The sequence below is a fragment of the Pseudohalioglobus sediminis genome (assembly GCF_008370495.1).
Lineage (GTDB): Bacteria > Pseudomonadota > Gammaproteobacteria > Pseudomonadales > Halieaceae > Halioglobus.
This window is the reverse complement of the sequence record NZ_VTUX01000011.1, coordinates 1-172,634: the sequence shown is the minus strand read 5'-3', so window position 1 is coordinate 172,634 and position 172,634 is coordinate 1. Positions and strand designations below refer to the sequence as shown.

Below are 172,634 nucleotides of genomic sequence, written 5' to 3'. Positions count from 1 at the left end.
AGCGACGTAGTCATCCAGGGTGTCAGGCAGCAAACTGCCCTGTTCTCGAGACTCTCCATCCAGATGGCGCATAAAAAAATACCCGTATCTTGCGATACGGGTATTTTGTCAGACCCCGGAGGTGTTTTCACACAGTCTCTTACGGGCCGCTTTTTTTTGCCTGCTGTTTTGGATTATCGAACTCGCGCCCCGGCTCGCGCGACCACGGCGCGCGGCTGCGACCCGGTTCGGGGGTGCCGCGCTGCGAATTTAGGACTGTCAGGCCTCCAATCCTGCTGGTAGACTAAACCGGCAGTGTTCACAAACAGAGGTCTATTTAGTGTCTGCATCCTTACTGGAGATCGTGGATCTGGGAGACGGTGAAATCGTATTGCAGCATGCTGACGACGATTCCGAACCGCTGGTGACGATACGCTTCTCCGACGAGTCACGCATGTACATGATGGAGAACAGCCTGGAAGTGGCCAAGGCAATGATTCAGGCCGGCATCCAGGCAGTGGCGGTGCTAGCCGAGCAGGGCGAGGCGGAAGCCGAAGCAAGCCCGGAATCGCCTCGCATTCTTCACTGAGCGTACGGCGTCTCTCCTAATTTGCCGGAGCTGGACAGTAGCTGCCGGCCCTCCTCAGGCGCCATTCATGCGCCCTGGCGATAGCCCCGGCGCGCCAAAAAACGCGCTTCAGGTTCCGCGACGCAGCACGCCGACGCTCAAACCCTCGATAGCAAACGCCTGCTCGCGCAGGTCCACCTTGATGGGCTCGTAGTCAGCGTTTTCGGGCAGCAACTCGACGAGGTGCTTGTCGCGACCGCGGTGCAGTCGCTTGACCGTGACCTCATCTTCGATACGCGCGACGATCACGTCGCCATTGTTGGCTACGGGTGTGCTGTGCACGGCGAGCAGGTCACCGTCGAAGATGCCAATATCCATCATGCTGTCCCCGGTGACCCGCAGGAAGTAGTCCGCGCTGGGTTTGAAGAACTCCGGGGGCAGGTCACAGTAGTCCTCGATATTTTCTTCCGCCAGCACCGGGTTGCCCGCGGCAACGCGACCGATGATAGGGATTCCCGGTGTGCCCGGGAGCTTGATACCGCGAGATGCGCCGGGGATGATTTCAATGGCACCCTTGCGTGCCAGTGCCTTCAGGTGTTCCTCGGCCGCATTGGCAGACTTGAAGCCGAGTTCCCTGGCAATGTCGGCGCGCGTGGGAGGGTAGCCTGTCTGGTCGATGTGTTGCCGAACAATGTCCAGCACCTGTTGCTGTCGCTTGGTGAGCTTTTCCATAGCCGCCTTATCTGGTTATTTGTACAGGTGCTGTGATTATATACAGGTATTGCCGCCGCTGACAATGCCGCGGGGTGATGCCTGTTTTGGGCTTATGCGGGAACCCGGTGAAAGTCTGTGCGGGAGCAGCACCGCGGTAGCGGCAGAGCGGGGTTGAGTAGAGAGGGGAGAGGCGTGTACCGAGGATGCCGAATCGGGGTCTAGAAATCCTCGACCCCGTACATCGCGTCTGGCTCAATAGAGTTGAGCGGGCTGTTCCAATCCTCCGGATGCATCGGCAGGTCAGGGTCCAGCATGTCCTCGTCGTCCAGTTCGAAGGCGGCGCGCCAGTCTTCCGGTGCTTCCGCGTGCTCGAGCAGCATCTCGCGCCAGGCGTCGAGATCGTATTCGGACACCTCCCCATCCAGGTACTGGGTCTCTATGGTCAGGGTCGTTGGATCCCAGTCAATCACTTCAAACAGGGCATTGGTTTGCAGATCCTTGTACCAGCCGCCTATCGCCGGGCTCAACATTTTCACGGGTCTGGCCTCCATCGTGTTCGCCTACTTGCTCGACCAACATATCACGCTGTTTGAGGCTGTCCATTATGAGATTAGGGTATAAATCAGCGCTTCGAAATTACCTTCCGGAGGGCACTGATTATTTCCAAAAAGGATCAAGAGCTTGCGCGTGACATCCAGAGTTGACTTCAAGCCGGGCGGGCTTTTATATACCCGTGCATAGATAAGGTGACCCTTGAAAATGAAAAAATTGTCTAAAAAAGCGCCGCGGCCAATGTGCCTGAGCCCGCGATGAGTGATCTTGATACCCGCTTGCAGTCCCTGGCTTCGACACTCGGGTTACATACCGAAAGCATGGCCGTCCTGCTGCTGCTGTGTGCCGGTGTCGCGGCACACCTGCTACTGGGGTACCTGGTTCGTCGCCTGCATCGCGCCGTCGAGGCCAACAGTTACAATTGGGATGATGTGGTAGTCACCGCGCTGGCGCGACCCCTTCGCGTGGTGCTGTGGGTCGTGGTGGGCTACATCGCCCTGGATATCTACACAGTGGGCGAGGGCTGGCAGGATTACCTGGTCACCATGTACGACACCCTGCTGGTCGTGTTGCTTGCCTGGTTCCTGCACAGGTTGATTGGCGGAGCGGAACAGGAACTGCTGTCTACCCACTACGGCGACAGCGGGTCCACGGATAAAGCGACGGTGCGTGCCGTGGCGCAGTTACTGCGGGTCGCTATGTGGGTGATAGCCGGCCTGATGATCCTGCAGAGCGTGGGCGTGTCGATTTCCGGGCTGCTCGCTTTTGGCGGCATCGGTGGTATTGCTGTTGGCTTTGCCGCCAAGGACCTGCTGGCCAATTTCTTTGGCGGCCTGAGTATATACCTGGACAGGCCCTTCACCACGGGTGACTGGATACGTTCCCCGGACAAGCAGATCGAGGGTACGGTGGAAGACATTGGCTGGCGCCTGACGCGAATACGGACCTTTGATCAGCGGCCGCTGTACGTTCCCAACGCGATTTTCAGTCAGATAGCGGTGGAGAATCCGTCGCGCATGCACAATCGGCGCATCTATGAAACCATCGGTATTCGCTACCAGGACGCCGACAAGATGGGCACGATCGTGCAGCAGGTGAAAGCGATGCTGCAGGCGCACGAGGATCTTGATCTGTCGCGGACGCTGATCGTTAATTTCGTCGCCTTCGGCCCCTCGTCGCTGGACTTTTTTATCTATACCTTCACCAAAACCACGGTGTGGGTGGAATTCCATGAAATCAAGCAGGATGTGTTGTTGAAAACCCTGGAAATTATTCACGCCAACGGCGCCGATGTGGCGTTCCCGACACAAACCCTGCACGTAGAGCAGGTGCTGCAGATGGGGCCGGAGCAATCAGAATGAGTATTTTAGGCGTTATCGGTGGTACCGGCCTGGACCAGCTCAGCGGTTTGCAGATCGTGGACACGCATGCGCTGGAGACTCCCTACGGCGAGCCCTCGCGGCCGCTGCAGGAAGGCCAGCTCGGGGGGCGCCGACTGTTCTTCCTGCAGCGCCACGGCAGCCCGCGGGCGATACCCCCGCACCGGGTGAACTACCGCGCAAACCTCTGGGCGCTACAGCACCTCGGCGTGACTGACGTGGTAGCGATCAATGCGGTAGGTGGTATCAGTGAGGGCATGCGCCCGGGCCGCCTGGTGATCCCGGACCAGATCATCGACTACACCTGGGGCCGCGAGCATACTTTTGATACCGGGGAAGACGACACCTTGATGCACATCGACTTCACCAGTCCTTACGATGCCCGTTTGCGCCAGGCGCTACTGGACGCCGCAGGGCGAGAGTCCATTGCCCATGCAGGTGCCGGCGTTCACGGCGTCATGCAGGGGCCGCGCCTGGAAACGGCGGCTGAAATCCAGCGCATGGCCCGCGACGGCTGCGACCTGGTGGGTATGACGGGCATGCCGGAAGCCTCGCTGGCGCGAGAACTGGGCCTGGCGTATGCCAGTGTATGCATGGTGGTGAATGCAGCAGCCGGTCTGGATGACAAGCCGCTGACGCTGGAAATGATGCGTGACACGCTGCATCGCGAGGCTGCTGTGGTGGGCCGGCTGCTGGTTGCGCTGGCGGCCGATGCGCACTACGCGCGGTAACTGCCCGGTGCCTCGAAAGCGGTCGGGGAGATCAGTCGGGTAGCGCGCCCCGCTCCTGTTCTGCCTGTGCCATTGCCTGTAACTGGCTGGCGTCCACTGGCGTGAACCTGACGATCACGCCCATCAGCGGGTGATCAATATAATGCACCTCGTTACTGCGCATGCGCCGCTTTTGTTGCATCAGCACCGCGTGCCGCCAGGGATAGGCCTCCGCTTCGTCGACCTCTGCTTCCGGGGCGAGAGCGCCGGTGCCATCGGTCGCATGAATAGCAGCCTCACTTTCGGGGCTGATGAAGTAGGGCTCTTCCAGTTCTTCCTCGGTAATCGTCTCATCAATAACCGAAGCTGGCCCCAGGGGCGGTGCGGGCATGCGCCAGTCACCCGGCAAGTAGCGGCCCTGGGTGTTGAGCCAGAGATTGGTCTCCACGTGCAGGTAGCGCGATATATGGATCTTGACGCTGCCCTGCAGGGCAGGCCAGTCGCCACTGTCGCCAGAGCGGTCGATGACCAGCGGTATGGCGTCCTGCTCTTCACGCACGGGCTGTACCCAGGTTTCATGAAACAGGATACGGTAGTTGCCGCGCCGCTCCATGTACGCGGTTTTGCCGTGGAACTCACCCTGTGCCGAGGGCAGGGTGACAAACGGAGTCGGTGCCAAAGCTGCTCCTGACACCGCAGGCTGATCTGTCACGCCGGAGTCGGAGGTGTCGCCAGTATTCCCGGCTGGCGAATCGCCGGTGCCAATCTCGCTGGCTGCGCGCAGCCAGAGCCGGCCGAAGCTGTCCAGTTCGCTGGGCCCACGGTGCTCCGCTACCCGGTCTCTTATCTGCCCCGGGTTCACCAGAAATCGCGCCGGCTCGGGATAGGCGAGGTCAGGCATGGCCTCCCACTGTTCGCTGTTGGCTCCCGTGGGATTGCTGAAAATCAACAACTCCACCTGGTACCAGCGCTCACTTTGCGCGGCGGAGGATAGCGAACCGGCCAGCAACAGAGGTGCCAGCAGAACAGAAAACTTGCGAGGGGTGTGTGGCATCAGGCGGCGTATTCCGTGGCTTCATTGGCAAACGTGTTGAGAAGATCCTCCACATACTGCACACGCTGCCCCTTGTCCGCCAGATCCCGCTCAAAACGCAGTCGCGTGGCGCCGGCAAGTTTATAGGCGCGAGGATCGGACTGGACCAGGGTCACCAGGGACATGGGGTTGACGCGGGTGGACTCCTTGAATTCGATACTACCACCTCGATCACCCACTTCAATGGTGCGTATTCCCAGTCGCTCAGCCTGCTGCCGCAGTCGCGATATCAGGAACAGGTTGCTGACCTGTTCCGGCAGCAGGCCAAAGCGGTCGATCATCTCCACCTGTAGCTCACGCAGTTGCTCTTCATCGCTTGCCGCGGCGATGCGTTTGTACAGCACCAGGCGGGTGTTGATGTCGGGCAGGTAGTCGCCAGGTATCAGCGCGGGCAGATGCAGGTTGATCTCGGTGCCGGCGTCCAGCGGGGCGTCGACGTCCGGGATTTCCCCGCGCTTGAGCGCTGCTACTGCGCGTTCGAGCATATCCATGTACAAGGAAAAGCCCACCGAGTGAATTTGCCCGCTCTGTTCGTCGCCCAGCAGTTCACCGGCGCCGCGAATCTCGAGATCATGGGTAGCCAGCAGGTAGCCCGCTCCCAGGTCCCCCGCGGCCTCGATCGCCTCCAGGCGTTTGCCGGCATCGGCGGTAATGGCCGACCGTGGCGGTGTGAGCAGATAGGCGTAGGCCTGGTGGTGCGAGCGGCCAACTCGTCCGCGCAGCTGGTGCAACTGTGCCAGGCCGAACTTGTCGGCACGCTCGATGATGATGGTGTTGGCGTTGGGGATATCAATACCGGTTTCAATAATGGTAGTGCAGAGCAGGATATGGTGCCGCTGGTGGTAAAAAGCGGACATTACCTGCTCCAGTTCAGTTTCCCGCATCTGGCCGTGGGCAATGCCGACCCTGAGGTCGGGCAGCAATTCCTGCAACTTGCGCGCGCGCTCCTCGATGGATTTGACCTCGTTGTGCAGGTAGTACACCTGTCCACCGCGCAGGGTTTCACGCAGCACGGCCTCCTTGATCAGGGCGACGTTGTGTTCACGCACGAAGGTCTTGATGGAGAGGCGCCGGGCCGGCGGTGTGGCAATGATGGAGAGGTCGCGCATCCCGCCCAGCGCCATATTCAGCGTGCGCGGGATCGGGGTGGCGGTCAGGGTCAGGATATCAACCTGCGCGCGCAATGCCTTGATGGCTTCTTTCTGCTTCACACCAAAACGGTGCTCTTCATCGATCACCAGCAGTCCCAGGTCATCGAACTCAAAATCGCTTTGCAGCAGCTTGTGCGTTCCCACCAGGATGTCGATCTCGCCAGCGGCTACCCGCTTGCCGACCTCGCGCAGCTGGGCGGCGGATTTGAAACGGGATATGACTTCGATATTAACCGGCCAGTCGGCAAAACGGTCGCAGAACGAGCTGTAGTGCTGCTGCGCCAGCAGGGTGGTTGGCACCAGCACCGCGACCTGCTTGCTGTTTTGTGTGGCGACAAAGGCGGCGCGCATGGCAACTTCGGTTTTGCCGAAACCGACATCACCGCAAACCAGCCTGTCCATGACCTTGTCGCTGCGCATGTCTTCGAGAACGGCATTGATAGTCTGTTCCTGGTCCGGTGTCTCCTCGAAGGGGAATGCAGCGGCAAAGCGGGCATAGTTTTCATCGGCGAGATCAAAGGCATAGCCCTTGCGTGCCTCGCGCCGGGCGTAGACGTCCAGCAGCTGGGCGGCGATGTCGTTGGCTTTTTCGCTGGCCTTGCGGCGCGCCTTGTCCCACTGCTCCGAGCCCAGGGAGTGCAGGGGTGCCAGGTCCGGATCCGAGCCGGCATAGCGACTTATCAGGTGCAGCGAGGCGACGGGCACATAGAGTTTTGAACCGCGGGCATACTCCAGGGTCAGGAATTCGGCTTCCTGTGCGTCCACCTGCAGGGTCTGCAAGCCGACATAGCGGCCGACACCGTGCTCGAGGTGAACGACCGGAACACCCTCGCGCAGTTCGTTGATATCGCGAAATACGTTCGCATTGGCCGCATCCGAGCTGGCGCGCCGGCGCCGGCGCTGGGCCACGCGCTCCCCAAACAACTGCGCTTCGCTGACCAGGGTCGGCTTGCCGGGCCCGAAATACAGCCCGCGGTCCAGTGGCGCCGTGGCGATGGAGAATGGCTCACCACTGGCCAAAAATGCATGCCAGTTGTCCGCGGGGCCAGGGGTCAGCCCCTGCTTCTTCAGCGACTCCAGCAGTATCTCGCGACGGCCAGCCGACTCGGCGCAGAGCAGCACCGGGCCGCCGTGGTCGTTGATGAAGTTGGCGAGATTCGACGCCGCCGAGGCCACGGTCTGGTCGCTGGCCAACTGCGGTGGCGGTTGCACCTCGGTCCGCCTGTGTACGGGGGCGTCGGGGTTGTGACGCAGTTCCAGTACCGGGAACTTCCCGAGTAGCTGGTAGAGCTCTTCCACGGGTGTGAAGCCGCGCCTGGGCGGTAACAGTGGACGTCGGGGGTCGATGCCGTATTCTTCAAAGCGGTTGCCCACTTCCTGCCAGAAATGCTCCGCTGCCTGGTGGTGGTCGCCCGTGGCTATCAGGGCGGTATCGTCGGGCAGGTAGTCGAACAGGGTGGCGCATTCATCGAAGAACAGCGGCAGGTAGTACTCACAGCCGCCCGGGCTGCGCCCGGCGCTGACCTCGGTATAGGTCGGGCAGTTGTCGTGATCAACGTCAAAGCTGTCCCACCAGTTCATCTGGAAACGGGTAATGGCACTGCTGTCCAGCGGATATTCGCGAGCCGGCAGCAGCCTGATGTCATCCACTCTATCGACGGTAAGCTGGGATTCCGGATCGAAGGTGCGCAGGCTGTCGATCTCATCATCGAGGAGGTCGATGCGGTAGGGCAGCTGCGAGCCCATGGGGAAAATGTCGAACAGCGAGCCTCGCAAGGCAAACTCACCGTGTTCAAAGACCGTTTCCACGTTGCGATAGCCGTTGCGTTCCAGGTTGCGCCGAAACGTGTCCAGATCGATGCTCTGGCCGGATTCCAGTACCAGGCTGGAACCGGCGACGTAGTGGGTCGGTGGCAGCCGGTGCATCAGTGTCGGCACCGGCACCACCAGAATACCTCCGCGACACTCCGGCAGCCGGTAGAGCGTTCTCAGGCGCTCGGAAATAATGTCCTGGTGCGGTGAAAAGTTATCGTAGGGCAGGGTTTCCCAGTCGGGGAACGCGAGGATCTCCAGTTCGCTGTCGAGGTAGAAGGGCAGTTCCCGCTCCAGCGCCAGCGCGGAGCTGGTATCGGCGGTGATCACCACCAGTAAGCGCCCGGCAGAGGCGAGTTCAGCGATGCAGCGTGCGTCGCTGCCACCGTAGAAAGGTCCTATCGCCGTGCGCGAGCCGGCCTTGTGTGGCCAGGGCGTGTCCTCGATGAGCGTGGTAAACATGGTTCGGGTCTGACTACTGACTGGGGGCGCGCATTGTATCGTGGCTGCCGGCCGGGGCTCCAGTCCGCAGGGGTGGCAGAGTGTGAATATGCCCGCAGAGCGCTTGCGCCGGCCATTTCATCGAACGATAATACGCGCCCCCAACTTCATCACCGCTCAGGATCGAGACTACCGTGAACGACCGCAAGAGAGAACGTCCAGACGACTACTTCAAGGATTGGAAACAGCGTGAGGCGCTGGCAGAGGGCATGATACCCATTGTCGGGAGTCTGTCGCGTGAGCGTGATGTTAAGTGTTATATCTACGGCAAATCCCTGGTAAACCGCTCGGTAACGGAGATCATGAAGGATCACCGCTACGTGCGCCAGGTTGAGGCCAACGAGCTGTCTGAGTTCGAGACGGCTCCAGTCCTGGATGAACTGGCCCGGCTAGACCTGGGACCTGCGCACATCGATGTGGGCCGTATCGCGGTCAATTATTACGACAAGGGCGCTGGCCAGGGCATGTCGGTGGAAGAATATGTCCGCCAGGTAGTGGCGGAGGACATCGGTTCCAGCGCGCGCCCGCTGGAGAAGCCACAGGACGTGGTGCTGTACGGCTTCGGGCGTATTGGCCGCCTGATGGCGCGAATCCTTATCGAGAAAACAGACGGCGGCGACGGTCTGCGCCTGCGTGCCATCGTTGTGCGCAAGGGCAAGGCGCCCAATGACCTGGTCAAGCGAGCCAGCCTGTTGCGCCGGGATTCGGTTCACGGCGCTTTTGATGGCACCATCCGCGTCGATGAAGAGCGCCAGTCCTTCGTCGCCAACGGGAACGAGGTCAAGGTCATCTACGCTGATGGCCCTGACACCATCGATTACACCGATTACGGTATCGATGATGCCATCGTAGTGGACAACACCGGCGTATGGCGTGATGAGGACGGTTTGTCGCTGCACCTGAAGAGCAAGGGTGTGTCCAAGGTCATTCTGACCGCGCCGGGCAAAGGTGACCTGAAGAATGTGGTACACGGTATCAATCACGAGATTATCGAGCCGGGCGATCGCATCATCTCGGCCGCTTCCTGCACCACCAACGCCATCGCTCCGCCGCTCAAGGCCATGCATGACGAGTACGGCATCACGGCGGGACACGTAGAGACCGTGCACGCCTTCACCAATGACCAGAATCTTATCGACAATTACCACAAGGCATCCCGCCGCGGGCGCGCTGCGCCGCTGAACATGGTACTGACCGAGACCGGTGCTGCCACGGCCGTGGGCAAGGTTCTGCCCGCGTTGCTGGGCAAGCTCACGGGCAACGCAATCCGTGTACCCACGCCCAACGTCTCCATGGCGATACTCAACCTGACCCTGGGCAGGGAAACCACAGCAGAGGAAGTCAACGAATACATGCGCAATCAGGCGCTGCACTCCGAGCTGCGCAAGCAGATCGACTACTCCAACTCACCGGAAGTGGTATCCACGGACTTTGTCGGCTCGCGACATGCCTGTATTTTCGACGCCCAGGCGACAATCGTGAACGGAAACCAGGCGGTGCTGTACCTCTGGTACGACAATGAGTTCGGCTACAGCTGCCAGGTGCACCGCATCCTCGAACAGATGGCTGGTATTGATTACGCTGTCTACCCGAAATAGACCGTAGCCGTTCTGGCACCTTGGGCGCCCCTTGCCGGGCGCCCCTTACCGGGCGCCTGACCTCCCTGTCCTGGCTCATCCAGGTATTGCATACCCCTTTGGGGGTATTCGACTATAGTCGAAAAAACCGATAAAACCTGTTCAAAATCAAATAACTGGCGAGTATTCGTCGGGCTTTTGCGGTGGTCTTTTAGTGGCGCTTCTTCTATAATGCGCGCGGTTTGAGACGGGTGGTTTAAAACACCATCCCCTGGTGACGGGAGCGCGCCGAGCGGCAGCTCCATAGAGGCCCCTGAGTGCGGGGGGTTCACGTCGCAAGCGTTCTCCGGCCCATCCATACATACACTAGTTTCTGTAGGCAGATCGTATGATCAAGATCAAGCGGGGCATGGACATCCCTATCCAGGGAGCTCCCCAGCAAGTAATTGAAGATGCACCTGCGGCGCGCGCCGTTGCGCTAGTCGGGTTCGACTATGTCGAAATGAAGCCCACGATGGAAGTACAGGAAGGGGATCGAGTCAAACTCGGCCAATTGCTGTTCACCGACAAAAAAACTGACGGCGTGCGTTACACGGCACCGGCTTCCGGGGTCGTCTCAGCGATCAACCGTGGCGCCCGGCGTGTGTTGCAGTCTGTTGTTATCGACGTTGATGGCGACGAAGCCGAGACTTTCGCCAGTTACAGCGCCGAGCAGATCGCCGGGCTGGATGCTTCGGCAATACGCCAGCAGCTGGTGGAAAGCGGCCAGTGGACAGCACTTCGCACCCGACCGTTCAGCAAGGTGCCGGCCCTGGATAGTGAGCCCGCGGCTATTTTTATCACCGCGATAGACACCCACCCGCTGGCACCGGACCCGGCAGTGATCATTGCCGAACAGGCCGAGGCATTTGCAGTGGGGCAGGATGTCCTGGCCCGACTTACCGCGGGCAAGGTTTACCTCTGCACCGGGGCCGACGCCAGCTTGCCGCAGGGCAGGGCCGCCAATATTGAGGTCGCCACATTTGCCGGCCCGCATCCGGCGGGGCTACCCGGTACACATATCCATTTCCTCGAGGGCGTAAACGCCGGGAAGACGGTCTGGCAGATTGGCTACCAGGACGTCATTGCGGTAGGGCGCCTGTTCCTCGACGGTCGGCTCTACACCGACCGCGTCATCGCCCTGGCCGGCCCACAGGTGGAAAAGCCTCGCCTGCTGCGCACACGCCTGGGGGCAGACCTGCAGGCCCTGTGCGCGGGTGAGCTGAAAGAGGGTGAAAACCGTATCATTTCAGGGTCGGTGCTTGGTGGTCGCGCGGTCGCAGCCGGCACTGCTTACCTGGGGCGCTATCACAACCAGGTTTCAGTCCTGCTTGAGGGTCGCCAGCGCGACTTCATGGGTTGGCTGTCTCCGGGAACAAAGCGTCACTCCAGCCTGGGTATCTACCTGACCAGCTTCCTGGGCACGAAACCGTTGCCTATGACCACCAATACCAATGGCTCCGAGCGCGCTATGGTGCCGGTGGGGCAGTATGAAACCATCATGCCTCTGGATATCCTGCCAACGCAGCTGCTGCGCTCGCTGATTGTCGGAGACACTGAAACCGCCCAGGCGCTGGGTTGCCTGGAGTTGGAGGAAGAGGATCTGGCCCTGTGTACCTATGTATGTGCGGGTAAGTATGAGTACGGTCCCATCCTGCGGGATAACCTGACGCGCATTGAGAAGGAGGGTTGAGTCGTGGCTTTGCGTAAGATGCTTGATGATATGGAGCACCACTTCACTGAGGGTGGTCGTTTCCAGAACTGGTATGCACTGTATGAAGCGGTCGATACCATCTTCTATTCCCCTGGATCGGTGACCCGCAGCACGGCGCACGTGCGCGACGGCATCGACCTGAAGCGCATCATGATCACCGTGTGGTTCGCCACCTTCCCGGCGATGTTCTACGGCATGTACAACCTGGGTTTTCAGGCCACAGACGCCATGGCGGTTGCCGGTGGCAGTGTGGAGGGCTGGCGCGGCTGGCTGATCGAGACCTTCGGCGGCTACGATGCCAGTAGCCTGTGGCACTGTTTCTGGTACGGGGCAGTGTTCTTCCTGCCTATTTACGCCGTCACGTTTGTGGTCGGCGGTTTCTGGGAAGTGCTGTTTGCGATGAAGCGCGGACACGAGGTCAACGAGGGCTTCTTCGTCACCTCTATTCTGTTTGCCCTGATCTGCCCGCCCGATGTACCCCTCTGGCAGGTGGCCATGGGTATCAGCTTCGGTGTGGTAGTGGGTAAAGAAGTGTTCGGCGGCACGGGCAAGAACTTCCTCAACCCCGCCCTGACCGGTCGCGCTTTCCTGTATTTCGCTTACCCGGCGCAGCTTTCCGGAGACACCGTGTGGGTCGCGGTTGACGGTTATACCGCGGCCACACCGCTGTCCATCGTCGCCTCTGACGGCATGGCGGCGCTGTCCTCGCAGATGTCGTGGATGGACGCCTTCATGGGTGCAATCCCCGGCAGTATCGGTGAAACTTCCACTCTGATGATCCTGATCGGCGGCGCTATCCTGCTGGCAACCCGTATTGCCTCGTGGCGCATCGTTGCAGGCGTTTTCCTGGGTATGTTTGCCCTGTCCACGCTGTTCAACCTGGTGGGCTCCGACACCAACCCGGCCTTTGCCATGCCCTGGTACTGGCACCTGGTTACCGGCGGTTTCGCTTTTGGCATGATCTTCATGGCTACAGATCCGGTGTCCGCAGCCATGACCAATGGCGGCAAGTGGGCATTCGGTATCCTCATCGGCCTGATGACCGTGCTTATTCGAGTGGTCAATCCGGCATTTCCGGAAGGCATCATGCTGGCCATCCTGTTTGCCAACCTGTTTGCCCCGTTGATGGACCATTTCGTGGTTCAGGCCAACATCAAGAGGAGGCTTGCCCGTGTCTAGTAACGACAGTATCAAGAAAACCCTGATTGTCGCGTTTTCCCTCTGCATCGTCTGCTCGGTCGTGGTTTCCACCGCCGCAGTCGTGCTGAAGCCGGCACAGCAAGCGAACCAGGCCCTGGATAAAAAACGCAATATCCTTGCCGCGGCGGGCATGCTGGATGAGAACAGCAGCGTCGAGGAGCAGTTTGCCAAAATGACCACGCGCGTGGTGGATCTGCGTACCGGTAAGTACACGGACGAGGTTGACCCTGCCAGCTATAACGAACGCAAGGCGGCCAAGGAATCTGACATGTCACAGGCGCTCAGTGCCGACGAGGACATCGCCAAGATCTTCCGCCGTGAGCACTACGCTGTGGTTTACCTTGCCGAGGCCGCCGATGGCGGTGTGGAGAAAATCATCCTGCCCATCCGCGGATACGGTCTTTGGGGTACGCTCTATGGCTATATTGCCCTGGAAGGTGACGCCTCAACCGTGGCCGGCATCGGCTTCTATGAGCATAAAGAAACTCCGGGACTCGGCGGCGAGGTCGACAACCCGCGCTGGAAGGCCAGTTGGACCGGCAAGCAGGTGTACGACGACGGCGATCTGCAGATCGAAGTCATGAAGGGGACCGTTGACCCCTCGGCCCCCAACGCTGAATACAAAATTGACGGCCTGGCCGGGGCCACTCTCACCACGCGCGGTGTATCCAACCTGGTCCAGTTCTGGCTGGGTGAAAACGGATTCGAACCGTTTCTCGATAACCTGAAATCCGGGGAGGCCTGATCGTGGAATCCGCCAAAGAGACACTGACAAATCCAATTTTCAAGAACAACCCGATCGCGCTGCAGATCCTGGGTATCTGCTCGGCGCTGGCGGTTACATCCAGCATGCAGGTCACCCTGGTGATGTGTGTGGCGCTGACTACCGTGGTCGCGTTCTCCAACCTGGGTGTATCGCTGATTCGCAACCATATCCCGGGCAGCATCCGCATTATCGTGCAGATGATCATCATCGCCTCGCTCGTTATCGTGGTGGACCAGATACTCAAAGCTTACGCCTACGCCATCAGCAAGCAGCTGTCGGTGTTTGTCGGCCTGATCATCACCAACTGCATCGTGATGGGTCGTGCCGAGGCCTTCGCCATGAAGAATCCGCCACTGCCCAGCTTTATCGACGGCGTGGGCAACGGCCTTGGTTACTCGGTGGTGCTGATAGCCGTGGCCTTCTTCCGCGAACTGTTCGGTACCGGCAAGCTCATGGGTTACGAAATTCTACCCGTGGTTACCGAGGGTGGCTGGTACGTTCCCAACGGCTTGCTGCTGTTGCCTCCCAGCGCATTCTTCCTGATCGGCGGTTTCATCTGGGTGCTGCGCAGCTTCGACAAGAAGCAGGTTGAGGATGCGGACTTCAAAATGGCTAAACACACCGTAGCAAGGGAGGGCGTGTAAGATGGAAGAATTACTGAGCCTGTTTATACGCTCGATTTTCATCGAGAACATGGCGCTGGCCTTTTTCCTGGGCATGTGCACGTTCCTGGCCATCTCCAAGAAAATTGACGCTGCACTGGGACTGGGCATTGCCGTGATCGTGGTGCTCACCATTACCGTGCCGGTCAACAACCTGATCTACAAGTACCTGCTGGCTGATGGCGCACTGGCCTGGGCCGGTTTCCCGGGCGTGGACCTGAGCTTCCTCGGACTGTTGTCCTATATCGGGGTGATCGCGGCCATCGTGCAGATTCTCGAGATGTTCCTCGATAAGTTTGTACCGGCGCTGTACAACGCACTGGGCGTGTTCCTGCCGCTGATCACTGTGAACTGTGCGATTCTTGGCGCTTCCCTGTTCATGGTTGAGCGCGATTACGATTTCACGGAAAGCGTGGTATTCGGCGCCGGTTCCGGCGTTGGCTGGGCGCTGGCTATCGTCGCCCTGGCCGGGATTCGCGAGAAACTCAAGTATTCTGACGTGCCCGATGGCCTGCAGGGACTGGGTATTACCTTTGTTATCGTTGGATTGATGTCGCTTGGCTTCATGTCCTTCGGTGGCATCGATCTGTAAGCGGGGGCATTGATTTATGGATATGACTATTGTTTTCGGTGTCGCGATGTTCACTGCGATTGTCCTGGCGCTGGTGGCGATTATTCTCGTCGCCCGTAACGCGCTGGTCAGCACCGGCGATGTACAGATAGAAATTAACGGCGAGAAAACCATTACCGTTCCCGCCGGTGGCAAATTGCTGCAGACGCTCTCCGAGAGCGGCCTGTTCCTGCCTTCAGCCTGTGGCGGCGGTGGCACCTGTGCGCAGTGCAAGTGCATTATCAACGAGGGGGGTGGTTCCATGCTGCCCACGGAGGAGTCGCACTTCACCAAGCGTGATGCCGCCGAAGGCTGGCGCCTGTCCTGCCAGACCGCGGTAAAGCAGGACATGAAAATTGAAGTGCCGGAAGATGTGTTCGGCGTCAAGCAGTGGGAGTGTACCGTCGAGTCCAATCCCAATGTGGCGACTTTCATCAAGGAACTCACCCTGCGTCTGCCGGAGGGAGAGAACGTGGACTTCCGCGCGGGCGGTTATGTGCAGCTGGAATGCCCGCCGCACCATGTCAAGTTCTCCGACTTTGAGATCGAGGAAGAGTATCGCGGAGACTGGGAGCACTTTGGTTTCTTCAACCTCGAGTCAGTGGTCAAAGAGCCGGTTATCCGCGCTTACTCCATGGCCAACTACCCGGAAGAAAAGGGCGTGGTCAAGTTCAATATCCGTATCGCCACGCCGCCGCCCGGCAGCGAGGGCATCCCGCCCGGGCAGATGTCCTCCTGGGTGTTCGACCTGAAACCGGGTGACAAGGTCACCGTTTACGGTCCGTTTGGCGAGTTCTTTGCCAAGGATACCGATGCCGAGATGGTGTTCATCGGGGGTGGTGCGGGCATGGCGCCGATGCGTTCGCATATCTTCGACCAGCTCAAGCGCCTGAACTCCAAGCGCAAAATCTCTTTCTGGTACGGTGCCCGTTCCCTGCGTGAGATGTTCTACGTCGAGGACTACGATCAGCTTGCAGCTGAGAATGAGAACTTCGACTGGCATGTCGCGCTCTCTGATCCGCAGCCGGAGGATAACTGGGACGGTCTGACCGGTTTCATCCACAACGTGCTGTATGAAGAGTATCTGAAGAATCACCCGGCTCCGGAGGATTGTGAGTTCTACATGTGTGGTCCGCCGATGATGAACGCGGCTGTGATCCAGATGTTGACCGACCTCGGTGTGGAACCGGAGAACATCATGCTGGATGATTTCGGCGGCTGACCTCCGCTCGATATTGCATCTTCTGGCCCGCATATTGAACGGGGCGCTGTCCCGTTCAATCTAATGCGGGCTTTCTGTTTTCCGGGTCAGGTTGGTATGAAGCGTTTCCCTCAAAAATGGTGTCTGCTGCTTGCATTGCTGCTGGTGGGCTGCGAGCGGCAGCCGGCGGTGTACCAACTCGCTGGTGCGACCATGGGTACCACCTGGAGTGTGACTGTGCTGGAGCCAGTTGATGCCGCGCCCGATGGCACCAGCTTGCAAAAGGGCGTTGAGACGATCCTCGAGTCGGTTAACGCGAGCATGTCGACCTATCTTGATGACTCGGAAATTTCGCGTTTCAATCGTAGCGCGCCCAACCAGTGGTTCGGCATTTCCAGTGAGTTCTACCAGGTGCTGTCTGCTGCGTTGTCCGTCGGCCGAGAGAGCGGCGGAGCCTATGACATTACTGTAGGGCCGCTGGTGAATCTCTGGGGTTTTGGTCCTCGCGGCAGCGAACTCGAGCCGCCCGCATCCGAAGCAATTGCAGAGGTGCTCGAGCGCGTGGGCCAGGGCAAGTTGCGTATCGACGCAGAGCAATATGCCGTGCTCAAGCAGGCGGACGTGTACCTGGACCTGTCTTCCATTGCCAAGGGCTTTGCAGTTGACCGCATTGCCCACTGGCTGGCGGAGCAGGGCATTACCGACTACCTGGTGGAAGTCGGCGGCGAGATGCGCGTTGCCGGCAGGAGCCCGCGGGGCGATGCCTGGCGCGTGGCAATAGAACGTCCCGACGCCCAGCGCTTTGCCATTGCCGAAGCATTGCAGCTGAGCGATGCTGCGATAGCGACCTCGGGTGACTACCGGAATTTTTTTGAGTTTGAAGGTAAGCGCTACTCGCACAGTATCGATCCGCGCACCGGGTATCCGGTGGCACATGAACTTGTATCGGTGACTGTGGTCCATGCTAGTGCCATGCTCGCCGACGCTTGGGCTACGGCACTGTTGGTCATGGGGGCCGATGCAGCCATGTCAGTGGCACGTGATCGCGGTTTGGCGGTATATTTGATAGCCCGCGACGGCGACAGCTTCCTCAGTCGCCACAGTGCGGATTTTGCGCCGCTGCTGGACAGTCCACCCGAACCCTAAGAGGCAAACGGAGAAGAGATTATGTCGATGTTCCTGATCAGTGTGCTGGTAATCGGCTTGGTAATGGCCGGGATGGCTGTTGGCGTCATCATGGGGCGCCCCCCGATCAAGGGATCCTGTGGCGGTATGGGTGCGCTTGGAATCGACACCGCCTGCGAGATCTGCGGTGGCGATCCAAAGCGCTGTGACGAAGAGACCCGTGACGGCGAGAACGCGCGTGCCAGGCCGGAGTTGTTCTATTCCGCTGACAAGCCTGAATAATTGAGTCCCGGTTTTTGAGCGCCAGCCGCACGCACGCCATACGGCACTATGCCCCTTTTATCGGCCTGCGCTACAGTTTCAGTCGCAAGCGTAATCGCTTTACCTCGGTAATTGCCATGGTGTCCATGCTGGGCATGGTCATCGGCGTTGCGTCCCTGATCACAGTGCTGTCGGTGATGAATGGCTTTGGCGAGGAATTGCGCGGGCGTATCCTGTCCCTGGTGCCGCACGGCTTTGTCGAGTCTGGCGCAGGCGAAATCCGCGACTGGCAGGCGCTGGCCGGACAACTGGAGCAAGCCGCCGATGTGGTCGCGGTCTCACCCTTCATCTCCGACAAGGTCATTTTCACCAGCGGCCGGACCATTCGCGGCGGAGTGCTCACCGCCATCGATCCGCAACGGGAGGGACGGGTCTCGCGTATCCCCCAGACCATTACCTCCGGTTCCCTGGAAAGCCTGTCACAGCCAGGTTTCAAGCTGGTTCTCGGTGCCTCGCTGGCCCGCATACTCGGCGTGGCGGTGGGGGACCGTGTGGAAGTCACCGTGCCGCGCTTAACGGTGACCCCCCTGGGTATTTTTCCGCGTAGCAAGCAGCTCGAGGTGGGTGGCATTTTTGAAGTCGGGGCGCAGCCAGATACCTTCCAGGCCTACATAGGGCTCGATGACGGGCAGCGCTTGCTTGGCCCGCGCTCAGGCGTGCAGGGCTTGCAGGTCAGAACGCGGGACCTGTACTCGGCGCCGCGGGTTATGCAGGCCCTGGCTGGCGCTCTGCCGCCGGGCCTGACCGTAAAAGACTGGAGCCAGACTCAGGGCTCGCTGTTTCAGGCTGTCAAGATGGAAAAGCTGATGGTCAGCCTGTTATTGCTCAGTGTCGTCGCCGTGGCCGCTTTCAATATTGTTTCCACGCTGGTGATGTCAGTGGCGGAGAAACGGCGCGATATCGCCGTTTTGCGCACCATGGGTGCGAGGGCGAGTGGGGTGATGGCGATATTTGTGGCCCACGGACTGGGGCTGGCAGCGGTGGGCATATCCTTCGGAGTACTGCTCGGCGTACTCATAGCCAGTAATGTCTCCAGCCTCACCCGTTTCGTCGAGGACCTGTTCGGCGTCAAACTGTTCGATCCCGCGGTGTATTTTATCAGTGAGTTGCCGTCCACACTGGAGTGGTCCGATGTGATCGCGGTTGTGCTTGCATCCCTGTTTCTGAGCCTGTTGGCCACACTGTATCCGGCCTGGCGCGCCGCACATGTGGCCCCGGCAGAGGTTCTGCGCTATGAATAACCCGGTATTACACTGTGAGGCTCTGGAGCGAACTTACACCGATGGCGATCGTCGTGTGCAGGTGCTCAGGGACGTCAACCTGACCCTGGCGGAGGGAGAGAAGATCGCCGTGGTCGGCGCATCCGGCTCGGGCAAGTCCACTTTGCTGAACCTGTTGGGCGGTCTCGATAAACCCAGCTCAGGCCGGGTTCTGCTTTGCGGTGAAGACCTGGCCTCGCTGCCTGAGCGCAAGCTGTGCCGCTTACGCAATGAGCACCTCGGTTTTGTTTACCAGTTTCATCACCTGTTGCCGGAGTTTGACGCCCGCGAGAACGTTGCCATGCCGCTGCTTATCGGTGCGGTGCCGCGCAAAGAGGGCCTCGAGCGGGCCGCCGCCATGCTGGATCGGGTGGGAATGGGGCATCGCCTGTCGCATCGCCCGGGGCAGTTGTCGGGCGGCGAACGGCAGCGCGTGGCCATTGCCCGCGCCCTGGTCGCGGAACCGGATTGTGTACTGATGGATGAGCCCACCGGAAACCTCGACCCGCACTCGGCGGCACAGGTCCTGGAACTGGTTGATGAGCTGGGTGCGCTGAGCTCCGCTTTTGTCGTGGTGACGCACGATCCTGATATCGCGGCACACATGCACCGCACCCTTGAACTGGTTGACGGCCGCCTGGAGGCGCAGCCTTGAATTGGGCCGATCGCCGTCGCATTGCCCTGCGCTACACCTTTGCCTTCGGCCAGGGACATCTGTCGACGTTTCTGTCCTCCCTTTCCATGCTCGGCCTGGTGCTGGCAATTGCACTGCTGATCGTGGTGCTATCGGTGATGAACGGGTTTGACCGCGAAATGCGCGAGCGCATATTGTCACTGGTGCCGCATATTACCCTGTACTCGCACCGGCCCATGACGGACTGGGAGGCCTTGCAGGAGCGCGTTGCAGCACACCCGGCAGTACATTCGGTGACCCCCTTCACCCAGTTTGACGCGCTGTTCATGCGCGGTACAGATATCGAAACGGCGCGGGGCATCGGTATGGCCGTGGACGACCCGGCCACGGAGCTGATGCTGGCTTCCCTGGCAGCCTCGCAGCGAGCGGCGTTCGAGCAACGGCCGGATTCGCTGCTGCTGGGTGTGGGGATCGCCAGGCGCCTCGGTGTCAGCGCAGGCGACACGCTAACGTTGATCGTCCCCGGTGGCGGGCTGACGGGCGATACGGGCGCGACGCGCCTGGAAGCACTCTATCTTGCCGGCGTTGTCGAGACCGGCACAGAGCTCGACCAGGGCGTTGCGCTGCTGCACCTGGCAACGGCATCGAGGTTGGCGGGGCTGGGGGAGGCGGTGAGTGGCTTGCGGGTCAGCACCCTTGACCTGTTTACCGTCGGCAGTACCGGTTGGGAGTTGGTGAACAGTCTGCCGGTGGGGCATTACGCTACCAACTGGATGATGACCCACGGCAACCTGTATGCGGCGATTCAGCTCTCGCGCGACCTGGTAAGCATACTGTTGCTATCCATTATCGCGGTGGCGGCATTTAATGTGGTGTCTTCCCTCGTGTTGGTGGTTTTTGACAAGCAGGACAATATCGCCATCCTGAGGACACTGGGTGCGTCGGGGGCTGATATCGCCTGGATATTCGTATTGCAGGGGGCATTGATTGGCGTGGTTGGCGTGCTCGCCGGCAGTCTGCTGGGGGCGGGGCTCAGTCAGCTGGTTCCGGGCCTGGTGGCCACACTGGAGCGTCTCCTGGACATCCGTTTTCTGAATACCGATGTCTACCCTGTCGCGTTCCTGCCAGTCGATTTGCTGTTACGCGATGTGTTGATGGTAGGCGGCGTGGCACTGCTCATGTGCCTGCTGGCAGCGGTTTATCCGGCACGTCGGGCGGCGCAACTGGCGCCCGCGATGGTACTCAATCAGGATCGCAGCTAGCGGTTTTTGCCGCGGCTTTCGCTTCTGCCTGCATGGCCACGGCCAGGGCGCGACGTCGTTTACGCTCACGCCACTGCCTGGCCACACGCAAGCGCCACAGAACATTGATCACAAAATACCCAACAGAGCCAAAGAACAGGCCGCAGAGCAGGCAGCCCAGTAAAAACGGTTGCCAGATGGCAGCCAGCCTGTGGTTGAGCCAGTGAAAACTCAACTCAAATTCTATGGGTTGCACGGGCACATCGATGATCATGGCACCGAGCTTGTAGGCCAGGAAAAAAATCGCCGGCATGGTGACCGGGTTGGTAATCCAGACGAGCCCGACCGATAGCGGCAGGTTACAACGGAACAAGACCGCCAGCGCTGCTGCGGCAACCATTTGCCCGGGTATGGGCATAAACGCGACAAACAGGCCAACAAAGAACGCCATCGCGGACGAGTAGCGATTGACATGCCAGAGATTGGTGGCGTAGATCCAGTCACCGAGAACGCGCAGAGAGCGAATTCTGCGCATCCTCTCCACGCTGGGTGTGATTGACTTGAGGGTTTTTTTTGGCATTGCCCAATCGGTCGCTTCTGATGTGCCAGTGAACGCCTCGGTGTGCTTGACTGTTCTGGCGGTGCACTGCGCCGTTATTATGCCCGCAACCTGACTGGTTCTCTACATGCGTGTTTGGATGCTCGGCTTCCTGCTGGGGACGTTTGCCGCCGTGATTTCTCCCTGGCTGCTGCCGCTCTGGTTAAGCTGCGTTGTAATCATGGTGGCGGCAGCGCCAATCTGGCGCATAACAGCACTGAGTCTGCTGGTATCAGGGCTGTGCCTGGCCATGGCCCTGACGTCGCTGCGCGGTGCACAAATGTTGCAGGCGCGGCTCGACTCGACGTGCAATGCCGCGCCGGCTGTAGTCACTGGTCTCATCAGTTCGCTGCCACGCCACACGCCAATGCAATCCGGGCAAGCGCGACAGCGGTTCGAACTGCGCGTCGAGAGCATCGAGCCCTCGGCCTGCTCAGGGCCGCGCACGCTGTTGCTGACTTACTACGGCGAGCAGCGACTGCAACCCGGTGAACGCTGGCGTTTCCACGTCACTCTGCGCAGGCCCTGGGGTCTGGCGAACCCGGGTTCCTTCAATATGCAGTCCTGGTATGCGCTAAGCGGGATTGACGGACTCGGCACGGTGAGTGCGCGGGCCCACCGGCTCGATGATTGCGAAGCTTGCCGTTTGCGTTATGCGGCGCATCGCCTCCGCCAGCACGTCAGTGCTGTCATTGAGAGGGCTGGTTTATCCCCCCTGGCGACGGCGGTCCTGCAGGCGGTGTCGGTAGCAGACAAGAGCGGCATCGACTACCAGAAGTGGTACCTCTTCCAACAGTACGGCATTAACCATTTACTGGTGATTTCGGGCCTGCACGTGGCGTTTGTCGCGGGTCTCGCCTATTTGCTGGGGCGCTTGATGTGCAGCTGCTTGCAAGGTTACTCCGCACGTGCGGCCGCACTGCCATGGCCGGAAATATGCGCTGTTGGTTCAGCGAGCTGCTATGTGGCATTGGCCGGTTTTTCGGTTGCCACGGTCAGGGCACTGATAATGCTGCTGTGCTTCATGCTGGCCAGGATCTGCGGCCGCACCAGCAGCGGATTCAACAGTCTGCTGCTGGCGGCACTGGTAGTGCTGGTGCTAAATCCGCTGGAAATTGTCGGTAGCGGGTTCTGGCTGTCGTTTGGGGCTGTGGCCGCACTGCTGTGGATGGCGCAATGGCAGCGGCGCCGTGGTCCCCTGGGCAGGGCGGTGCAACCGCACATGGTGATGACCCTGCTGATGTTGCCAATGGGTGCGATCTGGTTGGGTGGAAGCAGTTGGGTGGCGGCGCCTTCCAATATGCTGATGGTGCCGCTGACGGGCCTGTTGGTGGTGCCGCTGGCGCTGCTGGGTGTGTTGTTGCATGGCGTCAGCGAGTCCCTGACGTTGCTGTGCTGGCAGGTCGCCGCTGCGCCGCTCGACATTGTCGGTCCGGCGGCAGCACTGCTGGCAGAGCGCTACCGATTGTTTGTGCCCCTGCATGCGACGCCTGTCGCGCAGTTACTGGCGCTGTTAGGCGTGATGGTAGCAGTGATGCCGTGGGCTGCGCGCTATCGACCCGGTATTGCGGCCCTGTTTCTGCCTCTGTTACTTGGCAGGGCGGCCTCTTCAGAGATGCCAACACTGGATGTGCTGGATGTGGGGCAGGGCTCTGCGGTGGTGTTCCGCGCCGGGAATCGCGCGCTGCTCTACGATACCGGCGGAGGCAGCCCGTCGGGCCCGAACCTGGCGGCCAGTGTCGTGTTGCCATGGTTGCGGGCTGCTGGCGTGACTCGCCTGGATACCCTGGTGATCAGTCATGAAGATCTCGACCACAGTGCGGGAGCCAGCACGGTTGTCGACGCCATGGAGGTGGTGCACTGGCTGGCTGGTGAGCCGCGAGGCGTCCGCGCGCGGGGCTGTCGCACGGGTCAGGCCTGGTCCTGGCCGGGCGACATTCGTTTCCACATTCTCTCGCCGGTTGGTACCGAGGAGGGCAATGACGCTTCCTGCGTCCTGTTCATCCACGCGCCGGGCATGCGCGCGCTGCTGGCCGGGGATATCGGGGTAGGGCAGGAGCGGGCGCTGATCAGCTATTGGCGCAGCGCGCTTGCTGCCGATGTGCTGCTGGTGGGCCACCATGGCAGCCTGACGTCGACGTCACAGGCCTGGCTGAACTGGGTATCGCCATCTTTGGCAATAGTAGGCGCGGGTTATGCCAGTCGCTTTGGCCACCCGCATCCCACGGTCATCCAGCGGCTGCGGAGGGCGGGTATCAAGGTCCGGGAAACAGCGTTGACCGGGGCAATCACGGTTCGTCCCGGTGCCACGGGAACCCTGGAGCTGCGGTATCACCGCGATGGCCTGCAACCCTGGTGGATGTGATTTTTCCGCAGTTCCGTCACTCTAGGGCGTGTGCGTATAATGGGCCCTCCGAGAAAAACTGGCGAGATGTCCTGTGCTGGAATTGTTGACAGCTGGCGGATGGTTGATGGTGCTTATAGTGCTGTGTTCCATCGTAGTGCTGGCAATCTGTATCGAACGACTTATTACCCTGAATCCGAAAAAAATCGCGCCTCCGCATTTGCTGGCCACGGTCTGGAAGCAACTCAAGGCGGGCGAGATGGATGCAGCCCGGCTAAAGACCCTGAAACAGTCGTCGCCGCTGGGCCGAATACTCGCCGCCGGCCTGGGTAATGCCTATCACGGCCGCGAGGTCATGAAAGAAAGTATCCAGGAAGCAGCACAGCACGTGGTGCACGACCTCGAGCGCTATCTCAATACGCTGGGCACCATTGCCGCTATCGCACCGCTATTGGGTTTGCTGGGTACCGTGCTGGGTATGATCAAGGTGTTCGCCGAGATTATGGCACAGGGCACGGGCAATGCGAGCGTGCTGGCTGGCGGCATATCCGAGGCGCTGATTACCACTGCTGCGGGCCTCACGGTGGCAATACCGGCGCTGGCCATGCACCGCTATTTTGTCGGCAAGATCGACGGTATTGTGGTCGAGCTGGAGCAGGAGACCATCAAGCTGGTGGACGCTCTGCACAGTGAAGAGCACCTGGAAGAAAGCACTTGAAGTTTCGCCGCCAACGCCTGGATGACGTGACCGTCAACCTGACGCCACTGATCGATGTGGTGTTCCTGCTGCTGATATTTTTCATGGTCTCCACCACGTTTACCCGCGAAACCCAGCTCAGTGTTGACCTGCCCGAAGCGCAGGGGCAGCTCAAGGAAACACAACAGGACGGTATCGAGATCCTTATAGATGAGAGCGGTCGCTATCGCGTGAACGGGCAGGGGCTGGTGGACAACCGCATGCGTACCCTGCAGGCGGCGATCTACAAGATTTCAGCCGGCGACACGACCATGCCGATGATTATCACGGCAGACGCGCAGGCTGCGCATCAGGATGTGGTTCGGGCGATGGACGCTGCCGGACAGATGGGCTTCGTGCACCTGAGCATAACCACGCGACAGCCCGCCGAGGCTGCTGCCGATGGCTAGGGGCGAAAAACACACCGGTCCAGCCCGGTCAGGCCATCAAAGCGACTGGCAGCTGTATCGCCGTTTGCTTGGCTACATCGTGCCTTACTGGTGGGTTTTCGCCCTCAGCCTGGTCGGTTATATCGTCTACTCCGCCGGCAACGTGTTGCTGGCAGACATGATGCAGTTCCTGCTCGATGCGCTCAACAATTCCGAGGCTGCCGACTCCGGCCTGGTGTCCCGCGTTGCCTACGGCCTGTTTTACGAGGAGGGGATGGACCGGCTCGAGTTCACGCGCATTGCTTTCCCCCTGTGCCTGGTGGTACTGGCCTTCACCCGTTCCATGGGTTTCTTCGTCGGCACCTATTTCATGAATCACGTGGCGCGCAACCTCATACACCAGTTGCGTTGCGAACTGTTCGACAAAATGCTGGTGGCCCCCAGTGCCTACTACGATTCGCACTCACAGGGCGTGCTGATTTCCAAAATCACCTTCAATGTCGAGCAGGTCTCCGGGGCTGTTACCAAGGCGTTGAAAATTATCGTTCGCGAGGGGCTCACGGTTATTGCCCTGATCAGCTACATGCTGTACCTGAATTGGCGCCTGTGCCTGGTGTTCCTGGCTGTGGCGCCGCTGATCGCGTTGGTGGTGAGTGTGGTGGGCAAGCATTTCCGGCGTTATAGCCGACGGATACAGGCATCCATGGGGGATGTGACGCAGGTATCCAACGAGAGCATCGGCGCCTACCGCGAAGTGCGGATATTCGGCGGGCAAAAACAACAGTCTGAGCGTTTTCACAGTGCCAGTGACTACAACCGCGCACAGAGCCTGAAAATGGCCCTGCTTGATGCGCTGAGTACGCCGGTGATACAGACCCTGCTCGCGGTGTCGCTTGCGGTACTTGTCTGGTTCGCCCTGAATCCCAAATTGCTCGCTGATTTTTCAGCGGGATCCCTGGTGGCTTTTTTGACGGCAGCGGGCCAGTTGGGTAAGCCCATACGCTCGCTGTCCGGTGTGCAGAGTATCATCCAGCGAGGCCTGGCGGCAGCGGAGGACATTTTCGCGCAACTCGATGAAGAAGAGGAAAAGGATAGTGGCCAGGTAGAACTGGAGCGTGCCCGCGGCGAGCTCTCCTTCAGGCATGTTTACTTCGCCTACCCGGGCACGGATGAGCAGGTCCTGCAGGATGTCTGCCTCGATATTCCAGCCGGTCAGACCGTGGCGCTGGTTGGTCGCTCCGGGAGTGGCAAGAGCACACTGGTGCAACTGCTGGCCCGTTTTTACCAGCCCAGCGCCGGCGACATCCTGCTCGACGGTACACCGATAGACCAGTACACCCTGGCCAGCCTGCGCAACCAGGTGGCAATGGTTTCCCAGAATGTGACCCTGTTCCACGATTCGGTGTACAGCAATATCGCCTACGGCACGTTGGCTGAGTCAGGGCGTGAGGCCGTGGAGCAGGCGCTTGATGCCGCCTATGCGCGTGACTTCATCGACCGCCTGCCCGCGGGCATGGATACGGTACTGGGGGATGACGGAGGCGGGCTGAGTGGCGGGCAACGCCAGCGCATCGCTATCGCCAGGGCATTCCTGAAGGACGCCCCGGTGATCGTGCTGGACGAGGCTACCTCAGCGTTGGACAACGAGTCAGAACATCGTATCCAGCGCTCGCTGGAGCGTATTTCACAGGGGCGTACCACGATTATCATCGCGCACCGACTGTCTACTGTAGAGCACGCTGATCGCATAGTGGTGATGGACTCAGGCCGGATTGTCGCCAGTGGCACTCACGCGGAACTCCTGGCCAGCGACGGTATCTATGCCCAGCTTTATCACCAGGAATTCACTGATTGATGTCCACTCACCTGGAGTCAGCGTGGTATCGCGGTGCCCCCTGGCTCTGGCTGCTGCGCCCGCTGGAGGCGCTGTTCCGGGCGGTGTCTGCCTGCAGGCGCTATTGCTACAGCAAAGGATGGTTACAGTCCTACCGTGCTGCCAGACCGGTGATCGTCGTGGGCAACATTACGGTAGGCGGCACCGGTAAAACCCCGGTGGTCATTGCGCTGGTTGAGGCGCTCGCTGAGCGGGGCATCCGTTGTGGTGTGGTCAGTCGTGGCTATGGCGGCAAAGCCACAGAATATCCGCTCAGGCTGGACGACACGGTTGATCCTGCAGAGTGTGGCGATGAACCGCTGTTGATACATCGCCGCACTGGCGCGCCGTGCGTGGTCGACCCGGATCGGCCGCGCGCCGTTGACATGCTGCTGCAGGACACATCGGTGCAGCTGGTCATAAGTGATGATGGCCTGCAGCACTACGCACTCAATCGCGATATGGAAATCGTGTTGCTGGATCAGCAACGCAGGCTGGGGAACGGCTTTTGCCTGCCCGCAGGCCCCCTGCGCGAACCTCCATCGAGGTTGCAGGACGTCGACTTTGTGCTTTATCGAGGCAGTGCTGACGCGATTGAGGGTGTGCCCTACCGTGCCGATGTATGGGTCAACCTCGTTACCGGTGAACGCCGGCAGTTGCATGCATTTCGCCAGCAGGATGGGCTGCAAGCGCTGGCCGGCATCGGGCAGCCCGACCAGTTTTTTGCCACACTTGATGCTTTGGGTTTGCACTACCAGCGCCATGTGTTCGCCGACCATCACGCATACACCGCGCAGGACCTGGCGGCGCTGGCCGGTGATACCGTTCTCATGACGGAGAAGGACGCGGTAAAATGTCGCGCTTTTGCAGGCGAGAATGCCTGGTATCTGCGTATCGATGCCTGCCTGCCCGAAGCGGTAATAGAGGCGGCCGCCGGCCTGGTCCTGTCCAGTACACCTGAAAGGGAAATCCAATGTCTTTCTCAGTAGTGATTCCAGCCCGTTATGGCTCTACCCGCCTGCCGGGAAAACCCTTGCTGGATATTGCCGGCAAGACCATGATCCAGCGCGTCTGGGAGCAGGCCTGTGCCAGCGGCGCCAGTGAAGTCATTGTAGCGACGGACGATGCACGCATCGAGGCGGCTGCTGTCGAATTTGGTGCCAGGGTGTGCATGACCGACCCCAGTCACCCGTCGGGGACGGACCGGCTGCAGGAAGTCGCCAGCGCCTGTGGCTGGGCTGATGACCGCATCGTGGTAAATGTGCAGGGCGATGAACCGTTGATACCGCCGGCACTGATCGGGCAGGTCGCTGCCAACCTAAAGGCGCAGCCTGGCGCAGCGGTCGCCACATTGTGCGAGCCTGTGGCCGAACACGCCGAACTGGTCAACCCCAATGCAGTCAAGGTGGTGATGGCCAGCGATGGTATGGCGCTGTATTTCAGCCGAGCGACCATTCCCTGGCCAAGGCAGGCGTTTGCCGCTGGCGGACATAAAATGCCCGCGGGGCACTGGTATCGCCACATTGGTATCTACGCCTATCGAGTCGGGTTCCTGCACCGTTATGTCGACTGGGAACCCGCCCCCATCGAGGAACTGGAGCAACTGGAACAACTGCGTGCGCTGTATCATGGCGAACGCATTCATGTCGCCGTCGCCAGTGAACCGGTACCCGCCGGCGTGGATACGGCAGAGGACCTGCAAGTAGTGCGCGAGAGACTGGAGCAAAGCGTATGAGCGAAAAGTCCAAGACCGGGGTGCTGTTTGTTTGCCTGGGCAATATTTGCCGTTCGCCGACCGCCCACGGAGTTTTTGCAAGCATGGTGCGAGAGCAAGGTATGCAGGACCGGGTGCGGGTGGATTCCTGCGGCACGGGTGACTGGCATATCGGTCACCCGCCCGACAAAAGGGCGGCGGCGGAGGCAGCCCAGCGAGGTTATGACCTGAGTTCTTTGCGTGCGCGGCAAGTGCAACCGACGGACTTCCGTGAGTTCGATTATATTCTTGCCATGGACGAACAGAATCTCGCCGATTTGCGCGCTATGTGTCCCACTGATTTTTCCGGTTACCTCGGTTTATTTTTGCCCTTTGATCCCGCCGCCACTGTGGCGGAGGTTCCCGACCCTTACTATGGGGGTGACGAAGGCTTCACCAGGGTTCTGGATATGGTGGAAGCCGCCAGCGCGGGATTGCTGCGGGAGATCTCCGGTGCAGATACGCCTGACTGAGCAACTGCTGGACAGTAATACCTTGCGCCTGCCAGCTCAGGCGGAAGCCTTTGCCAGTGCGCACGGCGAGCGGGACCTGCTCAGGGCGATGGACTGGGCAAGAGCGCGCGGGCTGGCGGTGATGCCGCTGGGACAGGGCAGTAATGTGGTGTTTGCCGGTGATCTGCAGGCCCTGGTAGTACGCCAGTGCAATGCGGACATACAAGTACTGGCGCAACAGGAGTCGTGGGTCACGCTGCGTGTATCCGCAGGCCACGACTGGCACGCACTGGTGTGTCGGTGCCTCGATATGGGCTTCTTCGGGCTGGAAAACCTGGCATTGATACCCGGGACGGTAGGAGCAGCCCCGATCCAGAATATCGGCGCTTACGGTGTTGAACTGGAACAGTTTGTAGAGGCGGTACACTGCCTGTACATCGATACGGGTGAGCCGGTTGTGCTGACCGGCAAAGAGTGTGAGTTTGCCTATCGCAACAGTATTTTCAAGCACGAGCTGCGTGACCGGGTCATTGTCACTGCCGTGGATTTCCGGCTGTCGCGAGAACCGCTATGCAATGTCCAGTATCCGGCCTTGCAGCGTGCGCTGGCAGCCCGCCACATCACCACACCATCGCCCCGGGATGTGTTTTCGGCGGTGGTGTCTGTACGCAGGGAGCGTCTTCCGGATCCCGCCCAGTACCCCAATGCCGGAAGTTTCTTCCATAATCCGGTGGTAACAGGGGCCCAGGCGCGCGACCTGGCTGAGCAGTGGCCAGACATGCCCCTGTATCCACAGGCGCACGATACCGTAAAGTTGCCCGCAGCATGGTTGATTGAACGCGCGGGTTGGAAAGGCAGGCGCGATGGCGATGTCGGAGTGTATCCCGAACACGCTTTGGTGCTGGTAAATTTTGGCGCTGCCTCCGGTGCAGCGTTGCTCGAGTTTGCCCGGCATATCCAGCAGGCAGTCGCCGCCATGTTCAAGGTGCAACTGAATATCGAGCCGAGGGTCTACGGTGCTCCAGTATGACAGCCTTTGATCACAAGGCGTTTCTCAGCACGCTGACAACCCGCCCGGGTGTTTACCAGATGTATGACGAGGCGGGGAAACTGCTCTATGTCGGCAAGGCAAAGAACCTGAAAAACAGGGTGGGCAGCTATTTCCGAGCCAGTGGGTTGACCGACAAGACCATGGCTCTGGTGGCACGCATACGCGATATTCAGGTTACCGTGACAACCACTGAGGTGGATGCGCTGCTGCTGGAGCACAACCTCATCAAGAGTCATCGCCCGCCCTACAATATCCTGCTGAAGGACGATAAGTCATATCCCTATATTTTTGTCTCTGCGGATCGCTTTCCGCGGATATCGCTGCACCGCGGCGCGCAGAAGGCCAGGGGTCGCTATTTTGGTCCCTATCCCAGCGCCGGTGCCGTGCGCGAATCGCTGCACTTTTTGCAAAAGGTGTTCAAGGTGCGGCAGTGCGAGAACAGCTATTTCCGCAATCGCACGCGCCCCTGCCTGCAATACCAGATTGATCGCTGTACCGCCCCCTGTGTTGGACTAGTGGATGAGGAGGAGTACGCGCGTCAGGTAGACGATACGTCATTGTTCCTGCGCGGCAAGTCGCAGGAGCTGATGGTGCGGCTGGCCGATGATATGGAGAAAGCCGCGGCCGAGTTGGCCTTTGAAAAAGCTGCTGTTTTTCGTGACCAGCTCAGTCAGCTGCAACAGGTGCAGGCCACGCAGGGGATCGAGGGCGTTACCGGTGACCTGGATATCATCGCCGCCGCGGTCGCTGCGGGTCGAGCCTGTGTGCAGATCCTGTTTGTCCGCGGCGGTCGCGTACTCGGCAGTAAAACCCATTATCCACCCTTGAAGCTGGAGGTCTCGCCCGGCGAGGTCATTGCCGCATTCATCCCGCAATACTACCTGGGTGGTGCTCGCGCGATCCCCGCGGAGATTCTCGTCAACGATACGCCGGAGGCAGTCGACGTGCTGGCAGAAGCTCTCAGCGTTGAGGCGGGTCGCCGTGTCAGTCTGCGGCAGCGGGTGCGCGATGCGAGAGCGCGCTGGTTACGTCTCGCTGTACAGACCGCACAGACCAATCTCGAAGCGGAGCTGGCTGGCAGGCAGTCGGTGCTGGATCGTCTGGAAGCCCTGCGGGATCTGCTGCAGCTTGAAGCAGTTCCCGAGCGCATGGAATGTTTTGATATCAGTCACAGTTCCGGGGAAGCGACCGTGGCATCCTGCGTGGTGTTTGACCAGGCCGGTCCGCGTAAGAGCGATTACCGAAAGTTTAATATCGAAGGCGTGGCTGCCGGCGATGACTACGCGGCCATGCAACAGGCGCTGGAACGACGCTACAAACGTGTCCGTTCAGGGGAGGCCGTACAGCCCGACGTGCTGTTTATCGATGGCGGCAAAGGGCAGGTCGGCCAGGCCATGGCGGTTCTGGACGAACTGCAGATTGAGGGTGTTAAAGTTATCGGCGTGGCCAAGGGTGTTACCCGCAAGGCCGGCTTCGAGACGCTGGTGGACGGCCATACCGGTCGAGAGTCGCAGCTGCCCGGCGACAGTCCGGCGCTGCACCTGATACAGCAGATCCGCGACGAGGCACACCGTTTTGCCATCAGTGGCCACCGCGCCCGGCGCGACAAGGCCCGCAGGCGCTCAGTGCTTGAGGATATACCGGGTGTCGGGGCCAAGCGTCGCCGGGAGCTGTTGCGGCACTTCGGCAGTGCCAGTGGCGTTGCCAACGCCAGCGTGGAAGAGTTGAAGAAAATTTCGGGGATTAGTGCCACAATGGCGACTCAGATTTACGATCATCTGCACGCGACGGGTGACGCCACGGAGAGGAAGTAGGGAGTGAGGATTAATATTCCCAATGCGCTGACGTTGCTGCGAATTTGCCTGATTCCGGTACTGGTTGTGGTGTTCTACCTGCCATTTGCCAATCACTTGGTGGTAGCAGCGGGGGTATTTGCGGCCGCTGCGGTGACCGACTGGTTTGATGGCTACCTGGCGCGGAGACTCGGCCAGACCACAGCGTTTGGCGCTTTCCTCGATCCGGTGGCAGATAAGCTCATGGTGGCAGTTGCCCTGGTGCTGCTGGTAGAGCGGCATGACACTCAATTGCTCACCCTGGCTGCCTGCGTCATTATTGGTCGCGAGATCGTCGTGTCTGCCTTGCGGGAATGGATGGCCGAGCTGGGCGAACGCACTTCCGTCGCGGTCTCCTACGTGGGCAAGGTCAAAACGGCTTTCCAGATGGTCGCCATTACCGCGCTGTTGGCGATTAATCCCGACCTGGACGCAGGGTGGCTGCTGGCCCTTAGCTACGTTGTACTGTACGTGGCGGCGGTATTAACCCTGTGGTCCATGTTCATCTACCTACAAGCCGCCTGGGCGGTGATGAAAGAGCGCGATAACTCTTTTTAATTCAGGTGCTTGCGGGATATTTTTGCATTATCAGTTGACACCGTGCGCCCGGTGCATAAAATAGGCGCCTCTCGAGCACATGCTGCTTTACAGAGCATGTCAAAGAGCCCGAATTTTTAGCGTGACAGAGCGCACGTTTCGGGTTTTTTTTGACACAGCGCACTGTTCAGCAGGTTCCGAGAGCCACGGCGGTGGAGTACACTACGCAGCACATAGCGGGAATAGCTCAGTTGGTAGAGCGCAACCTTGACGAGGTTGAGGCGGGGCGCGAAGCCTCGACGGTTCCGGCGCCCACGGCGGTGGAGTAAAATACGCAGCACATAGCGGGAATAGCTCAGTTGGTAGAGCGCAACCTTGACGAGGTTGAGGCGGGGCGCGAAGCCTCGACGGTTCCGGCGACCACGGCGGTGGAGTAAAATACGCAGCACATAGCGGGAATAGCTCAGTTGGTAGAGCGCAACCTTGCCAAGGTTGAGGTCGCCGGTTCGAACCCGGTTTCCCGCTCCAATTTTCCCTTTCCTACAGCAACAACGGAAACGGAAATGGAGTTTGAAGTGGCCAGGGAACCCAGGGCCGTTTTTCACTCTTTCCCAAGGCTCGGTGGCAGAGTGGTTATGCAGCGGACTGCAACTCCGTGTACGCCGGTTCGATTCCGACCCGAGCCTCCATTTCACAAAAGACAGATCCCAGCGCGATAAGAGTGCACGCCGGCCGATACGTCGGAGCGTCGATTCCGACCCGAGCCTCCATTTCCCAAACGATAGATCCTGGCGCGGCGATCGCACGCGTCCTTGCACAGGCTTCATCCCAGATAGCACTTGATCATGTCGTTCATTGCCGTGCAAACTGATGCGGTCGCGTCGGTAGGCAGTGGATCGGCAATCCGGCACCGCGACTTGTTCGTAGCTACAGGTATACCGCAAGGAATTCGGATGGATATAAAGATCAACGGCCCCTGGCGCCGCAGGGAAATCGATCAATACCTTCAGGATGTGCGCATACCGGTGCGCATAGCCTGCATAGGCGGTGACGGGTTTCCTCGTGTCGTATCGGTGTGGTTCCGCTACGCAGATGGCGCCTTCTACTGCGCTTCCCATAAGGATTCATCCCTGGTGCGCCTGTTGCGCGACTATGGGAGGGTAGGCTTTGAGGTGTCCACCAACGAGCCGCCGTATTACGGCGTGCGGGGGCAGGGCGTGGCTGAACTCTCAGGCGAGGGTGGTGCGGAGACGCTGCGGCAATTGATCGAGAATTACCTGGGCCGCAGCAATGAGGGGCTCGCTGAGTGGCTGTTGTCTCGCAGTCATGATGAAGTACTCATTCGTATCGAGGTCTGCCGCTTCTTCAGCTGGGATTACCGAAAGCGTATGCAGGCCATTGCCTGAATGAGGCCGGCACTCCGGCCTTCACACCTAGGGCTAAACCAGATTTCGCAACTTCAGTTCATCGGGGTAGGGTGACAGGAAGGTCTGCTGTTCGATATAGGCGTTAGGGTTGTTGGCGAAATGGTGCTTGAGCATGGTGACCGGGACCACCAGTGGCACCAAGCCGGTGCGGTATTGGTCTATCAGCTCGCTCAGACGCTGACGCTCCGCAGGACCCAGTTGCCGCTTGAGGTATCCCGCAAGATGGAACAGGACGTTGCTGTGGGAACGGCGTGTTGCTCGTTGAGTGAGTGCCGCCATCAATGTGCTGATAAACTGGTCCCCGAGTTGATTGAGGTCTTCCTTGCCCGCGTTGGCTACCATGCGACCCAGGCTCTTGTAGCTCGGTACATGATGGGCCATGGCCAGGTACTTGTAGCGGCTGTAAAACGCGACCAGGCCGGCAGCGGTGAGACCCTCAGACAGCAATAATTGCCACTGGTGATAGGTGTAGACACGGCTGACGAAGCTTTCCCGCAGCGAAGGATCATTGAGGCGGCCGTCATCCTCCAGCGGTAACAGGGGGTCGAACTCAGCGAGCGCAGCCGCGAAAATACCACGTTGGTCATAGGCGGCGAGATTGCCTTTCTCATTGAAGCGTTTCACCCGATCGTATCCGCAACTGGGGCTGGCCTTGACCAGGATATACCCGGAGAGCTCCGGTGCCTGTCGTAATACATTGCGCGCATAGTCGCGTACTGCCTCGGTATGATCCTGTGTGTGGGTCTCTACATCCACGAGCCTTACCGAGGATTCACTGCCAACGAGATGAATTGGAGGGCGCGGTACACCCAGGCCGATGCCCATTTCAGGGCAAAAAGCGCGCGCGTTGAAGGTCTCACAGAGGGCGCGCACATGTTGATTGGGGGCCTTGGTCTGCCCGTTGTAGCGCACGGCGTTGCCAGCAAGGCAGGAACCGATACCGATAAGGGGTTTGTTGGCGTCGTTGCCTGTTACATCCTGTGCTGGCATTCAGCTGCTCTCCCGTGTTGTGTCGCTGTGTTCAGGTGCTTGATCAAGAACATTATCGCATACGGGTTGCGGCCACCAGAGGCGTGTCTTTATCAACGTTTAAGAAAAAATTAAAATTATAAATAACAATAAGTTGTAGCATATAAATAAAGTAAAATATCAATTATTTGCTCGCCCGGTAACCGAGCCGTGAGGCGCCTGCTGGTGGTGTCGTGATGGGCGCCGAGGCTGGCTACTGATCAGTTCCCGGTGCCGTCAGCGGCAATTGATCATCGAGTAGTTTGCAGCAGGCGTAGATGCTGCGGATCAGAGGGGCCGGCGTGTTGGTCAGTTCCGCCAGTTCGAGCACGGAACCCACCAGCGCCTCGACTTCCAGCGCATAGCCTTTTTCCACGTCCTGCAGCATGGACGTTTTGTGCGGCCCGACTTTTTCTGCACCCTCGAGGCGCTTGTCGATGGTATGCCTGAAGGTAATACCCAGTTTATCGGCAATGGCCTGTGCCTCACGCATCAGTTCCGCAGCCAGCCATCGAGTATGGGGTGCCCTGCAGATATCCTCCATGGTGGCATGGGTGAGTGCGCTGATTGGATTGAAAGACAGTGCCCCCCATGCCTTGAGCCAGAGTTCAGCGCGGATGTCGTCTATGACATAAGACTTGAAGCCCGCTGAGATCAAGGCGTCGGCTATTGTGCGACAGCGCTCGCTCTCGCTGCCATCGAGTTCTCCCAGCGTGAATCGATTTCCTTCTACATGGTGCACCACACCTGGCGCCGTCACTTCGGCTGCGGGGTAGGCGGTGCAGCCAATGATTCTCGCGGTATCGATGCACGCAGAGATCGCTCCCTCAGGATCCAGGCTTCTGAGCAGGGTGCCTTCAAATGGGCCACCATGGCGATAGAAATACCACCAGGGAAGGCCGTTTTGCAGTGTCAGTACCGGGGTGTCCTCGTCCAGCAGCGGCGCAAGCATCGGGGCAGCGCTGGCGATGTGATGTGCTTTCACTGCGAGTATTACCAGGTCCTGCTCGCCAAGGTCCGCCGGGTCTGCTGTAATCGTCGGCTTGTCTATACGCTGTTGCGTTGCGTCTGCTGAGGTGAGTGTCAAACCCTTTTCCCTCGCGGCGCGTACCTGTTCGGGTTGGTCGATAAAACTGACGGTATGCCCTGCATCTGCAAGTTTGACGCCCAGCAGTACGCCCATTGCGCCAGCGCCGACAATGGCAATTTTCATATCTAGTTCCTTCTAGCCGTTTTTCCTGTTCACTGCCATGTGCGGCCTCTACGTTGGAGGTCGGTACTCGCGGAGCTTGAACGTACGTGTGCTTCCTGAGTTTCTGCCAACGCTGAAGTAAAGCTTGTCAAAGCTGGCATTGAGTTTCTCTTTGAATTGAATCGAGGGCTTGTTGAAATACGCAGAAATGCTGTAGTAGCGATCGCGGCCGAGGGTGCGAAGATGCGAGTAGCAGCGTTCCCGCATAAACGGCGCCAGGCTTTTACCGCGAAAGCTGGGTATGGTGAAGGCGTCATATAGATAGGCTTCGTTCTCGCTAAGGTCGAACCGAAGTGGCGCGTGATTGCATTCCTTGAGGTCCGCCCAGGTGAAGGCTACCACGTCGTTACCATGCTTGAGTCCAATGCAAATGTGACCCAGGTCACAACGTCGCCTTAAACCAGCCAGGTTATCCCACGGGTGGTCCGCAGCGATGACTTCCATTTCGTCGCGTCGCAAAATGCATGAGGTATAGGCCTCGAAACGCTCGGACCACTCAGGCGGGGCTTCGAAGTCGCCTTCGCTGACTAGGTAGAACACTTCGAGATTGATGCCAAGCTTGCTGAACTTTTTTTGTACTTCGTAGAATAAAACCCCGTGCTTCAATGCGTCTTTTATTTTGCCCGCTTGCATTGCAGTGACCCCTATTGCGAAGCGTTATGACTCGTTACTAAACAATATAGCACTGATCAGCGCTGGCAGTAGCAATCGCAGCGCAGAGCTGAGCTGGTGCTGTCTCGCAGTTTTTGGGTCGAGGTGGCCGCTGGGTGGTATCACTACAGGCTCGCCTTGTGCGAGGACTCAACTGGGAAAGGTGAAGCGCATAAAGTGCTCTGGCGGCTGTCTCGCACGACAACTATTGTTTGTCGCGTATTCAGGATAGACTCTGGATGTCTATTATCACAGTTGGGCGATTAAGCTGCCCGGGAGAAAATCGTGACGCCGGCTGCACGGGCGATTGGCCTGGTTTTGACCGCAAGTATGTTTTTGTTCAGCGCCTGGATGTATCAGCGCACAGGGGACTGGGTCGCACTGGTGTTTGCTGCGGGCAGCCTGGGCTATGGCGTGTTCTTTTATTCCAGAGGGAAGACTTCATGAGTTTCTTACGCCCGATGATGTGGCTTTGCCTCGTCTTTTTGCTCGCGAGTTGTGCCGCGTTGCAACCTGAAATAGATCCCCCCAAAGTAAGCCTTGAAAGCTTCAAGGCGCTACCTGCAGAAGGCGCCGCGCCGCGCTTCGAGATCAAGCTGCGTATCGCCAACCCCAACAAGCAATCCTTTGATATAGCCGGCATCAGTTACAGCGTTGAAATACAGGGGCAGGAACTTATCAGCGGTGTAACCAATGACGTGCCGCCGCTGGCAGCCTATTCGGAAGAAGTGGTAACGCTGGAGGCGGGGCTGCAACTGTTTCAGATGCTCAAGTTGCTGGCCGAGCTGGGTATGCAGCCCAGCGATACACTGGAGTACCGGTTTCTGGGCAAGATCGATTTCACCGGTTTCGTACCCACCCAGCGGGTAGAGGAAACGGGTTCAATCAAGCTGAGGTAGCGCTAGCCAAACAGTGTTTGCGCAAAGATTGCCAGGATGATCAGCGGGCACACAACTTTCACGTACCACGGCCAGATTTTCCAGAACAGGCCCTGTTCAATACCCGGATTTCCCTTCTTCAGTTCCTGAAGCAATGCGTTGCGGTCAATTACCCAGCCCGCGTAGATGCAAAACATGAAGCCCAGGATAGGCTGGCTGTAGCGCGTGGTCGCGGCTATGACCAGGCCAAACAGCTCAGCGAAATTCAGCAGAATAACCGTGCTTACAACGGCGATCACTCCACCTATCACCCAGACCGCGCGCTTCCGGCTGATCCCGTGTTCTTCTATGGTGTAGGCGACAGGTACTTCAAGCATGGAGATCGATGAAGTGAGTGCGGCAATGCTCATCAGGAAGAAAAACGTGAAACCCACGATGATGCCGGTGAAGCCCATGGTGCTGAAGAGCTGTGGCAATACAGTGAATATCAATGTGTCTTCCGAGATCAGTTCTCCGGTTGCCGTAAAGATTTCTACGCCCTGGTGCAGGGCGACGTACATGGCCGGCAGAACCAGAAAACCGGCCAGTACAGCAATGGAGATGTCTACCAGGGTGACCATGCCGCCCAGTACCGGCAGGTTCTCCTTATCCGAGACATAGGAACCATAGATCAGCATGGTGCCGACGCCGAGCGACAGCGAGAAGAATGCGGCGCCCAGTGCCGAGATAATGAGATTTGGAGACAAGGCGCGTTCGAAATCAGGCAGCAGGTAGACCTTGAGTCCTTCCATGGCGCCGTCGAGAGTGAGCACATAAACCACCAGCAGCACCAGCGTCACCAGCAGTGCCGGCATCAGCCGTTCAGACCAGCGCTCAATGCCACCACGGACACCCTCGGAAATGATACCGATGGTCAGCCCCATGAAAAGAAGCATGAATATAACGTTGCGCGTGAAACTGAACGATGTCAGCCAGGTTGATGCCTCGTCCATGCCTAGCAGGGCGCTGAGCGAGGCCAGGCAAAAGGCAATCATCCACCCGGCGACGATTGCATAGAAACTGAGGATAAGACTGGCCACGATGAAGCCGGCAATGCCTGTACTGACACCGATTCGCCGAAATAGCGGGCCTGGAGAGATTTTGCGCAATGCGTTCACAGCATTGGCGTGAGCGTGGCGGCCCAGGATCAGCTCTGCCATCAACGCCGGGTAGGCAAGAAGAAAGGCCAGTGCCAGGTAGATGATCAGGAAGGCGGCGCCACCATTACTGGCCGCCTGTGTCGGGAAGCCCCATATGTTGCCCAATCCCACGGCAGATCCGGCTGCCGCCATGACAAAGCCGAAGCGCGATGTGAATTCACCCCTAGCGGAAGCCATCTGTCACCCTGTTGTCCTTGTTTTGCGCCGGATTGTAGCACGGCATAACACCGCTCAGGTGTTGTTATCGACCTTCCGTAATGCAGGGCCGCAGCGTTTTCTGCTCTTTGCTGATACCGAATACCTTGCTGGCGATACGTGGTACCAGTGTCAGCACTTGCGCGTACGCATCGACTGCGGCTTTTACTGGCGAGAGGGTGACTTTGGGGTTGGCGAAGTCACCGCGCAGTCGCACGGAGGAGGGTATTTGTATGGATCGGGATTTGGAGCGCGGTGTCAGTTCAATATCCAGCGTCTGCTTGCCCAGGTTTATTTTTGCAGAGCCGGTCGCCACCATTTTAGTCGTCTCTACATAGAGCGAATCGCTGGTGGCGACGCCATCGTTGATGCTGAAGCCGGCCAGTGTGCAGTCCACGTGGGTCGACTTTTCCAGCGCCGCGCCAGAGTAAATCCATTCCAGAAAGTCTGTGGCCAGGATGTCGTAAGCTGCGCCTTCAATTTCAGCGTCTTCAAGTGCGATGGCTATGTTGCCATCAAGGTCGCCCAGCAGCGCCTCACCTGTCGCGCCCGTGGCGCTGACGCCACCGCGTATGTGCGCGATACCGCTTACGCCGGTATCCTTGCCCAGGTCTCGGCTCACCTTGTTTAGCGGGATCGCACTGGCGTTGCCGGCGAGGCTGACAAAGGCAGGGCGGCTGTTAAGGTCGATCAGCCCGCGCACCTCGGCGACAGTGTCACCGTAGGCAATGTTGAATTTGCGCAGTGTGTAGCGCTTGTTATTGCCGGTCAGTTGCAGGTCAAATCCGTCTATGTCGGTGTTGACGCCTCGGACGGTGCCCAGTGCAACAGATAGATCGGTAGCGTAGTCCGGCGCGTTGCGTAGAGCTCTCTCCAGGCGCTCGACAGGCTTGATCTGTATGACTTCCGTGGGGTTGTAGCTGGCATTGTCGGTTTGCTCTGCCTGAAGGCCAAGATCGTCCAGCAGTACCAGCGGGCTCTCAAGTCGCATGGTTACTTGCCGTATTTCCCTGTCCCGATGTTCTGCGCTTCCTGTGACATCCACCACGGTCTCCCCAATGCGATTCTGCGATTCGAAACGGGTGGTACCGCGACTCGACTGGACCTGGAGCATGCCGCTCACTGGATTCATGCGCAGGCGACTCAGGGCGGCAAGCAGGTCGGGATCTCGCAGGTGATACTGCGCGTCGAGATTGATAGCGGGCCCGGCAAAGAGCTGGTCGATCCTGCCTCTGGCGCTCAGTTCAAATGCGCCGTCGCGCTCGCTGGTGTGTAACACCAGGTCGTTCAGTTGCCAGCGACCGCTGCCCTGGTCGGATAAATGGAAGCCGCCATCGAGATAGGCGAGATCACCTTCGTAGGTGAAATCTTCCAGCGCGGTCATGAGCAGGTCACGAGCCTCGATGCCGGAAAAACTGCTGTGCAGGGAAATTCCACGGAACTCCGTCAGGTCACGTATCTCCCCGCTTACCGACAGGTCGGGGCCGTCACTGTGCAAGGCCAGCTCAATGGCCTCCAGAGCGAAGCGATCAGCGTACTGCGTGATCGTGCCTTTACCCTGCACAGCGCCAAGGACGGGGATAGGCGTCGTGAAAAACTGGGACAGAGCACTGGTGTCGCTGAGAGACACGCTCACCGGCGCAGTGAAAGCAGATAGGTATGGCGGCTGTTGCTGTCTTATCGTGCCGTTTTCGGGTTTGATACGGAAGTCGATATCGCTGGATTGCGCCTGTATATCGCCACCGATGATGTCCAGTTCGTCGGCACTGCCGCGCAACTGAAGATTTGCAGAGATAGCGAAGCCACCGGGCACTTGAGTATGCCAGAGAGAGGAGAGGTTCTGTGAGTCGGGTGTTTCCAGGGACGCATGCACCTGTACGTCACGGATTGCGGCCAGTCCGGCCTCGGTCAGTTTGCCCTCGGAACGCGCCTCGCCTTCGATTCTCAATTGCAATGTGTCGCGAGTTCCTGACTCGATCACCAGGTTTCTCAGTTTAAGTTCACCGTGTGAGCCGCTAAGCACGCCACTTGCCTGGAAAGCACCGGTTTCGTAGGGCAGCGGTCCGGTCCATGGAGACAGTACACTGAGTCCAGGGCCCTGGAGATCTGCTTTTACGCGATTGAACCGGGCATCACCCAGCAGGTCGAGCTGCCCCGTGAGGCTGATAATCAAGCCCGCATCACTTTCGCTTCGCAACAGGAACCTGTCGATGCGCGGCGCATTCAGCGAACCACTGACCTTGGCGTTGCCGCCCGCCCGGCCAAATGGCCCAAGGTCGAGTGGTAGCTGCGCGAGCATGGGGTCAGACGTGTCGATTTCGCCCGCGACCACCATTTCTATTGCGCTGGTGCCTGAGCGATCATACTCGAGCCGCCCCGCAGCTTCGATGCCATACTGCGGCATATTATCCAGAACGAGACGGGCGTCTCGCAGAATAAAACCCTGTGCGTCCCCGTGCATTGCCGCATCGAGAGTGAGTGAGCCCGCGAGGCCCAGCTTCGCGTTTAAACCGTCGAGAAAGGCGGCCACGTCTCGGTACTGCGCATCTAGTACCAGGTCGTAGTCGAAAGCCTGCTCAGTGCCGCGAAGTTCTCCCTCCAGCTGTACGCGGCTGTCACTTACAGGTGCATGGAAATTGGCTTCAACTTTGAGGGTGTTGATCTTTTCACGTTGACGCTCTCCCCAGATGCGGCCATTGAATTCCAGCGGCTCACCCTCGTACTGTGCCCTGGCAGACAGGTAAAAACTGTCTGCCTCACGGCGTTCACCCTGGACCGCTGTGAACGGAAACACGAGCACTTCTTCTGATGCGTTGATCGCGTGAAGTTGATCAATCTGCAGGGTTCGGGGTAGCCAGGCGAGATAACCGAGCCAGTGGAGGGGCGCCGGATCTTCGGTCTCATCCTGGTCGGAGACATAAATGATGACGGAGCCGGCGTACAGGTCGCTGTTCGAGAGCCGTTTGCCAGCCAGCAAGTCAAGCACACTGACCTGGCCTGAGATATCCAGCACGCTGAGCAAGGGCGGGCCCTTGCTATCTTGCGGTTGCAGCTGTAACTCGCTGGCAGAAAAGGTCCCCTCCAGTGGTCGCAACACCGGCTGCTGCAGTACCAGCTGGAAATCGGTAAAAAACGCTACCGCCCACTGTGCAATGGCCAGGGTGGCATTCTCTGAGCGCAAGATGGCCAATGGCGCCGCCACAATGAGCGTGAGTAAAAAGATCGCGACGAGCAGTTTGCGCATTCAGCGGAGGTCCGCAAGTGGGCTAAATCATTAGTTTAGCATGCTGTAAACTGCTCCAGCGTTAGCCCGCCGTCGATTGACTGTGATATTATCGCGCGCGCTTTCGCAGGCGCATGACGCTGCGACCGCGCGTGGGCCTGCCACCTGCGCCTCTTTCCGCCCGGATGGTGAAATTGGTAGACACAGGAGACTTAAAATCTCCCGGCCATTGCGGCCGTGCCGGTTCGATTCCGGCTCCGGGCACCAACTCCCCAGACCGCAAGCGAACCGGCACACGTGCCGGCCGGTGCGCCGGATCGTCGATTCCGGTTCCGGGCACCAACTCCCCAGACCGCAAGCGAACCGGCACGCGTGCCGGCCGGTGCGCCGGATCGTCGATTCCGGCTCCGGGCACCAACCTCCAGATCGCGAGCGAACCGGCATGCGTGCCGCCTGGTGCGCCCGGCCGGCATGCCGCCCGTACCAACTTCTTTTTGCCTGCCGGCGCTGCTATGCTCACGCATTCTTTGCGTCAGATCCTACACAGTGAGGTATACCTTGAAACAAGCCCTGGTCAACATGCTGACAATGCAGGACCGCATGAATACGCGCGTCCATGAGAACTGGGTGCAACAGCACTTTGAGTGGTACCGGGCAGCGTGGATCGAGTGTGGTGAACTAATCGACCACTATGGCTTCAAGTGGTGGAAGAAGCAGGTGCCTGACATGGAGCAGGTGCGTATGGAGGCTATCGATATCTGGCACTTCGGGATGTCGGCCTTGTTCGTTGAAGGCAAGGACATCGACACTATCGCCGAAGAGATCGCGGCTGACATCGAGGCGCGATCTCCCTCGGCGCTGGGGGTGCGTGAAGCCACGGAAGCCCTGGCGTTGCACTGTTTACAGACGCGCAGCTTTTCGCCGGCACTATTCTGGGATCTGATGGATGCCGCCGAACTCGATTTCGAGACCCTGTATCGCTCTTACGTGGGTAAGAACGTGCTCAACTTCTTCCGGCAGGATCACGGCTATAAAGAGGGCACCTACGTGAAGGATTGGGATGGTATGGAAGACAATGAGCACCTTGTAGAACTGCTCGCTCCCATGGATTCATCTGATCCGCAGTTCGCCGATCATGTGTACTGGGCGCTGGAAAAACGCTATCGGGAAGCCGTGCTGGATTAAGCCCATGTCACAGGACGACGGCAAGCTCTCGACCACCGCGCTCGCGCGCAAGCTGGACATACCCGCCCAGCAGCTCTTCGCCACGCTGCGGGATTACGGCTGGATACGACGCTCCGCAGACACCTGGGTGCTCCTGCCCAAAGGGGAATTCGAGGGCGGGTCCTATCAGCAAAGTCGTCGCTACGGGCGCTATATCGTCTGGCCTCAGTCACTGGATCACCACCCATTGTTGGCGGCGATTGAGTCGAACCAGCGTATTACCGCGGCCTCGATGCGACGCTATTACCCGCGCTTGCACGCACGCCAAATCAACAGGGCGTTGGCCGAGTTGGGCTTGCAGCACCACAGCGTTCTCGGCTGGGAGCTCACAGCCCTGGGGCGCAGCATGGGTGGTCAGCAGGAGGAGAGTGAGGCATCCGGCGCTTTTTACGTGACCTGGCCGCATGAAATTGTCGACAACCCGGTGGTGCATCGCGAGCTCACTCGTCAATCGGACCAGATACCCACGCCCGAACCTGCCGACGCCAACGCCGAGCCCGACCTGTTTGCCAATGCCGATACAAAAATCAGCTGTGAGGGCATAGACGGACACGTGCTGGCTACGCCGCTGCAGATGCGGGTATGCAACTGGCTCTACCTGGCGCAACTGGCGCACGCGTATCGCCGCCTGTTACCCATTGAGGAGCAGGTCCACGCTGATTTCTACCTCCCCGCAGGTAATGTCTACATCGATTGCTGGCAGGAGGATGCGTCCGCGGCGGAACTCAGGGCCAACCTGCACAAGCGTGAGATTTACCGAGAAATGCGCCTGCATTCCCTGGAGGTCAAAGAAGCGGACGCAGAAAATCTGGATGAAATTCTTGGTCGCGGCCTGCTGACATTCGGCATTCGCTGCTGATTGCCATGGCGGGCTGTTGCAGTCAGCCGGACCGGGCTACCGGCGTCGCAACAGCACGCCGCATTCCATATGCTCGGTGTAGGGAAACTGGTCGAAGAGGGCGAAGCAGTCGATGCGGTGGCTTCTTCTCAGGGTCTCCAGGTTTTGCGCCAGTGTGTCGGGGTTACATGATATGTAGAGGATGGTTTCGAATGTCGAGACCATGCCCAGTGTGGCCTCGTCGAGCCCTGCGCGCGGTGGATCGACAAACACGGTTCGCAGGTCGTATTCAGCCAGTGGCGTGGACAATTCCCCAAGGCGACGAAACTCGCGCTCGCCAGCCAATGCCTGGGTGACTTCCTCCGCCGACAGGCGCACAATTTCAACGTTTGCTATCCCGTTGTCTGCCAGGTTGTCCCTGGCGGCGCGAACGGATACTTTGGCCAGTTCGGTCGCGAGCACACGCTTGAAATGGCAAGCCAAAGGCAGGGTGAAATTGCCATTACCGCAATACAATTCCAGCAGATCTCCCTCGAGCTTCCTGGCCTGCGCGCGGGCCCATTCGATCATGTTCACGTTGACACGCGCATTCGGTTGCGTGAATGCCTGCTCGTGCTGCCGATAGCTGTACTGCTGTCCGCCTATTTCCAGGCGCTCAAGGACCCAGTCGCGTCCGAGTATCAGCTTTTGCTTGCGGGCGCGACCGATTATCGATAATCCAGGGTGTGCTTCCTGTAACTCATCACGTAGTGTTGCGGCCGCCGCCTGCCAGGCCTCTTCCAACTGGCGATGATAGATCAGTGTGATCAGGGTCTCGCCGGCCAGTGTGGACAGAAACTCGACCTGGAACAGCTTTTTCCGCAGTTCGAGATTTGAGCGCAGCCGCTCGAGCAGGGCGGGCATCAACTGTTGTATGCGGTCACAGGCGATGGGGAATGCGGTGATCGGAACCGGGGTTTTGGGGGCATCCTTGCGGAACATGACGTAGTCCAGCCCGTCGCCATCATGCCACATGCGAAATTCGGCACGCATGCGAAATCCCTCTGGCGGTGATGGGTAAATCGCGGGGGGCGGTGCTGCGAACGGCGCCAGCTGCGTTGCCACGCGGCTGGCCTTGGTGTCCAGTAGTTCGCTGTAACGCTCTGGCTGTACGGCCGAAAGGGGCATCAGTCGAGTCTCTCCCTGTCACGCGCCGCCCACATGTCCTGTGCGGCGGCTACACATGCCGGCATGCCCCAGTCTGGCTCCAGTACCATCAGGGCAGCAGCGGTGGTTGCCAGTACCGCGTTGAGCCCATACGCGTCTGCAGCGGAACCACGCCACATTGCCAGCAGGGGCGCCACGGCCGGCTGTTCGACAGGGACTGCTCTCCCGGTCAACACACGCGGCAGTGTGTGCTCGTCGATATGCCCGTCGTGCAGTCTGTAGAACTGGGTGTCGGCATGGGGCCGGACTTCAATCTCGCCGCTCTCACCCTTGAATACACCGGCGTTGGCCTGCCCTAGCAGGGTATCAGCCCGCTGATGTAGCGCTGAATAAGCGGGATGAAACACACTCTGCAGGCTGGCCGGGGCGGTGAGTGGATTGAGCAGGCGTGTGAGCGTGTTGACGGGCGAGCGCAATCCGAGCAGTGGTCGCAACAGGATCAATTCATGCAGTGCGGGGCAGAAGGCTCGCAATGGCAGGTAGCTTAGCTGCTGCTGCTCAATTTGTGTTGCGGCCTGTTGCCAGTCGCTGGCTACCGGTAATCCAAGCTCGCGCATGGCTTGTTCAGTGTACAGGCGTCCGGCGGTGTGGCCGTCACTGCCGTGCACCAGTACGCGATAGCCTGCGCCGCTTATCAGCAACAGGGAAAGCAGATACCAGGGGTGCTGATGCTTCTTCCCGGCATAGCTGCTCCAGTCAAGATCGGCTTGCAGGTCGGCTGGTGGTTGCACCATCTGTTGCCGGCAGGCGTCTACAAAACCAGCCAGTTCATCGCCGGTCTCCTCTTTTACCCGCAACAGCATCAGGAAGGCGCCGAGTTGAACCGCCTCGACTTCGCCGCGAAGAATCATGCTGAATGCTTCCGCAGCCTCGTTTCTCTGCAGTGAACGGCTGCCGCTCTTGCCCTTGCCGAGTATGCGGACATAGGGTGCGAACGGGTGCTCTTCGGCGGCTTGGGTAAACTGTGACATAGGCATCAACGCTGGGGTTACAGGCAGTTCTCGGGCTTGGGCAGGCCGGCAATCTTGCTGCCCAGTTTGGCGGGCGATCCGGGGAACAGTTTCAGCAGGTAAATGCTGCTTGCCTTGTCGGCTCCGAGTCGCAGGCGGCAGTATTTTACCAACGGGCGCATTGCAGGTGAGGCATCGAACTGCGCGTAATAGTCGCGCAGAAGATGGATGATCTCCCAGTGCGCGTCACCCAGGTCAATGCCTTCGCGTCGGGCAAGTTCCTCGGCGACCTCGGGGCTCCAGTCCTCAAGGTGCAGCAGGAAACCCTCCTTATCCAGTTCGGCGTCCGCGAGGCTCATCAGTACCAGGCCAACTGCCGGGGGTAGGCCTCGGAAAGCGCGACCAGGCCATCCATATCTACCAGAGCAAGATCATCGAGCTTCCCGTTCAGGCCGGCTGCCGCTGCGTCAACGTCCAGAACGACCACTCGGGCGGCGCATTGGGCCAGGATTCGCACGGGCGCAGACCCGGCCACGGCATTGTATACGCCATCTCCCATCAGCACGATAGTGTCCTGCTGCCCGGCACAACGCAGGCAGTCGCTGAAGGCCTGCGCCGGTGCCATGGCGGTGAGTGTGTGCAGTATCATCTCAGTAACTCACCAGGTGGTCTGCGCTGCCCAGCAGGTCGCGTATTGCAGCGGCATCGAGAGGCTCTGCCGGTACCACGAGGTCGGACAGGCCAATACCGTGGTGCTGCAGTGCATCGGCGTCTACAAACACGCGCTCGACATCATACAGAGGCAGCGAACTGAGCAGGCGCCCGGCGTTGCGCAGCCCGATCTGGTGGCTGTCCTGGTCATCCAGTAACTGCAGTACCCCTGTGCCCATGAACAAGAGTTCAAAGTCCTGCTCGAAGGCGCCCATGGCCATCGCCATATCGATGGCGGCCCGCGCCAGTGCACCCCCGTAGGGCGAATGGCGCATGACCAGTACATGCCTTTTCCTGACGCGCGTTTCAGCCACCGAAGGTCACCAGTCGATCCGCGCGGTCGGTGGCGTCGATGAACTGGCCAAGGCCTGACACCACGAACGCTGGATGCACGGTTGCGCAGGGCCTGTCGTAGCGCGCTGCCTCGCCGGCATCAAGCATGCCGTGTTTCAGTGCCGAGGCAATGCAAAGCACCAGTTCGACGCCGTGTTGCTCTGCCAGCTCAAGCCATGGCTGCAGTCGGTTCGGCTCATCCTGTGGCATCACCGCCATCTGTGAGCCGGTCTCGGTGCCCTGGTCGAGAAAGAATACGCGCTCAATCTGATGTCCGCGGGCGATGGCTGCCTGCGCAAACGCGGCGGCATGGCGTCCGCCGTGGCCCGACGTGGGGGAGGACAGCACCAGCAGTGTATAGATCAAGGGGTCTTCGCTTCCGCCACAAAAAACCCCGGCTGTTGCCGGGGTCTGTCGTGGCCTCGCTCGCGCTTAGTCATCGCCGCCGAGGGCTGTAAGCAGGTGCAGCATGTGGATGAACAGGTTGTAGATGTTCAGGTACAGGGCCACAGTCGCACGGATGTAGTTGGTTTCGCCGCCGTTGATGATCCGGCTGGTATCGAACAGGATCAGACCAGACATGATCATGACCACTGCCGCGGAGATCGCCAGCGACACCGCGGGGATGCCCATAAAGATATTGGCGATCGATGCCACCACGGCCACCAGCAGGCCGACCATGAGGAATCCACCCATAAAGGAGAAATCCTTGCGTGTGGTCAGCGCGTAGGCGGAAAGGCCGAAGAACACCAGCGCGGTGCCGCCCAGTGCCTGCATGACCAGCGCCGGGCCTCCGGGCATGGACAGGTAGAAATTGAGCATCGGACCAAGAGAGGCGCCCATCACCCCGGTGAAGGCAAAGATCGCCCACAGTCCCTTGCTGCTGTCCGCCATCTTGTTCACCACGAACAACAGGCCGAAACCCACCAGCATCAGCAGCAGGGCGGCGCCCTGGGGCAGCCCCATGGCCATGGAAACCCCGGCTGTAGCGGCGCTGAAGGCCAGCGTCATGCCCAGCAGCATGTAGGTATTGCGCAGCACCTTGTTGGTAGCAATCACGCTTTCCATGCCGGCTGTGTTCATGTTGTACAGACTCTTGTCTTGCATCGTTTACTCCGTAATCCGTCGCACGGGTGTGCGGGTATTGTTATGACAGATAATAAGGGCGCAGGGTTCAATTTTAAAGGGGCGCGAGACCATGAAATTTGTCCGGGAATAGGCGCTGCCCCTCGCGTTCACATATCTGTCGGTTTAACAGTTCGCACCTTTCCCGCGGCCGGTGGGCCGGCGCTGGCTCTACCTTGCCACATCGGTTGCTATGTCGCCTTGAATCGAATTCACTACGTGCTGCCTCAGGATAATAAAGGAGACACCAATGGCCGATAACAATAGCGCAGAAGAGAAGCTGCTGGACGGTTCTGCATGGGACGAGTTTTGCGACGCGCTGAAGCAGGCGGGCCGGGTACTGCAGAGCGAAAAAGCGCCACAGGACGCCTTCAACCGGGCGGAGGGCTACCGTTACCTCACGCGCCTGCTGCGTGGCGGGCTGGAAAGTTACCTGGAGTTCAGTGACCCGCTGTTTCCGCAGTTGCGCTGTGGGGCGCATGAGACCATCAAGCTGGGTGCGGATAATCCGGACAACCGCTACGAAAGCGCCCCGGTGCGGTCGCAGTATGACTATCGCATTACCGGCAAGCGCAACACCGTCAGCTACCTGGGTATCAGTACCACGATCAACAAGTACGGTTCCGGCGGCACCATGGAGGTCACCGGGCACCTGGACCACCGCGACCTGGATATCGCCGAGGACGGCACTTTCGAGATCAATATCAGCCGGGAGCAAAAACCGGGAAACTGGTTGCCGCTGGCGGAGGAGTCAAACTCGGTGCTGGTGCGACAGACTTTCCAGGACAGGATCGGCGAGCAGGCAGCCGACCTGAAGATCGAGCGTATCGGCGCTGCCGACGACAGGCCTGAGCCACTCAACCCGGAAAAGCTGCATCGCGGACTGGTGGGCGCGACCATGTGGGTCCACGGCGCGGCGCAAATGTTTGAAAACTGGGCGGAGAGCTTCCTGCCCACCATGAACCAGCTGCCACCAGCAGACCAGGACTACTGCCAGTCAATCGGCGGTGATCCCAATATTTTCTATTTCCACAGCGCGTGGCAATTGGCGGATGACGAGGTGCTGGTTATCGAGGCGCCCGATATTCCCGAGTGTGAAACCTGGAACTTCCAGCTGGACAACTGGTGGATGGAGTCCCTGGACTATCGCCACCATACGATTCACGTCAATAAACACACGGCCCACTATGAGCCGGACGGCGGTGTGCGCGTGGTGGTTTCCCACACGGACCCGGGAGTGCCCAACTGGATCGAAACGGCCGGCCATAATATGGGCACCATGTGCTGGCGCTGGATTGGCGCTCAGCGTCACCCGCTGGTGACAACCCGGGTGATGAAGCTGGCTGACCTGTAATGAGTGAGCAAGCCACAACCTTTATCGCGGACGAATTGATCGCCGAAGCGGTTGCGCAAACGGGTTTCGAGGACTTCGGTGAGCCACCCTACAGGGGGGGGCTTGAGGTGTTGCTGGAAACCTATGACCGGCATGTACTCGACCCGGAGGGACGACGGCGTTGTCGTGAGCGCGTGGTGTTCCAGCTCGCGACCAGGCTGAAATGCGAAAACGCCTTCCAGACGATTCCACAGTGGCAGGAGCAGGAGATCACGGCGCCGGTATTTGTGACCGGGCTGCCGCGTTCAGGGACCTCCGCCTTGCTGAACCTGCTGGTTTCAGCACCGGAAAACCGCGGGCTGCTGCAGTGGGAAGTGCAGTTTCCCGACCCCTGGCCCGGTAGCCAGCCCGGGGACAAGGACCCGCGCTATGATTTTCTCGCGGCAGCGCTGGAGGAGTCGCGCAATTCCGAATTCGCCAAGATCCATTTTATCGACGCTGATACGCCGGAAGAGTGCGTGTTGCTGCATGCCTATGCCTTCACCGGCGTGCAGCTCGGTTTCGAAATCATGCTCGAACCCTATCACAGCTGGGTGCTGCAGCAGGACGCCGAGCCGATGTACGCCTACCAGAAAAAGCAGATGCAGATGCTCAACTGGCGCAACCCCGGGCAGCAGTGGATGCTGAAGGCGCCCGCTCACATGCATAACCTGGACGCAATCCTCAAGGTCTTCCCCGATGCCCGCTTTGTCTGGTGTCACCGTGACCCGCAGAAAGTGATACCGTCGATCAACAGCATGAACAAGGTCGTGATGGACATGTACCTGGGCGATCACAGTCACCTCGATGCAGGTGAGATCGGCCGTGCAGTGATGGAGTGGTACGCCATGAGCCTGGAGCGGGGGCTGGCCCTGCGTGAACAATTGCCTCCGGAGATGTTCGTGGATTGCTCGCAACAGGAGTTCGTGGATGCGCCCCTTGACGTCGTGCAGCGCGTGTACGATGCCTTTGGCATGACGCTGGCAGACTCCTCCCGCGCGGTTCTGGCCAGTCATGTGCGTGACAATCCCAAGGGCAAGCATGGCCGCCATGAATATAACCTGGAGGAGTATGGCCTCACCCGCGAGTTGATCGCTGATCGCTTCGCGTTCTACACGCAGGACGGGCGCTGGCCCATCAGCAGCTGAGGTATTGGCAATGACTGAAACCATTACTGTCACGTCAGACACCGTCACCATAGCCGCACCCCTGGAGCTGGTGTGGCGTGTGTTGACGGATTTCGAGTACTACCCGGAGTGGAATCGCTTTTGTCCCTCGATCGAGGCGCGCCTTGAGCTGGGCTCACCGGTGGTGATGAAAGTGGATCTCGGCCAGGGACTGCAGGACCAGACCGAGTACATCACCTGTGTGGTGCCGCCCGGGAAGGCCTCCTCTGGAACAGGGTCAGGAAAGGAGGCTGGAGCAGCGAAAATCACCTGGTCCATGGAAAACAGGCCGGGCGATCCCATTCATGCCGATCGCACCCAGCTGCTGGAGCCTGTCGATGCAGAGCATTGCACCTATGTGACTTACGACGTGTTCAGTGGTGAGGCCGCCGAGCAAATGGTAGAAATGCTGGGCGAGCAGGTGAAATCAGGTTTCAACCTGTGCGCCCGCAATCTCAAGCAGCGCGCAGAATCGCTGTATGCGGCGGAGCAGGCGCAGTAGCCGCAGTAGCCGCAGTAGCCTCAATACTGCGGCGGGCTAACGACAGCGATGTTCTCTGTGCGCAGCGCCGGGTGTGCTGCTCAGGAGCGCCGTTGCCGGCGCGACAGCTTGTGCTTGCGCACCAGGCCGCGCATCTGGTCGTAGCTCAAGCCCAGCGTGTCTGCAGTTCGGCGCTGGTGAAAGTTATGCCTGGCCAGCGCGTCCTGCAACAGCTGTTTTTCCAGTGCATCCATATGGGCGCCAAAATCAGAAAGGGGAGGGGACGGTTCTGCTTTCCCGGCCGCGGGATCCCGCGGCTGTTCTTTAACCGGGCGATCTTGCCAGGGTTTGCTGAACGGATCGACGATGATCTCGCCCACGGGCATGCTGCTGTCGCCCCAGCGATGCAGTGAGCGCTCGACGACGTTTTTTAACTCGCGTATGTTTCCTGGCCAGTCATGCTGCTGCAGAGTCGCCAGGGCATCCGCCGTAAAACCGGGAAAAACCTCCCAGCCCAGTTCCACGCTCATCTGTACTGCAAAGTGATCGGCCAGTTCCGCAATATCTTCGCGGCGATGCCGCAGGGGCGGGATGTGCACGACGTCAAAACTCAGTCTGTCGAGCAGGTCTGCGCGGAAGGTTCCTGCGTCCGCCAGAGAAGGTAAATCGGCGTTGGTCGCGGCGACAACGCGCACATCCACCTGCAGCGTCTTTTGGCCGCCCAGCCGCTCAAATTCGCCATATTCGACCAGACGCAACAGTTTTTCCTGCAGCCGCATCGACATCGTGCCCAACTCGTCAAGGAACAGGGTGCCGCCGTCTGCGCGCTCGAAGCGGCCCTGTCGCACCTGCGTAGCACCGGTAAAGGCCCCCGGTTCATAGCCGAACAGTTCCGACTCCAGCAGCGATTCCGCGATCGCTGCGCAATTGGTTTTCAGCAGTGGCGCCTGCCAGCGCTGGGACAGGAAGTGCAGTCGGTTCGCTATGAGTTCCTTGCCGGTGCCACGCTCGCCCATGATCAGGACAGGCCTGTCCACCGGGGCCAGTCGCGACACCTGTTCGAGGGCGTGGGCCAGGGCTGCTGAGTTACCTATGATGCTTTCTTGGTTTCGACGCATGGGTAAATAATACCTTAAAAAAGGCGTATATAACCCCGTAAGCGGGTTAAATTAACTCAATGAGGTCGGTCCGGATCAGTCCAGGTTCGACCGCTCGCTAAAAAAACCAATAAAAACAGCCTATTAGGCTGCCTGGCACGGATTGTGTATTACCTAGGGCAAACGGCACGAAGAAGACCGATCAGGTAGGGAAGGCTCTATGAGCAAAGCAGGAGAGCGATTATTGATTTACGGCGCCCTGGCCACACTCTGTGGTTTTACTGGCGCAGTAGTTGGCACCGCCGCCGGTTTGTGGAGTTTTGTGCAGATTGTGACGGTAGTTGAATTGATTTACTGGATAGCCAGGCCGGGACGCAAGTCAGCGCCCAGAGGCTGGTGACTACGCAACAGGAGAAACAGTGATGGGTATATTTTCCCGCATGACAGATATCATCAATTCCAACATCAATTCGTTGTTGGACCAGGCCGAGGATCCGGAAAAAATGATCCGCCTGATTATTCAGGAAATGGAAGAAACCCTTGTGGAAGTCAGGTCCTCGTCCGCACGGGTGCTGGCGGATCGCAAGGCGGCTGCACGCCGCCTTGAACAGGTGCAGGCTGAAGCCGACGCCTGGGAGGAAAAAGCCAAGCTCGCGATCAGCAAGGGACGCGAGGACCTGGCCCGTGCCGCGCTGCAGGAAAAACACGCGATTGAGGAAGAGCTTGCAGCGGTGGAAGAAGAGCTGCGCGCTACCGACGAGCACATTCACCAGCTCAACGAGGAAGTAGCGCAGCTGCAGCAAAAGCTGAACGATGCCAAGGCCAAGCAGAAGGCCTTGCTGATGCGCGGCAAGACGGTTGAATCGCGTATCAAGGTCAAGCGGCAGATTCACCGCGAGGCGCTGGATGGCGCCTTCCAGCGCTTCGAGCATTTCGAGCGGCGTATGGACAACCTGGAGAGCCAGCTGGAGTCAATGGACGTTGGGCGCGATGTGCCCCCGGACCTGGCCGCGGAGATCGATGCCCTTGCCGGTGACGAGCGCATCAACGATGAACTGCAGCGACTCAAGTCTGAAATGCAAGACAAAACCGGGGTATCCTGAACCCCAAGTCAGTGAACCTGTTAGTGGCAGCGTGGGCAGTTGGCTCAGCACGCCCCAAGGAAAGAGTGAATGGAATTCTGGAAGTTCATGTTCGTACCCACGATCCTGTTTATGGTGATCGTGGCGCCCATGTGGATCACCATGCATTACCGGAGCCTTAGCCGCTCCTCGCGCAGCCTCTCCCAGGAAGACCGGGAGTCGGTAGAGCAAATGCTGGAGACCGTAGATAAATTGACTGAACGCATCGCCACGCTGGAATCGTTGCTGGATGCGGATCACCCCGACTGGCGCCAACAGGACACCGGGGCATGCAAGAGGAGGCAAGCTGATGTCGAATAGACGCAGATACGAGAACCGGCCCGGCCGCGGCCGTCGCAGTAACGGTTTCCATGCCAACAAGCGCGGCGGCTGGGGTATGGGGCTCTACCGGAATACGCGTGATGGCAAGATTGCCGGCGTGTGCGCGGGCCTGGCGGATCACTGGGATATCGCACCCTGGGTAATGCGCCTGGTCTGGATCGCTGGCTTCCTTTTCACCGGCACCCTGGCTCTGTGGGTTTACCTCGGCGCGTGGGTGTTGATGGCTCCGCGGCCAACGCGGCGGCTTGATGACGGTGGTTACGCCTTTGCCGAGGAAGACTTCGAGGAAGTCGAGGTGGAGATGGAATACGACGAGCGCTACCACGACTACCGGCCGCGTAAGGTGTTTCGTTACAGTGAGCCCTGCAATGTCCGCCTGGAGCGCGCGCGGGAGCGGCTTGACGGTGCATTGCGCCGGGTGGAGGAGATGGAGTCGTATGTCACCTCTCGGCGTTACAATCTGAACAAGGAGTTCTCCAGGCTCTGAGCGCGCCCCCTTTCCGGGCACGCCAGCGACTGCGCGTCAGCCGCGCGCAGTCGGCGGCTGCCGCTGCCGAACCCTGCAGCTGACGATCTTGCCTTCTGCCTCCTCTGCCGGTGATGCTATATTGCAGGCGGGCTTCAGGGAGCAGCCATGATCGATAACAGCCGTCTTCAACATTCTGTGCTTGGCACCTTCTTGCTGCCGGTGGCCCAGGCACTGCGCCTGTGCGGTGTGGACCCGCTGGAACTGGCGGACGGCCTTGGCATCGATACTGCCAAAGTGGCCAATCCCGACTGGCGCATACCCCAGGTTCAGTTCAATCAGCTTATGGAAAGCTGTGTCGAAGCCTCGGGCGAGGAGGCCTTCGGGCTGTTGGCGGCGCAGCAGATTCGGCCCCAGGTTCTGCATGGTCTGGGTCTGGCGTGGTTGGCGAGCGATACGGTCTACGACGGCCTGCGCCGGCTGGTTCGTTTCGACAAGCTGGTGAGCAGCGCTTCTGACCTTAGCCTGTTGCAGGAAGACGACGCTGTAATCGTTGACTTCGGGCGACTGCCCGGTATGGAGAATTTCCAGTTTGCCAGCCGGGACTACGCCGTGGGTATGGTCGCGCGCATGTGCAGCCTCGCGCTTGGCGATTTCATTGCGCCAGTGAGGGTGGAAATGGAACGACCGCGTCCGCAACAACCGGCGCGCTGGGAGTCAGTGTTGAGTGCACGGGTGGATTTCGATTGCGAACATACCCGGCTGTACTGGTACCGGGCGGATATTCTCGAGCCCCTGGTAACCGGTGACCCCGAACTGGCCCGGGCCAATGACGAGCAAACGCAGGCCTACCTCGATAGCTATCTCGACCAGTCAACGGCCCGGGATGTCGTAGACAAAATCGTTGAGCACCTGCCGGACGGCCCGCCCAGTCAGCAGCAGATTGCCGAATCACTGCATGTCAGCAATCGTACCCTGCAGCGAAAACTCAAGGAGGAGGGCACCAGTTTCATGGACCTGCTGCAGGAGACACGCCTGCAACTGGCGCAGAAGTACCTGCAGCATCCCAATCGTTCCGTAGTGGAAACCGCCTATCTGCTTGGTTTCTCTGAACCCAGCACGTTCTCCCGTGCATTCAAGCGCTGGACAGGTATTGCCCCAGCTGAGTTTCGTGAGACGGCGCAGGCGCGCTGAGTAACTGGCGCCCCGGGCCATGATGATGGCGCCATCGGCAATCGGTGATTCTCGCGTCTGCGGATATGCTGGTCCTCGTTGATCAAAGGAGGACACGCCATGAACAAGCCTGTTATCGCAATAGCCGACAAGGTCGTGCGCATGATGGAATCGATGGTTTACCTGGCCGTCAGTGGTAGCTATCGCAGTGGCGCCACGGTGGAGGATCTGTCCGGCCTCCTGTCTGAATGGGTGCCCGCGGGCGCGAACATCTACCATGATGGCGCCGTGGAGCGGGCGCTGTGTCGACTGCAGCGCGAGGGGCGCGTGGAGCGGGCGGGTAGTCGCTGGTATGCGCGAGCCGCATTTGATGCCTGATCCGGGGTCAGCCCCGGGCGCCCGCCGCTAAAACCCCCTTCCGGCGCGGCGAAATGGCTGGGCCGGGAAGCGCGCCCCGTGGCGCGGACATTGCCGCCGCTGTCTGCGGCGGGCAGTTTTTTCCCGCTAATTGATCTGCTTCACTTCCTTCCCCCCGACAAGACCCTATAATCCCTGCATTGATTCAGTATGGGACACAATGCATGGGTAAGCTTCTGATCATCGCCGATCTGGAGGGTGAAAAAATCGCCGTTCCCCGGGGCCTGGAAATTGCCGACAAACTGGGTCTGGATACGGATGTCATCGCCATTGTTTACGCTCCCCTCGGCAAGGTGGCGAAAGATGCTGCCGGCCGGGATGCGATCAAGAAGCGCCTGCTCGATGAGCGCGAAAATGCTGTGCAGTCGCAGGTCGACAAGCACTACAGCTCGGGCCAGCGCGTCAAGGTGCATGTTTACTGGGAAAAAGATTTCGTCGCGCGGGTGAACAAGCTGTGCGGCCGGCATGAGTACCAGATGGTGGTCAAGACCGGTCACCGCACTGAAAGTTTCGCCCATGCTTCCTCTGACTGGCTGTTGCTGCGCGAGTGTCCCGCGCCGCTGTTGATCCTGGCGGAGAACAAGTGGCGCCGAACCGCTCCGGTGATGGCTGCGGTCGACCTGGGTACAAATGTGTCACAAAAGAAAAAGCTGAATATGCGCGTGCTGACAGAGGCCAAGGCACTGGCGGAAGGTATGGGCGAGGAGCTGGAGATTATCTGCGCGGTTGAAGTGCCTGTGTTGCTGCACGAACTGGACCTGGTAGACCCGATTTCCTACGTGAAACAAGCCAAACAGGATATGGCTGGCCATATCAGCGAGCTATCCCAGCGACTCGGCATTCCGGAGAAGGCGTTCCACGTCAAGCGCGGTCCCGTGGAAAAGGTCATCGCCAGCCGGGCGGCGGCAAAGCGTGCGCAGATTGTGGTGATGGGCACAGTAGGGCGCAAGGGTGTAAAGGCCAGGCTGATCGGCAACACTGCTGAAAAGGTGCTGGAGCACCTTAAAACGGACGTCCTCGCGCTGAAACCCTGAGCAAGCGCAGCACTTTTTGCCCCGCCCGGGGGTGAAATATTTACGTTAAAAATTTGCTATTTGGCCAAGTGGGACTATGTTTTTGTAAGCACGTCGCTCCCTGCGCGTGCTACACGTCCCCTGGCCGATGTTTCTGCCCCGAAACATACGGCTGTTAGCCCGCCATACTCTTTGTACGGCGGGCTTTTTTATGCCGTCAAAGCTGTTCCTCTTCAGGTGTTTCGCTTTACTTCTTAATGTTCTTTCTAGAAAAGCCTCGCGATCTGTCGCTCCCGGTCATGCGTCTGGCGCGAGTGGCCATGTGGTCAACTCGCTGCATTTTCTAATATACACCCATACCGAAACACAACGCCTGCCGGCGTGAGCAAAGGGAGCTTCAAGATGCATGAACTAGTCGAACGTATTCGCGAACCGGAACTGTGTTACGTGTTCGCCAGGAACGCCGAGCGTCGCGGTCACCCGGAACTGGCGGTGCAAGCGTACCGACGGGCCGTGGATCTCCGGGCAGAACAGCACGGCGCGGATACAGCGCAGGAACTCGATGCCCTGCGCGTGATTTACGCCTACGAAGAAGCCCTGAGCCACAACAAAGGCAAGCGCACACGGGCAACGGGTACCTGGCAGATGGTCAGAAAGCAGGGCCTGCTGGCGACCATACACCGGCGACTGCAAACGCGCAGTGGTGATGAAGTGGCTGCGGTACTCAAGGAATTGCAGATGGAAGACTACAGTTTTGAGGCATTTGCCGAGCGGTATCCGCAGGCAATGCAAGAGGCGGCCTGAGTAGTTCCGGCCCCCAGGGTAGCGAATCCCTACCTTAGCCTGGCCCAGCGGTATCGGGAATAACCGGGCTCTTTTTATTCCGCGGCTGACGCCTTTCCATGCGTCGCTGCAAACCAGTCCCCTGTAGGTTGTAATCCCTACTTTGCCCGGCCTTCGCGCCGGGCTTTTTTTATGTACAGGATGTACGGTATGTCCGCGGCAGCCATGGAGAGCCTGCCCCGTTCTACCGGGCACGCCGAAGGGGAGGTGGCTGGGAATAAAACCAATTGCCGTGTAAACGCCCCTGGAACCAATGGGGACCGGAGCAGCGCATGCACCGCACGTGCCTTTCGCGTCGCTCACCTTGACCCCGATCAGCAATCATGGAGATGTCATTCGACGCAGGTGTTTTTTCAGCCGTTGATGTAATAGATTAAGAGCCCACTGAAACCCATAAGGCTGGTGATGGCTAACCCAATCAAAACGCGCGTGGCTGACCTGCGCGAGCATGAATTGTTCTATCCGCGCGAGCTTAGCTGGCTGTCATTTAACGCCCGTGTATTGCAGGAGGCGGCAGACGAATCAGTACCTGTAATCGAGCGCTTGCGCTACCTGGGAATATTCTCCAACAACTCGGATGAATTCTTCCGTGTACGGGTGGCGGAGGTGCGGCGACTGATCTCTGTATCCGGTGGCAGTAATCGACAACATTTCAAGGATCTGTTGGCGGCGATACTGGAAGGCGTGGTCGAACTGCAGAAGGAATTCGACCGCATCTACGCGCAGATTATGAAACAGCTGGCCCAGCGCAAGATCTACCTGGTCAATGAGCGTCAGCTTGATGAGGGGCAGGCGGAGTTCGTGCAGCGGTACTTCACCACCAAGGTGCTGCCCGAGCTTGATCCCATCCTGTTGCGCGAGGATCGGGAGATCCCGACCCTTAATGATGAATCGCTGTATTTGGGCGTGGATATCCGCTCCGGGGACAACTATGACTACGCGGTGGTGGAGGTGCCTACAGACCGGCTGGACCGATTTGTGGAGATACCCAGGCGCAAGGGCAAGGGCGGTAAGGTTTTTATCGTGCTGGATAATATTATCCGTTTCTGCCTGCCGCAGATGTTTCGCGGAGTTATCGCGGTCGAAGAAGCCAACGCGTATTGCTTCAAGTTTTCGCGAGACGCAGAGCTGGAAATAGATACCGGCATCACCCAGAGCCTCATCGATAAAATGGCCAAAAGCCTGAAGCAGCGTCGCAAGGCCGATGCAGTGCGCATGGTTTACGACAACAACATGCCGGATCGCCTGCTGGAGTACCTGAAGGCCCGTTTTGGTTTCGGCAAGTACGATAGTCTGATCGCGGGCGGTCGCTATCACAATTCCAAGGATTTCATGGGCTTTCCAAACGTGGGCCCCAAGTACTTCGAATTCAAGCCACTGCCGCCGATTCGCCTGCCGCGCCTGGACGAACCCGGCAGTATTTTCGATGTGATCCGCGAGAAGGATGTATTTCTCTACTACCCCTACCATCCCTTCGACTACGTCATTGATTTGTTGAAAAGCGCGGCGCTGGACCCGAACGTTACGGACATAAAGATATGCCTTTACCGCGTGGCAAAGAATTCCCGCGTCATCGATGCGCTGGTGAATGCAGTGGACAACGGCAAGCGCGTGCTGGCGGTGGTCGAACTGGCGGCCCGCTTTGATGAGCAGGCAAACATTAACTGGGCGCAGCGACTGACGGAGAACGGGATCGACGTTATTTTCGGTATTCCCGGCCTCAAGGTGCACTCCAAGCTGATCCTGATCGAGCGCATGGAGGGCTCCTCACGACGCTTTTACAGTCACATAGGGACCGGGAATTTCAACGAAAAAACCGCCCGGGTTTACACCGATTTCACATTGATGACCCACGACCAGAACGTGGGTAAAGACGTGTTCAGTGTGTTCGATTTCCTCCAGTACACCTATCGCCGGCCGGACTATCGCGTATTGCTGGTTTCGCCGCACAGTAGCCGGTCTGGACTGATGGAGTTGATTGAACAGGAAATTGCCAATGCCAAGGCGGGTTACCGCGCTGAAATGACGCTCAAGTGTAATAATCTCGTTGATCGCAGCATGGTGAAGAAACTCTACGAGGCCAGCGACGCGGGCGTGCAGGTGCATCTCATCGTCCGCGGCATGTGCTCGCTGCTTCCCGGCGTGAAAGGGCTGTCCGAAAACATCCAGGCGATCAGCATTGTCGACCGATTCCTGGAGCATCCGCGTGCCTACGTGTTCTACAACCGTGGGAATCCCCGTTACCTGATAGGCTCGGCTGACCTGATGACCCGCAACCTGGATTTCAGGGTAGAAGTGCTGGTGCCTGTTTTTGACAAGGATGCGCAGGAGATAATCCAGAATGTGCTGGATCAGCAGTGGCACGACAATGTTAAAGCCCGCGTGCTGGATCAGGACCAGGACAACGAGTACGTGCCGGCCAAGAAAGGATCGGCGAAAATTCGTTCCCAGGAGAGCATCTATCGCTACCTGAGTACGGGTAAGCTGCCGCGCTATCCTAAATCGAGAATGAATGTCCCGGCAAAGCGGCGACGCAAGCAGCCCCTGCTGAAATCAACCCGGGGTGACTGAGTAACGCATCAGCAACACGTGGCCACCATCTTCGCCCACGTGAATGCCGGCGGGCAGCGGGATGGACACCACGTGGCCTGAACCGGGTGCGACCTCCATGGCCTGGCCACGGCGGTCTTCAATATGGCTTAGCTGGAAACTGTGGTTGCCGGCGGGGGTGATCAGTTCCAGCGTGTCGCCCACGGCAAAGCGGTTCTTCACATCTACCGTGAGCCTGTCGCCGCTGCACGCCATCGCCTCGCCAACAAACTGCTGATTGGGGTTGCCGGAGTGTCCGATATCGTAGTTCTGGTATTCACTCGGTACATGCCGGCGATAGAAGCCCTCGGTATAGCCGCGGTTGGCCAGGTGGTCAAGTTCTGCCATGAGTGACATATCAAAGGGTTTGCCAGCCACCGCGTTGTCGATCGCGTGCCGGTAGACCTGGGCAGTGCGTGCCACATAGTAGTGACTCTTGGTGCGGCCCTCGATCTTCAGTGAATGGATGCCCATTCTGACCAGTCTTTCCACGTGCTGTACGGCGCGCAGGTCCTTGGAATTCATGATGTAGGTGCCGTGTTCGTCTTCATAGGCAGGCATGTATTCACCGGGTCGATTCTGCTCCTGCAGCAGCACCGGCTGGCTTGCGGCCGGATGATGAGATGTCGCGGCGTTCCCGTCGGCCATGGCGTCTACCGCAATGATGTCGCCGGTTTCCGTCTGCTGTGCCGGGTGTGCGTTATATTCCCAGCGGCAGGAGTTGGTGCAGGCGCCCTGGTTGGAGTCGCGATGCGTCATGTATCCGGACAGCAGGCAACGCCCGGAGTAGGCGATACAGAGTGCCCCGTGCACGAAAACTTCCAGTTCCATGTCCGGGCACTGCTGCCGGATTTCCTCAATTTCATCCAGTGACAGTTCGCGCGAGAGAATGACCCGGCTGATACCCTGGCGCTGCCAGAACTTGACCGTTGCCCAGTTGACCGCATTGGCCTGCACCGACAGGTGCACCTCCTGCTCGGGCCAGCGCTCTTTTACCAGCATGATCAGGCCCGGGTCGGACATGATCAGGGCATCCGGGCCCATGCCAATGACGGGTTCCAGGTCGCGGATATAGGAGCGCACCTTGTCGTTGTGAGGCGAGATATTTGATGCCAGGTAGAACTGCTTGCCAAGCCGGTGTGCCTCCTCTACCGCGGCAGCCAGGTTTTCCAGTTTGTTGAATTCATTATTGCGAACCCTGAGGCTGTAGCGCGGCTGGCCCGCATAGACGGCGTCGGCGCCATAGGCAAAGGCATAGCGCATGGATTTCAGGGTGCCTGCCGGGGATAGCAGTTCCGGGGAAGTGAGCTGGTTCATGGTGGATCAGGGACTCTGCCGGTGGTCAAAAAACAGCCGCGCATTGTACCCAACGGGCACTCGCTCAACTAGTGTTTTGCTCTCGTTCACGGCACACTGCAATGGATTATTCTGGGGGAAAGACTATGGCCGGTTCCAGCCTGCTGCTACTGCTCGATGATATTGCTGCCGTGCTCGACGATGTGTCGGTGATGACCAAGGTCGCCGCCAAGAAAACGGCGGGCGTACTGGGTGATGACCTGGCGGTAAATGCGGAAAAGGTTACCGGGGTGCGCGCGGAACGCGAGCTGCCGGTCGTGTGGGCGGTCGCCAAGGGGTCTTTTTTGAACAAGCTGATCCTGGTGCCACTGGCGCTGCTGGCATCGGCGTTTGCGCCCTGGTTGATCACGCCGGCACTGCTTGCTGGTGGCCTGTACCTGTGTTTTGAGGGCAGCGAAAAACTGCTGCACAAGTTCCTGCATGGCCGTGAAGAGGACACCGAACGAGCCCGGCGGATTGAAGCGCTGTCGCATGAGGAAGTGGACCTCGTCGAGTACGAGCGCGGCAAGATCAAGGGCGCGATACGCACCGACTTCATCCTCTCGGCGGAAATCATCGTGCTGACGCTTGGCGTGGTTGCGGGTGCTGATTTCATTACCCAGGTCGGCGTGCTCTCGGGTATTGCAATTGTGATGACCGTGGGCGTTTACGGTCTGGTGGCTGGCATCGTCAAGCTGGATGATGCCGGCATGCACCTGTATGCGCGTGAAGGCGAGGGTGCCTGGCCTCGTTTCCTGCGCTGGCTGGGCCAGGGGCTGATCAGTTTCGCGCCCTGGCTGATGAAAGCACTGGGCGTGATCGGCACCATCGCCATGTTCATGGTCGGTGGGGGCATACTCCTGCACAACGTGCACGTGCTGGGCGACGCCGTAGAGAGCCTCGCACACATGCTGCCGCCCTGGCTCGCGCTAATCACGCCAACGTTTGCGGGCATGCTGTTGGGGCTGGTAGCCGGCGCCGCAGTTGTGGCCGTGGTCGAGGCGGTCAGGAAGCTGCGGGCCTGAGCGGGCCCGCAGGTTTACCTACTTGGCTTTTGCCGTGGCCCGCTGTTTGGCGTCGATGTAAGCCTCGACCTGCTCTTCCAGTACATCCATGGGCACGGCAGCCTGCCTCAGCACCACGTCATGGAACTCGCGGATATCGAAGTCTTCAGCCAGCGCTTTGCGGGCTCTTTCTCGCAGTTCGAGGATCTTGATCATGCCTATCTTGTAAGCGGTTGCCTGTCCGGGCATGACTGCGTGACGCTCCACCATTTTCACCGCATCGATCTTGGCGTTGGGGGTGTTCTCAAAATAATAGGCGATGGCTTCTTCCCGGGTCCATTTCATGGCATGCATACCCGTATCCACCACCAGGCGAACGGCACGCCAGAGTTCCATGGCGAGACGACCGAAGTCGGAATAGGGGTCCTGGTACAAACCAATCTCTTTCGGCAGCAGTTCCGAGTAAAGTCCCCAGCCCTCGGAATAGGCGGTTACACCGCCGTAACGTCGGAACTTGGGCAGGTCCTCGAGTTCCTGCTTGATGGCAATCTGCATATGGTGGCCCGGTAGCCCCTCGTGATAGGCAAGCGCTTCCAATTGGTAGGTCGGCATCATGCTCATATCGTAGAGATTGGCGTAGTAGGTACCCGGGCGCGAGCCGTCAGCTGCAGGCCGCTGGTAAAACGCCTTGCCAGCCGCACGCTCGCGGAAAGGTTCCACCGCTTTCACGATGAGCTCCGCCTGCGGGCGCACCAGGAATAGTTCGTCAAGGCGTGAGTCCATATCCGCCAGCACCGCGTTGACGCGCTGCAGATACAGCTCGCGTCCCTCGTCGGTGCTCGGGTAGTAGAATTGCTCATCCCTGCGCATGAAATCCATGAACGACTTGAGATCGCCCTTGAAACCCACCTGGTCTCGAATGGCGCGCATCTCGTCGTGAATGCGGGCCACTTCCTGCAGCCCTATCTCGTGGATTTCAGTGGCAGTCAAATCCGTGGTGGTGTTGTGCTGCAGGCGATTGCTGTAGAAGGCCTCGCCATTGGGGAACTTCCACACGCCAGCGTCGTGGGTGGCCTGTTTTTGCAGTTTTTCCACCGCCTTGATAAGAGCGAGATAGCCCGCCTGTACGCTGTTGATGAGCGCCAGCTCAGCGTCGCGCAGCAGTCCGGCGCGTTCCGCGTCGCTGATTTCCAGTGCCTCGACCTTGGCGCTGAAGTCAGCCAGCAGGGTGCTCGGTTCGCCCTCTTCGAAGGGCGCGCCGCGCAACACATTGCGACTGGTGCGCAATACATGTGGCAGCACGAAATCCGGCGCGATGATGCCCAGCTCCTCGCGTATCTCCAGCTGCTCGATGACCTGCGCCAGGCGCACGGCGACGCCGTTCAGGCGAGAGATGTAGGCCTGTGCATCCTCGATGCTGCTGACCTGGTGCTGGTTTATCAGGAACGCAGGAATTTGTGCGTGTTCTCCGCGCATCTGGTTGACTGGGTAACTGTGATGGCGCCACTTGTAGTCCGCTATCTGCTCCTGCAGTTCGCGTTCCATCAAGCGGTAACTGAGCAGTGTGGCGGTATCCAGTTGGCTGGTGTCAATGCTGCGCAGGCTCTCGAGGTCCTGCCTGACGTGCTCCTGTTCCTTCGCCTGGGCCGCCTCGGAGAGGTCATTCCATTTGTCGTAGTCGTCTTTTATGCCCTGGTAGGTCTGCAATACCGGGTCGCGCTGGACGCGGCGGTCAAAAATATCGTCAAACAGCGCGTTGGCCCTGGCCGATTCATCTTTGCCGGACTGGGTAGTCGCGAGGGCAGGGGTCTGGGTGACGCTTATAACAATGCCGAGGAGCGCGCCAATCAGGGCGCCGGGAGAGGGTCTGGTCATGCTGTATTCCGTAACGCTTGTGAACCCGTGGCCGGCCACGCCAGAGTAGGGTCCGGCTGGCTACGGATTCAATGAGTTTAGCCAGGATCGCTGGCGTCGCTGCGCGCGACTATACACAAGAGATGGCATAAATCCAATCCGCAGGCGTTGCACGGGTGCTGCTGTCCTATTTCAGCAATGACCCCAGGATGCCGCGCAGTAATTGCCGGCCGGTAGCAGAACCGAGGCTGCGCGCCGCGCTCTTGAGAAAGGCCTCGCCGACGCTCTGCCGGTTGCTGCTGCGCGCTTTGGGTTTGGCCTTGGCGGCGCGTTCAGCCTCTTCAGCCTGTTCGCGTTGCTTCAGCGCTGCTTCGGTGCGCTCGGACAAGACCTCGTGGGCGGAACGCCTGTCAACGGCGGTGCCATAGAGACGCATGTTAGGGTCGTGCTCCAGCAGCAGCTTGCGCTCGGCCAGGGTGGCTTTGCCCATTCTGGATTGCGGTGGCCGTACCAGCACACGCTGCACGGGGGCAGGAATGCCCTTGGCCTGTAGCGTTGAAACCAGCGCTTCGCCCACACCCAGCTCGGTGATGGCAGTCACCGTATTGAGGGCAGGGTTGGCGCGGAAGGACTGCGCTGCAACCCTGACCGCTTTTTGTTCCTTTGGGGTATAGGCGCGCAGCGCATGCTGTATACGGTTGCCGAGTTGGCCAAGTACGCTATCGGGGATGTCACTGGGGCTCTGGCTGATAAAGTAGACGCCAACGCCCTTGGAGCGAATCAGTCTCACAACTTGCTCAATTTTCTCCAGCAGTGGCTTGGGTGCATCCTTGAACAACAGGTGGGCTTCATCGAAGAAGAACACCAGCACGGGTTTGTCGGGGTCACCCAGTTCCGGCAGCGACTCGAACAGTTCAGACAGCAGCCAGAGCAGGAAGGTGGAGTACACCCGTGGGCTCATAATGAGTTTGTCGGCGGCGAGAATATTGATGATGCCGCGCCCGTCCCGCGCGTTTTGCATGAAGTCCTTGAGTTGTAGTGCCGGTTCGCCAAAAAACTTCTTGCCGCCCTCGCGCTCGAGCATGAGCAATCTTCGGAGGATGGCGTTGACCGATGCCTTGGAGACACTGTAGCCGGTGCCCAGCTCGTGGGCGTTCTCGGCAAGGTATTCCAGGCTGGTGCGCAGGTCTTTCAGGTCAAGCAGCAGGATGCCTTCCTGGTCGGTAAATTCAAAAACGAGAGTAAGCACACTCTCCTGGGTTTCGTTTAGCCCAAGCAGGCGGGAAAGTAATTGTGGCCCCATCTCCGATACCGTGGAGCGAACCGGCGTGCCCTTGCTGCCGAACAGGTCCCAGAATGCGACCGGGTAGCCACAGGCGTGATAATCGCTAATGCCAATCGCCTCGACGCGTTCGTCAATCTTGGGGTGGGGTTTGCCTGCCTGGCTTATGCCGGACAGGTCTCCTTTCACGTCGGCCATGAATACCGGCACGCCGAGATCCGAGAAGCCTTCCGCAAGGCACTGCAGGGTAACGGTTTTGCCGGTGCCGGTGGCGCCCGCAATAAGGCCGTGACGATTGGCGTACCTGGGATCCAGGAACACCTGTCCTGCGTCGCTGCCACCTATAAGTATGCCCATAGTGATAGTTCCGAAAAGTATTGGCGCCAGTGAGAGTATATTTATCCGTGGCAGCTTGCCAGTATTTCGTGGGATGCTAGATTGTTATGGGTTAAGGAGGCGGGTTATGCGCTGGAAAGACCGTAGACGCAGTGACAACGTAGAAGATCGCAGGGGTGAAACCACGGGTTACGCCGCCGCCGGCGCCGCTCCGCTGCTGCTGCGCTTCCTGCCGGCAATGATTCGCAGCAAGACGGGTCGTACCCTGCTGATAGTCGGCCTCGTGGTCATATTCGGCGGACGCATGCTCGGCTTCGATGTGCTCGGCCTGCTGCTGGGAGGTGGTGGCGACCGGGTGGCCTCGCAGGGTCAGCAACAGCTCTCGGCGGAAGAGCAGGAACTGGCAGATTTCGTCGCCGTCGTGTTGGCGGAGACCGAAGATACCTGGCACCTGCTGTTTCGTGAACAGGGCAAGGTGTATCGCGAACCGACGCTGGTGCTGTTCTCCGGGCGGGTGAATTCCGCCTGCGGCATGGCCAGTGCGGCAGTGGGGCCGTTTTACTGCCCCGCGGACCAGCAGTTATATATTGATCTCAGCTTTTTCCAGGATCTCAGTCGTCGTCACGGTGCTCCCGGGGATTTCGCCCAGGCTTACGTGGTGGCGCACGAAGTCGGGCATCACGTACAGACGCTATTGGGTATCAGCCAGCAGGTACAGCAGGCGGGGCGTGGCCGCAGCAAGGCCGACGTGAATGCGCTTTCCGTGCGCCAGGAACTGCAGGCTGACTGTTTCGCAGGCCTGTGGGGCCACGCTGCCTCGGCGCAGCAGCAGTTGCTGGAACCGGGCGACCTGGAAGAGGCACTGCGCGCGGCAAGCGCGATCGGGGATGACCGCCTGCAGAAGGAAGCGGGCCAGCGTGTGGTTCCAGACAGCTTTACCCACGGCAGTTCTGAACAACGAGTGCGCTGGTTTCGTCGTGGCTTCGACAGCGGTGAACTGGCCGCCTGCGATACATTCGCTGCGGGCGCGCTCTAGTCTCCCTCGCCAATCAGCATGATCTGGCCGCAGGCAAGGGACAGCGCGGTGTCCAGGTCTGCAGGCGGCGCATCCTGCAAACACACCCGTGGAATCAGGGTGAGGTCATAGGGTGAGCGCCGTATGAGCTGCAGGATACTGTCGCTGTTCATGGGCATATCGGTGCGAATTTCAAGTTTCTTTCCCGCCAGCGGTGGCGAGGCCAGTTCGGCAATGCGCACATCGCCGGCCGCCAGGGCATAGATTTCACTGATCATCCCCGCCTGTACCAGGCTGGTCGCAATCCGCAACAGGCGTTTACTCTGCTGCTGCGATGGCAACAGCAGGCCCAGCCGGGTGATGGTAGCCAGCTGAGTGCCCGCGGCTTGCTTGCGGTGACGCCACTGCTGCCGTGGCGGGAAAAAGATATCCACGCTGCGCTCGCTCTCGAGTGCACAGTGCAGGCGGTGGCCAATCGCATGCTCAAAGCTGAGCTTGACGTTTCCCTGCTCTGCCAGTCGCAGCAGCAGTTCACGCGTTGTCCCTGTGATGCGCAGTTGGCGTTGCGACAGGTGGTCCCGGGCCAGGCTTCTCTCGCGGGCGCCACTGAGGGTGATTTCAGTAGTGAAGGGCAGTGCCGCCACCTGCTGCAGGCGCAGGTCGTCCAGCATCAGACCCAGCACATCCCGGCCCAGAAGGTGCGCGATACGCACCAGGGTTTCCAGATTACGCCGGCTGATCTGGTGCAGGTCGATCGGTACGATAATGTGATGCTCAGACGTCATCGTGCTTGCCGCCGTTGCCTCTGAAAGACATCGCCGCTGCCTGCAACTCATCGATGCGGGCGCTGACGCGGGCGTCGATGCTGGCCATGGTGAAGCCGGTCATCAGTTCCATGGCCTCTTCGATACGCTCCACCGCGTGTATGTGGAAGCGGTGCGACGCCACCGCGTCACGCACGTCACGGCGCAGCATCAGGTGTACCGTATTCGCGGCGGGAATAACGACGCCCTGGGATCCGGTGAGCCCGCGCGCCTCGCAGATATCAAAGAATCCTTCTATTTTCTCGTTCACGCCGCCTATTGCCTGCACTTCCCCATGTTGGTTGAGCGAACCGGTGACGGCCAGTTCCTGGCGCAGGGGTATGTCGGCGATAGCTGAAATCAGCACGGCGATTTCCGCCACCGATGCACTGTCGCCATCAACGCCGCCGTAGCTCTGTTCGAAGGTGAGGCTGGCAGAGAGCGGTAGCGGACGGTTGCGGGCGTAGCGATCGGCCAGCAGCGAACTGATGATCATTACCGCTTTGGAATGCAGGTGACCGCCCAGATCGACCTCGCGCTCGATATCCAGAACCTTGCCCTGGCCCAGGCGTGCGGTCGCTGATATGCGCGTCGGGCGACCAAAAGCGTATTCGCCCAGCAAGTACACGGCGAGACCATTGACCTGGCCGACGGCAACGCCATCGGTCTTCACCATCATGATCTCGCGCAAAATGCCTTCGTGCGACTTTTCGCGGAACTGGTCCAGCCGATGTATGGCCGCTTCGATCGCCTCATCCACGACGTCGGCATTGATGCATTCGAGATGCTGGCTTCTGGCGCGGAAATCGCTCTCGGTAAGCAGGTTGCGCAGCCTGCCCTGGTGCAGGCTGAGTTTTTCACTGTCCTCTATGCTGCGGGCGGCGTGTTCGATAACCCGCGCCACTGCCGGCGCATCCATGGGCAGCAGCTTGTCCTGCTGCAGCAGGGTGCCGATAAGCCGGGCAAACAGCTGGGTAGATTCCTCCGAGCGCGGCACGTCCTCGGACATGTCGGCTGCCACCTTGAACAGGCTGGCGAATTCCGGATCGTATTGTTGCAGGATGTAGTAAAGATAGCGGTCGCCAATGACCACTACCTTGGTTGCCAGTGGAATGGGTTCGGGCTCCAGCTGCGCGGTACTCACAAAGCTGAATATCTGTTCCAGCGACTGAATGCGGACCTCGGCGGCCTTCAGCGCTCGTTTCAGGGTGACCCAGGCGTAGGGGCTGGTCAGCAGTTTTTCCGCCTCCAGGATCAGGTAGCCGCCGTTGGCACGGTGCAGGGCGCCCGGCTTGATCAGGTTGAAATCCGTGACCAGGGTGCCCATCTGCGAGACGTATTCCACCCGCCCGAGCAGGTTGGAAAAACCGGGGCTATCCTCGTAAATCACCGGCGCGGTAGTGAGAGTGCTGTTGTCGACCAACACATTGACGTTGTACTGCGGAAACTCCTTGACCCGCTGCTTGAGGTTGTCCGGTATTGCCGAGTCCTCCTGTACCCGGGTGAATGCCTCGGCTTCTTCCATCATGTCCGCATGTACCGCGTCGAGATACTGCATGACCGCCGGGTAGGGCTGGTAGCGGTTCTTCAGTTCCTCCAGCACCGGATCCAGTGCCAGCTGGCTGAATTCCCGATTCAGTTCGCGAAAGGCGTTGCGACTCTCCTTCTTCCACGCCGGCAGTTGTCGCACAATCGCCTTTAATTCCTCCTTCAGTTCCTCGATCACCTTGAGGGTGGCATCGCGCTCGGCCTCCGGAAGCGCCTCAAAGTCCTGTGGCGTGGCGATCTCGCCGTCCTTCATGGGTGCGAGGCTGTAGCCGCCGGGTGTCTGGATCATGGCGATCTGCTGTTGCTTTGCCCTTTCCGCCAGTGCCTGGAAAGCTTCCTGTTCCCTGGCCTGGTAGGTCTCGCTCAGCTCCTGTACGCGAGACTGGTACTCATCGCTTTGAAACGTGGCGGGAAATATGCCGAGCAGGTCTTCCAGTGCCTGTGCCATGTCCTGGCGCAGCGCTTCGGCTTTGCCACAGGGCAGTTGCAGGGCAATTGGTTTGTCCGGGGAATCAAAATTGTTGACATAGCACCAGTCCGCCACGTCCCCCTGTGGCAGGGCATTGTCCTCATGGAGAATGCTGTCCAGCAGGCTACGCTTGCCGATCCCGCTGCTACCGAGGACATAGATGTTGTAGCCATCGTGGGGAATGGCGAGGCCAAACTCCAATGCCTCGACGGCGCGATCCTGGCCAAGGTGTCGCGCCAATGGCTCCAGTTCGCTGGTGGTCTCAAAGCTTAGCCAGTCCAGGGGGCAGTCTCTGTACAGCGCTTCTGCCGGCAGCGAGGCGGGCGCAGCGATTGGCGTGAGTGCGTCCTGTTGCTCTGACATGTATGGGCTCCATCAAGTGCGACAGAGCAAGCATAGTTCACCAGCGGGGTCTCGTATGGTGAGCGAAATCAACGATAAGGCGAAAGGCACCTGTCGCATTTTCAACCCGGTCCGAAATGCGACAGATGGTGCCCTGGCATATGCGCCGTGCAACATGGTCACATCACACGAGGGAGAGCGCCATGAGCACCATGAAAGCCATTGAATACCGTATCGCCAGAAACGCACTACGCGAAGGCATCATGCCGGCTGCGCCGTCTTCCCGGCATGCAGAGCGGCTCATCGCCGTGGTGGCGATAGCCGGTGGACTGCTGCTGTTCGGCAGTTTGGCGCCGGAACTGGTCGCGGCGGCACTGGCCGCCAGCCTGGTCTGGGGGCTTGCCGCTTGAAGATCGCCCTAGCCAAGTAGCCGGTTGATGCCCTGTACAAAGGCCTGTTTGCCGCCGTAGGACGGGTGACGCAGGGCTTTGACCCGGCACCCCGGAAACGCGGTTTCCGCGGCATGGGTACCTTTGGCACCGACACCGGCAACCAGGTCTGGTTGATAGTGTTGTGCCAGCAGGCGCAGGAACGCCTGGCCTGCAGCCAGCTCGTCGCGGTCCGGTGTGCGGTTGCTGAGTGGGACGCCCGGTTGGTGGGGGTGGAAGGGCAGGGCGTTCCAGAATAAGGGTATACGCCGCCTTTGCCGCAGTGATTCCCAGACGATGCTGGCAGTGGCTTCGCTGATGTCACTGCTGACAGTCAGTTCAGGGCGTAGCCTGCGCCAGAAAGGGTGCATGGAACTGTTGATCAGTCGCGAACTGCTAAACGGAATCCCGGTGTGTACGCCGCCGCGATAGCCCAGGGCCTCGCCAATGACCAGAACCCGTCGGCCGGGCTGTCGCATGATGGCTCGCAACCACGCGCGCAGGTTGTCGCTGCGCTGTGGCCACAAGTAGGGGTTTGACAACCGATCGGATGCTCGCGCGGTTTCCAGCTGCTCTATAAAATGATCTATAAAGTCCAATATAAACAGATATTTATCGCTTAAAAATAAAGTGAATAATAAGTTAAGTGCAGGCCGCGCCGGTAGTCGGCCCGGGACCGGCAGTGTAGCATGGAAGCCCCTGTCCCGGTCGGTGCTGAGCAATATGGAAAACCCTGTGATCACCCTGACACTCTGGCAACTGGCGCTGGCGTTCACACCTGTCGCCATCACCCTGGCAATACTGTTGCGCTGGTCTTACGGCATCGGGCACGCGCTGTATGCACTGGGGCGAATGCTGGTACAGCTGCTGGCCATCGGCTATGTGCTCGCCTGGATATTTGGCGCTGACAACGGCCAGCTTATCCTGGTGGTGCTGGCCATTATGCTCTGTGCCTCCGTGTGGATATCGGTCGGCACGGTGCCGGCTCACCGGGGTGCCTTGTTGCTAGCAGCCTTTGGTGCGATCAGTATCGGCGGTGGACTGACCCTGTTACTGGTGACGCAGCTGGTGTTGCAGGTTGATCCCTGGTACCTGCCTCGTTACACGGTTCCTCTTGCCGGCATGGTGTTCGCCAATGCCATGACCGCGGTCAGCCTTGCTGCCGAGCGCCTGTATGCAGAGCTTGGCCATGGTGACGCCTGGCCGCAGGCGCGATTGAAAGCCTATCAGGCGGCGATGATTCCAGTGACCAACTCGCTGCTGGCTGTAGGCCTGGTGTCACTGCCCGGCATGATGACAGGGCAAATACTGTCCGGTGTATCGCCGCTGGTGGCATCACGCTACCAGATCATGGTGATGTGCATGATATTCGCCTCGGCGGGCATTTCCACCGCACTGTTCCTGACCTTCTGCAGGGGGCGGGTGATGACGGAGACCACGCCCGCTGCGGCGCAGTAGCCGCTGCCGCGTTTGGCGCGGTAATGCGCGGGTTGACTACTGCGGCGTCTGCTGCTCGCCTCAGCCTGTCTCCATAGCGACGTCGCCGTCCCAGCTGTCCGCCGAGATGTCGGCGGTCGCGAGCGCCTGCATCATTTTCGGGTAGTGGTGCTGGAATACTGCCATCATGTCTTCGAAGGGCAGGTCTACGAATTGCCCGCGATCGGTGATGTATTCCATGTGCCGATTGCCTGCCCGGTCAAAGGGGTGATACAGGCTGTCGCTGCGGCCGTCGAACTCCAGTGGTTGCAGGCCGAAACGGTCGCACAGCTCAATGTTGAAGGCCGGCGTGGCCTTGACCCATTGGCCCTCGAGTTCAATAGCGGTATAGCCGTGGAAGTAGAACACATCGGATTCCATGGCCGCGCGCATGCGCTCGGTCGAGAGGTGATTGCGCACATCGGCAAAACCGACCCTGGCGGGTATGCCGGCGGCACGGCACAAAGCGGCCAGCAGGATCGCCTTGGGCACACACCATGACTCGCCCTGCGCCAGCGTGGCCGATGCCAGGTAATCCCGTGGTGAGTTGCTGACCCGGTAGGGGTTGTAGCGAATCTGGTCCCGGGCCCAGTAATACAGGGCCACGGCGTTCTCGCGGTCGCTGGCGTCTGCACTGACCAGTGATTGCGCGCGGTCGATTACCGCGGGGTGATCGCTGTCAATAAAACGACTGGGCTGGCTGTAGGGAGAGGGCATGGGTCAGGGCTTCCGGGTCAGGCTGATGGCGCCGCGAACTTGCCCGGGGGCGTATCCCGTCGCGCTGTCGTCGGGGTAATACTCGGTGAGGGCGGCCTGTACCGCCGGGCTGATATTCTCGCCGTGGCAAAGCAGGCAGACGCTTTCAACGCCCTGGGCCTGCAGATAGCGGAAATTGCCGTCCACAACGGTGCTGGCGTGCAGTGTGCCGGGCGCGGAGCCGGCAGCGGCCTGCCGGTCGAACTCTTCAAGGCGCGTTCGCTCCCACTCATCCGCTTGCGCGTTGCCGGTATTTCGCGGCTGCAAGCTGACGCGGCGTACGGCCCAGCCGGATTCGGCAGACAGGCTTGCAGCAATGCGCGGGGCTTCATCGGCACACACCGAAATCGCATGCACCGGCCCGCCTTGCTCCAGCGCCTGTTTCAAGGTTGGTTTCAGCTGGCCGGCGAAGGCCGCCACCAGTTGTCGTGCCTGTTGCTCCAGAGCGGCGTTATCACTGCCGGTTGCGGCGGTAGCAGCCGTCGCGCAAACGGCAAACAGCGTGGCTGTGCCCAGCAATTGCCTCATGTACTTTCTCCCATGTTACCCACCCGAGGATAGGACGATTCCGGATCGGGGCCCTTGATTTGGATCAGTCGCCTGACTGCGCGTCTGCGGCTTCGTCGCCAAACCAGGCGCGCATTTTCTGCTCGGTCTTGCTGCGCACATCGTCATTGATATAGCTGGCGACCGCTGCCAGCGCCAGCACCAGTACGCCGAGGTCGTCGGCATATCCGACTGCAGGTGTCAGGTCGGTGATGGCATCCAGCGGTACGATGAAGTAACCAAGGGCGCCGGCTATGGTCGCTTTGGCCCATGCCGGGGCTTTCTCTTCCTGCATCGCGTAGTAGAGCAGCAGCGCCTTTTCCACGACCTCGCGGCCTGCGGCACTGGCGTAGCGTTTTAACTTGCGCCAGAAGCCCTGCTCCGTAAAAGCTTCTTCAAACTCGTTGTGATCACTCATGCCGCTTAACCAAATAACCAGGGTTCAATATCTTCTCGGTTGGCAACTACAATTTGCTGTGCCATGGGATCGGCCAGCTGCTCTCGCGGATTGATGTGCAGCAGGCGCAGCGCATAGGGTATCAGTTTACCCCGGGTGGTGATGCGCAGCGCACCATCCTGCATGCCATAGTCCATCTCGATAACCTCCCGTTGCGCCGCCGCCAGCCTCGGGTCCGCGGTGATATGCAGGGTGACTTGCGTATTCCATTCTGTATCACCGGAAACACCGTGTTGCGACTCGTCCATGATCTCGGGGATATCCCGGAAACGACTGAGCACAAAGTCGCGGTATTCGCCGTTTTTTTCGCACCAGGCGCGAACGTGCCAGCGCAGGCCGGTATAGACCAGCGTATGGGGCACGATAATGCGGCCCTCGCGATCGGGGTGATTGAGCGAGACATAGTCGCAGTCAAGGCGTTTTTGCTGGCGTGCCGCCTGCATGATGGGACGGAGAACATCCGGCTTGACGTCGCGCACCGGGTGACTGATCACTTCCACGTTGGACATGTTGAGGGCGAGGGACTCGAACATGTTCATCAGTTCGTTGTTGCGCGCCATCAGGTGCAGGTATTCATCCGCGAGCCCGCGGGTGACCCGGGGCATGAAATTATCAGTGGGCTTGTAACCCTTCAGGTACTTGTCGTATTCCAGGTTCCCCACGCCGACCTCGCGCAGGTAGGTATTGATGTCCTTGCTGGCCTGCTGGCGGCCAATGCCGAAGGTGTCGCACAGGTGGCGGGTGGTCAGCCGGCCCTCCCAGAGTGCGATGGTTTCGATATACCGGTAGCGCAGCAGCAGGTCCCAGCGAAATGGCCATTTCACAGGCTGGTTATCGCCCATAGTGATGTCCTGATTACAGATCGGGTCCAGTATAGGCTTGCGTGTCATGTTTGTGTACATGTCGCTTCTCGCGCGTACCGGTTATGATGCGCCGTTTTCCCGGGAGCACGCTATGTACGCGCCTGCCAGTTTTGCAGCACTACTGTTCACCTTTGCCCTGACGGTCACGGCGTCGGCCCAGCCGGTAACGCCTGCACTGCAGGGGGAGGCTGCTGGACTGGCACAGGAAGCCCTGCAGGACGAACTCGCCTACGAGCTGGTGACGTCACTGACTACAGAGGTGGGGCCACGCCTGGCCGGTACCGAGGCCGAAGCACGGGCGCGGGCCTGGGCCGTCGCGCGCTTGCGCGAGCTCGGCTTCTCCAATGTCCGCGAGGAGCCGTTTGAGCTGCCCGTGTGGGAGCGCGGGCTGGAGCAGGCAAGCATTGTTTCACCGTTCCCGCAGCCACTGGTCATTTCGGCCCTCGGTGGCAGTGCTGCCACCGGCCCGGAAGGCATCACCGGCGAGGTGGTGGCGTTTCCCTCGCTGGCAGCGCTGGAACAGGCCGATCCTGCAGCGGTTCGCGGCAAGATTGTTTTTATTGATGAGGTCATGACCCGAACCCAGGATGGCAGTGGCTATACCGTGGCCACGGCCAAACGGCGCCAGGCGGCCTATGTCACCCAGGCCAAGGGTGGCCTGGCCGCGCTTATCCGCTCGGTGGGCACCAGCAGCCATCGCTTCGCCCACACCGGGCAGATGCGCAGGGTCACTGAGGTGGCAGAGGCCGAGGGCGTACCGGCAGCGGCGCTGTCTGCACCCGACGCTGACCAGTTGCAACGCATTCTCAGCGGCGGCGAAAGTGTGCGCATTCACCTGCTGCTGACCCCGGAGCAACGTCCGGCGGGAAAGTCAGCGAACGTGATCGCTGAAATACCCGGCAGGGAACGGCCGCAGGAAATTGTACTGGTGGGCGCGCACATCGACTCCTGGGACCTCGGTACCGGAGCGGTGGATGACGGGGCCGGCGTGGGTATCGTGGTGGCCGCTGCCAAGCGCGTGCTCGATGCCCTGCCCGAAGGCCCCCGGCGCACCGTGCGCGTGGTCCTGTTCGGCGCGGAAGAGGTGGGGCTGGTAGGTGCCAAAGCGTATGCCAGCCGGCACGCGGATGCGCTCGCGAATCACGTCATCGCCTCGGAGTCGGATTTTGGTGCCGGGCGGATCTGGCGCTTCGAAACCCGCGTCAGGGCAGATCGCGTCGACGCCGCACAGGCCCTCGGCGCGGTAGTGCGCCAGCTGGGGGCAGCCCCTGGCGGCAACACCGCCACCGGCGGTCCGGATATGAAGTACCTGCGCGAGGCGGGTGTCCCTGTGGTGGGTTTGAAACAGAACGGCTGGGATTACTTCGACCTGCATCACACACCCAACGATACCCTGGACAAGATCGATCCCGAGGACCTGGCCCACAATGTCGCCGCCTGGGTGTCGTTTATTTTCCTGGCCGCCAATAGCGGGGAGTATTACCGCTAGCCGGCTCCAGCAGGGCAATACCGCGCCTTCGGCGGTATAATCTGCGCCCCCGTCGACGCTGACTTCCCGAGGCAACGAGCATAGTGCGCACGCTCTCCCTGACTACACTGCGGGAACTGGCCCGACTTTCGCTGCCCATGGTGATTTCGCAGGGCGCGTTTGCAGCCATGGTGTTTACCGACCGCTGGTTCATGTCGCAGCTGGATGCGGTGCACATCGCCGCGGCCATGGGCGGGGCCGTGGCGGCCTTTTTCTCCAAGTCGCTGTTTGTCGGGCTGATCAGCTATGCCAATGCGCTGGTCGCCCAGTACTACGGCGCCGGACAGTTGCAGCGGTGCCCGCGCGTCGTGAGCCAGGGCGTTATCATTGCGGTTTGCGCGTTGCCGTTCCTGGCGCTTATCACCGTCGGTGTAGGGCAGGCGTTTGCGTACATGGGGCACGATCCGCTGCAGGTCCCGCTGGAGCGCGCCTACTTCTATGCCCTGATGGCCGGCAGTTTCTTTCACCTGCTAAAAGCATGCCTTGCCTGTTACTTCGTGGGGATTGGCCGGACGCGCGTGGTGATGCTGGTAGACGTGGCGGGTATCTGTCTCAACATACCCTTGACCTGGTTGCTGGTCTTCGGCCACGGCGGTCTCCCCGAACTGGGCATCGTCGGTGCAGCCCTTGGCACCGTCTGCAGCCAGGCCTTTACCATCGTGCTGTTTCTCCTGTTCTACCTGAATCGAACGCATCGTTTGCGCTTTGCTGTACCGGAATCCTTCTGTTTTGACAGGGGCGTCATGCGCCGTTACCTGCGCCTTGGTTCGCCCTCTGCGCTGGAGAGCTTCATGAACACGGCGACCTTCAACCTGTTCCTGTTGATGTTCCAGGGCTACGGTGTGGTGCAGGGCGCATCCATGGCGATAGTGTTCAACTGGGACATGCTGTCGTTTGTGCCGATGATGGGGCTCGGCATGGGCGTGATGACGCTTATCGGCCAATTCGTCGGCAGGGGTGACATGCAGCGTGCCAACCAGGTCATCAGTTCAGGTTTTATTCTCGCGCTCAGCTACTCGGCGATACTCGCCCTGGTATTCCTTATATTCCGGGTGGAACTGGTCGAGGTGTTTGCGACCGATGACAGTTACTTCGCGGAAATCCGCACCCTGGCTGCGACCATGATGATAGGCCTGACCACCTATATGATGGCGGATGCGGTGATCCTGATTGCCGGCGGTGCCCTGCGCGGTGCCGGAGATACCCGCTGGATCATGCTCACTTCCACGTCACTGCACTGGCTGATGCTGGTGGTCCAGTACTTTGTCATAGTGCGCTGGCAGATGGATCCACTGGTATCCTGGTGGGTATTTGTGGCCATGCTGCTGATGATTGCCAGCGCCTACTCGGTGCGCCTGTACCGGGGCCGCTGGCGACGGCCGGAGCGCCTGGCGCGGGTGATGCAGGAATAAGCGCGCTTCAGATCGTCAGTAAGCGGCGCAACAGGCCTTCCCTGCCGCGATTCTGCGCACGTACGAACAACAGCTCCGCCAGCTGGGTCTCGATTTGTTCGGCGACCTGGCTGCGGATACGCTGCTGCTGCCGCTTGGTGGGCGTTTTGCCCTGCATGGCGGACAGGTCCACGGGTTCGCCGAAGCCGATATAGCAGCGCTGCGGCTTGGGAAACAGGGTGCCCAGCGCGCCCGCCGGAATTGGCGGCAGCATGTCACGGCGCGTATTCTCGTTGAGTACTCCGAGGCGCTTGAGCAGCGAGCCGATCGGCGAATCGGGCAGGTCCTCGCCTTCCAGCAGGTGACCGTAAAACTCATCCGGCCCGATCATACCAAAGGGCATGATGGTGTACCCGTGCCTGGCGGCGAGCTTGACGAAGCCGTACCGTTCCCGCCATTGCAGTTCGTAGATATCGCGCTTGGCCTTGACGGCCTCGTGGGCGCCTCCCGGGAACACCAGCAGATCCTGCCCATCTTCCATCAGCGCTGCGCAGACATCGGGGTGACCCATCACCCCGCCAGTGCGCAGGATGAGGTCACCTACACGGGGATTGGCAAACAGGAACTTGTCGCCCATGGCACGCGGAAAACGATCCAGTTCGCGCAGTAGCATAGGGCCCAGCACCCATCCGTCCAGTGCGAACAGGGAATGGTTGCCGACGAACAGGCAAGGGCCATCCGGGAGATTCTCTTCCCCGAGGATCACCGGGTCGAACAGGGTCTTGATTGCGCGATAGAAAATCTCAAGTTGAACCCCGCTGGGAGCTTCCGCTGCCAGCGCCTGCTCAATATGGCGTTCCAGGGCGGCCTGCTCGCCGAGCGGCTGGTTGTCTTTGTCGAAGAGTGACATGTTGCTGCCTGCGATTCTTTAAAACGGGCATTATAGCGGCTTGGGCTGCAAGGGCTACGCGCGTCTGGATAAATGCAATAGAATTACCGCAAAAGCACGAGCACAGCGGATACGGCATGCGTTTCTTCGTTATCGCGGCCACACTTTTTGTTTTGGCAGGTTTCAGTGCAAACCCGGTTTTCCTACCGCGAGCTGTCCGCGGATAGCGGTGCCTGAGCCCCGACACGTCTGCGCCAGCCGGCTTCCCGGCTGAAGCCGCCAATCCTTGATTCAGGACAATATATTTTCCTGCGGCCGCGTTATCTTCCATGATTGGAGAATACTGCTTGCCCGGGAGCGTGGATGGCTGCGTACGCAATTGTCGATTTGGATATCTTCGATATCGCGGATTACCTGGAGTACCAGCGGCAACTGCGTCCCTTGCTGGAAGCGGCGGGCGGTCGCTACCTGGTGCGCGGTGGTGAATTCGAGGTTATCGAAGGCGAGTACCGGCCCCAGCGCATTATCCTGGTGGAGTTTCCCAGCATGGAAGCGTTGCGCGATTTCTACGAGAGCGATGCCTACCGGGACCTGGAAAAGCAGCGTAAAGCCTGCAGCCGGGCGATAATGGTTGCTGTTCGGGGTGTGGAAGACGCACTCGCTCTGCAAGACTGATACGGATCAATTTACCACCCGCCAAAGCCGTTTATGCTGTATCCCTGCCAGCCGCCGCAATCAGGTCAGGGATTTCTCATGTCGCAAGCGAAAACGGTCACCATCGACGGTAATCAGGCCGCCGCCACCATTGCCCACCTCACCAATGAGGTGATCGCTATCTATCCAATCACGCCATCCTCCAACATGGGTGAGTTCGCCGATGAATGGTCAGCCAATGGCCAGGCCAACTTGTGGGGCAGCATACCGAAAGTGGTTGAGATGCAAAGTGAGGGTGGTGCTGCCGGCGCGATTCACGGCGCCCTGCAGGCAGGGGCACTGGCCACGACCTTTACCGCCTCCCAGGGGCTGCTGTTGATGATCCCCAACATGTACAAAATTGCGGGAGAACTCACCCCGACGGTATTCCACATCGCCGCGCGTTCGCTGGCCTGCCAGGGGTTGTCAATATTTGGCGATCATTCTGATGTCATGTCTACCCGGCAGACAGGCTTTGCCATGCTCGCTTCCAATTGCCCACAGGAAGTCATGGACATGGCGCTGATCGCCCAGTCCGCCAGCCTGGTCAGCCGTGTGCCATTCCTGCATTTCTTCGACGGGTTTCGCACCTCCCACGAGGTCGCCAAACTGGAGACGGTGCCTGTCGAGGTGGTCAGGGCTCTGATCGACGACGAGGCCGTGCAGGCACATCGGGGTCGGGCGATGTCGCCGGCACACCCGGTGCTGCGAGGCAGCTCGCAGAACCCGGACGTGTATTTCCAGGCTCGTGAGACGGTCAACCCGCACTACAGCGTGTTGCCACAACAGGTGCAGGAGGCGATGGATCAGTTCGCCAGCCTGACCGGTCGCCAGTACCGCCTGTTCCAGTACGAGGGTGTAGCGGATGCCGAGCGTGTGATCGTCATCATGGGCTCGGGGGCAGAGGCGGTACACGAGACCGTCAACTACCTGTCGCAACAGGGTGAGCGGGTTGGCGTCTTGAAAGTGCGCCTGTACCGGCCTTTCAGCCCGGAGGCATTGCTGCAGGCTCTGCCGGAAAGCGTGCGCAGTATCGCCGTGCTCGACCGGACCAAGGAGCCGGGTGCAGATGGCGAGCCGCTGTACAAGGATGTGGTTACAGCCCTGGCGCAGGATGCCCTGGGCCCTGAGCCTCACTTTGACAATATGCCCAGGGTAGTCGGTGGCCGCTACGGTCTCTCTTCCAAGGAATTCACCCCCGGCATGATCAAGGCGGTGTTTGAGGAGCTCGACCGGTCGCAGCCCAGGAACCAGTTCACGGTAGGTATCCACGATGACCTCAGCCATACCAGTATCGAATGGGACGATGCGTTCCGTACCACGGCCAATGAAGATACCTTCCAGGCGGTGTTCTATGGCCTGGGTAGCGACGGCACCGTCAGCGCCAACAAGAACAGCATCAAGATTATCGGCGAGAGCACCGATCTGCATGCACAGGGTTACTTTGTCTACGATTCCAAGAAATCGGGCGCGGTCACGGTATCGCACCTGCGCTTCGGACCGGACCGCATTCGTTCCAGCTACCTCATAGGGGAGGGGGATGCCCGCTTCGTCGCCTGCCACCAGCCAACCTTCCTGGAAAAATACGATATGCTGTCCTACGCCCGTGAAGGCGCGGTGTTCCTGCTCAATTCCCCCGCGGCGCCCGATGCGCTGTGGCAAACCCTGCCGGCCTCCATGCAGCAACAGATTATCGACAAGCGCATCAAGCTGTACAGCATTGACGCCTATGACGTGGCCCAGCGCAGCGGTATGGGCAAGCGCATCAACACCATCATGCAGACCTGCTTCTTCGCAATTTCCGGAATACTGCCCCGGGAACAGGCCGTTGCGTCTATCAAGCAGGCGGTGGAAAAAACCTATGGTCGCAAGGGGCGCCGTATCATCGAGCTGAATTTCAAGGCGATTGACGAAACCCTGGCCTGTCTGCACGAGATAAGCATTGGCGGTGTGGGCGATGTGCAGGTGCAGCAGGTCGATACCATGGCAGGCGCTCCTGACTTTGTGCGCAAGGTGACGGCCGAGATTATCGCCGGGCGCGGTGACCAGATCCCTGTCAGCCTGCTGCCTGAAGACGGCAGTTTCCCGCTGGGTACCGCAGCCTATGAGAAGCGCAACCTGGCACTGGAGATCCCGGTGTGGGAAACCGACCTCTGCACCCAGTGCGGCAAGTGTCCCTTCGTCTGCCCACACAGCGCCATTCGCTCGAAGGTTTTTCACGAGTCCGAGTTGCAGCATGCGCCCCCCACCTTCAAGTCCGCGCTGGTCAGGGCAAAGGGCTTCCCCGAGGGTTATCACATCAGCTACCAGGTGGCGCCCGAGGATTGCACCGGTTGCACCCTGTGCGTCGACATCTGCCCGATTCGCGATAAGTCCAACGTGAGCCGAAAGGCGCTGAACATGGCACCGCAGCCGGCCCTGCGCGCGGCGGAGCGCGATAACTGGGACTTCTTCACCCGGCTTCCCGAATATGACCGCACTGCGATCCGCAGCAACACCATTGCCGGCTCCATGATTATGCAGCCACTATTCGAGTTTTCCGGTGCCTGTGTGGGCTGTGGTGAAACACCCTATGTAAAGCTGGCCACGCAACTGTTCGGTGACCGCATGCTGGTAGCCAATGCTACTGGCTGCTCGTCCATTTACGGCGGCAACCTGCCGACCACGCCGTATACCACTACTGCCGACGGCAGGGGTCCGAGCTGGAACAATTCACTGTTCGAGGACAACGCGGAGTTTGGTCTTGGCATGCGACTGGCAGTGGACAAGCAGCGCGAGATGGCGCAGGAATTGTTGCGCGCCATGCGCGGGGACCTGGACCCCGTACTGGTGGACGCGATTCTCGCGCCTGACGAGACCAGTGAGGCCGGTGTTTATGAGCAGCGCGAGCGCGTTGCGCAACTGGATGCACTGCTGCACGAAATGGATTCAGACGCCGCGCGGCAACTCCTTGCCGTCAGCGAAAACCTGTGTCGCAAAAGTGTGTGGATCGTGGGCGGTGACGGCTGGGCCTACGATATCGGCTATGGCGGCGTTGATCACGTGCTGGCTTCAGGCGCCGACGTCAATCTCCTGGTGCTCGATACCGAGGTCTACTCAAATACAGGGGGCCAGACATCAAAGGCCACACCGCGTGGCGCCGTGGCCAAGTTTTCCTCCGGTGGCAAGACCACCGGCAAGAAAGACCTGGCGCTACTGGCCATGGAATACGAAAACGTCTACGTCGCGCGCGTGGCCTATGGCGGCAAGGACACACAAACGCTTAACGCCTTCCTCGAGGCGGAAGCGCACCCCGGGCCGAGCCTGATCCTGGCCCTGTCGCCGTGTATTGCTCATGGTGTGGATATGTCCCGCAATCACCAGCAGCAGGATATGGCGGTGAAGAGTGGCCACTGGCCGCTGTTCCGCTTCAATCCCGAGAATATTGCCGCAGGCAAACCGCCAATGAAGATGGATTCGCGCGCACCGTCCATTCCCTATCGTGACTATGTGCAGACAGAAACCCGCTTCAACATGCTCTGGCATACGCACCCGGAAGTCGCAGAGGCGCTGGTGGAAGAAGAGCAGAAGTTCGTGAATCACCGGTATCACTACTATGAGCAGCTGTCGAAACTGGATTGGAGCGATGGCGAAGAGGTCGCCCAGGCCAAGGCGGCTAAACAACGGGTGAGCGCCGATGCGCCCAACGACGGAGGACAGTAAGATGGCAGATCTGACAACCGAATACCTCGGGCTTCAACTCAAGAATCCGCTGGTGCCGTCTTCGTCCCCACTTAGCAAGCATCTCGACTCCGCGCGCCGGCTGGAAGACGCCGGTGCAGCGGCGCTGGTGATGCACTCGCTGTTCGAGGAAAAGATCGAGGAGGAGGACGCGCGCCTGGCCAGGTTCTTCCACCAGCAATCACTTGGTCACGGCGAGGCAGAGAGTTTTCACCCGGTACCGGATAATTACACCAGTTACGAAGAGCAGTACCTGGAGCACCTGCAAGCGCTGAAATCGTCATTGGAGGTGCCGGTCATCGCCAGCCTGAACGGCACCACACCCGGCGGCTGGGTCAGTTACGCCGAGGCCTTGCAGCAGGCAGGCGCGGACGCCCTGGAGTTAAATGTGTATTACATACCTGCCGGAGCCAACGAAGATTGCTGTGCGGTGGAACAGCGCTACCTCGATGTGCTGCGTGCGGTGCGTGAAAAGGTGACCATTCCCATCGCTATGAAACTCTCGGCACAGTTCTCGTCCCCGGTCAGTTTCGCCCGTCGTCTCGACGAGGCCGGTGCCGATGGCCTCGCTGTTTTCAACCGCTTTTACCAACCGGACATCGACCTCGAGACCCTGGAAGTGGTGCCCCGTCTGGAACTGTCCTCGTCTGAAGAGTCGCTGCTGCGTATTCGCTGGCTGGCCATACTGCACGGTCGCACTGATTGTTCACTGGCCATTACCGGGGGCGTGCACAACCTGCGTGATGTGCTCAAGTCGCTGCTGGCGGGAGCAGATGTCACGCATATGTGCAGCGCGCTGCTGCGCCGGGGGCCGGGGCATCTGGCGATGGTTCTCAAGTCTCTGGAAGAGTGGCTGGACGAGCACGAGTACGCATCGGTAGCGCAAATGAAGGGCAGCGTGAGCCAGCACAACGCCACCGATTCGTCCGCTTTCCTGCGTGCCAACTACGTCAACGTGCTCGACAGCTATCAGCCGCCGCCCGGTGTGCAGTGGTAGGGGTCAGGCCCTGGCGCTGTGCGGCAGTGCCGCCACGCTGGAGCCGCCAAGTATTTGCACATAGGTTTCCTCGAGGTGACGTGCCGCCTGCCTGATGCCGCCGATTTCTTTTGCCGCGATCGGTGGTAGCACGGTAACTCGTATTGTCGCCGGACGTATCAAAAGCCCGCCCTTGGGTAATGCATCCTTGACGTTGTGCAATACGATGGGAACGATGGGTACCCCGGCGCGCTTTGCCATCAGGAAGGCGCCGTGCTTGAAGGGCTGGACATCGCCCAGTGTGCTGCGGGTGCCTTCCGGTGCGATGCACAGTGATCGCCCCTGCTGCAGCGCCGCCAGCGCCTGCTTGAGTACGCCGGACTGGTCGGTTTCCTCCCGGTCGACAAAGATTGTATCCACCTGGCGCAGCAGCGGCCCCAGCACCGGGTTGCCCGCCATTTCGCGCTTGCACAGGGCGACCACGTCGCCACGCAGCAGGTGCGCCAGCACCATCGAGTCGAGCAGGCTCTGGTGGTTGAAAATATAAATCGCAGGCCGGTTGTGCTGCAGGTGGTGTGCGCCCTCGATTTCGAAATCCAGGCCGGCAAAACCGCTGCCGATGTCGCCCAGCAGGCGAGTGAGCCGATTGGCGTTGCGGTTGCTCTCGACGCCGAGGCGCTTGCTGATGGCTCCCAGTGCCGTGGTGGCCAACAATGACTGTGCGACCAGTGCGGTGCGCGCCACGTGTTCCATATCCGGCATCCCGCGGCTGCTGAAACTGAGTTGCGGCCAGCCGTGATTGCGCGCGTGCACAGCGAGCTTGTCAGACGCGTTGACTGTGACCGCTTGCCCGACTTTTTTAAGCAGTGGCAGGTCGGCGCTGGAGTCACTGTAGAACCAGCAGTGCCGCAGGTCACTGCGCTGCTCGCGCGCCACACGGCGTGCCGCCATGACCTTGCCCTCGCCATAGCAGAGTGGGGCGACCACCTCGCCGGTGAAGGCACCGTCCTGTACTTCGAGCCTGGTGCAGCATATATCCGCTATACCCAGTGCCCTGGCCACTGGTTCGACCTGGTAGCGACTGGCAGCAGAAACGATTACCAGGTGGTGTCCTGCTGCGCGATGCGCCTCCACCAGGGCGACCGCCTCCGGGTAAATGTTGCGGGCAATGCTGCGTCGCCAGGCCTTATCGCCCAGCTCGAACAGCGTTTGCTCGGTCACACCGCTCAGGGCCCTGGCAAGCCGCTTCACAAGTTGGTGATAGTGGGCGTTGCCATCGCGTCGCATCTTTACCGCGTCGCGCAGCAGTTTCGCGGACTGGCCCAACTTGCCAGACTGTGCCTGGTAGCGTGCCGTTTCAACGGCCATGGGCAGTATCGAGTAGCCGGCTATCAGTGTCCGGTCCAGGTCGAACAGGGCGATACTGCGTTTGCCGTTGCCGTGACCAGAGTTGACGGACTGCAGGTAGGAATCCAGTGTTGTCATCGCGTAGTACTCCCATTTGCCATGTCGGGTCGCGTGCTTGCGCAAGTCGGTTATTCGTTTGCAATAAACCTGCCATCTGCATGCCGCCCGGCTTTTGCAGGGAACCCTTGGCCTGTCGCAAAGCGCTTGCATAAAATTTGTTCAATTTTGGTGCGCGCGACCCCGCTCGCGCACCGTGATCGGTCGGACGTGGCTTTTTCGTGGTCTCGACCAGATCGCTCGGTTAAGATGCAGGCATGCGACATGAATCTGTTCAGGACCTGCCGGTCAACCACGTACTAGCTGACCTGCAGGCCACGCTCGAGTCTGGACACGAAGCCGTCCTGCAGGCACCGCCCGGCGCCGGCAAAACCACCCTGGTGCCGCTGGCGCTGCTGGACGAATCCTGGCTGGGGGGGCGCAAGATCATCATGCTTGAACCCCGGCGCATGGCCGCACGCACGGCCGCTGCGCGCATGGCTGAATTGCTCGGCGAAGAGGTGGGCCAGACCGTCGGGTACAGTATCCGTCTCGACAGCCGCACCAGTGCCCAGACGCGCATCGAGGTCATCACCGAAGGTATTCTTACTCGCCGGTTGCAATCAGATCCCGGCCTCGAAGACGTTGGCCTGGTGATTTTTGACGAGTTTCATGAGCGTAGCCTGGACTCTGACCTGTGCCTGGCGCTGTGCCTGCAGGGGCGGGAGATATTTCGCGAGGGGCCGCCGCTCAAGCTGCTGGTGATGTCCGCGACGCTTGACGGAGAGGCCGTAGCCAGCCTGCTCGGTGGCGCCCCCATCGTAACCTCCCAGGGGCGACAGTTCCCCGTGCAGACGCGTTTCGGCAGGACCCATCGTCTGCAGGACCCCATCGCGCCGGCGGTTGTGGCGGCGACGCAACGGGCCTTGTTGGACCAGGATGCCAGCGTGCTGGTGTTCCTCCCGGGTCAGCGTGAGATCAATGCCGTGGGTCGCGAACTGGCGCGGGCGCTCGACGAGGTCGGCCACGAGGGTATTATCCTGGCGCCACTGTACGGCGGTCTCAGCCTCAAGAAGCAGCAGCGCGCCATTGCGCCGGCACCGGCGGGGCAGCGCAAAGTGGTCTTGTCTACCAACGTGGCCGAAACCAGCCTTACCATCGAGGGCATCGGTGCGGTAGTGGACTCGGGCCTGGTTCGCGAAGCGCAGTTTGATCCTGTATCGGGCATGACCCGCTTGGCCACACGCCGGGTTTCGCAGGCTTCCGCAGAACAGCGGCGGGGCAGGGCGGGGCGCCTTGGACCGGGACACTGTTACCGCCTGTGGTCGGAAGAGCAGCATCATCGACTTAGCGCACACAGCACACCCGAAATACTGCATGCCGACCTGGCGCCGCTGGTGTTGCAGTTGCTGTCCTGGGGCGTGGACGACGCCGCCGAGCTGGCCTGGCTGGACGCCCCTCCGGAAGCGGCCTGGCAGCAGGCCCTTTCGATCCTGGAGCAGACCGGTGCACTGTACACGCAGGATGATGGCAAGCCGCAGCTGACGCCTCACGGTGTGCGCCTGGCGCAGATGCCATTGCATCCGCGACTCGCCCACATGTTGCTCGTGGCCTGTGATATTCATGCCACGGAGACCGCCTGCCTGTTGGCGGCGGTGCTGGCCGAGCGCTCTCCACTTGGTGATCTTGGCACTGACCTCGGGCGCAAGATTGACCTGTTAATGGGTGAGCAGCCCTGTCCTGCCAGTGCCGAAGGCTGGTTCAAGCGCACGTGGCAGCTGGCCAGGCGCTACGGCAGAATCGCCGCACAAGTGCACAAACCCAAGCGTTTCGCCATGGGCGTCGAAGCAGATGATGTCATGGGGATATTACTGGCCAGCGCCTATCCTGATCGCATCGCCAGGCGGCGCGCGAACAGCCCCGATTACCAGCTGGCGAATGGGCGGGCGGCCAGTATGCCGCAGGAGGATGCACTGGCCCGGGAAGAATGGATCGCGGTGGCGGAGATCGGCGGGCAGTCGGGCAGCGATACCGACCGCATTTACAGTGCGGTGGCACTGAACCCGGCCTGCTTCCGGAACATCCTGTCCGCGCTGGTGCGCGAGGAAGAACGCGTTGAGTGGGACAGCCGCAGTGAACGCTTTGTGGCGCAGCGGCGCCGGCTCACCGGCGCACTGGAAATCAGCGCGGAGCCGATCACTACGGTTTCCGATGATGCGCGTGACAATGCACTGCTGGGTGTGATCCGGCGCAAGGGCCTCGACATTCTCCCCTGGAGCGAGCCCTTGCGGCAGTGGCGAAATCGCGTGCAGTTGCTGCACAGGGTTAACCGGGACGCAGCGGAAAACCCCTGGCCGGACCTCAGCGATGAGGCACTGCTGGCAACCCTGGAGACATGGCTTTTACCTTACCTGGCCCCGGTATCGCGGCTGGAAGACTTCAAGCGACTGGATCTGAAGCAGATCCTGCACGCACAGCTGGGCTGGCCGCTGCCACTGGAACTGGAACGCCTCGCACCGGAGCGCATCAGTGTGCCCTCTGGCTCCAACATACCTGTGGACTACACCCAGGATCCCCCGGTGTTGGCTGTGAAGTTGCAGGAGATGTTCGGTTGCGAGGAAACACCGACCATCGCCGGTGGCAAGATTGCGCTGCAGGTGCATCTGCTATCGCCGGCACAAAGACCCTTGCAGGTTACCCAGGACCTGTCCGGCTTCTGGCGCAGTAGCTACCAGGAGGTGAAAAGGGAAATGAAAGGTCGCTACCCCAAGCACCCCTGGCCGGACGACCCGATAGCAGCCAAGGCCACAGCGCACACCAAACGCCGGGCGCAATCCCTGCAATAACTGGGTACCACCGGCCCTGAAGCCGACTGTTCTCCTGGCCCCGTAACGACGCCGCAGCCGCGAAAGCGGCCGCTGCCTAGTGCTTTGTATCTGCGCTGGAGCGCCCGAGTAAGCGCACGACATCTTCCAGAATCAGGTACAGGCAGGGCACCAGGAACAGGGTGATGGCCGTGCCCATCAGCACGCCGAAGCCCAGGGACACAGACATAGGCACGAACATGGCTGTGGAAATGGCGTCGTCCAGCATCAGCGGGGTGAGCCCGATAAAGGTCGTGACACTGGTGAGGATAATCGGGCGGAAGCGCACTGCGCCGGCGTGGCTGACCACGTCCACCAGTTCGGCGCCGCTTTGTCTTTGCCGGTTGATGTAGTCGACGAGTACCAGGCTCGCATTCACCACCACGCCGGACAGTGCGACGATGCCCAGCAGGGAGAAGAACACCAGGTCTATACCCATAATCAGGTGGCCGACGATGGCGCCCACGGCGCCGAAGGGGATGACGCTCATGATGATCAGTGGCTGCAGGTAGGACTGCAGCGGAATGGCGAGCAGGGCGTAGATCAGTAGCAGTGCCAGTAGCGCCGAGGACACCAGCCCACCCATGGATTCGCTGCGTGATTCCGCTTCCCCGGCGAGGCTGTAGGTCACGCCGGGGTGCCGCGCGAGAATGTCTGCGAGTTCACGTTCGGCAAGCGACTGCAGCACGATTTCCGGCGTGGTCACCGAGCGATTGACGTCAGCGATCACGCGCACCACGCGTTGGCCGTCGACGCGGTTTATGGTGGTGTAGCCGCGGCCCAGGCGTGCCCGGGCGACGCTGCTGAAGGGCACCTCGGTGCCGTCTGCGGTGCGGATACGCATGGCTTCCAGGTCGCCCAGCGAGCGGCGCTGGTCTTCCGGGTATCGCACCATAACGCGAATGTCGTCCTTGCCGCGCTGGATGCGCTGGGCTTCGAAGCCATAGAATGCGTGGCGCACCTGACTGCCAAGGTCGTGCAGGGTCAGGCCCAGGCTGCGTGCTTCCGGCAGCAGGCTGAGCTGGACTTCCTGTTTGCCGGCGCGGAAGGTGTCGGTAATGTCCATGACCCCGTTATAGGTCTCCAGGGCCGCGCGCAGTTCCGCCGCAACGGAACGCAGTTCGTCAAAGTCCTTGCCGTAGAGTTCGACGTCGATGGCATCACCCGCGCCGAAGGCCGCCGCGTCGAAGCGCTGCTCCAGCGCGTCCGGGATAGTCCCCGTCAGTTCGCGCCAGCGATTGGCGTATTCTGTAGTCGACACGTCGCTGTAATCCGGCGGCAGGTTGAGTTCGATGCCCACCTCGGCGACATTGCTCTGGCCGCTGCCACCGAGGTTGATAGAACCCTTGGGAATGAGCCCGCCCAGGACTGCGAAAATATGGTTGATGGTGCTGGGTTCACCCGGTGCGAGTTCAGCGTCCAGCTCCGCACGCAGCACTTCAGCAGCTTCTTCCAGTTGCCTGACGGCAGCCTCGGTGCGCTCGATGGGCGAACCCTCTGGCAGGGTGATCACGGCGTACAGGCGGGTGCCTTCCACATCGGGGAAGAACTGAAACACCATGCGTCCGCTGATGAACAGTGACAGCGCCAGGGCGAGTATGACCACGCCCGCGGCGGCGGTCGTGTAGCGCCAGTTCAGGGCTTTCTGCACAGCCGGTTGGTAGTATTCGGTGGCGATCCGTTGCAGGCTGCCGGAAAGGGTGTCCTGCAGGTCCAGCCAGCGATTGCGCAGGGCGTTGTTACCGCGCGTTCTTTCCGTTTTCCGGTGCGCCAGGTGCACCGGCAGGATCAGCTGCGATTCGATGACGCTGAACAGGAGGGCGATAATCACTGTCAGGCCGATGGCGACGAAGAAACCGCCCATTTCTCCCGGTATGCTGACGATGGGCAGGAACGTGGCCATGGTGGTCAGTACGCCGAAGATCACCGGCACCGACACTTCTCTTGCGCCGTCGATGGCTGCGGTATCACGGTCCTTGCCCATCTGTTCGTGGGCATAGACGCGCTCGCCGACAACGATGGCATCGTCCACGAGAATGCCGAGTACGAGCAGGAATCCCATCACCGACATGGTACTGATGGAGATGTCGACAACGGGAAACAGGGCCACGGCACCCAGCATCGCCACCGGTATGCCCGCAGCCACCCACAGGGCGAGGCGAAAGCGCAGGAACACGGTGAGTATGAGCAGCACCAGCAGCAGGCCACTGCGTGCGTTTTTCATCAGTGCATCAAGGCGGTCCACCAGGTCCTGCGACTCGTCTTGCCAGATGACCAGCTCAATGCCCTCCGGGACCTGCAGGCGGGCCTGTTCCAGGTAGGACTTCACCGCGTCGGCAATTTGCAGTACGTCCTCCTCGCCGACGCGGGACACTTTGATGCCAACGGCTGGCTCCCTGTCGAGGCGGGAGTACAGGTCGGACTCCTCGAACCCATCTACCACGGTCGCGAGATCGCCCACGGTTAAGCGGGTGCCGTCATTGCGGGTAAGCACCACGATATCCTCGAAGGCCTGGCGTTCGTAAGCCTGTCCCTTGGAGCGCAGCAGAATCTCACCTTCCTCAGCGCGGATCGAACCACCGGGAATATCCACCGAACTCTGCTGGATAGCCCGGCCGATCTGTTCCAGTGTGATGCTGTGGCGGCGCAGGGCCTGCTCATGGACTTCAATGGATATTTCATAGGGCCGTGAGTACAGCAGTTCTACCTGGGATACGCCGGGAAGCGCTGCCATGTCGTCGCGCAATTGCTGGCCGACGATTTTGAGCGTGCGCTCATCTGCGTGGCCTGCAATCGCGATCTGCATGACGGTTGCCATGATGGCTATTTCAGCGGTGACCGGTTTTTCCGTTTCGCCGGGAAACGCATCGATTGCATCAACCTTGCTTTTGATGTCGTTGGCCACCTTGTTTTTGTCGACACCATCGACCAGTTCGATAACCACCGAACACAGGCCCTCGGAGGCGGTGGAACGGATGGTGTCGATACCCTCGCTGCCTTCTACGGCCTCTTCCACACGCACGCAAACGGCCGACTCGACTTCTTCCGGCGCGGCCCCAAGGTAAGGAACGCGAACCTGAACCGCGTCCACCTCGATATTGGGGAATTCTTCCTGGTGAATCCGCGGCAGTGCCAGCAGCCCGCTGACGATAAGAATCAGCATCAGCAGGTTGGCAGCGACGGGGTTGTGGACAAACCACGCGATCATTCTCGGCATATCGCGGGCCTACGGCAGTAAGGGCTTGACGTGCATGCCGTCGACCACGGTCTGGATGGCGGACACGCAGACGCGCTCGCCGTCCTCCAGCCCCGCGCTGATCAGCACATCATCGTGTTCGAGTCGCAACACCGAGACGGTGCGAAAGCGCAGGCGATTGTCATCGTCGACCACCAGCACCTGGTCGCTGTCGCGCATGGCAGACCTGGGCAGACGGACGACGTTTTCGACTTTACGGCCCTGTATCTCCGCCTGTACAAACAGGCCCACCGGTATCGATGCGGTATCCGCGAACTCGGACTGGCGGATGCGCGCCACCGCGTAGATCATGCGCGAGCGTTCATCAATCACCGCCTCGGTACGCACCAGTTCACCGCTCCAGATCAGGCGCGTATTGCCGTATTGCGCCGAGACTGTCACCTCGGGCCTGTCGCCCTCGGCAAGCGTGCCACGATGGGCGATATCCAGCCCCAGGTAGCCGAGTTCGTCTGCGGCGATGGGCAGACGCACTTCGACATAGTCGGTAGCATAGATCGTGGCGATGCTCGCGCCACGGCTGACGAACTGCCCTACGTCAACCTGTTCGGAGCGCACCAGGCCGTCAAACGGCGCGGTCAGCTGCGTACGGGCCAGGTCGCGTTCAGCCTGCGCCAGGGCGGCGCTGGTCTCGCTCAGGTTTGCCTGGGCAACCTGCGCCGTACGCCTGACACTGTCCAGTTGTGACTGGCTGGCGAGTTTCTGGGCAAACAGTTTTTCCAGCCGTGCCAGTTCATCGCCGCTGAACTCGGCTTCGACTCTGGCTCTGTCCCTGGCGGCCGTCGCCCTTTGCAGGGCGATTTCGTAGTCGGAGGCATCGATGCGCAGCAGTGGATCACCGCGGCTGAAGGAGCCCCCGTCCACCAGCGACGAGGATACCCATTCGACCCGACCTGAAACCTCGGGGATCAGTTCACTCTGGGTACGCGGCTGGACGCTCCCTTGCGAGGTAATCTGCAGGTATTCATCGTGTACCGCGACGGTCATCACGCGCACGGTGCGTAGCGTGCGTTCCATGGCAATGACGTCCCGTTCGGGCGTGCTGTTGGCGATCAGCAAGGCCAGGCCGAAGCCGCCTGCCAGTACCAGCATTGTGACCAGAAATTGCTTCTTCATGTTCGCTCCCCGAGAGGCAGCGTATGATACTTGAACCGGGCCCTGGGTTGTTCGTTTATTAAAGAATGTTCAGGAAAACCTGGCGTTGTTGCCTATTGTTTGCCGCGTCTGCGGCGGGAAGGGGTACGTGGCAGCCCGTTGTGCTGCGTGGCGAAGGGCTGGCTGCCCGCGACGACCGCGTGGCGCTTGCCAGGTTGCCGCGGCGGCACCAGGTGCATCTTGCCGTTGCCGATCAGGTCAGCACGTCCCATTTTCTTCAGGGCGGTGCGCAACATGGGCCAGTTGTCGGGATCGTGGTAGCGCAGGAAGGCCTTGTGTAGTCGGCGCTGTGACAGCCCGCGCACTGTCGGCATGGTGTCACTGTCGCGGGTGATGCGCTGCAACGGGTTTTTGCCGCTGTAATACATCGCCGTCGCTGTGGCCATGGGTGATGGATAAAAGGTCTGCACCTGGTCGGCGCGAAACTTGTTCCGCTTCAGCCACAGGGCCAGGTTCATCATGTCGCGGTCAGAAGTGCCGGGATGTGCCGCGATGAAGTAGGGAATCAGGTATTGTTCCTTGCCGGCCTCGCGTGAGTACTTGTCGAACAGTGCCTTGAAACGATCATAGGTGCCGATACCCGGCTTCATCATCTTGTTGAGAGGGGCGTCTTCAGTGTGCTCCGGGGCGATCTTGAGGTAGCCGCCAACGTGATGGGTGACCAGTTCCCGCACGTACTCCGGCGTTTCCACGGCGATGTCATAGCGCAGCCCGGAAGCGATCAACACCTTCTTGATGCCGGGCAGTTCGCGCGCCTTGCGATACAGCTCCACCAGAGGTTTCTGGTTGGTGTCCAGGTTCTTGCAAATGCCGGGAAATACGCAACTGAGCTTGCGGCATTTCGCTTCGATGTCCTTGCTTTTGCAGGCCAGTCGCCACATGTTTGCCGTTGGTCCGCCCAGGTCGGAAATGACCCCGGTAAATGCAGGAGAGGTGTCGCGAATCTTTTCTACTTCTCGCAGGATGGAGGACTCGGATCGATTCTGGATGATGCGCCCTTCGTGCTCGGTGATCGAGCAGAATGTACAGCCACCGAAGCAGCCGCGCATGATATTGACGGAATGCCGGATCATCTCGTAGGCGGGCAGCCTTGCCTCGCCATAATGGGAGTGCGGTAATCGTGTATAGGGCAATTCGAAAACCCAGTCGAGCTCGTCCGTTGACAGTGGAATAGGCGGGCTGTTCAGCCAGACCTCGCGGTCACCGTGGGCCTGCACCAGCGGTCGGGCATTATGCGGATTGGTTTCCTTGTGCAAGATGCGTGATGCATGTGCGTAGAGGGCCGGATCGGCCCTGACCTGCTCAAAAGAGGGGATACGTACGACCGCGGGTCGTTCGTCATCTACCTTGTCGAGAATGCGCACCACGTCTTCACCCTGTGTTACCTGCACCTCTTCGGGTGAACATTCGGCGGGGCTCTGCGCACTGTAGGGATTCGCGGGTTTGTCGACAGGCCCGACCCGGTCAATGGACGTGGAATCGATTTCACGCCAGCCGTCCGGCACGCGCTTGCGCACGAAGGCAGTGCCGCGCAGGTCGCGAATCCGCTGAATCGGTTCGCCGGCAGCAAGGCGATGGGCTACATCGACAATGGCACGCTCGGCGTTGCCATACAGCAGCAGGTCTGCGCGGCTGTCGAGCAGGATGGAGCGCCGGATCTTGTCGCTCCAGTAATCGTAGTGCGCGATCCGGCGCAGGCTGGCCTCGATACTGCCGATGACCAGTGGCACCTCGCGGTAGGCTTCGCGCAGGCGCTGGCTGTAGACGATGACCGCCCGGTCGGGACGTTTGCCGCCCTGGTTATCCGGGGTGTAGGCGTCGTCATTGCGGCGTTTGCGATCAGCGGTGTAGCGGTTGATCATGGAATCCATGTTGCCGGCGGAGACGCCGAAGAACAGGTTGGGCTTGCCCAGGGCGCGAAAGGCGTCGGTATTGGTCCAGTCGGGCTGTGCGATGATACCCACGCGGAAACCCTGGGCCTCCAGCAGGCGGCCTATGACCGCCATGCCGAAACTGGGGTGATCCACGTAGGCATCGCCGGTGACGATAATAATGTCGCAGCTATCCCAGCCAAGCGCGTCCATCTCCGCCCGGCTCATGGGCAGCTCGGGGGCGGGGCCAAAGCATTCGGCCCAGTATTTGCGGTAGCTGTGGATCGGGGTTGGCATGGTGTTGACGCTGGCAAGTGGCCGGCAATTATAACAATAGCCGGCCCCCACAGATAGACGTCGCCCCTGTGCCTCAGAAGTCCTTGCGCAGGGTCACGCCCCAGGTCAGCGGCTCTTTGTAATAACCCACAAAGCGGCCGTCCTGGGCGGGTGCATCGGCGATGGTGTCAGTTGACTCCTCATCGGTGAGGTTGCGCCCCCACAGCGTAAGCTGCGCAGCATGTCGCTCAAAGCGCAGGCCGGCGCGCAGGTTCAATGTATGGAAGGCATCATCGTATTTCACCGGGTCGTTGTTGACGTCAGTCATGCGCTCATCGGTATAGATGTACTCGGCGTAGATGAAGCCGTCGATTGCGTCGGTAATACCGAAGTCCCGGTTGGCAGTGAGCACCAGTACATTCTCTGGATTGGTTGAAATGTCGCCGCCACTGCGATCGCAGCTGCCATCCTCGTTAAGGCCCGGGTCGGGCTGGTCGGTGTGCCAGGGCGTGCCGGTCCAGCAGGGACCGTTGTCGAAGTCGGCATACTCACCGTGATTGTAGGCGTAGGCCAGCGTCAGGGTTGTGTTGTCTGTGGGTAGCCAGAACAGGTCCAGTTCCAGGCCGTAGGTCTCCGCGGTACCGGCGTTGGACAAAAAGAAGCCGCCGCCCTGGAAGGAGTTGGTTTGCAGGTCGTCGGTGTCGGTCATATGCAGCGCGACGTTGAGACGAACAGCCTGTTGTGGGAACTCGGTTTTGAGGCCAATTTCATAGGACTCGGCGTGCTCGGCATCGAAAGCCACGTCGAACTGGGGCTCGATGCGGTCGCCGTTGATGCCGCCGGATTTGTAGCCGGTGCCATAAGAGGCGTACAGCAGTGTATCCTCATCGAGAAACCAGCTCAGTTTGAGTGTGCCGGTTACCTGGTCGTCGTCAAAGTCCTCGCTTACATCTGGCGTGGGTGCCAGTGGGGGAAAGAAAAAGAAACCGTAATTGGGCTGGAAGCTCAGTGGCGGTTCAACATCCTGCGTGTAGGTGTTTTGCAGTTCCTTGTCTTCGTAGGTCCAGCGCAGGCCGGCCGTGACGACCAATGCATCCGTGAGGTTGTAATCGACCTGCCCGAACACGGCGTAACTGCTGTGTTCCTGCTCGTTCAGGTCGTGCGACCCGGTGCCGGCGATGAAGGCCTTGGGGTCTGCCAGCCCATAGATAGCACCCAGATCTGCACCCACGAGGGTGTCGCGCTGATTGTCCAGCTCCTGTTGGTAGTAGTAGAGCCCGGCGACATAGTTGAGCTTGTCGCTGGCACCGCTTAGCCGCAACTCCTGCGTAAACTGGGTCTGCTCCGCGTCGTTGATGCGGTAGGCGCCGTCCAGATCGGTGAAAATGATATCGGCGTTGTCGTAGGCATCGTGCTTTCGGTAGGCAGTGATACCGGTGAGCCTGAATGGCTGCAGTTGCCAGTCGATCTGCATGGAGATACCGCTGTCTTTATTCTCCGAGCGCGGTGGCCTGGCCACTGATACGCGGTAGTCATAGAAGTCCCGCTGGTCGATTACCGTGCCACCGAGGTTGCGAATATTGGTGTCGGTGCCGAATTTGGTATCAGTCCCGGGTGGCAACTGCTGCGCCACCAGGTTGTTCTTGTAGGAACCCGCCGCGCAGCAGATTTCGTCTACCTGGGAATGGTCGGCAATCAGGCGCAGCGTGAGGTCATCATTCGGCGTGTACAGCGCCTGCAGGCGCAAGCCCCAGCGGTCGCGATCGTTGATGACGTTATTGTCACCACCGGCTATATCGACATAGCCATCGCGCTGCATGGCGAAACCGGTGGCACGCAGCGCCAGGGTATCGTCGGCGACGGTGAAGGATTTGGCCCCCGACAGGCCCCACAAACCGTAGTTCCCGGCGCTCGCCTCGAGAAAACCGCTGCCCTCAAAGTCAGGCGAAACTGTGGCCAGGGTAATTGCGCCGGCGGGTGTGTTGCGGCCAAAAAGGGTGCCCTGTGGGCCGCGCAGTACTTCCACGCTGGCTACATCGACCATGTTGTTGATCATCGAGCCCTGGCGCGCTCGATAAACGCCGTCCACATACAGCCCAACCGAGGGTTCCAGGCCGAAATTCTGTGAGCTGGTAAATATTCCGCGGATTGCGAATGTGGTGGTGGTGGAGGTCTGGCTCTGTGTTACAACCAGGCTCGGCGCATTGCTTTGCAGGTCGAACATGTCTTTCACGCCAGTGCGTTCCAGCACCTGCTGATTGAAAGCGGATACCGCCACCGGCACGTCCTGCAGGTTTTGCTCGCGTTTTTGCGCAGTCACCACGACCTCTTCCAGCAGGGCCTGACCCATGGTCTGGCTGGTTACGAGGCTGGCAAGCAGGCCAGTGACTGACAGTGTGCCGGCGCGAAGCGATGCTCGGTTCATGTGGTGTTTCCCCAGGGTAGGTCTGATCAGGAACTGCGCTTCTCTGGCGCATGGCCGGGTGAGGGCAGGTGGCTGCCGCACCGCCGACAGTAGTGCGCAGCGGGGTCTGTTTCCACTGTGGCGCAGGTACTGCAGTTGCGTGACTGCCTGATATGGCGTTCTTTTTCCAGCTGTTGGCCCATGGTGAGCTCCGCCGTAACGATGCCGGTTGGCACAGCGATAACTGCGTAACCAATCAACATGCCACAGGCAGAGATGATCTGTCCCAGCGGTGTCATCGGCACAACATCGCCGTAGCCCACGGTGGTGATCGTTACTATCGCCCAGTAAATACTGTGGGGGATACTGTTGAAGCCGTGTTCCGGTCCCTCGACCACATACAGCAGGCAACCGAAGATCGTGGCGAGGATAATGACCATGGAAAAAAACACGAATATTTTGCGTGCAGACCTGTGCAGTGCTCTGGCCAGGTGATTGGCTTCGTCGAGCAGGTACAGCAGTCGCAAAACCCGGAAAATACGCAGTATGCGCAGCAGTCGGATGATGAGCAGCGGGGCCGCCTGTGGCAGAAGCAGCGAGAAATAGGTTGGCAACAGGGCCAGCAGGTCAACGACACCGTAGACGCTCCTGGCGTAGGCCTTGGGGTTGGGTGAACACCAAAGACGCACCATGTACTCTATGGTGAACAGGATGGTAAAGGCCCACTCGATCTGCAGGAACAGTACACCGTAGCGGGCGTGATAGGCATCGATGGAGTCCAGCATGATGATCAGCACGCTGGCCAGGATGACGATTATCAGGCAAATGTCGAACCACTTTCCGGCTGTGGTCTCCGTGCCAAATATGACGCGGTAGAAAGCACTTTGCAGCGGGGTCTGTTCTCGCTTGGCCATGCCGTTTATTGTTTTCCCTGTCGGTAGTGCCCGTCGACTACTATATTAGAGCGCCATGTCCGGTACAACGCAAAGGAGGGCCCTAATGGCCAAAATGCCGATTTATCAGGTGGATGCCTTCGCCGGCGCCGTGTTCGGCGGCAATCCGGCGGCCGTGGTATTGCTCGAAGACTGGCTGGATGTGTCCCTGTTACAGGCCATTGCCAGTGAAAACAATCTCTCCGAAACGGCTTTCCTCGTCCCGGTGGACGAGGGCTTTGAGCTGCGCTGGTTTACCCCGGCCGTGGAAGTAAACCTCTGCGGGCATGCCACCCTGGCCAGCGCCCATGTGCTCTTTGCCCACCGGGGGTACAGCAGTGACAGTATCTGTTTCCATACGCATTCCGGCGCACTGCATGTAACGCGCTCCGGGGATGCTTACACCCTGGATTTTCCTGCCTATGCGCTGGAAGAGACAGAGCTGGATTCCCGGGTAGCGGCCGCCCTGGGTGCGACCGCGTCGCAGGCGCTGCTGGTCGCTGGAGTACCCAAGCAGGTATACGTTTATGAATTCGAGGAAGATGTCGCTGCACTCGACCCGGACTTTCCCGCGCTGCTGGCCGCCACGGACCGCTGTGTGATTGCCACCGCCCCCGGGAATGAGTGCGACTTTGTGTCGCGGTTTTTTGGCCCCCAGGTAGGCGTCGATGAGGACCCGGTCACCGGTTCCGCTCACTGCGCCCTGGTGCCCTATTGGTCTGCACGCCTTGGGCAGGCACAGCTCAGTGCCCGGCAGATATCGGCGCGTGGCGGGTCAATACAATGCGAGCAACGCAACGGCCGTGTGCTCATGACAGGACAATGCCAGACCTTCATGCAGGGTGAGATTAGGTTTTAGTGTTCCAGTTTTGCAACCACATCGACCATGGCGGCGGTCAGTGTGGCCACGTCATCGCTCTGCATGACAAAAGGCGGCATGGCGTAGACGAGCTTGCCAAAGGGCCGCACCCACACGCCGCGCTCGACGAACATCGGAGTGACCTGGCGCAGGTCCACGCCCTGTTTCAGCTCGATCACCCCGATTGCGCCCAGCGTGCGCACTTCGCTCACCTGTTCGAGGTCGGCAGCGGGCGCCAGGCCTTCCTTCAATTCTGTGCCGAGTCGCTCCACGGTGCGTTGCCAGGGCTGCGATAACAGCAGTTCGATGCTGGCGATTGCCGTCGCGCAGGCCAGTGGATTCCCCATGAAGGTGGGGCCATGCATGAAGGCCCCGGCTTCCCCACCGCTGATGGTGCTTGCCAGGCGCTCAGTGCACAGGGTGGCCGCCAGGGTCATATAACCGCCGGTCAGGGATTTGCCGAGGCAAAGCAGATCCGGTTCCACCCCGGCATGTTCCAGTGCGAAGAGTTTACCGGTGCGTCCGAACCCGGTGGCGATCTCGTCGAAGATCAATAGCACCTCGAAGGCATCGCAGAGGGCGCGCAGCTTGCGCAGGTAATCCGGCGAGTAGAAACGCATGCCGCCAGCGCCCTGAACCACCGGTTCCAGGATGACCGCGGCGATCTCGCCATGGTGCCGGGATAGCAAATCGGTGATGTCATCGAGCTCTGATTCCGGGCAGTCCGCATCAAAATCGCACTCGGGTGCCGGCACGAAGAACTGTTTTGCCAGCACATCACCGAACAGGTGATGCATGCCGGTAACCGGGTCGCACACTGACATGGCGCCAAAGGTATCGCCGTGATAGCCGCTGCGCAGGGCCACCATCTTGCGCTTGCCGGGCTCGCCCCTGGCCTGCCAGTACTGCACGGCCATTTTCAGCGCCACTTCCACGGCCACGGAACCGGAGTCGCTGAAAAACACCCGCGTCAGTGAATCCGGGGTCAGGTCACACAATATGCGGGCCAGCTTGACTGCGGCCGGGTGCGTCAGGCCGCCAAACATGACATGTGCCATGTCTTCCAGCTGCGCGCGCACGGCGCGATTCATCACCGGGTGATTGTAGCCGTGGATGGCACACCACCACGATGCCATGCCGTCGATGAGTTGCCGGCCATCGGCCAGGTTCAGGCGCACGCCCTCGGCTGAGGTGACCGGGACGATCACGCCGGGGTCGGTAGCGGAGGCGTAGGGATGCCAGATGTGGGCGCGATCATCTGCCAGCAGCGCATCCCATTGCGAGGGTGTGCTCATTGCAAGGCCTCCTCAATGCTGGGCAGCACATTCAACAGCATCGCTTCCTGGGCTTCCGCGCGCGGGTGAATACCGTCTTCCTGCATCAATTCAGGCACGGTGGCGATACCGTCGAGTATGAAAGGCGCAAGAATGCCACCGGTGGCGCTGGCAACCTCGGCGAAGCTGTCGCGAAAGCCGGCGGTATACCGGGTGCCGTAATTAGGCGGAATTTCCATGGGTACGATAACAACGCGCGCGCCCGCATCCCCCGCCAGGGATGACAGTTGCGTCAGGTTTTGCCGCAGCGAGGGAATCGGAAATCCGCGCAGCCCGTCGTTGCCGCCGACTTCTATCAACACTACCGCCGGTTGATGTTCCGCAAGCAGTCCGGGCAGGCGGCGCAGGGCGCCCCCCGTGGTTTCACCACTGATGCTGGCGTTGATTACGGCTACCGGGGGCTGCCGCTCCGCCAGTTGTCGCTCCAACATGGCCACCCAGCCTTCTTCCAGCGACATACCGTAGGCGGCACTGATACTATCGCCCAGCACCAGGAGTTTCGACACGGCGCTGGCCTGCGCAGGCAGCGCCAGGGAAAGAGCAAGTAAACCGAGCGCCAGCGCCGGACGTAGGAAGTGGTAAAGGAATCGCTGCATGATAAGAGCTGAAAATCTCCAGAAACGTGTCCCCATGGCCGGGGGCGAGCTGGAAATACTGAAAGGGATCTCGCTGGAAATCAAGTCGGGAGAAACGGTAGCCATCGTCGGGGCGTCGGGATCTGGCAAATCCACCCTGCTGGGCCTGCTCGCCGGGCTGGACGAAGGCAGCGGCGGGCGGGTCGTTATCGGTGATACCGACCTGAGCCAGCTTGACGAGGACGGTCGGGCAGTATTTCGCGGCCGTGAGGTGGGTTTCGTATTCCAGTCATTCCAGCTGCTGCCGGCTCTCACCGCGCTGGAAAATGTCATGCTGCCACTGGAACTGAAGGGGCAGGGTGACGCCCGGGAGCAGGCCAGCCACTACCTTGAGCGGGTGGAGCTGTCCGCTCGCACCAGCCATTACCCGCGACAGTTATCCGGGGGTGAGCAGCAGCGTGTCGCGATAGCCCGCGCCTTTGCCGCCCGGCCAGCAATCCTGTTTGCCGATGAACCCACGGGGAACCTGGATACGCGAACAGGGGCCCATATCATCGATCTGCTGTTCGAGCTAAACCAGCAGGAGGGCACTACGCTGGTGTTGGTTACCCACGATCTACAGCTGGCGCAGCGCTGCCAGCGGCGTCTGGTGCTGGAAGCCGGCGAACTGGTAGAGGGCGACTGAGGGTGTCGGTAACAGCAACGAGGATGCTGGCGCGCGACTGGCGCGGCGGTGAGCTGGGCGTACTGGTGATGGCCCTGATTCTCGCCGTGGGTGTCGTGTCCGGCATCAGTGCTTTCACCACCCGCTTGCAGAACGCACTGGAGATGGAAAGCCACCGCTTTCTTGCCGCCGACGCCGTGGTGCGCAGTGGGCGGGAGATGCCCGCCCAGTGGCTGCAGGAAGCGGGCACGGCGGGCCTCGACGTGGCCACGACCCTGACCTTCCCGTCCATGGTCTACGCCGGCGAGGATGCCATGCAACTGGCCTCTATCAAGGCAGTATCAGATGCTTATCCCCTGCGCGGGGAACTCAAATTCAGCGCCGAACCTTTTGCCGCGCCGAGCGTGGTGGCGTCGGGGCCGGGTCGCGGCGAAGTGTGGCTGGATTCGCGCCTGTTCCCACTGCTTGACGTGGCGGTGGGTGAATTGGTGCAGGTCGGCGAGGCGCAGCTGACGGTTCGCGGCGCGGTACGGGGCGAACCGGACCAGGCTGCCGGCATGTTTGGTTACGGGCCACGTCTGTTGATGCATTACGATGATATCGCCGCGACCCGGGTGATCCAGCCCGGCAGTCGGGTCGAGTTCCGGCAGCTGTATGCCGGTGACAGCGAGCTGGTGGCTGAGTTTATGGCACAGCTGAAGCCGAGGCTTGCGCCCGGGCAGCGCCTGCTGGACGTGAGCGATGGCCAGCCCGGTATCAGCCGGGCGCTTGAGCGCGCGGAACGCTTTCTGCTCCTCGCGGGAAGCCTGGGTGTGGTGCTGGCCGGTGTTGCCATTGCGCTGGCTGCACGGCGCTTCAGTGAGCGCCACAACGATTACGTGGCGGTCATGAAAAGCCTGGGGGCGACCTCGAGCGCCATCAATTACCTTTATGGTAAGAGCCTGTTGTTACTGGGCGCGCTGGCAACAGCCGCCGGCTGCCTGCTTGGCTGGGCCATCCAGGCACTGTTCTTTACCTTGTTTGCCGAGCAGTTACCGGTGCAGCCGGGGCCCAGTGGCGCGCAACCCTACCTGGTAGGCAGTGCCACGGCGATGGTCTGCCTGCTGAGCTTTGCCTGGCCGCCACTGCGCAGGCTGGGGCAGGCCAGCCCCCTGCGGGTGTTGCGCAAGGACATACCGCTGCTGACGCGAAAGAGCGCCTGGGACTATCTTTTCGGCCTGGTCGCCGTATCGCTGCTGATGCTGTGGTACAGCGGTGACTGGCGCCTGACCATGGCGCTCCTGGCGGGGCTGCTGGTTACCGTGGGATTAGGTTTTGTACTTGCCATGACCCTGCTCAAAGGTGGTCGCCTGGTGGGCATGAGTGCCGGCAGCATCTGGCGACTGGCGCTGGCGGGCCTGCAGCGCCGGGGTGCGGCCAATGCCCTGCAGGTTGTCATCTTTGCCATGGCGATCATGCTGCTGCTGGTGTTGGTGCTGGTGCGAACTTCCCTGGTCGATGAGTGGCAGACCCAGCTGCCGGCAGATGCCCCTAACCACTTCATGATCAACATCGGTCCCGGCGAGGTGCAATCGGTTGACCAGCTGCTGCGTGAGGAAAATATCCGCAGCGAGGCGCTATACCCGATGATCCGCGGTCGCGTGATGGCGGTGAACGGCGTCGACCTGCCGTCGCCGGAGGAGGCCGAGATGGATGGGCCGCGCCAGCGTGAGACCAACTTCACCTGGTCAGATACCCTGCCCACGGGCAACGAACTGGTTGCAGGGGAATGGTGGCAGCCGGACACGGATGCTGCCGTGGTCTCGCTGGAAGAGGAGTTTGCCCAACGCATGGGTATCGAAGTGGGTGACACGCTGTCCATGCTGGTCGGGGCAAGGCCGCTGGAAGCGACGGTCAGCAGCCTGAGAAGCCTCGATTGGCAGTCAATGCGGCCCAACTTCTTCATGGTGTTCCCGCCGCAGGTGCTGGCCAGTTATCCCGCCACGTTTATGACCAGCTTTCATCTCGAGCCCGATAACAAGGTATTCCTGAACCATTTCATACGTGAGTACCCCACGGTAACGGTGATCGAGATGGACCTGGTCATCGATCAGATCAGGGGCATTATTGAACAGGTGTCGGCGGCCATAGAGCTGGTACTGGCAGTGATTCTCGCCACCGGGGCGCTGGTATTGATTGCCGGAGTGCAGGCCAGTGTCGACGAACGACTCCATGAGAGCTCGATACTGCGCGCATTGGGCGCGCGCCGCCGGCTGATACTCGGTGGCCTGCTGATCGAATTCGCGGCGCTGGGACTGTTTGCCGGGTTGCTGGCAACCGCGGCGGCGGAGCTCTCGGTGGCCATTTTGCAAACCTGGGCCATGGACATGCAGTATGCGCCGTCGCCCTGGTTGTGGCCGCTCGGCCTGGGCGCAGGAATGGTGCTGATAGCGGGGCTGGGCGTGTTCAGCTGCCGTCGCGTGGTGTCACATCCGCCGGTCGCTGTGCTGCGTGAACTGTAACGCGGCCGCGATGCCCGCGGTCAGTCCCGCGGGCTGCTGATCCCTGCCAGGAAGGTGCGCACACCCAGTTCGACCTGTTTATGCAGGTCGATGTAGCGCTCGAACAGTTCCGGCGTATCGATACGCAGCGTCGCCAGGCCGTAAATGCCGGACCAGCCGGCATTGGTCAGGTAGATCACGTCTTCGTCAGTGTGATAACGACCCTGGTCGATACCCAGTTGCAGTATTTCCTGTACCAGGTGCAACGTTTCCCGGCTCGCTTCGCGTAATTCGGGGTGGCGCGCCGCGGGCTGTACCGCCGGGCCAAACATCAGTTTGAAAAGCTGTGGGTTTTCTGCCGCGTAATCCACGTAGGCATGGGCCACGGCGGCCATCTGTTCATCCGGATTGGCGCCGGCATTCCCCATTGCCTTGCGCAGGGCCGCGTAAAGTTCGCGATAGCCCCTTGTGGCCATCGCGGCGAGGAGTTCGCTCTTGTCGGCGAAGTGCCTGTAGGGCGCGGTCTGGGATACGCCGATCGCTCGCGCGAGGGCGCGCAGGCTCAGCTCCTCGGCGCCATTGTTACGCAGTTGTTCAACGGCAGTGTCCAGCAGTTCCGCGCGCAGGTTGCCGTGATGATAGGCCTTCGGGGTGGTTGCTTCGTCAGTATTATTCATATTCATGCATTAGAGCAGTATTCGGCTTGCAGGTCCACGTCGGCCGCCCGCTCGCGCCGCGAGCTGCGGCACACAGCAGGTGGTACCTGTCGGGACATAAAAAAACGCCGGCAGGGCCGGCGCTTTTTCGGTGGTTACGAAGCTCAGGATCAGGGCAGCAGGTGCTGGACCGCGTCGCGCTCTTCACTCAGCTCCTGTTCAGTGGCTGCCATCTTGGCCTGGCTGAATTCGCCAATCTCGACACCCTGGACAATACTCCAGTCGCCGTTCTGGCAGCGGCACGGGAACGAGTAGATCAGGCCTTCGGTAATGCCGTAGGAGCCATCGGAGTATACGCCCATGGATACCCAGTCATCGCCCTCGGTGCCCAGCGCCCAGGAACGCATGTGATCGATCGCAGCATTGGCGGCAGAGGCGGCTGAAGAGGCGCCGCGGGCCTTGATGATGGCGGCACCGCGCTGCTGTACCACGGGGATGAATTCACCTTCATACCACTCCTGGTCCACCAGGCTGATGGCGCTCTCGCCGCTGACCTTGCAGTTGAACAGGTCGGGATACTGGGTGGCGGAATGGTTGCCCCAGATCGTCATGTTGGTGACGTCGTTTACGGTCTTGCCGGTTTTCTGGGCGATCTGGGTCATGGCGCGGTTGTGGTCAAGGCGCGTCATGGCGGTGAAGTTGCGCGGGTCAATATCTGGCGCATTGCGCTGGGCGATCAGGGCGTTGGTATTGGCCGGGTTGCCGACAACCAGCACCTTGATGTTCTTGCTGGCGTTGTCGTTGATGGCCTTGCCCTGCACGGAGAAGATCGCCGCATTGGCCTCAAGCAGATCCTTGCGCTCCATGCCGGGACCGCGGGGGCGGGCACCCACCAGCAGGGCGTAATCGGTATCCTTGAAGCCGACGTTGGGGTCGTCGGTACAGACGATGTCGTTCAGCAGGGGGAAGGCGCAGTCTTCCAGCTCCATCTTCACACCCTGGAGTGCGTCCATCGCCGGCGTGATATCCAGCAGCTGCAGAATCACGGGCTGGTCTTCGCCGAGCATGGCGCCGGAAGCAATACGGAAAAGCAACGCATAGCCAATCTGGCCCGCGGCGCCGGTTACGGTCACTCGTACAGGTGTTTTCATCTCGATGGGTTCCTCGTAGACGGTTTTTGGTGGGATCGTTTCGGGGCGCACATTTTGGTTGTATTCCACACGAAATACAAGGGAGCTTCGACTATGGTCGGCATGGGTATCGAAAATGGCTTGGCGGCGCGTTATTAAAGATTGTCAGACTGTCGTTTGGCGCATCGGTCCGTGAACGGGCTTACGGCCGCATCGGGCAGTGCGTCGACAAAACAATCAGGCCACCGCTTTTTGCGCAGCGGATTTTCCAGTGGCTGTCCGTCGGGGATGTCTGAGGTCTGGGAGCGGTTGCGCGCAGCAACCGCTGACCGAGTTACGCGACGGGCTGGAAAATCAGCGTAGCTTGTGGCCGTTTTGGCGTGCTGGCCCCGACGGCGGCCGGATTACCGGGAACGAAAGCGCCCGCACTGCTGGACTGGAGCACTGGCTAACCAGTAAAATGCGCGCCAAATCAAGCACTAACGGCAAACATCGTGCACCAGCTGTCACGCAAGGAAAAAACCGAGTTCAACAAGCTGCAGAAACGTCTGCGGCGCAACGTGGGTAACGCCATCGTCGATTACAACATGATCGAGGAGGGCGACAAGGTCATGGTGTGCCTCTCCGGCGGTAAGGACTCCTACGGCATGCTGGACATCCTGCTCAACCTGCGGCATTCCGCTCCCGTCAGTTTTGAGCTGGTGGCGGTCAATCTTGACCAGAAACAGCCCGGTTTTCCTGAACACGTGTTGCCCGAGTACCTCGAGGGCCTGGGTGTGCCGTATTACATCCTGGAAAAAGATACCTACAGCATCGTCAAGGAAGTGGTGCCGGAGGGGAAGACTACCTGTGGCCTGTGTTCGCGCCTGCGCCGGGGCAGCCTGTACGGTTTTGCCCAGGACATCGGCGCCAGCAAGATCGCGCTCGGGCACCATCGCGACGATATTGTCGAGACCCTGTTCCTGAACATGTTCTTTGGTGGCAGCCTCAAGGCCATGCCGCCCAAGCTGCTATCCGACGACAAGCGCAACGTGGTGATCAGGCCGCTGGCCTACTGCAAGGAAAAGGACCTGGCTCGATACGCCCAGTACAAGGCCTTTCCGATTATCCCCTGCAACCTGTGTGGCTCACAGGAGAACCTGCAGCGCGTCCAGGTCAAAAAGATGCTTGCCCAGTGGGAGCGCGAATACCCGGGGCGCACCGAGACGATCTTTCGCAGTATCCGCAACGTGGCGCCGTCCCAGCTTGCGGATCGAGAGTTGTTTGACTTCAGCAACCTGCGCGCCGAGCAGGTGGATACTGACCTGCACATACCCGTCGTGAACGTGGTGAACCTCTGACCGATCACGCTCACAGCGAAGCCCTGCTGGTCGCAGATGCGCTGTCGCTGGAACGCGGCGGGCGACAGCTCTTCGACGGACTCAGCTTTCGCATTCATGCGCGGCAAATCGTGCGTATCGAGGGCGAAAACGGCGCCGGTAAGACCAGTCTCATCCGCATCCTCTCCGGCCTCTCGCGCTATGGTTTCCGGGGCACTGTGAGCCGGCATGCGCCGATGCTTTATCTCGGGCACCACAGTGCGGTCAAGGCCCTGCTGACGCCGCGCGAGAACCTGGCCTGGCATGTTGCCGGAGAGAGCCGCTACAGCGAGGAGCAGATCGACGACGCGCTGGCCCGCGTGGGCCTGTTTGGCTATGAAGATGTGCCCAGCCATGCGCTCTCCGCCGGACAGCATCGCCGGGTCAACCTGGCCCGGCTGTACCTTTCTACCAGTCCCCTGTGGATACTCGATGAACCCTACACCGCGATCGATGTGCAGGGCGTCCGCGAACTGGAGGCGCTGTTCGCCAGGCACGTTGCAGCGGGCGGTGCCGTGGTACTGACTTCACACCAGTCGCTGGCCATTGATCACCCGGTACACAGCCTGGACCTCAGCCTGGGAATCCGCACATGAGCGCGCCCTCGGTGCCGGCATTCTGTATGCGTCTTTTGCGCCGCCAGCTGGTGCTGGCGGTGCGCCGACCGGTGGAGATAGGTAACCCCCTGCTATTCTTTGCCATGGTAGTGGCGCTGTTTCCGCTCGGTCTTGGCCCGGCCCCGGACCGGCTGGCAGATTTCGCTCCGGGAATACTGTGGATCATCGCCTTGCTCTCGAATCTGCTGACCTCGGATGCCGTATTCCGCAGTGATTTTGATGATGGCAGCCTCGAACAGTTGCTGCTTTCACCCCAGCCCCTGTATTTTTCCGTGTTCGCCTACGTCTGCGCTCACTGGCTGGTGACCGGCCTGTTGCTGGCGCTGGTGTCACCCGTGTTCGCGCTGATGCTGAACCTGCCGGTAGCGGGGATCGCGGCGCTGTTCTTCAGCCTGCTGCTGGGTACCGCCGTGCTCAGCCTGGTGGGGGGCATAGGCGCCGCACTCACCGTGGGCCTGAAGCGTGGCGGCATGCTGATTTCGCTGCTGATCCTGCCCCTGTATATGCCCGTATTAATCTTCGGCACGGCGGCGGTCAAGGCCGCCGTGGACGGCGCACCGGCGGGGCCCTACCTCGCCATTCTTGGCGCCATGTTATCGCTGGCGATTGCCCTGGCGCCGATTGCCACCGCCGCCGGATTGAGGATAAGTGTAGATGCCTGATACTGGCCCAATAGCCCCACGTTGCTACCGGTTGTTCGCAACCGGGGCCCCTGTATAATTGCCGCCGCTATGTGGACCTTCTTCCATAAACTCGGCTCTCCCCCCTGGCTGTATGGTATCTCCGGATCCATCCTCCGTTACCTGTTGCCGCTGACGCTACTGGGGCTTGTGGTCGGCGCGGTCTGGGGCCTGCTGTACACCTCACCTGATTTTCGCCAGGGCAACAGCTACCGCATTATCTATATACACGTGCCCTCAGCCGTGGTGGCACTGGCTGGCTATTACGTGATGGCAACAGCCGGCGCGGTGAGCCTGATCTGGAAAATGAAAATGGCGGATATCGCCATGAAGTCCTGCGCGCCCATCGGTGCCGCGTTGACGTTTGTCGCGCTGGTAACGGGTGCCATCTGGGGCAAGCCGACCTGGGGCACCTGGTGGGTCTGGGATGCGCGTATCACCTCCATGCTGATACTGCTGTTCCTGTACCTCGGTGTGATTGCGCTGTACGAGGCCTACGACAACAAGGAAGCCGCAAGCAAGGCCTGCGCCGTATTGAGCCTGGTGGGTACCGTAAATATCCCCATCATCTACAAGTCCGTGGACTGGTGGTACAGCCTGCACCAGCCAGCATCCATCAAGTTCACCGGTGAATCGACGATACACCCGAGCATGCTCTATCCGCTGCTGCTGATGATCATTTGCTTTTACGCCCTGTTCACCTGCGCGCTGCTTATGAACATGCGCAGCGAGATCCTGTCGCGCGAGCGCCGCACCAAGTGGGTGCGGAAACTGGCCGCGGGGGAGGGCAACTGATGTATTTCGACAGCCTGGAAGCGCTGCTGTATATGGATGGCCACGGTGGCTTCGTATGGGCTGCCTATGCCATAACCCTGGTCGTCATCGTGGCCTTGCTGATCGCCCCGCGGAGGCGCCAGAAAAAGCTGCTGGCGCAGCTGGCCGGGGAACTTCGCCGCGAGCGCGGCGCTCCAAGTCATAGTCCCACTGCCGTAGAAGGGGATACTCATGCATCCGGTTCGTAAACAACGCCTGTACCTGGTTCTTTTTATTATCGTCTTTTCCAGCGCCGCCATAGGCCTGGTAGCGTATGCCATGCGTGGCAATATAAACCTGTTCTACCCACCCGCGGAAGTGGCCCAGGGCAACGCGCCCGTGGGCCAGGCTATTCGCGTAGGTGGCATGGTGGCCGAAGGCAGTGTGCAGCGGGCCGACGATAGTCTCGAGGTGCGCTTTATGCTCACCGACTTCGAAGCCTCGGTGCCGGTGGTTTATGAGGGCATCCTTCCGGACCTGTTTGACGAGGGGCAGGGCGCTGTGGCCTCGGGCAAGCTGGGTGAGGACGGCGTGCTGGTGGCGAGCGAGGTGCTGGCCAAACACGATGAAAACTACATGCCACCGGAAGTGCTGGAGGCCCTGGAGCAATCCGGCTACGACCATAAAGGGGTGAAGCAATGATTCCCGAGATGGGGCACTTTGCCCTGATAATCGGCCTCGCACTCGCCCTGCTGCTGGCTATCGTGCCGGCATGGGGCGCCTGGCAACGCAACTCGCACGCCATGGCCCTGGCTCCCAGGCTGGCCATTGGGCAACTGGTGTTTGTTGGCATCAGCTTTGTCTGCCTCGCCACTGCTTTCCTGCAGGACGACTTTTCCGTGGCGGTGGTGGCGAATAACAGCAACTCCCTGTTGCCGGCGATTTACAAGTTCTCCGCCCTCTGGGGCAACCATGAAGGCTCGCTGCTGCTGTGGTCTCTGATCCTGTGCCTGTGGACAGCAGCCGTGGCGCTGTTCAGTCCGCAGCTGCCGCTGCTGGTGCTGTCGCGAGTGCTGGCGGTGATGGGCGCCGTGGGTGTTGGCTTCCTGTCCTTCTCGCTGTTCACCTCCAACCCCTTTGCCAGGTTGTTGCCAAGCGTCCCGGCTGACGGCAATGACCTCAACCCGTTGTTACAGGATCCCGGGCTGATTATTCACCCGCCGCTGCTGTACATGGGCTATGTCGGCTTTTCTGTGGCCTTCGCCTTCGCTATCGCCGCGCTCCTCGGCGGGCGCCTGGACGCCTCCTGGGCGCGCTGGTCACGCCCGTGGACCAACGTGGCGTGGGCGTTCCTGACCCTGGGGATCATGCTGGGTAGCTGGTGGGCCTACTATGAGCTGGGCTGGGGGGGCTGGTGGTTCTGGGACCCGGTGGAAAATGCTTCCTTTATGCCGTGGCTGGCGGGTACCGCGCTCATCCATTCCCTGGCCGTGACCGAAAAGCGGGGTCTGTTCAAGAGCTGGACCGTGCTGCTGGCGATATTCGCGTTCTCACTGAGTCTGCTGGGTACCTTCCTGGTACGCTCCGGCGTGCTGACCTCGGTGCACGCCTTCGCCACGGATCCCGCGCGGGGTATGTTTATCCTGGTGTTCCTGGCCATCGTGGTGGGGGGGTCGCTGACGCTGTACGCCCTGCGTGCGCCCGCCGTGAGCAGTCGCGTCAGTTTTTCCTGGGTATCGCGCGAGTCCCTGCTGTTGTTCAACAACATCGTCTTCCTGGTGTCCACCCTGACCGTGTTGTTCGGCACCCTGTTCCCCTTGATCGTGGACGCCCTGGGCATGGGCAAGGTGTCAGTCGGACCGCCGTATTTCAACGCCGTATTCGTGCCCTTGATGGCGCTACTGGCGCCGTTGATGGGCTTCGGTCCGGTTTCGCGCTGGAAGCGCGACGACACCCAGCGCTGGAAAGCGGAACTGATGCTGCCCGGCATCGCTGCCGTGGTTTGTGCAGCGACCCTGCCGCTACTGGGCGCCGACTACAACCTTTGGGTGGCGCTGGCCGTGCTGCTGGCCGCCTGGCTGGTATTCGGGCTACTGCGGGATATCTGGTTCCGCATCGGCGGGATCTCGGGTTTCCCCCGCAAACTCGGTCGGCTTACGCCGAGCTACTGGGGTATGGTGATGGCACACCTGGGCTTTGCCGCCTGTATTATCGGTGTTGTCGCCACCAGCCAGTATTCCATCGAGCACGACCTGAAAATGTCCCCGGGCGATACCGATACCGTGGCCGGATACGAGTTTCGTTTCCTTGAGGTGGCCCAGGTGCGCGGCCCCAACTTCGTGGCCGATGAATCGCGCTTCGAAGTGACCCGTGACGGGGAGGTGGTGGCCAACCTCGCGCCGCAGAAGCGGCGCTACCTGGCGGGCGGATCGGTAATGACTGAGGCCGCGATTGATGCCGGCCTGTTCCGCGACCTGTTCGTGGCCATGGGTGAGCCGATAGGTGAGGAAGGCGCCTGGGCGATCCGCCTGCATTACAAGCCGATGGTGCGCTGGATGTGGCTGGGTGCCATATTCATGGCGGTTGGCGGGCTGACCACGGCCCTGGATAAGCGCTACCGGCGCCAGCGCAGCCGCGCTGCCACCGCGGCGCGCGAGGTGCAGTATGCCAGCTAGGTTAAAGCTGTTCCTGCCCCTGATCCTGTTCGGCGTGCTGGCGCTGTTCCTGATGCGCGGCCTGTCACTGGACCCCAAGGAGTTGCCCTCGGCATTAATCGACAAGCCGTTCCCGGCCTTTACCTTGCCGGCTCTGGGTAGCGACGAGACCCTTGATCGGCAGGCGGTGACCGGCGAGGTGGCCCTGTTCAACGTATGGGCGACCTGGTGTGTTTCCTGCCGTGTTGAGCACCCCTACCTGACGGAACTGGCGCAGCAGGGCGTGGCCATTTACGGTATCAATTACAAGGACGAAGACGCAGCGGCCTTGCGCTGGTTGCAGCAACTGGGCGATCCCTACATCGCCAATATTGCCGACCGTGAGGGCACGCTGGGCCTGGACCTCGGCGTGTACGGCGCACCGGAAACCTACCTGGTCGATGCCGAGGGCGTCGTGCGTTACCGGCACGTTGGCGTCGTGGATGAGCGCGTGTGGACTACGGTGCTGCAGCCCATTTATGTGCAGCTGCAAGGCGGGGAAAGAGGATGATGCGTCAGGCGCTGCTCGTTTCCCTGCTGCTTGCCGCCGTGCTGGCGGCTGCCCCCTCCAGGGCGGTAATAGAGACCTACGAGTTCACCGAGCCTGAGCTGGAAGAGCGCTACCAGGAACTCAGTGCCGAACTGCGCTGCCCCAAGTGCCAGAACCAGAATATCGCCGACTCCAATGCCCCCATTTCCCAGGACCTGCGCAAGCTGCTGCACCAGCAACTGGAACAGGGCGCCAGCGATGAAGAGATACGACAGTACATGGTGGACCGTTACGGCGAATTCGTTCGCTACCGGCCGCGCTTCAGCGGTGCCACCGCGTTGCTGTGGCTGGCGCCGATCATACTGCTGATCCTCGGTGTCGTAATCGCCATGGTGACGCTGCGCGACCGTCGCCAGCCCGGCGCTACGGAGGGCGCTGCTTCCGCGAGTGAATTGACCGATGCAGAACAACAGCGTCTGCGGGAATTGATGAAAAAGGCCGATAGCGAATGACCCTGTTTTTAAGCGTATGCGCCCTGTTGCTGGCGTTAAGCGGCCTGTTTTACCTGCTGCCACCGAAGCGGCGTGACGGCACGACCGATGAAGACCTCGAGCGCGCCAACCTGGAATGGTACCGCCTGCGTCAGCAGGAACTCGCTGAGGAGGGCAACGATTCGCTGGCGGCAGATGCTCAACTGAGGCTGCTCGAGGACGAACAGGTGCCGGCGAAAAGCAATGCCGGCGGCGGCAGCCAGCGCTTTGCGGCCTGGATTCTGCTGCCAGTAGTAGTGCTGTTCAGCGTAGTGGTGTATTTCCAGCTCGGTGGTGCCCGCGACGTGATCATCGCCCGGGAACTGCAGGCGCTGGATGAAAACAGCACCGCCGAGGACATGGACGCCCTGATGCTGGCGATCGAGAAGCGGTCACAGCAGCGCCCCGATAACCTTCACTACGTGGCCATGCTGGGGCGCTTCTACATGGGCGCACAGGACTACACCCGTGCTGCAGAGACTTACGATGAGCTGATTCAGGCGGTGCCGGAAGATGCGGCGGCGCTGGCCTATGCTGCCCAGGCGCGCTATCTCGCTGCCGGCCGTGTGCTGGATGACAGTGCCAGGCTGCGGGCAGAACAGGCGCTTGCCATTGACCCACATCAGCGCACGGCGCTGGGCCTGCTGGGAATGGCCTCTTACGAACAGGGCCAGTACCGGGCGGCCATCGAGTACTGGCAACGGCTGCTGGCAGTAGAGCCGCCGGGCTCCGAAACCCGGCGCATGATCAGCGGTATCATCGACAGCGCGCGTGAAAAACTCGGTGACGCTGCGGCAGCCGTCGCTGCGCCAGCCGTCGCTGCGGCAGCCGACGCTGCGCCGGCCGCCAGCGTGGCCGCCAATGAGCCGCCCGGCACCGATGCAGCGACGTCGCCTGGCGTGACGGTGTCGGTCTCGCTGCCCGAAGGTGCCAGCGTTGCAGCCTCTGATACTGTATTTGTGCTGGCGCGCCATGCCGATAGCGATAGCCGTATGCCCATAGCGGTGCAGCGCTTGCGCGGGGCCGATCTGCCTGCAACCTTGCGCCTCGACGACAGTCACTCCATGGCGGGGCAGAAGCTCTCCACAGCGGAATCGGTGCTGGTGGTGGTGCAGGTGTCGCCCGAGGGGCGCCCTGGTGAAGCCAACGCCACCTGGCTTGGTCGCGCCGGCCCGCTGGTGCCCGACAGCTCCGAAACAGCCGTGACGATCGTGCTCAAGGCCGCTGACGGGGCTAGCAAAAGCTAAATTTCGCGCTTTTTTTGGTCGGGGCATAGTGTTGCCTGATTAAAGTCTATACACTACATCTTGTGGTCCCGGGTTGGGGTGTTTTTTGGTGAAAACCCGGATAAACATATAAAAAACAGCAAGATATAGCGGGTAGTTAAAGTTAAATGCGACTAAAGTCTATCAAGCTGGCGGGTTTCAAATCTTTCGTCGACCCTACGACCGTCAATTTCCCCAGCAATATGTGCGCTGTCGTGGGCCCCAACGGCTGCGGTAAATCCAATGTCATCGATGCCGTGCGCTGGGTGATGGGCGAGAGCTCCGCCAAGAACCTGCGCGGCGAGTCCATGACCGATGTCATCTTCAACGGATCGGTTAACCGGCAGCCGGTAGGTCAGGCCTCGATCGAGCTGGTTTTTGACAACCACGACGGCGGCGTCGGCGGTGAGTATGCCAGCTACGCAGAGATATCCATCCGCCGCTCCGTGTCCCGGGAAGGGCAGTCGGAGTATTTCCTCAATGGCACCAAGTGCCGGCGGCGGGATATTACCGATATTTTCCTCGGTACCGGCCTCGGCCCGCGCAGTTACGCCATTATCGAACAGGGCATGATCTCCAGGCTGATTGAATCCAAGCCCGAGGAGTTGCGCATCTTTATCGAGGAGGCGGCGGGCATCTCCAAATACAAGGAGCGGCGCAAGGAAACAGAGAGCCGCATGCGCCGCACCCTGGAGAACCTCGAGCGGCTGACGGACCTGCGCGATGAGTTGGATCGCCAGCTGCAGCACCTGCAACGCCAGGCCCAGGCGGCGGAAAAGTACAGCGAATTTAAAGAAGAAGAACGGCGCTACAAGGCACAGTTGCTGGCGCTGCAGTGGGCGCAACTGGACGGTCAGGTAAGAGCGGTCACCCAGGCCATTGGTGAACTGGAAGTCAAACTGGAAGCGGTACACGCAGAGCATCAGCAGGTCGATACGGCGATAGAACAACAGCGGGTCGAGCATGCGGATCGCACCGACACCTTCAACAAGGTGCAGGCGACCTACTACTCGCTGGGTTCCGAAGTGGCGCGTATCGAGCAGACCATCAAGCACCAGCAGGAGCGCAGTCGGCAGCTGGCGGAAGACCTGCAGCAGACCAGTGATTCGCTGGAGCAGGCCGAGAGCCACCTCGGTGACGATCGCGACAAGCTGCTTGGCTGGGAGCAGGAAATGGAAGCACTGGCGCCTGAGCTGGAAATGCTGCAGGCCGTAGAGGAGGCCAGCGCAGAGGCGCTGCTGCAGGCCGAAGACGCCATGCATGCCTGGCAGAACCAGTGGGATGAGTTCAACCAGCATGCGGCCGAACCACGCCAGCAGGCGGAGGTTCAGCAGTCGCGCATCCAGCACCTGGAGCAGGTATTGCAGCGTATCCAGGGGCGTACGCGCCAGCTGGAAGAAGAGCAGTCGGCCCTGGCTCCCGGGCCAGATGACGGCGAGATGGAGACATTGGCCGAACAGTTGGCCGAAGTCGAGATGATCATGGCGACACACGAAGGCAGCGCCGAGCAAGCCGTGGAACAGATATCGGCGACGCGGGAGCGCAGCAGCCGGCTGTCGACAGAGCTCAACGCGGTGCGTTCCAGCCTGCAGCAACTCCGCGGGCGCCAGGCCTCCCTGGAGGCGTTGCAGCAGGCGGCCATGGAAGACGGCAGCGCCGAAGTGGGTGAGTGGCTGCAGGCGCAGCAACTGGCGGACAAGCCCCGCCTGCTGGAGCAGTTGCAGGTGGATGATGGTTGGCAGCTGGCCGTGGAAACCGTGCTCGGTGACTACCTGCAGGCGGTGTGCGTGGACAATCTCGGTGAGCTCGGGCAGATGCTGGGCAGCCTGGAGCAGGGCCAGTTGGCACTACTCGAGTCGGCGGCGCAGGCGCCGGTATCGCCACAGTACCTGGCGTCCAAAGTACAGAGTGGTGGCAGGGCCGACGCCCTGTTGCGTGGCGTGAAAGTGGCCAATGACCTGGCCGAGGCCATGGCCCTGCGCCCCGGTCTGTCAGCCGGCGAATCGGTTATTACGCCAGAGGGGATCTGGCTGGGCCCGAACTGGTTACGGATTACGCGCCTGGCGCAACAGCACGGTGGCGTGATCCAGCGCCAGCAGGAGCTCGAGCAGCTTGAACAGGACCTCGCCGCCGCCAGTGATCGCGAGCAGGAACTGGAGCTGGCGCAGCAGCGCGCCGAGCGCGAGCTGAAGGAACTTGAAGACGCGCGCCAGGCCGCGCAGCGCGAGTTGCAGGGTGCCACGCGCGAGCATGCCGAATTGAGCTCGCAGCTTTCCGCACTGCAGGCGCGGGTAGAGCAGCTGACCGCCCGTCGCGAGCGTCTCGATACCGACCTGCAGGAAGCCCGTGAGCAATTCAGGCAGGAGCAGGAGTCAGTAGCCGAGGCCAGGCAGTTGCTGGCCGAGGCGATTGAATCCATGGATAGCGATTCCCATCGGCGCGAGGAACTGCTTTCGGTTCGCGACGAAACTCGCGGTCAGCTCGATACCTGCCGGCAGAAGGCCAGGCATGACAAGGATGTGGCGCATCGCGCCGCCATGCGTCACCAGTCATTGCAGACGCAGTTGAGCTCGATGCGAGAATCCATCGATCGTACCAACAGCCAGGTCGCCCAGCTGCGTGAGCGCCGCGAGGCACTGCAGCGCAATGTCCACGATAACGACAATCCGCTGGAGGGCCTGCAGACCGAGCTGGAGGCACAACTGGAGTTGCGCCTGCAGGCCGAAGGAGAGCTGACCGAGGCACGCCAGTCGGTCGCCGAAATCGATCACAGCCTGCGTGAGCTCGAGCAGCAACGCGCCGGTATCGAGCATCGCGCCGAGTCCGTGCGCAATGAACTGGAGCAGCAGCGCATCAACGGCCAAACACTGCAGGTGCAGCGCGAGAACATACAGCGCCAGCTGCAGGAAGCCGAGCAGGATGTCGACGCGGTGCTGGCGAGCATGCCTGAAGAAGCCTCCGAAGCCGAGTGGCAGCGTCAGCTGGAGAAAATTGCCAGCCGCATTGCCAGGCTGGGCCCGATCAACCTCGCTGCGATTGACGAATACACGCTGCAGTCCGAGCGCAAGAACTATCTCGATGCGCAGAACGAGGATCTGGAGACAGCACTCAACACGCTCGAGAATGCCATCCGCAAGATCGACAAGGAAACGCGGAATCGCTTCCAGGAAACCTTCGACCAGGTCAACGGTGGTTTACAGGAGCTGTTCCCGCGCGTCTTCGGCGGTGGCAGTGCCTACCTGGAAATGACGGGAGACGACCTGCTCAATACCGGCATCGCTATCATGGCGAGGCCACCGGGCAAGAAAAACAGCACCATTCACCTGCTTTCCGGCGGTGAGAAGGCCCTGACCGCCATCGCGCTGGTGTTTTCCATTTTCCAGCTCAATCCGGCACCATTCTGTATGCTGGACGAGGTCGATGCACCGCTGGATGACGCCAACACCGCGCGCTATGCCCGCATGGTCAAGGAAATGTCGGAGAAGGTGCAGTTCATTTTCATTACCCACAACAAGATCACCATGGAACAGGCAGATCAACTAATGGGTGTTACCATGCACGAACCGGGCGTTTCTCGCCTGGTGACAGTCGATGTGGACGAAGCCGCCGAACTGGCGGCAAGCTGATAGGTCGAGGTAATGTCGGAGTTAACCGTACGGGACTGGATGGTCATTATAGGTGTGCTGCTGATCACGGCGGTGCTGCTTGATGCCTGGCGCAGGGTGCGCAGTGACAAATACTCCCGGGTGAAGGTAAAACTGGCACCACAGGAGGAAGTGGCGGGTGCCGAGGAAGACGAGGACCTGTCCTGGCTGAAGGAACTGCCCAACGGCGGCGCCCGCGTGGTCAGGCGTGGCGATCTGCTCAAGGCCGCAGGGCATTTCTCCGATGAGCAGGCCGAGAACGAGGCGAGCGCAACGACGGAGACAGAGCCCGCTACCGAGGACTCGAGCGCCGCTCACCATGCGGTGGCTGAAGAGCAGGGCGATGAGCTGTTGGCGGGGCTGTCGGCGGATGAGCAGGGTGTAGAAAACCTCGACTGGCTCGATGGCATGGGTGCAGATCGAACCGTCGATCAACAGGCTAGCGAGCAGGCCAGTCCCGGGAAACTGCCCAGGGATGTGGAGCCGGAAGTCTTTATGCTCAACGTGATGGCGCGCGACGCCAGGGGGTTCAAGGGCGAGGACATACTGCATATTCTGCTGGCCTGTGATTTGCGCTTCGGAGACATGAACTTCTTCCACCGTCACGAGTTCGAGGCTGGCAAGGGCGCAATTCAGTTCAGCGTTGCCAATATGATGCAGCCCGGCGTGTTCGACATCGATAACATGTCTGACTTCAATACACCCGGCCTGGTGTTTTTCCTTACCCTGCCGGGGCCTGAGGACATGATGAAGGCCTTCGATTACATGCTCGAGACGGCCCAGGCGGTAGCGCGCAACCTGGGCGGTGATGTGCTGGATGAATCACGCAGCGTGCTGACAAAGCAAACGCTGGATCACTGTCGGCAGCAGATTCGTGACCTCGAGCGCCGGATGATGGCCAGGACCTCCTGAGCGGAAAACCCCCGTGAGCGATACCGATACAGACGCGCAAGCGGCGCAGTTGCGCCAGCAGTTGCGTGAGTGGAACTATCGCTATTATGTGCTGGACGACCCCAGCGTCCCCGATGCGGAATACGATCGTGTGTTGCGCGCGTTGCAGCAGCTGGAGCAGGATCACCCGGAGCTGGTGACGCCAGATTCGCCCACCCAGCGGGTGGGTGCCACGCCGCTGGAGCAATTCAGCCAGGTCGCCCATGAAGTGCCCATGCTGTCACTGGACAACGCTTTTGACGCTGACGAACTGGCCGCTTTTGAGCGCCGCCTGCTCGACCGTCTCGGTGATTCCGCCGCGCCCATCCCCTACAGTTGTGAGCCCAAGCTCGACGGTATTGCGGTAAGCCTGCTGTACCGCGATGGCGTGCTCGTTCGCGGCGCCACCCGCGGTGATGGTCGCACCGGTGAGGACATCACGCACAATGTGCGCACCGTTCCCTCCATTCCCCTGCAGTTGCGCGGCAGCGACTATCCCGGCGTACTGGAGGTTCGCGGTGAGGTCTACATGCCCCGCGCTGGCTTCGAGCAGTTGAATGAACAGGCGCGAGCGGAGGGCAGCAAGCCCTTCGTGAACCCGCGCAACGCGGCAGCAGGGAGCCTCAGGCAGCTCGATGCTCGCATTACCGCCCGCCGCAACCTGGAAATGTGCTGTTACGGCGTGGGCCAGGTGGAGGAGGGGGAGTTGCCGCCTGAGCAGTCCGCTGTGCTGCAGCAACTCAATGCCTGGGGGCTGCGCATAAATAACGAGGCCCGTGTGGTGGAGGGGATAGCGGCCTGCGAGGAGTATTACGAATACCTGGCGGCCAGGCGCGATGCCTTGCCGTACGATATCGACGGCATCGTTTACAAGGTTAACCGCATAGACCAGCAGCAGGCCCTGGGATTTATTTCCCGGTCACCGCGCTGGGCCATCGCGCGCAAGTTTCCCGCGCAAGAGCAGATGACGCGGCTGCTGGACGTGGAATTCCAGGTGGGGCGCACCGGTGCCGTGACGCCGGTGGCGAGGTTGGAGCCGGTATTCGTCGGCGGTGTCACGGTCAGTAATGCGACCCTGCACAACCGTGACGAGATTGAGCGCCTTGGGGTGCAGGTAGGCGATACCGTTGTCGTGCGCCGCGCCGGGGACGTCATCCCCCAGGTGGTGTCAGTGGTGGCGGAAAGGCGACCAAAGGACGCCCGTCCGATTGAATTTCCCAGCCGCTGCCCCGTTTGCGGTTCGCCCACAGAGAGGCTTGAAGGCGAGGCAGTAATACGCTGTATGGGTGGCCTGGTCTGCGCGGCACAACAGAAAGCGGCGATCAAGCATTTTGCCTCGCGACGCGCCCTGGATATTGAAGGGCTGGGTGACAAGCTGGTCGAGCAATTGGTGGATGAGGGCCTGGTGGCGAGCGTCGCCAGCCTGTACCGCCTGCAAAAGGATCAGCTGCTGGCGCTGGAGCGGATGGGCGAGAAATCTGCGGACAACCTGCTGGCCGCTATTGAGAAAAGCAAAAGCACCACCTTGCCGCGTTTCATCTTCGCCCTGGGCATACGCGAGGTGGGCGAGGCGACAGCGGCAAACCTTGCAAGGCACTTTGGCTCCTGGGATGCACTGGTTGCTGCGTCGGAGGAACAGTTGCTGGAGGTGGCCGACGTGGGGCCGGTGGTGGCAGATCACCTGCGCCAGTTCTTCGATTCCAGTGACAGCATGGCGCTGGCAGCAGAGCTCAGGGATTTGGGTATGCACTGGCCGGACCTGGATGTGGTGCCGGCTGATGCCTTGCCGTTGGCGGGGCAGACCTGGGTGGTTACGGGCAAGCTCGAGGAAATGGGGCGCAATGAGGCCAAGGCGCTGCTACAACAGCTGGGTGCCAAGGTCGCCGGCAGCGTATCGGCACGAACCCATTGCGTGGTCGCCGGCCCCGGTGCCGGATCGAAATTGACCAAAGCCCGCGAGCTGGGCATCGAGGTCATCGACGAGGCGGGCTTTATCGAGCTGCTTGGCTCCCACGGGATGACACCGTGACGCGCCTTGCGCTGCTCGTCATTGCCCTGTTGCTGGCTGGCTGCACCACCTCTCCACCCACCAACGTGGAGAACATCTGCGCTATCTTCGAGGAAAAACGGGGCTGGTATGACGATGCCGCCGATGCCCGGGATAACTGGGGCAGCCCCATTCCAGTTGCCATGGCGATCATGCACCAGGAGTCGCGCTTCGTTGCCAAGGCGCGGCCGCCGCGAAAGAAAATATTCGGTTTCATTCCCGGGCCGCGTCCCTCTGATGCCTACGGTTACAGCCAGGCCAAGAAGTCCACATGGAAAGAGTACAAGCGCGGCGCCGGCAATTATGGCGCAGACCGCGACGACTTTGCCGACGCGATTGATTTCATCGGCTGGTATAACCACCGATCCAATCGCCGCAACGGCATTAGCAAGCAGGACACCTACCGGTTGTACCTCGCTTATCACGAAGGCAACGGCGGCTACAGCCGCGGATCCTATCGCAACAAGGACTGGTTGAAGCAGGTGGCGCGCAAAGTCGAGCGCAGGGCCGGCAGTTATCGCCAGCAGTTGCATGGCTGCGAAGCGTCGCTGAAAAAACGTGGCTGGTTCTTTGGCTGGTAAAAGTTAACCCTGAACACATATGGGGTATTACTGTTACTTATGCGAAAACGTGCATAAGTCACGGATAAGTAACGTTTTCTATACTGCGGGCCTGATGCATTGCTGATACACATGTGCAACAATCTTCAACGTTTGTGACGCGCATGTTGCCGCGTCGCCAAAGCGACTGAAGAGCCTCAACGTGAAACCAACCGATATCCAAGATCCAGAGTACTTCCACAAAGTAGTCGATTGCCAGTATGCCTGCCCCGCACACACACCGGTGCCGGAGTACATTCGCCTGATCGCGGCGGAACGCTACGATGATGCCTACATGATCAACTGGCAGTCGAACGTCTTTCCCGGTGTGCTCGGGCGCACCTGCGATCGCCCCTGTGAACCGGCCTGCCGTCGCGGCCGGGTAGAGGATGAACCGGTCGCAATCTGTCGCCTCAAGCGTGTCGCTGCCGATAACAAATCCGATATCCGCGACAGGCTGCCGACGGTTCCGCAGCAGAAAAATGGCAAGCGCATTGCGCTGATCGGCGCCGGTCCCGCTTCGCTGACCGTCGCACGCGACCTCGCACCGCTGGGTTATAGCATCGATGTCTATGACAACCAGTTTGCCGGTGGTGGCATGATGCGCAGCCAGATACCTTCCTTTCGCCTGCCGGAAGAAGTACTTAACGAAGAGGTCAACTACATCCTCGACATGGATATCAATGCCACCTTTGATGTCTGGGTTGAGAGCCTGCGGGAAGTACTGGATAAAGGCTACGACGCCATTTTTGTGGGCACTGGCGCGCCCCGCGGTAAGGGCTTGAATCTTCCTGGCCTGGAAGACGCCGCGGAACATGTTCACCTCGGCATCGACTGGCTTGCCAGCGTCGCCTTCGAGCATACCGACAAGATCGAGCCTCGTGTGCTGGTTCTGGGTGGCGGCAACACCGCCATGGACTGCTGTCGCACGTCCAAACGTCTCGGCGGCGAGGATGTCAGGGTGGTGGTGCGCAGTCCGTTCGAGGATATGAAAGCATCGCCCTGGGAAAAAGAAGACGCCATGCACGAGGGCATCCCCATCTACAACAACCACGTACCGAAAGAGTTCGTGGTCGAGGATGGCGAGTTCAAGGGCATGCATTTCGAAAAAGTAGAAGCTCGCTACGACGATGACGGCAAACGCAGCCTGGTGCCTACCGGGGAGCCGCTGGTTTTCATGGAGGCTGATGTGGTGTTGATGGCCATCGGCCAGGAAAACTCCTTCCCGTGGATAGAAAGAGACCTGGGCATTGAGTTCGACAAATGGGATATGCCCGTTGTGGACCCGGTCACTTTCCAATCCACCAACGACAGGATCTTCTTCGGCGGCGACGCGGCCTTCGGGCCGGAGAACGTCATCACGGCGGTGGCGCACGGTCACCAGGCGGCTATCAGCATTGACAAGTTCTGTCGCGGTGAGCCGGTGTCAGAACGACCACCCCCCGGGGTCACGCTTGCAAGCCAGAAAATGGGCGTGCACGAATGGAGTTATGACAACGCAGTGGCGTCGGATCAACGCTATATCGTGCCGCTGGCGCCGCTGGAGAAAACACTGTCCGATCGCAAGATGGAGGTGGAGCTGGGCTTTGATGCGGATACCGGGTACAAGGAGGCAGAGCGCTGCCTCAACTGCGACGTGCAGACCGTGTTTGAAGAGAAGCGCTGTATCGAGTGCGACGCCTGCGTGGATATCTGTCCTACCGACTGCATTACCTTCACCGCCAACGGGGAGGAGGAGGAACTGCGTACACGCCTGACTGCCCCCGCTGGCAATACGGCCCAGGACCTCTACGTATCAGCTGACCTGCCCACCACCCGGGTGATGGTTAAAGACGAAAATGTCTGCCTGCATTGCGGACTCTGCGCTGAACGCTGCCCCACATCGGCCTGGGACATGCAAAAATTCCTCTACCATGTCACCACGGCGGGGCAGTAATCCATGAAGCAACTCGAATCCGTCAACGACTTCGTTATCAAATTTGCCAACGTTAACGGCACCGGTTCTGCCAGTGCCAACAACATGTTTGCCAAGGCGCTGTTCCGTATGGGGCTGCCCGTCAGTCCGAAAAATATTTTCCCTTCCAATATCCAGGGCCTGCCCACGTGGTACGAGGTGAGGGTGAGCGAGGAGGGCTACCTGGGCCGGCGCGGCGGTATCGACATCGCTCTTTCAGTCAATCCACAGAGCATGGCGCAGGATATCCAGGAGGTTGAGCCGGGCGGCTATTTTATCTACGACAATACCAAGCCTCTCGATCTGCGCCTGGTACGCAATGACGTCAACATCATCGGTATTCCGCTCACGCGTATCTGTAACGAAGAATACCAGGACCCGAGACAGCGCCAGTTGTTCAAGAATGTGATCTACGTGGGCGCGCTGGCGGCGCTGTTGGACATGGATTTCAAAGTGCTCACAGATCTGGTGGCGGACCAGTTTAAAGGTAAGGAAAAGCTGATCCTTCCCAATATTCACGCCCTGGAACTGGGCAACCAGTATGCGCGCAATCATTTTGATTGCCCGATCGGTATTCGTGTGCAAACGGCGGATGCGGTCGGTGACAAAATACTGCTGGACGGCAATACCGCACTCGGCCTCGGTGCCGTATACGGTGGTGCGACGGTGGCTGCGTGGTACCCGATCACGCCGTCTACCTCGGTGGTTGACGCCTTCGAAAAATACGCGCGCCGGGTGCGCATCGATCCGGGCACCGGCCGCAAGAACTACGCCATCGTGCAGGCGGAGGATGAACTGTCCGCGATTGGCATGGTCATTGGCGCCGGCTGGAACGGGGCGAGATCGTTCACCGCGACCAGTGGCCCCGGCGTGTCACTGATGAGTGAATTCCTGGGCCTGGCGTACTTCGCCGAAATTCCTACCGTGCTGTTTGATGTGCAGCGGGCGGGTCCGTCCACGGGAATGCCGACGCGCACCCAGCAGTCAGATATCCTCTCAACGGCCTACGCCTCACACGGTGACACCAAGCAGGTGTTGCTGTTTCCGTCGACGCCCAAGGAGTGCTTTGATTTTGGCGCGCAGGCATTCGACCTGGCCGAGCGGCTGCAAACACCGATTATCGTCATGACGGACCTCGATCTGGGCATGAACGACAACATGTCTGCTCCGCTGGAATGGGAAGATGGGCGCGAATACGATCGCGGCAAGGTCATGACCGCAGAAGAGCTAGAAGCCGGCAAGGAGTTTGGCCGCTACATGGATGTGGACGGTGATGCCATCTGTTATCGCACCTACCCGGCCACTCACCCAGATCGCGGGGCCTTCTTTACCCGGGGTACCTCGCGGGATGAGAAAGCCGTGTACACCGAGAAGGGCGAGGAGTACGAAGAGAACATGCTGCGCCTGATGCGCAAGTGGGACACGATCAAGGAATATGTACCTGGGCCCGAAGTAGTCAAAGCCGCACAGGAAACCGATGTCGCGGTGCTGTACTTCGGCACCAGTGAAGAGTCTTCCCGTGAAGCGCTGGACTACCTCGCCAAGGAAGGTGTGCACATGGACGCGATGCGAGTGCGCGCTTTCCCCTTCAACCATGAGGTCAAGTCATTCATTGAGGAGCATGAACAGGTGTTCGTGATCGAGCAGAACCGCGATGCGCAGTTGCGCACACTGCTGATGGCCGAGTTCGAATTCGGCCCCGACAAGCTGAAATCTGTACTGTGCTTCGACGGTACCCCGATCAGCGCGCGGAACATCAAGAAACAGATTAATCTGCATCTGGACGGGGGCGAAGTTGAGCCACTGCACCGTACCAAAGTCGCCAGTTCAGGCGGGGAATAAAACATGAGTTACCAGATACCGAAATTTCGTCATCCCGAATTGCCAGTCAATGACCTGGGGTATACCCGTGCCGACTACGAAGGGTCGATATCCACGCTTTGCGCGGGCTGTGGTCACGATTCGATTTCCGGCGCCATCGTCAAGGCCTGCCACGAGCTTTCTATAGAACCGCACAAGATTGCCAAGTTGTCCGGTATCGGCTGTTCCTCCAAGGCGCCTACCTATTTCCTGGGCAAGTCACACGGCTTCAACTCAGTGCACGGGCGTATGCCTTCGGTAGCTACCGGTGCGGCAATGGCAAATCGCGACCTGCTCTATCTCGGTGTTTCCGGCGATGGCGACACGGCATCCATTGGTATGGGCCAGTTTGCGCACGTCGCGCGCCGCAACCTGAACATGGTCTACATTGTCATGAACAACGGCTGCTACGGGCTGACCAAGGGCCAGGATTCCGCCACCGCGGACGAGGGCTCGGTGAGTAAAAAAGGCGATGCCAACATTTATTCCGCCATTGACCTGTGCGCGACGGCCATGCAAATGGGCGCGACCTTTGTGGCGCGCAGTTTTTCCGGTGACAAGCAACAGCTGGTGCCGCTGATCAAGGCCGCAATCAGCCATCGCGGCTTTGCTTTCATCGATGTGGTGTCACCCTGCGTGACCTTCAATAACAACCCCGGGTCCACCAAGAGTTACGAATTTGTGCGTGAACATGCCGAGGCCACTGGAACCGTTGACTTTGTGCCCATGCAGAAGGAAATTACCACCGACTACGAACCCGGATTCAGTCACGAAGTGACCATGCATGACGGCTCGACCGTACATCTCTACAAGATGGAGGAAGAGATGAACCCGTTTGATCGCACCTCGGCATTGATTGCGATGGAGAAGCACCGCACTGCGGGCGATATTCTCACCGGGCTCATCTACATGGACAGGGACTCCAGAGACCTGCATGACGTCATGGAGACATCACGGCGACCGCTGAACACGCTGGGCGCCGAAGATTTGTGTCCCGGCAACCAGATGCTGAAGAACATCAACGCCAGTCTGCGTTGAGCGAGTGATCCCCGGCAGGCAGGGCAACGAGTCACCTCGTTGTTTTGTGGCCAAGCGCTGGTTATTGAAGGGAAACGAGCGGACAGTGCATTCTGTTCGCATTCCAGCGTGATTTGTCATTTAATTGTCACAATTTCATCATCTAATACCTGCATTCGTAAGAATGAAGGAAAGTGTGAAGTATGTCTGAACGAACGGTTCTGATCGTCGATGATGAGTCGGCTATACGCGATATGTTGCGTATGGCGCTGGAAATAGCCGAATACAATTGCATAGAAGCTGAGAATATCCAGCAGGCCTATACGCAGGTCATCGACAAGCGCCCGGACATGGTGTTGCTGGACTGGATGTTGCCAGGTGGTAGCGGACTGGAACTGCTGCGCCGCCTGAAGCGCGATGACAGCACCCGCGAAGTACCGGTAATCATGCTGACTGCGAAGACCGCTGAAGACAACGTGATCCAGGGGCTCGATGTCGGTGCCGATGACTACATCACCAAGCCTTTCGCACCACGGGAGTTGATAGCGAGGGTGCGGGCCCTGTTGCGCCGCTCAGGTGCTGGTGAGGAGCAGGGCCGCCTGGAGGTGAGCGGGCTGGTACTGGATGGTGACAGCCGGCGAATCTACATTGGTGATGAACCAGTGGATATGGGGCCGACTGAATTCAACCTGCTACAGTTTTTCATGTCACACCCGGAGCGTGCCTACACCCGGGGCCAGCTGCTGGACCAGGTCTGGGGTGCCAACGTGTACGTGGAAGAGCGTACCGTCGATGTGCATATCAGGCGCTTGCGGAAGGCCCTGCAAAGGGACGAAGCGGATTACAGTGGATTGATACAGACAGTGCGCGGGACAGGTTATCGCTTTTCCTCGCGCGGTTTGTAGGAGCTTTAAGCGACGCACATGGAGTGGCTGGCTGCGATAACGAGAATGCTTGCGCTGGTGGCCGCTGGCGGCGTGCTGGGCTGGTATCTGGGTAGTGCGCTGGTCGGACTTACCGCCGCGTCCCTGTTGATCCTGTTTTTCTGGAGCCACCAGATCTGGCGTATTGAGCGCTGGCTGCAGGACAGCACCAGGCCGCCACCGGATGTGCATGGCATCTGGGCGGAGTTGGTTGCGCGGGTCTACAAGCAGCAGCGGGTGGCCGCAGAGACCGAGGAACGCTTGCAGTCAACCGTGGATTACCTGCTCGACTCGTTTGCCGCCATGCGTGACGGTGTGGTGATCGTGGAGGAGGGTGGCGGCATACGCTGGTGCAATGAAGCAGCGCAGACTTTCCTTGGCCTGCGTTACCCTGATGATACCGGTCGGGCTATCACCAATCTCGTGCGCGAGCCGGAATTCAACGAGTACCTGCATGCCGGAAGTTACACTGAGCCATTGGTGTTCGAAACCAGCGGCCAGGTCAGGCGCCACCTGCAGGTTATCATCACGCGGTTTGCCGAAGGTGATATATTGCTTTTCATCCGCGACGTAACCGACCGGGTGCGCACTGAACAGATGCGTCGAGATTTCGTCGGCAACGTTTCACATGAGTTGCGCACGCCGCTGACCGTGATCATGGGTTATCTCGGTACCATGCTGGCGGGTGTGGACCAGATGCCCGCGCCTTACCAGCGTGCCATGCGGCAGATGGAAGGGCAGGCCGTGCGCATGGAAAACCTGCTCAAGGACCTGCTGTGGTTATCGCGAATCGAGACCACGGAGGGGCAGCAAAAACATGATCTTGTCGATATGACAGGGCTGCTGGAGGAACTGCGCGAAGAGGTCGCGAATGCCCATCCGGAACGCACTTTGCGCTTGCAGATCGATTGCCGGGAGAAGATTCGTGGAGATTACCGGGAGCTTTACAGTGCGGTCTCGAACCTCGTGTACAACGCGCTTAAATACAGCCCCGAGGACGGTGCTGTGACCATATCCGCCAGCTGTGAGGATGGCCGCTACTGCCTTGCGGTAGAGGACGAGGGCATCGGTATTGATGCGCATCACATACCGCGTCTGACTGAGCGATTTTACCGGGTGGATGACAGCCGCTCTTCCAGTACCGGGGGTACCGGGCTTGGCCTGGCTATCGTCAAGCACGTGGCCGCGGCGCATGGCGCACAACTGAATATTGACAGTACCCTGGGGCGGGGCAGTACCTTTAAATTACTGTTCCCTATGGCCGCGGAGAACACGGGAGACATGCAGGCATGTTGAGACAGGACGACCACAAGCAGCACATATCCGAGCGCTTTAACACCGAGTTGGAGGGCATCAAGAACCAGTTGCTGGAAATGGGCGGCAAGGTAGAGAAGCAGCTCAATGCCGCCGTGGCGGCACTCGTTGCCAGGGACACTGGTGAGGCGGAGGAAATCATCAATCGTGACCACGAGGTCAACCAGATGGAGATGCGCATCGATGATGAGTGTTCGACCATTATCGCCCGCCGCCAGCCCACCGCCAGCGACCTGCGCCTGGTGATGACCGTCATCAAGGTGAACACGGATGTCGAGCGCATCGGCGATGAAGCAGCCAAGATCGCGCGCCAGGGTATCCGGCTTGCGGAAGAGAATGTGTCACCCACCAACTACATAGAGATCCGTCGCATCGGCAGCCACGTGGCCACAATGTTGCGCAAGTCACTGGATGCATTCGCGCGTCTCGACATGGAGCTGGCTGTGGAAGTGGTGCAGGAGGATACGGAAGTCGACCGGGAGTATGGCAGTGCCATGCGCTCACTGGTGACGTTCATGATGGAGGATCCGCGGGACATCGGGGCCATACTCAATGAGATGTGGGCCCTGCGCAGCCTCGAGCGAATCGGCGACCACGCCTCGAATATCGCCGAGCACGTTATCTACCTTGTGCGAGGCCAGGATGTCAGGCATCAGCGCTCCATTGAGGAATTCATGGACAAGGTGAGCGACCAATAGGTCCGCGATGCTTACAGTTTCCAAAATCATCAATAATTTCAAATACTTGCCGTTGTAATATTCCCGTAACAATTGGTCCCTAGACTGGCCGGCAATCACGCGTAATACAGCGTGGCAATTCAGGTTCTAAGGGAGCTCTACTCACGTGAATAAGCAGATCATCGGCGCCTTGGCGCTCACTGTAGGAATGACCCAGATCGGCAGTGTACAGGCGCAGGGCCGCGATAACGTCAGCATCGTCGGCTCTTCCACCGTGTATCCGTTTGCGACGGTCGTCGCCGAACGCTTCGGGCGCTCTACCGACTTCAAAACCCCCAAGATTGAGTCCACCGGTTCCGGTGGCGGTCTCAAGTTGTTTTGCAAAGGTGTCGGTGCCAACACTCCTGACATTACCAACTCGTCGCGCCGCATCAAGAAGAGCGAGTATGACCAGTGCCAGGAAAATGGCGTAACCGACGTGGTGGAAGTACTAGTCGGTTTCGACGGCATTGCTATTGCCAACTCCCGCCAGGCGCCAAAGCTGAGCCTCAGCCTGAAAGAACTCTACATGGCGCTGGCCAAGGACGTGCCCGGACCGGATGGCAAGTTGATAGCCAATCCCTACAAGAACTGGAAAGACATCAACCCGGCATTGCCGGCCACGCCGATCGAGGTGCTGGGTCCCCCGCCAACCTCGGGTACGCGTGATGCCTTTGCCGAGTTGGCCCTGGGCGGTGGCGCGCAGCAGATTCCTGCCCTGAAAGCACTGCGTGGCCTTGGCGCCGAGCAGGCAGATGAAATCAAGTCGGCAATGGCTGCGCTGGGTATCCCGGCGGGCGTGTACACATCCTATGAAGAGAGCAAAGGCAAGCCACCGAAAGGTAAGGATATCTTCAAGACCATCGCTTACTCTGTGCGCGAGGACGGTGCCTTCATCGAGGCCGGCGAGAACGACAACCTGATCGTGCAAAAGCTCGAGGCCAATCCTGAGGCCCTGGGTATCTTCGGTTTCAGTTTCCTCGAGGAAAACGGCGACAAGGTACAGGGATCGATGATCGGCGGTGTGGAGCCGACCTTCGACACGATTGCAGATGGGGACTACCCGGTATCGCGTCCGCTTTATTTCTACATCAAGGCGGCTCACGTGGGCCGCATACCTGGCATACAGGAGTATGCGCTGGAATTTACCTCCGAGCGCGCCATGGGTGAAGACGGCTACCTGCTGGAGAAGGGCCTGATACCGCTGGACGAGGACGAACTGGAGCAGATCCAGGCCGATGTCGCCGCGCTCAAGCGCCTGGAAATGTAGGCAAAGCCCTTACGCCAGTGACGCATATTTGTTGGAATGTTTGCGCCGCTACCCGCGGCGCATCGCTTTTTTGAAGACTCAATAATGCAATCATCCACCGTTTTCCTCACCCTGCTGGCGCTGTGCGCCATCAGTTTCTTTGTCGGTCGCCATCGTTCGAGGTTGATCGGCATGTCCGCGGGTGGCTTGCAGACGCTGCACTCGCTACCCAAGCACTACGGCTACATGGCGGCGCTCTGGGCGGGCCTGCCCGCACTGTTCCTGTTCGTGTTCTGGATGCTGGCAGAGCAGCCCTTTATCAAGAACATTGTGATCAGTGGATTGCCCGATGATGTGCGCGCCATGGGCAGTGCTGAACTGGGCCTGTATTACAACCAGGTGGTCAGTTATGCCAACGGTAACGTGGACGAGGCCATGGTCAATGATGTGCAGCGCGCTGCAGCAGTCTCCTACCAGAACTTGCTGGGTTACAGCAGGGGCCTGAAGTTGCTTCTGGTCGGAGCCCTGGCGTTGTTGGGCGGGGCGCTGGCCGTGCTCAAGGTCAAGCCGGAACTGCGTGCGCGAAACCACGTTGAGAACATTTTCAAGTGGATCCTGTTTACCTGCTCGTTTATCGCGGTGCTGACCACGCTGGGTATCGTGTTGTCGGTGCTGTTCGAGGCGATCCGTTTCTTCCAGAACATACCGATTGCGGATTTCCTGTTTGGCCTCAAGTGGAGCCCACAGATGGCGATACGTGCTGACCAGGTGGGCGCGTCGGGATCCTTCGGCTTCGTCCCCCTGCTGGTTGGCACGCTGCTCATCTCGTTTGTTGCCATGCTGATCGCAGTGCCCGTGGGGCTGATGTCGGCCATCTATCTCTCAGAGTATGCCAGCCGTCGTTTTCGCTCCGTGACCAAGCCGGTACTGGAGATTCTGGCCGGCGTGCCCACTGTGGTCTACGGCTTTTTTGCCGCACTGACGGTAGCTCCGTTCATACGTGAACTCGGTGAAAGCATCGGGCTTACGGTCGCATCCGAAAGCGCTCTCGCCGCCGGCCTGGTCATGGGGATCATGATCATACCCTTCGTTATGTCGTTGTCCGACGACATCATCAATGCAGTCCCGGACAGTATGCGCGAGGCCTCACTGGGTATGGGCGCCACCATGAGCGAAACCATTCGCAAGGTTCTGCTTCCGGCAGCGCTCCCGGGCATTGTCGGCGGTATATTGCTGGCGGTCTCAAGGGCTATCGGCGAGACCATGATTGTGGTGATGGCAGCGGGACTTTCCGCGAAACTGACTATCAATCCGCTGGAGGCGGTCACCACCATAACCGTGCAAATTGTGACATTGCTGGTCGGTGACCAGGAATTTGACAGCCCCAAGACGCTGGCCGCATTCGCACTGGGCCTGGTGCTGTTCTTTGTCACCCTGTTGTTGAACATTGTTGCACTGTACGTGGTGCGTAAATATCGAGAGCAGTATGAGTAAGGAAACTTTCAGGAATACCGAGCTGATCCAGGCTTCGCTGAAGAAGCGCTATGCGCGCGAAAAACGCTTTCAGCTCTATGGCCAGTTGGCCGTGCTCGCCGGCTTTGCCTTTCTGTTCATCCTGTTGTTCGACATCGTCAGCAAGGGCACACCTGCATTTACCCAGAAGTACCTGCTGGTGGACGTGCATTTCTCCGCGGACAAACTGGGTGTGGCCCCAGGTGCCGGCGAGGAAGAGCTGTCGCGTGCGAATTACAGTGGCGTTATCAAGGCGTCTTTGCGCGAGATGTTTCCCGACGTAAGCAGCCGTTCCGACAAGCGACGCCTTTATCGCATGGTGAGCATTGGCGCTGAGTACGATCTCCGTGACCAGGTGCTGAGTGATCCGGGGCTGATCGGCCAGCGCAAGGATGTGTGGCTGCTGGCGCACTCTGAAGCGGCCAGTTACCTGAAGGGGCAGGTGTCCCGGGAATCACCGGAAGCCGAGCGCCGGGTCAAGGATGTGCAGATGGACTGGCTGGACCAGCTGCGGGATGACGGGCGCACCAGGTCCGCTTTCAACACCCTGTTTTTCCTTGAGGGTGACTCCAGGGAGCCGGAATTGGCGGGTATTCGGGCAGCCTTGCAGGGCTCGTTCTTCACCTTGCTGGTAACGTTCCTGCTCGCTTTTCCGGTTGGCGTCTTTGCTGCCGTTTACCTGGAAGAGTTTGCGCCCCGCAATCGCATTACCGACCTGATTGAAATCAACATCAATAATCTCGCAGCGGTACCGTCCATTGTGTTCGGCTTGCTGGGTCTTGCAGTGTTTATCAATTTCTTTGAATTGCCGCGATCGGCGCCGTTGGTTGGTGGCATCGTACTTTCACTGATGACCCTGCCTACCATCATTATTACCTCCCGCGCGGCGATCCAGGCGGTGTCGCCTTCCATCAGGGAGGCCGCCCTGGGAGTGGGCGCATCAAAGCTGCAGACGGTATTCCACCATGTGCTGCCGGTGGCGATGCCCGGTATACTTACCGGGTCCATCATTGGTATGGCACAAGCGCTCGGCGAATCCGCGCCGTTGCTGATGATCGGTATGGTGGCATTTATCATGGATTCGCCCGCGTCCGTGACAGACCCCGCCACCGTGCTGCCGGTACAAATCTTCCTGTGGGCCGACAGCCCGGAGCGCGGCTTCACCGAGAAGACCTCCGCCGCCATTATGGTGCTGATGGGCTTCCTGATCCTGATGAATGCGCTGGCAATTTATTTGCGAAAGCGCTTCGAAACCAAGTAACACCGGGTCGGTGACCTGAAAGGATGTGCAGTAATGAATGCAAATGATTCAACCGCCTATGGCGCTGTCCCGGAAGAAGCTGTGGGGCTGGACCTGAATGACCACACCGCTATGGACGACTACCAGACCATTGGCGAGCCGCTGGTGGACAATGCGAAGATGTCCGCACGCGACGTTAACGTGTTCTATGCTGACAAGCATGCGATCATGGACGTGTCCCTGGATATTGGTGAAAACCAGGTGCTGGCGATGATCGGTCCCTCCGGTTGCGGTAAATCGACTTTCCTGCGCTCACTCAACAGGATGAACGACATTATTCCCATTTGCAGGGTGTCAGGGAATATCGCTCTTGACGGTGAAGATATATACGCGTCCAACCAGGACACAGTGCTGCTCCGCGCCCGCGTGGGCATGGTGTTCCAGAAACCCAACCCGTTTCCGAAGTCGATATATGAAAATGTCGCCTACGGCCCGCGTATTCACGGACTGGCCCACAGCAAGGCGGAAATGGATGAGATCGTGGAGCAAAGTCTGCGCAGGGCAAGCCTGTGGGACGAGGTCAAGGACGTGCTGGATAAACCTGGTACCGGCCTTTCAGGCGGCCAGCAGCAGCGTCTCTGTATCGCCCGCGCCATTGCGGTCAGCCCGGAAGTCATCCTGATGGATGAACCCTGTTCGGCACTGGACCCGATAGCAACGGCGCGCATCGAAGAGTTGATCGATGAACTCAAGGAGCGATTCACCATTGCCATCGTGACCCACTCAATGCAACAGGCCGCCCGGGTGTCCCAGCGGACTGCTTATTTCCATCTCGGCAAGCTGATCGAAGTGGGCGACACCAAGCAGATCTTCACCATGCCGCGTCACGAACTGACAGAAAACTACATCACTGGCCGCTTTGGCTGATCGAGGAGAGCGTTTGTGGACGAAAAACTGAACCTGGATCAACACACGTCACAGAAATTCAACGAAGAGCTGCAGGACATCTGCACGCGCGTGTTGGAAATGGGTGGCCTGGTGGAAGAGCAGTGCCGCAAGGCGCTGAAGGCGCTGGTAAAAGACAAGCTCGAACTGGCTGAGGAGGTCGCCACCTCTGACCACAAGGTCAATGAGATGGAGCTGGCGATCAGCGAGCGCTGTACTGACATCCTGGCTTTGCGGCAGCCCGCCGCCAGTGACTTGCGCGTGGTGGTCGGCATTATCCGCCTGGTCGCTGACCTCGAGCGCATCGGCGATGAGGCCGAGAAGATTGGCCGCCTGGTGAAGACGCTGGCAGATTCAAGGGATCGCAGCAAATTCCGGTCAGAGACCAAGCACCTGGGCAAGAGTGTGCTCGAGATTCTGCACGGCTCTCTCGATGCCTTCGCCAGAATGGACGTCGCTGCTGCAATCGAGACCGCAGCCAAAGACCACGATATCGATAACGAATTTGAGTCCCTCACCCGTCTCTCCATTACCCACATGATGGAGGAGCCTTCCTCGGTGAAGAGCTTGCTCAGGGTCAGCTGGTGCGCGCGAGCCCTTGAACGCATAGCCGACCATTCGGTAAACATCTGCGAAGAGGTCGTCTACATGGTGAAGGGCTCGGATGTGCGCCACCTCAGCATCAAGGAAATCGAAGACCGTTTCCTCTGATACCCGCGCCAATCCGGCGTCGGCGACTTACTTGCCGTCGTCCTTTTTGGCGGCCTCTGCTTCCTTGACTGTGGTGCTGATGAGTTTCGTGACCCAGTTGGACAGGGAGCGGCCGTCGGCCTCTGCGAGTTTCTTCGCTCTCTTCTTCAGGTCCGGATCAATGCGGATATTGAGTACTTTGGTCTTGGGCATCCGGGAAGCTTATCGTGAGTGGTATGTGAATTAGGAACGGTACTTTACCACACGTATATACATTGAACATACGGATGCAAGTGCGTATATTATGTATATACAAGTAATACTAGGTGAGTGAGTAAAGTATATGAATCTGCGTGTAGCAAAAAATGAGTTGAGTGGTCCGCCGAAAGTCGGCCTGCATCACCTTGCTATCGAGGCCGTGGGCATCGTTGCCGTGAGTTATATCCTCGTCGGCCTGATCGGTTAACCATTATTCGCGCTACCTCGCTTCGGGGTAGCCGGTCCTTCGCGCGCCTGTCGCGCACTCTGGTTTTTCCCCGGCCAGTCCTCTGTTCTTCCTGTCATAAAATTGTCATAAAAAGGCCTTATTCTTCGCATGGTCGCTGCAATGTGCGGCCAACGAGTGTCATCAGAGGATAATTTAATGAAGGATTTGTTACGTGCTGCGGTTGCCGCGGCGGTGGTTACGGGTTCCGCATCCAGCCAGGCCGCCGTGTCGGGTGCCGAATGGGAGCAGTTCAAAGCGCAATTTGCCGAGATGGCCGCCCGTGTGGAAGCACTGGAAGCCGAGAACGCCAGGTTGAAGCAGCAGGGCAGCAGCGTCCCCGTCGATGACCTGAGTAAGCTGCAGGCAGATGTCGCTGTGCTGCAGTCCCAGAACAGCGCAGCTGCCTGGTCAGAGAAGATAAAAATCGGTGGCGACTTTCGCTATCGCTACGAATATATCGATGTTGAAGACAGGGACAGTCGCGAGCGCAACCGTATTCGCGCGCGTATGGCCGTGACCGCCAAGCTGCCGAGCGATACCGAGGTGGGCCTTGGCGTGGCCACAGGTGGCGATGACCCGGTGTCTACCAACCAGACCCTGGGCGGTGGCGGCAGTACCAAGGATCTGCGTCTCGACAAGGCTTACTTCCGCTGGAACGCCACAGAGGAGTTCCACCTGCAGGCAGGGAAATTCTCCAATCCGCTGTACAAGCCGCAGAAAAGCAGCCTGCTCTGGGATGGCGACTGGCGACCTGAAGGTGTCAGTGCCGGCTGGGCTGGCAATCACCTGTTTGCCAATTTCCTGGGTAACTGGCTGGAAAGCGATACCCGGGGCAACAACGACGAGTTTGCCTGGGGCTTGCAGGGTGGCACCCGGTTCAACCTTGGTGAAGCCAGCCTGACTACGGCGGTTGCCTACTACGATTTCCCCACTGCCGGAGCGCGCCCTTTCTACGGTGACGATGACGAGCCCGAATTCTTTGGCAACAGCTTCACCGACGATGATCGCTATCTCTACAACTACGAGATGATCGAAATCGGCGGCGACCTGTCCATGAACCTGTTTGAGATGCCCTTGAGCATTTACGCCAACTTTGTACAGAACCAGGATGCTGACGACTACGACACTGGCTGGCTCGCCGGCGCTACGCTCGGTAAGGCCAAGGGCAAGGGCACGTGGGCCGTGGGTTACCAGTATCGGGACCTGGAAGCGGATGCCGTGCTGGGCCTGCTCAGCGACTCTGACTTTGCCGGCGGCGGTACAGACGGCAAGGGCCATGTCATCACTGGTGCCTACGGCATTAACAAGCAGTGGTCTCTTGGCTTTACCTGGTTCGTTAACAACGAAGCCGGTGAGAAGAACCTGGCCGAGGAGGGCGGTGCCCTGGACTACGATCGCATCCAGATCGATACCAAGTTCAAGTACTAGGCTCGCTGCCGGCGCCAGCGCGCCAACAGCAGGTAACCAGGGGGGCGTTTAACACGCCCCTTTTTTTGTATTGAAAAATTCCGGCGAAGTGTTGCATTGCAGGGGACGTTCCTTATAATGCGCGCTTCTGGCAAAGCCAGACCACCGCGTCCCGTTCGTCTAGTGGTCTAGGACACCGCCCTTTCACGGCGGGAACAGGGGTTCGAACCCCCTACGGGATGCCATATTCGAAACCCGGCTCTGCCGGGTTTTTTTATGCCCGCGGAAATTGCTGCGGTACACTTGTCAGCAATCAGCTGTAAAGGAACAGGTTTCATATGAGCCGCTTCTGGAGCGAACTGGCCGGCAATCTGACGCCCTATGTGCCAGGCGAGCAACCACAGGGCACGCGCCTGGTTAAGCTCAATACCAACGAAAGTCCCTACGGTCCGGCCCCCGGCGTGCTGGCTGCGATTACCGCGACCACCGACGATCAACTGCGCCGCTACCCGGACCCGCAGGCGAATGAATTGCGCGCCGCCTGGGCTGCGAGGGAAGGGCTGGCCGCAGATGAGGTGTTTCTCGGCAATGGCTCTGATGAAGTGCTCGCGCATGCATTTCAGGCCCTGCTGAAACATGCTGAGCCGGTGCTGTTTCCGGATATCAGCTATAGCTTCTATCCGGTCTGGTGTGAGCTTTATGACGTTGAGTTCAGGACGATCCCGTTGGCACAGGATTTTTCCATCAAGCCAGGTGATTACGCCCAGCGTTGCGGCGGTATCATCATCCCCAATCCCAACGCGCCGACTGGCATTCTGCTGTCGTTGGAGCAGATACGTGAAATACTCATCTCGCAACCTGACGTGGTGGTTGTCATCGATGAGGCCTATATCGATTTTGGCGGCGAATCCGCGACCTCACTGATTCCCCGGCATGACAACCTGCTGGTAGTACAGACCGCTTCCAAATCCCGCTCGCTGGCAGGGCTGCGCGTTGGCGCGGCGTTTGGGCACCGCGATCTCATCGCGGGGCTCGAGCGGGTCAAGGACTCGTTCAATTCCTATCCACTGGACAACATTGCACAGCGGGCCGCGCTGGCATCCCTTGCCGACGAATCGTGGTTCAGCGCGAGCTGCCAGCGCGTCATCAGCACGCGTGAGCGTGTCGCACTGCGACTACTGGGTATGGGCTTCGAGGTGCTGCCTTCAAAGGCTAATTTTGTTTTTGTCCGTCACGCCAGCAGGGACGCAGCGGAGCTTTTCTCAGCGCTCAGGGAACGGCAGGTCATCGTGCGTTATTTCAACAAGCCACGCATTGACCAGTTTCTGCGCATCAGTATCGGCACCGATGCAGAGATGGATGCCTTGCTGGAGGCGCTTGAGGCTATCCTGGCGGCTTAGCCAGGGGCAGACGAGAGCTAGAGTTTCCTGAGCACCACACTGCCGATCGAGTAGCCGGCGCCGAAAGAACACAGCACGCCCAGGTCTCCGCTGCTGAAGTCTGCCCGGTGCTTGTGGAATGCAATGACTGAACCGGCAGAACTGGTATTGGCGTATTCATCGAGGATGTTTGGCGCTTCTTCTGCTGTCGCATCACGTCCCAGGACGCGCCTGGAGATCAACTGGTTCATGCTCAGGTTGGCCTGGTGCAGCCACATGCGCTTGAGCTGCGTGGGCGCAATGCCAATTGCCTCCAACTGTTCGGCAATCTGTTTGGCCACCGCGGGGCAGACTTCCTTGAACACCTTGCGGCCCTCTTGCACGAAAAGCTTGTCGGGCTTGCCGATGCCGGATTCATCACAACGATTCAGGAAGCCGAAGTTGTTACGGATGTTGTTCGAGTAAATGGTCTGCAATTTGCTGTCCAGGATGCCGTACAGGTCTTCGGCGGTTGCGGTATCTGCGCGTTCAATCACCACGGCCGTACACACGTCGCCAAAAATGAAATGTGAGTCCCGATCGCGGAAGTTCAGGTGGCCGCTGCAGATTTCGGGGTTAACCATGAGTACGCAGCCGGCGCTGCCGGAGAGGATCATGTCCCGCGCCTGCTGGATACCGAAGGTGGCCGAAGAGCATGCGACATTCATATCGAAGCCAAAGCCGCTGATGTCCAGGGCGTCCTGGATCTCCACAGCCATTGCCGGGTAGGCGCGCTGCATGTTGGATGCCGCCACGATCACGGCGTCGATATCAGCGGAGGTTTTGCCTGCTTGCTGTAGCGCCTCGCCAGCGGCGGCGACCGCCATCTCGCATTGTATCGATTGGGCCTCGTTGGGACGGTCGGGCAGGGACGGCACCATGCGCTCGGGATCGAGGATGCCCTCTTTGTTCATCACGAACCGCGACTTGATACCCGATGCCTTCTCGATGAATTCAGCGGACGACGGCTGCAATGGAGCCAGTTCGCCGGCAGCAATTTCCTCGGCGTGTTCAGCGTTGTGCAGTTCCACATAAGCGTTGAAGGAGGCAACCAGTTCTTCGTTGCTGATAGCATCCCGGGGGGTGAAGAGCCCGGTGCCGCTGATCACGATGTCAGTCATTTAGAGTGTCCAGTTCGATAACATAAAGGCAGTATTTTACCCATAAAAAAAGCCGCAGTGCGGCTTTTTCGTGTGGCGGCGGGCAAGCGGGCGAATTATTACCGCTTTGCCGCTGCGCAGTGGTGCTAGCGGTCTTCCAGTGACACGAAATCGCGCTTGGGGTGACCGGTGTAAAGCTGGCGAGGCCTGCCGATACGGTAGCTGCCGCTGATCATCTCGTGCCAGTGAGCGATCCAGCCGATGGTGCGGCCAACGGCGAAGATCACGGTAAACATGCTGGTCGGAATCCCGATCGCCTTGAGAATGATACCGGAGTAGAAATCCACGTTGGGATAGAGTTTCTTCTCCACGAAGTACTCATCTTCCAGGGCAATCTGCTCCAGTCGTTTGGCAATCTTCAGCAGCGGATCCTCTTCCAGGCCCAACTCAGCCAGTACTTCGTCGGCTGCCTGTTTCATCACCTTGGCGCGCGGGTCAAAGTTCTTGTAAACGCGGTGGCCGAAGCCCATGAGGCGGAAGGGATCGTTCTTGTCCTTGGCCCGTGCGACAAATTCGTCGATGCGGGATTCGTCACCGATCTCCTCGAGCATGTTCAATACGGCTTCGTTCGCGCCACCGTGGGAGGGGCCCCAGAGAGCAGCGATGCCTGCCGCGATACAGGCAAACGGGTTGGCGCCGGAGGAGCCGGCCAGTCTCACGGTGGAAGTGGATGCGTTTTGTTCGTGGTCGGCATGCAACAGGAAGATCTTATCCATGGCATTGGCCAGCACCGGGCTGATATTGCTCGGCTCGCAGGGCACACCAAACATCATATGCAGGAAGTTCTCGGCGTAGCTCATGCTGTTGTCGGGATACATGAAGGGCTGCCCGATGGAGAACTTGTAGCACATGGCGGCAATAGTGGGCATCTTGGCGATCAGGCGGAACGCGGCCACCTGACGGCTGTGATCGTCGGCGATATCCAGCGAATCATGGTAGAAGGCGGAGAGGGCGCCAACGACCCCGCACATGATCGCCATGGGGTGCGAGTCACGGCGAAAACCGTTGAAAAAGTGCACCAGTTGCTCATGCACCATGGTGTGGTTGGTGACCGTGTTGACGAACTCTTCTTTCTGCTCCTTATTGGGCAGTTCCCCGTAAAGCAGGAGGTAACAGGTCTCCAGGTAGTCTGACTGTTCGGCCAGTTGTTCAATGGGGTAGCCCCGGTGCAGCAGGACGCCCTTGCCGCCGTCGATAAAGGTTATCTGTGATTCGCATGCAGCGGTGGAAACAAAGCCGGGATCGTAGGTGAACATACCTTTTCCGGTAAGGCTGCCTACGTCGACAACATCGGGACCGAGGGTCCCGGAATAGATCGGCAGTTCGATGGCCTCATCCATTCCGTCGATAGAGAGAGTGGCTTTTTTGTCGCTCATAGAGGGGACCTGCGTCGTAAATCAGTGGGTCGCCCACTATAAAGTGTGTGCCGTTTTTGTCAATCGACCTTAGCCTAAAGTCGCCTATCTTTCGGGTAACTGGCGGCTAAAATCGTCGATGCTGATCGAGCACGTTCGGCGAAGTTTGGCGCAGATCAATATATCGCGATAAATCCGGCGCCGGCAGCGGCCCCGGGTTTGTATTCGGGCCGCTAAGTCCTTATAATTTCGCGCGTTTTGGATTGCTGTTCCCACTGGGGCTTTCATCCGGAACAGGCTCCGCGCCGTATACACTAACCGCCTTCTGGCGCCAACGATGGTATCCAATGTGAAAGACAATCGTCCTGTAAACCTGGACATCGGTACCATGCGGCTTCCCATTACCGCATGGGCGTCCATTACACACCGCGCTACCGGTGTAGCACTTTTCGTCGGCATGGCCGTCCTGCTCTGGCTGCTTGACCGCAGCCTCTCTGGTGCCGAGGGCTTTGCCTCGGTGCAGCAGTGTCTGGACAGCTTCATTGCCAAACTGATCATATGGGGCGTGGTTTCGGCCCTGATCTACCACTCCCTGGCCGGCATCAAGCACCTGGTCATGGACTTTGGCGTGGGAGAGACGATGGAAGGGGGCGTGCTGGGCGCTCGTATTGTCATCGCCGCGTCTGCGGTGCTTATCTTGATAGCAGGAGCATGGATATGGTGAGGTCAGTAACCAGTTTTGGTCGGTCGGGTCTTTCCGACTGGTTGGTGCAACGGGTCAGCGGCGTCATTCTGCTCGCCTACTTCCTGTATATCGGTGCTGCCCTGATCGGTGGCGTGGACTATCTGGCCTGGCGCGAGATGTTCGCCAGCACTGGCATGCGCGTATTCACCCTGCTGGCGCTGTTGTCACTGGCGGCTCATGCATGGATCGGCATGTGGGCTGTCAGCACGGACTACATGACTGAGCGGCTCATGGGCCCGAAAGGTAATGTGCTGCGTATCGCATTTCAGATCGCATGTAGCCTGGTCATCTTCGTTTACGTGATCTGGGGTATCCAGATCCTCTGGGGTTAAGACATTATGAGCGGAATTCGTACTATCTCTTTTGACGGTGTGATCGTCGGCGGCGGCGGCGCAGGAATGCGCGCTGCCCTGCAGCTCGCGCAATCCGGCTACAAAACAGCCGTAATCTCCAAGGTGTTCCCGACGCGCTCTCACACGGTTTCCGCACAGGGCGGTATCACCTGTGCCATTGCCAGCGCAGACCCCAACGATGACTGGCGCTGGCACATGTACGACACCGTGAAGGGGTCAGACTATATTGGCGACCAGGATGCCATTGAGTACATGTGCAGTGTCGGCCCTGAAGCCGTTTTCGAACTCGAGCACATGGGGCTTCCGTTTTCGCGCACCGAAGAAGGGCGCATTTACCAGCGTCCGTTTGGCGGCCAGTCCAAGGGGCCGGATAATCCGACCCAGGCTGCGCGCACATGCGCCGCAGCCGACCGCACCGGCCACGCGCTGCTGCACACGCTGTACCAGGGCAACATGAAGAACAACACGGTGTTCTTCAACGAGTGGTATGCCACCGACATCGTCAAGAACCAGGACGGCGCCGTGGTCGGCGTCATTGCCATTTGCCTGGAGACGGGTGAGACAGTTTACGTGAAGTCGAAGGCGACAGTGTTCGCCACCGGTGGTGCGGGCCGTATCTACGCGTCCACCACTAACGCGCACATCAATACCGGTGACGGCATCGGTATGGCCCTGCGCGCCGGCTTCCCGGTGCAGGATATAGAGATGTGGCAATTCCACCCGACCGGTATTCACGGTGCCGGCACCCTGGTAACCGAGGGTTGCCGAGGCGAGGGTGGCTACCTGATCAACAAGGACGGCGAGCGCTTTATGGAGCGTTACGCGCCAAACGCCAAGGACCTGGCCGGTCGCGACGTGGTGGCCCGTTCCATGGTTCTGGAGATCATCGAAGGCCGCGGCTGTGGCCCCGAAGGGGACCACGTTTACCTGAAGCTGGACCACCTGGGCGAGGAGGTCCTCGAGAGCCGCCTGCCCGGCATTTGCGAGCTGTCGCGTACCTTTGCCCACGCAGACCCGGTGAAAGAGCCGATCCCTGTGGTGCCCACCTGTCACTATATGATGGGCGGTATTCCCACCAATGTGCATGGCCAGGCACTGACCGTTGATGCCGACGGCAACGACCAGATTATCCCGGGCTTGTATGCCTGTGGCGAAGTGGCTTGTGTGTCCGTTCACGGGGCCAACCGACTCGGTGGCAACTCGCTGCTGGACCTGGTGGTCTTTGGTCGGGCTTCAGGCCTGTACATCGAGAGCGCGCTGCGCGATGGTATCGAGATGCGCGATGCATCGGACAGCGATATCGAGCAGGGGATGGCCAGGCTGCAGAAGCTGAATGAGTCCAGCGGCGGTGAAAGTGTCGCTGACCTGCGCAAGGAACTGCAGAACACCATGCAGAACCACTTCGGCGTATTCCGCAACGGTGAGTTCATGCGTGAAGGCATCAAGAAGCTGGACGACCTGCGTGGTCGTATAGAGAACGCCAGCCTGGCAGACAAGAGCATGGCCTTCAATACCGCACGTATTGAAGCGCTGGAGTTGCACAACCTCTTTGAAGTGGCAGAGGCAACCGCAATCACTGCCGAGGCCCGCGATGAGAGTCGTGGCGCTCACGCCCGAGAGGACTTTCAGGAGCGCGACGACGAAAACTGGCTGTGTCACTCCATGTACTACCCCGGCGACAAGCGCGTGGGTAAGCGTGCAGTGAACTTCGAGCCCAAGACTGTCGACACTTTCCAGCCGAAAGTTCGGACCTACTAAGGAGCAGGACACATGTTGCAAGTTAGTATCTACCGCTACAATCCCGAGACCGATAGCGAACCCTCCATGCAGGATTTCCAGGTCGATACCGGCGGTAAGGACCTGATGGTTCTTGATGTTCTGGAGTTGATCAAGACCCAGGACACGACGGTGGGCTATCGACGCTCCTGTCGCGAGGGAGTTTGTGGCTCAGACGGTCTGAACATGAACGGTAAAAACGGCCTGGCCTGTATCACCCCCCTGTCAGAAGCTGTGAAAGACAACAAACTGGTCATACGGCCGCTGCCCGGCCTGCCGGTTATCCGTGACCTCGTCGTAGACATGAGCATGTTCTACGCCCAGTATGAGAAAGTGCAGCCTTACCTGCAGAATGATACGCCGGCGCCTGCCATCGAGCGTTTGCAGTCACCCGAAGACCGCGAGAAACTCGATGGGCTGTACGAATGTATCCTCTGCGCATGCTGCTCCACTGCCTGCCCTTCGTTCTGGTGGAATCCCGATCGCTTTATCGGTCCCTCGGGTTTGCTGCAGGCATATCGTTTCCTTGCTGACAGCCGCGATACCGCCACGGACGAGCGCCTGGCGAAGCTCGATGACCCGTTCAGCGTCTTCCGCTGCCATGGCATCCAGAATTGCGTGAATGTCTGTCCCAAGGGGCTCAACCCCACGCGGGCGATCGGCCACATTCGGAATATGCTGCTCTCGCGGGCTACGTGATTTAGAAATTGGCTTACATTAATGATGTAAGCCATTGATATTAATGCTTTAAAAGATTTTTCCGGTCGCGTTCCAAGAGAGCGTGGCCGGTGGTTCGGTTGAGTCGACCAAGGTCTTATCAGCGCTGCGGTCGAGTCACTGCTAGAATTCGGACACAGTCGCCCAGTGATGGGCGGTCAACCCCCCTTTCCGGAAGGGCAGCAATGCAAGAGAGCTCAATGGAACTCCTGTGGCGGAGTTCCCACATCGCCGGTGGCAACGCCACCTACGTGGAAGACCTTTACGAGTCCTACCTCAAGGACCCCAATGGCGTGCCGGAACAGTGGCGCGACTATTTTGACAAACTGCCGAGGGTAGAGACCGAGCACTCGACCACGGAGGACATACCGCATTCCGTGGTGCGCGACCGCTTCGCGCAAATCAGCAAGATGCGGGTGCGCACCGAGGCCACCGTGGCACACGACTCCCAGGCCACGGAGTATGAGCGCAAGCAGGTCCGCGTGGTGCAGCTCATTTCCGCGTATCGACAGCGCGGGCACCAGAAAGCGGATCTCGATCCGCTGGGTATCGCCGAGCGCGAACATGTTCGTGACCTGGAGCTGTCATTCCACGAACTGTCCAAGGCAGACTACGATACGGTTTTCCAGACCGGCAGCCTGCATATCGGCAAGGCGGACGCCACGCTGGGTGAAATTCACGATGCCCTCGAGCGCACCTATTGCAAGTCGATAGGCGCCGAGTTCATGCACATCGTCAACACCGATGAACGCCACTGGATCATGACGCGTATGGAATCCGTGCGCGGCGCCCCCGACTACGGTAAAGAGGTGCAGCTGACCCTGCTGCGGCGCCTGATCAAGGCCGAAGGCCTGGAGAAGTCCCTGGGTTCGAAGTACCCGGGTACCAAGCGTTTTGGTCTTGAAGGGGGCGAAAGCCTGATTCCCATGCTGGCGGAGCTGATTCAGCGTTCCGGTGGTTACGGGGTGCAGGAAATTGTTATCGGCATGGCACACCGCGGCCGCTTGAACGTGCTCGTCAATACGCTCGGCAAGAAACCTTCCGAGTTGTTTGCGGAGTTCGAAGGCAAGGCGGAGTACGACGGCTCCGGCGACGTGAAGTATCACCAGGGTTTTTCTTCCAACGTCATGACGCCGGGCGGTGAAATTCACCTGGCGCTGGCATTCAACCCCTCTCACCTCGAGATCGTTTCACCCGTGGTGGAAGGCTCCGTTCGCGCCCGCCAGGAGCGTCGCGAAGATGAGGTTGGCGAGCGCGTCACCCCCGTGGTCATTCATGGCGATGCGGCCTTTGCCGGCCAGGGTGTGGTAATGGAAACCTTCCAGATGTCCCAGACCCGGGCCTACAAGACCGGTGGAACGATCCATATCGTGCTCAACAACCAGGTGGGATTCACGACCAGCAAGCGCGAGGATGCGCGCTCTACAGAATACTGCACAGACGTGGCCAAGATGGTGCAGGCGCCGATTTTCCACGTCAATGCTGACGATCCGGAAGCGGTGCTTTTTGTTACCCAGATGGCGGTGGATTACCGCACCGAGTTCCGCAAGGATGTCGTCATAGACCTGGTCTGCTATCGACGTCGCGGCCACAACGAGGCCGATGAACCTTCGGTGACCCAGCCCCTGATGTACCAGACCATTCGCAAGCATAAGACCACTCGCGACCTCTATGCAGCGAAGCTCATCAGCCAGGGAGCGCTTACCGAGGAGGAAGACAAGTACCTGGTCGACACTTTCCGGGAGTCCCTGGACAGGGGCGAACCCCTGGTCAGCAGCCTGGTCTCTGAGCCCAATAAAACGCTGTTCGTGGACTGGTCGCCTTATATCGGTCACAAGTGGACTGACCAGGCCGACACCACTACCGATTTGCAGGCGCTACAAACCCTGGCCCACGATATCAATGTGCCGCCGGACAACTTTCCCCTGCAGCGCACAGTGACCAAGATCCTGGAGGACCGCCGCAAGATGGCCGCAGGCGCGGCGCCACTCAACTGGGGTTTTGCGGAAACCATGGCCTATGCGACCCTGCTCAAGGAGGGCTACCCGATTCGCCTGACCGGGCAGGATGTGGGCCGGGGCACTTTCTCGCACCGCCATGCTGTCCTGCACAACCAGAAGGACGAGGGCAGCTATATCCCTCTGCAGCATGTTGACGAGGAACAGGCTCCCTTCATAATTTATGACTCCCTGCTCTCGGAAGAGGCGGTACTCGCCTTTGAGTATGGCTATGCGACCACCATGCCCAAGGGGCTGGTTATCTGGGAAGCCCAGTTCGGCGACTTTGCCAACGGTGCCCAGGTCGTTATTGACCAGTTCATTACCAGTGGTGAGCACAAGTGGCAGCGCCTCTGCGGCCTCACCATGCTGCTGCCGCACGGCTATGAAGGGCAGGGCCCGGAGCATTCATCGGCCCGTCTTGAGCGCTTCCTGCAGCTTTGCGCCGAGCACAATATCCAGGTTTGTGTCCCTACTACGCCGGCGCAGGTTTACCACATGCTGAGGCGGCAGGCGATAAGGCCGCTGCGTAAACCCCTGGTGGTGATGTCACCCAAGAGCCTGCTGCGCCATAAAGAGGCGATCTCCACGCTGGAGGAACTGGCCGAAGGGCGTTTCTACAATGTCCTCGATGAGCCGGAGGACCTGGATAAGTCCAAGGTGCGCCGCGTCATACTGTGCAGTGGCAAAGTGTTCTACGACCTTATCGCCGCGCGGCGTGAGCAGGGTATCGACGACATCGCCATTATTCGTATAGAGCAGTTATACCCGTTCCCTGAAGATGACCTGCTCGCGGTCCTCAAGCAGTATCCGGCGATCACGGACGCGGTATGGTGCCAGGAAGAGCCCATGAACCAGGGTGCCTGGTATTCCAGCCAGCATCATATGCGCAGGGTGTTGTTCAATCACAAATCCGACGTCTACCTGCATTACGTGGGCAGGGACAGTTCTGCGTCACCGGCCGCTGGTTACATGGCGTTGCACCTGGAACAACTGGAAGCATTTATCAATAAAGCACTGGCTCCCGAAGAGCCATGGCAGCAATAGCGCGAAGGAAGACAAATGGCAATTGAAATCAAGGCACCCGCTTTCCCTGAGTCGGTCGCTGATGGCGAGGTCGCAGCCTGGCACAAGCAGGAGGGCGAATCTGTCGCCCGCGATGAACTGATTGTCGAGATCGAGACCGACAAAGTCGTCATGGAAGTGGTTGCACCGGAAGACGGCGTCCTGGGCAAGATACATGCACAGGAAGGCGAAACCGTCATGAGCGAGCAGCTGTTGGCCACGCTGGAAGAGGGCAGTGCTGCCAGTGCACCGAGCGGCGCGGCAGAGGCGGCAAGCAGCGCCGACGCAGAACCCGCCGAGACAGCTTCCGCGCCGGACGACGCCGCAGCCCTGTTGGGCCCTGCAGCGCGTCAGCTGGTGGAAGAGCACAAACTGGATATTGCCGCCATCAGCGGCACCGGTAAGAACGGCCGCATTACCAAAGAAGACGTGGTCAATTACATGAAGAGCGCTGAGGACAGCGCCAGTCAGGCACCGAAATCCGCGCCGGCCCCGGCCCAGGAAGAGACCGTGGCCCCCACCGGTGAGCGCATCGAAAAGCGTGTACCGATGACACGGATGCGCGCGAAGATTGCCGAGCGTCTGCTGGATGCCACGCAGCAAACGGCCATGCTGACCACGTTCAACGAGGTCAATATGGCGCCAATGATGGCCCTGCGCAGCAAGTACAAGGAACAGTTCGAGAAGACCCACAACGGCACCCGGCTCGGGTTTATGGGTATGTTCGTCAAGGCGGCCTGTGAGGCACTGAAGCGTTTCCCGGAGGTGAACGCCTCAATAGATGGCAACGACGTTGTCTACCACGGGTACCAGGATATCGGCGTCGCTGTGTCCACGCCCAACGGACTGGTGGTGCCGGTGCTGCGCGATGCCGATTTCATGAGCATTGCCGACATTGAAGCCGCGATCAAGGATCTCGGCTTGCGCGCACGCGACAACAAGTTGACGATCGAGGATATGACCGGCGGCACTTTCACCGTGACCAACGGTGGTGTATTCGGCTCGCTGATGTCCACCCCGATCCTGAACCCGCCACAGACGGGCATTCTTGGCATGCACAAGATTCAGGAGCGCCCCATGGCGGTAGATGGTGAGGTGGTCATCCTGCCGATGATGTACCTGGCGCTTTCTTACGACCACCGCCTTATTGACGGCAAGACCGCGGTACAGTTCCTGGTAGCCATCAAGGACCTGATTGAGGATCCGGCACGGATCCTGCTGCAGCTATAGATATCAGCCAGGGCGCCAGGTACTGGCGCCAGAATCGATTTTTACGGGACCAGACATGTCAGACAAGTACGATGTAGTAGTTATTGGAGCAGGCCCCGCGGGTTACGTGGCCGCGATCAAGGCCGCCCAGCTCGGCCTCAATACAGCCTGTGTGGAACAGTGGCTGGACGACAAGGGCAAGGTGCGCCTCGGGGGAACCTGCCTGAACGTGGGCTGCATCCCCTCCAAGGCCCTGCTCGATTCCAGTTACAAGTATCACGAGGCCAAAGCCGAGTTTGAAGTCCACGGTATCTCGGTTAGCGACACGGCGATCGACGTGCCGGCGATGCTGGGGCGGAAAGACAAGATCGTCGACCAGTTGACCGGCGGCATTGCCGGTCTGTTCAAGCACAATGGTGTCACCGCTATTTCCGGCACCGGCAAGGTGCTTGCCGGGGCCAAGGTGGAGGTCACCGATAAGGACGGCAATGTCCAGGTGCTGGAAGCCGGTAACGTGATTCTTGCCGCGGGTTCGCTCCCGGTCGCGATACCACCAGCGCCAGTCGACGATGACATTATCGTCGACTCGACCGGCGCCCTCGAATTCCAGTCGGTGCCGGAGCGCCTCGGTGTTATCGGGGCTGGCGTTATCGGCCTGGAGCTGGGTAGTGTCTGGGGCCGGTTGGGTGCTGAGGTGGTCGTCCTGGAAGCACTCGACGAGTTTCTGCCCATGATGGACCAGCAGATCGCCAAGGAAACCGGCAAAATACTGAAAAAGCAGGGCCTTGATATTCGTCTCGGCGCGCGGGTGACCGCCACCGAAGTGAAGAAAGGGAAAGTCAGTGTGTCCTACAGCACGGCTGACGGGGATCACAGCGAAACCTTTGACAAACTGATCGTCGCGGTGGGTCGCCGTCCGCGTTCGGAAGAGTTGTTTTCCTCGGACAGCGGCATCACCCTGGATGAGCGGGGCTTTATCTTCGTCAACGACTTCTGCGAAACCGAAGCGCCACACGTGTATGCTATCGGCGACGTTGTGCGCGGCCCAATGCTGGCGCACAAGGGCTCCGAAGAGGGCATGATGGTGGCCGAGCGCATCCATGGCAAGGCGGCGCAGATGAACTACGACTGCATCCCCTCGATCATCTATACACACCCTGAAGTGGCTGCCGTGGGTAAGACAGAGCAGCAGTTGAAGGCTGAGGGCGTACCCTACAAAGCGGGTACTTTCCCCTTCGCTGCCAGCGGTCGCGCCCTGGCCTCCAACGATTCCGACGGCATGGTCAAATTACTGGCCCATGCCGAGACCGACAGAATCCTCGGTTGTCACGTGGTCGGCCCGTCGGCGGCAGACCTGGTGCAGCAGGTGGTGATCGCCATGGAGTTCGGATCCAGCGCGGAAGACCTTGCCTTGACGGTGTTCGGGCACCCGACATTGTCCGAAGCAGTGCACGAGGCTGCACTCGCGGTGGATGGCCAGGCGATCCATATCGCCAACCGCAAGAAACGCAAATAGAATTTCGCGCGCTGAATATATAACACTTTATCCTTGGGGCGCGCGACACGGGGTTTGGCCAGTTACACCGGGCAAACCGAATACAAGCAGCAATAGCAAACTAAAACAGAGCAGGACAACACATGAATCTTCATGAGTATCAAGGCAAACACTTATTTGCCGAATACGGTCTGCCGGTTTCCAAGGGCTACGCGGTAGACACGCCCACGGAAGCGGTAGAGGCGGCGGACCTGATCGGTGGCGACATGTGGGTGGTTAAAGCCCAGGTGCATGCTGGCGGCAGGGGTAAGGCAGGTGGCGTAAAACTTGTCAAAACCAAGGATGAGATACGGGATTTTGCCTCCCACTGGCTAGGCAAGAACCTGGTCACTTACCAGACCGATGAGAACGGACAGCCAGTCAGCAAGATCCTGGTTGAATCCTGCACGGATATCGCTGAGGAATTGTATCTCGGCGCCGTGGTGGACCGGTCGACGCGGCGTATCGTGTTTATGGCATCAACGGAAGGCGGCGTAGAGATCGAGAAAGTCGCGGAAGAGACGCCAGAGAAGATTCTGAAGGCGACTATCGATCCCCTTGTGGGCCCACAGCCCTACCAGGGCCGTGAACTCGCCTTCAAACTGGGACTGTCAGGTCAGCAGATCAAGCAGTTCGTCAAGATTTTCATGGGCCTGGCCCAGATGTTCAGCGACAAGGATCTCGCCCTGATCGAGATCAATCCGCTGGTGATTACCGATGAAGGCAATCTGCACTGCCTGGACGCCAAGATAGGCGTCGACAGCAACGCCCTGTATCGTCAGGACGCATTGCGCGACATGCACGACCCCTCACAGGAAGACGAGCGTGAAGCGCACGCGGCCCAGTGGGAGCTCAACTATGTTGCTCTCGATGGCAACATCGGCTGCATGGTCAATGGCGCTGGCCTGGCCATGGGCACCATGGATATTGTTGCCCTGCACGGAGGCTTCCCCGCGAACTTCCTCGACGTCGGAGGCGGCGCAACGAAGGAGCGTGTTTCCGAGGCGTTCAAGATTATTCTCTCCGATGAAAACGTGAAAGCAGTATTGATCAACATCTTCGGCGGTATCGTGCGCTGTGACCTCATTGCCGAGGGCGTAATCGGTGCGGTAGAAGAAATCGGCGTCGAGGTTCCCGTGGTGGTTCGCCTGGAAGGCAACAACGCGGAACTGGGCCGAAAAGTGCTGGCCGACAGTGGATTGAACATTATCGCTGCCAACAGCCTTACCGACGCTGCGCAGCAGGCAGTGAAAGCAGCAGGAGGAGCAGCATAATGAGCGTCCTTATTGACAAGAACACCAAGGTAATCTGCCAGGGTTTCACCGGCTCCCAGGGGACGTTTCACTCTGAACAGGCTATCGAGTACGGCACCAAAATGGTTGGTGGCGTAACTCCCGGGAAGGGCGGTCAGGAGCATCTCGGCCTGCCGGTATTCAATACCGTCAGCGAGGCTGTGGCAGCGACCGGAGCTGATGCGTCGGTCATCTACGTGCCCGCGCCATTTTGCAAGGATTCGATCCTCGAGGCTGCCAATGGCGGCGTCAAACTGATTGTCTGCATTACCGAAGGCATTCCCACCCTGGATATGCTTGAAGCCAAGGTGAAGTGTGACGAACTGGGCGTGCGCCTGATCGGCCCTAACTGCCCGGGCGTCATTACGCCGGGAGAGTGCAAGATCGGCATCATGCCCGGGCACATTCACCTGCCTGGTAAAGTCGGTATTGTCTCGCGCTCCGGCACGCTGACCTATGAGGCGGTGAAGCAAACTACAGATGCGGGCTATGGCCAGTCCACCTGTGTCGGTATTGGCGGCGACCCGATCCCCGGCTCCAACTTTATCGATATTCTGGAGATGTTCCAGAACGACGCGGCGACCGAGGCCATCGTGATGATTGGCGAGATCGGCGGTACCGCTGAAGAGGAAGCCGCGGCCTACATCAAGGAAAACGTGACCAAGCCGGTGGTGTCCTATATTGCCGGTGTTACAGCGCCCAAGGGCAAACGCATGGGGCACGCGGGTGCCATCATTTCCGGTGGCAAGGGCACGGCGGACGAGAAATTTGCCGCCCTCGAAGATGCCGGTGTGAAGACAGTACGTTCGCTGGCGGAGATCGGCTCCGCGCTCGGGGAAATTACCGGCTGGTAATCTCTCGCAGCGGTGCATCAGCAAAGGCTCGTCTCCCGACGAGCCTTTTTTTTGCGCCCAGGATGTGCTCCCGGCGATCTTCGAGCCGCACCATAACCTGGGCATAGGGTGTATCGCTGCCTATCACATACGGCCTCGGGGGGCTGATCCTCACGGGGTGGCCGATCTGGCCAGAACAATCAGATCCGCCCCATCTCTTGAAATCACAGGGCCCTGGCCCCATATAGAGATCGTGCAAGCAAACCCCTAAAAATCAATCAGTTAAAACCCGAGGTTTACCAATGACTGCGGACGTCCAAAAAGAGACACTGGGCTTTCAGACTGAGGCGAAGCAATTGCTTCACCTCATGATTCACTCTCTTTACTCCAACAAGGAAATCTTCCTGCGTGAGCTGATCTCCAACGCATCAGACGCCATAGACAAACTGCGCTTCGCGGCGCTTTCAGAGGCAAGCCTGCTTGAAGGGCAGGGCGACTACCAGATACAGGTGGATGTCGACAAAGACGCGAAAACCATCACCATCACGGACAATGGCATCGGCATGAACCGTGATGAAGTAGTCGAGCATCTTGGCACCATCGCCAAGTCCGGTACCGCGGCGTTTATGGAAAGCCTGACTGGCGACCAGCAGAAAGACTCGCAACTTATTGGTCAGTTTGGCGTCGGTTTTTACTCCGCCTTTATCGTCGCCGACCGCGTGGAAGTGCACACGCGCAAGGCCGGCGAGGCGCCCGACCAGGGGGTGCTCTGGGAGTCCCACGGGGAAGCAGAGTTCAGCGTTGAGCCGCGTGAAAAATCCGACCCTGGCACCAGCATTACACTGTTCCTGAAAGACGGCTGTGAAGAGTTTGCCGATGACTTCCGGGTGCGCAGTGTTATCAAGAAATACTCTGACCACATATCGGTGCCGGTAGTCATGTTGAAGCCGGCTACGCCCCCTGTGGAGGGCGAAGAAGACGACAAGCCCGAGGAAGCGCCTGCTTACGAGGCGGTCAACGAGGCCACGGCCCTGTGGACGCGCAGCCGCACTGAAATATCCGAGGAAGAGTACACCGAATTCTACAAACATGTGTCGCACGACTTCGACGAGCCGCTGACCTGGAGCCACAACAAGGTTGAAGGAAAACTGGACTACACCAGCCTTCTGTATATCCCCAGGCGTGCGCCTTTTGACCTGTGGAATCGCGACATGGCGCGTGGCCTGAAGCTGTATGTGCAGCGGACATTTATCATGGATGAGGCAGAGCAGTTCCTGCCTCTCTACCTGCGGTTCGTGAAGGGCGTAGTCGACTCAAATGACCTGCCCCTGAACGTGTCGCGAGAGATTCTGCAACAGGATGCGTCGGTTGATTCAATGCGCAGCGCGCTGACCAAGCGCGTGCTGGATATGCTGGCCAAGCTTGCCAAGCAGCATGGTGACGATTACGCAGGCTTCTGGAAAGAATTTGGCCAGGTGCTGAAAGAGGGGCCCGCAGAGGACTTCGCCAACAAGGAAAAGATCGCCAAACTGCTGCGCTTTGCTACCACGCATACCGATAGTGAGGAACAGGACCAGTCCCTGGAGGATTACGTTGCCCGCATGCAGGAAGGGCAGGAGAAAATCTATTACGTGGTTGCCGAGAATTTCAACACGGCCAAGAGCAGCCCTCATCTCGAGGTGTTCCGTAAGAAGGGTATTGAAGTCCTGCTGCTGAGCGACCGGGTCGATGACTGGCTGATGAGCCACCTGCAGGACTTTGATGGCAAGGCCTTCCAGGACGTTGCGCGAGGTCAGCTGGACCTGGACAGCGAGTCGGAAGAAGAGAAGCAGCAGAAGGAACAGCTGGAGAAGGAAAGTGAAGCGCTGGTAGAGCGCCTGGGCAAGGTGCTGGAGGACCGGGTCTCCGAGGTGCGGGTCACTACCCGGCTTACCGAATCTCCCGCTTGCCTGGTCGTTGGGGACTACGATATGGGCGCGCAGATGCGACGCATCATGGAGGCTGCGGGACAGCCGGTGCCGGAGTCCAAGCCGATTCTCGAGGTCAACCCGGAGCACCCGCTGCTGACCATGCTCGACCAGGAGCCGGACGAAGACCGCTTCGCCGACCTGGCGGCGATTATCTTCGACCAGGCCAATCTCGCCGAGGGTGGCCAGTTACAGGATCCCGCTGCTTATGTCGCCAAGCTGAACAAACTGCTGCTGCAACTGAGCGGTAGTTGAGCGGCGGCCACCAGCGCGAGCCTCACAAAGCGGGCCCTTGTGCCCGTTTTTTTTATGCCGGCACAGGTGGCATGGCGCAGCAACAGCTTTGGTAGACTATTGATCAATGAAAATAGCGGAGCATGCCAGCATGACCGGTCAACACACGGTGGCGGTACTCGGCGGGGGCAGTTTTGGCACCGTCATTGGCAATATCATTGCCGGAAATGGTCACCGGGTAGCGCTCTGGCTGCGCAACCAGCAACTGGCGATGCGTATCAATGCAACACATGAGAACGGCGATTATCTTCCAGGCTACAGGCTGGCGAGCGGGCTGACAGCGACCAGCAATCTGCAGGAGGCACTGGCAGGCGTCGATATCGTCTTTGTGGCGGTGCCGAGCAAGTCCTTTCGCGATGTCGTGCGCAGTGTGGCCGAGCTGGTCCCTGCGGATACCATGATTGTCAGCCTGACCAAGGGTATCGAACCCAGTGGTTTCCGGCTGATGAGCGAAATTCTCCGCGAGGAACTGCCCGCTAATCCACTGGGGGTTTTATCAGGCCCGAACCTGGCGCGGGAGATTGCCGAGGGACATGTGTCAGCCTCGGTCGCAGCCAGCGATAACCCTGATGTGACCCAGACACTTCACCAGGTGCTGCACTGCAATGCGTTTCTCGTTTACGCATCCCAGGATATGTACGGTGTGGAGCTTGGCGGAGCGTTGAAGAACATCTATGCAATACTGTCCGGGATCGGCGCGGCGTTGGCTTTCGGTGAAAATACCATGGGTATGTTGCTGACCCGCGCGCTGGCCGAGATGTCGCGCTTTGCAGTAGAGAAAGGCGCTAACCCACTAACGTTTCTTGGGCTCTCTGGAGTGGGTGACCTGTTTGTGACCTGCTCATCCCCGCTGTCCCGGAACTACCAGTTGGGCATGGCTGTCGCTCGCGGGCAGCCGATTGAAGCAGTGCTGGCGGGTATGGATCAGGTGGCCGAGGGGCTCAACACTCTCGAGCTGGTCAAACGCGAGGCAGACCGGCTGCATGTGCCGATGCCTCTGGTCAGTGGTCTTTATGCGATCCTGTATGAACAGCGAGAGGTGGTGGACGTGTTCGATTCCATAGTGCACCGGGAGCAGGCGCAGGACGTGGAATTTGTCACCCGTCCCCTGTAGCTGGAGAAAAGACATGCATCTGACCATATTCAGACACGGACAGGCGGGGCCCGCAGCGCGAGACAGCTTGCGTGAGCTGACCAGTACTGGCCGCGATGAGGTCAGCCGCGGGGTCCTCGCCATGCGCGAGTATTGCCGGTCCGCAGATATGGACTTGCCCGGCCTTGTCCTGTTCAGCGACTGGCGGCGAACGACGCAAACCGCAGATATTATCACCGAGGCCTTATCACAGCCGCGACAAGAACCCTGCAGTGCCTTGGTTCCCGGGCGCGGTGTAGACGACGTCTGCGCCGCACTGGATCAACTAATGGAGGCGGGGCAGGAGGGGCACCTGCTGCTGGTCTCGCACCAGCCGCTGGTGTCGATGCTGGTGGATTACCTGCTTGGCGATCCCGGGAGAGTGCCGCCGCTTTCACCTGGCGGCCTGGCCATGCTGGAACTGGAAGCGCCTGGGCCCGGTTGCGCAACACTGACCAGGTATATGTTGCCGCCGCATTATGAGGCCCACCTATGAGCAGCGCACCTGTGGAAATGCGTTGGCAGGTGCATGGCTTGGGCTATGCAGGCCTGGCCTGGGGTGATCCGCAAAACAGGCCCCTGCTGGCCCTGCATGGCTGGCTGGACAATGCCGCCAGCTTTGCGCTGCTGGCGCCGGTGCTGGCTGAACACTGGTACGTGGTGGCGCTGGATTTGTCGGGGCACGGCAAGTCAGACTGGCGTTCGCCCGATGCGACTTACCAGATATACGATGACCTGCCCCAGATCCTGGGTGTGATCGACCAGCTTGGCTGGCAACAGTTTGACCTGATCGGGCATTCCCGTGGCGCCCTGATTGCGGCCTTGCTGGCAGCTGCCTTTCCCGAGCGTGTTAGTCATCTTGTGCTGTTGGACGCCGTGGCACCGTCGCCCCTTGCGCCGGAAGAATTCTCCGCCCAACTGCGCCGTTTTGTGCTCGATAAGCAGCGTCTCCTGCAGCGCGCCACGCGCGTCTATACCAGCGAGGCCGATGCTGTACAGACCCGTGTGCAAGCGGGGCTGAAGCCGGAAGCCGCCGCGTTACTGGTGTCCCGCAATCTCAGGCAGTGTGACGGCGGGCTGACCTGGCGCACCGACCCGCGATTGCGCGGCGCATCGGCAGTGAAGTTGACCGTCGAGCAGGTTGAAACAATGTTATCGTCACTGCATATGCCGACGCTGGTTGTCGCGGGCGATGATGGCCTCGGTGCCGCGCATCCCGATCATTTCGCGTCCCTGGTCGAGCGTATGCCCAACGCTGTGCTTGAATTTGTGCCCGGCGGCCACCATTTCCACATGGAAGACGCTATCATTACGCTGGCCAAAAAGATCCGACGTCTGGTTGCGGATTCCGCTTGAGGTGATATGTCGCACGTTTCCATAGTTTTTTTTGTAATGCTCGCCACGTTGTCGCAGCTTGCCAGGGCGGAAGCCCCGGCCGAACTGTTGCAGCGTTTTGATGCTTACCCCCATGTCGAACGTATCAGTCACGGCACAGAATCGGTGATCGATTATGAGATTGGCCTGGGAGCCCTGCGCAAGGTGCGCGGAGTCTGGAGTTTCAAGGATAGTGAACGCCAGAGCGGTGAATTGATACGCTACACGTGGCAGGTGAAGGACGGCTTCTCTGCCAGCGAGGTGCTGGCGGAACTGGAGGCGCGCATGGATAGTGAGCAGCTTTTGTTCCAGTGTGATGGCCGCAGCTGTGGCAAGGGAGTGCAATGGGCCAATCGCGTGTTTCGCGAGCGCTTGCTGTATGGCAGGGATGACGAGCAGCGTTATCGGGTGTACGGCGAAGATGCGCCGCAGGGCGGTTATCGACTGATGCTGTTCAGCTCGGCACGTACCGCCGACCGACAGTACCTGCACGCGCAACTGCTGGAAATGGGGCCCTGAGGCAGCAGGCTAGCTCTGCAGTTTCAGTAACTGTAGAAATTCATCTCGGGTAGCCTGCGAACTGCGGAAACTGCCCAGCATGGCCGAGGTCTTCATGACCGAATTCTGTTTCTCCACACCGCGCATCATCATGCACATGTGCCGTGCCTCGATGATCACGCCGACGCCTTCCGCTCCGGTGACATCCATAATGGTTTCGGCAATCTGGGTGGTCAGCGATTCCTGTATCTGTAGTCTTCTGGCGAAGACATCTACCAGTCGTGCGACCTTGGAGAGGCCGAGCACCCGACCGGTGGGAATGTAAGCGACATGGCAGCGCCCGATAAAGGGCAGCAGATGGTGCTCACAAAGCGAATACAACTCCACATTCTGTACCAGCACCATCTCGCTGGAGTCTGACGGGAACAGGGCGTCGTTCACTACCTCGTCAACTGATTGTGTATAACCCCTGGTCAGGAAGGCGAACGCTGCCGCCGCGCGCTTGGGGGTGTCGACAAGGCCCGGACGAGAGGGATCCTCACCGATTTGCTTTATAATGCTTGCCCACTGTTCTTCCACGTATTTGCTACCTATATTGCCAGGTGCCAGGACACCGTTCGCAGGGCTGGCGATAGTAACAATCAGCCTGCGGCATGGCAAACCTCGGGCCAGTGCAGGTACACTCCAGCGATGACCATTCAGGATCACAACAACGCCATGCTCGATACTGTGGGGCGTGCCATCGAATACTGTTTCGAGACACTCGAGCGCAGTAAGGTGTTTTACGGCCACGGCACCGATAATCCGTGGGACGAGGCGGTGCAGCTGGTATTGCTCGCTGCTGGCTTGCCGCCGGATGCAGATGAATCGCTGTTGTCACGGCAGCTCGAGGACGCGCAGCAGCACACCATAACCAACTGGCTGGAGCGCCGCGTCAATGAACAGCTGCCCCTGCCGTATATCACCGGGCGGGCCTGGTTTGCCGGGCTTGAGTTTGCCTGCGATCCCCGCGCGCTGGTGCCTCGCTCGCCCCTTGCTGAACTTATCGTCAATGGCTACCAACCCTGGTACGCGGGCCCTGAGCCGGCGAATATTCTCGATTTATGCTGTGGAGGCGGCTGCATCGGTTTGGCCGCGGCCCACTACCAGCCGAGTGCCCACGTAGAACTTGCCGATATTGACAGTGCCGCGCTCAGTCTGGCGCAGGAGAATCGTGATCGGCTCGGTTTCGGGTCGCGGGTGGCTATACATCAATCCGACCTGTTCCAGAATCTGCAGGGACGACGCTACGATATTATTCTCTGCAATCCTCCCTACGTTGACGCCGACGACCTGGCGAGCATGCCTGCCGAATACCAGCATGAACCCGAACTGGCACTGGGCAGTGGTGCCGACGGCCTCGACCTGGCGCGCCGGATACTGGCCAGCGCCCGGGCACATCTGGAAGCCCACGGCTTGCTGGTTATGGAAGTGGGTAACAGTTGGCAGGCGCTGGAGGCCGCCTATCCCGGCGTGCCTTTCACCTGGCTCGAATTCGAGCATGGCGGACATGGCGTACTGGCGCTGACGGCCGCCGAACTGGACGAATTTAGCGATAGCCTGTCACGATAAGCGTTATAATGCGGCCCTGCATCACTCTGACGATCGATTTGGAACCCTCATGTCCGGCAATACCATAGGCAAACTGTTCACAGTCACCACGTTTGGCGAAAGTCACGGCCCCGGGCTGGGCTGCATCATCGACGGTTGTCCCCCCGGACTGGAACTGGACGCTGCCGACTTGCAGCGCGACCTTGATCGCCGCAAGCCGGGTACTTCGCGCTTTACCACGCAGCGCAGGGAAGCGGATGAAGTCCGCATCATGTCCGGCGTGTTCGAGGGAAGGACCACCGGTACGGCGATCGGGCTGCTGATCGAGAATACGGACCAGCGCTCCAAGGATTATTCCAATATCGCCAACACCTTCCGCCCTGCGCACGCGGACTATACCTACAACCATAAATACGGCTTTCGCGACTACCGCGGCGGTGGCCGCTCCTCGGCAAGAGAAACCGCCATGCGTGTGGCCGCCGGTGCCGTTGCCAAGAAGTACCTGCTCAGCCGCTATGGTATCGAGGTGCGTGGCTACCTGGCGCAGCTGGGCCCGATTCGTGCCGCCAGGCTGGACTGGGAACAGGTGGATGCCAATCCGTTTTTCTGCCCGGACAAGGACGCGGTGCCGGAACTGGAAGCCTATATGGCGGCGCTGAACAAGGAAGGCAATTCCATCGGCGCGCGTATCAATGTGGTCGCCAGCAACGTGATGCCCGGGCTGGGCGAGCCTGTGTTTGATCGCCTGGACGCCGACATAGCTCACGCCATGATGGGCATCAATGCGGTGAAAGGGGTGGAAATTGGTGCCGGTTTCGCCTGTGTTGAACAGAAAGGTACTGAACACCGCGACCTGCTGACACCGGAAGGCTTTGTCGGCAATGCCGCCGGCGGGGTCCTGGGGGGTATTTCCAGTGGGCAGGATATCACCGTCAGTATTGCCCTCAAACCCACATCCAGCATTCGCCAGCCCGGTGCCACCATCGATACCGAGGGGCGGGCGATGGAGATGGTCACACACGGGCGCCATGACCCTTGTGTGGGTATACGCGCTACACCCATTGCCGAGGCAATGCTGGCTATCGTATTGCTGGATCACGTGCTGCGCCATCGCGGGCAGAATGCCGATGTGCAGTGCGCAACGCCGGCAATACCCGCTGCCCGACGCGAGGATGACGCCGGGGGCAGTGCCGGTTGAGCAGGGCCTCAAGAAAGTACTATCGCACCGTATTGCTCGGGGTTGCCGCGATGGCGGCCCTGCTCTGGGCGGCGGTCGACCAGTTCGGCATATCTACCGAGGAGATAGGGCGTTTGCTGCTGGCGACCCTGGCGGTGGTGGGCCTGGTCATCGCCGCGGCGGCGGTGTGTGTTGGCCTCTGGATCGGCCTCAGGCACCTGCTGCGCAAGAAATAGCAGCTTGCATGCCGTTACCGCCCGGCAATGCCTTTGCGGCGGGTTTATTCCAGGTCGATATCCACCGTCATCTGGTTGGCAATTTCTTCCAGCGATTCGTGCAGGGCGTCCATATCGGTGCTCTCTGGCAGCTCGGCATCAATACGCGCATGAAAGAGCATTTCGCCACTCATGGCGGCACTGTCGATATGGCTGTCCATTTCCACCACGTTGATGTTTTTCTCGGCCAGGGCCCTGGCAATTTCCTTGATGATACCCAGACGGTCGGGACCCAGTACACGCAGGGTGATCGGCTTGCCGCCCGCAACCTGCGCTACGCCGTCGGCAGGGGTTACGCGCACGCTGAGGCCGCTGGCAGACAGGTTCTTCAGCTGTTGATGGAGCGCCTCGACATTATCGGCCGGTAAGGAAATCAGCACCAGTCCGGCGAATTTGCCGCCCAGTTGCGATAGGCGGCTCTCGTGCCAGTTGCCCTGGTTGTTTTCAATGGCCGTGGACAGTTGCTCAACCAGGCCCGGTCGGTCATCACCGATAAAGGTTATGATGTAGGAAGCGTCCAAGGGTGTGTCTCCACAATCAAATCATCAGCACGTATATTACCCTGCATACCACGCATGCAGAAGGAGTATGAAGCCGTGTCAGCCTATATTCAGGTGCCTGTTGCCAGGCTCGAGCCCGCGGCACTGCAAAACCTGCTGGAAGAGTATGCCAGCCGCGATGGGACCGACTATGGCGAGCTGGAGTTGACCCTGGCGGAAAAGGTCGGCAATCTTCGCCGGCAATTGCAAACCATGGAGCTTTGCCTGCTCTATCACCTGGAAACGGAGGAGTGGGATCTACTCCCCGCTGACCAGGCGGAGCGTCTCCTGCAGGAACCATAGCGGATACAGATGTCGATAAAGCCCGACCACATACTTGATGCCACTGGGCTGTTTTGCCCGGAACCGGTGATGCTGTTGCACAATACGATCCGCGATATGGCCGTCGGCGAGGTCGTGCAGGTGTTGGCAACCGATCCATCCACGCAGCGGGATATCCCGAAATTCTGCCGCTTTCTCGGTCACGAGTTATTGCAGCAGAAAGAAGTGGAGGGGCAGTTCCACTACTGGCTGCGGAAACAGGAAACGGACACATGACGGCGCTGCATGCGTTGGCGCCATTCGATTCAAAGCGGCTCGAGTCCGTATTCAATCAGTGTTTTGCCGGCACCGAGAACACGCAGCTGCGCGGTGGTGCTGAAGAGCCAGTGTACCAGCCTGCGAGCGGGGCGGGTGGGGTGCACCTGCTGTTCTACCGGGAGGACTATTTCGCCTCGGCCCTGCATGAGATCGCGCACTGGTGCATTGCCGGGAGAGCGCGCAGGCAGCAGCTCGACTTCGGCTACTGGTATGCGCCGGAGGGGCGTACGCCAGCACAACAGCAAGCATTTGAAGCAGTTGAGGCCAGGCCGCAGGCCCTGGAGTGGATCCTGGCTCAGGCTTGCCGTTACCGCTTCAGGACAAGTGCGGACAATTTCCTTGCCGACGGCACCCTGCCAGATACGTCCGCTTTCTGCCAGCAGGTGGTCGAGAGGGCGCGACAATTCCAGCGCGAGGGCCTGCCGCCGCGGGCGCAGCAGCTGTTCAGTGCGCTGTGCTGCGAGTTCGGTCAAACGGATCAGTTGCAGACCATGGTATTTCGCGCGCGGGATATTCTCTGACCATGTCCCCACGTGTCTGGCTGCTCGACGCATCCATCTATATTTTTCGCGCCTGGTTCTCCCTGCCGGACCGCTGGCACACAGCCGACGGTATGCCCCTGAACGCGGTCTACGGTTATGCCGGCTTTATCTGTGATTTCATCGCCGGCAGGCCACCTGGCAGCAGGATGGTGGCCGCTTTTGATGAAAGCCTCGGCACCTGCTTTCGCCACCAGCTGTACCCGGATTACAAGTGCAGCCGGGTACTCCCGGATGAGGCGCTGGCCTTCCAACTGGCAGCTTGTCGCCAGTTGACCGAGCTGTCCGGGATTACCTGTTTTGGCGGGCCCCGTTACGAGGCCGATGATTACCTGGCCGCGTCGGCCGCGCAGGCGAGGGCAGAGCAGTTACCCGTCACAGTGGTAACGCGCGACAAGGACCTGGGCCAGCTCCTGTGCAGTGATGAGGATTGCTGGTGGGATGCCGCGGCGGATGAAACGCTCGATATGCAGCGCTTTCATGCACGCTTCGGTGTTCAGCCGTGGCAATTTGCCAGCTACCTGGCGCTGACCGGTGACAGTGTCGATGACATTCCCGGTGTGCCGGGGGTGGGCCCCAAGACCGCGGCGGCACTGATTGACGCTTTCGGGGATATTGACACGTTACTGGCCAACCTCGACCAGGTAGGCGACCTGTCGCTGCGCGGCGCCCGCTCGCTCGGGGCCCGGCTTGCCGAACACCAGGACCAGATAAGGTTGGCGCAGCAGCTGGCCCTGCTGGTGGAGGACATTGCCGATGTCCGCCTGCCGGCGCCCTTTGCAATTGCCAGGCAGCAGGTGGATCAGGTTGTAGACTATCTGCAGTCTCTCGGGATCGAGGGCCCTTTACTTGCGCGCTGGCGTCGCCTGGAGGAGACGGTGTCATGCGTGTCGTAGCCGATGAGAATATGCCGGCAGTGGAGCAACTGCTCGGCGACCGTGCGCAGGTCAGGCGCCTGCCGGGCAGGCAGATAACACGCGCAGATGTAGCCGGCGCCGACGCCTTGCTAGTGCGCTCGGTGACGCCTGTGAATGCGGCGCTGCTCGCGGGAACAGACATCCGCTTTGTGGGTACGGCCACGGCCGGTACTGATCACGTGGATGTATCCTGGCTGCGCCAGGCGGGCATTACGTTTGCAGACGCAGCGGGCGCCAATGCCAATTCAGTCGTCGAATATGTGCTGTGTGCTATCGCCGAAACCGATGACTTTCTCGAGCGATTGCTCGCCGGGGCAGTGGTGGGTATTGTCGGCTTCGGTCACGTCGGCAGCCTGCTGGCCTCGAGACTCGAAGGTCTCGGTATTCGCTTCCGTGCTCATGACCCGTGGCTTGCCCCCGGGTCCGTGGCCAATGCCTGTTCTCTGGCAGAAGCACTGGCCTGTGATGTTATCTGCCTGCATCCGGCGCTCACTGACGCGGCACCCTGGCCCAGTCGGCATTTGCTCGCCGGGAAAAGGGTGGCTGCGCTGCACGCATCACAACTCCTGATCAATGCCAGCCGGGGAGAGGTTGTCGACAACCATGCCTTGCTGGCCCGTTTGCAGGCGCCCGCGGCGCCACAAACGGTGCTGGATGTCTGGGAGCATGAACCGCGGATCATGGCACCCCTATTGGAACATGTGCGCTTCGGTAGCGCCCACATAGCAGGTTACAGTTACGACAGTAAGCTGCTGGCGACGCAGCGGCTGGTGCAGGCGATGGAATGCTGCGGGCTGCTGTCGGGTGCGTCTGTGTCCGGGTTGGCGGATGAGCCACGGCAGTGGCGGCTCGATTCAGCAGCAAGCACGGCGGATGCGATCAGGCAGTTGCTGGCCTCGGCTTACACGGTGTCTGCTGATGATCAGCAACTGCGAGCGGTGACGTTGAACGTTGCGCCCGCGCAGGCCGCCGGGCAATTTGACGAACTGCGTAAGCATTATCCGCTGCGGCGGGAGCTTGCCGGGAGCCATGTAGTGCTGACGACGGCTACCGCTGCCTATAGTGAGGTGGTGACCGCGTTGGGTTGTCACTGCGAAACGGAGGTGCGCTGACGCATGTCGATTCTGGTTATTGGCCTGATTATCAACCCGCTCGCGGGTCTCGGCGGGACGCGCGGGCTCAAAGGCAGCGACGGCGAGGCGCTGCGTGCCCTTGCCGCTGACATGACGGAGCAGGAACGCCATCGCTCGCAGGACAGGGCGTTGCGCGCGCTCAAGCCGCTGCAGGCGGCGGAAAACGTAGAATTTGTCACCTGGGCCGGCGATATGGGCGCGGCAGTCTGCGCCGAACTCGGCCTGGACGTGACCGTACTCGGCGGCACCGGGACAGAGCTGACCTCGCCGGAACACACTCGCCAGGCTGCGACGCTGATGTTACAGCACGGGGTCGACCTGCTGTTGTTTGCTGGCGGCGACGGTACCGCCAGGGATATCTGCGATGTGGTGGGCGAATCCATACCGGTGCTGGGCATTCCCGCGGGGGTGAAAATGCATTCCGGTGTGTTTGCCGTATCGCCGGAAGCGGCCGGTGAACTGCTGTGCGAGCTTGCCCGGGGCGGGCTGGTGGGATTGCGCAACCAGGAAGTCCGCGACATTGATGAGGAGGCTTTTCGCCACGACGTGGTGCGCAGCCGCTTCTACGGGGAGATGCGTGTTCCCGGTGAGGGGCGCTACCTGCAGCACACCAAGGTAGGAGGGCGTGAAAGCCACGAGCTGGTGGCGGCTGACATCGCCGCCTGGATCGTTGAACACATGGACGAGACGACCTGTTACCTGGTCGGCCCAGGGTCTACCACGGCGGCCATCATGGAAGAGCTGGGGCTGGAAAATACCCTGCTCGGTGTGGATGTGGTCAGGGGCGGGGCCCTGCTCTGCTCGGACGCCAATGAGGCCGAGTTACTGGCTGTGCTGCAGGATCACGGCGGTCCGGTGCGTATTTTCGTTACCGCTATCGGCGGTCAGGGCCATATCCTTGGCCGTGGCAACCAGCAAATTTCACCGCGGGTGATCCGCGCGGCGGGCGTCGACAGTATTACTGTGGTTGCTGCAAAATCAAAAATTGCCAACCTGCAGGGGCGGCCACTACTGGTGGATACCAACGACCCCGAGTTGGACGCCGCATTTTGCGGCTATCGAGAAGTTATTACCGGCTATGACGATCGAATTCTTTATCCGGTCGCACGTATGCCTACGGAGGAAGCAAAATGAAGGATGACGAATACTGGCGTGACAAATTGTCACCCGAGGAATATCACGTATGTCGTGAAAAAGGCACGGAGCGGCCTTTCTCCGGCGAATACTGGGATACCACCGAAGACGGCGTCTACAACTGCCGCTGTTGTGGTGAACCCTTGTTCATGTCCGACAGCAAGTTTGATGCCGGCTGCGGCTGGCCCAGTTTCTTCCGACCGGCTGAGGAGGGCGCTATTGAGGAGGCCGCCGATCACAGTCACGGCATGACCCGTACCGAAATCATGTGCAAGAAATGTGGTGCGCACCTAGGGCATGTATTTACCGATGGGCCGCAGCCTACAGGCCTGCGCTACTGCGTGAACAGCTTGTCGGTGAAGCTGGAGAAAGAAGCAGACTGACGATTGGCGCCGCGCAAGTGGCGCGTGTGATTGCGCGCTACGGCTCGACCCCGGCCCCGGCGCAACGGGCAGCGCTTAACCCGCTGTGGCGCCCCTGGCGCCGCGGCGCAGGCTGGTGATCTCCGCCATGATGGCAACGGCGATTTCCAGGGGGGTCTTGCTGCCAATGGCAAGGCCAACAGGCGCGTGCAGCCGTGCAATGGCCACTTCCGACACCTCGAGCGCGCGCAATCGTTGCAGCCGCTTCTCCGTCGTGCGCTGTGAACCCAGTGCGCCGACGTACCAGGCACGGGTTTCCAGTGCCACCATCAACGCCATATCATCGATGCGGGGGTCGTGCGTCAGTGTGATAACAATGGCGAAGGGGTCATCGGCCCGCGCCAGCACCACGTCATCCGGCATGCCCTGGACCAGCTCGATGTCCGGGCCGCGCCATCGCTGCAGGGTCTCTGCTCGCGGATCAGTCACGATAACCTGGTAGTCCATGGCCTGTGCCAGTTCCGCGAGTGTTTGTGCCAGTTGGCCGGCTCCCACCAGCAACATGCGCATTTGCGGACCGAAGCACTGGCGCAGTGTACGCTCGTCCAGCGCTGGCTCGGTATAACTGTCTACCCGCGTCACCTGGGTTTCGCCGCTGTCCAGGTCCAGTTTGCGCAGTAGGCAGTAGCGAGCGTCGATGGCCAGCAGGGCCGCATCCAGCCAGTCCGTGTCGGCCCGGTCCAGTTTTTGCACGAGGACGCCCAGGCGGCCACCGCATGGCAGCCCCAGGCGCGCGTTTTCCTCCGCGTTGACACCGTATTCAAGCAGGCGCGGCGCGTTGATTTCTATTTCACCCTGTAACAGTGCCTGCAACAGGTCTTCCTCCACGCAGCCCCCGGACAGGGAGCCGACCACATCACCGGCAACATTTAAGGCAAGCATCGCCCCCCGGGGGCGAGGCGAGGAGCCGGTCACGGTGACGATGGTGCAGAGCCAGGCGGTTTGACCCTCTCGGCACCACCTATGTGCCTGGCGCAGGACTGCCTGGTCTTCAGATAGCATCTGCAGCCTGCACAAGGCCGGGGAGCGGACAATGCGGCGCGGTTGCCCGGTGGCCCGGCTCAGCCCGCACGGTATTCCTCCAGTACAGCTGGCACGAAGGCGCTGGCAAAGCTCTTGGCGCCGCCCATGTCGGCGGCGAGGCCGGCCTCGAGGAATTTCTTCTCCAGGATGATGGCATAGCGCACCACGTTGAAGAGGTCATAGTAAAGGCTGTTTTCAATCGGCAGACCGGTCAGTTGCTGCCATTGTCGATACAGATCAGGTCTGTCCGGCAAGCCGCTCAGCCGCTCTACACCGAGGCCGACGCTGTTCACGTAGTCAATCCAGTACCACCAGGAGACATCCATCAGCGGGTCGCAGAGGCTGGCCATTTCCCAGTCGATAATCGCCGCGGGTTTCAGGTCCTGCCAGATCACGTTACCGACGCGGGAATCTCCCCAGCAAAGACGCAGCGGGCCGTCTTTGGGTGCCCTGGCTTTCAGTTCTTCCAGTGCGTCCAGTACCACGGGCGCGATACTGTCCCGGGTAGCGGAGTCTACCAGCGCGTCAAATTTGTCCAGTTCGTGCTGCACCACGGATTGCGTGGCGCGAGCTTGCGGCAAGGTCGATAGCCCATGATTGCGCATGTCAATGCTGTGGATGCGAGCCAGCGCCTCGAGGCCATTGCGCCACATACGCTCGCGCTCTGTTGCGCTCAGTTCGGTGACCCAACTGCCAAAAGCGTAGGGCGGGTTGTCTGTGGGTATCAGACCATCGGTGAAGTGCATCATGTAAAAATCACAGCCCACCAGTGATGCGTCACCTTCGTAGTCCACCAGGCCCGGTACCGGGACGCCGTTATCCCCGGCGAGCTGCATCAGCTGGTATTGCAGCAGCAGGTCGTAGTCATCGAACAGGGCGTCCTGCAGCGGCTTCATGCGGCAGACGAAGGGTTGTGCAACGCCATCGCAGGTCGCCTGCAGTAGCAGGGTGACACTGCTTTCGCCGCTGGCTTCAGGGAAGGCCGGGGTTTCCAGCCTTACCTCGGCGTCCAGCTTGCGAGCCAACCAGGCCTCAAGGTTGCTGCGAATCTGCTCCAGATCACCAATTTCTTTCTTGGCCAAAACGTGCTCCCCTGGCAATAGCCTGACACCACACCCGCGCGTCGGCTGTGTTTAGCGTGTAATGGTAAACATGGCAAACGCACTGGAGTTGCGTCAAGCGCAGAAAGTATACCCGCAGCCTTTTTTGTACCAGAGGCTGCACAGGGGGGCGCGTGCCGGATGAACTTGAATGGGGCTGAATTAATGCAATGAACAGGTGAGATAGGAAATGGAGCGGGAAACCGGGTTCGAACCGGCGACCTCAACCTTGGCAAGGTTGCGCTCTACCAACTGAGCTATTCCCGCTACGTGCTGCGTAGTTTACTCCACCGCCGTGGTCGCCGGAAGCGCCGCGCTATTCCGGCAGATGCATCGAGTGGCGTCCCCTAGGGGGTTCGAACCCCTGTTCCCGCCGTGAAAGGGCGGTGTCCTAGGCCACTAGACGAAGGGGACACGTGGTGCCTCAAGTGCGAGGCGCGAATTCTAGGGGGCTGTCCGGGGCCAGTCAAGCGCACGGCCTGGATTTATGCCCTGCAGCGGCTTGAGCGTGGGCAAGCGTTTCGGTTAACGTGACTGCTGAATTCTGTGGGGGCTAAATCATGTTGCGCGGATTAGGGGTGCTAATGTGCCTCGTTGCTATCGGGGCAGTGGCGGAACCACTACTGCAGAGTACGCATTCATGGGATGGCGGGGCTATCAGCTACCCAGAGGGCGAGGCAGAGATTAGCTCGGTGATTCTGCGCATAGAGGAGGGGCAGGAACCGCCGTTTCACTGCCACCCCGTGCCAACCATGGGTTATGTGCTCAGTGGCGTGGCCAGGCTGGAAACGCAGGACGGCAAAACGGTGACGGTACGTGAAGGCCAGTCCGTGGTAGAAGTGATGAAAACGGTGCATCGCGGCACCGCCATTGAAGGCCCGGTCGAGATCGTAGTGTTTTACGCGGGTGCCCGGGGGCTGCCGGTCACGGTAATGCCAGAGGATGAGGCAGCGCAGCACCACTGTCAGACAGGCGCGTCACTGCACTGATTGCAGGCTGGCACGGGCCTGGCGTAAGTCCAGCACCTTGCCCTGGGCAGCGGCTTCCTGGCGCATCTCGTCCAGTTGCTGATAGGCGTTGATTTCTTCGTCTGGCATGTAATGCAGGCATTCACCGGCAAAGAACCACAGCAGGTCCCTGGGCAGGGAGGGGGCGAAGTCCGGGTAGGTGATAAATAGCCGTGAGACCAGCGCCGGGCCCTCCTCGTAGAGATTTTCACCAGTGCTCGCCAGTTCATGGAAACGCTGTGCCAGCTCCCGCATCGGGTCACTGTCCGGCAGGTGCGCCGTGCGCTTCAGGAAGTCGCCGGCGAATTGCGCCAATAGTTCCCTGCAATATTGTGCGTACTGTGCGTCGTCCATGATGATTGTCGTCTACGGGGTCTGAAGGGGTTACAATAGCGCCCTTTTCAAAAGGGCGTACTCCGAGCCAGATGATACCAGCACTTACCATCGAAAACCTCAGCAAGGTCTACGGCAATGGGTTCGAAGCCCTCAAGGGCATCAGCATGACCGTCCAACAGGGCGATTTCTACGCCCTGCTGGGCCCTAACGGGGCCGGAAAATCCACCACGATAGGCATTATTTGCTCACTTGTCAGCAAGACAGCTGGCAGGGTGCAGGTGTTCGATGCGGACATTGATGAAGACTTCCCAGCGGCCAAGAAATATATCGGCATCGTGCCGCAGGAATTCAACTTCAACATGTTCGAGAAGGTGTTCGATATCGTGGTTAACCAGGGCGGTTACTACGGCATGCCTGTAGAACTGGCGCGCGAGCGGGCGGAGAAGTACCTCAGGGAACTCGGCCTGTGGGACAAGCGTGACGAGGCATCCCGGAATCTGTCGGGCGGAATGAAGCGCCGATTGATGATTGCCAGGGCGCTGGTGCATGAACCCCGGTTATTGATCCTCGATGAGCCCACCGCGGGCGTGGATATCGAAATGCGCCGCGCGATGTGGGACTTCCTGCAGAAAATTAATGCCGAGGGCACCACGATTATTCTTACCACGCATTATCTTGAGGAGGCGGAAGCGCTCTGTCGCCATATCGGCATCATTAATCAAGGTGAAATCGTAGAGGACACCTCGATCAGGGAACTACTGCGTCGTCTCCATCGCGAAGTGTTTATCCTCGACAGTGTCGAGGAAGTACCGGACGACCTGGATATCCCCGGCTTCCAGTGCCGCAAGCTGGAGGATCACAGCCTGGAGGTGGAGGTTCAGAAGGGGCAGCACATCAACCAGGTGTTTTCCGCGCTGGATGAGCGGGGCATTGCCATCAGCAGCATGCGTAACCGCGCCAACCGACTCGAGGAAATGTTTGTAACCCTGGTGGAGGGCGCTGCATGAACGCCCGTGAGCAGTTCAACGCCTTCTCCACGATTCTGCGCAAGGAAGTGCGGCGCTACCTGCGTATCTGGACGCAGACGCTGCTGCCCTCGGCGATCACCATGTCACTTTACTTCGTCATCTTTGGTTCGCTGATCGGTTCGCGCATCGGTGACATGGGCGGCTTTACCTATATGCAGTTCGTGGTTCCCGGGCTGATCATGATGGCCATCGTGACCAACTCCTATTCCAACGTGGTGTCATCGTTTTTCGGGTCGAAGTTTAATCACAGCGTGGAAGAACTGCTGGTATCGCCAACGCCGAACTATATTATCCTCATGGGGTACGTAATAGGCGGCGTGACGCGCGGCTTGCTCGTGGCCCTGGTGGTCACGCTGGTCTCGCTATTTTTCACGCAACTGCACATTCACAGTTACCTGGTGGTCGTCGTAGTGGTGCTGATGACCTCTACACTGTTCGCTCTGGCTGGCTTCATCAATGCGGTTTACGCCAATAGCTTCGATGACATCTCCATTATTCCCACGTTTGTGCTGACACCGCTCATTTACCTTGGAGGCGTGTTTTATTCCATGGACCTGCTGCCCGATTTCTGGGCGGCTGTATCCAAGCTGAATCCACTGGTCTACGTGGTCAACGCCTTCCGCTATGGCGTGCTGGGTGTGTCCGATGTCAGCCTGCCGTTTGCCTTTGGCATGATCGCGTTATTTACCGTCATCGCGTTCAGCTACAGCATGCACCTGCTCAATACTGGCAAGCGGCTGAGGCAATAGGCAGTGGCTGGTTACGGTGATGACATGCTCCTGGGCAAAGTTACCGCGGCTCCGGATGCTTACGCCCCGGATGTCCTTTACCCCATTCCGCGTGCGCCGGGTCGCAGGGCAGCCGGCATCGACATCGATTCAGCCTGTTTTGGCGTTGATCTGTGGCATGCCTATGAGTTGTCCTGGCTGGATGAGCAAGGCAAGCCCGAGGTCAGGGTAGGGCGCATTAGCATCCCGGCCGATTCGCCAAATATGGTGGAATCCAAGTCCCTGAAGTTGTATCTCAATTCGCTGAATAACCTTCGGCATGGTTCGGCTGACGCCGTGGCCACGCGCATCAGGCAGGATGTCGGCGGGGTGGTTGGTGCCGAGATAGGGCTCGAACTACTGCCCGTTACCGCACCGGCTTTGTGCGGCGAGCCTCTCACCGGGGAGTGCATCGACCAACTGGCGCTACACGCTGGCGGCCTGCACCCCGAGCGCGACCTCCTGGTCACGACCGGTCAGCGCGGTGAGGACACGGTGCACAGCCACCTGTTGCGCTCACTGTGCCCGGTTACCGGCCAGCCTGACTGGGCCAGCGTGTGGATCCACTATCGCGGCGACCTGATCGAACGCGCCAGCCTGCTGCAGTATATTATCGCGTTCCGCCAGCACCAGGAATTTCATGAGCAGTGCGTAGAGCGGATGTTCGCGGATATCGGGCATCGCGCCACCCCGGAATTTTTGCAAATCCAGGCCTTCTACACCCGTCGCGGCGGTCTCGATATCAACCCCATGCGCAGTACCGAGCCGGGTGCCCGGCCACTCCCGCGGATGAACCGACAGTAGCGTCCCCCGGGTCATTAGCCTGGCGAGAATTTCCCTGCCACAGGTGCTGGAAACCACACCCGCTTGTGCTATTATGCGCGCCCTCAACGGTGAGGTGGCCGAGTGGTCGAAGGCGCACGCCTGGAAAGTGTGTATACGGAAACGTATCGAGGGTTCGAATCCCTCCCTCACCGCCAATAACGCAAAGGTGTATCCCGGACACATGGTTTACACCTTATACCGGAGACATGGTTTACACTTCCGGTAAAAAAGGATTGGCGGCGGGTTCGACCCGCCCCACATCCTCATCAAAGAATCCTAGATCATATTCCATAAAGCTGACCA

General features: G+C 59.8%; 157 protein-coding genes and 7 tRNA genes. 115 read left to right on the top strand and 49 right to left on the bottom strand.

Features of this window, described 5'->3' with window-relative positions:
- Positions 1 to 319 precede the first annotated feature (319 nt).
- Positions 320 to 568: a hypothetical protein gene (locus tag F0M18_RS19655; RefSeq protein WP_149613164.1), complete on the top strand. Its 249-nt coding sequence runs from the start codon at positions 320 to 322 to the stop codon at positions 566 to 568.
- A 108-nt stretch (positions 569 to 676) separates the two neighbouring features.
- Here the strand turns inward: F0M18_RS19655 and lexA are convergent, their stop codons facing one another.
- On the bottom strand, positions 677 to 1,279 hold the full coding sequence (gene lexA, locus F0M18_RS19650) for a transcriptional repressor LexA (RefSeq protein ID WP_149613163.1): 603 nt from the start codon (positions 1,277 to 1,279) through the stop codon (positions 677 to 679).
- A 200-nt stretch (positions 1,280 to 1,479) separates the two neighbouring features.
- A complete protein-coding gene (locus F0M18_RS19645; protein WP_262501006.1) occupies positions 1,480 to 1,791 on the bottom strand; it encodes a DUF6763 family protein in 312 nt (103 codons plus the stop codon).
- A 279-nt stretch (positions 1,792 to 2,070) separates the two neighbouring features.
- Here F0M18_RS19645 and F0M18_RS19640 point away from each other — a divergent pair, with 279 nt between their 5' ends.
- The gene (locus tag F0M18_RS19640) at positions 2,071 to 3,174 is read left to right on the top strand and encodes a mechanosensitive ion channel family protein (protein WP_149613161.1); all 1,104 of its coding nucleotides are present in this window, start codon (positions 2,071 to 2,073) and stop codon (positions 3,172 to 3,174) included.
- On the top strand, positions 3,171 to 3,923 hold the full coding sequence (locus tag F0M18_RS19635; protein WP_149613160.1) for an S-methyl-5'-thioinosine phosphorylase: 753 nt from the start codon (positions 3,171 to 3,173) through the stop codon (positions 3,921 to 3,923). The genes F0M18_RS19640 and F0M18_RS19635 overlap by 4 nt, the downstream gene beginning before the upstream one ends.
- A 31-nt stretch (positions 3,924 to 3,954) precedes the next feature.
- On the opposite strand, the gene F0M18_RS19630 is transcribed toward F0M18_RS19635, so the two are convergent.
- Positions 3,955 to 4,956: a CsiV family protein gene (locus tag F0M18_RS19630; RefSeq protein ID WP_149613159.1), complete on the bottom strand. Its 1,002-nt coding sequence runs from the start codon at positions 4,954 to 4,956 to the stop codon at positions 3,955 to 3,957.
- Positions 4,956 to 8,420, bottom strand: a complete 3,465-nt coding sequence (gene mfd / locus F0M18_RS19625; protein ID WP_149613158.1) for a transcription-repair coupling factor — start codon at positions 8,418 to 8,420, stop codon at positions 4,956 to 4,958. The genes F0M18_RS19630 and mfd overlap by 1 nt, the downstream gene beginning before the upstream one ends.
- Before the next feature lie 173 nt (positions 8,421 to 8,593).
- Between mfd and F0M18_RS19620 the strand changes: the two genes are divergently transcribed.
- The 12 genes from F0M18_RS19620 to F0M18_RS19565 all read left to right on the top strand — a co-directional run bounded on the left by F0M18_RS19620 (position 8,594) and on the right by F0M18_RS19565 (position 20,829).
- The gene (locus F0M18_RS19620) at positions 8,594 to 10,057 is read left to right on the top strand and encodes a glyceraldehyde-3-phosphate dehydrogenase (protein WP_149613157.1); all 1,464 of its coding nucleotides are present in this window, start codon (positions 8,594 to 8,596) and stop codon (positions 10,055 to 10,057) included.
- Positions 10,058 to 10,424: 367 nt separating this feature from the next.
- Positions 10,425 to 11,768, top strand: coding sequence for a Na(+)-translocating NADH-quinone reductase subunit A (locus tag F0M18_RS19615; protein ID WP_149613156.1), 1,344 nt, complete (start codon positions 10,425 to 10,427; stop codon positions 11,766 to 11,768).
- A gap of 3 nt (positions 11,769 to 11,771) precedes the next feature.
- Complete coding sequence (locus F0M18_RS19610; RefSeq protein ID WP_149613155.1) at positions 11,772 to 12,968, top strand: NADH:ubiquinone reductase (Na(+)-transporting) subunit B; 1,197 nt, start codon at positions 11,772 to 11,774, stop codon at positions 12,966 to 12,968.
- Positions 12,961 to 13,734, top strand: coding sequence for a Na(+)-translocating NADH-quinone reductase subunit C (locus F0M18_RS19605; RefSeq protein WP_149613154.1), 774 nt, complete (start codon positions 12,961 to 12,963; stop codon positions 13,732 to 13,734). The genes F0M18_RS19610 and F0M18_RS19605 overlap by 8 nt, the downstream gene beginning before the upstream one ends.
- Positions 13,735 to 13,736: 2 nt before the next feature.
- Entirely contained in the window at positions 13,737 to 14,399 is a 663-nt protein-coding gene (locus F0M18_RS19600; RefSeq protein ID WP_149613153.1) for an NADH:ubiquinone reductase (Na(+)-transporting) subunit D, read from the top strand.
- 1 nt (position 14,400) lies between these two features.
- A complete protein-coding gene (nqrE, locus tag F0M18_RS19595) occupies positions 14,401 to 15,009 on the top strand; it encodes an NADH:ubiquinone reductase (Na(+)-transporting) subunit E (RefSeq protein WP_149613152.1) in 609 nt (202 codons plus the stop codon).
- A gap of 16 nt (positions 15,010 to 15,025) precedes the next feature.
- The gene (nqrF, locus tag F0M18_RS19590; RefSeq protein ID WP_149613151.1) at positions 15,026 to 16,249 is read left to right on the top strand and encodes an NADH:ubiquinone reductase (Na(+)-transporting) subunit F; all 1,224 of its coding nucleotides are present in this window, start codon (positions 15,026 to 15,028) and stop codon (positions 16,247 to 16,249) included.
- Between the two features lie 96 nt (positions 16,250 to 16,345).
- Positions 16,346 to 17,374 (top strand): FAD:protein FMN transferase, encoded by a 1,029-nt coding sequence (locus tag F0M18_RS19585; RefSeq protein ID WP_188109827.1) that lies wholly within the window; start codon positions 16,346 to 16,348, stop codon positions 17,372 to 17,374.
- Between the two features lie 21 nt (positions 17,375 to 17,395).
- Positions 17,396 to 17,635: a (Na+)-NQR maturation NqrM gene (nqrM, locus tag F0M18_RS19580; protein ID WP_149613149.1), complete on the top strand. Its 240-nt coding sequence runs from the start codon at positions 17,396 to 17,398 to the stop codon at positions 17,633 to 17,635.
- A 14-nt stretch (positions 17,636 to 17,649) separates the two neighbouring features.
- Positions 17,650 to 18,915, top strand: coding sequence for a lipoprotein-releasing ABC transporter permease subunit (locus F0M18_RS19575; RefSeq protein ID WP_188109826.1), 1,266 nt, complete (start codon positions 17,650 to 17,652; stop codon positions 18,913 to 18,915).
- A complete protein-coding gene (locus F0M18_RS19570; protein ID WP_149613148.1) occupies positions 18,908 to 19,588 on the top strand; it encodes an ABC transporter ATP-binding protein in 681 nt (226 codons plus the stop codon). The genes F0M18_RS19575 and F0M18_RS19570 overlap by 8 nt, the downstream gene beginning before the upstream one ends.
- Positions 19,585 to 20,829, top strand: coding sequence for an FtsX-like permease family protein (locus F0M18_RS19565; RefSeq protein ID WP_223178023.1), 1,245 nt, complete (start codon positions 19,585 to 19,587; stop codon positions 20,827 to 20,829). Before F0M18_RS19570 ends, F0M18_RS19565 begins: the two co-directional genes overlap by 4 nt.
- On the opposite strand, the gene F0M18_RS19560 is transcribed toward F0M18_RS19565, so the two are convergent.
- Positions 20,810 to 21,343: a DUF2062 domain-containing protein gene (locus F0M18_RS19560; protein ID WP_262501004.1), complete on the bottom strand. Its 534-nt coding sequence runs from the start codon at positions 21,341 to 21,343 to the stop codon at positions 20,810 to 20,812. The genes F0M18_RS19565 and F0M18_RS19560 overlap by 20 nt on opposite strands.
- Positions 21,344 to 21,494: 151 nt before the next feature.
- Between F0M18_RS19560 and F0M18_RS19555 the strand changes: the two genes are divergently transcribed.
- From F0M18_RS19555 to F0M18_RS19495, 13 genes are all read left to right on the top strand, one after another.
- The gene (locus F0M18_RS19555; protein ID WP_149613146.1) at positions 21,495 to 23,771 is read left to right on the top strand and encodes a DNA internalization-related competence protein ComEC/Rec2; all 2,277 of its coding nucleotides are present in this window, start codon (positions 21,495 to 21,497) and stop codon (positions 23,769 to 23,771) included.
- A gap of 73 nt (positions 23,772 to 23,844) precedes the next feature.
- Entirely contained in the window at positions 23,845 to 24,468 is a 624-nt protein-coding gene (locus F0M18_RS19550) for a MotA/TolQ/ExbB proton channel family protein (RefSeq protein WP_149613145.1), read from the top strand.
- Positions 24,465 to 24,896 (top strand): ExbD/TolR family protein, encoded by a 432-nt coding sequence (locus tag F0M18_RS19545; RefSeq protein ID WP_149613144.1) that lies wholly within the window; start codon positions 24,465 to 24,467, stop codon positions 24,894 to 24,896. Before F0M18_RS19550 ends, F0M18_RS19545 begins: the two co-directional genes overlap by 4 nt.
- Positions 24,889 to 26,730 (top strand): lipid A export permease/ATP-binding protein MsbA, encoded by a 1,842-nt coding sequence (gene msbA / locus F0M18_RS19540; protein WP_149613143.1) that lies wholly within the window; start codon positions 24,889 to 24,891, stop codon positions 26,728 to 26,730. The genes F0M18_RS19545 and msbA overlap by 8 nt, the downstream gene beginning before the upstream one ends.
- Positions 26,730 to 27,737: a tetraacyldisaccharide 4'-kinase gene (lpxK, locus tag F0M18_RS19535; protein ID WP_149613142.1), complete on the top strand. Its 1,008-nt coding sequence runs from the start codon at positions 26,730 to 26,732 to the stop codon at positions 27,735 to 27,737. The genes msbA and lpxK overlap by 1 nt, the downstream gene beginning before the upstream one ends.
- Positions 27,722 to 28,483, top strand: coding sequence for a 3-deoxy-manno-octulosonate cytidylyltransferase (gene kdsB, locus F0M18_RS19530; RefSeq protein WP_149613141.1), 762 nt, complete (start codon positions 27,722 to 27,724; stop codon positions 28,481 to 28,483). The genes lpxK and kdsB overlap by 16 nt, the downstream gene beginning before the upstream one ends.
- On the top strand, positions 28,480 to 28,974 hold the full coding sequence (locus tag F0M18_RS19525; protein WP_149613140.1) for a low molecular weight protein-tyrosine-phosphatase: 495 nt from the start codon (positions 28,480 to 28,482) through the stop codon (positions 28,972 to 28,974). Before kdsB ends, F0M18_RS19525 begins: the two co-directional genes overlap by 4 nt.
- The gene (gene murB, locus F0M18_RS19520; protein ID WP_188109825.1) at positions 28,955 to 29,983 is read left to right on the top strand and encodes a UDP-N-acetylmuramate dehydrogenase; all 1,029 of its coding nucleotides are present in this window, start codon (positions 28,955 to 28,957) and stop codon (positions 29,981 to 29,983) included. The genes F0M18_RS19525 and murB overlap by 20 nt, the downstream gene beginning before the upstream one ends.
- Complete coding sequence (gene uvrC / locus F0M18_RS19515) at positions 29,980 to 31,818, top strand: excinuclease ABC subunit UvrC (RefSeq protein WP_149613138.1); 1,839 nt, start codon at positions 29,980 to 29,982, stop codon at positions 31,816 to 31,818. The genes murB and uvrC overlap by 4 nt, the downstream gene beginning before the upstream one ends.
- Before the next feature lie 9 nt (positions 31,819 to 31,827).
- Positions 31,828 to 32,394: a CDP-diacylglycerol--glycerol-3-phosphate 3-phosphatidyltransferase gene (gene pgsA / locus F0M18_RS19510; protein ID WP_149613176.1), complete on the top strand. Its 567-nt coding sequence runs from the start codon at positions 31,828 to 31,830 to the stop codon at positions 32,392 to 32,394.
- 431 nt (positions 32,395 to 32,825) lie between these two features.
- Positions 32,826 to 32,901: transfer RNA gene (locus F0M18_RS19505), tRNA-Gly, on the top strand.
- Positions 32,902 to 32,988: 87 nt separating this feature from the next.
- A tRNA-Cys gene (locus F0M18_RS19500) sits at positions 32,989 to 33,062 on the top strand.
- A gap of 264 nt (positions 33,063 to 33,326) precedes the next feature.
- Entirely contained in the window at positions 33,327 to 33,779 is a 453-nt protein-coding gene (locus F0M18_RS19495; RefSeq protein ID WP_188109824.1) for a pyridoxamine 5'-phosphate oxidase family protein, read from the top strand.
- Positions 33,780 to 33,812: 33 nt separating this feature from the next.
- Here the strand turns inward: F0M18_RS19495 and F0M18_RS19490 are convergent, their stop codons facing one another.
- The 3 genes from F0M18_RS19490 to F0M18_RS19480 form a co-directional block, all read right to left on the bottom strand.
- Positions 33,813 to 34,790, bottom strand: coding sequence for a YbgA family protein (locus F0M18_RS19490; RefSeq protein WP_149613136.1), 978 nt, complete (start codon positions 34,788 to 34,790; stop codon positions 33,813 to 33,815).
- Positions 34,791 to 35,022: 232 nt separating this feature from the next.
- Complete coding sequence (locus F0M18_RS19485; RefSeq protein ID WP_149613135.1) at positions 35,023 to 36,021, bottom strand: ketopantoate reductase family protein; 999 nt, start codon at positions 36,019 to 36,021, stop codon at positions 35,023 to 35,025.
- Between the two features lie 48 nt (positions 36,022 to 36,069).
- On the bottom strand, positions 36,070 to 36,693 hold the full coding sequence (locus F0M18_RS19480) for a GNAT family N-acetyltransferase (protein ID WP_149613134.1): 624 nt from the start codon (positions 36,691 to 36,693) through the stop codon (positions 36,070 to 36,072).
- A 461-nt stretch (positions 36,694 to 37,154) separates the two neighbouring features.
- On the opposite strand from F0M18_RS19480, the gene F0M18_RS19475 reads away from it, so the two are divergent.
- Positions 37,155 to 37,610 (top strand): LEA type 2 family protein, encoded by a 456-nt coding sequence (locus F0M18_RS19475; RefSeq protein ID WP_149613133.1) that lies wholly within the window; start codon positions 37,155 to 37,157, stop codon positions 37,608 to 37,610.
- A 2-nt stretch (positions 37,611 to 37,612) separates the two neighbouring features.
- Here F0M18_RS19475 and F0M18_RS19470 read toward each other — a convergent pair whose 3' ends face one another.
- Together F0M18_RS19470 and F0M18_RS19465 are read right to left on the bottom strand one after the other, a co-directional pair.
- The gene (locus F0M18_RS19470) at positions 37,613 to 38,965 is read right to left on the bottom strand and encodes a sodium-dependent transporter (RefSeq protein WP_149613132.1); all 1,353 of its coding nucleotides are present in this window, start codon (positions 38,963 to 38,965) and stop codon (positions 37,613 to 37,615) included.
- A 64-nt stretch (positions 38,966 to 39,029) separates the two neighbouring features.
- Complete coding sequence (locus F0M18_RS19465; RefSeq protein ID WP_149613131.1) at positions 39,030 to 42,227, bottom strand: AsmA family protein; 3,198 nt, start codon at positions 42,225 to 42,227, stop codon at positions 39,030 to 39,032.
- A 158-nt stretch (positions 42,228 to 42,385) separates the two neighbouring features.
- Here F0M18_RS19465 and F0M18_RS19460 point away from each other — a divergent pair.
- The 3 genes from F0M18_RS19460 to F0M18_RS19450 all read left to right on the top strand — a co-directional run bounded on the left by F0M18_RS19460 (position 42,386) and on the right by F0M18_RS19450 (position 44,289).
- A tRNA-Leu gene (locus tag F0M18_RS19460) sits at positions 42,386 to 42,473 on the top strand.
- A gap of 291 nt (positions 42,474 to 42,764) precedes the next feature.
- The gene (locus F0M18_RS19455; RefSeq protein WP_262501002.1) at positions 42,765 to 43,391 is read left to right on the top strand and encodes a dUTP diphosphatase; all 627 of its coding nucleotides are present in this window, start codon (positions 42,765 to 42,767) and stop codon (positions 43,389 to 43,391) included.
- A 4-nt stretch (positions 43,392 to 43,395) separates the two neighbouring features.
- Positions 43,396 to 44,289, top strand: coding sequence for a hypothetical protein (locus F0M18_RS19450; RefSeq protein ID WP_149613130.1), 894 nt, complete (start codon positions 43,396 to 43,398; stop codon positions 44,287 to 44,289).
- A 36-nt stretch (positions 44,290 to 44,325) separates the two neighbouring features.
- On the opposite strand, the gene trmA is transcribed toward F0M18_RS19450, so the two are convergent.
- The 7 genes from trmA to F0M18_RS19415 form a co-directional block, all read right to left on the bottom strand.
- Positions 44,326 to 45,435, bottom strand: a complete 1,110-nt coding sequence (gene trmA, locus F0M18_RS19445) for a tRNA (uridine(54)-C5)-methyltransferase TrmA (protein ID WP_149613129.1) — start codon at positions 45,433 to 45,435, stop codon at positions 44,326 to 44,328.
- Entirely contained in the window at positions 45,435 to 46,445 is a 1,011-nt protein-coding gene (locus F0M18_RS19440) for a glycosyl transferase family protein (protein ID WP_149613128.1), read from the bottom strand. The genes trmA and F0M18_RS19440 overlap by 1 nt, the downstream gene beginning before the upstream one ends.
- 17 nt (positions 46,446 to 46,462) lie before the next feature.
- Positions 46,463 to 46,783 carry a TusE/DsrC/DsvC family sulfur relay protein gene (locus F0M18_RS19435; protein WP_149613127.1) on the bottom strand — a complete coding sequence of 107 codons (321 nt, stop codon included), beginning with the start codon at positions 46,781 to 46,783 and terminating at the stop codon, positions 46,463 to 46,465.
- Positions 46,783 to 47,073 carry a sulfurtransferase complex subunit TusB gene (tusB, locus tag F0M18_RS19430; protein ID WP_149613126.1) on the bottom strand — a complete coding sequence of 97 codons (291 nt, stop codon included), beginning with the start codon at positions 47,071 to 47,073 and terminating at the stop codon, positions 46,783 to 46,785. The genes F0M18_RS19435 and tusB overlap by 1 nt, the downstream gene beginning before the upstream one ends.
- 1 nt (position 47,074) lies before the next feature.
- Entirely contained in the window at positions 47,075 to 47,449 is a 375-nt protein-coding gene (gene tusC, locus F0M18_RS19425) for a sulfurtransferase complex subunit TusC (RefSeq protein WP_149613125.1), read from the bottom strand.
- Positions 47,442 to 47,834 carry a sulfurtransferase complex subunit TusD gene (tusD, locus tag F0M18_RS19420; RefSeq protein WP_149613124.1) on the bottom strand — a complete coding sequence of 131 codons (393 nt, stop codon included), beginning with the start codon at positions 47,832 to 47,834 and terminating at the stop codon, positions 47,442 to 47,444. Before tusD ends, tusC begins: the two co-directional genes overlap by 8 nt.
- Positions 47,835 to 47,900: 66 nt before the next feature.
- The gene (locus F0M18_RS19415) at positions 47,901 to 48,575 is read right to left on the bottom strand and encodes a Bax inhibitor-1/YccA family protein (protein ID WP_188109823.1); all 675 of its coding nucleotides are present in this window, start codon (positions 48,573 to 48,575) and stop codon (positions 47,901 to 47,903) included.
- Positions 48,576 to 48,843: 268 nt separating this feature from the next.
- Between F0M18_RS19415 and F0M18_RS19410 the strand changes: the two genes are divergently transcribed.
- Genes F0M18_RS19410 through F0M18_RS19400 form a run of 3 tightly spaced genes read left to right on the top strand, consistent with a single transcriptional unit; the run spans position 48,844 to position 51,633 of the window.
- Complete coding sequence (locus F0M18_RS19410) at positions 48,844 to 49,947, top strand: DUF1214 domain-containing protein (RefSeq protein WP_149613123.1); 1,104 nt, start codon at positions 48,844 to 48,846, stop codon at positions 49,945 to 49,947.
- On the top strand, positions 49,947 to 51,113 hold the full coding sequence (locus F0M18_RS19405) for a sulfotransferase family protein (protein ID WP_149613122.1): 1,167 nt from the start codon (positions 49,947 to 49,949) through the stop codon (positions 51,111 to 51,113). Before F0M18_RS19410 ends, F0M18_RS19405 begins: the two co-directional genes overlap by 1 nt.
- Before the next feature lie 10 nt (positions 51,114 to 51,123).
- On the top strand, positions 51,124 to 51,633 hold the full coding sequence (locus F0M18_RS19400; RefSeq protein ID WP_149613121.1) for an SRPBCC domain-containing protein: 510 nt from the start codon (positions 51,124 to 51,126) through the stop codon (positions 51,631 to 51,633).
- A gap of 80 nt (positions 51,634 to 51,713) precedes the next feature.
- On the opposite strand, the gene pspF is transcribed toward F0M18_RS19400, so the two are convergent.
- Positions 51,714 to 52,730 carry a phage shock protein operon transcriptional activator gene (gene pspF / locus F0M18_RS19395; protein ID WP_149613120.1) on the bottom strand — a complete coding sequence of 339 codons (1,017 nt, stop codon included), beginning with the start codon at positions 52,728 to 52,730 and terminating at the stop codon, positions 51,714 to 51,716.
- Between the two features lie 199 nt (positions 52,731 to 52,929).
- On the opposite strand from pspF, the gene F0M18_RS19390 reads away from it, so the two are divergent.
- The 9 genes from F0M18_RS19390 (at position 52,930) to ppk1 (ending at position 60,655) form a co-directional block, all read left to right on the top strand.
- The gene (locus tag F0M18_RS19390; RefSeq protein WP_149613119.1) at positions 52,930 to 53,109 is read left to right on the top strand and encodes a hypothetical protein; all 180 of its coding nucleotides are present in this window, start codon (positions 52,930 to 52,932) and stop codon (positions 53,107 to 53,109) included.
- A 22-nt stretch (positions 53,110 to 53,131) separates the two neighbouring features.
- Positions 53,132 to 53,812: a phage shock protein PspA gene (gene pspA / locus F0M18_RS19385; protein ID WP_149613118.1), complete on the top strand. Its 681-nt coding sequence runs from the start codon at positions 53,132 to 53,134 to the stop codon at positions 53,810 to 53,812.
- A gap of 69 nt (positions 53,813 to 53,881) precedes the next feature.
- A complete protein-coding gene (gene pspB, locus F0M18_RS19380; RefSeq protein ID WP_149613117.1) occupies positions 53,882 to 54,151 on the top strand; it encodes an envelope stress response membrane protein PspB in 270 nt (89 codons plus the stop codon).
- Positions 54,141 to 54,659: a PspC domain-containing protein gene (locus F0M18_RS19375; protein WP_149613116.1), complete on the top strand. Its 519-nt coding sequence runs from the start codon at positions 54,141 to 54,143 to the stop codon at positions 54,657 to 54,659. The genes pspB and F0M18_RS19375 overlap by 11 nt, the downstream gene beginning before the upstream one ends.
- Positions 54,660 to 54,806: 147 nt before the next feature.
- Positions 54,807 to 55,832 carry an AraC family transcriptional regulator gene (locus tag F0M18_RS19370; protein ID WP_149613115.1) on the top strand — a complete coding sequence of 342 codons (1,026 nt, stop codon included), beginning with the start codon at positions 54,807 to 54,809 and terminating at the stop codon, positions 55,830 to 55,832.
- A gap of 99 nt (positions 55,833 to 55,931) precedes the next feature.
- Complete coding sequence (locus F0M18_RS19365) at positions 55,932 to 56,189, top strand: hypothetical protein (protein ID WP_149613114.1); 258 nt, start codon at positions 55,932 to 55,934, stop codon at positions 56,187 to 56,189.
- Between the two features lie 203 nt (positions 56,190 to 56,392).
- Positions 56,393 to 57,262 carry a universal stress protein gene (locus F0M18_RS19360; RefSeq protein WP_149613113.1) on the top strand — a complete coding sequence of 290 codons (870 nt, stop codon included), beginning with the start codon at positions 56,393 to 56,395 and terminating at the stop codon, positions 57,260 to 57,262.
- A gap of 381 nt (positions 57,263 to 57,643) precedes the next feature.
- Positions 57,644 to 58,045, top strand: a complete 402-nt coding sequence (locus tag F0M18_RS19355; protein ID WP_149613112.1) for a hypothetical protein — start codon at positions 57,644 to 57,646, stop codon at positions 58,043 to 58,045.
- A 444-nt stretch (positions 58,046 to 58,489) separates the two neighbouring features.
- A complete protein-coding gene (gene ppk1, locus F0M18_RS19350) occupies positions 58,490 to 60,655 on the top strand; it encodes a polyphosphate kinase 1 (protein ID WP_149613111.1) in 2,166 nt (721 codons plus the stop codon).
- On the opposite strand, the gene trhP is transcribed toward ppk1, so the two are convergent.
- Positions 60,638 to 61,990: a prephenate-dependent tRNA uridine(34) hydroxylase TrhP gene (gene trhP / locus F0M18_RS19345; protein WP_149613110.1), complete on the bottom strand. Its 1,353-nt coding sequence runs from the start codon at positions 61,988 to 61,990 to the stop codon at positions 60,638 to 60,640. The genes ppk1 and trhP overlap by 18 nt on opposite strands.
- Positions 61,991 to 62,115: 125 nt before the next feature.
- On the opposite strand from trhP, the gene F0M18_RS19340 reads away from it, so the two are divergent.
- Complete coding sequence (locus tag F0M18_RS19340; RefSeq protein ID WP_149613109.1) at positions 62,116 to 63,033, top strand: DUF808 domain-containing protein; 918 nt, start codon at positions 62,116 to 62,118, stop codon at positions 63,031 to 63,033.
- A gap of 18 nt (positions 63,034 to 63,051) precedes the next feature.
- On the opposite strand, the gene F0M18_RS19335 is transcribed toward F0M18_RS19340, so the two are convergent.
- Together F0M18_RS19335 and F0M18_RS19330 are read right to left on the bottom strand one after the other, a co-directional pair.
- The gene (locus F0M18_RS19335) at positions 63,052 to 64,887 is read right to left on the bottom strand and encodes a DUF885 domain-containing protein (protein ID WP_149613108.1); all 1,836 of its coding nucleotides are present in this window, start codon (positions 64,885 to 64,887) and stop codon (positions 63,052 to 63,054) included.
- Positions 64,888 to 65,053: 166 nt separating this feature from the next.
- Positions 65,054 to 66,505 carry a helicase HerA-like domain-containing protein gene (locus F0M18_RS19330; RefSeq protein WP_149613107.1) on the bottom strand — a complete coding sequence of 484 codons (1,452 nt, stop codon included), beginning with the start codon at positions 66,503 to 66,505 and terminating at the stop codon, positions 65,054 to 65,056.
- Between the two features lie 106 nt (positions 66,506 to 66,611).
- On the opposite strand from F0M18_RS19330, the gene ypfJ reads away from it, so the two are divergent.
- On the top strand, positions 66,612 to 67,520 hold the full coding sequence (gene ypfJ / locus F0M18_RS19325; protein ID WP_149613106.1) for a KPN_02809 family neutral zinc metallopeptidase: 909 nt from the start codon (positions 66,612 to 66,614) through the stop codon (positions 67,518 to 67,520).
- Here ypfJ and F0M18_RS19320 read toward each other — a convergent pair.
- Complete coding sequence (locus tag F0M18_RS19320) at positions 67,517 to 68,284, bottom strand: hypothetical protein (RefSeq protein ID WP_149613105.1); 768 nt, start codon at positions 68,282 to 68,284, stop codon at positions 67,517 to 67,519. The genes ypfJ and F0M18_RS19320 overlap by 4 nt on opposite strands.
- The gene (locus tag F0M18_RS19315; RefSeq protein ID WP_149613104.1) at positions 68,274 to 70,682 is read right to left on the bottom strand and encodes a Lon protease family protein; all 2,409 of its coding nucleotides are present in this window, start codon (positions 70,680 to 70,682) and stop codon (positions 68,274 to 68,276) included. Before F0M18_RS19315 ends, F0M18_RS19320 begins: the two co-directional genes overlap by 11 nt.
- Before the next feature lie 182 nt (positions 70,683 to 70,864).
- Here F0M18_RS19315 and F0M18_RS19310 point away from each other — a divergent pair, with 182 nt between their 5' ends.
- Positions 70,865 to 71,071, top strand: a complete 207-nt coding sequence (locus F0M18_RS19310) for a hypothetical protein (protein ID WP_149613103.1) — start codon at positions 70,865 to 70,867, stop codon at positions 71,069 to 71,071.
- An 8-nt stretch (positions 71,072 to 71,079) separates the two neighbouring features.
- On the opposite strand, the gene F0M18_RS19305 is transcribed toward F0M18_RS19310, so the two are convergent.
- Positions 71,080 to 71,631, bottom strand: a complete 552-nt coding sequence (locus F0M18_RS19305) for a uracil-DNA glycosylase (protein WP_188109822.1) — start codon at positions 71,629 to 71,631, stop codon at positions 71,080 to 71,082.
- Positions 71,632 to 71,824: 193 nt separating this feature from the next.
- On the opposite strand from F0M18_RS19305, the gene F0M18_RS19300 reads away from it, so the two are divergent.
- A complete protein-coding gene (locus tag F0M18_RS19300; protein WP_262501001.1) occupies positions 71,825 to 72,547 on the top strand; it encodes an ABC transporter permease in 723 nt (240 codons plus the stop codon).
- A gap of 60 nt (positions 72,548 to 72,607) precedes the next feature.
- Here F0M18_RS19300 and F0M18_RS19295 read toward each other — a convergent pair whose 3' ends face one another.
- From F0M18_RS19295 to F0M18_RS19280, 4 genes are all read right to left on the bottom strand, one after another.
- Positions 72,608 to 73,282, bottom strand: a complete 675-nt coding sequence (locus F0M18_RS19295; RefSeq protein WP_149613100.1) for a transglutaminase-like domain-containing protein — start codon at positions 73,280 to 73,282, stop codon at positions 72,608 to 72,610.
- Between the two features lie 3 nt (positions 73,283 to 73,285).
- Positions 73,286 to 73,849, bottom strand: coding sequence for a Tll0287-like domain-containing protein (locus F0M18_RS19290; RefSeq protein ID WP_149613099.1), 564 nt, complete (start codon positions 73,847 to 73,849; stop codon positions 73,286 to 73,288).
- Positions 73,850 to 73,913: 64 nt separating this feature from the next.
- Complete coding sequence (locus tag F0M18_RS19285; protein ID WP_149613098.1) at positions 73,914 to 74,285, bottom strand: YkvA family protein; 372 nt, start codon at positions 74,283 to 74,285, stop codon at positions 73,914 to 73,916.
- A gap of 5 nt (positions 74,286 to 74,290) precedes the next feature.
- Positions 74,291 to 75,214 (bottom strand): WYL domain-containing protein, encoded by a 924-nt coding sequence (locus F0M18_RS19280; RefSeq protein WP_262501000.1) that lies wholly within the window; start codon positions 75,212 to 75,214, stop codon positions 74,291 to 74,293.
- 64 nt (positions 75,215 to 75,278) lie between these two features.
- Here F0M18_RS19280 and F0M18_RS19275 point away from each other — a divergent pair, with 64 nt between their 5' ends.
- Together F0M18_RS19275 and F0M18_RS19270 are read left to right on the top strand one after the other, a co-directional pair.
- A complete protein-coding gene (locus tag F0M18_RS19275; RefSeq protein ID WP_149613097.1) occupies positions 75,279 to 76,676 on the top strand; it encodes a M20/M25/M40 family metallo-hydrolase in 1,398 nt (465 codons plus the stop codon).
- Positions 76,677 to 76,759: 83 nt separating this feature from the next.
- Positions 76,760 to 78,127, top strand: a complete 1,368-nt coding sequence (locus F0M18_RS19270) for an MATE family efflux transporter (RefSeq protein ID WP_262500999.1) — start codon at positions 76,760 to 76,762, stop codon at positions 78,125 to 78,127.
- A 7-nt stretch (positions 78,128 to 78,134) separates the two neighbouring features.
- On the opposite strand, the gene F0M18_RS19265 is transcribed toward F0M18_RS19270, so the two are convergent.
- Positions 78,135 to 79,016 (bottom strand): lysophospholipid acyltransferase family protein, encoded by an 882-nt coding sequence (locus F0M18_RS19265; RefSeq protein ID WP_149613096.1) that lies wholly within the window; start codon positions 79,014 to 79,016, stop codon positions 78,135 to 78,137.
- A 342-nt stretch (positions 79,017 to 79,358) separates the two neighbouring features.
- On the opposite strand from F0M18_RS19265, the gene F0M18_RS19260 reads away from it, so the two are divergent.
- From F0M18_RS19260 to F0M18_RS19250, 3 genes are all read left to right on the top strand, one after another.
- Positions 79,359 to 79,670, top strand: coding sequence for a DUF1330 domain-containing protein (locus tag F0M18_RS19260; protein WP_149613095.1), 312 nt, complete (start codon positions 79,359 to 79,361; stop codon positions 79,668 to 79,670).
- A 78-nt stretch (positions 79,671 to 79,748) separates the two neighbouring features.
- Entirely contained in the window at positions 79,749 to 83,390 is a 3,642-nt protein-coding gene (gene nifJ / locus F0M18_RS19255) for a pyruvate:ferredoxin (flavodoxin) oxidoreductase (protein ID WP_149613094.1), read from the top strand.
- A 1-nt stretch (position 83,391) separates the two neighbouring features.
- Positions 83,392 to 84,405 (top strand): dihydroorotate dehydrogenase-like protein, encoded by a 1,014-nt coding sequence (locus F0M18_RS19250; RefSeq protein ID WP_149613093.1) that lies wholly within the window; start codon positions 83,392 to 83,394, stop codon positions 84,403 to 84,405.
- A gap of 3 nt (positions 84,406 to 84,408) precedes the next feature.
- On the opposite strand, the gene F0M18_RS19245 is transcribed toward F0M18_RS19250, so the two are convergent.
- Positions 84,409 to 85,869, bottom strand: a complete 1,461-nt coding sequence (locus F0M18_RS19245) for an HAD-IB family hydrolase (RefSeq protein ID WP_188109821.1) — start codon at positions 85,867 to 85,869, stop codon at positions 84,409 to 84,411.
- A 236-nt stretch (positions 85,870 to 86,105) separates the two neighbouring features.
- Between F0M18_RS19245 and hrpB the strand changes: the two genes are divergently transcribed.
- Complete coding sequence (hrpB, locus tag F0M18_RS19240; RefSeq protein ID WP_149613091.1) at positions 86,106 to 88,673, top strand: ATP-dependent helicase HrpB; 2,568 nt, start codon at positions 86,106 to 86,108, stop codon at positions 88,671 to 88,673.
- 76 nt (positions 88,674 to 88,749) lie between these two features.
- On the opposite strand, the gene F0M18_RS19235 is transcribed toward hrpB, so the two are convergent.
- The 5 genes from F0M18_RS19235 to F0M18_RS19215 all read right to left on the bottom strand — a co-directional run bounded on the left by F0M18_RS19235 (position 88,750) and on the right by F0M18_RS19215 (position 98,564).
- Entirely contained in the window at positions 88,750 to 91,908 is a 3,159-nt protein-coding gene (locus tag F0M18_RS19235) for an efflux RND transporter permease subunit (RefSeq protein ID WP_149613090.1), read from the bottom strand.
- A gap of 9 nt (positions 91,909 to 91,917) precedes the next feature.
- Positions 91,918 to 93,060 carry an efflux RND transporter periplasmic adaptor subunit gene (locus F0M18_RS19230; protein ID WP_149613089.1) on the bottom strand — a complete coding sequence of 381 codons (1,143 nt, stop codon included), beginning with the start codon at positions 93,058 to 93,060 and terminating at the stop codon, positions 91,918 to 91,920.
- Between the two features lie 92 nt (positions 93,061 to 93,152).
- Positions 93,153 to 95,267, bottom strand: a complete 2,115-nt coding sequence (locus F0M18_RS19225) for a YgiQ family radical SAM protein (RefSeq protein ID WP_149613088.1) — start codon at positions 95,265 to 95,267, stop codon at positions 93,153 to 93,155.
- 73 nt (positions 95,268 to 95,340) lie between these two features.
- Positions 95,341 to 97,671: a TonB-dependent receptor gene (locus F0M18_RS19220; protein WP_149613087.1), complete on the bottom strand. Its 2,331-nt coding sequence runs from the start codon at positions 97,669 to 97,671 to the stop codon at positions 95,341 to 95,343.
- A 26-nt stretch (positions 97,672 to 97,697) separates the two neighbouring features.
- The gene (locus F0M18_RS19215) at positions 97,698 to 98,564 is read right to left on the bottom strand and encodes an ion transporter (RefSeq protein WP_149613086.1); all 867 of its coding nucleotides are present in this window, start codon (positions 98,562 to 98,564) and stop codon (positions 97,698 to 97,700) included.
- An 85-nt stretch (positions 98,565 to 98,649) separates the two neighbouring features.
- Between F0M18_RS19215 and F0M18_RS19210 the strand changes: the two genes are divergently transcribed.
- Positions 98,650 to 99,441 carry a PhzF family phenazine biosynthesis protein gene (locus tag F0M18_RS19210; protein WP_149613085.1) on the top strand — a complete coding sequence of 264 codons (792 nt, stop codon included), beginning with the start codon at positions 98,650 to 98,652 and terminating at the stop codon, positions 99,439 to 99,441.
- On the opposite strand, the gene bioA is transcribed toward F0M18_RS19210, so the two are convergent.
- Together bioA and F0M18_RS19200 are read right to left on the bottom strand one after the other, a co-directional pair.
- On the bottom strand, positions 99,438 to 100,736 hold the full coding sequence (gene bioA / locus F0M18_RS19205; protein ID WP_149613084.1) for an adenosylmethionine--8-amino-7-oxononanoate transaminase: 1,299 nt from the start codon (positions 100,734 to 100,736) through the stop codon (positions 99,438 to 99,440). The two genes, F0M18_RS19210 and bioA, sit on opposite strands and share 4 nt — an antisense overlap.
- On the bottom strand, positions 100,733 to 101,371 hold the full coding sequence (locus F0M18_RS19200) for an arylesterase (RefSeq protein ID WP_149613083.1): 639 nt from the start codon (positions 101,369 to 101,371) through the stop codon (positions 100,733 to 100,735). The genes bioA and F0M18_RS19200 overlap by 4 nt, the downstream gene beginning before the upstream one ends.
- Here F0M18_RS19200 and F0M18_RS19195 point away from each other — a divergent pair.
- Positions 101,370 to 102,035: an ABC transporter ATP-binding protein gene (locus tag F0M18_RS19195; RefSeq protein WP_149613082.1), complete on the top strand. Its 666-nt coding sequence runs from the start codon at positions 101,370 to 101,372 to the stop codon at positions 102,033 to 102,035. The genes F0M18_RS19200 and F0M18_RS19195 overlap by 2 nt on opposite strands.
- A gap of 2 nt (positions 102,036 to 102,037) precedes the next feature.
- On the top strand, positions 102,038 to 104,515 hold the full coding sequence (locus tag F0M18_RS19190) for an ABC transporter permease (RefSeq protein WP_316839375.1): 2,478 nt from the start codon (positions 102,038 to 102,040) through the stop codon (positions 104,513 to 104,515).
- 20 nt (positions 104,516 to 104,535) lie between these two features.
- Here F0M18_RS19190 and F0M18_RS19185 read toward each other — a convergent pair whose 3' ends face one another.
- Positions 104,536 to 105,171, bottom strand: coding sequence for a TetR/AcrR family transcriptional regulator (locus F0M18_RS19185; RefSeq protein ID WP_149613081.1), 636 nt, complete (start codon positions 105,169 to 105,171; stop codon positions 104,536 to 104,538).
- 149 nt (positions 105,172 to 105,320) lie between these two features.
- Positions 105,321 to 106,301: a malate dehydrogenase gene (locus F0M18_RS19180; protein ID WP_149613080.1), complete on the bottom strand. Its 981-nt coding sequence runs from the start codon at positions 106,299 to 106,301 to the stop codon at positions 105,321 to 105,323.
- Between the two features lie 473 nt (positions 106,302 to 106,774).
- On the opposite strand from F0M18_RS19180, the gene ttcA reads away from it, so the two are divergent.
- The 25 genes from ttcA to phoU (F0M18_RS19055) all read left to right on the top strand — a co-directional run bounded on the left by ttcA (position 106,775) and on the right by phoU (F0M18_RS19055) (position 135,327).
- The gene (gene ttcA / locus F0M18_RS19175; protein ID WP_149613079.1) at positions 106,775 to 107,620 is read left to right on the top strand and encodes a tRNA 2-thiocytidine(32) synthetase TtcA; all 846 of its coding nucleotides are present in this window, start codon (positions 106,775 to 106,777) and stop codon (positions 107,618 to 107,620) included.
- Positions 107,617 to 108,234: a cytochrome c biogenesis heme-transporting ATPase CcmA gene (gene ccmA / locus F0M18_RS19170; RefSeq protein ID WP_316839423.1), complete on the top strand. Its 618-nt coding sequence runs from the start codon at positions 107,617 to 107,619 to the stop codon at positions 108,232 to 108,234. Before ttcA ends, ccmA begins: the two co-directional genes overlap by 4 nt.
- Positions 108,231 to 108,917: a heme exporter protein CcmB gene (ccmB, locus tag F0M18_RS19165; RefSeq protein WP_149613077.1), complete on the top strand. Its 687-nt coding sequence runs from the start codon at positions 108,231 to 108,233 to the stop codon at positions 108,915 to 108,917. The genes ccmA and ccmB overlap by 4 nt, the downstream gene beginning before the upstream one ends.
- A gap of 69 nt (positions 108,918 to 108,986) precedes the next feature.
- Complete coding sequence (locus F0M18_RS19160) at positions 108,987 to 109,730, top strand: heme ABC transporter permease (RefSeq protein ID WP_149613076.1); 744 nt, start codon at positions 108,987 to 108,989, stop codon at positions 109,728 to 109,730.
- Positions 109,730 to 109,957 (top strand): heme exporter protein CcmD, encoded by a 228-nt coding sequence (ccmD, locus tag F0M18_RS19155; RefSeq protein ID WP_149613075.1) that lies wholly within the window; start codon positions 109,730 to 109,732, stop codon positions 109,955 to 109,957. Before F0M18_RS19160 ends, ccmD begins: the two co-directional genes overlap by 1 nt.
- A complete protein-coding gene (gene ccmE / locus F0M18_RS19150; protein WP_149613074.1) occupies positions 109,941 to 110,390 on the top strand; it encodes a cytochrome c maturation protein CcmE in 450 nt (149 codons plus the stop codon). Before ccmD ends, ccmE begins: the two co-directional genes overlap by 17 nt.
- On the top strand, positions 110,387 to 112,363 hold the full coding sequence (locus tag F0M18_RS19145) for a heme lyase CcmF/NrfE family subunit (RefSeq protein WP_149613073.1): 1,977 nt from the start codon (positions 110,387 to 110,389) through the stop codon (positions 112,361 to 112,363). Before ccmE ends, F0M18_RS19145 begins: the two co-directional genes overlap by 4 nt.
- Complete coding sequence (locus tag F0M18_RS19140) at positions 112,353 to 112,892, top strand: DsbE family thiol:disulfide interchange protein (protein ID WP_149613072.1); 540 nt, start codon at positions 112,353 to 112,355, stop codon at positions 112,890 to 112,892. Before F0M18_RS19145 ends, F0M18_RS19140 begins: the two co-directional genes overlap by 11 nt.
- Positions 112,889 to 113,383: a cytochrome c-type biogenesis protein gene (locus F0M18_RS19135; RefSeq protein WP_149613071.1), complete on the top strand. Its 495-nt coding sequence runs from the start codon at positions 112,889 to 112,891 to the stop codon at positions 113,381 to 113,383. Before F0M18_RS19140 ends, F0M18_RS19135 begins: the two co-directional genes overlap by 4 nt.
- Positions 113,380 to 114,648, top strand: a complete 1,269-nt coding sequence (ccmI, locus tag F0M18_RS19130; RefSeq protein ID WP_149613070.1) for a c-type cytochrome biogenesis protein CcmI — start codon at positions 113,380 to 113,382, stop codon at positions 114,646 to 114,648. Before F0M18_RS19135 ends, ccmI begins: the two co-directional genes overlap by 4 nt.
- Positions 114,649 to 114,794: 146 nt before the next feature.
- Positions 114,795 to 118,292: a chromosome segregation protein SMC gene (gene smc, locus F0M18_RS19125; protein WP_149613069.1), complete on the top strand. Its 3,498-nt coding sequence runs from the start codon at positions 114,795 to 114,797 to the stop codon at positions 118,290 to 118,292.
- 12 nt (positions 118,293 to 118,304) lie between these two features.
- On the top strand, positions 118,305 to 119,222 hold the full coding sequence (zipA, locus tag F0M18_RS19120; protein WP_149613068.1) for a cell division protein ZipA: 918 nt from the start codon (positions 118,305 to 118,307) through the stop codon (positions 119,220 to 119,222).
- A 13-nt stretch (positions 119,223 to 119,235) separates the two neighbouring features.
- The gene (gene ligA, locus F0M18_RS19115) at positions 119,236 to 121,269 is read left to right on the top strand and encodes an NAD-dependent DNA ligase LigA (RefSeq protein ID WP_149613067.1); all 2,034 of its coding nucleotides are present in this window, start codon (positions 119,236 to 119,238) and stop codon (positions 121,267 to 121,269) included.
- Positions 121,266 to 121,868 (top strand): transglycosylase SLT domain-containing protein, encoded by a 603-nt coding sequence (locus F0M18_RS19110; RefSeq protein ID WP_223178020.1) that lies wholly within the window; start codon positions 121,266 to 121,268, stop codon positions 121,866 to 121,868. Before ligA ends, F0M18_RS19110 begins: the two co-directional genes overlap by 4 nt.
- A gap of 181 nt (positions 121,869 to 122,049) precedes the next feature.
- On the top strand, positions 122,050 to 123,822 hold the full coding sequence (locus F0M18_RS19105) for an FAD-dependent oxidoreductase (RefSeq protein WP_149613066.1): 1,773 nt from the start codon (positions 122,050 to 122,052) through the stop codon (positions 123,820 to 123,822).
- A 3-nt stretch (positions 123,823 to 123,825) separates the two neighbouring features.
- Positions 123,826 to 125,682: a 2-oxoacid:acceptor oxidoreductase subunit alpha gene (locus tag F0M18_RS19100; protein ID WP_149613065.1), complete on the top strand. Its 1,857-nt coding sequence runs from the start codon at positions 123,826 to 123,828 to the stop codon at positions 125,680 to 125,682.
- Between the two features lie 3 nt (positions 125,683 to 125,685).
- Entirely contained in the window at positions 125,686 to 126,738 is a 1,053-nt protein-coding gene (locus F0M18_RS19095) for a 2-oxoacid:ferredoxin oxidoreductase subunit beta (RefSeq protein ID WP_149613064.1), read from the top strand.
- Between the two features lie 182 nt (positions 126,739 to 126,920).
- A complete protein-coding gene (gene phoB, locus F0M18_RS19090) occupies positions 126,921 to 127,622 on the top strand; it encodes a phosphate regulon transcriptional regulator PhoB (protein ID WP_149613063.1) in 702 nt (233 codons plus the stop codon).
- A gap of 18 nt (positions 127,623 to 127,640) precedes the next feature.
- Positions 127,641 to 128,936: a phosphate regulon sensor histidine kinase PhoR gene (phoR, locus tag F0M18_RS19085; RefSeq protein ID WP_149613062.1), complete on the top strand. Its 1,296-nt coding sequence runs from the start codon at positions 127,641 to 127,643 to the stop codon at positions 128,934 to 128,936.
- Entirely contained in the window at positions 128,930 to 129,652 is a 723-nt protein-coding gene (phoU, locus tag F0M18_RS19080) for a phosphate signaling complex protein PhoU (RefSeq protein WP_149613061.1), read from the top strand. Before phoR ends, phoU (F0M18_RS19080) begins: the two co-directional genes overlap by 7 nt.
- A gap of 145 nt (positions 129,653 to 129,797) precedes the next feature.
- Positions 129,798 to 130,940 carry a substrate-binding domain-containing protein gene (locus F0M18_RS19075; RefSeq protein ID WP_223178019.1) on the top strand — a complete coding sequence of 381 codons (1,143 nt, stop codon included), beginning with the start codon at positions 129,798 to 129,800 and terminating at the stop codon, positions 130,938 to 130,940.
- Positions 130,941 to 131,024: 84 nt separating this feature from the next.
- Positions 131,025 to 132,413, top strand: a complete 1,389-nt coding sequence (gene pstC, locus F0M18_RS19070) for a phosphate ABC transporter permease subunit PstC (RefSeq protein WP_149613060.1) — start codon at positions 131,025 to 131,027, stop codon at positions 132,411 to 132,413.
- Complete coding sequence (gene pstA, locus F0M18_RS19065) at positions 132,406 to 133,692, top strand: phosphate ABC transporter permease PstA (protein ID WP_149613059.1); 1,287 nt, start codon at positions 132,406 to 132,408, stop codon at positions 133,690 to 133,692. Before pstC ends, pstA begins: the two co-directional genes overlap by 8 nt.
- A gap of 111 nt (positions 133,693 to 133,803) precedes the next feature.
- Positions 133,804 to 134,598, top strand: coding sequence for a phosphate ABC transporter ATP-binding protein PstB (pstB, locus tag F0M18_RS19060; protein WP_262501005.1), 795 nt, complete (start codon positions 133,804 to 133,806; stop codon positions 134,596 to 134,598).
- A gap of 15 nt (positions 134,599 to 134,613) precedes the next feature.
- Positions 134,614 to 135,327 (top strand): phosphate signaling complex protein PhoU, encoded by a 714-nt coding sequence (phoU, locus tag F0M18_RS19055; protein ID WP_223178018.1) that lies wholly within the window; start codon positions 134,614 to 134,616, stop codon positions 135,325 to 135,327.
- Between the two features lie 27 nt (positions 135,328 to 135,354).
- Here the strand turns inward: phoU (F0M18_RS19055) and F0M18_RS19050 are convergent, their stop codons facing one another.
- A complete protein-coding gene (locus F0M18_RS19050) occupies positions 135,355 to 135,519 on the bottom strand; it encodes a toxin-antitoxin system HicB family antitoxin (protein WP_149613057.1) in 165 nt (54 codons plus the stop codon).
- A 130-nt stretch (positions 135,520 to 135,649) separates the two neighbouring features.
- On the opposite strand from F0M18_RS19050, the gene F0M18_RS20155 reads away from it, so the two are divergent.
- From F0M18_RS20155 to hisC, 4 genes are all read left to right on the top strand, one after another.
- On the top strand, positions 135,650 to 135,772 hold the full coding sequence (locus tag F0M18_RS20155; RefSeq protein WP_262500998.1) for a hypothetical protein: 123 nt from the start codon (positions 135,650 to 135,652) through the stop codon (positions 135,770 to 135,772).
- Positions 135,773 to 135,949: 177 nt separating this feature from the next.
- On the top strand, positions 135,950 to 137,221 hold the full coding sequence (locus tag F0M18_RS19045; protein WP_188109820.1) for a putative porin: 1,272 nt from the start codon (positions 135,950 to 135,952) through the stop codon (positions 137,219 to 137,221).
- 148 nt (positions 137,222 to 137,369) lie between these two features.
- Positions 137,370 to 137,445: transfer RNA gene (locus F0M18_RS19040), tRNA-Glu, on the top strand.
- 93 nt (positions 137,446 to 137,538) lie between these two features.
- Positions 137,539 to 138,600 carry a histidinol-phosphate transaminase gene (hisC, locus tag F0M18_RS19035; RefSeq protein ID WP_149613055.1) on the top strand — a complete coding sequence of 354 codons (1,062 nt, stop codon included), beginning with the start codon at positions 137,539 to 137,541 and terminating at the stop codon, positions 138,598 to 138,600.
- A gap of 17 nt (positions 138,601 to 138,617) precedes the next feature.
- On the opposite strand, the gene F0M18_RS19030 is transcribed toward hisC, so the two are convergent.
- Both F0M18_RS19030 and gltA read right to left on the bottom strand, forming a co-directional pair.
- Complete coding sequence (locus tag F0M18_RS19030; protein WP_149613054.1) at positions 138,618 to 139,739, bottom strand: beta-ketoacyl-ACP synthase III; 1,122 nt, start codon at positions 139,737 to 139,739, stop codon at positions 138,618 to 138,620.
- A gap of 125 nt (positions 139,740 to 139,864) precedes the next feature.
- Complete coding sequence (gene gltA / locus F0M18_RS19025) at positions 139,865 to 141,154, bottom strand: citrate synthase (RefSeq protein WP_149613053.1); 1,290 nt, start codon at positions 141,152 to 141,154, stop codon at positions 139,865 to 139,867.
- 328 nt (positions 141,155 to 141,482) lie between these two features.
- Between gltA and sdhC the strand changes: the two genes are divergently transcribed.
- From sdhC to F0M18_RS18955, 14 genes are all read left to right on the top strand, one after another.
- Positions 141,483 to 141,857 carry a succinate dehydrogenase, cytochrome b556 subunit gene (gene sdhC / locus F0M18_RS19020; protein ID WP_149613052.1) on the top strand — a complete coding sequence of 125 codons (375 nt, stop codon included), beginning with the start codon at positions 141,483 to 141,485 and terminating at the stop codon, positions 141,855 to 141,857.
- On the top strand, positions 141,851 to 142,210 hold the full coding sequence (gene sdhD, locus F0M18_RS19015) for a succinate dehydrogenase, hydrophobic membrane anchor protein (protein ID WP_149613051.1): 360 nt from the start codon (positions 141,851 to 141,853) through the stop codon (positions 142,208 to 142,210). Before sdhC ends, sdhD begins: the two co-directional genes overlap by 7 nt.
- A gap of 6 nt (positions 142,211 to 142,216) precedes the next feature.
- Positions 142,217 to 143,989: a succinate dehydrogenase flavoprotein subunit gene (sdhA, locus tag F0M18_RS19010; protein WP_149613050.1), complete on the top strand. Its 1,773-nt coding sequence runs from the start codon at positions 142,217 to 142,219 to the stop codon at positions 143,987 to 143,989.
- A 12-nt stretch (positions 143,990 to 144,001) separates the two neighbouring features.
- Positions 144,002 to 144,706 carry a succinate dehydrogenase iron-sulfur subunit gene (locus F0M18_RS19005; RefSeq protein WP_149613049.1) on the top strand — a complete coding sequence of 235 codons (705 nt, stop codon included), beginning with the start codon at positions 144,002 to 144,004 and terminating at the stop codon, positions 144,704 to 144,706.
- 203 nt (positions 144,707 to 144,909) lie between these two features.
- Positions 144,910 to 147,768: a 2-oxoglutarate dehydrogenase E1 component gene (locus F0M18_RS19000; protein ID WP_223178017.1), complete on the top strand. Its 2,859-nt coding sequence runs from the start codon at positions 144,910 to 144,912 to the stop codon at positions 147,766 to 147,768.
- Positions 147,769 to 147,783: 15 nt separating this feature from the next.
- Complete coding sequence (odhB, locus tag F0M18_RS18995; protein ID WP_149613048.1) at positions 147,784 to 149,016, top strand: 2-oxoglutarate dehydrogenase complex dihydrolipoyllysine-residue succinyltransferase; 1,233 nt, start codon at positions 147,784 to 147,786, stop codon at positions 149,014 to 149,016.
- A gap of 55 nt (positions 149,017 to 149,071) precedes the next feature.
- Complete coding sequence (gene lpdA / locus F0M18_RS18990; protein ID WP_149613047.1) at positions 149,072 to 150,511, top strand: dihydrolipoyl dehydrogenase; 1,440 nt, start codon at positions 149,072 to 149,074, stop codon at positions 150,509 to 150,511.
- Between the two features lie 122 nt (positions 150,512 to 150,633).
- On the top strand, positions 150,634 to 151,803 hold the full coding sequence (gene sucC / locus F0M18_RS18985; RefSeq protein ID WP_149613046.1) for an ADP-forming succinate--CoA ligase subunit beta: 1,170 nt from the start codon (positions 150,634 to 150,636) through the stop codon (positions 151,801 to 151,803).
- Positions 151,803 to 152,675, top strand: a complete 873-nt coding sequence (sucD, locus tag F0M18_RS18980) for a succinate--CoA ligase subunit alpha (protein WP_149613045.1) — start codon at positions 151,803 to 151,805, stop codon at positions 152,673 to 152,675. Before sucC ends, sucD begins: the two co-directional genes overlap by 1 nt.
- Before the next feature lie 281 nt (positions 152,676 to 152,956).
- Positions 152,957 to 154,876: a molecular chaperone HtpG gene (gene htpG, locus F0M18_RS18975; protein WP_149613044.1), complete on the top strand. Its 1,920-nt coding sequence runs from the start codon at positions 152,957 to 152,959 to the stop codon at positions 154,874 to 154,876.
- A 130-nt stretch (positions 154,877 to 155,006) separates the two neighbouring features.
- Positions 155,007 to 156,029 (top strand): NAD(P)H-dependent glycerol-3-phosphate dehydrogenase, encoded by a 1,023-nt coding sequence (locus tag F0M18_RS18970; protein WP_149613043.1) that lies wholly within the window; start codon positions 155,007 to 155,009, stop codon positions 156,027 to 156,029.
- A gap of 13 nt (positions 156,030 to 156,042) precedes the next feature.
- A complete protein-coding gene (locus F0M18_RS18965; protein ID WP_149613042.1) occupies positions 156,043 to 156,543 on the top strand; it encodes a SixA phosphatase family protein in 501 nt (166 codons plus the stop codon).
- On the top strand, positions 156,540 to 157,403 hold the full coding sequence (locus tag F0M18_RS18960) for an alpha/beta fold hydrolase (RefSeq protein ID WP_149613041.1): 864 nt from the start codon (positions 156,540 to 156,542) through the stop codon (positions 157,401 to 157,403). Before F0M18_RS18965 ends, F0M18_RS18960 begins: the two co-directional genes overlap by 4 nt.
- 6 nt (positions 157,404 to 157,409) lie before the next feature.
- Positions 157,410 to 157,940: a DUF4892 domain-containing protein gene (locus F0M18_RS18955; protein ID WP_149613040.1), complete on the top strand. Its 531-nt coding sequence runs from the start codon at positions 157,410 to 157,412 to the stop codon at positions 157,938 to 157,940.
- Between the two features lie 9 nt (positions 157,941 to 157,949).
- Here the strand turns inward: F0M18_RS18955 and folE are convergent, their stop codons facing one another.
- Positions 157,950 to 158,498: a GTP cyclohydrolase I FolE gene (folE, locus tag F0M18_RS18950; protein ID WP_149613039.1), complete on the bottom strand. Its 549-nt coding sequence runs from the start codon at positions 158,496 to 158,498 to the stop codon at positions 157,950 to 157,952.
- Positions 158,499 to 158,609: 111 nt separating this feature from the next.
- On the opposite strand from folE, the gene prmB reads away from it, so the two are divergent.
- From prmB to F0M18_RS18935, 3 genes are read left to right on the top strand one after another with little or no spacing between them, the layout of a single operon-like run.
- Positions 158,610 to 159,530, top strand: a complete 921-nt coding sequence (gene prmB / locus F0M18_RS18945; protein WP_149613038.1) for a 50S ribosomal protein L3 N(5)-glutamine methyltransferase — start codon at positions 158,610 to 158,612, stop codon at positions 159,528 to 159,530.
- Between the two features lie 49 nt (positions 159,531 to 159,579).
- On the top strand, positions 159,580 to 160,707 hold the full coding sequence (gene aroC, locus F0M18_RS18940) for a chorismate synthase (protein ID WP_149613037.1): 1,128 nt from the start codon (positions 159,580 to 159,582) through the stop codon (positions 160,705 to 160,707).
- A complete protein-coding gene (locus tag F0M18_RS18935; RefSeq protein WP_149613036.1) occupies positions 160,704 to 160,922 on the top strand; it encodes a hypothetical protein in 219 nt (72 codons plus the stop codon). The genes aroC and F0M18_RS18935 overlap by 4 nt, the downstream gene beginning before the upstream one ends.
- Positions 160,923 to 160,966: 44 nt before the next feature.
- Here F0M18_RS18935 and F0M18_RS18930 read toward each other — a convergent pair whose 3' ends face one another.
- Complete coding sequence (locus tag F0M18_RS18930; RefSeq protein WP_149613035.1) at positions 160,967 to 161,482, bottom strand: glycine cleavage system protein R; 516 nt, start codon at positions 161,480 to 161,482, stop codon at positions 160,967 to 160,969.
- A 75-nt stretch (positions 161,483 to 161,557) separates the two neighbouring features.
- Between F0M18_RS18930 and F0M18_RS18925 the strand changes: the two genes are divergently transcribed.
- Genes F0M18_RS18925 through msrB form a run of 7 tightly spaced genes read left to right on the top strand, consistent with a single transcriptional unit; the run spans position 161,558 to position 166,206 of the window.
- Positions 161,558 to 161,803, top strand: a complete 246-nt coding sequence (locus tag F0M18_RS18925; protein ID WP_262500997.1) for a YheU family protein — start codon at positions 161,558 to 161,560, stop codon at positions 161,801 to 161,803.
- Positions 161,804 to 161,812: 9 nt separating this feature from the next.
- A complete protein-coding gene (gene tusA, locus F0M18_RS18920; protein ID WP_149613034.1) occupies positions 161,813 to 162,058 on the top strand; it encodes a sulfurtransferase TusA in 246 nt (81 codons plus the stop codon).
- A complete protein-coding gene (locus tag F0M18_RS18915; protein ID WP_149613033.1) occupies positions 162,055 to 162,621 on the top strand; it encodes an elongation factor P hydroxylase in 567 nt (188 codons plus the stop codon). Before tusA ends, F0M18_RS18915 begins: the two co-directional genes overlap by 4 nt.
- 2 nt (positions 162,622 to 162,623) lie before the next feature.
- Entirely contained in the window at positions 162,624 to 163,535 is a 912-nt protein-coding gene (locus tag F0M18_RS18910) for a 5'-3' exonuclease (RefSeq protein ID WP_149613032.1), read from the top strand.
- Positions 163,523 to 164,668, top strand: coding sequence for a 4-phosphoerythronate dehydrogenase (locus F0M18_RS18905; RefSeq protein ID WP_149613031.1), 1,146 nt, complete (start codon positions 163,523 to 163,525; stop codon positions 164,666 to 164,668). The genes F0M18_RS18910 and F0M18_RS18905 overlap by 13 nt, the downstream gene beginning before the upstream one ends.
- Before the next feature lie 3 nt (positions 164,669 to 164,671).
- Positions 164,672 to 165,823: an ATP-NAD kinase family protein gene (locus F0M18_RS18900; RefSeq protein ID WP_149613030.1), complete on the top strand. Its 1,152-nt coding sequence runs from the start codon at positions 164,672 to 164,674 to the stop codon at positions 165,821 to 165,823.
- Positions 165,820 to 166,206: a peptide-methionine (R)-S-oxide reductase MsrB gene (msrB, locus tag F0M18_RS18895; protein ID WP_149613029.1), complete on the top strand. Its 387-nt coding sequence runs from the start codon at positions 165,820 to 165,822 to the stop codon at positions 166,204 to 166,206. Before F0M18_RS18900 ends, msrB begins: the two co-directional genes overlap by 4 nt.
- Before the next feature lie 75 nt (positions 166,207 to 166,281).
- Here msrB and F0M18_RS18890 read toward each other — a convergent pair whose 3' ends face one another.
- From F0M18_RS18890 to F0M18_RS18875, 4 genes are all read right to left on the bottom strand, one after another.
- Entirely contained in the window at positions 166,282 to 167,247 is a 966-nt protein-coding gene (locus tag F0M18_RS18890) for an XdhC family protein (protein ID WP_149613028.1), read from the bottom strand.
- Between the two features lie 59 nt (positions 167,248 to 167,306).
- Positions 167,307 to 168,350: a phosphotransferase family protein gene (locus F0M18_RS18885; protein ID WP_149613027.1), complete on the bottom strand. Its 1,044-nt coding sequence runs from the start codon at positions 168,348 to 168,350 to the stop codon at positions 167,307 to 167,309.
- Between the two features lie 209 nt (positions 168,351 to 168,559).
- A tRNA-Gly gene (locus tag F0M18_RS18880) sits at positions 168,560 to 168,635 on the bottom strand.
- Positions 168,636 to 168,706: 71 nt separating this feature from the next.
- Positions 168,707 to 168,782: transfer RNA gene (locus F0M18_RS18875), tRNA-Glu, on the bottom strand.
- Between the two features lie 146 nt (positions 168,783 to 168,928).
- On the opposite strand from F0M18_RS18875, the gene F0M18_RS18870 reads away from it, so the two are divergent.
- Positions 168,929 to 169,357 carry a cupin domain-containing protein gene (locus F0M18_RS18870; RefSeq protein ID WP_149613026.1) on the top strand — a complete coding sequence of 143 codons (429 nt, stop codon included), beginning with the start codon at positions 168,929 to 168,931 and terminating at the stop codon, positions 169,355 to 169,357.
- On the opposite strand, the gene F0M18_RS20025 is transcribed toward F0M18_RS18870, so the two are convergent.
- Positions 169,346 to 169,729, bottom strand: coding sequence for a PA2817 family protein (locus F0M18_RS20025; protein ID WP_188109819.1), 384 nt, complete (start codon positions 169,727 to 169,729; stop codon positions 169,346 to 169,348). The two genes, F0M18_RS18870 and F0M18_RS20025, sit on opposite strands and share 12 nt — an antisense overlap.
- A gap of 71 nt (positions 169,730 to 169,800) precedes the next feature.
- On the opposite strand from F0M18_RS20025, the gene F0M18_RS18860 reads away from it, so the two are divergent.
- The 4 genes from F0M18_RS18860 (at position 169,801) to F0M18_RS18845 (ending at position 172,486) form a co-directional block, all read left to right on the top strand.
- The gene (locus F0M18_RS18860) at positions 169,801 to 170,718 is read left to right on the top strand and encodes an ABC transporter ATP-binding protein (protein ID WP_149613025.1); all 918 of its coding nucleotides are present in this window, start codon (positions 169,801 to 169,803) and stop codon (positions 170,716 to 170,718) included.
- The gene (locus F0M18_RS18855) at positions 170,715 to 171,488 is read left to right on the top strand and encodes an ABC transporter permease (RefSeq protein ID WP_149613024.1); all 774 of its coding nucleotides are present in this window, start codon (positions 170,715 to 170,717) and stop codon (positions 171,486 to 171,488) included. Before F0M18_RS18860 ends, F0M18_RS18855 begins: the two co-directional genes overlap by 4 nt.
- Positions 171,489 to 171,491: 3 nt before the next feature.
- Positions 171,492 to 172,310, top strand: a complete 819-nt coding sequence (gene queF / locus F0M18_RS18850; protein WP_223178015.1) for an NADPH-dependent 7-cyano-7-deazaguanine reductase QueF — start codon at positions 171,492 to 171,494, stop codon at positions 172,308 to 172,310.
- An 88-nt stretch (positions 172,311 to 172,398) separates the two neighbouring features.
- Positions 172,399 to 172,486, top strand: a tRNA-Ser gene (locus tag F0M18_RS18845).
- Positions 172,487 to 172,634 lie beyond the last annotated feature (148 nt).

Excerpts from the sequence above, each read along its gene's own strand:
- F0M18_RS19250 (WP_149613093.1), top strand. The coding sequence starts at position 83,392 with ATGGCAGATCTGACAACCGAATACCTCGGGCTTCAACTCAAGAATCCG.
- hisC (WP_149613055.1), top strand. The coding sequence starts at position 137,539 with ATGAGCCGCTTCTGGAGCGAACTGGCCGGCAATCTGACGCCCTATGTG.
- F0M18_RS19280 (WP_262501000.1), bottom strand. The coding sequence starts at position 75,214 with ATGACACGCAAGCCTATACTGGACCCGATCTGTAATCAGGACATCACT.
- nqrF (WP_149613151.1), top strand. The coding sequence starts at position 15,026 with ATGGATATGACTATTGTTTTCGGTGTCGCGATGTTCACTGCGATTGTC.
- F0M18_RS19490 (WP_149613136.1), bottom strand. The coding sequence starts at position 34,790 with ATGCCAGCACAGGATGTAACAGGCAACGACGCCAACAAACCCCTTATC.
- F0M18_RS19570 (WP_149613148.1), top strand. The coding sequence starts at position 18,908 with ATGAATAACCCGGTATTACACTGTGAGGCTCTGGAGCGAACTTACACC.
- trmA (WP_149613129.1), bottom strand. The coding sequence starts at position 45,435 with ATGCCCCTTTCGGCCGTACAGCCAGAGCGTTACAGCGAACTACTGGAC.
- F0M18_RS19630 (WP_149613159.1), bottom strand. The coding sequence starts at position 4,956 with ATGCCACACACCCCTCGCAAGTTTTCTGTTCTGCTGGCACCTCTGTTG.
- F0M18_RS18915 (WP_149613033.1), top strand. The coding sequence starts at position 162,055 with ATGACGGCGCTGCATGCGTTGGCGCCATTCGATTCAAAGCGGCTCGAG.
- F0M18_RS19310 (WP_149613103.1), top strand. The coding sequence starts at position 70,865 with ATGAGCACCATGAAAGCCATTGAATACCGTATCGCCAGAAACGCACTA.
- sucD (WP_149613045.1), top strand. The coding sequence starts at position 151,803 with ATGAGCGTCCTTATTGACAAGAACACCAAGGTAATCTGCCAGGGTTTC.
- htpG (WP_149613044.1), top strand. The coding sequence starts at position 152,957 with ATGACTGCGGACGTCCAAAAAGAGACACTGGGCTTTCAGACTGAGGCG.
- F0M18_RS19245 (WP_188109821.1), bottom strand. The coding sequence starts at position 85,869 with ATGACAACACTGGATTCCTACCTGCAGTCCGTCAACTCTGGTCACGGC.
- F0M18_RS18855 (WP_149613024.1), top strand. The coding sequence starts at position 170,715 with ATGAACGCCCGTGAGCAGTTCAACGCCTTCTCCACGATTCTGCGCAAG.
- F0M18_RS19005 (WP_149613049.1), top strand. The coding sequence starts at position 144,002 with ATGTTGCAAGTTAGTATCTACCGCTACAATCCCGAGACCGATAGCGAA.
- F0M18_RS18860 (WP_149613025.1), top strand. The coding sequence starts at position 169,801 with ATGATACCAGCACTTACCATCGAAAACCTCAGCAAGGTCTACGGCAAT.
- F0M18_RS18890 (WP_149613028.1), bottom strand. The coding sequence starts at position 167,247 with ATGCTATCTGAAGACCAGGCAGTCCTGCGCCAGGCACATAGGTGGTGC.
- F0M18_RS19160 (WP_149613076.1), top strand. The coding sequence starts at position 108,987 with ATGTGGACCTTCTTCCATAAACTCGGCTCTCCCCCCTGGCTGTATGGT.
- pspA (WP_149613118.1), top strand. The coding sequence starts at position 53,132 with ATGGGTATATTTTCCCGCATGACAGATATCATCAATTCCAACATCAAT.
- F0M18_RS19465 (WP_149613131.1), bottom strand. The coding sequence starts at position 42,227 with ATGCGCAAACTGCTCGTCGCGATCTTTTTACTCACGCTCATTGTGGCG.
- F0M18_RS19095 (WP_149613064.1), top strand. The coding sequence starts at position 125,686 with ATGAGTTACCAGATACCGAAATTTCGTCATCCCGAATTGCCAGTCAAT.
- phoB (WP_149613063.1), top strand. The coding sequence starts at position 126,921 with ATGTCTGAACGAACGGTTCTGATCGTCGATGATGAGTCGGCTATACGC.
- pstA (WP_149613059.1), top strand. The coding sequence starts at position 132,406 with ATGAGTAAGGAAACTTTCAGGAATACCGAGCTGATCCAGGCTTCGCTG.
- F0M18_RS19315 (WP_149613104.1), bottom strand. The coding sequence starts at position 70,682 with ATGTCAGAGCAACAGGACGCACTCACGCCAATCGCTGCGCCCGCCTCG.
- F0M18_RS19640 (WP_149613161.1), top strand. The coding sequence starts at position 2,071 with ATGAGTGATCTTGATACCCGCTTGCAGTCCCTGGCTTCGACACTCGGG.
- lpxK (WP_149613142.1), top strand. The coding sequence starts at position 26,730 with ATGTCCACTCACCTGGAGTCAGCGTGGTATCGCGGTGCCCCCTGGCTC.
- tusB (WP_149613126.1), bottom strand. The coding sequence starts at position 47,073 with ATGATACTGCACACACTCACCGCCATGGCACCGGCGCAGGCCTTCAGC.
- F0M18_RS19340 (WP_149613109.1), top strand. The coding sequence starts at position 62,116 with ATGGCCGGTTCCAGCCTGCTGCTACTGCTCGATGATATTGCTGCCGTG.
- sdhD (WP_149613051.1), top strand. The coding sequence starts at position 141,851 with ATGGTGAGGTCAGTAACCAGTTTTGGTCGGTCGGGTCTTTCCGACTGG.
- F0M18_RS18970 (WP_149613043.1), top strand. The coding sequence starts at position 155,007 with ATGACCGGTCAACACACGGTGGCGGTACTCGGCGGGGGCAGTTTTGGC.
- nifJ (WP_149613094.1), top strand. The coding sequence starts at position 79,749 with ATGTCGCAAGCGAAAACGGTCACCATCGACGGTAATCAGGCCGCCGCC.
- F0M18_RS19635 (WP_149613160.1), top strand. The coding sequence starts at position 3,171 with ATGAGTATTTTAGGCGTTATCGGTGGTACCGGCCTGGACCAGCTCAGC.
- F0M18_RS19235 (WP_149613090.1), bottom strand. The coding sequence starts at position 91,908 with ATGCCGAGAATGATCGCGTGGTTTGTCCACAACCCCGTCGCTGCCAAC.
- pspF (WP_149613120.1), bottom strand. The coding sequence starts at position 52,730 with ATGCGTCGAAACCAAGAAAGCATCATAGGTAACTCAGCAGCCCTGGCC.
- F0M18_RS19145 (WP_149613073.1), top strand. The coding sequence starts at position 110,387 with ATGATTCCCGAGATGGGGCACTTTGCCCTGATAATCGGCCTCGCACTC.
- uvrC (WP_149613138.1), top strand. The coding sequence starts at position 29,980 with ATGACAGCCTTTGATCACAAGGCGTTTCTCAGCACGCTGACAACCCGC.
- F0M18_RS19290 (WP_149613099.1), bottom strand. The coding sequence starts at position 73,849 with ATGAGGCAATTGCTGGGCACAGCCACGCTGTTTGCCGTTTGCGCGACG.
- aroC (WP_149613037.1), top strand. The coding sequence starts at position 159,580 with ATGTCCGGCAATACCATAGGCAAACTGTTCACAGTCACCACGTTTGGC.
- ccmB (WP_149613077.1), top strand. The coding sequence starts at position 108,231 with ATGAGCGCGCCCTCGGTGCCGGCATTCTGTATGCGTCTTTTGCGCCGC.
- F0M18_RS19230 (WP_149613089.1), bottom strand. The coding sequence starts at position 93,060 with ATGAAGAAGCAATTTCTGGTCACAATGCTGGTACTGGCAGGCGGCTTC.
- nqrE (WP_149613152.1), top strand. The coding sequence starts at position 14,401 with ATGGAAGAATTACTGAGCCTGTTTATACGCTCGATTTTCATCGAGAAC.
- ppk1 (WP_149613111.1), top strand. The coding sequence starts at position 58,490 with ATGGCTAACCCAATCAAAACGCGCGTGGCTGACCTGCGCGAGCATGAA.
- F0M18_RS19220 (WP_149613087.1), bottom strand. The coding sequence starts at position 97,671 with ATGAACCGAGCATCGCTTCGCGCCGGCACACTGTCAGTCACTGGCCTG.
- sucC (WP_149613046.1), top strand. The coding sequence starts at position 150,634 with ATGAATCTTCATGAGTATCAAGGCAAACACTTATTTGCCGAATACGGT.
- F0M18_RS19295 (WP_149613100.1), bottom strand. The coding sequence starts at position 73,282 with ATGCCCTCTCCCTACAGCCAGCCCAGTCGTTTTATTGACAGCGATCAC.
- F0M18_RS19435 (WP_149613127.1), bottom strand. The coding sequence starts at position 46,783 with ATGAGCCTCGCGGACGCCGAACTGGATAAGGAGGGTTTCCTGCTGCAC.
- pspB (WP_149613117.1), top strand. The coding sequence starts at position 53,882 with ATGGAATTCTGGAAGTTCATGTTCGTACCCACGATCCTGTTTATGGTG.
- F0M18_RS19050 (WP_149613057.1), bottom strand. The coding sequence starts at position 135,519 with ATGCCCAAGACCAAAGTACTCAATATCCGCATTGATCCGGACCTGAAG.
- F0M18_RS19180 (WP_149613080.1), bottom strand. The coding sequence starts at position 106,301 with ATGAAAACACCTGTACGAGTGACCGTAACCGGCGCCGCGGGCCAGATT.
- F0M18_RS19260 (WP_149613095.1), top strand. The coding sequence starts at position 79,359 with ATGGCTGCGTACGCAATTGTCGATTTGGATATCTTCGATATCGCGGAT.
- F0M18_RS19000 (WP_223178017.1), top strand. The coding sequence starts at position 144,910 with ATGCAAGAGAGCTCAATGGAACTCCTGTGGCGGAGTTCCCACATCGCC.
- F0M18_RS20155 (WP_262500998.1), top strand. The coding sequence starts at position 135,650 with ATGAATCTGCGTGTAGCAAAAAATGAGTTGAGTGGTCCGCCGAAAGTC.
- F0M18_RS19045 (WP_188109820.1), top strand. The coding sequence starts at position 135,950 with ATGAAGGATTTGTTACGTGCTGCGGTTGCCGCGGCGGTGGTTACGGGT.
- F0M18_RS19265 (WP_149613096.1), bottom strand. The coding sequence starts at position 79,016 with ATGTCACTCTTCGACAAAGACAACCAGCCGCTCGGCGAGCAGGCCGCC.
- hrpB (WP_149613091.1), top strand. The coding sequence starts at position 86,106 with ATGCGACATGAATCTGTTCAGGACCTGCCGGTCAACCACGTACTAGCT.
- F0M18_RS19140 (WP_149613072.1), top strand. The coding sequence starts at position 112,353 with ATGCCAGCTAGGTTAAAGCTGTTCCTGCCCCTGATCCTGTTCGGCGTG.
- msrB (WP_149613029.1), top strand. The coding sequence starts at position 165,820 with ATGAAGGATGACGAATACTGGCGTGACAAATTGTCACCCGAGGAATAT.
- F0M18_RS19215 (WP_149613086.1), bottom strand. The coding sequence starts at position 98,564 with ATGGCCAAGCGAGAACAGACCCCGCTGCAAAGTGCTTTCTACCGCGTC.
- lexA (WP_149613163.1), bottom strand. The coding sequence starts at position 1,279 with ATGGAAAAGCTCACCAAGCGACAGCAACAGGTGCTGGACATTGTTCGG.
- F0M18_RS19225 (WP_149613088.1), bottom strand. The coding sequence starts at position 95,267 with ATGCCAACCCCGATCCACAGCTACCGCAAATACTGGGCCGAATGCTTT.
- F0M18_RS19485 (WP_149613135.1), bottom strand. The coding sequence starts at position 36,021 with ATGAAAATTGCCATTGTCGGCGCTGGCGCAATGGGCGTACTGCTGGGC.
- F0M18_RS19410 (WP_149613123.1), top strand. The coding sequence starts at position 48,844 with ATGGCCGATAACAATAGCGCAGAAGAGAAGCTGCTGGACGGTTCTGCA.
- odhB (WP_149613048.1), top strand. The coding sequence starts at position 147,784 with ATGGCAATTGAAATCAAGGCACCCGCTTTCCCTGAGTCGGTCGCTGAT.
- bioA (WP_149613084.1), bottom strand. The coding sequence starts at position 100,736 with ATGAGCACACCCTCGCAATGGGATGCGCTGCTGGCAGATGATCGCGCC.
- F0M18_RS18965 (WP_149613042.1), top strand. The coding sequence starts at position 156,043 with ATGCATCTGACCATATTCAGACACGGACAGGCGGGGCCCGCAGCGCGA.
- phoR (WP_149613062.1), top strand. The coding sequence starts at position 127,641 with ATGGAGTGGCTGGCTGCGATAACGAGAATGCTTGCGCTGGTGGCCGCT.
- F0M18_RS19210 (WP_149613085.1), top strand. The coding sequence starts at position 98,650 with ATGGCCAAAATGCCGATTTATCAGGTGGATGCCTTCGCCGGCGCCGTG.
- zipA (WP_149613068.1), top strand. The coding sequence starts at position 118,305 with ATGTCGGAGTTAACCGTACGGGACTGGATGGTCATTATAGGTGTGCTG.
- lpdA (WP_149613047.1), top strand. The coding sequence starts at position 149,072 with ATGTCAGACAAGTACGATGTAGTAGTTATTGGAGCAGGCCCCGCGGGT.
- F0M18_RS19285 (WP_149613098.1), bottom strand. The coding sequence starts at position 74,285 with ATGAGTGATCACAACGAGTTTGAAGAAGCTTTTACGGAGCAGGGCTTC.
- F0M18_RS19100 (WP_149613065.1), top strand. The coding sequence starts at position 123,826 with ATGAAGCAACTCGAATCCGTCAACGACTTCGTTATCAAATTTGCCAAC.
- F0M18_RS19135 (WP_149613071.1), top strand. The coding sequence starts at position 112,889 with ATGATGCGTCAGGCGCTGCTCGTTTCCCTGCTGCTTGCCGCCGTGCTG.
- F0M18_RS18910 (WP_149613032.1), top strand. The coding sequence starts at position 162,624 with ATGTCCCCACGTGTCTGGCTGCTCGACGCATCCATCTATATTTTTCGC.
- pstB (WP_262501005.1), top strand. The coding sequence starts at position 133,804 with ATGGACGACTACCAGACCATTGGCGAGCCGCTGGTGGACAATGCGAAG.
- F0M18_RS18870 (WP_149613026.1), top strand. The coding sequence starts at position 168,929 with ATGTTGCGCGGATTAGGGGTGCTAATGTGCCTCGTTGCTATCGGGGCA.
- F0M18_RS19475 (WP_149613133.1), top strand. The coding sequence starts at position 37,155 with ATGAGTTTCTTACGCCCGATGATGTGGCTTTGCCTCGTCTTTTTGCTC.
- F0M18_RS19400 (WP_149613121.1), top strand. The coding sequence starts at position 51,124 with ATGACTGAAACCATTACTGTCACGTCAGACACCGTCACCATAGCCGCA.
- ccmD (WP_149613075.1), top strand. The coding sequence starts at position 109,730 with ATGTATTTCGACAGCCTGGAAGCGCTGCTGTATATGGATGGCCACGGT.
- F0M18_RS19495 (WP_188109824.1), top strand. The coding sequence starts at position 33,327 with ATGGATATAAAGATCAACGGCCCCTGGCGCCGCAGGGAAATCGATCAA.
- phoU (WP_149613061.1), top strand. The coding sequence starts at position 128,930 with ATGTTGAGACAGGACGACCACAAGCAGCACATATCCGAGCGCTTTAAC.
- F0M18_RS19030 (WP_149613054.1), bottom strand. The coding sequence starts at position 139,739 with ATGACTGACATCGTGATCAGCGGCACCGGGCTCTTCACCCCCCGGGAT.
- ccmI (WP_149613070.1), top strand. The coding sequence starts at position 113,380 with ATGACCCTGTTTTTAAGCGTATGCGCCCTGTTGCTGGCGTTAAGCGGC.
- msbA (WP_149613143.1), top strand. The coding sequence starts at position 24,889 with ATGGCTAGGGGCGAAAAACACACCGGTCCAGCCCGGTCAGGCCATCAA.
- kdsB (WP_149613141.1), top strand. The coding sequence starts at position 27,722 with ATGTCTTTCTCAGTAGTGATTCCAGCCCGTTATGGCTCTACCCGCCTG.
- F0M18_RS19390 (WP_149613119.1), top strand. The coding sequence starts at position 52,930 with ATGAGCAAAGCAGGAGAGCGATTATTGATTTACGGCGCCCTGGCCACA.
- F0M18_RS19365 (WP_149613114.1), top strand. The coding sequence starts at position 55,932 with ATGAACAAGCCTGTTATCGCAATAGCCGACAAGGTCGTGCGCATGATG.
- F0M18_RS18955 (WP_149613040.1), top strand. The coding sequence starts at position 157,410 with ATGTCGCACGTTTCCATAGTTTTTTTTGTAATGCTCGCCACGTTGTCG.
- F0M18_RS19615 (WP_149613156.1), top strand. The coding sequence starts at position 10,425 with ATGATCAAGATCAAGCGGGGCATGGACATCCCTATCCAGGGAGCTCCC.
- F0M18_RS18900 (WP_149613030.1), top strand. The coding sequence starts at position 164,672 with ATGTCGATTCTGGTTATTGGCCTGATTATCAACCCGCTCGCGGGTCTC.
- F0M18_RS19185 (WP_149613081.1), bottom strand. The coding sequence starts at position 105,171 with ATGAATAATACTGACGAAGCAACCACCCCGAAGGCCTATCATCACGGC.
- F0M18_RS19440 (WP_149613128.1), bottom strand. The coding sequence starts at position 46,445 with ATGTCACAGTTTACCCAAGCCGCCGAAGAGCACCCGTTCGCACCCTAT.
- F0M18_RS18905 (WP_149613031.1), top strand. The coding sequence starts at position 163,523 with ATGCGTGTCGTAGCCGATGAGAATATGCCGGCAGTGGAGCAACTGCTC.
- F0M18_RS19525 (WP_149613140.1), top strand. The coding sequence starts at position 28,480 with ATGAGCGAAAAGTCCAAGACCGGGGTGCTGTTTGTTTGCCTGGGCAAT.
- F0M18_RS19275 (WP_149613097.1), top strand. The coding sequence starts at position 75,279 with ATGTACGCGCCTGCCAGTTTTGCAGCACTACTGTTCACCTTTGCCCTG.
- F0M18_RS20025 (WP_188109819.1), bottom strand. The coding sequence starts at position 169,729 with ATGGACGACGCACAGTACGCACAATATTGCAGGGAACTATTGGCGCAA.
- F0M18_RS19375 (WP_149613116.1), top strand. The coding sequence starts at position 54,141 with ATGTCGAATAGACGCAGATACGAGAACCGGCCCGGCCGCGGCCGTCGC.
- prmB (WP_149613038.1), top strand. The coding sequence starts at position 158,610 with ATGACCATTCAGGATCACAACAACGCCATGCTCGATACTGTGGGGCGT.
- ypfJ (WP_149613106.1), top strand. The coding sequence starts at position 66,612 with ATGCGCTGGAAAGACCGTAGACGCAGTGACAACGTAGAAGATCGCAGG.
- F0M18_RS19470 (WP_149613132.1), bottom strand. The coding sequence starts at position 38,965 with ATGGCTTCCGCTAGGGGTGAATTCACATCGCGCTTCGGCTTTGTCATG.
- pstC (WP_149613060.1), top strand. The coding sequence starts at position 131,025 with ATGCAATCATCCACCGTTTTCCTCACCCTGCTGGCGCTGTGCGCCATC.
- F0M18_RS19355 (WP_149613112.1), top strand. The coding sequence starts at position 57,644 with ATGCATGAACTAGTCGAACGTATTCGCGAACCGGAACTGTGTTACGTG.
- sdhA (WP_149613050.1), top strand. The coding sequence starts at position 142,217 with ATGAGCGGAATTCGTACTATCTCTTTTGACGGTGTGATCGTCGGCGGC.
- tusA (WP_149613034.1), top strand. The coding sequence starts at position 161,813 with ATGTCGATAAAGCCCGACCACATACTTGATGCCACTGGGCTGTTTTGC.
- F0M18_RS19450 (WP_149613130.1), top strand. The coding sequence starts at position 43,396 with ATGTCACAGGACGACGGCAAGCTCTCGACCACCGCGCTCGCGCGCAAG.
- F0M18_RS19585 (WP_188109827.1), top strand. The coding sequence starts at position 16,346 with ATGAAGCGTTTCCCTCAAAAATGGTGTCTGCTGCTTGCATTGCTGCTG.
- F0M18_RS19555 (WP_149613146.1), top strand. The coding sequence starts at position 21,495 with ATGCGTGTTTGGATGCTCGGCTTCCTGCTGGGGACGTTTGCCGCCGTG.
- F0M18_RS19335 (WP_149613108.1), bottom strand. The coding sequence starts at position 64,887 with ATGACCAGACCCTCTCCCGGCGCCCTGATTGGCGCGCTCCTCGGCATT.
- nqrM (WP_149613149.1), top strand. The coding sequence starts at position 17,396 with ATGTCGATGTTCCTGATCAGTGTGCTGGTAATCGGCTTGGTAATGGCC.
- F0M18_RS19480 (WP_149613134.1), bottom strand. The coding sequence starts at position 36,693 with ATGCAAGCGGGCAAAATAAAAGACGCATTGAAGCACGGGGTTTTATTC.
- F0M18_RS19200 (WP_149613083.1), bottom strand. The coding sequence starts at position 101,371 with ATGCAGCGATTCCTTTACCACTTCCTACGTCCGGCGCTGGCGCTCGGT.
- F0M18_RS19330 (WP_149613107.1), bottom strand. The coding sequence starts at position 66,505 with ATGGGCATACTTATAGGTGGCAGCGACGCAGGACAGGTGTTCCTGGAT.
- F0M18_RS19645 (WP_262501006.1), bottom strand. The coding sequence starts at position 1,791 with ATGTTGAGCCCGGCGATAGGCGGCTGGTACAAGGATCTGCAAACCAAT.
- F0M18_RS19415 (WP_188109823.1), bottom strand. The coding sequence starts at position 48,575 with ATGCAAGACAAGAGTCTGTACAACATGAACACAGCCGGCATGGAAAGC.
- F0M18_RS19195 (WP_149613082.1), top strand. The coding sequence starts at position 101,370 with ATGATAAGAGCTGAAAATCTCCAGAAACGTGTCCCCATGGCCGGGGGC.
- F0M18_RS19320 (WP_149613105.1), bottom strand. The coding sequence starts at position 68,284 with ATGACGTCTGAGCATCACATTATCGTACCGATCGACCTGCACCAGATC.
- ccmE (WP_149613074.1), top strand. The coding sequence starts at position 109,941 with ATGCATCCGGTTCGTAAACAACGCCTGTACCTGGTTCTTTTTATTATC.
- F0M18_RS19560 (WP_262501004.1), bottom strand. The coding sequence starts at position 21,343 with ATGCGCAGAATTCGCTCTCTGCGCGTTCTCGGTGACTGGATCTACGCC.
- F0M18_RS19360 (WP_149613113.1), top strand. The coding sequence starts at position 56,393 with ATGGGTAAGCTTCTGATCATCGCCGATCTGGAGGGTGAAAAAATCGCC.
- mfd (WP_149613158.1), bottom strand. The coding sequence starts at position 8,420 with ATGTTTACCACGCTCATCGAGGACACGCCCTGGCCACACAAGGCCGGC.
- gltA (WP_149613053.1), bottom strand. The coding sequence starts at position 141,154 with ATGAGCGACAAAAAAGCCACTCTCTCTATCGACGGAATGGATGAGGCC.
- F0M18_RS19405 (WP_149613122.1), top strand. The coding sequence starts at position 49,947 with ATGAGTGAGCAAGCCACAACCTTTATCGCGGACGAATTGATCGCCGAA.
- smc (WP_149613069.1), top strand. The coding sequence starts at position 114,795 with ATGCGACTAAAGTCTATCAAGCTGGCGGGTTTCAAATCTTTCGTCGAC.
- F0M18_RS19370 (WP_149613115.1), top strand. The coding sequence starts at position 54,807 with ATGATCGATAACAGCCGTCTTCAACATTCTGTGCTTGGCACCTTCTTG.
- F0M18_RS18960 (WP_149613041.1), top strand. The coding sequence starts at position 156,540 with ATGAGCAGCGCACCTGTGGAAATGCGTTGGCAGGTGCATGGCTTGGGC.
- trhP (WP_149613110.1), bottom strand. The coding sequence starts at position 61,990 with ATGAACCAGCTCACTTCCCCGGAACTGCTATCCCCGGCAGGCACCCTG.